213 protein-coding genes, 1 tRNA gene and 7 pseudogenes (1 of these 221 only partly in view) are annotated in these 225,585 nt (G+C 70.5%); 93 read left to right on the forward strand and 128 right to left on the reverse strand.

Annotated features, from left to right (window positions below; translation table 11 throughout):
• Positions 1-100 precede the first annotated feature (100 nt).
• Positions 101-481: a RidA family protein gene (locus OG381_RS04465; protein WP_327714776.1), complete on the forward strand. Its 381-nt coding sequence runs from the start codon at positions 101-103 to the stop codon at positions 479-481.
• Between the two features lie 49 nt (positions 482-530).
• Here the strand turns inward: OG381_RS04465 and OG381_RS04470 are convergent, their stop codons facing one another.
• Positions 531-1,172: a TetR/AcrR family transcriptional regulator gene (locus OG381_RS04470; protein WP_327714777.1), complete on the reverse strand. Its 642-nt coding sequence runs from the start codon at positions 1,170-1,172 to the stop codon at positions 531-533.
• An 84-nt stretch (positions 1,173-1,256) separates the two neighbouring features.
• Between OG381_RS04470 and OG381_RS04475 the strand changes: the two genes are divergently transcribed.
• The 3 genes and pseudogenes from OG381_RS04475 to OG381_RS04485 form a co-directional block, all read left to right on the forward strand.
• Positions 1,257-1,994, forward strand: coding sequence for an SDR family NAD(P)-dependent oxidoreductase (locus tag OG381_RS04475; protein WP_327714778.1), 738 nt, complete (start codon positions 1,257-1,259; stop codon positions 1,992-1,994).
• Between the two features lie 462 nt (positions 1,995-2,456).
• Positions 2,457-2,849, forward strand: a complete 393-nt coding sequence (locus OG381_RS04480; RefSeq protein WP_327714779.1) for a nuclear transport factor 2 family protein — start codon at positions 2,457-2,459, stop codon at positions 2,847-2,849.
• A gap of 111 nt (positions 2,850-2,960) precedes the next feature.
• Positions 2,961-3,218: pseudogene (locus OG381_RS04485) on the forward strand (PPOX class F420-dependent enzyme); the annotation flags it as partial.
• A gap of 105 nt (positions 3,219-3,323) precedes the next feature.
• Here the strand turns inward: OG381_RS04485 and OG381_RS04490 are convergent.
• Entirely contained in the window at positions 3,324-3,812 is a 489-nt protein-coding gene (locus OG381_RS04490; protein ID WP_327714781.1) for a MarR family winged helix-turn-helix transcriptional regulator, read from the reverse strand.
• Between the two features lie 195 nt (positions 3,813-4,007).
• On the opposite strand from OG381_RS04490, the gene OG381_RS04495 reads away from it, so the two are divergent.
• Complete coding sequence (locus OG381_RS04495; RefSeq protein ID WP_327714782.1) at positions 4,008-4,859, forward strand: MBL fold metallo-hydrolase; 852 nt, start codon at positions 4,008-4,010, stop codon at positions 4,857-4,859.
• 137 nt (positions 4,860-4,996) lie between these two features.
• On the opposite strand, the gene OG381_RS04500 is transcribed toward OG381_RS04495, so the two are convergent.
• The 5 genes from OG381_RS04500 to OG381_RS04520 all read right to left on the reverse strand — a co-directional run bounded on the left by OG381_RS04500 (position 4,997) and on the right by OG381_RS04520 (position 10,048).
• Positions 4,997-5,587, reverse strand: coding sequence for a TetR/AcrR family transcriptional regulator (locus tag OG381_RS04500; protein ID WP_327714783.1), 591 nt, complete (start codon positions 5,585-5,587; stop codon positions 4,997-4,999).
• Positions 5,588-5,759: 172 nt separating this feature from the next.
• Positions 5,760-7,172, reverse strand: coding sequence for a dihydrolipoyl dehydrogenase (gene lpdA, locus OG381_RS04505; RefSeq protein WP_327714784.1), 1,413 nt, complete (start codon positions 7,170-7,172; stop codon positions 5,760-5,762).
• Positions 7,173-7,840: 668 nt separating this feature from the next.
• Positions 7,841-8,902 (reverse strand): LLM class flavin-dependent oxidoreductase, encoded by a 1,062-nt coding sequence (locus tag OG381_RS04510; RefSeq protein ID WP_327714785.1) that lies wholly within the window; start codon positions 8,900-8,902, stop codon positions 7,841-7,843.
• Positions 8,902-9,435, reverse strand: a complete 534-nt coding sequence (locus OG381_RS04515) for an SRPBCC family protein (RefSeq protein WP_327722379.1) — start codon at positions 9,433-9,435, stop codon at positions 8,902-8,904. The genes OG381_RS04510 and OG381_RS04515 overlap by 1 nt, the downstream gene beginning before the upstream one ends.
• A gap of 115 nt (positions 9,436-9,550) precedes the next feature.
• Positions 9,551-10,048, reverse strand: a complete 498-nt coding sequence (locus tag OG381_RS04520; protein WP_327714787.1) for a winged helix-turn-helix transcriptional regulator — start codon at positions 10,046-10,048, stop codon at positions 9,551-9,553.
• On the opposite strand from OG381_RS04520, the gene OG381_RS04525 reads away from it, so the two are divergent.
• Both OG381_RS04525 and OG381_RS04530 read left to right on the forward strand, forming a co-directional pair.
• Positions 10,047-10,691, forward strand: a complete 645-nt coding sequence (locus OG381_RS04525; protein WP_327714788.1) for a class I adenylate-forming enzyme family protein — start codon at positions 10,047-10,049, stop codon at positions 10,689-10,691. The genes OG381_RS04520 and OG381_RS04525 overlap by 2 nt on opposite strands.
• Positions 10,692-10,932: 241 nt before the next feature.
• A complete protein-coding gene (locus OG381_RS04530) occupies positions 10,933-11,631 on the forward strand; it encodes an SDR family oxidoreductase (protein ID WP_327714789.1) in 699 nt (232 codons plus the stop codon).
• 149 nt (positions 11,632-11,780) lie between these two features.
• Here the strand turns inward: OG381_RS04530 and OG381_RS04535 are convergent, their stop codons facing one another.
• The 3 genes from OG381_RS04535 to OG381_RS04545 form a co-directional block, all read right to left on the reverse strand.
• A complete protein-coding gene (locus tag OG381_RS04535) occupies positions 11,781-12,653 on the reverse strand; it encodes an alpha/beta fold hydrolase (RefSeq protein WP_327714790.1) in 873 nt (290 codons plus the stop codon).
• Between the two features lie 105 nt (positions 12,654-12,758).
• On the reverse strand, positions 12,759-13,232 hold the full coding sequence (locus tag OG381_RS04540; protein ID WP_443062024.1) for a winged helix-turn-helix transcriptional regulator: 474 nt from the start codon (positions 13,230-13,232) through the stop codon (positions 12,759-12,761).
• Between the two features lie 385 nt (positions 13,233-13,617).
• Positions 13,618-14,115: a PaaI family thioesterase gene (locus OG381_RS04545; RefSeq protein ID WP_327714792.1), complete on the reverse strand. Its 498-nt coding sequence runs from the start codon at positions 14,113-14,115 to the stop codon at positions 13,618-13,620.
• A gap of 104 nt (positions 14,116-14,219) precedes the next feature.
• Here OG381_RS04545 and OG381_RS04550 point away from each other — a divergent pair, with 104 nt between their 5' ends.
• Positions 14,220-14,687, forward strand: a complete 468-nt coding sequence (locus OG381_RS04550; RefSeq protein ID WP_327714793.1) for a winged helix-turn-helix transcriptional regulator — start codon at positions 14,220-14,222, stop codon at positions 14,685-14,687.
• A 31-nt stretch (positions 14,688-14,718) separates the two neighbouring features.
• Here the strand turns inward: OG381_RS04550 and OG381_RS04555 are convergent, their stop codons facing one another.
• Together OG381_RS04555 and OG381_RS04560 are read right to left on the reverse strand one after the other, a co-directional pair.
• Entirely contained in the window at positions 14,719-15,408 is a 690-nt protein-coding gene (locus tag OG381_RS04555) for a TetR/AcrR family transcriptional regulator (RefSeq protein ID WP_327714794.1), read from the reverse strand.
• 114 nt (positions 15,409-15,522) lie between these two features.
• Positions 15,523-15,825: a zinc-binding dehydrogenase gene (locus OG381_RS04560; protein ID WP_443061868.1), complete on the reverse strand. Its 303-nt coding sequence runs from the start codon at positions 15,823-15,825 to the stop codon at positions 15,523-15,525.
• Here OG381_RS04560 and OG381_RS04565 point away from each other — a divergent pair.
• A complete protein-coding gene (locus OG381_RS04565) occupies positions 15,824-16,072 on the forward strand; it encodes a zinc-binding dehydrogenase (RefSeq protein WP_443061869.1) in 249 nt (82 codons plus the stop codon). The genes OG381_RS04560 and OG381_RS04565 overlap by 2 nt on opposite strands.
• A 148-nt stretch (positions 16,073-16,220) precedes the next feature.
• Here the strand turns inward: OG381_RS04565 and OG381_RS04570 are convergent, their stop codons facing one another.
• Positions 16,221-17,231, reverse strand: coding sequence for an enoyl-CoA hydratase/isomerase family protein (locus tag OG381_RS04570; RefSeq protein WP_327714795.1), 1,011 nt, complete (start codon positions 17,229-17,231; stop codon positions 16,221-16,223).
• A gap of 448 nt (positions 17,232-17,679) precedes the next feature.
• Here OG381_RS04570 and OG381_RS04575 point away from each other — a divergent pair, with 448 nt between their 5' ends.
• Both OG381_RS04575 and OG381_RS04580 read left to right on the forward strand, forming a co-directional pair.
• Positions 17,680-18,591, forward strand: a complete 912-nt coding sequence (locus OG381_RS04575; RefSeq protein WP_327714796.1) for an alpha/beta hydrolase — start codon at positions 17,680-17,682, stop codon at positions 18,589-18,591.
• 111 nt (positions 18,592-18,702) lie between these two features.
• A complete protein-coding gene (locus OG381_RS04580; RefSeq protein WP_327714797.1) occupies positions 18,703-20,592 on the forward strand; it encodes a propionyl-CoA synthetase in 1,890 nt (629 codons plus the stop codon).
• Between the two features lie 98 nt (positions 20,593-20,690).
• On the opposite strand, the pseudogene OG381_RS49600 reads toward OG381_RS04580, so the two are convergent.
• Positions 20,691-21,017 (reverse strand): annotated as a pseudogene (locus tag OG381_RS49600) (amidase family protein); the annotation flags it as partial.
• A gap of 113 nt (positions 21,018-21,130) precedes the next feature.
• On the opposite strand from OG381_RS49600, the gene OG381_RS04585 reads away from it, so the two are divergent.
• Positions 21,131-21,703 (forward strand): TetR/AcrR family transcriptional regulator, encoded by a 573-nt coding sequence (locus OG381_RS04585; protein ID WP_327714799.1) that lies wholly within the window; start codon positions 21,131-21,133, stop codon positions 21,701-21,703.
• Positions 21,704-21,838: 135 nt separating this feature from the next.
• Positions 21,839-22,333 carry a hypothetical protein gene (locus OG381_RS04590; RefSeq protein ID WP_327714800.1) on the forward strand — a complete coding sequence of 165 codons (495 nt, stop codon included), beginning with the start codon at positions 21,839-21,841 and terminating at the stop codon, positions 22,331-22,333.
• A gap of 117 nt (positions 22,334-22,450) precedes the next feature.
• Here the strand turns inward: OG381_RS04590 and OG381_RS04595 are convergent, their stop codons facing one another.
• The 3 genes from OG381_RS04595 to OG381_RS04605 all read right to left on the reverse strand — a co-directional run bounded on the left by OG381_RS04595 (position 22,451) and on the right by OG381_RS04605 (position 25,103).
• Positions 22,451-23,320, reverse strand: a complete 870-nt coding sequence (locus OG381_RS04595) for an alpha/beta fold hydrolase (protein WP_327714801.1) — start codon at positions 23,318-23,320, stop codon at positions 22,451-22,453.
• 308 nt (positions 23,321-23,628) lie between these two features.
• Positions 23,629-24,078, reverse strand: a complete 450-nt coding sequence (locus OG381_RS04600; protein ID WP_327714802.1) for a nuclear transport factor 2 family protein — start codon at positions 24,076-24,078, stop codon at positions 23,629-23,631.
• Positions 24,079-24,251: 173 nt separating this feature from the next.
• A complete protein-coding gene (locus OG381_RS04605; protein ID WP_327714803.1) occupies positions 24,252-25,103 on the reverse strand; it encodes an alpha/beta fold hydrolase in 852 nt (283 codons plus the stop codon).
• 142 nt (positions 25,104-25,245) lie between these two features.
• Here OG381_RS04605 and OG381_RS04610 point away from each other — a divergent pair, with 142 nt between their 5' ends.
• The 3 genes from OG381_RS04610 to OG381_RS04620 all read left to right on the forward strand — a co-directional run bounded on the left by OG381_RS04610 (position 25,246) and on the right by OG381_RS04620 (position 28,015).
• Complete coding sequence (locus OG381_RS04610) at positions 25,246-25,848, forward strand: TetR/AcrR family transcriptional regulator (RefSeq protein WP_327714804.1); 603 nt, start codon at positions 25,246-25,248, stop codon at positions 25,846-25,848.
• Between the two features lie 190 nt (positions 25,849-26,038).
• Positions 26,039-27,043, forward strand: a complete 1,005-nt coding sequence (locus tag OG381_RS04615) for an NADP-dependent oxidoreductase (protein ID WP_327714805.1) — start codon at positions 26,039-26,041, stop codon at positions 27,041-27,043.
• Positions 27,044-27,145: 102 nt separating this feature from the next.
• Positions 27,146-28,015, forward strand: a complete 870-nt coding sequence (locus OG381_RS04620) for an alpha/beta fold hydrolase (protein WP_327714806.1) — start codon at positions 27,146-27,148, stop codon at positions 28,013-28,015.
• A gap of 26 nt (positions 28,016-28,041) precedes the next feature.
• On the opposite strand, the gene OG381_RS04625 is transcribed toward OG381_RS04620, so the two are convergent.
• Entirely contained in the window at positions 28,042-28,302 is a 261-nt protein-coding gene (locus tag OG381_RS04625; RefSeq protein WP_443061870.1) for a hypothetical protein, read from the reverse strand.
• A 263-nt stretch (positions 28,303-28,565) separates the two neighbouring features.
• Here OG381_RS04625 and OG381_RS04630 point away from each other — a divergent pair, with 263 nt between their 5' ends.
• Positions 28,566-28,802, forward strand: a complete 237-nt coding sequence (locus tag OG381_RS04630; RefSeq protein ID WP_327714807.1) for a hypothetical protein — start codon at positions 28,566-28,568, stop codon at positions 28,800-28,802.
• A gap of 98 nt (positions 28,803-28,900) precedes the next feature.
• Here OG381_RS04630 and OG381_RS04635 read toward each other — a convergent pair whose 3' ends face one another.
• Positions 28,901-29,824 carry a nuclear transport factor 2 family protein gene (locus OG381_RS04635; protein WP_327714808.1) on the reverse strand — a complete coding sequence of 308 codons (924 nt, stop codon included), beginning with the start codon at positions 29,822-29,824 and terminating at the stop codon, positions 28,901-28,903.
• A gap of 269 nt (positions 29,825-30,093) precedes the next feature.
• The gene (locus OG381_RS04640; protein ID WP_327714809.1) at positions 30,094-31,026 is read right to left on the reverse strand and encodes a DMT family transporter; all 933 of its coding nucleotides are present in this window, start codon (positions 31,024-31,026) and stop codon (positions 30,094-30,096) included.
• A gap of 72 nt (positions 31,027-31,098) precedes the next feature.
• Between OG381_RS04640 and OG381_RS04645 the strand changes: the two genes are divergently transcribed.
• The gene (locus tag OG381_RS04645) at positions 31,099-31,710 is read left to right on the forward strand and encodes a TetR/AcrR family transcriptional regulator (protein WP_327714810.1); all 612 of its coding nucleotides are present in this window, start codon (positions 31,099-31,101) and stop codon (positions 31,708-31,710) included.
• An 88-nt stretch (positions 31,711-31,798) separates the two neighbouring features.
• Here OG381_RS04645 and OG381_RS04650 read toward each other — a convergent pair whose 3' ends face one another.
• Both OG381_RS04650 and OG381_RS04655 read right to left on the reverse strand, forming a co-directional pair.
• Positions 31,799-32,956 carry a serine hydrolase domain-containing protein gene (locus OG381_RS04650; RefSeq protein WP_327714811.1) on the reverse strand — a complete coding sequence of 386 codons (1,158 nt, stop codon included), beginning with the start codon at positions 32,954-32,956 and terminating at the stop codon, positions 31,799-31,801.
• Positions 32,957-33,083: 127 nt separating this feature from the next.
• A complete protein-coding gene (locus tag OG381_RS04655) occupies positions 33,084-33,491 on the reverse strand; it encodes a MerR family transcriptional regulator (RefSeq protein ID WP_327714812.1) in 408 nt (135 codons plus the stop codon).
• A gap of 332 nt (positions 33,492-33,823) precedes the next feature.
• Here OG381_RS04655 and OG381_RS04660 point away from each other — a divergent pair.
• Positions 33,824-33,934: pseudogene (locus tag OG381_RS04660) on the forward strand (SulP family inorganic anion transporter); the annotation flags it as partial.
• A 304-nt stretch (positions 33,935-34,238) separates the two neighbouring features.
• Here OG381_RS04660 and OG381_RS04665 read toward each other — a convergent pair.
• Together OG381_RS04665 and OG381_RS04670 are read right to left on the reverse strand one after the other, a co-directional pair.
• Positions 34,239-34,760, reverse strand: coding sequence for a cupin domain-containing protein (locus tag OG381_RS04665; protein WP_327714813.1), 522 nt, complete (start codon positions 34,758-34,760; stop codon positions 34,239-34,241).
• A 63-nt stretch (positions 34,761-34,823) separates the two neighbouring features.
• Positions 34,824-36,059 (reverse strand): MFS transporter, encoded by a 1,236-nt coding sequence (locus OG381_RS04670; RefSeq protein WP_327714814.1) that lies wholly within the window; start codon positions 36,057-36,059, stop codon positions 34,824-34,826.
• Between the two features lie 118 nt (positions 36,060-36,177).
• Here OG381_RS04670 and OG381_RS04675 point away from each other — a divergent pair, with 118 nt between their 5' ends.
• The 3 genes from OG381_RS04675 to OG381_RS04685 all read left to right on the forward strand — a co-directional run bounded on the left by OG381_RS04675 (position 36,178) and on the right by OG381_RS04685 (position 38,664).
• A complete protein-coding gene (locus OG381_RS04675; RefSeq protein ID WP_327714815.1) occupies positions 36,178-36,684 on the forward strand; it encodes a MarR family winged helix-turn-helix transcriptional regulator in 507 nt (168 codons plus the stop codon).
• A gap of 191 nt (positions 36,685-36,875) precedes the next feature.
• Positions 36,876-38,057: a hypothetical protein gene (locus OG381_RS04680; RefSeq protein WP_327714816.1), complete on the forward strand. Its 1,182-nt coding sequence runs from the start codon at positions 36,876-36,878 to the stop codon at positions 38,055-38,057.
• A 52-nt stretch (positions 38,058-38,109) separates the two neighbouring features.
• On the forward strand, positions 38,110-38,664 hold the full coding sequence (locus OG381_RS04685; protein ID WP_327714817.1) for a hypothetical protein: 555 nt from the start codon (positions 38,110-38,112) through the stop codon (positions 38,662-38,664).
• 63 nt (positions 38,665-38,727) lie between these two features.
• Here OG381_RS04685 and OG381_RS04690 read toward each other — a convergent pair whose 3' ends face one another.
• The 6 genes from OG381_RS04690 to OG381_RS04715 all read right to left on the reverse strand — a co-directional run bounded on the left by OG381_RS04690 (position 38,728) and on the right by OG381_RS04715 (position 43,824).
• Positions 38,728-39,093 (reverse strand): nuclear transport factor 2 family protein, encoded by a 366-nt coding sequence (locus OG381_RS04690; protein WP_327714818.1) that lies wholly within the window; start codon positions 39,091-39,093, stop codon positions 38,728-38,730.
• Between the two features lie 9 nt (positions 39,094-39,102).
• Positions 39,103-40,059: a S66 peptidase family protein gene (locus OG381_RS04695; RefSeq protein WP_327714819.1), complete on the reverse strand. Its 957-nt coding sequence runs from the start codon at positions 40,057-40,059 to the stop codon at positions 39,103-39,105.
• A gap of 121 nt (positions 40,060-40,180) precedes the next feature.
• Entirely contained in the window at positions 40,181-41,521 is a 1,341-nt protein-coding gene (locus OG381_RS04700; RefSeq protein WP_327714820.1) for a ferredoxin reductase family protein, read from the reverse strand.
• 144 nt (positions 41,522-41,665) lie between these two features.
• Positions 41,666-41,911, reverse strand: a complete 246-nt coding sequence (locus OG381_RS04705; protein WP_327714821.1) for a hypothetical protein — start codon at positions 41,909-41,911, stop codon at positions 41,666-41,668.
• A 118-nt stretch (positions 41,912-42,029) separates the two neighbouring features.
• Positions 42,030-43,151, reverse strand: coding sequence for a lipid II:glycine glycyltransferase FemX (locus OG381_RS04710; RefSeq protein ID WP_327714822.1), 1,122 nt, complete (start codon positions 43,149-43,151; stop codon positions 42,030-42,032).
• 202 nt (positions 43,152-43,353) lie between these two features.
• Positions 43,354-43,824 carry a hypothetical protein gene (locus OG381_RS04715; RefSeq protein WP_327714823.1) on the reverse strand — a complete coding sequence of 157 codons (471 nt, stop codon included), beginning with the start codon at positions 43,822-43,824 and terminating at the stop codon, positions 43,354-43,356.
• A 153-nt stretch (positions 43,825-43,977) separates the two neighbouring features.
• On the opposite strand from OG381_RS04715, the gene OG381_RS04720 reads away from it, so the two are divergent.
• The 3 genes from OG381_RS04720 to OG381_RS04730 all read left to right on the forward strand — a co-directional run bounded on the left by OG381_RS04720 (position 43,978) and on the right by OG381_RS04730 (position 47,106).
• A complete protein-coding gene (locus tag OG381_RS04720) occupies positions 43,978-44,829 on the forward strand; it encodes a class I SAM-dependent methyltransferase (protein ID WP_327714824.1) in 852 nt (283 codons plus the stop codon).
• A 255-nt stretch (positions 44,830-45,084) separates the two neighbouring features.
• A complete protein-coding gene (locus OG381_RS04725) occupies positions 45,085-45,729 on the forward strand; it encodes a dihydrofolate reductase family protein (protein ID WP_327714825.1) in 645 nt (214 codons plus the stop codon).
• 354 nt (positions 45,730-46,083) lie between these two features.
• Positions 46,084-47,106 (forward strand): S66 peptidase family protein, encoded by a 1,023-nt coding sequence (locus OG381_RS04730; RefSeq protein ID WP_327714826.1) that lies wholly within the window; start codon positions 46,084-46,086, stop codon positions 47,104-47,106.
• Positions 47,107-47,140: 34 nt separating this feature from the next.
• On the opposite strand, the gene OG381_RS04735 is transcribed toward OG381_RS04730, so the two are convergent.
• Complete coding sequence (locus OG381_RS04735; RefSeq protein WP_327714827.1) at positions 47,141-48,406, reverse strand: alginate lyase family protein; 1,266 nt, start codon at positions 48,404-48,406, stop codon at positions 47,141-47,143.
• A complete protein-coding gene (locus OG381_RS04740) occupies positions 48,403-50,136 on the reverse strand; it encodes a glycosyl hydrolase family 28-related protein (protein ID WP_327714828.1) in 1,734 nt (577 codons plus the stop codon). Before OG381_RS04740 ends, OG381_RS04735 begins: the two co-directional genes overlap by 4 nt.
• Before the next feature lie 179 nt (positions 50,137-50,315).
• Between OG381_RS04740 and OG381_RS04745 the strand changes: the two genes are divergently transcribed.
• Positions 50,316-50,456 carry a hypothetical protein gene (locus OG381_RS04745; protein ID WP_327714829.1) on the forward strand — a complete coding sequence of 47 codons (141 nt, stop codon included), beginning with the start codon at positions 50,316-50,318 and terminating at the stop codon, positions 50,454-50,456.
• Positions 50,457-50,563: 107 nt separating this feature from the next.
• Here OG381_RS04745 and OG381_RS04750 read toward each other — a convergent pair whose 3' ends face one another.
• Together OG381_RS04750 and OG381_RS04755 are read right to left on the reverse strand one after the other, a co-directional pair.
• Positions 50,564-51,460, reverse strand: coding sequence for an alpha/beta hydrolase (locus OG381_RS04750; RefSeq protein WP_327722381.1), 897 nt, complete (start codon positions 51,458-51,460; stop codon positions 50,564-50,566).
• A gap of 238 nt (positions 51,461-51,698) precedes the next feature.
• Complete coding sequence (locus tag OG381_RS04755; protein WP_327714830.1) at positions 51,699-52,139, reverse strand: OsmC family protein; 441 nt, start codon at positions 52,137-52,139, stop codon at positions 51,699-51,701.
• 452 nt (positions 52,140-52,591) lie between these two features.
• On the opposite strand from OG381_RS04755, the gene OG381_RS04760 reads away from it, so the two are divergent.
• The 5 genes from OG381_RS04760 to OG381_RS04780 all read left to right on the forward strand — a co-directional run bounded on the left by OG381_RS04760 (position 52,592) and on the right by OG381_RS04780 (position 58,666).
• Entirely contained in the window at positions 52,592-54,013 is a 1,422-nt protein-coding gene (locus tag OG381_RS04760; protein WP_327714831.1) for a family 2B encapsulin nanocompartment shell protein, read from the forward strand.
• Between the two features lie 78 nt (positions 54,014-54,091).
• Positions 54,092-55,570, forward strand: a complete 1,479-nt coding sequence (locus OG381_RS04765) for a family 2 encapsulin nanocompartment cargo protein terpene cyclase (protein ID WP_327714832.1) — start codon at positions 54,092-54,094, stop codon at positions 55,568-55,570.
• Between the two features lie 16 nt (positions 55,571-55,586).
• Positions 55,587-56,462, forward strand: a complete 876-nt coding sequence (locus tag OG381_RS04770) for a geranyl diphosphate 2-C-methyltransferase (RefSeq protein ID WP_327714833.1) — start codon at positions 55,587-55,589, stop codon at positions 56,460-56,462.
• Between the two features lie 250 nt (positions 56,463-56,712).
• Entirely contained in the window at positions 56,713-57,738 is a 1,026-nt protein-coding gene (locus OG381_RS04775) for a phage baseplate protein (RefSeq protein ID WP_327714834.1), read from the forward strand.
• A 256-nt stretch (positions 57,739-57,994) separates the two neighbouring features.
• Positions 57,995-58,666, forward strand: a complete 672-nt coding sequence (locus OG381_RS04780; protein WP_327714835.1) for a BlaI/MecI/CopY family transcriptional regulator — start codon at positions 57,995-57,997, stop codon at positions 58,664-58,666.
• A 300-nt stretch (positions 58,667-58,966) separates the two neighbouring features.
• Here OG381_RS04780 and OG381_RS04785 read toward each other — a convergent pair whose 3' ends face one another.
• Entirely contained in the window at positions 58,967-61,234 is a 2,268-nt protein-coding gene (locus OG381_RS04785) for a M4 family metallopeptidase (protein ID WP_327714836.1), read from the reverse strand.
• 493 nt (positions 61,235-61,727) lie between these two features.
• Here OG381_RS04785 and OG381_RS04790 point away from each other — a divergent pair, with 493 nt between their 5' ends.
• The 4 genes from OG381_RS04790 to OG381_RS04805 all read left to right on the forward strand — a co-directional run bounded on the left by OG381_RS04790 (position 61,728) and on the right by OG381_RS04805 (position 66,762).
• The gene (locus OG381_RS04790; protein WP_327714837.1) at positions 61,728-62,222 is read left to right on the forward strand and encodes a hemerythrin domain-containing protein; all 495 of its coding nucleotides are present in this window, start codon (positions 61,728-61,730) and stop codon (positions 62,220-62,222) included.
• A gap of 152 nt (positions 62,223-62,374) precedes the next feature.
• Positions 62,375-63,727 (forward strand): RICIN domain-containing protein, encoded by a 1,353-nt coding sequence (locus OG381_RS04795; RefSeq protein ID WP_327722382.1) that lies wholly within the window; start codon positions 62,375-62,377, stop codon positions 63,725-63,727.
• Between the two features lie 141 nt (positions 63,728-63,868).
• Positions 63,869-66,013 carry a glycoside hydrolase family 9 protein gene (locus tag OG381_RS04800; RefSeq protein WP_327714838.1) on the forward strand — a complete coding sequence of 715 codons (2,145 nt, stop codon included), beginning with the start codon at positions 63,869-63,871 and terminating at the stop codon, positions 66,011-66,013.
• Positions 66,014-66,477: 464 nt separating this feature from the next.
• Positions 66,478-66,762: a hypothetical protein gene (locus OG381_RS04805; protein ID WP_327714839.1), complete on the forward strand. Its 285-nt coding sequence runs from the start codon at positions 66,478-66,480 to the stop codon at positions 66,760-66,762.
• Between the two features lie 22 nt (positions 66,763-66,784).
• Here the strand turns inward: OG381_RS04805 and OG381_RS04810 are convergent, their stop codons facing one another.
• From OG381_RS04810 to OG381_RS04830, 5 genes are all read right to left on the reverse strand, one after another.
• Positions 66,785-67,453 (reverse strand): alpha/beta hydrolase, encoded by a 669-nt coding sequence (locus OG381_RS04810; RefSeq protein WP_327714840.1) that lies wholly within the window; start codon positions 67,451-67,453, stop codon positions 66,785-66,787.
• Between the two features lie 70 nt (positions 67,454-67,523).
• Entirely contained in the window at positions 67,524-69,749 is a 2,226-nt protein-coding gene (gene secD / locus OG381_RS04815) for a protein translocase subunit SecD (protein ID WP_327714841.1), read from the reverse strand.
• A 66-nt stretch (positions 69,750-69,815) separates the two neighbouring features.
• Positions 69,816-70,226 (reverse strand): hypothetical protein, encoded by a 411-nt coding sequence (locus OG381_RS04820; protein ID WP_327714842.1) that lies wholly within the window; start codon positions 70,224-70,226, stop codon positions 69,816-69,818.
• Between the two features lie 53 nt (positions 70,227-70,279).
• Positions 70,280-70,945: a response regulator transcription factor gene (locus OG381_RS04825; protein WP_327714843.1), complete on the reverse strand. Its 666-nt coding sequence runs from the start codon at positions 70,943-70,945 to the stop codon at positions 70,280-70,282.
• Positions 70,942-71,895, reverse strand: a complete 954-nt coding sequence (locus OG381_RS04830) for a HAMP domain-containing sensor histidine kinase (RefSeq protein WP_327714844.1) — start codon at positions 71,893-71,895, stop codon at positions 70,942-70,944. Before OG381_RS04830 ends, OG381_RS04825 begins: the two co-directional genes overlap by 4 nt.
• 346 nt (positions 71,896-72,241) lie before the next feature.
• Here OG381_RS04830 and OG381_RS04835 point away from each other — a divergent pair, with 346 nt between their 5' ends.
• From OG381_RS04835 to OG381_RS04845, 3 genes are read left to right on the forward strand one after another with little or no spacing between them, the layout of a single operon-like run.
• Positions 72,242-72,568: a TraR/DksA C4-type zinc finger protein gene (locus OG381_RS04835; protein WP_327714845.1), complete on the forward strand. Its 327-nt coding sequence runs from the start codon at positions 72,242-72,244 to the stop codon at positions 72,566-72,568.
• A 45-nt stretch (positions 72,569-72,613) separates the two neighbouring features.
• Positions 72,614-72,988, forward strand: coding sequence for a TraR/DksA family transcriptional regulator (locus tag OG381_RS04840; RefSeq protein ID WP_327714846.1), 375 nt, complete (start codon positions 72,614-72,616; stop codon positions 72,986-72,988).
• Positions 72,985-73,812, forward strand: a complete 828-nt coding sequence (locus OG381_RS04845) for a hypothetical protein (protein WP_327714847.1) — start codon at positions 72,985-72,987, stop codon at positions 73,810-73,812. Before OG381_RS04840 ends, OG381_RS04845 begins: the two co-directional genes overlap by 4 nt.
• Positions 73,813-73,839: 27 nt before the next feature.
• Here the strand turns inward: OG381_RS04845 and OG381_RS04850 are convergent, their stop codons facing one another.
• The 6 genes and pseudogenes from OG381_RS04850 to OG381_RS04875 all read right to left on the reverse strand — a co-directional run bounded on the left by OG381_RS04850 (position 73,840) and on the right by OG381_RS04875 (position 79,141).
• Positions 73,840-74,283, reverse strand: a complete 444-nt coding sequence (locus tag OG381_RS04850) for a hypothetical protein (protein WP_327714848.1) — start codon at positions 74,281-74,283, stop codon at positions 73,840-73,842.
• 295 nt (positions 74,284-74,578) lie between these two features.
• Positions 74,579-75,655 carry a PucR family transcriptional regulator gene (locus tag OG381_RS04855; RefSeq protein WP_327714849.1) on the reverse strand — a complete coding sequence of 359 codons (1,077 nt, stop codon included), beginning with the start codon at positions 75,653-75,655 and terminating at the stop codon, positions 74,579-74,581.
• A gap of 47 nt (positions 75,656-75,702) precedes the next feature.
• Positions 75,703-76,338 (reverse strand): annotated as a pseudogene (locus OG381_RS04860) (cation:proton antiporter); the annotation flags it as partial.
• A 225-nt stretch (positions 76,339-76,563) separates the two neighbouring features.
• Positions 76,564-77,061, reverse strand: coding sequence for a flotillin domain-containing protein (locus OG381_RS04865; protein ID WP_327714850.1), 498 nt, complete (start codon positions 77,059-77,061; stop codon positions 76,564-76,566).
• Between the two features lie 133 nt (positions 77,062-77,194).
• Positions 77,195-78,499: a phytase gene (locus OG381_RS04870; protein ID WP_327714851.1), complete on the reverse strand. Its 1,305-nt coding sequence runs from the start codon at positions 78,497-78,499 to the stop codon at positions 77,195-77,197.
• 186 nt (positions 78,500-78,685) lie between these two features.
• Positions 78,686-79,141, reverse strand: coding sequence for a hypothetical protein (locus OG381_RS04875; protein ID WP_327714852.1), 456 nt, complete (start codon positions 79,139-79,141; stop codon positions 78,686-78,688).
• 146 nt (positions 79,142-79,287) lie between these two features.
• Here OG381_RS04875 and OG381_RS04880 point away from each other — a divergent pair, with 146 nt between their 5' ends.
• Positions 79,288-80,475, forward strand: a complete 1,188-nt coding sequence (locus OG381_RS04880) for a serine hydrolase domain-containing protein (RefSeq protein WP_327714853.1) — start codon at positions 79,288-79,290, stop codon at positions 80,473-80,475.
• Here OG381_RS04880 and OG381_RS04885 read toward each other — a convergent pair.
• Positions 80,447-81,085: a dihydrofolate reductase family protein gene (locus OG381_RS04885; protein ID WP_327714854.1), complete on the reverse strand. Its 639-nt coding sequence runs from the start codon at positions 81,083-81,085 to the stop codon at positions 80,447-80,449. The two genes, OG381_RS04880 and OG381_RS04885, sit on opposite strands and share 29 nt — an antisense overlap.
• A 262-nt stretch (positions 81,086-81,347) precedes the next feature.
• Here OG381_RS04885 and OG381_RS04890 point away from each other — a divergent pair.
• Positions 81,348-81,424 (forward strand) — tRNA-Met (locus OG381_RS04890).
• A gap of 82 nt (positions 81,425-81,506) precedes the next feature.
• On the opposite strand, the pseudogene OG381_RS04895 reads toward OG381_RS04890, so the two are convergent.
• A pseudogene (locus OG381_RS04895) lies at positions 81,507-82,411 on the reverse strand (aminoglycoside phosphotransferase family protein).
• 127 nt (positions 82,412-82,538) lie between these two features.
• On the opposite strand from OG381_RS04895, the gene OG381_RS04900 reads away from it, so the two are divergent.
• Positions 82,539-83,159, forward strand: a complete 621-nt coding sequence (locus tag OG381_RS04900) for an SMI1/KNR4 family protein (protein ID WP_327714855.1) — start codon at positions 82,539-82,541, stop codon at positions 83,157-83,159.
• 100 nt (positions 83,160-83,259) lie between these two features.
• Here the strand turns inward: OG381_RS04900 and infA are convergent, their stop codons facing one another.
• On the reverse strand, positions 83,260-83,484 hold the full coding sequence (infA, locus tag OG381_RS04905; RefSeq protein ID WP_327714856.1) for a translation initiation factor IF-1: 225 nt from the start codon (positions 83,482-83,484) through the stop codon (positions 83,260-83,262).
• Positions 83,481-84,272, reverse strand: coding sequence for a GNAT family N-acetyltransferase (locus OG381_RS04910; protein WP_327714857.1), 792 nt, complete (start codon positions 84,270-84,272; stop codon positions 83,481-83,483). Before OG381_RS04910 ends, infA begins: the two co-directional genes overlap by 4 nt.
• A gap of 188 nt (positions 84,273-84,460) precedes the next feature.
• On the opposite strand from OG381_RS04910, the pseudogene OG381_RS04915 reads away from it, so the two are divergent.
• Positions 84,461-85,088, forward strand: a pseudogene (locus OG381_RS04915) (ABC transporter ATP-binding protein).
• A 59-nt stretch (positions 85,089-85,147) separates the two neighbouring features.
• Here OG381_RS04915 and OG381_RS04920 read toward each other — a convergent pair.
• The gene (locus OG381_RS04920) at positions 85,148-86,692 is read right to left on the reverse strand and encodes a CYTH and CHAD domain-containing protein (protein ID WP_327714858.1); all 1,545 of its coding nucleotides are present in this window, start codon (positions 86,690-86,692) and stop codon (positions 85,148-85,150) included.
• 171 nt (positions 86,693-86,863) lie between these two features.
• Here OG381_RS04920 and OG381_RS04925 point away from each other — a divergent pair, with 171 nt between their 5' ends.
• Positions 86,864-87,271, forward strand: coding sequence for a hypothetical protein (locus tag OG381_RS04925; RefSeq protein ID WP_327714859.1), 408 nt, complete (start codon positions 86,864-86,866; stop codon positions 87,269-87,271).
• Between the two features lie 205 nt (positions 87,272-87,476).
• Here the strand turns inward: OG381_RS04925 and OG381_RS04930 are convergent, their stop codons facing one another.
• Positions 87,477-88,559, reverse strand: a complete 1,083-nt coding sequence (locus tag OG381_RS04930) for an acyltransferase family protein (RefSeq protein WP_327714860.1) — start codon at positions 88,557-88,559, stop codon at positions 87,477-87,479.
• Positions 88,560-88,808: 249 nt separating this feature from the next.
• Here OG381_RS04930 and OG381_RS04935 point away from each other — a divergent pair, with 249 nt between their 5' ends.
• Positions 88,809-90,134 (forward strand): AI-2E family transporter, encoded by a 1,326-nt coding sequence (locus OG381_RS04935; RefSeq protein WP_443061871.1) that lies wholly within the window; start codon positions 88,809-88,811, stop codon positions 90,132-90,134.
• A gap of 114 nt (positions 90,135-90,248) precedes the next feature.
• On the opposite strand, the gene OG381_RS04940 is transcribed toward OG381_RS04935, so the two are convergent.
• From OG381_RS04940 to OG381_RS04995, 12 genes are all read right to left on the reverse strand, one after another.
• The gene (locus OG381_RS04940) at positions 90,249-90,971 is read right to left on the reverse strand and encodes a dienelactone hydrolase family protein (protein ID WP_327714862.1); all 723 of its coding nucleotides are present in this window, start codon (positions 90,969-90,971) and stop codon (positions 90,249-90,251) included.
• A 191-nt stretch (positions 90,972-91,162) separates the two neighbouring features.
• The gene (locus OG381_RS04945) at positions 91,163-92,281 is read right to left on the reverse strand and encodes an alcohol dehydrogenase catalytic domain-containing protein (protein ID WP_327714863.1); all 1,119 of its coding nucleotides are present in this window, start codon (positions 92,279-92,281) and stop codon (positions 91,163-91,165) included.
• Between the two features lie 41 nt (positions 92,282-92,322).
• The gene (locus OG381_RS04950) at positions 92,323-93,330 is read right to left on the reverse strand and encodes an ROK family protein (protein WP_327714864.1); all 1,008 of its coding nucleotides are present in this window, start codon (positions 93,328-93,330) and stop codon (positions 92,323-92,325) included.
• Complete coding sequence (locus tag OG381_RS04955) at positions 93,327-94,022, reverse strand: HAD-IA family hydrolase (RefSeq protein WP_327714865.1); 696 nt, start codon at positions 94,020-94,022, stop codon at positions 93,327-93,329. The genes OG381_RS04950 and OG381_RS04955 overlap by 4 nt, the downstream gene beginning before the upstream one ends.
• Positions 94,019-94,876, reverse strand: coding sequence for a TIGR03619 family F420-dependent LLM class oxidoreductase (locus tag OG381_RS04960; protein WP_327714866.1), 858 nt, complete (start codon positions 94,874-94,876; stop codon positions 94,019-94,021). Before OG381_RS04960 ends, OG381_RS04955 begins: the two co-directional genes overlap by 4 nt.
• Positions 94,873-95,739 (reverse strand): VOC family protein, encoded by an 867-nt coding sequence (locus OG381_RS04965; RefSeq protein ID WP_327714867.1) that lies wholly within the window; start codon positions 95,737-95,739, stop codon positions 94,873-94,875. The genes OG381_RS04960 and OG381_RS04965 overlap by 4 nt, the downstream gene beginning before the upstream one ends.
• A 100-nt stretch (positions 95,740-95,839) precedes the next feature.
• On the reverse strand, positions 95,840-96,739 hold the full coding sequence (locus tag OG381_RS04970; protein WP_327714868.1) for an NADP-dependent oxidoreductase: 900 nt from the start codon (positions 96,737-96,739) through the stop codon (positions 95,840-95,842).
• The gene (locus OG381_RS04975) at positions 96,736-97,551 is read right to left on the reverse strand and encodes an SDR family oxidoreductase (protein ID WP_327714869.1); all 816 of its coding nucleotides are present in this window, start codon (positions 97,549-97,551) and stop codon (positions 96,736-96,738) included. Before OG381_RS04975 ends, OG381_RS04970 begins: the two co-directional genes overlap by 4 nt.
• Entirely contained in the window at positions 97,544-98,536 is a 993-nt protein-coding gene (locus OG381_RS04980; RefSeq protein WP_327714870.1) for a zinc-dependent alcohol dehydrogenase, read from the reverse strand. Before OG381_RS04980 ends, OG381_RS04975 begins: the two co-directional genes overlap by 8 nt.
• Positions 98,536-99,744, reverse strand: coding sequence for an MFS transporter (locus OG381_RS04985; RefSeq protein ID WP_327714871.1), 1,209 nt, complete (start codon positions 99,742-99,744; stop codon positions 98,536-98,538). Before OG381_RS04985 ends, OG381_RS04980 begins: the two co-directional genes overlap by 1 nt.
• Entirely contained in the window at positions 99,741-100,805 is a 1,065-nt protein-coding gene (locus OG381_RS04990) for a 3-oxoacyl-ACP synthase III family protein (RefSeq protein WP_327714872.1), read from the reverse strand. The genes OG381_RS04985 and OG381_RS04990 overlap by 4 nt, the downstream gene beginning before the upstream one ends.
• Positions 100,802-102,052, reverse strand: coding sequence for a sedoheptulose 7-phosphate cyclase (locus OG381_RS04995; protein WP_327714873.1), 1,251 nt, complete (start codon positions 102,050-102,052; stop codon positions 100,802-100,804). Before OG381_RS04995 ends, OG381_RS04990 begins: the two co-directional genes overlap by 4 nt.
• A gap of 247 nt (positions 102,053-102,299) precedes the next feature.
• Here OG381_RS04995 and OG381_RS05000 point away from each other — a divergent pair, with 247 nt between their 5' ends.
• Both OG381_RS05000 and OG381_RS05005 read left to right on the forward strand, forming a co-directional pair.
• The gene (locus tag OG381_RS05000) at positions 102,300-102,911 is read left to right on the forward strand and encodes a TetR/AcrR family transcriptional regulator (protein ID WP_327714874.1); all 612 of its coding nucleotides are present in this window, start codon (positions 102,300-102,302) and stop codon (positions 102,909-102,911) included.
• Positions 102,912-103,176: 265 nt separating this feature from the next.
• On the forward strand, positions 103,177-104,034 hold the full coding sequence (locus tag OG381_RS05005; protein ID WP_327714875.1) for a hypothetical protein: 858 nt from the start codon (positions 103,177-103,179) through the stop codon (positions 104,032-104,034).
• A 300-nt stretch (positions 104,035-104,334) separates the two neighbouring features.
• Here the strand turns inward: OG381_RS05005 and OG381_RS05010 are convergent, their stop codons facing one another.
• Entirely contained in the window at positions 104,335-105,417 is a 1,083-nt protein-coding gene (locus tag OG381_RS05010) for a LacI family DNA-binding transcriptional regulator (RefSeq protein WP_443061872.1), read from the reverse strand.
• A 227-nt stretch (positions 105,418-105,644) separates the two neighbouring features.
• On the opposite strand from OG381_RS05010, the gene OG381_RS05015 reads away from it, so the two are divergent.
• The 5 genes from OG381_RS05015 to OG381_RS05035 all read left to right on the forward strand — a co-directional run bounded on the left by OG381_RS05015 (position 105,645) and on the right by OG381_RS05035 (position 113,203).
• The gene (locus tag OG381_RS05015) at positions 105,645-106,571 is read left to right on the forward strand and encodes a carbohydrate ABC transporter permease (protein WP_307035261.1); all 927 of its coding nucleotides are present in this window, start codon (positions 105,645-105,647) and stop codon (positions 106,569-106,571) included.
• Between the two features lie 4 nt (positions 106,572-106,575).
• Positions 106,576-107,502 (forward strand): carbohydrate ABC transporter permease, encoded by a 927-nt coding sequence (locus tag OG381_RS05020; protein WP_327714876.1) that lies wholly within the window; start codon positions 106,576-106,578, stop codon positions 107,500-107,502.
• A gap of 95 nt (positions 107,503-107,597) precedes the next feature.
• On the forward strand, positions 107,598-108,935 hold the full coding sequence (locus tag OG381_RS05025; RefSeq protein ID WP_327714877.1) for an ABC transporter substrate-binding protein: 1,338 nt from the start codon (positions 107,598-107,600) through the stop codon (positions 108,933-108,935).
• A gap of 77 nt (positions 108,936-109,012) precedes the next feature.
• The gene (locus tag OG381_RS05030; protein WP_327714878.1) at positions 109,013-111,052 is read left to right on the forward strand and encodes a beta-galactosidase; all 2,040 of its coding nucleotides are present in this window, start codon (positions 109,013-109,015) and stop codon (positions 111,050-111,052) included.
• A gap of 120 nt (positions 111,053-111,172) precedes the next feature.
• A complete protein-coding gene (locus tag OG381_RS05035; protein WP_327714879.1) occupies positions 111,173-113,203 on the forward strand; it encodes a glycoside hydrolase in 2,031 nt (676 codons plus the stop codon).
• A 25-nt stretch (positions 113,204-113,228) separates the two neighbouring features.
• Here the strand turns inward: OG381_RS05035 and OG381_RS05040 are convergent, their stop codons facing one another.
• The 5 genes from OG381_RS05040 to OG381_RS05060 form a co-directional block, all read right to left on the reverse strand.
• Positions 113,229-113,588, reverse strand: a complete 360-nt coding sequence (locus tag OG381_RS05040; RefSeq protein ID WP_327714880.1) for an STAS domain-containing protein — start codon at positions 113,586-113,588, stop codon at positions 113,229-113,231.
• Positions 113,589-113,727: 139 nt separating this feature from the next.
• On the reverse strand, positions 113,728-113,940 hold the full coding sequence (locus tag OG381_RS05045; RefSeq protein ID WP_327714881.1) for a hypothetical protein: 213 nt from the start codon (positions 113,938-113,940) through the stop codon (positions 113,728-113,730).
• A 5-nt stretch (positions 113,941-113,945) separates the two neighbouring features.
• Positions 113,946-114,551, reverse strand: coding sequence for a DUF5994 family protein (locus tag OG381_RS05050; protein ID WP_327714882.1), 606 nt, complete (start codon positions 114,549-114,551; stop codon positions 113,946-113,948).
• 185 nt (positions 114,552-114,736) lie between these two features.
• Positions 114,737-115,135 carry a DUF5994 family protein gene (locus tag OG381_RS05055; RefSeq protein WP_327714883.1) on the reverse strand — a complete coding sequence of 133 codons (399 nt, stop codon included), beginning with the start codon at positions 115,133-115,135 and terminating at the stop codon, positions 114,737-114,739.
• A gap of 42 nt (positions 115,136-115,177) precedes the next feature.
• A complete protein-coding gene (locus tag OG381_RS05060) occupies positions 115,178-116,179 on the reverse strand; it encodes an acyl-CoA desaturase (protein WP_327714884.1) in 1,002 nt (333 codons plus the stop codon).
• Between the two features lie 295 nt (positions 116,180-116,474).
• Here OG381_RS05060 and OG381_RS05065 point away from each other — a divergent pair, with 295 nt between their 5' ends.
• The 3 genes from OG381_RS05065 to OG381_RS05075 all read left to right on the forward strand — a co-directional run bounded on the left by OG381_RS05065 (position 116,475) and on the right by OG381_RS05075 (position 118,043).
• On the forward strand, positions 116,475-116,819 hold the full coding sequence (locus tag OG381_RS05065) for a hypothetical protein (RefSeq protein ID WP_327714885.1): 345 nt from the start codon (positions 116,475-116,477) through the stop codon (positions 116,817-116,819).
• A 182-nt stretch (positions 116,820-117,001) separates the two neighbouring features.
• Complete coding sequence (locus tag OG381_RS05070; protein ID WP_327714886.1) at positions 117,002-117,472, forward strand: DUF5994 family protein; 471 nt, start codon at positions 117,002-117,004, stop codon at positions 117,470-117,472.
• Positions 117,473-117,626: 154 nt separating this feature from the next.
• The gene (locus OG381_RS05075) at positions 117,627-118,043 is read left to right on the forward strand and encodes an ATP-binding protein (RefSeq protein WP_327714887.1); all 417 of its coding nucleotides are present in this window, start codon (positions 117,627-117,629) and stop codon (positions 118,041-118,043) included.
• A 103-nt stretch (positions 118,044-118,146) separates the two neighbouring features.
• Here the strand turns inward: OG381_RS05075 and bdeA are convergent, their stop codons facing one another.
• Both bdeA and OG381_RS05085 read right to left on the reverse strand, forming a co-directional pair.
• Positions 118,147-119,082: a bis(hydroxyethyl) terephthalate hydrolase gene (gene bdeA, locus OG381_RS05080; RefSeq protein WP_327714888.1), complete on the reverse strand. Its 936-nt coding sequence runs from the start codon at positions 119,080-119,082 to the stop codon at positions 118,147-118,149.
• Positions 119,083-119,303: 221 nt separating this feature from the next.
• Positions 119,304-120,839 (reverse strand): LuxR C-terminal-related transcriptional regulator, encoded by a 1,536-nt coding sequence (locus OG381_RS05085; RefSeq protein ID WP_327714889.1) that lies wholly within the window; start codon positions 120,837-120,839, stop codon positions 119,304-119,306.
• Between the two features lie 161 nt (positions 120,840-121,000).
• Between OG381_RS05085 and OG381_RS05090 the strand changes: the two genes are divergently transcribed.
• A complete protein-coding gene (locus OG381_RS05090; protein ID WP_327714890.1) occupies positions 121,001-121,573 on the forward strand; it encodes a PadR family transcriptional regulator in 573 nt (190 codons plus the stop codon).
• A gap of 88 nt (positions 121,574-121,661) precedes the next feature.
• The gene (locus OG381_RS05095) at positions 121,662-123,386 is read left to right on the forward strand and encodes an acyl-CoA dehydrogenase family protein (RefSeq protein ID WP_327714891.1); all 1,725 of its coding nucleotides are present in this window, start codon (positions 121,662-121,664) and stop codon (positions 123,384-123,386) included.
• A gap of 68 nt (positions 123,387-123,454) precedes the next feature.
• Here OG381_RS05095 and OG381_RS05100 read toward each other — a convergent pair whose 3' ends face one another.
• Positions 123,455-124,960 (reverse strand): alpha/beta hydrolase, encoded by a 1,506-nt coding sequence (locus tag OG381_RS05100; protein ID WP_327722384.1) that lies wholly within the window; start codon positions 124,958-124,960, stop codon positions 123,455-123,457.
• Between the two features lie 447 nt (positions 124,961-125,407).
• Between OG381_RS05100 and OG381_RS05105 the strand changes: the two genes are divergently transcribed.
• Both OG381_RS05105 and OG381_RS05110 read left to right on the forward strand, forming a co-directional pair.
• Positions 125,408-126,778, forward strand: coding sequence for a diacylglycerol/lipid kinase family protein (locus tag OG381_RS05105; protein ID WP_327722385.1), 1,371 nt, complete (start codon positions 125,408-125,410; stop codon positions 126,776-126,778).
• The gene (locus OG381_RS05110) at positions 126,771-127,367 is read left to right on the forward strand and encodes a phosphatase PAP2 family protein (protein ID WP_327714892.1); all 597 of its coding nucleotides are present in this window, start codon (positions 126,771-126,773) and stop codon (positions 127,365-127,367) included. The genes OG381_RS05105 and OG381_RS05110 overlap by 8 nt, the downstream gene beginning before the upstream one ends.
• A 31-nt stretch (positions 127,368-127,398) precedes the next feature.
• On the opposite strand, the gene OG381_RS05115 is transcribed toward OG381_RS05110, so the two are convergent.
• A complete protein-coding gene (locus OG381_RS05115) occupies positions 127,399-130,212 on the reverse strand; it encodes a helix-turn-helix transcriptional regulator (RefSeq protein WP_327714893.1) in 2,814 nt (937 codons plus the stop codon).
• 346 nt (positions 130,213-130,558) lie between these two features.
• Between OG381_RS05115 and OG381_RS05120 the strand changes: the two genes are divergently transcribed.
• Positions 130,559-131,527: an alpha/beta hydrolase gene (locus OG381_RS05120; RefSeq protein WP_327714894.1), complete on the forward strand. Its 969-nt coding sequence runs from the start codon at positions 130,559-130,561 to the stop codon at positions 131,525-131,527.
• A 20-nt stretch (positions 131,528-131,547) separates the two neighbouring features.
• Positions 131,548-132,264: an alpha/beta fold hydrolase gene (locus tag OG381_RS05125; RefSeq protein ID WP_327714895.1), complete on the forward strand. Its 717-nt coding sequence runs from the start codon at positions 131,548-131,550 to the stop codon at positions 132,262-132,264.
• A gap of 105 nt (positions 132,265-132,369) precedes the next feature.
• Here the strand turns inward: OG381_RS05125 and OG381_RS05130 are convergent, their stop codons facing one another.
• Both OG381_RS05130 and OG381_RS05135 read right to left on the reverse strand, forming a co-directional pair.
• Positions 132,370-133,599 carry a serine hydrolase domain-containing protein gene (locus OG381_RS05130; RefSeq protein ID WP_327714896.1) on the reverse strand — a complete coding sequence of 410 codons (1,230 nt, stop codon included), beginning with the start codon at positions 133,597-133,599 and terminating at the stop codon, positions 132,370-132,372.
• Between the two features lie 54 nt (positions 133,600-133,653).
• The gene (locus tag OG381_RS05135) at positions 133,654-134,064 is read right to left on the reverse strand and encodes a hypothetical protein (protein WP_327714897.1); all 411 of its coding nucleotides are present in this window, start codon (positions 134,062-134,064) and stop codon (positions 133,654-133,656) included.
• 299 nt (positions 134,065-134,363) lie between these two features.
• Between OG381_RS05135 and OG381_RS05140 the strand changes: the two genes are divergently transcribed.
• The 3 genes from OG381_RS05140 to OG381_RS05150 all read left to right on the forward strand — a co-directional run bounded on the left by OG381_RS05140 (position 134,364) and on the right by OG381_RS05150 (position 136,779).
• Positions 134,364-135,347 carry an ArsR/SmtB family transcription factor gene (locus OG381_RS05140; RefSeq protein WP_327714898.1) on the forward strand — a complete coding sequence of 328 codons (984 nt, stop codon included), beginning with the start codon at positions 134,364-134,366 and terminating at the stop codon, positions 135,345-135,347.
• Between the two features lie 134 nt (positions 135,348-135,481).
• Positions 135,482-135,622, forward strand: coding sequence for a hypothetical protein (locus tag OG381_RS05145; protein ID WP_327714899.1), 141 nt, complete (start codon positions 135,482-135,484; stop codon positions 135,620-135,622).
• On the forward strand, positions 135,619-136,779 hold the full coding sequence (locus OG381_RS05150) for a hypothetical protein (protein WP_327714900.1): 1,161 nt from the start codon (positions 135,619-135,621) through the stop codon (positions 136,777-136,779). The genes OG381_RS05145 and OG381_RS05150 overlap by 4 nt, the downstream gene beginning before the upstream one ends.
• 27 nt (positions 136,780-136,806) lie before the next feature.
• On the opposite strand, the gene OG381_RS05155 is transcribed toward OG381_RS05150, so the two are convergent.
• Both OG381_RS05155 and OG381_RS05160 read right to left on the reverse strand, forming a co-directional pair.
• Positions 136,807-138,354: a serine/threonine-protein kinase gene (locus OG381_RS05155; RefSeq protein ID WP_327714901.1), complete on the reverse strand. Its 1,548-nt coding sequence runs from the start codon at positions 138,352-138,354 to the stop codon at positions 136,807-136,809.
• The gene (locus tag OG381_RS05160; protein WP_327714902.1) at positions 138,351-139,145 is read right to left on the reverse strand and encodes a serine/threonine protein kinase; all 795 of its coding nucleotides are present in this window, start codon (positions 139,143-139,145) and stop codon (positions 138,351-138,353) included. Before OG381_RS05160 ends, OG381_RS05155 begins: the two co-directional genes overlap by 4 nt.
• A gap of 494 nt (positions 139,146-139,639) precedes the next feature.
• Between OG381_RS05160 and OG381_RS05165 the strand changes: the two genes are divergently transcribed.
• The 3 genes from OG381_RS05165 (at position 139,640) to OG381_RS05175 (ending at position 141,207) form a co-directional block, all read left to right on the forward strand.
• Positions 139,640-140,749, forward strand: coding sequence for an NAD(P)/FAD-dependent oxidoreductase (locus OG381_RS05165; protein ID WP_327714903.1), 1,110 nt, complete (start codon positions 139,640-139,642; stop codon positions 140,747-140,749).
• Positions 140,750-140,823: 74 nt separating this feature from the next.
• Positions 140,824-140,946 carry a hypothetical protein gene (locus OG381_RS05170; RefSeq protein WP_327714904.1) on the forward strand — a complete coding sequence of 41 codons (123 nt, stop codon included), beginning with the start codon at positions 140,824-140,826 and terminating at the stop codon, positions 140,944-140,946.
• 24 nt (positions 140,947-140,970) lie between these two features.
• Positions 140,971-141,207, forward strand: coding sequence for a hypothetical protein (locus OG381_RS05175; protein WP_327714905.1), 237 nt, complete (start codon positions 140,971-140,973; stop codon positions 141,205-141,207).
• Positions 141,208-141,209: 2 nt separating this feature from the next.
• Here the strand turns inward: OG381_RS05175 and OG381_RS05180 are convergent, their stop codons facing one another.
• A complete protein-coding gene (locus OG381_RS05180; protein WP_327714906.1) occupies positions 141,210-142,037 on the reverse strand; it encodes a class I SAM-dependent methyltransferase in 828 nt (275 codons plus the stop codon).
• 159 nt (positions 142,038-142,196) lie between these two features.
• On the opposite strand from OG381_RS05180, the gene OG381_RS05185 reads away from it, so the two are divergent.
• The 3 genes from OG381_RS05185 to OG381_RS05195 all read left to right on the forward strand — a co-directional run bounded on the left by OG381_RS05185 (position 142,197) and on the right by OG381_RS05195 (position 144,681).
• On the forward strand, positions 142,197-142,376 hold the full coding sequence (locus tag OG381_RS05185; RefSeq protein WP_327714907.1) for a hypothetical protein: 180 nt from the start codon (positions 142,197-142,199) through the stop codon (positions 142,374-142,376).
• Between the two features lie 138 nt (positions 142,377-142,514).
• Positions 142,515-143,579, forward strand: a complete 1,065-nt coding sequence (locus OG381_RS05190) for a right-handed parallel beta-helix repeat-containing protein (RefSeq protein ID WP_327714908.1) — start codon at positions 142,515-142,517, stop codon at positions 143,577-143,579.
• Positions 143,580-143,622: 43 nt separating this feature from the next.
• Complete coding sequence (locus tag OG381_RS05195; RefSeq protein ID WP_327714909.1) at positions 143,623-144,681, forward strand: methyltransferase; 1,059 nt, start codon at positions 143,623-143,625, stop codon at positions 144,679-144,681.
• 90 nt (positions 144,682-144,771) lie between these two features.
• On the opposite strand, the gene OG381_RS05200 is transcribed toward OG381_RS05195, so the two are convergent.
• From OG381_RS05200 to OG381_RS05250, 11 genes are all read right to left on the reverse strand, one after another.
• A complete protein-coding gene (locus OG381_RS05200) occupies positions 144,772-145,104 on the reverse strand; it encodes a TcmI family type II polyketide cyclase (protein WP_327714910.1) in 333 nt (110 codons plus the stop codon).
• Between the two features lie 20 nt (positions 145,105-145,124).
• Entirely contained in the window at positions 145,125-145,604 is a 480-nt protein-coding gene (locus OG381_RS05205) for an SRPBCC family protein (RefSeq protein WP_327714911.1), read from the reverse strand.
• A 1-nt stretch (position 145,605) separates the two neighbouring features.
• Entirely contained in the window at positions 145,606-145,863 is a 258-nt protein-coding gene (locus OG381_RS05210; protein ID WP_266830871.1) for an acyl carrier protein, read from the reverse strand.
• Positions 145,864-145,921: 58 nt separating this feature from the next.
• A complete protein-coding gene (locus tag OG381_RS05215) occupies positions 145,922-147,172 on the reverse strand; it encodes a ketosynthase chain-length factor (protein WP_327714912.1) in 1,251 nt (416 codons plus the stop codon).
• Positions 147,169-148,437 carry a beta-ketoacyl-[acyl-carrier-protein] synthase family protein gene (locus OG381_RS05220; protein ID WP_327714913.1) on the reverse strand — a complete coding sequence of 423 codons (1,269 nt, stop codon included), beginning with the start codon at positions 148,435-148,437 and terminating at the stop codon, positions 147,169-147,171. The genes OG381_RS05215 and OG381_RS05220 overlap by 4 nt, the downstream gene beginning before the upstream one ends.
• Positions 148,434-148,895 carry a cupin domain-containing protein gene (locus OG381_RS05225; RefSeq protein WP_307035184.1) on the reverse strand — a complete coding sequence of 154 codons (462 nt, stop codon included), beginning with the start codon at positions 148,893-148,895 and terminating at the stop codon, positions 148,434-148,436. The genes OG381_RS05220 and OG381_RS05225 overlap by 4 nt, the downstream gene beginning before the upstream one ends.
• Positions 148,896-148,962: 67 nt before the next feature.
• Positions 148,963-150,120 carry a SchA/CurD-like domain-containing protein gene (locus tag OG381_RS05230; RefSeq protein WP_327714914.1) on the reverse strand — a complete coding sequence of 386 codons (1,158 nt, stop codon included), beginning with the start codon at positions 150,118-150,120 and terminating at the stop codon, positions 148,963-148,965.
• A gap of 162 nt (positions 150,121-150,282) precedes the next feature.
• Positions 150,283-150,942 (reverse strand): class F sortase, encoded by a 660-nt coding sequence (locus OG381_RS05235; protein ID WP_327714915.1) that lies wholly within the window; start codon positions 150,940-150,942, stop codon positions 150,283-150,285.
• Between the two features lie 122 nt (positions 150,943-151,064).
• Positions 151,065-151,601, reverse strand: a complete 537-nt coding sequence (locus tag OG381_RS05240; RefSeq protein ID WP_327714916.1) for an HIG1 domain-containing protein — start codon at positions 151,599-151,601, stop codon at positions 151,065-151,067.
• A 214-nt stretch (positions 151,602-151,815) separates the two neighbouring features.
• Positions 151,816-153,486, reverse strand: a complete 1,671-nt coding sequence (locus OG381_RS05245) for an FAD-dependent oxidoreductase (RefSeq protein WP_327714917.1) — start codon at positions 153,484-153,486, stop codon at positions 151,816-151,818.
• Positions 153,487-153,776: 290 nt separating this feature from the next.
• The gene (locus tag OG381_RS05250) at positions 153,777-155,216 is read right to left on the reverse strand and encodes a C40 family peptidase (protein WP_327714918.1); all 1,440 of its coding nucleotides are present in this window, start codon (positions 155,214-155,216) and stop codon (positions 153,777-153,779) included.
• A gap of 318 nt (positions 155,217-155,534) precedes the next feature.
• Between OG381_RS05250 and OG381_RS05255 the strand changes: the two genes are divergently transcribed.
• The gene (locus OG381_RS05255; RefSeq protein ID WP_327714919.1) at positions 155,535-156,194 is read left to right on the forward strand and encodes a class I SAM-dependent methyltransferase; all 660 of its coding nucleotides are present in this window, start codon (positions 155,535-155,537) and stop codon (positions 156,192-156,194) included.
• Between the two features lie 22 nt (positions 156,195-156,216).
• On the opposite strand, the gene OG381_RS05260 is transcribed toward OG381_RS05255, so the two are convergent.
• The 6 genes from OG381_RS05260 to OG381_RS05285 form a co-directional block, all read right to left on the reverse strand.
• The gene (locus OG381_RS05260) at positions 156,217-157,926 is read right to left on the reverse strand and encodes a PP2C family protein-serine/threonine phosphatase (RefSeq protein ID WP_327714920.1); all 1,710 of its coding nucleotides are present in this window, start codon (positions 157,924-157,926) and stop codon (positions 156,217-156,219) included.
• Positions 157,923-158,978: a SpoIIE family protein phosphatase gene (locus OG381_RS05265; RefSeq protein ID WP_327714921.1), complete on the reverse strand. Its 1,056-nt coding sequence runs from the start codon at positions 158,976-158,978 to the stop codon at positions 157,923-157,925. Before OG381_RS05265 ends, OG381_RS05260 begins: the two co-directional genes overlap by 4 nt.
• On the reverse strand, positions 158,978-159,418 hold the full coding sequence (locus OG381_RS05270) for an anti-sigma regulatory factor (RefSeq protein WP_327714922.1): 441 nt from the start codon (positions 159,416-159,418) through the stop codon (positions 158,978-158,980). Before OG381_RS05270 ends, OG381_RS05265 begins: the two co-directional genes overlap by 1 nt.
• Entirely contained in the window at positions 159,418-159,837 is a 420-nt protein-coding gene (locus OG381_RS05275) for an STAS domain-containing protein (protein ID WP_327714923.1), read from the reverse strand. Before OG381_RS05275 ends, OG381_RS05270 begins: the two co-directional genes overlap by 1 nt.
• Complete coding sequence (locus OG381_RS05280) at positions 159,834-160,733, reverse strand: STAS domain-containing protein (protein WP_327714924.1); 900 nt, start codon at positions 160,731-160,733, stop codon at positions 159,834-159,836. The genes OG381_RS05275 and OG381_RS05280 overlap by 4 nt, the downstream gene beginning before the upstream one ends.
• 132 nt (positions 160,734-160,865) lie before the next feature.
• Positions 160,866-162,050 carry a PP2C family protein-serine/threonine phosphatase gene (locus tag OG381_RS05285; protein WP_327714925.1) on the reverse strand — a complete coding sequence of 395 codons (1,185 nt, stop codon included), beginning with the start codon at positions 162,048-162,050 and terminating at the stop codon, positions 160,866-160,868.
• Between the two features lie 183 nt (positions 162,051-162,233).
• Between OG381_RS05285 and OG381_RS05290 the strand changes: the two genes are divergently transcribed.
• Positions 162,234-162,665 carry a MarR family transcriptional regulator gene (locus tag OG381_RS05290; protein ID WP_327714926.1) on the forward strand — a complete coding sequence of 144 codons (432 nt, stop codon included), beginning with the start codon at positions 162,234-162,236 and terminating at the stop codon, positions 162,663-162,665.
• An 82-nt stretch (positions 162,666-162,747) separates the two neighbouring features.
• Here the strand turns inward: OG381_RS05290 and OG381_RS05295 are convergent, their stop codons facing one another.
• Positions 162,748-163,119 (reverse strand): STAS domain-containing protein, encoded by a 372-nt coding sequence (locus OG381_RS05295; RefSeq protein ID WP_327714927.1) that lies wholly within the window; start codon positions 163,117-163,119, stop codon positions 162,748-162,750.
• A 216-nt stretch (positions 163,120-163,335) separates the two neighbouring features.
• On the opposite strand from OG381_RS05295, the gene OG381_RS05300 reads away from it, so the two are divergent.
• A complete protein-coding gene (locus tag OG381_RS05300; RefSeq protein WP_327714928.1) occupies positions 163,336-163,671 on the forward strand; it encodes an STAS domain-containing protein in 336 nt (111 codons plus the stop codon).
• On the opposite strand, the gene OG381_RS05305 is transcribed toward OG381_RS05300, so the two are convergent.
• Genes OG381_RS05305 through OG381_RS05360 form a run of 12 tightly spaced genes read right to left on the reverse strand, consistent with a single transcriptional unit; the run spans position 163,649 to position 176,643 of the window.
• On the reverse strand, positions 163,649-164,401 hold the full coding sequence (locus OG381_RS05305) for a 4'-phosphopantetheinyl transferase family protein (protein WP_327714929.1): 753 nt from the start codon (positions 164,399-164,401) through the stop codon (positions 163,649-163,651). The two genes, OG381_RS05300 and OG381_RS05305, sit on opposite strands and share 23 nt — an antisense overlap.
• Before the next feature lie 32 nt (positions 164,402-164,433).
• The gene (locus OG381_RS05310) at positions 164,434-165,594 is read right to left on the reverse strand and encodes an acyl-CoA dehydrogenase family protein (RefSeq protein ID WP_327714930.1); all 1,161 of its coding nucleotides are present in this window, start codon (positions 165,592-165,594) and stop codon (positions 164,434-164,436) included.
• Positions 165,591-166,244, reverse strand: a complete 654-nt coding sequence (locus OG381_RS05315) for a hypothetical protein (protein ID WP_327714931.1) — start codon at positions 166,242-166,244, stop codon at positions 165,591-165,593. The genes OG381_RS05310 and OG381_RS05315 overlap by 4 nt, the downstream gene beginning before the upstream one ends.
• Positions 166,241-167,143 (reverse strand): hypothetical protein, encoded by a 903-nt coding sequence (locus tag OG381_RS05320; RefSeq protein WP_327714932.1) that lies wholly within the window; start codon positions 167,141-167,143, stop codon positions 166,241-166,243. Before OG381_RS05320 ends, OG381_RS05315 begins: the two co-directional genes overlap by 4 nt.
• Positions 167,144-167,149: 6 nt before the next feature.
• Positions 167,150-167,446 (reverse strand): acyl carrier protein, encoded by a 297-nt coding sequence (locus tag OG381_RS05325; RefSeq protein WP_327714933.1) that lies wholly within the window; start codon positions 167,444-167,446, stop codon positions 167,150-167,152.
• A gap of 35 nt (positions 167,447-167,481) precedes the next feature.
• Complete coding sequence (locus OG381_RS05330) at positions 167,482-168,777, reverse strand: type III PLP-dependent enzyme (protein WP_327714934.1); 1,296 nt, start codon at positions 168,775-168,777, stop codon at positions 167,482-167,484.
• On the reverse strand, positions 168,774-170,171 hold the full coding sequence (locus OG381_RS05335; protein ID WP_327714935.1) for an ATP-binding protein: 1,398 nt from the start codon (positions 170,169-170,171) through the stop codon (positions 168,774-168,776). The genes OG381_RS05330 and OG381_RS05335 overlap by 4 nt, the downstream gene beginning before the upstream one ends.
• Before the next feature lie 16 nt (positions 170,172-170,187).
• Positions 170,188-171,120, reverse strand: a complete 933-nt coding sequence (locus OG381_RS05340; protein WP_327714936.1) for a 3-oxoacyl-[acyl-carrier-protein] synthase III C-terminal domain-containing protein — start codon at positions 171,118-171,120, stop codon at positions 170,188-170,190.
• On the reverse strand, positions 171,117-171,422 hold the full coding sequence (locus tag OG381_RS05345; RefSeq protein ID WP_327714937.1) for an acyl carrier protein: 306 nt from the start codon (positions 171,420-171,422) through the stop codon (positions 171,117-171,119). Before OG381_RS05345 ends, OG381_RS05340 begins: the two co-directional genes overlap by 4 nt.
• A gap of 36 nt (positions 171,423-171,458) precedes the next feature.
• Positions 171,459-173,165, reverse strand: a complete 1,707-nt coding sequence (locus OG381_RS05350; protein WP_327714938.1) for an acyl-CoA dehydrogenase — start codon at positions 173,163-173,165, stop codon at positions 171,459-171,461.
• On the reverse strand, positions 173,162-174,877 hold the full coding sequence (locus OG381_RS05355) for an acyl-CoA dehydrogenase family protein (protein WP_327714939.1): 1,716 nt from the start codon (positions 174,875-174,877) through the stop codon (positions 173,162-173,164). The genes OG381_RS05350 and OG381_RS05355 overlap by 4 nt, the downstream gene beginning before the upstream one ends.
• Complete coding sequence (locus tag OG381_RS05360) at positions 174,874-176,643, reverse strand: fatty acyl-AMP ligase (protein WP_327714940.1); 1,770 nt, start codon at positions 176,641-176,643, stop codon at positions 174,874-174,876. Before OG381_RS05360 ends, OG381_RS05355 begins: the two co-directional genes overlap by 4 nt.
• A gap of 377 nt (positions 176,644-177,020) precedes the next feature.
• On the opposite strand from OG381_RS05360, the gene OG381_RS05365 reads away from it, so the two are divergent.
• The gene (locus OG381_RS05365) at positions 177,021-177,458 is read left to right on the forward strand and encodes an ATP-binding protein (RefSeq protein ID WP_327714941.1); all 438 of its coding nucleotides are present in this window, start codon (positions 177,021-177,023) and stop codon (positions 177,456-177,458) included.
• A 5-nt stretch (positions 177,459-177,463) separates the two neighbouring features.
• On the opposite strand, the gene OG381_RS05370 is transcribed toward OG381_RS05365, so the two are convergent.
• Entirely contained in the window at positions 177,464-177,895 is a 432-nt protein-coding gene (locus tag OG381_RS05370; RefSeq protein ID WP_327714942.1) for an ATP-binding protein, read from the reverse strand.
• A gap of 157 nt (positions 177,896-178,052) precedes the next feature.
• Positions 178,053-178,631 carry a helix-turn-helix transcriptional regulator gene (locus OG381_RS05375; protein ID WP_327714943.1) on the reverse strand — a complete coding sequence of 193 codons (579 nt, stop codon included), beginning with the start codon at positions 178,629-178,631 and terminating at the stop codon, positions 178,053-178,055.
• A 94-nt stretch (positions 178,632-178,725) separates the two neighbouring features.
• Here OG381_RS05375 and OG381_RS05380 point away from each other — a divergent pair, with 94 nt between their 5' ends.
• Positions 178,726-180,129: an MFS transporter gene (locus OG381_RS05380; protein WP_327714944.1), complete on the forward strand. Its 1,404-nt coding sequence runs from the start codon at positions 178,726-178,728 to the stop codon at positions 180,127-180,129.
• Between the two features lie 10 nt (positions 180,130-180,139).
• Here the strand turns inward: OG381_RS05380 and OG381_RS05385 are convergent, their stop codons facing one another.
• The 3 genes from OG381_RS05385 to OG381_RS05395 form a co-directional block, all read right to left on the reverse strand.
• A complete protein-coding gene (locus OG381_RS05385) occupies positions 180,140-182,614 on the reverse strand; it encodes a SpoIIE family protein phosphatase (RefSeq protein ID WP_443061873.1) in 2,475 nt (824 codons plus the stop codon).
• A gap of 76 nt (positions 182,615-182,690) precedes the next feature.
• Positions 182,691-186,944 carry a HAMP domain-containing protein gene (locus OG381_RS05390; RefSeq protein ID WP_327714945.1) on the reverse strand — a complete coding sequence of 1,418 codons (4,254 nt, stop codon included), beginning with the start codon at positions 186,942-186,944 and terminating at the stop codon, positions 182,691-182,693.
• Positions 186,945-187,206: 262 nt separating this feature from the next.
• A complete protein-coding gene (locus OG381_RS05395; protein ID WP_327714946.1) occupies positions 187,207-187,530 on the reverse strand; it encodes an STAS domain-containing protein in 324 nt (107 codons plus the stop codon).
• Positions 187,531-187,779: 249 nt separating this feature from the next.
• Here OG381_RS05395 and OG381_RS05400 point away from each other — a divergent pair, with 249 nt between their 5' ends.
• A complete protein-coding gene (locus OG381_RS05400) occupies positions 187,780-188,214 on the forward strand; it encodes an ATP-binding protein (protein WP_327714947.1) in 435 nt (144 codons plus the stop codon).
• Between the two features lie 58 nt (positions 188,215-188,272).
• Positions 188,273-188,923 carry a uridine kinase family protein gene (locus OG381_RS05405; protein WP_327714948.1) on the forward strand — a complete coding sequence of 217 codons (651 nt, stop codon included), beginning with the start codon at positions 188,273-188,275 and terminating at the stop codon, positions 188,921-188,923.
• Between the two features lie 16 nt (positions 188,924-188,939).
• Here the strand turns inward: OG381_RS05405 and OG381_RS05410 are convergent, their stop codons facing one another.
• From OG381_RS05410 to OG381_RS05425, 4 genes are all read right to left on the reverse strand, one after another.
• Positions 188,940-189,905 carry a YihY/virulence factor BrkB family protein gene (locus OG381_RS05410; protein WP_327714949.1) on the reverse strand — a complete coding sequence of 322 codons (966 nt, stop codon included), beginning with the start codon at positions 189,903-189,905 and terminating at the stop codon, positions 188,940-188,942.
• A 181-nt stretch (positions 189,906-190,086) separates the two neighbouring features.
• Positions 190,087-190,518: a hypothetical protein gene (locus OG381_RS05415; RefSeq protein ID WP_327714950.1), complete on the reverse strand. Its 432-nt coding sequence runs from the start codon at positions 190,516-190,518 to the stop codon at positions 190,087-190,089.
• A gap of 149 nt (positions 190,519-190,667) precedes the next feature.
• Positions 190,668-190,817 carry a hypothetical protein gene (locus OG381_RS05420; protein ID WP_327714951.1) on the reverse strand — a complete coding sequence of 50 codons (150 nt, stop codon included), beginning with the start codon at positions 190,815-190,817 and terminating at the stop codon, positions 190,668-190,670.
• 138 nt (positions 190,818-190,955) lie between these two features.
• Positions 190,956-191,279, reverse strand: coding sequence for a hypothetical protein (locus tag OG381_RS05425; protein ID WP_327714952.1), 324 nt, complete (start codon positions 191,277-191,279; stop codon positions 190,956-190,958).
• Between the two features lie 188 nt (positions 191,280-191,467).
• On the opposite strand from OG381_RS05425, the gene OG381_RS05430 reads away from it, so the two are divergent.
• Positions 191,468-192,490, forward strand: a complete 1,023-nt coding sequence (locus tag OG381_RS05430; protein WP_327714954.1) for a LacI family DNA-binding transcriptional regulator — start codon at positions 191,468-191,470, stop codon at positions 192,488-192,490.
• Between the two features lie 285 nt (positions 192,491-192,775).
• Here the strand turns inward: OG381_RS05430 and OG381_RS05435 are convergent, their stop codons facing one another.
• Positions 192,776-194,422 carry a glycoside hydrolase family 27 protein gene (locus OG381_RS05435; RefSeq protein ID WP_327714955.1) on the reverse strand — a complete coding sequence of 549 codons (1,647 nt, stop codon included), beginning with the start codon at positions 194,420-194,422 and terminating at the stop codon, positions 192,776-192,778.
• 426 nt (positions 194,423-194,848) lie between these two features.
• Between OG381_RS05435 and OG381_RS05440 the strand changes: the two genes are divergently transcribed.
• From OG381_RS05440 to OG381_RS05475, 8 genes are all read left to right on the forward strand, one after another.
• Positions 194,849-196,453 (forward strand): glycoside hydrolase family 43 protein, encoded by a 1,605-nt coding sequence (locus OG381_RS05440; RefSeq protein ID WP_327722387.1) that lies wholly within the window; start codon positions 194,849-194,851, stop codon positions 196,451-196,453.
• A gap of 53 nt (positions 196,454-196,506) precedes the next feature.
• Positions 196,507-198,546 carry a non-reducing end alpha-L-arabinofuranosidase family hydrolase gene (locus tag OG381_RS05445; protein ID WP_327714956.1) on the forward strand — a complete coding sequence of 680 codons (2,040 nt, stop codon included), beginning with the start codon at positions 196,507-196,509 and terminating at the stop codon, positions 198,544-198,546.
• A 124-nt stretch (positions 198,547-198,670) separates the two neighbouring features.
• Positions 198,671-199,615 (forward strand): tetratricopeptide repeat protein, encoded by a 945-nt coding sequence (locus tag OG381_RS05450; protein WP_443062025.1) that lies wholly within the window; start codon positions 198,671-198,673, stop codon positions 199,613-199,615.
• A 339-nt stretch (positions 199,616-199,954) separates the two neighbouring features.
• Positions 199,955-201,565: an acyl-CoA carboxylase subunit beta gene (locus tag OG381_RS05455; protein ID WP_327714958.1), complete on the forward strand. Its 1,611-nt coding sequence runs from the start codon at positions 199,955-199,957 to the stop codon at positions 201,563-201,565.
• Between the two features lie 38 nt (positions 201,566-201,603).
• Positions 201,604-203,352 (forward strand): fatty acyl-AMP ligase, encoded by a 1,749-nt coding sequence (locus OG381_RS05460; protein ID WP_327714959.1) that lies wholly within the window; start codon positions 201,604-201,606, stop codon positions 203,350-203,352.
• Positions 203,349-207,539, forward strand: coding sequence for a type I polyketide synthase (locus OG381_RS05465; RefSeq protein ID WP_327714960.1), 4,191 nt, complete (start codon positions 203,349-203,351; stop codon positions 207,537-207,539). The genes OG381_RS05460 and OG381_RS05465 overlap by 4 nt, the downstream gene beginning before the upstream one ends.
• Positions 207,540-207,560: 21 nt before the next feature.
• Entirely contained in the window at positions 207,561-208,577 is a 1,017-nt protein-coding gene (locus tag OG381_RS05470; protein ID WP_327714961.1) for an alpha/beta hydrolase, read from the forward strand.
• A gap of 122 nt (positions 208,578-208,699) precedes the next feature.
• Positions 208,700-209,926 carry a PucR family transcriptional regulator gene (locus OG381_RS05475; protein ID WP_327714962.1) on the forward strand — a complete coding sequence of 409 codons (1,227 nt, stop codon included), beginning with the start codon at positions 208,700-208,702 and terminating at the stop codon, positions 209,924-209,926.
• A 35-nt stretch (positions 209,927-209,961) separates the two neighbouring features.
• Here OG381_RS05475 and OG381_RS05480 read toward each other — a convergent pair whose 3' ends face one another.
• Positions 209,962-210,528 carry a dihydrofolate reductase family protein gene (locus OG381_RS05480; protein WP_327714963.1) on the reverse strand — a complete coding sequence of 189 codons (567 nt, stop codon included), beginning with the start codon at positions 210,526-210,528 and terminating at the stop codon, positions 209,962-209,964.
• A gap of 247 nt (positions 210,529-210,775) precedes the next feature.
• Here OG381_RS05480 and OG381_RS05485 point away from each other — a divergent pair, with 247 nt between their 5' ends.
• Entirely contained in the window at positions 210,776-211,417 is a 642-nt protein-coding gene (locus OG381_RS05485) for a cutinase family protein (RefSeq protein WP_327714964.1), read from the forward strand.
• A gap of 117 nt (positions 211,418-211,534) precedes the next feature.
• On the opposite strand, the gene OG381_RS05490 is transcribed toward OG381_RS05485, so the two are convergent.
• From OG381_RS05490 to OG381_RS05500, 3 genes are all read right to left on the reverse strand, one after another.
• Positions 211,535-211,786: a S8 family serine peptidase gene (locus OG381_RS05490; protein WP_443062026.1), complete on the reverse strand. Its 252-nt coding sequence runs from the start codon at positions 211,784-211,786 to the stop codon at positions 211,535-211,537.
• Between the two features lie 68 nt (positions 211,787-211,854).
• Positions 211,855-213,594, reverse strand: coding sequence for a hypothetical protein (locus OG381_RS05495; protein ID WP_327714965.1), 1,740 nt, complete (start codon positions 213,592-213,594; stop codon positions 211,855-211,857).
• 122 nt (positions 213,595-213,716) lie between these two features.
• A complete protein-coding gene (locus OG381_RS05500) occupies positions 213,717-214,691 on the reverse strand; it encodes a Clp protease N-terminal domain-containing protein (protein ID WP_327714966.1) in 975 nt (324 codons plus the stop codon).
• Positions 214,692-214,759: 68 nt separating this feature from the next.
• Between OG381_RS05500 and OG381_RS05505 the strand changes: the two genes are divergently transcribed.
• Positions 214,760-215,119: an excisionase gene (locus OG381_RS05505; protein ID WP_327714967.1), complete on the forward strand. Its 360-nt coding sequence runs from the start codon at positions 214,760-214,762 to the stop codon at positions 215,117-215,119.
• 37 nt (positions 215,120-215,156) lie between these two features.
• Here OG381_RS05505 and OG381_RS05510 read toward each other — a convergent pair whose 3' ends face one another.
• Positions 215,157-215,810, reverse strand: coding sequence for an ATP-dependent endonuclease (locus OG381_RS05510; RefSeq protein WP_327714968.1), 654 nt, complete (start codon positions 215,808-215,810; stop codon positions 215,157-215,159).
• 129 nt (positions 215,811-215,939) lie between these two features.
• Here OG381_RS05510 and OG381_RS05515 point away from each other — a divergent pair, with 129 nt between their 5' ends.
• Complete coding sequence (locus OG381_RS05515) at positions 215,940-216,440, forward strand: GNAT family N-acetyltransferase (protein WP_327714969.1); 501 nt, start codon at positions 215,940-215,942, stop codon at positions 216,438-216,440.
• Between the two features lie 156 nt (positions 216,441-216,596).
• On the opposite strand, the gene OG381_RS05520 is transcribed toward OG381_RS05515, so the two are convergent.
• Complete coding sequence (locus OG381_RS05520) at positions 216,597-217,499, reverse strand: LysR family transcriptional regulator (protein ID WP_443061874.1); 903 nt, start codon at positions 217,497-217,499, stop codon at positions 216,597-216,599.
• A 98-nt stretch (positions 217,500-217,597) separates the two neighbouring features.
• Between OG381_RS05520 and OG381_RS05525 the strand changes: the two genes are divergently transcribed.
• From OG381_RS05525 to OG381_RS05535, 3 genes are read left to right on the forward strand one after another with little or no spacing between them, the layout of a single operon-like run.
• On the forward strand, positions 217,598-218,452 hold the full coding sequence (locus OG381_RS05525; protein WP_327714971.1) for an alpha/beta fold hydrolase: 855 nt from the start codon (positions 217,598-217,600) through the stop codon (positions 218,450-218,452).
• Positions 218,449-219,261 carry an LLM class flavin-dependent oxidoreductase gene (locus tag OG381_RS05530; protein WP_327714972.1) on the forward strand — a complete coding sequence of 271 codons (813 nt, stop codon included), beginning with the start codon at positions 218,449-218,451 and terminating at the stop codon, positions 219,259-219,261. Before OG381_RS05525 ends, OG381_RS05530 begins: the two co-directional genes overlap by 4 nt.
• 13 nt (positions 219,262-219,274) lie before the next feature.
• Positions 219,275-220,048 carry a class I SAM-dependent methyltransferase gene (locus OG381_RS05535; RefSeq protein WP_327714973.1) on the forward strand — a complete coding sequence of 258 codons (774 nt, stop codon included), beginning with the start codon at positions 219,275-219,277 and terminating at the stop codon, positions 220,046-220,048.
• A 78-nt stretch (positions 220,049-220,126) separates the two neighbouring features.
• Here OG381_RS05535 and OG381_RS05540 read toward each other — a convergent pair whose 3' ends face one another.
• Positions 220,127-221,632: an FG-GAP and VCBS repeat-containing protein gene (locus tag OG381_RS05540; protein WP_327714974.1), complete on the reverse strand. Its 1,506-nt coding sequence runs from the start codon at positions 221,630-221,632 to the stop codon at positions 220,127-220,129.
• Positions 221,633-221,800: 168 nt separating this feature from the next.
• On the opposite strand from OG381_RS05540, the pseudogene OG381_RS05545 reads away from it, so the two are divergent.
• Positions 221,801-222,811, forward strand: a pseudogene (locus OG381_RS05545) (LacI family DNA-binding transcriptional regulator).
• A gap of 85 nt (positions 222,812-222,896) precedes the next feature.
• Here the strand turns inward: OG381_RS05545 and OG381_RS05550 are convergent.
• Positions 222,897-223,406: a hypothetical protein gene (locus tag OG381_RS05550; RefSeq protein ID WP_327714975.1), complete on the reverse strand. Its 510-nt coding sequence runs from the start codon at positions 223,404-223,406 to the stop codon at positions 222,897-222,899.
• Positions 223,407-223,492: 86 nt separating this feature from the next.
• Positions 223,493-224,431, reverse strand: a complete 939-nt coding sequence (sigJ, locus tag OG381_RS05555; RefSeq protein ID WP_327714976.1) for an RNA polymerase sigma factor SigJ — start codon at positions 224,429-224,431, stop codon at positions 223,493-223,495.
• A 149-nt stretch (positions 224,432-224,580) separates the two neighbouring features.
• Between sigJ and OG381_RS05560 the strand changes: the two genes are divergently transcribed.
• Positions 224,581-225,585: the 5' portion of an LUD domain-containing protein gene (locus OG381_RS05560; RefSeq protein ID WP_327714977.1), read on the forward strand. It continues 96 nt past the right edge of the window; 1,005 of the gene's 1,101 nt are visible here — the first part of the coding sequence; it begins with the start codon at positions 224,581-224,583; its stop codon lies off the right edge, out of view.

Genomic DNA, 225,585 nt, shown 5'->3' on the forward strand with positions numbered 1-225,585 from the left:
CCTGAGGACGCCCTGCGGGATGAGGGTGCGATGGCGCCACCGAAGTCCAAGGTCGATCTGTACTCAGTGAACAGAAACCTTCCAGGCAGGAGCCCATGCGATGCCCCGAGAGATCATCTCCACCCCCGAAGCGCCGGAATTCTCCGGCTACAGCCAGGCGGTCAAGGTCGGCGACACGATCTACGTCGCGGGAACAGTCGGAGTCGACGTGGCGACCGGTGAACTCGCGGGACCCACGGTCAAGGAGCAGACCCGCCAGTCGTTGCTGAACTGCCAAGCCATCCTGCGCGCCGGCCGCGCCGAGCTGAGCGACGCCGTCATGGTTCACACCTTGCTCATGCACCCCGAGGACGCCGACGGCGTCATCGAGGTCTTCGACGAGTTCTTCCCCGACGTACGGCCGCCGCGCTGCGTGAGCAAGCTGGGTGTCGACCGGCCGGGGATCCTCGTGTCGATCGCGATGGTTGCCGTCACGGACTAGACGCGACCAGGCACCGCCCGGCGGGTCAGGCGACCGTGCGGGCACGAAGTCAGTTCTCGCGGGCTGGACCCCGCCCGGTTACGACGCGATTCCGCCCCTCGGGCATGGGCAGGACCGCCAGTGCGGTGTCTGCGATGTTCCGCAGCGTCTCCGGGTCCAGACCGGCCTTGCCCACCGCCTCGATGCCGCGGACCACCGTCAGCAGCAGTGCCGCCAACTGCTGAGGATCCGCGGCGCTGTCGATGTCGCCGTGGCGCTGCGCGGCGCTGATCTCCGTCCGCAGCAGGGTCAGCAGCGCCGTCATGGTCTCGGCCGACCGCCCGGCGACGGTCGGGTCGTGCTGGGCCAGTTCCGCCACGCCCTTGGCCAGCAGGCACCCGCGGCGCTCGGTGTCGGAGGCGGTGTTCTCCGCCATGAGGCGCACGTATCCCGACAGTCGGGCCAAGGCCTCCGCGTCCGGGCCACCTGCCAGCCGCCCTTCGGCCACCTCGACGACGGCGGTGCACCAGTCGTCGAACACCCGGTGGAACAGCTTGCCCTTGTCGCCGAACGCGCCGTACAGGCTGCCCTTACCCAAGCCGGTCGCCTGGGCGATGTCGTCCATCCGGGTTCCTGAGTAGCCGGTCGCCCAGAACTGTTCCCGGGCCCGCTCCAGGACTTGGGGTTCGTCGAATGCGCGTGGTCTGGGCATGGCCTCAGCCTATCCATTCTTGACTCGATCGTCCATTACTGCCTACGTTATGGACGATCCATTCCATAACTCGAGGGGTTCGACATGCCAGGCGTGTTGCAGAACAAGGTGGCCGTGATCACCGGAGGAACCAGCGGGATCGGGCTGGCCATCGCCCACCGCTTCGCCCACGAGGGCGCACGGGTCTTCGTGACCGGCCGGGACCACGACCGCCTCGAAGCGGCGGTCAAGGAGATAGGCCCCGCGGCCACGGGCGTACGATCCGACGTCTCGGTCCTGGCCGACCTGGACGCGCTCTACGCACGAGTCCGCGAGGAGGCCGGCCACATCGACGTGCTGGTGGCCAACGCGGGAATCGTCGCGGACGCCGCACTCGGCGCCCACACCGAGGCGAACGTCGACCTGACGCTCGCCGTCAACATCAAGGGCCCACTGTTCACCGTTCAGAAGGCGCTCCCCCTGCTGGCGGAGAACGCCTCCATCCTGGTCATCGGATCGAGCAACAGCGTGCGGCCCAACGAGCATCTCGAGGTCTACAGCGCCTCGAAGGCGGCCGTCAGCAACCTCGTACACAACTGGGCCCGCCAGTCGCGGGAGCGCCGGTTCCGGGTCAACGTACTCAGCCCGGGACCCACCCGGACCCCCGGCCTACTGGGCGCCGCGGGGCCGGACGTCGACCGGTTCGCCGAGGCCGTCGTGCCCCTGGGGCGGCTGGCCGACGCCGAGGAAATCGCCGCGGCCGCCCTCTTCCTGGCCTCGGACGCCTCGTCGTTCGTCACCGGCGCCGAACTCTTCGCCGACGGCGGCTACACCCGGGCCTGAACGAGGACCGAGGCGCATCCGGCGGTTCGCCGCGGCCTCATTGGATGACGTCTGCCACCACACCCCGACCACCGCTTGACGACGAAGGGCCACGACCAGGCCCTTGCGGTGGGTGACGACCGCAGACCGCCCTGCCGAAGCCAGCGGACCAACCGACTCTGCCGCCTCGCGCTGCCGGTTGGCCCGCTGGTTCTTCGGTTCGCGGATCACGTGCTTCATCCGCGTCGCCACAGGCAGCGGCGATTGCGAAGGCATGGAGGGTTAAGTCCTTGCCGCAACCAGCGCCCGCCGAACCCTCACCCATGGAACAATAATCCACGGAAGTTGCTTCCATGGAATGTAAATGGTTTCCTGGACGCAGACCCGCTCAGGATCCCCGCCGACGGCGCTTGTGGACGAAACGGGATCGAGGCCGCGTTCGCCAGTCAGCCACCCCCGCGCAAGCACCCAGGAGTAAACGACATGACCAGCACGAACATCGATGTCGCCCGCACCTACTTCCAGGCTGTCCAGACCGGAGACATGGCCGCTCTCGGCGAACTCCTCGACGCCGACATCGTCTGGCACCAGCCCGGTGCCAACCAGTTCTCCGGCGAGCACAAGGGACAGGCCGCCGTCTTCCAGATGCTCGGCAGCATGATGGAGACCAGCCAGGGCACCTTCGCCATCGACAAGGTCCACACCCTCATGGGCAACGGCGACCTGGTCACCGCCACCATCCACTTCACCGGCCGCCGCGGCGACACATCGATGAGCATGGACGGCGTCGACCTCCTCCGCGTCGAGAACGGCAAGATCACCGAAATGTGGCTCTTCTCCGCAGACCCGGCCGCCGAGGACGCCTTCTGGGGCTAGAACCCGCGGTGCCCGAGGCCGAACTCGGCCTCGGGCACACGTGAATCGATCCGTACGCACACGACAGGCACCCGCATGCGGAAGGTGACCGAGCAGCAATGGCGCACCTTCCGCAACCTCGCCCGCGACGGACGGTTCGCCCTGTGCGTCGACGAGGACCGGCCACCGTACGCCTTCGTCCTGCTCCAAGGACGCGCGGATATCTCCGAGGATCCCGACGACACGTTGCGCTGGGGCGGCCTGCTCGGCGCCCGCTACATGGGCGCCGATCGCACCGAGGAGTACGCGGCCCGCAATGGCGGCCCGGGAAACCTCCTCGTCCACGGCCGCATCGACAAAGTCATCGCGTTCGACGGCATCGCCGACTGACGGTGGGCTGACGGGGCGGGGTCGGGGAAAGACGGTCTCCCGCCGGCGGTCTGTCGGCCCACGGGCACGCGCGGCCGTCGTGGCTCACAACGCAGGCCGGCCAGGCTACTTCGGCGCCCGCGCGCCTGGCGCCGACGCCTGCCCGGCGGCCTTCCGCTCCGCGTCCAGGGCCCTTCCGGCTGACCGCAGCGTGCTGAGGACCGCCGTCACCTCGCGCACGGACTCCGTGGGAATCACCGACCCGATCCGCAGTTCCAGCTCGTCCTCGAAGGCCTTCAGCGCCCCGTCCACCAGTTTCCGTCCTTCAGGCGTCAACTCGACGATCGAGGAACGGCGGTCGTTCGGATTGGCCCGCCGCGCACAGAAGCCCGCCGACTCCAGACGGTCGACCACCTTGCTCGTGCCACCCACCGTGATGGAGAACTCCTCAGCGATGTCCTGGATCCGCTGACCGGGCCGACGCGACAGCAGGTGCAGCACCTCGAACGAGGTCAGCGGCAGGTCGTACTCGGCTTTCAACCGCCCCTCGATGCCGTTCCACAGCTCGATCTCCAGCGAGACCAGCTCCCGGTACAGCAGCTTCAGGTCAGCCATCACTCATCTTCCGGAGAATTATCTTCCATGGATGATTAATGGTAGGTCATCAGCGTCGGGACGGGCCTCATCTATCAGTGCGAGGGCGTTGACGACCTCTGCGTTTGACGACAGCCCCGCACGGGGCTGCACTTGTTTCATGGAGGCTGCGGCGACTCCGTCCTAGGGGGCGACTCCGTCCTGGGGAGAGCAGCGATGACAACCATCGAGAGTTTCGACCTTCTGCAGCCGTACAAGATCGCCGAGGAGACGTTCGTCATCCCGTGGGCCCTCGAGGCGCCGCCGGTCGGCCACTTCCCGATGAACTCGATGGTGATCCGGGGAACCGAACCGGTCCTCGTGGACACCGGGGCGCCCGCGGTGCGCTCGCAGTGGCTGGAGGCAGCCTGGTCCGTCGTGGATCCCCTGGACGTACGGTGGATCTTCCTCACCCACGACGACCGCGACCACGCCGGCAACCTCCTGGCGGTCCTGGCGGAATGCCCGAACGCGACCCTGCTGACGACATGGTTCTCCATCGGCCGCATGGCCGAGGAGTGGGAGATTCCCATCAACCGGTGCCGCTTCATGACCGACGGCGACACCATCGACGCGGGCGATCGCACCCTGGTCGCCAAGCGACCGCCCCTGTACGACAACCCCACCACCCGGGCCCTCTTCGATTCGAAGGCCAAGGTCCTGTGGGCCGTCGACACCTTCGCCACGAACGTGCCGACCCCTGTGCCCGAAATGGCCGCGCTGTCGCCGGACGAGTTCCGCGACGGCCAGTTCTTCGGCGGACGCCTGGTCTCCCCCTGGGTCGCGCTGCTGGACGCCCAGAAGTTCGGGGACGTCGTCACCGGCTTCCAACAGCTGGACGCCGAGGTCATCGCCGGCTGCCACTGCCCGGTCCTGCGGGGAGCCCAGATCCCCGAGGCCTACGACCTCCTCCGCCGGCTCCCCGGAGTCCCACCCTGGACAGAATTCACGCAGACCGACCTCGACCAGTGGATGGCGGCTGCCGAGAGCTCGGTTCCGCCGGAGCAGCCACGGCCGTCGGGGACGTGAGCGTCGCTGCCGCGCGGCGTTGAGATCTGCGCCGACCTTCAGTAAGCCGGTCCGGGCCGGCGTCCTGTCACCTTCGGGGCCAGATCAGGATGGCGGCGAGGTGTTGAAGGGCCGGACACGTGCCGCCGAACTCACCATCAGGAAGAGGGCGGGCCGACCTCGGCGAGGGCGGCATCGACCACCAACTCCGCGATGGATCGTGCGCATGCGCCGGTGCGGTTGTCGTTGAGCGCGGTGCCGCGTGCGGCCGCGCCGTCGAAGAGCAGCGCGAGTTGCTCCGCGAGCTTGTCCGGGTCGGCGGCCCCGGCCTGCCGTGCGATGTCTGTGAGGCGGTGGGTGAACTCCTTCTTGTATGCCACGGCCAGCTGGTGGGCGGAGTGCCCAGGGTCAGGCACCTCGACGCTGGCGTTGAGGAACGGGCATCCCCGGAACGGAGCGGTGGTCTCCGCCGGCTTCCGGTCGAAGATGGCGAGGAGCTGCTCGCGCGGGCTGAGAGCCGCCTGGGTGGATGAGGGGGATGCGGGCAGGAGCGGCTCCACCAGGGACTCCAGATATGCCCCGACGAGCTCGTCCTTGCTGGGGAAGTGCGTGTAGAGAGTGCGTTTCGAGACCCCGGCGACGGTCGACAGCTGATCCATCCCGGTGGCGTTGATCCCTTGCGCGAACGGCAGAGCCGTCTTCCTCGCCGAGGCGCATCGCTGGGCGGCGCGGGTCCGCGGCTGAGTCACGCCGACTCGACAGGACGCCGGGCGACGCTACCGGCCGGCCCCTCCCTTCGACCACGAGGCGTCCGGTTCATCACCGAGTCAACCGCCGCGCACCCGAACGTAGGGCGGCAGGGCCCCTTGGCAGCTCCAGGACGTGAAACCGACCCGAGTACCAGGGGGCCCTGCCGCACCGCTACATGTTGATCATGTGGCCGGCGAGGCCGTGGACGGCTTCCTTCACTGCCTCGCCCAAGGTGGGGTGGGCATGGACGTTGCGGGCCACCTCGTGGACCGTCAGGTCCCACTGCTGGGCCAGGGTCAGCTCGGGCAGGAGTTCGGTGACGTCGGGGCCGATGAGGTGGCCGCCGAGGAGCTCACCGTACTTGGCGTCGCTGATCAGCTTCACGAACCCGGTCGCGTCACCGAGGCCGTGGGCCTTGGCGTTCGCGGTGAACGGGAACTTGGCCACCTGGACGTCGAAGCCCTTCTCCCTCGCCTGCGCCTCGGTGTAGCCGAAGCTGGCGATCTGGGGCTGGCAGAAGGTGGACCGCGGGATCATCACGTAGTCCAGCTCCATCGTCTCCGCGCCCGCGAGGGTCTCCGCGGCGACCACGCCCATCGCCTCGGCGGCGTGCGCGAGCATCAGCTTCGCGGTGACGTCACCGATGGCGTAGATGTGCGGGACGGACGTGCGGCACCGTCCGTCGACGTCGATCGCGCCGCGCTCGGTGACCGTGACGCCCGTGTTCTCCAGACCGTAGCCGGTGACGTTCGGCGCGAAGCCGATCGCCTGAAGGACCTTGTCGGCCTCCAGCACCTGCTGGGTGCCGTCCTTGCCGGTGACCGTGACCCGCACCTGCGGACCGGACTCGTCGATCGATTCGACGCGGGTCGAGGTGAGGACGTCGATGCCCAACTTGCGGTACTGCTTGGCGAGTTCGGCGGAGACCTCCACGTCCTCCAGCGGGGCGATCCGGTCCAGGAACTCGACGATCGTCACCTTCACACCGTAGTTGTGCAGGACATAGGCGAACTCGATACCGATGGCACCGGCGCCCGCGATCACGATCGACTGCGGCAGGTCCTCGGCGAGGATCTGCTCCTCGAACGTCACCACGCGCGACGTACGGCGGGTACCGGGCAGCAGCTTCGGGGTCGCCCCGGCGGCGATGATGCAGTGATCGAAGCCGATGGTGCGGGTGTTGCCGTCGTAGTCGGTCACCTGAATGCTGTGGGCGTCCAGGAACGTGCCCCGGCCGCTGACTTCCGTGATCTTGTTCTTCTTCATCAGGTAGTGGACGCCCTTGACCCGGCCGTCCGCGACCTTGCGGCTACGGCGGAACGCCTCCCCGTAGTCGAAGGAGACCTGCCCGTCGACCTTGATGCCGAAGGTCTTCGCCTCACGGGTGAAGACGTGCGCGAGTTCGGCGTTGCGCAAGAGGGCCTTGGTGGGGATGCAGCCCACGTTCAGACAGACGCCGCCCCAGTACTTCTCCTCGACGACCGCTACGCGCTTTCCCAGTTGGGCGGCCCGGATGGCGGCAACGTATCCGCCGGGGCCCGCGCCGAGTACCACGACGTCGAAGCGCTCACCCTGCTCATCCATGGACGGTTCCTTTCCGCTGGGGCGGCCGACTCCCGCGAGGGGCCGACGTGCTCCCGATCGAACAACCTGTTCCTGCTCACCGACTGAGCAGTGGCGGCCTGTGCCACCGCCTGCCGCAAGGAGACCACCGGAGCGACAGAACGGCGCCCACATGGTCACCAGTTCGGCGGCAGTCACCCGGACGCTCGCTTCAGCGCCCCGATGCCGTGATCTATGCCCGCGTGGCAATCATGGACGGCGGGACGACGCCTCGTCGACTCCGCGTACCGTGGACGCCCAGCTTGCGGACGGCGTCCGGCGCCCCCGCGTTCACTGCGCCCCACGCCAGCAAGGGGCCGGCCAGAGAACCGTGCCGAACTTCGCACGCCTTGCTGCGGCGCCCCCTCGACGATCCCCTGCATCGAGAACTGACGGCCCAGGCGCCCGGGGTCCCGGGAGAGTCGGTACCCCGGCTACCGATCAAACTGCTGCTCACCGCGCCGACCGAACACGTCGACCTGCAACCGACGTTCCCGTCACCACCGTCGCGCGGCTACTGCGGGCCGGCCCGTGCCAGGGCAACCGCGTCATCGCCGCGGCGGACGGCGTCAGCACCCATGGCTGAGCTGGGCCGACGCCTCCGGGCAACACCTCGCGACAGCCCTCCTCGACCGGGCCCGCCCAAGTCGCTACCGCGCCACCTCGTCCTCGATGTCACGGACCAGGCCGATGGCCCGGCCCAGGGTGGCGAGCCGGACGTCGAGGGTCTCGCCGGCGGGATAGAACCGGACGGTGTCGACACCGGCGTCGCGCCACACCCGCAGTCGCTCGCGCACCATGTCCTCGGTGCCGATCAGAGTGGTCGCCAGCACCATCTCGTCGGTGACCAGCGCGGCCGCACCGTCCCGGTCGCCGGCCTGCCAACGTGTGCGGACCTCGGTCGCCACTTCGGCCCAACCCTGGCGGCTGTAGGCGTTGTTGTAGAAGTTCGTGGTCGTGGAGCCCATGCCACCGAGACTGAAGGCCAGTTCCTTCTTGCGTCCGGCCACCATCTGGCGCAGCGCGTCCTCGTCGTCCGCGAAGGCGACTTCGGCGCCCTGGCAGATGTCGAGGTCGGTGCGGGCTCGACCGGCGGCGGCCAGACCCTGGTCCAGGTGGTCGAAGTACGCCTCCTTGGCGCCCTCGGGCACGAAACTGGTGCCCAGCCAGCCGTCGGCGATCTCACCGGTCAGGTGCAGCATCTTCGGTGAGAGGGTGGCGAGGTAGACCGGAATGTCATGCTCGGCGCGCATCGACAGACGCATGGGTTTCACCTCCCGGCCCGGCAGCGGAATGCTGAACTCCCGCCCTGAGTAGGAGACTTTGGCGCCCGAGGCGGCCTGGCGGACGATCTCGACGGTCTCCCGCATCCGTGACAGCGGCCGGTCGAAGGGCACGCCGTGCAGTCCTTCGATCACCTGCGGCCCCGAGGGGCCCAGTCCGAGGAGGAAGCGCCCCTGGGAGATCTGCGACAGGGTGATCGCGGCGCGTGCGATGGCCATCGGTGTGCGGGTGCCGAGCTGGATGATTCCGGATCCGAGGAGCAGGCGCTCGGTCTTCGCGGCGAGGTAGCCCAGCGGCGAGGGCGCCTCGGAGCCCCATGCCTCCGCCACCCAGCAGATGTCCAGCCCGAGCTTCTCCGCCTCGGTGACGTAGTCGACGATCTCCCGCCAGTCGCCACCGGAGGCTTCGATCGTGGTGGAGGTACGCATCACAGACTCGCCTCACTCGCGGTCGAGGCACCCTCGGCCAGCTTCTTGATCGCTTCCAGGGTGGCGGTCATGTTGGTCTCGAACTCCCGCATGCGCACGAAGACGATCTTCTGTTCCTTGTCCGGCATACGGTCGATGGCGAAGGAGAGGCCCGACCGGGCCGGCCCCATCTGCATCCACTCCCGCAGCAGGGTGCCGCCGTCCTGCGGCTCCAGCGCGAACCGCCAGATCGCCGTCGGGTTGAGCGGATCCTCGACCGCCCAGGCGATCGCCCTCGGGGGCTCGTACTCGACGATGTGGGACGTGGTGGCCCACTCCCCCAGCGACTCGTGCTTGCTGCGGCCGATGAACCGGGCTCCCAGAGCAGGGCCGGTTCTGCCGTCCAGCCATTCGACGGACTGCAGCTCCGCACTCATACGCGGCATCAGCTGGACATCGGACGCCAGCGCCCACACCCGCCCCGGTGGAGCGGCGATCCAGGTGTGGACCTCAACCGTCGGCTTGTCCGCATACCGCGCACCCGTCCACTCCACGATCCCGTGGCCTCCCTGCCTCATCCGAGAACTCTCCTGACCAGACCTGACCAGTAAAGTTGCGTAGATAGACTTACATGTCAAGGGCACACACAGGCCTGACCCAGAGATCGGGTCAGTCCGCGAAACGCTCCCGTACGTCCGGCCGGTCGGCCAGGTGCGGCGGATAGCCGGGTCCCATCCGGGGGCGGGTGTTCTCGGCGGTCATCGGCTCGCCACAGGAGGCACACACCACCTCGGCATGGGTCTCCTGCCCGCACACCTCGTGGCGCATGGTCACCGGCGGGCCCGCCTCACCGGCCAGCCAACGGTCCCCCCACCGGTTCATCACCAGCAGGACGTCGTAGAAGTCGCGGCCCTTCTCGGTGAGCACGTAGTCGTAGCGAACCGGCTCCGTCTGATAGGGCCGCTTCTCCAGCAACCCCTCATCCACCAGCCGACGCAGCCGGTCCGTCAGCGTGTTGCGGGCGATTCCCAGCGACTCCTGGAACGCGTCGAACCGCCGGATCCCGTAGAACGCCTCACGCAGCACCAGGGGTGTCCACCAGTCCCCGAGCAGGTCCATCGTCCGGGCGATCGAGCAGGGCCACTGCGCAAAGGATGTCCGCCTCATGAGCCCCAGCATAGGTTCGTACAGTCATGAGACCCAGCAGGTGGATCGGCCCGGTTCCGGCGTGTGGGCTCTTGCGCTCTCCAAATCGCGACGCGCCGGCACCGTGGGCCTGCCGTTCCCCGGCCAGGACATCCGGATCGCCGACGCCGACGGCAACGAGGTGCCGACGGGCGCGGACGGCGAGGTCCTCGTGAAGGGCCCCAATGTCATGCGTGGATATCTCGGCCGTCCGGAGGAAACAGCCGAAGTCGTTGTCGACGGCTGGTTGCGGACGGGCGATGCGGGCCATCTCGATGCCGAGGGTTATCTGACGCTGGTCGGACGCTCGAAGGACATGATCATCCGTGGCGGGGAGAACATCTACCCCAAGGAGATCGAGGACGCGCTCGTGGGCGATCCGTCGGTGCTGGAGGCCACCGTGATCGGTGTGCCGGACCAGAAGTGGGGAGAGGTCGTCGTCGCCTACGTCCAGCCGCGCCCCGGAGTGACCATCGACACGGCGGCACTCAAGGCGCTCTGCGCGCGCAGCCTCACCGGCCACAAGCGTCCGACCGCGTTCTTCGCGGTGGACGCCATCGCCAAGAACGCGGTCGGAACGATCGACAAGGTCTCGCTGCGGTCCGGCCACGCGGCGGCTTCCTGACCTGCACCGCCACACCCTGGGCGCGTTCCTCGCGATGATGCGGGGCGAGGGCGTCGGAAAGATGATCGTCAAGCTCTGAGTCCACCTTCGACGGACCGCGAAAGGGGCCTGCCGCACGTGCGGCAGGCCCCTTTCGCGTTGGTCGTGGACACCATCGGCCGTAGGCAACGTTTGCGCTCACCGACTCCACCTGCTTAGAATTACGTTCGTACTTTAATTACCTACTGCACTCGGACTCCCCATGGACCTCTCCGCCAGCACCGCCCTCGTCACCGGAGCCAACCGGGGCTTCGGTGGAGCCCTCGCCGCCGAGCTGCTCAGCCGCGGCGCCACCGTCTACGCCGGCGCCCGCAACCCCGACCAGGTCGACCTGCCCGGCGCCAAGTCGATCGCGCTCGACATCACCGACCCCGCCTCCGTCGCGGCCGCCGCCCAGGCCACCGGCGACGTGACCCTCCTGATCAACAACGCGGGATCCTCCACCGGCGCGGACCTCTTCGCCGCCGACCTCGACGACATCCGCCTGGAGATGGACACCCACTACTTCGGCACCCTCTCGGCGACCCGCGCCTTCGCACCCCAGATCGCGGCCAACGGCGGCGGGGCGATCCTGAACGTCCTGTCCGGCCTGTCCTGGGTCAGCTTCCCGGAGCTCGGCGCCTACTGCGCCGCCAAGTCGGCCGAGTGGTCGCTCACCAATGCCCTGCGCCTCCAGCTCGCCGACCAGGGCATCCGAGTGGCCGGCCTGCACGTCGGCTACATGGACACCGACATGGTCCGCGCCGTCGACGCTCCCAAGTCCCACCCGGCCGACATCGCCCGGATCGCCGTCGACGGGATCGCCGCCGGCGCCTACGAGATCGTCGCGGACGAGGCCTCCCGCCAGGCCCAGGCCGCGCTGGCCGGAGGCGTCTCCGCGCTCTACCCGCAGCTCCCCTGAGGGCCCATCGCCCAGAAACCCGCACCGGGCCCGGTGCATGCCGGTACTCACGTCCATCAACCGACCACCGAGTACGTCTGCCCAGAGAGCGTCATGGAACAGCAACGCAAGCTACCGGCCCGGTACGGGCTCCAGTCACGCGGGGGAGATCACGAGCTCGTCCCGCCAGCCAGGAAGGGCCGCAGGTGCGCCAACATCGCCTCCGGCTGCTCCTCCGGGATGAAGTGGCCGCACTCCGGGATCTCGGCACCGGTGACGTCGTCCGCGTAGCCACGCCAGATCTCCAGTGTCGGCAGGCGGGCAGGGAGTCCCACGGAGCCCCACAGCGCCAGCAGCGGCATGCTGAGGCGGCGGCCTTCGGCGGCGTCGATGTCGTCGAGCGCGATGTCCTCCTCCACGGCGCGGTAGTCGTCGAGGCTCGCACGCAGGGCGCCCGGGCGGGAGAACGCACGGACGTAGCCGTCGACCGCGTCGGCTGTCAGGCCGTGGCGGTTGTAGGTCCACCGCTCGAAGAAGTACTCGAGATACCCACGGATGTCCTGCCCCACCAGGCGCTCGGGCAGATCGGGCTGCATGTGGAACAGCCAGTGCCAGTACCCGGAGGCGAGTGAGGCGTCCAGGCGGCGGAACATCTCCCGGGTGGGCACGATGTCGAGCACGGCCAGCCGCTCCACCTGGTCCGGGCGGTCCAGCGCCCAGCGGTGCCCCGCACGAGCGCCGCGGTCGTGGCCCACCACCATGGCCCGCTCGAAGCCGAGCGCCTCGACGAGGCCTGCCATGTCAGCGGCCATACGCCGCTTGTCGTAACCCGTCGTGGGCTTGTCGCTCAGGCCGTATCCGCGCAGGTCCGGCGTCACAACGGTGTGGTCGGCGGCGAGATCCGCCAGTACCGGCCGCCAGCATTCGGAGGTCTGCGGCCAGCCGTGAAGCAGCACAAGCAGCGGTCCGGACCCGGCTCGGACGTAGTGCAGACGGACGCCGTCCACCTGCGTCACTCCGGTCTTCACTGTCGGCTGTCCCACGGATAGGCCTTCCTGACATCACGTGAGCCAACTTGCCTTGACGGTCAGGCTCTTCTGCTCGGCGCCGACCCCACTCGGAAAGCTGACGGAGGAGGGAGCCTCAGCTCACTCGGACGACTTCATACGAAAGGCTGGGCCGGGGACGCTCTCGATGTCCTGCGCCTGCACCGGGTGGCCCAGTTCGCAGCGGATCTGGACATCGACGTGTGCGCCGCACTCACGGTGTCGCGCCACTACCGCCGGCCCCTCCGGGTCGGCGCGGTAACGGTCGCCCCACTGGAGCAGTCCCATCACGGCCGGCACCAGATCCATGCCCTTCGCAGTGATCACGTACTTCGGCCGACTCCGCGAACCGGGCTCCTTGTACGTCTCGGTCGCCAGGATCCCCTCCTCCACCAGCATCCGAAGCCGTGTCGCGAGGAGGTTGCGGGGGCAGCCGAGGACGCGTTCGAAGTCGCTGAAGCGGGACGAGCCGTACCAGACCTCGCGCAGGATCAGGATCGTCCACTTCTCACCCACGATCTCAAGAGTCCGCGCGATCGAGCAGTTGGACGTGTCCCGGTCGAGTCGGGGGTCCATGCCGGTGCCTTGAAGAACTTCGGTCCACGCATCCATGGGAGCGATTCTAACCGATTTAAGTTTACTTTCCGATACTCAGCCGAGTGCTGGGCGCCGGTTGCGACGAGGCAAGTCCTTGGCGGCACTGGCGGTCCCGATGACATACGTCGACGAGGCCTGGCGATCTGGACGGCGAGACGGCCGACGCCGCCGGGCGCCGCGTGGATGAGGACGCACGCTCCTCCTCGGCCCGGGCGGCAACTCGTCCAGCGTGCCGGGCCCTCACCGACATCTGCGCCCGGCCGCCTCCCACGTCACCAAGGGAGAGCGGGCCGCCGGGCGGAACATCGACGCACTCCTGGTTGTCCCGACGACCCCACGAACCGAGGCTCCCCCTGCGGCGTCATCACTGAGGGGCGGGTACCGGGAAGAGCATGCAGCTGCTGGTGGCGTGGGCCAGCAGTCGGTCCGTCGCGTCGACCAACTGGGCCTGGGCCAGGGCGGTTTGGCGGCCCTGGCTGATGACCGTGCCGATGGCGCGCACCGGGCCCGTGTCCACGGTGATCCGCCGCAGGAACTTCACTGTCAGGTCGAGTGAGGTGTACGCCATGCCCTGCGGGAGGGTGGTCTGGACGGCGCACCCCGCCGCCGAGTCGAGCAGGGTGGCGAAAATGCCGCCGTGGACGCTGCCTATCGGGTTGTAGTGCTCCTCCCCCGGCGTCAGTGAGAACACCGCCCTGCCGGGCTCCACCTCGTCCAGGGTGAAGTCGAGGGTGTGGCTGACCGGCGGACCCGGGAGGCGCCCCGCGATCAGCTCGCGCAGGAAGTCGATGCCGGCCATGCGCCCGGCGGCCTCCGCCGAGATCGCGGGGTCGTCCCATTGATATGTACGTGTTCGCCCCACGGTCCAGTGCCCTTCCCTTGACCCGTCAGCTGACTTCTCCAAATGAAGCTAGACTTTTGCGCACCTGACTGTCAATGCCGAAGCCAGAGCTTTACGATGGCCGCATGGAGTGGCTTGAGGCGAGCACCGAGAACTGCCCCGTCCAGCGCACGCTCGATGTGATCGGGGAGAAATGGACACTGTTGATCCTGCGTGACGCCGTCAACGGTGTCCGCCGCTTCGACGACTTCCGCCGCCACATCGGCCTGTCCGAGGCCGTGCTCAGCGACCGGCTCCGCAAGCTGACCTCGACCGGCATCCTCAAGACCGTCCCCTACCAGGAGCCCGGCAGCCGCTCCCGCAACGAGTACCGTCTGACCCGCAAGGGCTGGGACCTGTGGCCCGTCCTGATGGCGCTGACCCAGTGGGGCGAGGCATACGCGCTCGGCCCCGAGGGACCTCTGCTGGACATCCGCCACACCGACTGCGACGCCCCGGTCCGCGTCGTCGTCGAATGCTCCGCGGACCACGCCGCCCTCACCCCCCGGGAAGTCACCGCCCGGCTGGGACCGGGCGCCCGTCTCCGGGCGTGAGCCATCGCCTCCGGCCGCCTTTCGCCGGGCCTTATCCAGGCGCCGAGACGTGACCTCGGGGTGAGCGGACGACTGTGGAGTCCGGCTCGGATGTTCCCTGTCCCGCGCTGAGCCCGTCCAGCAGGAGGTCCCCGAGCTCGGAGAACGCGTCACCGGCGGTCAGGCCGGTCCTTTCCAGGAGGATCCCCGACTGCACCGCGTCGATGGTGACCGCTACGACCTGGGCGGCGAAGTGCCCGTTGAGCGCGCGGAAAACGCCGGCCCGCACGCCCTCCTCGATCAGTTCGTGGACCCGGCGTGCCGCTGCGGCGGAGTTCTTGCGATAGATCTGCGCCGTCGGCTCGTAACCGACCATGTCGTCGTAGAAGGCGAGAGAGTGCCGGCGCATGGCCGTGCCGACGCCGGTGAGGTAGACCCTGATCCGCTGCCTGGGGTCGGGCTCTGCCTGGACCGCCTGTTCGATCTCGGCTGTCGCGTCCCGGAAGAAGGCGCGGGTGACCGCCAGCACCAGTTGTTCCTTCGTGGAGGCGAGGCTGTACAGCGTCGCCTTCGAGCACCCCAGTCGCTGGGCGAGCTCGTCCATGGTCACGGAGGTGAAGCCTTCGGCCAGGATGATCGCCTCGGCCTGGCGCAGCAGTTCGTCCCGACGACGTGTGTCGACGACCCGCTTGCGCGCCGTTCGGCGCGGGCGTCGGTCACGAGAGTCAGGTGGGGTTGTCACCGCAACAGTCTCCCATGAGCGTCTTCGCCCGCGGCGACGGCCGGTCGGGAGGAGGTCTCAGGCGCGGCCCCGCAGCAGTGTCCGGCCGAGGGCCTCCGCGCTCGTCCAGCTGCCTCAGCGCGACCGGCGCCTGCTCCAGGGGGAAGACGGACGAGAGGGGCGGGTCCAGCCGGGGTTCACCTTGACCGTGGGGATGTCCCGGCCCGCGAATCCCAGGACGAGGAGGCGTCCCCCGCCGTGCCGTAGCGCACGAAGCGAGCCCGGGAAGCGATCGCCGCCGACGGGGTCGACCACGAGGCCCACTCCTCGGCCGCTCATGAGGGTCCTGAACTTGTCGAGAGACCCGCCGACACCCACGACCTCGTGTGCTCCGACGGACCTGGCCAGTTCGGCCTCCTCATCGGTGGACACCGTCATGAACATCCTCAGCCGCAAGGTGCGCAAGCAGGCAAAGGCGCTGGGCGTTCGCTACGAGCCCGTCTTCATGCGGGCCAACGGCTCCCAGCTGCGCAAACTCGCCGCCCTCTACGACAGCGGAAAGCTCCGCCCGGTCATCGACAGCACCTTCCCGTTCGACCAGACGCTCCAGGCGATGGCCCATGTCGAGCAGGGCCGCACCAAGGCCGGCAAGGTCGTGGTCTCGATGGTGCCCGACCACTCCTGAGCCCCGTACGCCCGACCGACAGCGCCTTCCGCTCCCGCTTCCCTGACAACCTGACCGGCGGGGGCGCGCCCACGTCTCGTCGAAGCGCACCCCTCCCGCACGATCAGCCCCGCAGCGCGCGGCAGTGTCCTGCACACGGCGGACCTGCTCAGGACGGCAGCGGCCCGCCGCCGAGCGACGCACGTTGCCAGCGGGGCGTGCGGTCCTTGTCGACCAGGGCCGCGCGGACGCCCTCCACGAAGTCCGGCGTCCGGATGGTCGTGCGCGCGAGGGCCAGTTCGGTGTCGAGGCACTCGCGCAACGTCTGCTGCCTGCCCCGCGCCAACAGGGCGTGAGTGATCTCCAGGCTCTGCGGCGAGGCGGACTCCAGAGCGGCCGACGCGGCTGCCGCCCAAGGGGTGTCGAGGTGGCGCAGGCGTTTCTCGATCTCGCCGAGGCTGGGCGCGCCGAACGCCCGGTCCACGTCCCCGCGCGCCTCCGCGAGCCTGCTGTCCGCCACCGGGGACGGGCCGGAGAGGCGGTTCAGGACCAGGTCCACCGGGTCACCGGGGTTGTCGGCCAGGGCCTCGCCCACCGCATCGAGCCTGTCCGAGGGGACGAAGTGCGTGGCCAGCCCCGTGTACAGGGCGTCGGCCGCGTCGAGCCGGTGCCCGGTCAGTCCCAGGTACATCCCGATCGCGCCGGGCAGCCTCGGCAGAAAGTAGCTGGCCCCGACGTCCGGGAAGAACCCGATCGCGGTCTCGGGCATCGCCAGCACCGCGCGCTCGGTGACGACGCGGAAGGCGCCGTGGATGGACAGGCCGAGGCCGCCGCCCATGCACACCCCGTCGATGAGCGACACGACGGGCACGGGATATTCGGCGATGCGGGCGTTGAGCCGGTACTCGGAGGCGAAGAACCGCTCACTGGCCTCGGCATCGCCGGCGAGGCTGTGTTCGCGGATCGTGCGGATGTCTCCGCCGGCACAGAACGCCTTCGTGCTCGTACTGGCAAACACCACAGCGGACAGCGGGGTGTGCTCCCAACCGGCGAGCACGCGGTCGATGGCGACGACCATGTCCGTCGTCAGGGCGTTGAGCGCCTTGGGCCGGTTCAGCAGGATCCGGCCGACGCCCCGGTGGACGTCGGTGAGGATGTCGGCGGCAGCGGTTTCAGTCATCGGTCGTCAACTCGCTGTCCGCGTGAACCTGGCTGTAATGGCCATCGGGGTTTTCCTCATTCTTCGGCTGTCAGGCGTAGATCTGCGCGTAGACCTCAAGATCCTTGCACAGGGCTCGGAGTGCCTCCCGGGCCGGTCGGCGGCCAAGGAGTCGCTGCCGCCATGGGTGGCGGCTCCACTTGTCTCCCCCGTCTGCGTAGACGCGGCGAAGGTGACGCCCGATGGTCCAGATCGCGTTCAGGACGGGACGGATGAGCCCGGCCTTCTCCTCGACCAATGTCTTCGCCCACCTCGAAGCCACCCGCCAGGGAGCCGGCACCGACGTCCTGTCGCAGCCATCTCCCCTGAGTTTACTTTCTTATACTCAGCAAGTAACGTCACGACCAGCACATCAACCCGGCTCCACGCGGAAAGCGGGCGTGGCAGCGACCTGTGAAGGAGCACCACCATGGGAGCAAGCCCCGAGGCACAGCAGTTCGCGGACTTCCTCGAGAGCGTGAGCGCGAAGTCGTCGACGCCCGGCCTCGACCTGGCCGTGATCCGCGACATCGTCGACTCGAACCACAAGGCGTCGACCGAACCGGAAGGCGTCACCTACGCCGAGGTCGACGCGGGCGGCGTCCCCGCCCTGTGGGCCATCCCCGAAGGCGCCGACCCCGACAAGGCGCTGCTGCACTTCCACTTCGGCGGATCCGTCACCGCGTCGATGCACTCCGACCGCAAGGCCGCCGGCCACATCGCGAAGGCCGCCGGCGCCCGCTCCCTCGTCGTGGACTTCCGTCTGGCGCCCGAGCACCCCCACCCCGCGCAGCTCGACGACGCGGAGACCGCCTACCGGTGGCTGCTCTCCCAGGGCTACGAGCCGCGGAACATCGGCAGCACGGGCCACTCGATCGGCGGCACCCTCGCGGTGCTCCTGCCGCTGCGTCTGCTCGCGAGGGGCGAGGCGACGCCGGGCGCGATCGTCAGCGTCTCGCCGTGGACCGACCTCACCATCCAGAACGCGTCGGTCGACGAGAACGAGGACAACGACAAGATGCTCAGCCGCGCCACCCTCGAACTCTTCCGAGGAGCCTGGTTGCAGGACCCCGCACAGGACTTCGCCGACCCCCAGGTCAGCATCGCCAACGCCGACCTGACGGGCCTGCCGCCCACGATCGTCTACTACGGCGCGTACGAGACTCTCGCCGACGACGGTGCCGAACTCGGGCGCCGGCTCGCCGACTTCAAGGTCACCTCCGAGGTCCACGCGGTGCCCGAGGGACAGCACTCGTTCGTCCTGGGCGCAGGCCGCGTGCCCGAGGTGGACGAGGCGATCGGGGTGATGGGGCAGTGGCTCCGCGAGCACCTCGGCACCTGACCGGCAGGACCGTTCGGCGACACGCGGTAGTCGTGTCCCACACCGCTCTGTACGCTGCCGCCGTCGTCCGACCTCGAGGCAGCAGACCCCGAAGCCACAAAGGAGTGTGCGATGGGAACGTACGAGGATGTCTTCCGCGCCAGCACCGAAGACCCGGAGAGCTTCTGGCTGAGGGCGGCGGAGGGCATCGACTGGGATGTCGCTCCGCGCCGCGCCCTGGACTCCTCGGGCGCGCCGTTCTACCGCTGGTTTCCCGACGGGCGGCTCAACGTCTGTTTCAACGCGCTCGACCGGCATGTGGAAGCCGGCCGCGGCGAACAACCCGCCCTCGTCTACGACTCCCCCGTGACCGGCACGCGTCGCACGTACACCTACGCGCAGCTGACGGACGAGGTGGCGGCGTTCGCCGGAGCGCTCGCGCAGCTCGGCGTGGGACACGGCGACCGCGTGGTGATCTACATGCCGATGGTCCCCGAGGCCGTCGTCGCGATGCTGGCCTGCGCGCGTATCGGCGCGGTCCACTCGGTCGTCTTCGGCGGCTTCGCGCCGCGCGAACTCGCCCTGCGCATCGACGACGCGGCCCCCAAGGTGGTCGTCTCCGCCTCCTGCGGCATCGAGGGCAAGCGCGTCATCGCGTACAAGCCCCTGCTCGACCGGGCGATCGAACTCGCCGCCCACAAGCCGGAGAAGAGCGTGATCCTGCAACGCCCGCAGGAACCGGCCGAGTTGGGGCTCGACGATCTCGACTGGAACGAGCTGGCCGCCGCCGCGCCGCCGACCGACTGCGTTGCCGTGGCCGCGACCGATCCGCTCTACATCCTCTACACGTCAGGAACCACCGGGAAGCCCAAGGGAGTCGTGCGTGACTGCGGCGGCTACGCGGTCGCCCTGCACTGGTCGATGAAGGCCGTCTACGACGTGGGACCGGGCGAGACGATGTTCACCGGCTCCGACGTCGGCTGGGTCGTCGGGCACTCGTACATCGTCTACGCGCCTCTGCTGGCCGGCGCGACGACGGTCCTGTACGAGGGCAAGCCGGTCGGCACCCCGGACGCGGGCCAGTTCTGGCGGGTCGCCGCCGAGTACGGCGTGAAGACCATGTTCACGGCCCCTACCGCTTTCCGGGCCATCCGCAGGGAGGACCCGAAGGGCGTTCTCAGTACCGGGTACGACCTCTCCGGCCTGCGTTATCTGTTCCTCGCCGGCGAGCGTCTCGACCCGGAGACCTACCACTGGGCGGGCGCGCTCCTCGGCGTCCCGGTCATCGACCACTGGTGGCAGACCGAGACCGGCTGGCCCATCGTCGCCAACCCCGTGGGCATCGAGGCGGCCCCTCTCAAACCCGGCTCTCCCACGCGCCCGCTGCCCGGCTGGGACGTCCGTATCCTCGACGCCTCGGGCGAGCCGGTGCCCGCGGGCGTCGACGGGGCGATCGTCGTGAGGCTCCCCCTGCCACCCGGCGCGCTCCCCACCCTCTGGAACGACGACGACCGCTACGTCGCCTCCTATCTCTCCGCCTACGACGGCTACTACCTCACCGGCGACAGCGGTCACATCGACGACGACGGCTATGTCTTCGTCATGGGACGCACCGACGACGTCATCAACGTCGCCGGTCACCGTCTGTCCACCGGCAGCATGGAAGAGGCCCTGGCCGCCCATCCCGACGTCGCCGAATGTGCCGTCATCGGCGTCGCCGACACCCTGAAGGGACAGGTGCCGCGCGGTTTCGTCGTGCTCAAAGCCGGCAGCACACGCGAGCCGAGCGAGGTGCAGGCCGAACTCGTCCAGCTCGTACGCGAGCGCATCGGCGCCGTCGCCTCCCTCAAGGAGGTCGCGGTCGTGGCCGCCCTGCCCAAGACCCGCTCGGGAAAGATCCTGCGCAAGACGATGCGGGGCATCGCCGACGGCCACGACGAACCCATCCCCTCCACGGTGGACGACCCCTCCGTCATCGAGGACCTGCGCCCCGTTCTCCGTCGCGCCGACCGCACCCCCTGAGCACCGTCTGACGGCCTGGCCGCGGTGGCGAGGGACGCCGGTGTCGACTCTTCGACCGCCCGTCCGGACGTGGTGGCGCTGTGCATGACCGAGGCGGCGTCCTGGTCGGGGACGTAGTCCTTGAGGTCCCTGCGCCCGCAGACGGTGCGCATCCCGGCCGTCTCGAAGCTGTCCTTGACCGTGATCGGCACCCCGTGCAGCGGGCCGAGGTCCCGCCCCGCCGCCCGCGCGGCACCCGCCTCCCCTGCCTCGCGACGGGCACGCTCGGGATCGAGGGTCACCACCGCGTTCAGTACGGGGTTGTGGGTGGCGATCCGGTCGAGATAGAGCTCGACCAGCTCCCGGCTCGAGATCTCACCCGCGGCCAGCGCGCGTGACTGCTCCACGGCGGACTGGAAGGGAACGTCGCTCACGGCACGCCTCATCTCCGGACGGTGGGCCGACACAATTGAATGTCAACCATAATATTACGCACGTCAGGCCATAGATTAGGATGGGATGTGAGGCAATGGCCCCGCGGAGCGAATGGAGGAACCCTGTGGCGCGCTACGCCAAGGAGCACAAGCAGGTGACCCGGCAACGGATCATCGAGACCGCCGGCCACCGGTTCAAGCAGGACGGCATCGACGGCTCGGGCATCTCCACCCTGATGTCGGACGCGGGGCTCACCAACGGCGCGTTCTACGCCCACTTCGAGTCCAAGGACGACCTGGTGGCCAACGTCGTCGCAGGCGAACTCCGCGCACAGGCCGAAGCGTTCAGCACACTGCGGCCGGGCCGCCCGGGACTCGAGGACCTCGTTCACCAATACCTGTCACCCGAGCACCGGGACCACCCCGGCCTCGGATGCCCCTCCGCCGCCCTGCTCGACGAGATCGGCCGCTGCGGGGACGGGACCAAGCAGGCCTACACCGACGGCGCGAAGGCCATCGTGGACGAGATCGCCGCCCGCCTGACACCCGAGGACCCGCAGTCCGCCCGCGGCACGGCCATCGGGCTCTACACCATGTTGGTGGGGACTTTGCAGCTGGCCCGCGCCCTCTCCGACCGGAAGTTCGCCGACGAGGTCCTTGAGCAGGGAATCGGGAACGCCCTGGCGTTGATGCGCTGAGCGGGTGCTCTCCCGGCAGCACGCCGGCACCGTCTGCCGGCCCCGGTCCCTGACATCTGTCAGGGACCTCTACGCGATTCGCCTTCCTAGGCTTGCGGTGCGCAATGCCCCGTCAGCCCAGCCGCGAGGAGCATCATGTCCCGGTACACGCGTATGGCCGCCACACTGAGCGTGGCGGCTTCGTTCGTCGGCCTCGTCGCACTCGCACCGCAGGCGTCAGCCTCGGCGCCGTCGGACGGCACACACTGCTCCGTGGTGGTGGAGCGGGTGAAGCCGGGCGAGAAGTTCTCCCAGGTGAAGAGCCGAACCTGTTCCGACGCCGGGACGGCGGCGGTCAGCCGCAGCGGCCGGACCCTGCTCATGACCTGGTACGAGCACGCCGAGTACGGCGGGGCCAACACCGACGTGTACGGGGACTACGGCCCCTGCGACGCGACCGGCTACGTCCTGACCACCGGCACATGGTCGCGCTCGATCTCGTCGTTCATCACCTACAACAGCTGCGACGGCCAGCAGGCAGTCCTCAACGACGGCCGCAGCGCCGTCTATTACTACGGGTTCGGCACGCCGTACGTGGGTAACCAAGCGAACGACAACATCGGCTGGTTCAAGGTGTGGGATGCCCTCTAGGGCACGCGGGCAGCGCAACCGTCGGCCACTCCGGACAAGCGCCTCGAGCCGATCACCCCAGGGGTGTCACGGTTCGAGGCAACGCCCGCGGCTTCGAGCGAGCACCACTCACCATGCCTACTGCCGCTCGAGGAACTCGAGAGCCGTCTCCACGAACTGCTGGTGGAACTGGAAGATGCCTCCGTGCCCGGCGTCGGGGTAGATCACCAACTCGCCGTTGGGCAGCCGCCGCGCCAGGTCGTGTGAGTTCTGCGACGGAACCATCCGGTCGCTCTCGCCGTTCGCGACCAGCACAGGCTGCCGGATGACGGAGAGATCCTGGGGCCGCTCCAGCCCCCAGCGATGGATGGCCTTCAGCTGATTGCTGTACGAGATGGGGGAGATCGCCTTGTCCCGGCCCTGGGTGCGCTCCTTGAGCCGGCCCAGGAACTCCTTTCCGGCCCGGCGTCCGCCCGTGGTGCGGGTGAAGAACAGGAACTGCTTCGGGTCCTGAAGGGTGAACAGCCCTCGCACGGTGTCGAGATGGGACAGCCAGGTCACGTTCTTGATGCCCTCACCTCCGGCGGGACCTGTACCCGTGAGGATCAGCTTGCGGACGAGACCGGGATCGGTCTGCGCGATCACCTGGGCGACCATGCCGCCCATCGAGAAGCCATGGAGATCGACCTGCTCGAACCCGAGGGCCCGGATGAAGGTGACGGCATCCTTCGCCATCGCCGCGATGGTGCGCGGCGTCGAACCGGAGGAAGCGCCCACACCCCTGTTGTCGAACGTGATGACCCGGCGCTTGGCGGCGATGCCGTCGACGACACGGGGATCCCAGTTGTCGAGCACCGCGGCGAGGTGGGTGAGAAAGACCACCGGGACGTCGGACCGGGGACCGAGCTCGCGATAGGCGAAGGTCACTCCCCCGGCGGCGAGGGTGCGGGTCGGTGCGTTCTTGTACGAGGTCACGATGTCGCCTCGTACGTCTTGTGAGTCATTCACGGTCGTGCCCTTCGGCGTGGGGTTCCGCGAGCGCACCGGCCCCTTGCACAGAAGAGGAAAGCGCGACGCGGCTACCTGGTCTGCCGATTGCGACTGCGGTCGGCAGGGTCGACGATCGAAGGCCGTGGGAGCGGGAGGTCGAGTCCCTCAGCATTGCGTCAACAATTAGAGTATGACCGTAATTCTAAGAAGTCGCAAGGTGGCTACGCGCTTGGGAGTGTGTAGACCTGAGCCGCCCGTCAGTTCTGCCGGCACACCTACAGGTGGGCGCGACGAGCGGCCTTGACCAGTAGGTCCGGGCGCCGACCTCAGTCTGTCGGTGTCGGCAGGGCGCAGGCGTCGGCGATCGCTCGCGTATCCCAGTAGAACGGACGGACCTCGGTGATCCGCCCGCCCTTGACCGTGATCGCTTGCAGAATGGGGAAGGTGAGTTCACGGCCGGTCGCGCGGGCGCGAGCACGGACCTGTGTGAGCACGACGGCAGTCTCACCGTGGGCAAGAAACTCCCGCTGCACCATGTCGAACGACTCCCACACCTCCCCCATCATGAGGAAGAACCTCGCCATGCCGTCGTGCCCGCGCCAAGTGCCGCCGTAGGGAAGAGCGTCCGCTTGATGCAGTTCGACATCCGGCGCGAAGAAGGGGGCGAGCAGCTCGAACGAAGCCTCGCCAGGGCCTCCCGCCGCCAGGTACTCCGCCTCAGCCGCGTACATGGCGGTGAGAACTGCTGCCGACTCGGTGGTGGATGAGATCGTCATGACACCAGCATGAGCACCACAGCAGGACCTTCCTGGCGGCAATCAGACATCGTCGTGCCGCGCGGTCGGCAGAGGCCTGATCTCCCGGCCGGCCGGGGCACGGAATCCGACCGGCGGAAGTCCTCACCTGTCGACGGCTACGGCACCGAGGCTCACCGCCCCGGCAGGCCCTCTCAGGCGGCGAGGAAGTCGGCCACCTGCTTGGTGAAGGCCTTGGCGTACTGGAACAGGAACGCGTGGCCGGCGCCGGTGTAGAGCACGAGTGTCGCGTCCGCGAGGTGCTGGACCGCGACATACGAGTTGTGCGCGGGGATCATCACGTCGTCGAGACCGTTGGCATAGAGAACCGGCTGCTTGATGGCCTCCAGTTCCGCGACCACCTGGTCGAAGGGGGCCGCCAGGAGGGTCGCCGCCGCGGTGAGCATGCCCAGGGCCGCCGCCTCGGAGACGGCGGGACCGCCACCTGCGAGCCGCGTCGAGACGTGAGCGAAGTGTTCGTGCCCAGCGGCACGGGCCCTGTCCGTCTCGGGATAGAACAGGTACAGCATGTCCTCCAGGTCGGCATCGGGCTTGGCCATGATGCCGAGAACCTTCTCGCTGAAGGCCGGGGCGTCAGGCACCCAGCCGGCCGGGCCGCTGCCCGCCACGACGAGCTTGCGCACCAGATCGGGGCGCCGTACGGCCACACGCTGGGCGACGATGCCGCCCAGGGACCAGCCGAGCAGGTCGGCCTGCGTGAGGCCGAGTGCGTCGATGAACTCGATGGCACCCTCGGCGAATCCGTCGAGGGAGTCGCGCGGCTCGCCGTCGGTGTAGCCGACTCCGACGTTGTCGAACAGGATCACGTCATGGTCGGCGGCCAGGTAGTCCAGGAACTCCGGGTCCCACCAGTCGATGGTGCCGCGGAAGCGGTTCAGCAGGACCAGAGGGACACCGCCCCGCGGACCCGTCCGCCGGTAGGTGAACCGTGCGGAGGGACCCTCGACGGTGAGGTCCTCGACCTTGTCTGCCAGATACGTACTCATGGTGGCCTTCTTCTTGTTGGCGGGTTGGTGCGACATCTCACGAGTCCGCTCCACGCCGACGCGTTCACGTCATCCGATTTTTAACTTACGTTCATAATACTATGCGGTAGAGGCGTCAGAAAGGCGAGCGAAGGAGCGTGGCGTGCGATACGGGAACGAGCACAAGCGGACGACCAGGCAGCGGATCATCGAAACGGCCGGCCGCCGGTTCAAGCAGGACGGCATCGACGCGTCGGGCGTCTCGACGCTCATGAAGGACGCGGGGCTGACCAACGGCGCCTTCTACACGCACTTCACATCGAAGGACGACCTCGTGGCCACCACGGTCGCCGACCAGCTACAGGCGCAGAGCGCGAGCATCGTCACGCAGGCGGCACCCGGTCACGCCGGGCTCGAACAGATAGTGCGCTGGTACCTGTCCGCCCGGCATCGCGACAGCCCCGGCGACGGCTGCCCCTCCGCAGCCCTGCTCGACGAGATCGCGCGCTGCACGGACCAGACCAAACAGGCTTACACCGACGGCGTACTGCTGGTCATCGACGGCATCGCCGCCCGCATGGCACCCGGCGACCCGCTCACGGTCCGCACCAGAACGCTCAGCGCCTACGCCATGATGGCCGGGACGCTGCAGCTCTCCCGAGCCCTCGCCGACCGGCAGCTCTCCGATGACCTCCTCGAACAGGGCATCCGCAACGCCCTCACATTGCTGGGCGTCGAACAAGAGCACGTCGGCACCACGGACTGACACATCCGGCCGCACCCCACCAGTTGCCATCCATGGACTGACCCTTTAGCATTATGAACGTAATTCAATGCTTCTCGCCCTCGCCCCACGGGTGTCCGGCATCAAGCAGTCACGAATCACCGCCCACCACGCGAAAGCTCGCGACAGGCGACACCCCCCTACCCGCAGGGGAGGAGATACGGAGACGACAATGAGGGCCTTCACGGTAGAGCGCTACGGCGACAAGGCCGGCGTGCGTGCCGGCGAGGTGCCGGATCCGGAGGTGGGCGCGGACGACGTGCTGGTCCTGATCCGGGCCGCGAGCATCAACCCGCTCGACCGCATGATCCGGGACGGCGAGATGAAGACGATCCTGCCGTACCAACTTCCGTTCGTCCTCGGCAACGACCTTGCCGGTGTAGTGGTCGAAGTGGGCGCGGGCGTCACCCGGTACGCAGTCGGCGACGAGGTCTTCGCACGCCCCGACAAGGACCGGATCGGCACCTTCGCCGAACTCATCGCCGTGCACCAGGACGACGTGGCGCCCAAGCCGGCCACGCTGACCATGGAAGAAGCCGCGTCCCTCCCGCTGGTCGCCCTGACCTCGTGGCAGGCGCTGGTCGAGCGGGCGGACGTTCAGCCGGGGCAGAGAGTCCTGATCCACGCGGGTTCCGGTGGCCTGGGCACCATCGCCATCCAGTTGGCGAAGCAGTTGGGCGCACACGTGGCGACCACTACGAGCACGGCCAACGTCGACCTGGTGAAGAGTCTCGGCGCGGATGTCGTCGTCGACTACAAGAAGCAGGCGTTCGAGACGGTGCTGCACGACTATGACCTGGTCCTGGACTCGCTCGGCGGCGAGACGCTCGAGAAGTCCCTGGACGTCCTCAAGCCCGGCGGGAAGGTCATCAGTGTCGCGGGCCCTCCCGACGCCGCCCTCGCCAGGGAACTGGGGGCGAACCCGATCATCCGGCTGGCGATGTCCGCACTGAGTTACCGCACGCGGCGACGCGCCCGGCAGCGCAACGTTTCGTACTCGTTCCTCTTCATGAAGGCCAGCGGCGCCCAACTGCGCGAGCTGACCCCCCTCATCGAGTCCGGCAGGATCCAGCCCGTCGTCGACACCGTGTTCCCGTTCGAGTCGACCCACGAAGCACTCGCGTACGCCGAAGCGGGGCGCGCGAAGGCCGGCAAGGTCGTCGTCAGGATGACGTGACGGAACACTCCCCCGCTCATCAATCACGCCTCCACAAGCACGGACGACAGCGTCCGCCGCCACGAGAAGCGCCGTCGAACCCGCTCCGGAAGGCCCCTGGACATGACCACACCACGGAATTCCCCGTCCCCCTCGACGTCGTCCTACACGAACGCGCCGACGCGTTCCGTGTCCGTTCGCGGCGCGGACTTCGTCTACCGGGAGCTCGGGCCGGAGGAGGGTGTGCCACTGGTCCTCCTGATCCACCTGGCCGGGGTCCTGGACGACTGGGACCCGCGCGTCGTTGACGGACTCGCCGCGCAGCGTCGCGTCATCACCTTCGGCAACCGCGGTGTGGGCGGTTCGAGCGGCTCCACGCCGGCCACCGTCGAGGAGATGGCGCACGACGCTGTGCTGTTCATCCGAGCCCTCGGGTTCGACCAGGTCGATGTGTTCGGCCTGTCGATGGGCGGCTTCATCGCCCAGGTCGTCGCGGAAAGGGAACCGCACCTCGTCCGCAAGGTCATCCTCGCCGGCACGGGGCCCGCCGGGGGCCCCGGCATCGACAAGGTCCCGGCACTCACCGTCCAGGCCACACTCAAGGGCGCCCTGACCCGCAAGGACCCCAAACTCTCCCTCTTCTTCACCGAGACCGCAGGCGGCAAGCAGGCTGGACGAGCCGTCCTGGAACGGCTGAAGGAGCGCACGCGGAACCGCGACAAATCCGTCTCACCGACGTCGATCCGCGCCCAGTTGAAGGCCGTCAAACGCTGGGGCCGCCAGGCGCCGTCGGACCTGTCGAAGATTCACCAACCGGTCCTCGTGGCACACGGTGCGGACGACCGGATGGTGCCCAGCCGGAACACACTCGACCTGGCGGCACGCCTCCCCCGGGGCGAGCTCGTCCCTCTTTTCCCGGATGCCGGACACGGAGCTGTCTTCCAGTACCGCGATGAGTTCGTGGCACGCGCGCTCGACTTCCTCGCCTCTTGAGCCGATGAACGGCGGCCGGTCGGGGACTATTTTCCGTACGGATCCCTGCCGGTCCGGGCCAGCAGCCGCTCGGAGGCCGACGCGCCCTCCGCCTCCGGCACGGGCTCTCCGAACACCCCCATCTTCCTGGCCGTCGGCGCCAGTTCATCCACCGCGCCGGACAGTTCCGCCACGACCGCCTCGTCGGCGCCCGGGTAGTCCTGGCCCGTCGCCCGCGCCAGATCCCACACATGCACGGTCAGATCGAGCAGCGCCATCGAGCCGACCAGTCGCGCGGGCATGTTCATCGGGATGCGATTCCTCCCCGGGCTGAAGCCCCGGGGTTCCTCGCAAGATCAGGCTGAAAATCGCAGGTACCCCCTTGAGAATGACGAGAAGGGACTGACGCACCCGCCAACTGGCCCGCCCACCAAGCTCGACGGTGCGCGCCACAACCTAGAGGGCCACTCACCCCAACGGTCCTGTCACATGTCAGAGGCCCCCAGCAACGCGGCCGATACGGTGACCGCGCACCTTCACTTGTCGGATCGTGTGCTGGCAGGATCGCTTCGTGGGTCTTTCCGAGGGCATGGCCGGCTGGACCGACTGGGACGGCGCTGCCTTCACGGTGGGCCGTTCACTGGGGGTCTTCGGCAGGTCCGAAACGTTCATACAGGTCAAGTGGGTGTTCTGGACGGACGATCCGGTCGGGAACGCTCTGCATGAGGTGCTTTTGCAGTTGGTTGCAGCAGGAGTACCGGAACGCCGGGAAGAACCGGACGAGCAGTTCCGATGGATCGGCCCGTGATGGCCGAGAGCCGAACTCCCTGCGTGGCGGGGTGGTCGCGTGTGCGGCCGAGGCCCGGCGCCCCGGGCCCGCCAAGCCGCAGAACACCGTGCTGCGGGTCAGAACATCGTGTTGTCGTTGGCTGACGCCTCCGGCACGTCCTGAAGCACATCCCAGTGCTCGACGACCTTCCCATCCAGCACCCGGAACAGATCGACTATGACCACGCCCCGCTCCCCCGGACGGTTCACGCCGTGACCGTGGACGGCGACGATGTCACCCTCGGCAATGATCCGTTTCGGCGGCGAGATGACCAACTGGGGGAACATGGCGAAGTAGCCACCCAGCCCGGCCTTGACCCCGTCCAGCCCGCCGGGGAAGTTCGGGTTGTGCTGGTGGAGCTCGGGCCCGTACAGCTCGTCGACCGCCGCGAGGTCCTTCCGCACCAGCAGCCGGTCGTAGACCTTGGCCACCAGCTTTTCGTGGTGCAGCGTCAGCCACGCGGGGCCCGGCTCGTTCGTCTGCGGCCGACTGACCGTGGAGAACATGTCGTTGCCGTGGGCCGTGGACTCGGGCACCTCCTGTGCCACAGTCCAGTGCTCGGCGATCCGCTCGCCCTGGAAGCGGAGGATGTCGGCCACGGCGGCGCCCCGCGTGCCCGGCGTCAGCACGAGGTGAGAGTGCACGAGCACCAGATCGTTCTGCGCGAGGACCCGCTTCACTCCGTACTCGGCGCCGGGGAACTGCTCGTGGATGGCGCCCCCTAGCTCCTTCAGGGCCTCGGCCCCGTCAGGCACGAACGGGTTGTGCTGGATGAGATCCGACCGCACGTGGCGGTCCACGACCTGCGTGTCGCCCTCCTCGAACAACCCCTTCAGGACAGCCACAGCGACGGCCTTGTGATGATCCGGGCGCACGGCGTCCCCCGCTGGGACCCGCTTCCTGGATATGTGCACCTGGGCAGCGACGGTGGCGGGCGGCGTGAGTCCGACGGCCGCGAGGACGTCGACGAAGGCGGGGCCTGCGGGGGCGGTGGGGGTCACGACGCTCCTGCCAGAGACACGGGAGAACGAACCCGCCTGAAGCCTGAAGCGGGCACTCGCGAAAGAAGAGCAGTAACTTTCCGACAGCGTCAAGGCCGCCCTTGAGGTTGATGGCTGAGGGCCATCGCCCGCGAGACGGGCAGGGGCCCGCGAACGCTGGTTCGACTTTGACGCCGGCCTCGGCCTCCTCGACACGGTCCGCCCGACCTTCCCGACTCTCCTCCCGGCCGCCCTCGTCCTCGCCCTGTGTCGCCCACCAGGCAGAGGTATCAGGCGCCGCGTTCGGCCGGCGTCGCGGCCTCGGCCGTGTCCGTATCCCGCCCGCGCACCCTGGTGGATGGCGTGTCACCTCGATGGACGATGACGACCGCTGCGAGGCCGACGGCCAGGCCGAGGGCGGTCTGCGGGCCGAATGTCTCACCGAACATGAGGGCTCCCCAGACCGCGGTGACCGGGGCCATGAGGAACATGAGCGTGTTGACCTTGGTGACTCCGGAGCGCCTGAGAATGAGCCAGTACAGCCCGTATCCGCCGAAGGTCGACAAGGCCACGAGCCAGATGATCGCGGCCCAGAACGAGAGTTCAGCGGGCGGCTTCGCGGCTCCGATGCTCGCGGCGAGTGCCGTGAAGATGACGGCGCTGGTGGCGCAGTGGACGGTCAGCGACACGGCGGGCGCGACCTGGGTGCGGGAGCGGCTTTCGAGGAACGTGGCCGCCACCAGCGAGAACATGCCGAGGAAGGGGATGAGATAGGCCCACCAAGCCGCACCGGTGCCGGCCGCGGCATCGGCCAGGGTGACGATGGCGACGCCGCTCACCCCCAGGCACAGGCCGAGCCACTGCTTGCGGGAGACGTATTGGCGCAACAACGGTCCGGCAAGTGCTCCGGCGACGAGGGGTTGCACCCCGTCGATCAGGGCTGTGGTGCCGCTGGAGACCCCGAGTTGGATCGCGTAGTAGACCGTGAGCAGATAGCCGCTCTGCGACAGCGTGCCGATCACTGCCTGCCGGGCCACGTCCCGCACCGAGAGGTCCCGCCACGACGTTGTGGAGACGGTGGCGACGGCGATCAGGAGGACGGCCAAGGGCAGGAACCGCCACATCAGGATCGTGATCGCGGACGCGCTGCCCGCGCCGAGCTTGGCTCCGATGAACCCGGAACTCCAGCAGATCACGAAGGCGATCGAGAGCAGGAAGTTCACGCTCCTCACCCTCCCACTAGACAGATCGGTATACCCTCCAATCCACTATACAGATCGGTATAGTGTTGAGGGATGGGCACTACTGAGGGGCCGCGACGGGTCACGATGACGCCTGCCGCACGGCGCGTCCTGGAGGCCGCCGCGAGGCTGTTCTACGAGCGCGGCATCCATGCCGTCGGGGTGGACCTGATCGCGGCCGAGGCCGGGGTGACGAAGAAGACCCTCTACGACCGGTTCGGTTCCAAGGAGCAGATCGTCGTGGAGTACCTCGCGGATCGTGACGAACGCTGGCGGGTCTTGCTCGCCCAGTACCTCGACGCCGCACAGCCGGCGTCGGCAGCGCGCGTCCTGGCCGTCTTCGATGCCTCACGCGCGTGGTCGGAGCTGAACAGCCCCAAGGGGTGCAGCATGGTCAACGCCCACGCCGAGATCAGCGATCCGGCCCACCCGGCGTACGCGATCATCACCGGGCAGAAGCAGTGGATGCTCGCCCTGTTCACCGATCTCGCCGGGGACATCAGTCCGGACGGGGCCGACCATCTGGGCCGGACGCTCATGCTGCTTCACGAAGGAGCACTCGTCGCCCACGGCCTGCACATCCTCGCGGACCCCATCAGCCATGCCCGCGAACAGGCGCGAGCTCTCCTCGCCACCACAGCGGGGCCGGGTTTCTTCGGCACGTGAACGACGCGGTCAACGCGGCTGAAAGGCTTGGCACTTGAGGGCCGGCCAGGGCGAGCCGTTGCGGCCGGTTCCACATGCTCAAGAGCGCTCAGGAAGTGAGTGTGGTGACCACTCGGCCGATCATGTCCTCGTCCGTGGTCAACGGGGTCGGGGTGTAGGACAGGACGAAGCGGAGCCGGAGGTCGAGGGTGGAGAACATGCGGGTGCGGTAGCCGTACATCTCGCCGGTCTTTCCCCAGAACGCCACGCCGTTCACCGTGGCCGTCTGCAGGCCCATGCTGTAGCGGGCGGGGCTGCCGTCCTTCCACATGACGACGTCGGCCGGGGGCAGGGTGCAGAGCTTGTCCAGCGCCCGGGGCGTCAGCAAGTCGCCGGAGAACAAGGCATGTTGGAAAGCGAAGAGGTCGTCGACGGTAGAGACCAGTTCGCCCTCTCCCCAGGTGCTTGACGGGTTGTAGACGGTGACGTCGCGCAAGGAGCCGTCGGTCATCCGCAGATAGCCGTACACCTGCGGACCGTGCAGCCGGGGGTCGTCGCCCGGCGTGAGCGTGCGCGTGAGGCCGAGGGGTCGCAGGACACGGGAGCCGATCACCTCGCCGTAGCGCTGCCCGGTCAGCTTCTCGACGAGGAGGGCGAGGAGTACGTAGTTGATGCCCCGGTACTCCTGCTTGGTGCCCGGACGGAACTTCAGCGGGCCATGCGTCACGGTCCGCACCCACTCGTACGGCGTCCAGCGGTCGAACCGGTGCCGAAGGACTGCCTCCGGCGTGCTCGTGTCGGGGATGCCCTGATGGTCGGGGATTCCGCTGGTGTGATTGAGGAGTTGGGTGACGGTGATGCGAGCGAAGTCGGGCGGGAGCAGCCCTGGAAGGTAGCGCCCGATCGGTGCGTCCAGCTCCACGCGGCCCTCTGTCCACAACTGGAGCACCACCGTGGCCACGAAGACCTTGGTGACGCTGCCCGCGCGGAACTTGTCGTCCGGGCGTGCCTCACGTCCGGTGGTGAGGTCGGCCAGGCCCGTGGTTCCGTACCAGTGGTCCGTGCCGTGGGCCGCACGTAGTTGGGCGGACGTGGCCGGCGGGTGGGAGAGGTCGGAGATCGCCGCGTGTAAGGCGCCGGTGTCCAGCTCCCCGGGCCCGGCGGAGTCCGCCTCCGCCCGGGAAGCCGCGCTTCCGGCCGCGACCAGCACGGCACCGGCCACAGCACCACGGGCCAGGGAACGTCGGGAGATCGACTGGGAGTCCATACAGCTCATGCTTCCGACGGCTCCACGCCCCGGGCATCCGGGATGTCCCCCAGGTATCCCTGACCCCGCGCCGCCACCGTCGGCGCGTGACGACACGGGTGCTGATCTGCGACGGTGGCCTACGCGGTCAGGGAGTGGGAGTCCGTCGTACGAGACGCGCGGCCAGGGTGGCCGCGAATTCCTCGGCGCGGGCCAGCTGGGTGCGCAGATCGGCGACCCGCAGCTGGGTGGCCTGCTCGAAGCCGTGGATCCGCTCCAGGAGTTCCTCGCGCTCCCCGGGCGGCGGTTCCTCGGCGGAGTCGAGGCGGTCGGTGGCGTCGAGCAGGGCGCGCATCTCGTCGAGGGTGAAGCCGAGCGGCTTCATACGGCGGATGACCATCAGGCGGGCCACGTCGGACTCGGTGTAGAGGCGGAAGCCGCCCTGCGAGCGCGCGGAGGGGATGACGAGGCCGGTGTCCTCGTAGTGCCGGATGGTGCGCAGCGACAGCTCGGTCCGGGCGGCGACCTCGCCGATCTGCATGTGCTCGCTGCTCACGCGGGGGCCTTCCTCGTCTCTCACCGCGGCCGCGGGCGGCCGCACCGATCTCTACCCTAACGTTAGAGTAGGGTTGCCGGGCGTCGGGTCGCTTCCTGCCGTGTCGGGGCCGACGAACCCTCGGCGAAGACCGTGGTTCGCAGGCAGCGCCGGTGCCCTCGCGGGTCGTTCGGCTGTTGCCCGACTTCGGTCCGCACGCTCGCGGACTTCATGGAGGACCGCCCCGGTGCTCCACGCCCTTCCGCGTGCCCGCTGTGATGCCGGGTGTGCCCGAGCACGACAGGTTCCTCTCCTCTTGTCTTCCTCCGTACTGTCCCCGGCGCCCGACCTGGATGACCGACCCGAAGGTGCTGCGCACCGAGGTGCTGGCCGGTCTCGTGGTCGCCCTGGCGCTGATCCCGGAGGCGATCTCGTTCTCGATCATCGCCGGCGTCGACCCGGCCGGCCCATATCTGGGACTCCTCCTCCGTCTCGGCCCTCGACGCCATCGAGACCAAGTACGCCCAGCGGCGGCAAGTCCGTCGAGATCATCGGCCTGAACGAACCCAGCGCCCGGATCCACCGCAGACTCAGCGGCGAACTCGCCGACCACTGACCGGCGTAGACACACGAGGGCCGCGGCTCTGCAGTGCATGACGGCGCCCGGCGATCCGACTCCAGGAGCAAGTCGGGTTCGCCGGGCGCCCGTTCAGTGGTCCGCTCCGTCCCGGAGAGGGGCCGCCGCCCTGATCCGGGTCACGGCGTCGGTCATGCGGAACCCTCCAGGGCGGCACGCCAGACAGGGCTGTCGACGTAGTGGTTGTCGAAGCGCTCCGAGGACTCGGCGATCTCCTTCGGGTCGGCCTCGCCGCGCATCACCCGGCTGAGCAGGCGCAGGTAGTCGAACCTGCCCATCCCGGGGGTGAAGACGAACAGAACGTCAGCTTCACAGCCCGGGGCGGCTGCGAAGGCGTGCGGGGTGTGGGGCGGCACCGCGAGGAAGTCGCCTGCGTTCAGGACGGTGATGTCCTCGCCGACCAGCACCCGCAGAGACCCGCTGATCACGAAGAACAGTTCCGTCGCCCTGGTGTGGAAGTGGGCCGGCGCCCCTGCCGCGCCCTTCGCGAAGGTGGAGCGGTAGCTCGTGAAGCCGCCTGCGGTGCCGTCCGAATCGGCCAGCAGGGTCATCACACTGCTCGGGTCGGAGCAGGTCTCGGCGTCTGCGTGGCGGGTCAGCGTCACCGCAGAGGGAGTGTCGGTCGCGGAGATGGCGGGTGTCTTCTCGGTCATGATGACGCTCCTGGGGTCTTGAAGTGGTCTTCGTGTGGGTGTGAGAGGTCCGTGCCGGGCGTTTCAGGCGCCCAGCGTGATCAGGGCCGCGATCGCCGGGCCGAAGGCGCCGCCCAGCTGGTAGCAGAGGTTGAACAGCCCGATCGCCATGGGTCGTTGGGCCGTCGGCGCGGCCTGGATGGCGTACACCGCGAGGGTCGCCTGGCCCGCGCTCGTCGCGAAGACGGCCAGCGTCGCGACGACCAGGAGCAGCGGTGCCCACGGGGTCAGTACGGCCGTGAGCGGGGCCAGCGCTCCGACCGTGAGCAGGATCGTCAGCACCCGTGGGCGGCTCATCCGGGCGGAGGCCGCGGCCAGGACGATGGAGAGCGCCGAGCCCGCGAGGAGGGCGGTCATCTGGCCGGTGCCGATGGTGGAGGTCGACCAGCCGGTACGGTCGCCGAGCAGCTGCGGGATGGTGAAGAGCAGCGTGAAGTACGAGGTCGCGAGGGTGCAGGCGAGCAGCGCGGAGAGGACGAACGTCCGGCTGCGCAGCACGGCTGCCGGGACGAAGCCCGCGGGGCGGGACCGGATGTGCAGGGCCAGCAGCGTGGCCATCACCAGCGAGGCGGCTACCGCCGGGAACGGGTAGCGCGGGACGAGCACCAGGGCCGTCGCCATCAGGACCAGAAGGGCGGCACCCCGGCCGTCGAAGGGGGTGCTCGGTCCCGGTGGGCTCGGTGCGGCCTGGCGCATGATCGCCGGCAGGGCGAGGAGCGCGACCGCCCCGACCGCGAGGGACACCCGCCAGGAGGTGATGCCCGCGATCGCCGAGCCGAGCAGCGGCCCGGCCGCCCCCAGCACCCCGAAACCCGCCGTGATCACGCCCATCCGGCGGACCGAGCCCGCCAGGCTCATCGCCGCGGTGACCAGGCCCGCGCCTCCCACCGCCTGGGCCGCCCGGCCCGCCATCGCCAGCGGCAGCCAGGGCGCCACGGCCACGATCGCGGTGCCGGCCACCATCAGGGCCGCGCTCAGCCGGAGCACGCTGTGCAGCCCGCGGCGGCGCAGTAAGCCCGCCATCACCGGGGTGCCGACGGCCAGGGCCCAGGCGAACACCGTGACGAGCCAGGTCGCCGAGGCCGTGTGGATGCCGAGCGAGTCGGCCATGTCGGGGAGGATCAGCACCGGGGCGTTGGCGCTCGCGGCGAGCGGGGTGGCCAGCAACGCCAGCCATCCGGCAGGGACTTGCCGCAGCGCCTGCGGGACAGCGGCGGGGCGCGGGGTCTGCGCGGCGGGGCGAAGGGCGAGCTCGGACATCGGGGGTGCTCCTGTCGTTCAACCTTGATAATCTCAACGTTGAGATAAAAGCAGCCCGACTCTTTCAACGTCAAGTCTCTTAACGTTGAAAGAGTTTTCCTGGGGAGGAACAGCGGAGATGAGTGATGCCGTGGACGCGATCATCGGCCAGTGGGCCAAGGAGCGCCCCGATGTGGTGGAGGACCTCTGGCCGGTGGAGCTCTTCGCGCGGATCCAGCGGCTGGCCCGGGTCATCGACAAGACCGCCAAGGCCTCGGCCGCCGCACACGGGGTGGAGCACGGCGAGTTCGACGTGCTCACCACACTGCAGCGCTCCGGACCTCCGTACGCCCTCACCGCGGGCGCCTTCCTCAAGGCGTCCATGGTGACCTCCGGCGCCATCACCAACCGCATCGACAAGATGGAGGCCAAGGGCCTGGTCGAGCGGGTGCGCGAAGGCGACGACCGGCGCACCGTCAAGATCCGCCTCACCGCGCACGGACACGAGGTCACCCGGGCCGCCTTCGCCGACCATCTGGCGAACTACGCACAACTGCTCGCCGACGTGGACCGCGACCTGGTCGACAAGACCGCCGAGTCCCTCCGACAGATGCTGGAGGCCCTCGGCGACACCGCCATCAAGTGACGGCCGACTTCCCCTGGCCCGGCCAGGCTGCTCGGCCCACACGGGCCTGTGCGCGTGCGACAGAGGTGATCATCAGGCAGAGGATGCGCCGGACGTGCAACCCTCCGAGATCGGCAGGAGTCTAGCGACCGAAGGACTGTTCTCCTGGCAGACTCCGTCCGTCCACCTGCGCTCCAACAGAGGATCCATCCATGCCAATAGCGCCGCACAACCGTCGCGCCTCCCGTTCCGCTGTCGCCGTCCTCGGCGCTGCGGGCCTGCTCGCGCTGGGCGCGGCTCCCGCTGCCTACGGCGATGAACCCGCACCCGAATTGGTCGTTGGGGGCATCAAGGCGCTCGACGGGCTGAAGCCGGGAGACAGCTTCGACCTGCCGGTCACCGTGGCGAACAAGAGCACCGTGGCGGCGGAGAAGGTGTGGGTCTCCTACTACGTCACCCGAGGACTCGACTTCGCGGAGGTTCCCTCCAACTGCTGGGTACAGAACATCCGGCCCTACGACGAGATGCCCGAGAGATGGATGGCGGCGTGCGGGTTCGACCAGGTGGTGGAGCCGGGCGTCGTCTATACACCCGAAAAGCTGCTGCGTGTCACGACACTGGGCCGTGCGCTCAACGAGGATCTGCGCGTGCGCGTCGCGGACGTCGAACCCGGGGTCGACGACAACGGCACAACACCGGTGACGGGAACCGCACCGGCGGTGAAACTGGTCGAGGGACAGGCCGGGAGCGAGGGGACCACAGGAGTTGTCACTGTCCCCGTCACCGCGGTCAACACGGCCGACTACCAGGTGACGGGTGCCGCGCTGGAGGGAAGCGTCGGTGACACGGTGACGATGAAGGCGACGTTCACCAACGCCGGGCCCGCCTGGGTTCAGCCCAGGCAAGGGGACAAGTCCGTCCAGGTCATCATCAAGCCGCCCGCCGGAACCTCCGTCGTCAAGCGCGGCCAGTTCTGCCGCGCGGACGGCGACACGTATTTCTGCGGCATGCGGTCGCTCTATGAGGGCAGCGGGGAGACCTACACCTTCAAGCTGAAGATCGACAAGCGGGTGTCCGGCGCCAAGGGCTCGGTGGCGCTGAGCACGGAACCGCGGCCGTTCGACCCCGACAAGGACAACGACAAGGCCGACATCACGCTGGACGTCACGGGCGCGGAGTCGGCCGGCCCGACGGACAGTCCCACCCCTGGCTCCGACAGCTCGGCCGGCGGGTCGTCGTCGACCGGCGGCAACGGGACGACGCCGAACGGCGGCTACTTGGCAGAGACCGGCTCCTCGACGCTGCCGCTCACGGGCGCGGCCGCCGCGGCAGTGATCACGGGTGCGGCCACGCTCGTCATCGTGCGCCGCCGCCGTACCCAGGACGCCGGCTGACACAGGAGAATCCTTGGGCCGGAGGGGTGCTCTTCGGCCTAGGATCTCGATCATGTTCAGATCAGGGGTGGGGTTCCTCGCGTTGTTCGGGCTCGGCTGGTGGCTGCTGGGCTCGAGCGCGTTCGACGGGTTGACGCGGCTGGTTGTGATCGCGGTCGGCTGTGCCGTCACAGTGGCGCTGATGCTTGCCGCGCGCCGCTTCCTTCCCTCATCGGCAGGGGGACCGTTCCCCGTCGACCGACGTCGGCGGTTCAACCAGATCAACGGACTCCAGTGGCTGTTGATCCTCGTGATCGTCGCGGTCTGCCGTCACCTCGGCGTGCCGGTGCTCGTCCCCCCACTGGTCGCGATCGTGGTCGGGCTCCACTTCCTGCCACTGGCAGCGGTGTTCGAGCAGCCTCGACTGCGCATACCGGCCGCCTTGTTGATCGCTTCCGGCACGGCCGGCATGACCGTCTGGCTCACCGACGTCCCCGACGAAACCGTTCGCCTTGTCGTGGGCCTCACTTCTGGACTCTCCCTGTGGGGCATGGCGACATGGACAGTGGCCGGAACGGCATCCGCTGCCGAGCAAGAGGCGGGAGACAGAGGGCCTGTCGGCGCGTGACAGCCATCCAGTCCCGGTGGCAGAGCGCGTTCGCGCGAGAACGACTGCGGGGCGGACCCGTGTTCAGCTGGTCAAGGTTCCCTGGTGGAAGTACATCCGCCAGCCCGTGTCCGTCAGGCGCCACAACGAGCTACGCCAAGTCCGGCGGCCCTGGTTCTCCGCGAAGTACGTGAGGTGGACGAGGCCCGGAGCAAGCACGGCACCGGACATCTCACTGACCTCGACAGGAGACTCCGCGGACACCGAGCCTCCGCTCGTGACGCTGAGGATCGACTCCACATCCCATCGGCGCCCAGAAGCGCCGATCTCGGTGAACTCCGGGTCCAGAAGCGCCAGGACACGGTCCGGAGCAGCACGTACCTCGGGGTCGAGAAGCCGCAACTCCCCGTCGATGGCTGCCTGCACAGCCTGCTCCCTCTCATCCGTCACGCTGGGACCCTAGACGACTGCCGGTTGAACGGTGAGGGTTCCGCCGGCTGTGTCGAGGGTCGCCGGGGTGCCCAGGGGAATGGTCGGGGGATGGCTGCCGTGTCCCGCCGGGAGCCCGCCCAGGACGGGGACGCCGAGTGCGGCCAGTCGGTCGTGCAGTACGTCGCGGATGCCCCATCCGCCGAGTGTCGGGTCGTCGGCGTCGCGGTCGAAGCCGAGGAACTGGCCCAGGGCGACGCCGCGCAGCCCGTCGAGCGCCCCGGAGCGGGTGAGCTGGGTCAGTGCGCGGTCGACCTCGCCGAGCCCGGTTCCTCGCTGGTGTTCGAGGAAGAGAATCGCCCCCCGCAGGCTGGGCAGGCCGGCTCCCGCCTCTGTGCGGATCGCGCTGAGGTTGCCGCCCATCAGGATGCCCGTGGCCGTGCCGTCCACGGCGACGTCCGCGGTGGCCTCGGACGCGTCGCGATGGAGAGTGACCGGGTCGGTGGTCATCAGCGCGCGGCGCAGGGACTCGGCGGACGCGGGCCCGGTGTAGGTGTCGCGGGATTTGGCGAAGGGGCCGTGCAGGCCGGCCAGACGGCATCGTGACCACACGGCGAGGTGGAGATGGGTGATGTCGCTGAAGCCGACGACAGGCTTGGGGTCACGTCGGAGGGCATCCGTGTCGAGGTCGTCGACGATGCGGTAGGCGCCTTTGCCGCCCCGAGCGGCAATCACGGCGCGCACCCCCGGATCACGGAAGGCCGCGTTCAGGTCGAAGACGCGGTCCTCGTCGCGGCCGGCCATGTAGCCCCACTGATCGAAGACGTGCTCGCCCAGCTCGACCCGAAGGCCCCACGAGGTGAGCAGTTCGACACCCCGGGCGACTTCTTCCCGACTCGGCGGACTGGCCGGAGCGACGATCCGCACCCGATCTCCGGGCCGCACCCGCGGCGCCCTCAACACTTGCGGATTCTGGGAGTGATCCATCCGACGATTCTGCGCGGGCCGAGCCCGCAACCGGGCAACGGTTTCGCCAAGGGACGAACACGTCCGCATCGGCGAGCACCCCAGCTGCACGCCCTACGTCTGCGGACGTGACCCCGTCCGGTCAGGCCAACCCGAACCTCTCGGCATGCACCTGCCGTGCGGGGACGCGCAGGTCGCGCAGGCCGGCCAGGACGGCCGCCGTCATGGCCGGCGGCCCGCACACGTAGACGTCGCGCGTGGTGATGTCGGGAACCAGCTGGTGCAGGCTGCCAGCTCCGAACGGCGGTGCGCCGCCCTCGCCGGTCCGGCCGGTGAGCAGGTGGAGGCGTCCGCCCCGCAGGGCCAACAGACGGCGCACCTCGTTCAGCAGGACGGCTTCGGCCTCACTGCGCACCCGGTACAGCACGACGACGTCACCGCTCGTCTGCTCCTCCAGCATGGCCCGCACCGGCGTGATCCCCACGCCACCGGCGATCAGCAGGGCGCCGGGCCGGCTCCGGTGCAGCGAGGTGAACGCGCCATAGGGTCCTTCGACATAGACGCGGCTGCCGACAGGGAGGTTACGCAGCCCGGCGCTGGCGCTGCCCACGGCCTTCGCCGTGAGGCGCAGTCCGCGCCCGTCGGGCGCCGCCGAGAGCGAGAAGGGGTTCGCGAGCCACCAGTGGTTGTGGCCGGGGAACCGCCAGATGCAGAACTGACCCGCCCGGGCCGGGAGTTTGTCGAGGTGTCGGCCGGTGACGTACACGGAGACCACGTCGTGCGACTCCGGCACCACGGCCGCCACGCTGAACCGGTGGTAGGCGTTGCGCCACAGCGGCACGACGAGGCGCCCGGTCAGCAGCGCGCCGAAGGCGAACAGCCACAGGATCCACCAGTAGGCCGTGGCGAAAGCGGAGGACGTGAACGTGGTCGTCTCCTGCAACTGGTGGACGAACGCCAGGCCCAGGGCCACGTAGAGCAGCAGGTGCAGACCGTGCCAGACCTCGTACCGCAACCGCCTGCGCAGGGACCGGGTGGAGACCACGGCGATCACGACGATGACGGCCGCGGCCAGCATGCCCAGCTGTGAGGCCGGCACCCCGCTGAGCGCGACGAACGTCTTCGCCATGGAGGTGTCGTCGAGTGTCGCGTAGCCGAGGACCACGAGCGTCGCGTGGGTCAGGACGGTCCACAGCAGGGTGAAGCCGACCCAGCGATGCCACACCGTGAGCCGGTCCATGCCGATACGGCGGTCCAGCCACGGCAGCCGGGCCACGAGAAGCAGTTGCAGCAGCATCAGCAGGGCCGCGTGCAGTCCGAAGAACTTGGCGACCGTGAGCACCTCGTTCTTGCCCGACCCGGCGCTGACGAACAGCGCTTCGACGATCACCACGTTGGCGATGACGAATGTCCACATCGCCCAGCGCGCCGCGTCCACCGGAAGCACCGTGCCCGTCCGCACCGCATGACTCTCCGCCACCATGGTCGCCCCTCACTCCCCCGGGGCCGCAGTACGCGTGCGACCCGTGTGCACAAACCCATGAAGACCGAGGATTTTGGCTGGATACGCACCCCGATCGCGTAAGAATACGGCCGATGGGCCGGTTCCGTTCATGCCGGAACCTTCCTATCTGACCGCCAATCGGCGCATACAGCCCCCGACGAGCAGCACCGTGCAGGCCACGACGGTCAGTAGCCGCGCAGCCAGGAGCAGCCAGTACGAGGTCGCCAACGCGGCCATGAGACTGGACACGACCAGGGCGGCGAGGACCCCCGTCGAGGGGCGGCCCGTACGGCGTGGGCGAGCGGCACGGATGTCACGGCCACCGTCACGCCGTATGAGATGAGTTCCTCTCGTCCTGGTCTCGCCCATCGGGCCTGCTCCGTGGCACCGTCCATGGAGCTACCTCACCGAGCTCCCCCATCCCACGGCAACCGAATTCGTCCGGCGGCGCCACCGCGTCGACGATCAGCACGCGGCAACCGCAGCGTCAGCGGCGGGACATGTAGAGGTCGAGGGCCTTGTGCAGCACCTTGCTGATGGGGAAGTCCCACTCGCCGAGGTACTCGACGGCCTCGCCGCCAGTACCGACCTTGAACCGCAGCAGTCCCAGCAGGTGGTTGCTCTCCTCCAGGGTGTCGGTGATGCCGCGGAAGTCGTAGACGCCAGCGCCGAGCGCGTGGGCGTCGCTCATCATCCGCCACTGGATGGCGTTGTTCGGCTGGACCTCGCGCTTGCGGCTGGTGGAGGCGCCGTAGGAGTACCAGGCGTGCTCGCCGACCGTCAGCATCGTGGCCGCCGCGAGCACCTCGCCTTCGTGCTGGGCGAGGTAGAGGCGCATGCGGTCAGGGTCCTCGGCTCTGAGCGCGGTCCACATCCGCTGGAAGTAGGCCAGTGGGCGGGGAATGAACCGGTCCCGCTCGGCGGTCTCCACGTAGAGCTCGTAGAAGGCGGGCAGGTCCTCGTATCCGCCTTGGACGACCTTGACGCCGGCCTTCTCCGCCTTCTTGATGTTGCGGCGCCACTGCTGGTTCAGGCCCTGCTGGATCTCCTCCAACGACCGCCCGGCGAAGGGCACTTGGAAGACGTAGCGCGGTTGGCCCGCGGCGAAGCCGTCATCGCCTCCGGGCTCGGTCTGCTGCCAGCCCATCCGGCGCAGCCGGTCGGCGAGGTCGACGGCGCGCGGCTCGTCCACGGTCGCCTCCACGTCCCGCAGTCGCCCCGCCCGCGGGTCGGCGATCGCCGCCTTGACCGCCTCGGCACTCCAGCGGCGGGCCACCACGGGCGGCCCCATCTTCACGGAGAACGCGCCCCGCTTCTTCAGGTGGGCGAGCATCGGCTCGAGCCATCGCTCCAGATCCGGCGCGGCCCAGTCGATGACCGGCCCCTCGGGCAGGTAGGCCAGGTAGCGCTTCAGTTTCGGCAACGGCCGCAGCAGTACCAGTCCAGCGCCGACGAGACGGTCGCTCTCGTCGAACCATCCCAGGCTCTCCGCCTGCCAGTCCGGCTTCACATCGCCCCACGAGGGAACCTGCATGTGACTGACCGCAGGCCGGGCCCGGACGAAGGCCAGGTGGTCCTCACGGGTGATCGCCTTCAGGCGAAAGCTCATGCGCAGCGCTCCTTAGCTCGACGCACAAGCCTACTGAGGCGTACGGCACATCCAGGTTCGCCGTGCGCGACGGATGCGCAGACGGCCGAGAACGCCGACGGGACCAAGGGTCCGCCAGCAAGCTGACGGACCCTCATGCGACTCCGAACTGAAGGGCATAGAGTCAGGCGGCCCGCGACGCAGGCCGCCGATCGCACGGCTGTTACCAGATGCCGCTCTGGACATACGGGTTGACGGCCCGGAAATTGCTGTCGTAGCTGGCCCTGAACACATAGTTCGGATCGGACTGGGTGAGCCAACCGGACGTGTGCGCGTAGCCGGTGCCGTCCGAGAGGTAAGTGCCGTCGGCGAAGGACCAGGTCCTGCCACCGTCCGTGCTGATGTCCAGCCAGATCCAGCCGCGCGGGTCCCAGCCGGAACCGACGAGGCGCCCCCAGCCGTACTGGTACCCGTTGTACGTGCCGGAGCGGAGCTCGATGCCGATGGAGCCGCGCTGGTTCGGGGCGTGGGTCACGCGATTGGTGGTGGCCATTACCTGGTCGGTGTTGATTGTCGCGGGTGCCGCGTGCGCGGGTGTGGCGAACGCCGCGACACCCAGCGCGCCCAGCGATCCCGCCACCGCCGCGGACCCGGCCGACCTCAACAACATCCTGCGGTCCATGGAGCGACTCATGGGTTCCCCCTCGTCTCGGAAGTAGAGGATCAGTCCTGCAAACAGCGACGTGGACAGACCATAGACAGGCAGCGGCCCCCTCAACTCCTGACACTTGTCAGGGCAACCCCGCCCCAGAAGGCAACCTTGGAACCGACCTTCTAGGCTGGCGCGGTGACTGATGAGCAGGAGCGCGTGCAGCCGTCGGGAGTGTGGGCCACGGCCGTGGGGGTGGCCAGGGTCCGGGCGCTGGAGACCGAGCGGGAGAACGCGCTGTTCCGCGACCCACTGGCACGGGCCTTCGCCACCGCAGGCGGCCTGTGGCCCTCCTCGGCGCCGCTGCCCGACGACGAGGCGACGCGACGCCGCCGGCTGGCCGTGTCGTTCTCCATCGTCATCAGGACGAGGTTCCTCGACGACCTGTTGCGGCAGGCCTCCGCGTCCGGGGTCCGGCAGGTCGTGCTGCTCGGCGCCGGCATGGACAGCCGGGCCTTCCGGATGGACTGGCCCGAGAACACCCGGCTGTTCGAGGTCGACACCGCCGCGCCACTGGACTTCAAGGCCGCGGTACTGCGCCAGGAGCGGGCCGTCGCACGCTGCGAGAGGATCACCGTCCCGGTGGATCTGCGTGAGGACTGGCCCGGCGCGCTGGCCGCCGCAGGCCACGACCCGGCGGCGCCCACCGTGTGGATCGCCGAGGGACTGCTGATCTATCTGCCCGAGGACGCGGTGGAGCTGCTTCTGGCCCGGATCAGCGCGCGGTCGGCGCCAGGCAGTCGGATGGGCCTGACGTTGGGCTCGCGCGGCGTGATCGAGCGCTTCGGCGCGGACGCCGTGCCGGGATCGGCGGCGTCCATGTGGGTCTCGGAGATGCCCGACGACCCGGTGGTCTGGCTGGCCGGGCACGGCTGGCAGGCCGACACCCACACCCTGCGCGAGCGCGCCGCCGCCTACGGCCGCCCGCTCGGCAGCCCGCCGCGTCCCGAGGAGCAACCCGGCGGACTGATCTCGGCGGTCCGCCCGTAGAACGCCTCCCCGCTCCCCGGGAGATCTATTGCGCAGCGCCTCGGTCACTGTCAGCGGGACGGTGCCGGGCCGGGCGCGAGCGCAGGGAGTCTCCGGCTCGGGCAAGAAACTCGGGCAAGAAGGAGGACGAGATCCGCGGCAGTGGCCTGCGGCTGACGGCACGTCGATCGAGGCAGACTCATGCGCGACCGATGAGATCAGCGCCTTGGTCCGGTCGTACCGTGCGACGACCCTCGCGCGAAGGGAACTGCGAACATGAAACTGACGACCGTCACGAACGTCTCCGTCGACGGAGTGACCCAGGGACATCGACGGATCGATGCAGACATCATGGGTGAAGCCGACGCGCCGGACCGCGACGGCAGTGACGGATTCGAGCGCTTCGGATGGGCCCCGCCACTGCTTGACGACGAGACTTCGACGTTCATCAGCGAGGCCTTTCAGCGCGCCGACGCGTTCCTGCTCGGTCGGCGGACGTACGAGATCTTCGCCGGCTCCTGGGGAGCAGGCATGGATCCGGGCAACCCCGTCGGAGACGCGTTGAACGCGCGGCCCAAGTACGTCGCCTCCACCACGCTCACCGAGCCGCGATGGGCCGGCACGACCGTCCTGTCCGGTGACGTCGCGGACGCCGTCCGCGAGTTGAAAGCCGAGCCGGGCGGTGAGCTGCAGGTGTGGGGCAGCGGCACTCTGATCCGCTGGCTGCTCGGCCACCGGCTGGTCGACGAGATCGTGCTGCTCACCTACCCCGTGGTCGTCGGCCAGGGCACGCGGCTCTTCCCCGCCACCGGCCCGGACACCGGACTCGAACTGGCCGACCTGCGGACCACCCCGAACGGGCTGACGATCCAGACCTACCGCACCACCGGGCGCCCGCGGTACGAGACGACCCCGACCTGAAGCAGACAGGAGTCCGGACGGCCCCTCTGATCAGCAACTCCACCGACGGAGGCGATCGCGAACTTGGTTCGTCCGCCAAGTCGGAACAGATCACGCTCGCGGCGTACGAACGAATCGCCGGTCTTGCGTTGGACGCGATCACGCCGGGGCCAACAATGCTTGAAACGCTCAAGGTTGACCGACGGCGACGGCATACCGATGTGGCGCCTGCCGACCGGACTGAACCTGGCCTGCTCCCGCCAATACGCCAGCTGAACACGGGTGTTGAGGGTGCCCGGATGGTCCGGTCCCAGGACGCGCAGCCGGCCGGCTAATTGTGTCGCGTGGTGCTGAGGGTGTCGCGATACTTCCTCGGTGAGCCTTACCGCGTTGCCTCAACTGCTTCGTCCTCGTGCCCTGAGGCCCGGCGATCTCGTCGTGATCGCAGCGCTGTCGGGGCCGCTCCACGCCGTGAACGAGCCCGACCTCGAGCAGGCGGTGGCCGTGCTCGAGCGGATGGGTTTCCGTGTACGTCGGGCGCCGCTGCTCGAAGCGGGGCGGCATCATTGGTGGAGCGCGGCTCGGCCTGCGGAGATCGCCGAGGAGTTCAACGGACTCCTGCGCGATCCCGAGGTGCGCGCCATCATCGCGCATGACGGCGGCCAGAGCGTGCTCGGCTACCTCGACCTGATCGACGTGGAGGCGATCGCGGCCGACCCCAAGCCGATCCTGGGCTACAGCGACATCTCCCTGCTGCATCTGGTGCTCTACGCGCGCACGGGTCTGGTCGGCTTCCACACCGACGTGGCCACCCCGGGACTCGGCGGGCACTGGCAGCGCGCGCCCGCAGCACGCAGCACGGAACTGGAGAAGCTCTACTCGACGCTGCTGACCGGTACGGACCCGATCGGTGCGCTGCCGACCGCCCCGTCATGGGAGTGCTGGCGTGCCGGTCGCGCCGAAGGCCGCCTCATCGGCGGGGTGATCAATCGCATCGTGCTGGCGCAGGCGACGCCTTACGCGCTGCCGCTCGAACGGTTCGACGGCGCGGTGCTGTTCTGGGAGGAGGCGGGCGGCCAGGCCGCGTACGTGTGGAGCTATCTCCAGGTGCTGCGCCACGCCGGAATCCTCGATCGGATCTCCGGCATGGTCGTGGGCATCCCGCACGCGATCGACGGACTCGACTCGCCCGACGCGTCACCGACCCTGCGTGAGATCGTCCTCGACGTCCTCGGCGACCGGGACATCCCCGTTCTGGGCAACGTCGAGTTCGGCCATGCCGGCCCGAACCTGCCGATGCCCGTCGGTATTCGCGTCGCCCTCGACGCGCAACAGCGGACCTTGTCGCTGCTCGAACCGGCAGTACGCCCGCTCCCGGCGACCACGCCGGGCAGCTGAGCCCGGTCCGTGGTCCGGCGGGCGTCCTGACCGGTCAGCCCGCGATCGAGTCCAGTTGCTCCGCCGCCGGGCGCAGCGCCCACAGGTCGCCGCCAGGCGGTTCCTGGAGCAGGTGGACCGCGCGCCGGGCCCGGTTGTCTCCGGCGTCGGCGGCCGCGTGCACCACGTCGGTGGCCGCGTACCGGTGGAAGTCCAGCTCCGGATGTGGCCAGGGGGCCGTGGCCGTCGCCGCGGGCAGCAGGTAGTCCACCGCTTTGAACAGGCTCTGTCCGTCGGGTCCTCGGTAGGCCCACAGATCGACCCCGACGTGGCGTCCGATGTCAGCGAGCCGGGTGTAGGCCACGAGGTCGAAGGTGGAGTAGTGCCAGCTTCTGGTCCGGGCCAGTTCCTGGGGCTGGCTGCCGTCGGCGGCGATCTGCGGTGCGATGCGTCGGGCGCGGGCATCCAGCACGGTCCGGCGGGCGAGGCCCTGGTCGCCGGTCGCGTAGGCGAGACCGGCGAGCAGCAGGTCGTAGAAGGTGCCGTGGTTGTTGGTGGCGGCGGCCTCCTGCGTGCCGAAGTCGCTGTGCGCGAGCCAGTCGAGGAAGTCGGCGTTCCATCGCGTCATGGCGGTGCGGTCGGTTCGGCTCCAGCCCGGTGCGCCGGTTTCCAGCAGGGCGATCGCGTCGAGGACGGCGGTGTAGGACTGGGAGAAGTCGATGATGCCGATGGCCCGGCCGTCGTATTTGCAGGGGATGAACTGCGCGTGGTCCAGGTTCGGGTTCATCCGGGTGTCCGGGTCCAGGAACCAGGTGCGCAGCACGTGCCCGGCCTTCTCGGCGTAGCGCCGGTCGCCGGTGTAGTACCAGGCGAGGGAGAGGTCGTAGGCGGAGTCGAAGGTCTTCTCGGCGTCCTGGCGGTCGGTGCCGGAGTCGACCTCGGGGTTGCGCTCGCCGTCGCGCTGGACGTACGGGCAGCCCCAGGGGTTGTCGGTGGTGGGGGCTTGGCTGGGCCACCAGTAGGGGGCCTGGCTGAGGTAGTCGTGGACGTCGCCGCCGGGCGCGGGTCGGGGCTTGTCGACGACCGTCCAGGGGCCCTGGTCCAGCCATCGGTCGGCGCGGGCCGTCAACGCCGCTACGGCGCGCCGGAGTTGTCGGTCTCCTCGGTCCAGGCGCAGCTTGGTCTGCTGCATGCGGGCGCCGTCCAGGACCACCGTGTGCGGGACGCGCGGCGGACTGGGAGCAGTTGCCGGCGCCGAGAGGCCGGTGGCGCAGGCGGCGAGGATCATGACGAGGAGGCAGAGGCGGGAGCGCATGCTCATCGTCGGCCCTCGTCCCTGTGGGTGGGTGCGAGTCCGCGTTGGGCCTCGTACAGGTTCGGCGGCCGGACGGCGTGCGGGCTGCCGTACAGCTCCAGGCGTGTGTGCAGGTCGCCCGTGAAGTCGGGTACGTCGATCTGGTCGAACTCCTCGACCTCGTCGATGCCGACGGTCGCGGAGTAGGGGGCCAGGCCGTCGATCCGCACCAGGCCCGCGCGGCGGTTGGTGACGCGGATGTTCCAGTGGGCGAAGCGGGCGCCGAAGAGCGGTCCGGCGCTCGCGTCCCCGCCGTGGCGGCCGGTGTTGTTGACGGTGATGTCGGTGCGGACGTTGGCGAAGGGAAGGCCGCGGTGGCTGTCGAAGGTGCCCATCCGCATCTCGCCGCGTGACCAGACGTTGTACGAAGACAGTCCCTCGACGTTGATGCCGTGCAGTTGGGTGTTGGCCGGGGCCGGGGTGGTGCGCTCCTCGATGGTGAAGTCCTCGACGAGGTTGTCGTGCGAGCCCTCGCGGCAGAAGTAGGGGTGGTGGGAGCCGCGGCCCGTGACCTTCGTGCGGCGCAGGGTGCACGCGGAGGCGGCCACCAGTCCGAAGCCGTTGTCGACGTGGCGGACCGTGACGTCGTCCACCCAGCAGTCGTAGGCGCACTGCAGGACGACTCCGTTGTAGCCGGTGTCGAGCAGATGCGGCTGCTGCGGGGTCTGCACGGCCTCCAGGGTCAGACCTTCCACTCCCGCGCCGGTCAACGCCTTTACGTGCGTGGTGAGTTGCGGGTTCCACTGCGGGCGCAGGTCCAGCGGGAGCGGCCGTTCGAGGGTGATCCGGCGGCCGCGGACGCGGGTGATGCGTACGGGCCATTCGTAGGGGACGTACGAGGTCAGTTTCGTCTTGTCGTCCCAGACGTAGCCCTCGGGTCCGGGGCCGCCGCCGCACATGTGCTCCAGCAGGGTGTGGTCGGTGTCGTCGGACAGTCGCAGCAGGACCAGGTCGCCGGGGCGCAGCGACGATGTGTCCGCGGCCGTCACCGTCCAGGAGCCTTGGCGGGCCGGGTCCAGGGCGGTGAGCGGGCGCCATTCGTCGCGGCGGTTTCCGGTCCAGCCCTCGAAGGGCCACGCGCGGGCCCGGATCGCGGCGACGAGGGAGGTCCAGCGGGCTTCGGGGGCCAGCCAGATCAGGCCGCCCGCCCAGGACCAGGAGGACTTGTCGCCGCCGTAGCGGGAGCCGTACACCCCGACGAGTTCGGTGAGGCTCTTGGTCGCGTGGAGCGTGGTGCGGCCGCTGCCGGCGCCGCGGAGGACCACGTCGCAGTGGCCGATGCGGATCACGTCGTCGATGCGGTATGTGCCCGGCGGGATGGTGACCGTGCCTCCGCCGGCCCGACCGGCGGCGGCGATGGCACGGTTGATCGCGGGTGCGCAGTCCGTCGTGGCGTCCGCCACGGCGCCGAAGTCACGGACGTCTGCGACGACCCGGTGGCGCGGGAGACGGCTCGCCCCGCCGCGGCAGCCTGCCCGCCCGACGAAGGGGATCTGGGGGTGGGTGAGGGGTGTGCGGGTGAACTCGCCCCACAGGCGCGGCACTTCGGTCGTCGCACCGGCTCCGGGTACGGGTACGGCTCCGGGTCCGGGCCCGGGCCCGGTCGCTGCCGCGGCGTGGGAACCGGCCGCCACACTCCCAGCTCCTGCCGCCACCGCGACGGCACCACCCAGCAGGGTTCGTCTTGTCAGGCTCATGTCATTCCGAGAGCCTTCGGTGCCCGCTGTCGTAATCCCCATATCCGTCCGCCCTTCCATGCGCTTCATGGATGTGAACGAGGTTCAAGTCTGTGTCGAGCGGTGAGCATGCCACGCACCCCATGCCGACGAAAGAGGTCGCGCACGGGTTTCTGGTACAGACCTGACGCGAGGAATGGGTGCAGCTGTCCATCGACCTGTACGAGCACGTCCGCTCCGGCGGCCTGGCCTCGCTCGGCGACGGCGTCCAGGGTGCGTTGCGCCGCGCTCCTCGAGACTTCGCAGACTACGTCGAGGCCGCCGCCGTCTGGAATGCCTGACCATGTGGAACACCGCCGCGGACGTGAACTCACGCTCGGCCCATCGGTCGATCGGCCGGGGTCACCGGCACAGGCGTCCCTGCGACTTCTTCGTGTGCCCCAACCCCCTACCCCGCGAGCGTGTCCAGGATCTCCGCGACCGGGACGGGATCCAGAGGGCCGACGTGAGACGCCACGGGAAAATCGTGCACGCGGAAGCTGTTGCCGGGCGTGAACGCGTCGGCTTCCGCGATCATTCTGTCCTGGAGGGCGGTGGCGATCGTCCGGTCCTTGCCGAAACGCAGGTAGGTACGGGGAATGCGTCCCCAGCTGCCGGCCCGGCCGACCGCTCGGCCCGCATAGGCGGTGACGGGCTCGTCGGTCTGCATGCCGGCCAGTAACCGGCGGAAATCGGCATCGGGGTAGTCCGCGCAGATCATCTCCTTCAGGAGGCCCAGCTCACGGCTGTCACCCGTCCGGAAGTTCAGTCGTAGTACGCCGAGCCGGTCCGGGTCACCCACCGTCAGCTCGACCGGACTGACGGCGTTCGCGTTCTCGGGTGCCGCCGTGCACGCGTCCGCTGTGGGCATGGCACGACTGGGGCAGAAGGCCGCCATGTAGCAAATGCGGTGAAGCAGATGCGGGACGGCATCGCCGACTCGGCTGACCGTTACACCGCCCAGGCTGTGCCCGACCAGCACCACCGGGCCGTTGCGGGCCGCCCGCCGCACGATGCCCGTGACCCGCGCCTCGTAGTCCTCAAGGCCGATCCCCTTCAGCGGAGAAGGCTCGACCGCCATCGCTTCGAGATCCTGCCGCTGATACGACTCCGGCACGAAAGCCTCCGCGCCATGCCACGGCTGGTCCACCATGACGACGCGGTGACCGCGCAGCGTCAGCTCCCGCGCGATCGGTAACCAGAACGCGCCGGCGCTGTGGGTACCGTGCACCAGCACGTAGGTGGTGAGCCCGCGACGCGGGTTCGCCGCGGCCGGCGAGGTACCGAGCCCGGTGGCCAGTGCCATGCCCCCCACCGCCAGTCCCAGCCCACGCAATGCCGTCCGCCTGGTGGCACCTGTTCGTTCTTCGTTCGTGTCATCCGTCATGAGCACGACGCTATGAAAGGGGCGCTTGGCCTGCCAGCGGTCCAGCACCACCACGGGGGTAGACCCAGCGCCACCTTCCCAAGCAGCCGTTCCTCACGAGGAGTCGGTGTGGTGCCCCGGCTGTCGGTGTGACGGCGACCCGCCCGCCTCGAAGGGGTCAGGCGCCCTCGATCACCGCCTTGACGGGCGTGCCGATCTCGACGGTGCGGCTCACCGTGCAGAGCCGGTCGTGGGAGGCCTTGACCGCCCGGGGAAGCACGGTCCGGGCCCGTTCCGTGCCCTCGCCGTCCGGAAAGTCGACGGAGAACGTGACGACCAGGTCGGTCATCCTGTTGCCGAGCTCGTCGCCGACCTTGTTCCCCGACACCTCGACGGAGAACTTGACCGGCTCCGCGTGGCGGCTGGTCGCCACATCGACGTCCACCGCCGTGCAGCCTCCGAGCGCGGCGAGCAACAGCTCCACCGGCGTGAAAACGGCATCCCCCTCGGCATCGGAACCGGTACCGAAGCTGATCGTGCCGCCGCGGGCGTTCGTCGCGGTGAAGTGGCCGAGGCTGGTTCGCTCGACGGTGACGGAGCGCAGGGAGTTGTCGGTCATGCCGTCGAGACTATCCGGGCGGCGGGCGGCTCGGAGGAGGCGGTGAAGCGAGTCGAAGTGTCCCGCCGGGTGACCTTCTGATCGAACCGATTCGGACTTGGTCCGCCCCCGGCGGCATGGTCGGGTGTCGGACTCGCGGCGAGGAGTTCTGTCCGGGCACCTGAGCGTCGTATGAGCCGCACCTGTCGGCGCACGAAGGCCGCGGCGCGTCGCCGCTCGATGAGGGTGGCGCAATGTCGCTCAGTGGTCCGATAAACCGGATTCGATTGATTGTCACCGCTTCGAAGGAAGCCTCCGGGATCTTCGGGCGGGGCGGCTCAACCGGCCTTTACCGTCCTGCAAGTGGATGGAACACCCAAGTCCTCCCTTCCCACTGCCGAGTTCTCCCTGTCCCTTCACCGGCGTACACCTGTGCGCCGACCGCCCGGCCACGCAAGGAGCAGCCCACCCCGATGACCGTGGACAGCAGCCCGGAAACCCAGGCCGCACCCGCCGCGCCCGTGCCGCAGCAGTCCCTGAGTACCGCCGCCGCACGCAACCTCACCACCACCACGAAGTCCGCCCCGCAGATGCAGGAGATCACCTCCCGCTGGTTGCTGCGGATGCTCCCCTGGGTCGAGACCGACGGCGGCGCCTACCGGGTCAACCGACGGCTGCGTCATACCGTCGGCGACGGTCGCATCGAGTTCGTGCAGGAAGGCTCCACGGTCCGTGTGATCCCCCGCGAACTCGGTGAACTGGCATTGCTGCGGGGCTTCGAGGACCTGGACGCCCTCACCGCCCTCGCCGAGCGCTGCACACAGCGCGACTTCGCTGTCGGCGAGGTCATCGTCGAGCGCGGCAGCCCGGCGGACCGGATCCATCTGATCGCCCACGGACGCATCAGCCAGTGCACCGAGGGCAAGTACGGCGGAGAGATCCGCCTCGCGGTGCTCGCGGACGGCGACCACTTCGGTGAGCACGCCCTCCTGGACTCCGACGCCCACTACGACTACACGGCCACCGCCGAGACGTCCGGCACCCTGCTCACCCTCTCCCGTGGCGACTTCGCCGCCGTGCGGGACTCCGCGCCCCTTCTCCGCGCCCACGTCACCGAGTTCAGCTCCGCCACGCGGCGACGGCAGAACAAGCACGGTGAGGCCGAGATCGCCATGTCGGCCGGCCATGTCGGCGAGGCCGATCTGCCGAGCGCCTTCGTCGACTACGAGCTCAAGCCACGTGAGTACGAACTCTCCGTCGCGCAGACCATTCTGCGGATCCACACCCGGGTCTGCGACCTCTACAACGGCCCGATGAACCAGACCGAGGAGCAACTCCGGCTGACCGTCGAGGCGTTGCGCGAGCGCCAGGAGCACGAGCTCATCAACAACCGTGAGTTCGGGTTGCTGCACAACGCCGACTTCAAGCAGCGCATCCACACGCATTCCGGCCCGCCGACCCCGGACGACATGGACGAGCTGCTGTGTCGCCGCCGCGGCACCAAGTTCTTCCTCGCCCACCCGAGGACGATCGCCGCGATCGGACGCGGCTTCAACGCCTGCGGGCTCTACCCGGATCACGTCGATCTCGGCGGGCAGTCCGTGCCGGCCTGGCGCGGGGTCCCGATCCTGCCCTGCAACAAGATCCCGATCAGCAAGGAGCAGACCAGCTCCATCCTCGCCATGCGTACGGGGGAGAAGAACCAAGGGGTCATCGGCCTGTGGCAGACAGGGCTGCCGGACGAGGTCGAGCCGGGGCTCTCAGCACGGTTCATGGGCATCAACGAGCAGGCGGTCATCTCCTATCTCGTCAGCACGTACTACTCCGCCGCGGTGCTCCTGCCCGACGCGCTCGGCGTGATGGAGAACGTGCAGATCGCCCGCGGACGTGGCTGAAGGCATGCCACGCGGAACGGGCTGACGCCCCCGTCCACGCCGTACGTGCGCTCGCGCCATCGCAGTAAGGAGTAGCAGATGCCCGATTCCGGGCCCCTTGGACCGTCCATCCCCGGGCAGCGGTCGAAGGCGACGACCGCTGTGCCGGACGTCCCCACGCCGGCGGTCCCCGACCTTCCGACCGCAGCGGGGGCCTTCGGCCTCGCGGCACTACCGCGTCCGCCGATCACTCCACCGTCCCCTCCCCCGCCGGCCACCGACACGGTGCCCGCCACGCCGCCCGTCCCCGCCGCCGAGCCCTCCCTTCAGCGGGTCCTGGGCGGACCGACGGGCCTGGGCACGACCTCGCTGTCCCTGGCGGGCACTTCGCAGCCGACGAGCACACCGTCGCCCCCTCCTCCACGTCCGCCGGCTGCTTCCGCCGAAGCGGCCGCGGCTCCCGTAAGCGACCCCGCTTTTCAGCGGGTCCTGGGCGGGCCGACCGGCCTGGGCACGACCTCGCTGTCTCTGGCCCACACTCCGCAGCCGCTGCTGACCGGACCCGCTCCCATGCTCCCCGCCGCCACACCGCCCGCCGAGGGCCAGGCCGTGCCCGGGCTGTACCACCACCCGGTCCCGGAGCCCGATCCGGTGCGTGTCGAGGAGGTGAGTGCCCGGATCAAGCGCTGGGCCGAGGACGAAGTCCAGCTCTACCCCGAGGAGTGGGAAGGCCAGTTCGACGGCTTCTCCGTCGGGCGGTACATGGTCGGCTGCCACCCGGACGCTCCCACGGTCGATCACCTGATGATCGCCACCCGGCTGATGGTCGCGGAGAACGCCGTCGACGACTGCTACTGCGAGGACCACGGCGGCTCGCCCGTCGGCCTCGGCGGACGCCTTCTCCTGGCGCACACCGCGCTCGATCCTCTCCACACCACCCCGGAGTACGCACCGGCGTGGGAGGAGTCGCTCGGCTCGGATCCTCCGCGGCGCGCCTATCGCAGCGCGATGGACTACTTCGTCCGGATGGCCACGCCCTCCCAGATCGACCGCTACCGCCACGACATGGCTCGGCTGCATCTGGGTTATCTGGCCGAGGCCGCCTGGGCCGAGACCGATCACGTCCCTGAGGTGTGGGAGTACCTGGCGATGCGCCAGTTCAACAACTTCCGCCCCTGCCCCACCATCACCGACACCATCGGAGGCTACGAGCTCCCAGCGGACCTGCACGCGCGGCCCGAGATGCAGCGGGTCATCGCGCTGGCCGGGAACGCGACCACCATCGTCAACGACCTGTACTCCTACACCAAGGAACTCGCCGCCCCCGGCCGCCATCTGAACCTGCCGGTGGTGATCGCCGAACGCGAACAGCTCTCGGAGCGCGACGGCTATCTCAAGGCGGTCGAGGTCCACAACGAACTCATGCACGCCTTCGAGGCGGCAGCGGCCGACCTCGCCGAGGCCTGCCCCCTGCCCCCCGTGGTGCGCTTCCTCAAGGGAGTGGCCGCGTGGGTGGACGGCAACCACGACTGGCACCGCACCAACACCTACCGATACAGCCTGCCCGCCTTCTGGTAAGGAAACGGACACCTCAGTGACCACAGAAATCACCCCCACCGTCTCCGCGACGATCCCGGCCCCGGCAACCCCCTACCAAGGGGACATCGCCCGGTACTGGAACACCGAGGCACGGCCGGTGAACCTGCGCCTCGGTGACGTGGACGGGCTCTACCACCACCACTACGGCATCGGCGCCGTCGACCATTCCGCGCTCGGCGACCCGGAGCACAGCGCATACGAGAAAAAGCTGATCGCCGAGCTGCACCGGCTCGAGTCCGCCCAGGCCGAGTTCCTCCTGGGCCACCTCGGCCCCATCACGCCCGAGGACACTCTCGTCGATGCCGGCTGCGGGCGTGGCGGATCCATGGTCATGGCCCATCAGCGCTTCGGCTGCAAGGTCGAGGGCGTCACCCTGTCCTCCGCCCAGGCCGACTTCGGCAACGGGCGAGCACAGGAGCTCCGTATCCAGGACCACGTGCGCTCCCGGGTGTGCAACATGCTCGACACCCCCTTCGAGAAGGGCAGTGTCACCGCCTCGTGGAACAACGAGTCGACCATGTACGTCGACCTGCACGACCTGTTCGCCGAGCACTCCCGCTTCCTCAAGGTGGGCGGCCGGTACGTGACCATCACCGGCTGCTGGAATCCCCGCTACGGCCAGCCGTCGAAGTGGGTCTCCCAGATCAACGCCCACTTCGAGTGCAACATCCACTCCCGCCGTGAATACCTGCGGGCCATGGCCGACAACCGCCTCGTGCCGCAGACCGTGATCGACCTGACCCCCGACACGTTGCCGTACTGGGAGTTGCGGGCCACGTCCTCACTGGTCACCGGGATCGAGGAGGCGTTCATCGAGTCGTACCGGGACGGCTCCTTCCAGTACGTGCTGATCGCGGCCGACCGCGTCTGACACACCATCAGACGCTGCACACGGCAGCCAGTAAGCGTGGCGGCCCGCCCTGGGGCCGCCACGTCCGGATCCCCGTGCCCGTACGGGAGAGGGCTTCTGACGGGTGAAGTGGGTGCATCCCGCCTGCAGTTCGGCATGTCGACGTCCAAGGGCCCGGTTGCTAAGTTGATCGCGCCCAGCGAGAACGGCCGAACTAGTAGATATGGTGATGCAATTGAGTGAAACAGGAAAAAGCGGTAGAGGGAGCGGCATGAGCCGTCGCACTCTCCTTCGGACCGGGACCGGAATAGTCGCCGCCGCGAGCGGCGGCTTTTCGTTGTTGACGGCACAGACGGCGCACGCGGTGGTAGACCCTTCGCAGCACTTCGTCTTCGAAGGGGACGGCGACGATCCCGTCGTACGAAAGACCCTCCACCAGCCCTACTGGGCGATGCAGTCCTTCGCCTTCGACCATGTCCACGGGCACATCTACTTCGTGCAGACCAAGCCCGGAAGCAGCACCGGCGACCTCTGGGTGAGCAGGACCGACTTCAGCGGCAACGTACTGGGCTCCATGGCTCTGCACTCGTTCGACCACGGCTCCTCGATCGGCATCCAGCCGGATACGTCCGGCTCTCCCTACATCTGGCTCGCCGGCGACTACCGGAGCCTGAGCTCCGGCACAGCCCCCAACAGCCACACGATCTGCCGCATCAAGTACCAGGACGGCGGGCTGCTCGACTACCACACCAGTGCCGGCATCATGGAATTCAAGATCGGCCTCTCCGATTTCCTGGACTGCCCGCGACCGTCGATCGACCCCTACACGAACATGCTGCTTCTGCGGTACATGGGGACGACAAGTCCGTGGCGCCTCGCGCTGTTCCACCTCTCCGACGTCATGGCGCGAGGCATCAACGACAACACCAAGCCCCAGGCCAAGCGCGCCTTGCCGACCAATGCCCAACTGGGTCTCAGCGAGTCCGACCTCTTCCAGGGCGTGACCTCGTACGGCCAGTACGCTTACCTCTCCTACGGTGGTGCACCCGCGACGCCCTCGGACCCGGCCAGGCCGTCCTATCTGGTCCGTCTCGACATGAACCAGACCGGCGGGCAGTACAACGAGAAGTTCCTGACGACCGCGGGCAGCTCACTGCCCGGGCGCGAACCTCAGGGAATGGCGATCTGGCGGTCCTCCAGCGGCCCGCGCCTCGCGTTCGGGTTCTCCAGCAAGATTGCCGTCAACCCTGACGAGTTCCAGGCGACCGTCTTCTACAAGAGCGACCTCGCCGGGTGAGCAACTCGTGCTGAACACCGGCAGGTTGGTGCCGCGGCAACTGAAGCGCTCCGGGGTGGTCCTGAGCTACCCACCCACCCCTGAGCCGTCCAGTGAGCTACCGTGCGGAACAACTGGCTCCGTCCGAACGTAGTATCTCAAGACCAAGCAGCTCTGCACCTACATGGTCCATCGTCCGCGAGCCATGTACGCAATCCGCCCAGGAACTCGCTTGCCGCAGGTACTTGGGCAGGGAGTTCAAGGAGAGGTCGACAACATGTCCGAGAACACCGCCACGTCCACGGAACTAACGTCCCAGTACACCGCCCAGGTAACCACCGACCTTGAGCGCAACCTCAAAGAGCAAGAGCGCATCCACCAGGAAATCGCCGCCCTGCAGCAGCAGTTGGCCACCTTGCAGCATGACCACTCGGTACTCGTGAACATGCACCAGGCACTCGGCCTCACTGTGCCCACCGCCGAGCCCGTGCCCACCGTCGAGCCCGAGCCCGAGCCCACCGCCGAGGCTGACACCTCCCCCGCACCGGCTCCCGCCAAGAAGGCCGGCACCCGTCGGTCCCGCCAGCCGAAGAAGGCCACCACTTCCAAGGCTCCCAAGACTCCCAAAGCTCCCAAGGCCTCCACGTCGACCGCCGCGAAGTCCGAAGCCAAGTCCGGGGAGCCCACGCTGGTCAGCTTGATCCGCGACCACCTCGCCGCACAGAGCGAACCCCGCTCCACGGCCGAGATCGCCGCCGCGATGGGCCAGACCCACCCTGACCGCGGTATCAAGGCCACCGTGGTGCGGACCACCCTTGAAGGGCTCGTGGCCAAGGGCCTGGTTCAGCGCGTCAAGCAGGGCAGTTCGGTCTACTACACCGCCTCCGACGCGGGACAGCCCGCCGAGGAGCAGGCGTCGACGGACGCGCAGACCGACACCGCCAAGTAACCAGCCCGGACCGCCGGCAGCGTGCGCCCGAGAGGGCGCACGCGCCGACCGTGTGCGCGCCAGGCCGACGCCGTAGTCATGGCCGCGCGAGCCGCCACCCAACAGTCCGTCGGTGAACAGTGCACCGCCATGGGAGCCATGCTTGCCGGACCCGTCCACGACCTTGGCAGCAACGTTCCCACCCCAGGACTGACCGAGCACGCGGGTCCGCTGGATGCCTGCGACAGTGGCGCACCATCGCACCGAGCGGCGCGATGTGAGAAACCCACGCGCCGCCCGGATCACGAGGACAGGTGTGGGTCAGGGGGTCAACTGCCAGCGCGCGATGTACCCGATGTCGATGGACGCCCGGTCCTGCACGCGCAGGGTCCAGGTGCCGTTGAGCGGTTGTGCGGAGGCGTCGACCGTGAAGGTCTGGTCGACGTTGTCGGCGGATCCGCCCGTGCGGTTGAGCAGGGAGTAGACGGTGCCGTTCGGGCCGACGAGGTCGACGGTGAGGTCACCGCGGTAGGTGTGGACGATGTTGACGTAGACCGTGGTGGTCGCGGAGGCGTTGCCGTCGCGGCCCGTGATGGTCACCGGCGACTCGACGGCGGCGCCGTTGTCGGGGATGTCCACGCGGGTGGCGTTGGCGTAGACGTAGGCGATCTGCCAGGTGAAGGTGTCCGAGGCGGTCGCCCCGGTGCTGTCGGTCACGGTGATTGTGACGTCGTTGGTGCCGAGGGTGGTGGGTGTGCCGCTGATCAGGCCGCTCGGGCTGATGCTGAGGCCGTCGGGCAGGCCGGAGGCCTCGTAGGTCAGGGAGGCGCCGGTGTTGGTGGTGTAGGCGTCCAGCTGGAGGCTGACGGTCTGGTTGACGCCACTGATCTGGTCGGCGGTCGGGGCGAGATTGACGCCGAGGGCGATGCGGTTGCCGACGTTCGTCGCGGCCCAGGCGTCGGCGACGGCGAGGTAGGTGGGGCTGTAGGCGCCGAACAGGTCGGCGGTGGCCGACAGGGTGGCGGTGCGGGCGCCGGCGTAGTCGGTCGTCGAGGTCATGTACGTCGTGAGTGCGCGGTACCAGATGGCGGCGGCGTTCTGGACGCCGATGCCGGTGACAGGTTGGCCGTCGTACGTCGGGCTGTCGTAGTCCACGCCGTTGACGGTCTTGGCGCCGCTGCCCTCGGAGAGCAGGTAGAAGAAGTGGTTGGCGGGGCCGGAGGAGTAGTGGACGTCGATGCCGCCCAGGGTGGGACTCCAGTTGTCGCGGGAGTCACCGTCCTTGGAGGGCTTGTCCATGTAGCGCAGCGGGGTGCCGTCACCATTGATGTCGATCTTCTCGCCGACGAGGTAGTCGGCGGGGTCGGCCGGGAGGTTCTCGGAGAACTCGACGGCGGCGGCGAAGATGTCGGAGGTCGCTTCGTTGAGGCCGCCGGACTCGCCCGAGTACACCAGGCCCGCGGTGGCGGCGGTGACCCCGTGGCTCATCTCGTGGGCGGCCACGTCGAGCGCGGTCAGCGGGTGGGTGTTGCCCGAGCCGTCGCCGTACGTCATGCAGAAGCAGGAGTCCTGCCAGAAGGCGTTGACGTAGTTGTTGCCGTAGTGGGCGCGGCTGTAGGCGGCGACACCGTCGTTGCGGATGCCGTTGCGGCCGTGGTTGTCCTTGAAGTAGTCCCAGGTGGCCGCGGCGCCGAAGGCCACGTCGACGCCAGCGGTCTGGCGGTTGGACGGCTGGCCATCGCCCCAGACATCGTTGTCGTCCGTGAACAGGGCGCCGGTGCCCGAGGTGCCCTGGTTGAGGTCGTACGTCTTCTGTCCGGCGCGGTCGGGGTCGACGAGCTGGTACGTCGACCCGGACAGAGTGCTGCCCAGCGGGACTTCGCCGGCGTACTGGCCCGTGCCGGAGCCGGTGTGCACCTGCTCGGCGGCCTGGAGCTGCTTGCCGGTGGCGGCGTCGCTGACGATCTGGAGTTCGCTGGGGGTGCCGTCCTCCTGGACGCCCTCGACGACGGTTTCCCAGGCCAGTACGGGCTTGCCGCTGCCGGCCCAGACCACCAGGCGGGGCGCCTGTTCCGTCTCGGAACCCTTGACGTCGGCGTTCTTCGAGACAGCGAGGGCCTTGGCGGCGGCGCCGGCGGCCGAGATCTTCGGGCTGAGCGAAGGCACCTGGAGGCGGGCCGCGTTCGCCTTGGTGACGGTCGTACGGCCGCTCCTGTCGTGGACGACCAGGTCGCCGCCGAGGACGGGCAGTCCGGCGTAGGTGCGCTCGTAGCGGGTGTGCAGGGTGCCGTCGGCGTCCTTGATGACGTCCTTGACGACGAGCTTCTCCTTGGCGCCGAGGCCGATGTGCCGCGCCGTGCCGGCCGCCGCGGACCGGGCGCTCTTCATCAGGGCGGTGCGGCGGGCGGGTGTCAGAGAAGGCTGGGCGGCGCCGGCCCGGGGGGTGGCGGTGATCTTCGTGGGGCCCGGGTCCGCCGGGGCCGCGACGGCGATGTCGGGGGCGGACAGGGCGAGCAGGGACCCTACGGCCGTGAGGGCGAGGGCGGTGGCGCGTCTGCGCCGGACAAGAGCGCGGTGTCGCAGGGGCAACGAGTTCTCCTTCGAAACGACGGCCGGCCCGGGATCGGGGGCCGCGGACGAGACGGAGCGGCGGGGTACGCCGGTCCGGAGCGCTGCACGGCAGGCGGGTGGAAGGAGGCGGGGGGTGGTTGTTGAGCGGTTGCTCCGCGTGGTGATTCGGTCAAGGAACGGTGAACTTCCGCAGAAGGGTGGCACTGCGTGCACAGTTTTGTCATGGGAATGCCAAAGCAACGGCTGGAATTGACCATGACGATCAGGCAAATCAGCACTGACGGCGACGGTTTTCGGCCTCACCTCGGACACGGGCACGGTGCAGCCGAAGAGGCTCGGGTTCCCGGCGACTATGGACCGCATCGCCCTCTGAGCCCGCAGGCCGGCGCCCGTATCGCGTTGCCGCGATTGACAGATCGTTTGCGCCGTTGGTAGGACCTTGGATCAACGTCGCGTGCGCCCGGCGAAGAGACCGTCGAGGGCATGGAGGCGTCGAAGCCACGGAACTGCCTTGACCACATCACACGGGCGCCTGACAGCCTTCGGCAACCAGTTGATCGAAGTACACCTCTGGCTCCGCGAGGAGCTCGCAGCGCTGCGTCAGGACGTCGACTCCTATCTCTCCGGCGACACCCGAGTCCGCGAGTTGCGGACCCACTGCCTGACCTTCTGCTCGGCACTGGACCGGCACCACAACGGCGAGAACGACTTCGCCTTCACCGAGATCGCCGGGCACTTCCCCGAACTGAGCCCCGTACTCGAGGAGTTGCGGCGCGACCACCGGCTGGTGGACGACTCCCTGCAACGGCTCGAGCGGCTCGTCGGCGCACTGGACCGGGAGTCCGACCCCACCGAATTCCGGCGCGAGTTGGACAGTCTCGCCGCGCTCGTCGAGACGCACTTCACCTATGAGGAGAAGCGGATCGTCTCAGCGCTGAACGCGCTGGAGGTGCCGGGCTGGGACCACACCCGGCCCACGTTCCTCCTCACCGACGAGGAGAGCTGACGAGCCACACGGTTGCTCTCTGACGGCTCGTCACATCCCCGGTCGGACGCAACAGTTCATGTGTCAGGCCTGGCACCGCACCTATCCCTTCGGATATGTCATGTCTCTGCCACAACACCCGCAGTGCCGGAGTGAAAGGAACCACCGTGCACATGCGCCCCCTGCGCGCCCTGTGCGGCACCGCCGCGCTCGCCCTCACCCTGTCCGTGCTGTCCCCTGGTCAGGCCGCGGCAGCCGTCCCCACCGCCTCGGTCTACCTCCAGAACTACGCGACCGGTCTGAACGCGGCCGACAGCGGCGGTACCGTCGTCGCGCACAATCCCAAGGGGACCGAGGACCACCAGCAATGGACCCCGGTCCCGGTCAGCGGCGGCTACCGGCTGCGCAACGCCGACGAGTCCGACAGCTGCCTCGGCCGCAACGGCACCTCAGCGGTGACGACGGCCTGCGGTGCGGACGGCACCACCTGGACGATCACCACGGCCGCGGACAGTACGTACACCGTCTCCGTCCCCGGCACCTCGCAGTACCTCACCACGTCGTCCTCCGACTCGGCCGCCGTACAGCTCGGATCGTCGGGCGACCTGGCCCGCTGGTACCTGACCCCGACCGCCTACGCCACCACGCCGGCGTCGGCTGACACCCGCACCCTGGACCAGGTCACCTTCCTGACCTCGCACAACGCCTTCGCCAACGGCGCCGACGGCAACTTCGCCTCGTTCCCGGTCAACCTGTTCCCCAACCAGAGCTACGGCATCAGTCGGCAACTGAACGACGGCGTACGCGGCTTCATGCTGGACGCCTACACCGTCTCGGGTCAGGCCGTGCTGTGCCACAACAGTTGCGACGGCGTCAGCAGCCCCGTACCACTCGCCACCGATCTCAAGCGCATGGTCGACTTCCTCAAGGCGAACCCGGGCCAGGTCGTCACCGTGTTCCTGGAGGACTACGCCTCCTCCGACGTACTGAAGTCCTCGCTCGCCTCCGTCAACGGGCTGTACGACGTGCTGTACCGGCCCGACCAGGAGGGCGTGGCCACCAAGGGCTGGCCCACCATGGCCGATCTGGCCGCCCGCGGCAAGCAGTTGCTGATCTTCAGCGACCGCACCCGCGCGAGCGACAGCGCGAACGGCTGGTCCACCCGGGACACCTTCGGAGTGATGTACCAGCGTGAATGGACCGTGGAGAACTACTGGTCCATGGGCGGCGGGATCGGCACCTCCGACTGGTCCTGCTACAGCCGCTGGGGTACCGGCAGACCACTGACCACCGACTCGTCCGCCTTCCATCCCCTGTTTGTCATGAACCACTTCCGCGACTACACCATCGCCGCCACCGCCACGACCGACAACGGCAAGCTCCTCAACCGCGCCCAGAACTTCTGCACACCCGCCGCCCGCAAGAAGCCCACCTACCTGGCCGTGGACCGCTACGAGCTGGGCTCCCCCACTCCGCTCAGCACGGTCGGCACCCTCAACACCTACATCCTCACACCAGGCCAGTGACCGACTCCCGCCCCGCCGAGCGCGGGGCGGGACGTCCCATGTTTCCCCCCGTGCACACCAATTGACGGGTCATCGTGCGCATGACAGGCTCCTGATGGGAGCGCTCCCAATCCCCGCAAACACCCCCATCAGGAGCCGCTCATGCATGTCTTCACCTCGTTACGTCACCACAGCAGGCCCCTCGCGGTCGCCCTGCTGACGAGCTCACTCGTCCTGGGTAGCCTGCTGACCGCCCCCACCGCCGCCGCGGCGACCAACGCCGTGCGCGTCAACCAGGTCGGCTACCTGCCCGACGGCCCCAAGCGCGCCACTGTCGTGACGACGTCCACGCAGTCGCTCACCTGGCAGCTGCGCAACGCCTCCGGAACCGTGGTCTCGTCCGGTTCCACGACTCCGCGCGGCGCCGACGCGCCCTCCGGCCAGTCCGTCGAGGTGGCCGACTTCTCCTCGTACCAGGGCACGGGCTCGGGCTACGTCCTGACGGTGGACGGCAGCAACAGCGACCCGTTCGACATCCGCGCGAACCTCTACGACGGGCTGCGCTCCGACGCGATGGCGTTCTTCTACCACCAGCGCAGCGGCATCGCCATCGACGCCTCTCTGGCGGGCTCCGCCTATGCCCACCCGGCCGGACACCTCGGCGTCGCACCCAACAAGGGCGACACCTCCGTCCCCTGCCAGTCCGGGGTCTGCGACTACACCCAGGACGTCAGAGGCGGCTGGTACGACGCCGGCGATCACGGCAAGTACGTGGTCAACGGCGGCATTTCCGCCTGGCTGGTCGTCAACTCCTTCGAGCGGGCCAAGCGTGCGGGCAAGGACGCCGCCCTGGGCGACTCGACGCTGCGCGTGCCCGAGCGCGGCAACGGCACCCCGGACGTCCTGGACGAGGCACGCTGGGAGCTGGACTTCCTGATGCGGATGCAGGTACCCGTGGGCAAGCCGTACGCGGGCATGGCCTTCCACAAGATCCACGACGCCAACTGGACCGCCATCCCGACCCGCCCGGAGCAGGACGCCCAACAGCGCGAGCTGCACCGCCCGTCCACCGCGGCGACCCTCAACCTCGCGGCGAGCGCCGCCCAGTGCGCCCGGGTCTTCCGCCCGTACGACGCGGCCTACGCCGACCGCTGTCTGGCGGCCGCCCGCCGGGCCTGGACGGCGGCCCAGGCCAACCCCGCGATGTACGCGCCGGATTCCGACAGCACCGGCGGCGGGGCCTACGGCGACGCCCGGGTCACGGACGAGTTCTACTGGGCGGCCGCCGAGCTGTACGCGACGACCGGCGAGAGCGCCTACCGGGACGCCGTGACGTCCTCGTCCTGGCACACCTCCGCCGACGCCTTCACTTCGTACGGCTTCGGCTGGGCCGACACGGCGGCCCTGGGCCGGCTCACCCTGGCCACGGTCCCCAACGGACTGCCCGCCTCCGACCTGGCGCGCATCCGCACCTCGGTGACGTCGGCCGCCGACGGGCATCTGTCCAGGATGGCCGCGCAAGGCTACGCCGTGCCCGTCCCGGCGGACGGATATTTCTGGGGCTCCAACGGCGAGGTCGCCGGCAACGCGATCGTCATGGCCGTCGCCGGGGAGCTGACCGGCAACGGGCGCTACCGCGCCGGCGCGTTGGAGGCGATGGACTACCTGCTCGGCCGTAACGCCATCGGCCAGTCCTATGTCACCGGCTACGGCGAGAAGGACTCCCGCAACCAGCACCACCGCTTCTGGGCGCACCAGTCGGACGCCTCGCTGCCCAACCCTCCGGCGGGTTCACTCGCGGGTGGTCCCAACGACGACCTCCAGGACCCGGTGGCGCAGGAGAAGCTGGCCGGTTGCGCGCCCGCCGCTTGCTATGTCGACGACATCGGCTCGTACTCCACCAATGAAGTGGCCGTCAACTGGAACGCTCCGCTGGCCTGGCTCGCCGCCTACGCCGCCGAGCGGACGTCCACCGGCGGTGAGCAGCCTGCCGCGGCCTGCGCGGTGACGTACAAGGTGGAGAACGCCTGGAGCGACGGCTTCACGGCGACCGTGACCGTCAAGAACTCGGGCCAATCCGCCGTCGACGGATGGCAGTTGACCTGGAGCTACCCGGGCAGCCAGCGTGTGACCAGCGCCTGGAACGCGACCGTCACCCAGAGCGGGACCGCCGTCGTGGCCCGCAACGTCGACTGGAACCGAGCGATCGCACCGGGCGCGACAGCGAGTTTCGGTGTCCAAGGATCCCTCAGCGGGACGAACCCCTCCCCCGCCGCCTTCGCCCTGAACGCGAGCCCCTGCGACTGACCGCGGCTGACCGGCGGGGTGCGGGACCCGGCCCCGCCTACAGCACAAGCCGGCGGCACAGCGCCAAGCCCGAAGGCCAACGGCGGCTGTGCCGCGACCGGTTGTGCTCAGTAGGGAAGGATGCGCCCCGAGGGCGTCCGGCGGTCGATCTCGATGTTCCGCGGCGCACTGGGCCGACGGCTGACACGGACGCGAACCCGGGCCTGACGATTCATGACACCTCCGTGTGCTGCGCGTCCGCTGCGGAATCTGGCCCGCACCGGCTGCCTTCACCCACGCCGACGCGCTGGTGAAGGACATCGTGCCCAGCGGGCGGGCGATCATGCGGGCGGGATGGAATCACGGCAGGCGCAAGACTTCTGCCGGCCCAGGGGGTACCGACGCCCCCCGGGGCGCCACCTGGAACAACTCACGGAGGACAGGAAGCCCGCTAGTCGAATTCGAGTGTTGATAGCTTCGCACCCGTGATCGTGTATCCGTTGTGGCATGTGGGCCACCAGAACGAAGCCGGCGCCGACGGCTCGACAGTGCACGTCGATGAAAACGGCGTGTTCTGCGACGAGTCGGACGGCGACGACCTCAAGCTGCTCGGTTTCTACTCAACCCTTGAACGGGTTGAAGAGCGTGTGCGTCAGGCGCGACTGCTGCCGGGGTTCCGTGATGAACCGGAGTGCTTCTACTTCGACGCCTATGAGCTCGATGAGGACTGCTGGACCGAGGGCTTCGTCCGCGTTCCGCCGGGCGAGTAGGCCTGAGGGCGTAGCGCCGAGATCACCGTCGTGCCCGGCGGCGCGTGTGTGACCCCAGGAGGTCGACGATGAGGTCGGGCCGTCCTACGAACGGGGAGTGGCCCGTCTGCCACTCGTGCACCTCGGTGCAGCGAGCGGCCATCTTGCGTTGCAGGTCCGGGTCGATGGCCCGGTCCTGCGCGCAGACGACGTAAGTGGAGGCAGTGTGCTTCCAGCTCTGGTGCGCGGGGATTCCGCGCCCGCAGCCGGGGGCTTGCGCACGCAGCAGACCGACCGCCCAGGCGGCGAGAGGTTCGGGGCAGTCGCCGTAGAGGGTGTCGACGGCACGGTCGGGGTCCAGGCTGGTCGAGCCGTCGGGCTCAGGGTTGATCGCGTCCTGGAGCTGCGGGGACGCCCCGCCCAGACCGGCCGCACTCTCACCGGTGTCCAGGACGAAGGCCGCCAGATAGATCAAGTGTCCCGCTCCGCGCACTCCGGTGATCACTGATCCGCCGTAGGAGTGGCCGAGCACGATCGGAGGCTCGTGCAACGAGTCGATGACCGCCTGGACCGCTGCTGTGTCAGCGCGCAACGAGCCCCGGTGGAGCTCGGGAACGACGACGTCGGTTCCCGAGCTCCGCAGGCGTTCTGCGACCAGGGCGAAGTGCTCGGGGCGGTGGTACAGGCCGTGAACGAGCACCACGGCGGCCAATTCGCCCGCCTCCTCAGGTCGGTGTCAGGACGGTGATCCTAGCTCCGGACCATGGCCGGTCATCGCGGGCCTAGGCGCGTTTGTGGAGTTCGATGGCGAGGGGTGTGGCCGTGAACATGGAGGAGTAGGTGCCCACGGCGACGCCGATGAGCAGGGCGAGGGCGAAGTCGGTGAGGGAGTCGCCGCCGAGAACGGCCAGGGCGGTCAGGATGAAGGCGGCGCCCATCCCGGTGTTGATCGTGCGCGGCAGGGTCTGCACCAGGGCGCGATCGGCGACCGCCGCGAAGGGCGCCTTGCGGTCACGTCGGCGCAGGTCCCTGATGCGGTCGAAGACGACGACGGAGTCGTTGACCGAGTATCCGATCACGGTGAGCAGCGCGGCGAGGAAGACACCGTCGACGGGTTTTCCGAGCCAGGCGAAGACGCCGGTGAGGATGACGACGTCGTGGGCGAGGGCGGCGACCGCGGAGGCGCCGAACAGCCAGCGGAAACGAGCCGCGAGGTACAGGAGTTGGGCGCCGAGGGCGACGGCGAGAGCGATGAGGGCGCCTTGGCGCAGTTCTTTGCCGAGGCTGGGGCCGATGGCCTCGTCGCGGAGTGTGTCGGCGTCGGTCAGGGTGCCGATGGTCTCGGTGACGGTGGCCGCTTGGGCGTTCGTCAACTGGTCGGTGCGGACGGTGAGTCGGTGGTCGCCCGAGCTCTGGACGACGGCGCGGGGGAACCCGGCGTCGGCGAGTGCGTCGCGGGCGCGGTCCGGGTCGACGGGGGTGGCGGTGGTGTACTCGATGAGGCGGCCTCCGGTGAATTCGACTCCGAAGTCCAGTCCCCGCACGGCGATCCCGGAGCCGGCCAGGACCAGGGCCGCGGCGGAGGCGGCCAGCCACCGGCGCGGGTGGCGCATCAGCTGGGGGGCGGTGCGCGTGAGGCGGTCACGGACGGTCCCGGGGTGGGCGATGCCCGTCAGATGGGGGCGGCGTCGGAGCCAGGGCCGGGAGGCGGTGTGGTCGGCGAGGGCGCGAGTGATCACCAGGGCGCTGAACATGGAGACGAGGACGCCGATGCCCAGGGTGACGCCGAAGCCGCGTACGGGTCCGGAAGCGAGGAAGAACAGCAGGCCCGCGGCGATCAGGGTGGTGATGTTGGAGTCGGCGATCGCGCTGAAGGCGCCCCGGAAACCGGCGGTCAGCGCGGAGCGCGGGCTGGGTCGGTTGTGGGAGGCGTACTCTTCGCGGGCGCGTTCGAAGACGAGGACGTTGGCATCGACGGCCATGCCGATGGCCAGGACGAACCCCGCGAGGCCCGGAAGGGTGAGGGTGGCTCCGAGGGCTGCCAGGGCGGCGTAGGAGATCAGGCCGTAGCAGGCCAGCGCCACGGTGGCCAGGGCTCCCATGAGCCGGTAGACCGCGGTGATGAACAGGGCGGTCAGCGCGGTGCCGACGGCGGCGGCCCAGGCGCTGGCGGTGATGGCCTGCGCGCCCAGGGTGGGGCCGACGGTGCGCTGCTCGACCGTCTCGACGGGTACGGGCAGAGCTCCGCCGCTGATGAGCAGGGCCAGTGCCTTGGCCTCGTCGGCGCTGAAGGATCCGGTGATCTGGGTGGAGCCGCCGCGGATGCCCGAGCCGCAGCCGACCGAGGGTTCCACCTGCGGCGAAGAAATGATCTTGTCGTCCAGGACGATGGCGACCCTTCGGGACGGATCCCCCGCGGGGTGGCAGGCGGCCTGGCCGGTCAGGCGGGCCCATCCGTCATCGCCGGACCCCTGGAAGTCGACGGTGACCTGCCAGCCGGCGCCGCCCTGCTGATCGAAGCGGGCAGCGGCTTCTTCGACGTCCTTGCCGGTCATGGCGGCGGCCTCGAGGCGCAGGAGGCGGCCGGACTCGTCGGGCAGCACCTGCCGGCGGTGCCGCTCGGGCTGCGGCTGGTCCTTGTCGCCGGCGTCGGCGGCCGCGCCGAGGACTTGGTGGAAGGTGAGCTGAGCGGTCCGGCCGAGCACGTCCGCGGCCGTGGCCGGGTCCTGTACGCCGGGCAGTTCGACGATGATCCGGTTGTCGCCGGAACGCGCGAGTGTGGGTTCGGCGACGCCGAGCGCGTCGATACGCCCGCGCAGCACCTCCAGGGTGCGGTCGGTGGCCTCGCTGTCGGCGTCAGCGGCGGCGGGCGGGCGGGTTTCCAGGACGATCTGCGTACCTCCGCGCAGATCGAGTCCGAGGTGGACGGGCACGGTGAGAGCGACGAACAGCGACAGGGCGACAGCGGCGAGGGCGAGCAGCCCTCGTATGCGCAGGGCGCGGGTCAACAGGGGCCTCCGGCAGGCACACCGCGGCCAGGGAAACGGCCGCGGTCAACGGAACAGGGAAGGGATTCAGGTGCCTGGGAGTGGAGGTGGTGCCCGGTCCTGATGCCGGTCCAGCAGGTGCGGGTGGCAGGGCAGGCGTACCGCTTGTGTGTCGCCACAGGCGGACCACGGCGGGTCGCAGGGCCGGCTGTGGTCGGCCAGGACGGCGGTGAGGGGCGCTGCCGGCGGGTCAGCGGGGATGTCGCGAGCGTTGCGGACCGGGGTGGTGCAGACGGCGGAGTGGCCGTCATCCACCTTCGGGCCGCCCGCCTGCACGGCCCCAGCGACCGGCCCGGCACTGTTCGGCGCGTGCGGGTACGGGCTGCCGTACGACAGCGGGTGGAGCCAGGCGGTGAGCACGACGAGCAGGACAGCGATGATGACCGATGCCGGTCCCAGTCCGCCCGTGCGGGGGACGGTGCGCGAGGCGCGTGCCATGCGCCGTCCCCTTTCGTGGTGTCGGTGGTGGCTGGTCCAGCGGCCGTCCGGGATCAGGGCTCGACGAGGCCCGCGCGGATGGCGTAGCGGGTGAGCTCCAGTCTGTCGCGCATGCCGAGCTTGTGCAGCAGGTTCGCCCGATGCCGGTGGACGGTCTTGATGCTGATGAAGAGCATCTCGGCGATCTCCTTGGAGGAGTAGCCCTCGGCGACGACCTTGAGCACCTCCTCTTCCCGGGGGGTGAGGATCTGCTCGGGGGGTTCGTCGCCGTGGCGGACGCGGTCGAGGTAGGTGCGGATGAGGGCGCTGACCGCGCCCGGGTAGAGGAAGGGCTCGTCGCGCAGGGCGGCCCGGCAGGCGGCGACCAGGTCGCGGTCGGCCACCGACTTCAGTACGTATCCGCTGGCGCCGGCCTTGAGGGCCTGGAAGAAGTACTGCTCGTTGTCGTGCATGGTCAGCATCAGCACGCGCAGGTCCGGCTTGAGCGCGAGCAGTTCGCGGGTGGCCTGCAGACCGGTCATCCGGGGCATGGCGATGTCGAGGACGGCCAGGTCGACGTCGTGGGTGCGGGCCAGGGCGATGGCCTCGGCGCCGTCTCCGGCCTCGACGGCGACCTGCAGGTCGGGCTCCCGGTCGAGGATGAGCCGCACTCCGCGCCGCACCAGTGCGTGGTCGTCGGCGAGGAGGATACGGATCGCGGGTATGTCGGTCGTGGTCATGACTGCTTCCTCGAAACGGGCGTGGTCAGCCGCACCTGCGTACCGGCCTGCGGCCGGGAGGTGACGTCCAGGGTGGCCCCGATGAGCAGGGCGCGCTCACGCATCCCCCGCAATCCCGCGCCCTCGCGCGCCATGCCGGTACCGCGGCCGTCGTCCGTGACGGCGAGCACCACGGTTCCCTCGCTGTGGCGCAGGCTCACCTCGACGCGGTCGGCCTCGGCGTGGCGGGCCGCGTTGGTCAGGGCCTCCTGGGCGACGCGGTACAGCACCAGTTCGGTCTCCTGATCCAGTACGGGCAGGCCGGCATCGAAACGGCGCACCACCCGCAGCCCCGTGTGGGTGGCGAACTCGGTGGTCAGCGAGGTGAGCGCGCTGACCAGTCCCAGGTCCTCCAGAACACCCGGCCGCAGTCGGCGCACCAGGCGGCGCACCTCGTCCAGGCTCTCCCGGGTGATCTCCTGCGCCTGCCGCAACTCACCGCGCAAGGGCCCTTCGGCCTCGTCCGCGGCCCGCTTCAGCCCCAGCAGGATCGCCGTCATGCTCTGGCCGACCTCGTCGTGGAGCTCCTGGGCGATGCGACGTCGCTCGGCCTCCTGCGCGAGCAACGCGCGGGCACTGCTGGCGGCCCGTTCGAGTTCCAGCCGCTCCAGCATGGCGTTGAAGGTACGGATCAGCTCGGCGATCCCACCTCGGCCGCGTTCCGGCAGCCGTTGCCCCGGGCGCAGCAGGTCGACGGTGGTCATCAGCCTGGTGAGCCGGTCCAGGGGGGCCAGTCCGATCCGCAGCAGGGCCGCGTTGGCGATCAGCATGACCATCAGGCCGGCCACCAGGATGACCGCTTCGGTCAGCAGGACCGGAACGGAAACGGTCACCGGAGCCCACAGCAGCAATGCGGTCGCGGCCCCCAGTACCACGGCATTGAAGGCGAAGATCCGCCAGAACAGCGACACCGCGATGACGCCTTCCTCTCCGTGACACGGCTCGGTCTCTCGTATCGGTCGCCGCTATCCGGCACGCGTTGCAGGCATTGCTCTGGACCGTCCTGCCGCCAGCTTGCCCAGACTCGGCCGTCTCGTCGATGGGCTCCGATACCCATTTCTGATTCCCGCTCCGACCGCACCGTCGTCGGCCCGTCCGACACAGATGGGTATCGCGCCCGATGGGTTTCGGGCGGTGCGTCGGCCACGGTGAAGGCGTGGCCCCACCCCGTGACCGCCGGGCCACCCAGGAACCGGGCCTGCCCGTCGGCGGGCCCGGTTCCGTACGCCACCCCTCACGTCGAAGGAAGGACCTGACATGTCTCTCGACACACGCCGGACCGAACCCTGGCTCGAGCGTCTGACCGCACACGAGGCACGCCAGCGCCTCGAGCACGAGCGCGGCACCCGGCTGACACAGCTGCGGGCCATCGACGAGACCGGCCAGGCCGCGACGGAACCGTTGCTGTCGGCGCAGAAGGACACCATCAAGCGCGTGCTCAAGGAGATCGAGGCCGCCTTCACCCGCCTCCAGGACGGCAGTTACGGCATCTGCCAGAGGTGCTCCACGGCCATACCGGTCGAGCGCCTGGAAATCCTGCCCTACACGCGGCACTGCGTCCCCTGCCAGCGCGAGGCCGCCTGATCACCGCCCGTCCAGCCCGCTCTCCCACCCGACCCAAGGGGTGAAGTGGTGAACCGACAGATGACCGCCGACCGCGAGACGACCCTGCCGCCCGCCGACCTGATCGCACTGCGAGACCACCTGCTGGAGCAGCGCCTGTTCCGCGAGGCCCAGCTCCAGCAGCTCGCCGGTGCCACGGCGCCGGGCTCCGACGCGGGACTCGGCCGACAGACCGCCTCCCACCGCGAGGTCCACATCAAGCTCGCCGATGCCGCCCGCATGGTCCTCGCCGACGTGGAAGCAGCCCTGACACGTATGGATCAAGGCACTTACGGTGCCTGCCACCTGTGCCGCAAGCCCATCGACCCCGCACGTCTGGCGATCGTGCCGCAAGCCCGCTACTGCGCCCGCTGCCAACACGTCAGGGAGGCCGGACTGTGACGCCCACAGCCCTGCCCCGTGGCGTGACCGCCCCGAACCGGACCTGGCCGTTGTACCGCGCCTGCTCCGGCATCGCCCTCGACCTCGGCAGCGCCCGCACCCGCGCCTGGGTGTCCGTGCGCGGCACCATCCTCGACGTACCCACGGTGGCGTTTCCCGGCGACGGTGACGTCCACCCCATTCAGCGCGGCACCATCGTCGACACCCCGGCAACGGCTCGGATGCTCGACCGGTTGCTGCGCCACCGCCTGCCCCGCTTCGGCCGTCGTCTGATCGTCCTGACCACACCCGTCCTGGGCGGGGTCGCCTTCCGTACCGAAGCCCGCAGCGCGCTGGAAACGCTGGGGCCGCACACCGTGCTGACCGTCCCGTCCGCCCGGGCCGTGGCCACGGCTGCCGGTGCCGATCCGACCCGGCCTCTGCTCGTCGTGGACATCGGCGCCCACGTCACCGAGGCGGTCCTGCTGGTCGACGGCAGCGTGACCGACGCCCGCCGCACCCTGCTCGGCACCAGCGACCTCGACAGCCGGACCCCTGCCACGCGGATCGCGGACGCGGTCACGGAAATGGTGACTCTGATGGTGGAACAGGACCGCACCGCGCAGACGCTCGACGCCCTGCGGCGAGGTGTGCTTCTGGCAGGCGGAGGCGCACTGCGCGCCGACATCACCCACGGCCTCTCCACACGGCTGCGCCACCCGGTCCAGCCCGTACCCGCCCCGCACACCGCCGCCGTCCGCGGTGCCGCCGCACTCCTGGATTCCGCTCGTATCCACCCCTCGACCGGGGCGTGCGGCCCGCCATCACCACGTCGTCCGCACTGATCGACGGGCCGTCAGCACTCGTCGAGGTCAGTCGCCGGCGCGCGGGTCGTCGGGCTCTGCCGGGAGGGGCACTTGTCCGACGGTGACACGACGGTAGGCGGCCCGGGCATGGACGATCCGGGCCAGCACCGTGCCGACGAGAGCTGCCGCGCACAGACTGGCGAGCCAGAAGGTGTCCCGGGGCGCGGCCCAGGTGAGGGTGCCCACGGGTGGGATCGCGAAGCCGTTGAGGAACAGCCAGCACAGCACCGCCGTGCCCGGGGCGGCGGTGAAGCGGGCGCACAGTCCCAGTCCGACGGCCAGCAACGACAGCCCGGCCAGGGCGACACCGGGGCGGTCCGTGCCCACGAAGACGTTGTGCAGCGCCACCAGAACCAGGGCACCGCCAAAGGCCGTGGCCCACACCAGCGGGGTGGCGACCGGTCGGGGGACGGGTCGTACCCCGGCGTTGAGGGACACCCACTCGATCATGCTGACGCTTCCCCTTCCGGTCCTCCCCCGCGCCCGCGGGACGCCGACCGCTCCGGCCGTACGGACCCCTGGGCGCAGATTGTCCCACTGGACCGTCAGCCGTACTTCCCCTCGGGCCGATTCCCGACGCGTGCGACCTGTCGGTGCGGCTGACCTCCGGTGAGGGGCGAAGCTCATCGACGCGCTGACGCCGATGCACCACAGCGGCCGTCCCCTCGTCGGCGCCCGACCTGGCAGTCGTCGCAGTGGGCGTGACCGGGCGTCGGGTGGGCGGTTGGGGGCCGCTCGCGTAGGCCTACGTGGAGGTGCCGACCGGGTCGAGTGGTCTGGTGGGCCAGTCGAGCAGACGGGCGCCGATCACCGCGGTCTGCAAGGTGTAGCGGTGGCCGGGGTCGGTCGGGTCGCTGCCGGTCAGGGTGTGGATGCGGTCGAGCCGGTAGGTGAGCGCGCGCACGCTGAGGGACAGCCGCCGGGCCGCGGCCGCGGCCACGCAGCCGCTGTCGAAGTAGGCGGTGAGAGTGTCGAGCAGGGGCCGCGCTCCACCGCGTGCCTGTTCCAGCGGCCCCACGGTGTTGCGTACGAGGTCCATCAGCGCCTGCCGGTCCCTGGCCAGGACGGGGAAGACCAGCAGATCGGCGGCGCGCAGCAACGGCTCGTCGAGGCCCATGCGCTGAGCCACGTCGAGCGCGTTGAGGGCCTCTTCGTAGCTGTGTCCGATGCCGATCGTGCCCGGTCTGGGGCGGCCGATGGCGGCCTGGGCCCGGCCGGCTGCGGCGTAGGCGTGCTTGGCGAAATGCGTGAGGACGTCGTCCTGGTCGGCGGGGGCGATGCACACCATCCGGCCGTCCTTGGTGGTGAACAGGATCCGGCGGTTCTCGAAACGCGCGAACAGCTCGTCGGCCACCTGCCGGGGAACGGGGTCGGTCTCGTCGTACTCCTCCGGCCCCTCGACCACGGCCACCGCGTGGGCGCGGGACAGCCGCAGCCCGAACCGTTCGGAACGCGCGGCGAGTTGGCCCGGGTCGCCGCGACCGTGCAGCAGGTCGTCGATGAACTCCCGGCGGGCGGCCTCTTCTTTGCGGATGACGAGTCGCTGCGCGCGCTCGTATCCGTCGGCGAAGGCGTCCACCGCCTGCTCGACGACGGTGAGGACGCTGTCCGGATCGGCCCCTCGTGGCCGCCCGTCGCGGCCGGCCACGAGGTGCGCGCGTACGAGGGTGCGCCAGCCGAGTCCTGCCTCGGCCGCCCGTGCGCCCAGGGCCCGGCGGGACTCGATCTCGTCGCGGGTCAGGTGGCGTCCGGTGCTCGTGGCGTCCGTCAGGATCGTGGTGAATCCGTCGAGGAACGTCTCCGCCGTGCTCTGGCTGTTCATGTCATCCCCGTTCGGTCGGTATGTCGTCGGCCGCGTGTTTCCCGCGCTCAGCCGTTCGCCCGCACGACTTCGCCGAGCTCGGCCGGCGCAGTCATGCCGGGCGAACTGCCCTTTCTGGCACGGGTGGTGAGGCGGCGGGCGAGGGGTTCGGTCCATCGTGCGGCAAGCGGCCCGAGGACGAGCAGGACAAGGACGTAGGCGGTGGCGAGCGGGCCGATCCCGGGTTCGACGCCGACGGCCAGTCCGGCGATGACGATGGAGAACTCGCCGCGCGCGACCAGCGTGCCGCCGGCCCGCCACCGGCCCCTCACCGATATCCCGGCACGCCGTGCCGCCCAGTAGCCGGTGGCGACCTTCGTCAAGGTGGTGACGGCGGCCAACGCGAGGGCCGGTGCGAGGACCGGGGGGATGTCCGCGGGGTCTGTGTGCAGGCCGAAGAAGACGAAGAACACCGCGGCGAACAGATCCCGCAGGGGCGTGAGAAGGCTGCCGGCACCCTCGGCGACCTCTCCGGACAGTGCGATGCCGACCAGGAACGCGCCCACCGCCGCCGACACCTGCAAGTGCTGGGCGACCCCGGAGACGAGCAGGGCCAGCCCGAAGACGACCAACAGGAGCATCTCGGCGCTGTCGGAGGAAACCGCCCGGCTCACCAACCGGCCATGGCGCAGGGCGACATACATCGTGGGTTCCGGCGCCGAACGCCCGCAGGCGTCCGGCACCGGAACCCTCCGTGGCGCTCCCCGCGACCGATGGTGCCCGTCCGGAGAGGACCCGCACATTGCCTGATTCCGGCAGTTTTCATCGGCGCTTGTTTCCTGAACGCGACTGCCGGACAGGGCATGCCTCCGTGCGAACGGCGAGAACCCGCCCACCGAGCGATCGGTGAGCGGGTCCTCGGGAGACACTCAGTGGGTAATCTCGGCCTTGCCGTTGAGCTGCTCCCCGGCCGTCACCGAGGTGCGCTGAGCGACGCCTTTCAGGAGCTCTGCGAGGTCGACGCCCGTGGTGGAGTTGAGGAGTTCGAGACCCTGGGCGACGTTGTCGGCGACCGCGCGCGGGATACGGCCGGCGCCGTCGATGGAGATGACCGTCATCTTCTGCACCGCGCTGAGCGGTTCGCACGCCTTGGCGACGACCTCCGGCAACACCTCGACGAGCATCTGCAGGATCGCCGCGTCGCCGTACCGCTGATAGGCGTCGGCCTTCTTGTGCATCGCTTCCAGGGCGAGGGCACCACCGAAGCCGGTCATCGCCAGGAGTGCGGCGACGACCGGGAAGGACAACCACCCGTCGAACGCGGCGTCCAGCGCACCGTCGAGCACGCTGTCCAGTACGCCGTCGAAGACCAGCGACAGGGCGAGCAGCAGCACCCCCGTGATGCCGAGTCCGAGAAACCAGGCCATGCGTGCCGTCCCCCTCTCACCCGTCGCTGATCTCCGGCTTGGTGAGATCCTCACACGGGCTGACGGCTCGCTTCACTGCCGCGATTCGGCAGACTTCACGCGCTCTCGATGCCGAACCAGGAGCCCTGAGGCGTCATCTGTCGGCGGCGTCCACGACCGCGCCGAGGTCGACGAACTTGAAGCCGGTCGCCGTACGCGTGCCGCCCTCGCCGTCCGGCACCTCGGGTGTCTCCTGACCGTCCTGGACGACGAGGAGGCCGTGCGGATAGCGGTCACCCAGCGGGGCGTTCAGGACGGCCGCTCCGTCGCACTCCTCCACGCTGTCGAGGGTCGGTGAGGCCGCAGCGATCCGGAAGCCGCCCTCGTACTCGTTGCCTTCGCTCACCTCGCGGTCGTACAGGACAAAAGTGTTGTCGCCTTGGCTGGAGGCAAGCAAGTAGCCGTCTCCGTCCGCCTCTTGATAGTGCGTCAGACCCTCGACGTCGGCCGAGAGGCGGGTGCCGCCGTATCCGGGGTCGGCGCCCGGCGTGCATTCCTCGCTCTCTTCGTCGTACGTCCCCGGCACGCCGTACTCCTTGACCTTGTCCACGAGGACCGGCTTGCCGGTGAGGTCGGCGCGCAGCCGCCAGATGCCCACATCCTCCTGGCCCGCGTAGAGCGTGCCGGTGGCCGGGTCGACGACCATGCCCTCGATCTGCGGGAGTTCGCCGGGCTCCAGGCAAGGGGTCCAGGAGGTGCCGTTCGGGAGCCGGAAGGAGGACGGGAGGTCGAGGGTGCGGACCTTGCGGTAGCCGACGGTGCCGTCGGCGGCCGGGACGAGTTCGAGCAGCGCCAGGCGGGTGCGTTCACGCTGGCTGGCGAGGGCGTACGACCGCCCCGTGGTCGTGTCCTTCCAGGTGGCCAGGCCGTACGCGGTGCGCTGGTCGTTGATCTCGGCCTGGTCGGTGGAGAAGACGGGCGCGGCGGCCGGGTCGGTGATGTCGGTCAGGGGCCCGCCGGGATGGGAGGGGGCGATGCGGTAGATCCGCAGGCGGTCGTTGCCGCGGTCACTCACGACCGCCACGTCGGCTCGGCCTGTCGAGGTCCGCAGGCCGGAGACGAGGTCGACGTTGTTGAAGCGGCCCGGGGCGTCGTCCTCGGAGGGCGGCTTCGGGGCCGGCAGTGACTGCACGAGGCGGGCGTCCAGGTCGTAGACCCGCAGGCCGCCCTCCTTGGCGGTGGCCACGACGAGGCTGCGTCCGGGGTGTGCGGGGTTGCGCCAGATCGCCGGGTCGTCGGCGTCGGAGTTGCCGCCGGCCTCGTCGTCGTAGAGTGCGGCGGTCTCGCTGGTGGCGGTCACCGTCGGCAGGTCCGCCGCAGTCACGGGGGACGCGGCGAGGACAGTTGCCAGAGCGGCGATGACCGCCGCCCTTCGTGCGGTGCGGTGCGTCGTTCTCACGGGCGCTTCCTTACCGTCGAGGGTGCCTTGGACATGCAGATCCTGCGGGCGGAAGGTTGCACACGGAAGACCGTCACCTGTCCATCAGTCGCGGACAGTACGGCAGTTGGCCGACTGAAGTTGGCCGGAAGGCCACCCGACGCCTCGCTGCATCGACACGCATGGGGCAGGCATCACGGGTGGTCTTCAGGGCTGTCCTGTGTACTCCACCGTCTGCTCCTCCTGCACACTCAGCGTGCCGATCGCCGTCGCGCTCACACCGGCCAGGAACGCGACGGCCGTTGCGGCGCCGACAACCGCGAGCAGCAGGCGCGGTCGGCCTCGCCGCACAGGCGGCTGCGGGGCCGGTGCGGGGACAGGCCGTGCGCCCATCGCGAGTTCCCGGCGGGCGGCCACCCATTGCCGGGTCTCCTCGGCGCCGAGGCCGCAAGCGATGAGCAAGGCCACGAGAACGGCCTCACGGGGCAGGCGCTCGCGGCGGAGCATGGTCGCCGCCGTCGAGTACGGGAGCACCTCGCCTGCCGCGTGCGCCGCGCGCTCCAACTCCCGGTAGCTGAGGCCCGACCAGGCCTTGAGACGGCGCAACTCGGCCATGAACGCGGCCTCTCCGGCGGTGGGGTCCGGCACGGGCGGTGGCGTCACAGGGGTGTCCCTCCTCTTAGGTGGACCGCGCTGACCTGCGCGTACAGGAACTCGCACAAGCTCGCACAGCCCCTGTGTTGAAGAGGGCCGGGAGCGGCGGTCAGCCTCGGCTCACATCTGTCGTCGTCGTTGACTTGGAGGCATGTGTGACTCGTCCCGGTTCCCTCGTGCTGTTGCTCGTGCTCGCACTCGTCGGGTGCTCGGATGTCCACACCGTGGCCGGAACAGGGGCCGGCGGCGGGAAAGAGGCAGCCGCCACGGCGCGGGACCCGATCGACCCGGCCGTCGAACGCTTCCTCGATGAGGCACTCCCCGAGGGGCCCGGCATCACGGTGGCCACGGCCCGCGGGGACGAGCTCACGCACTGTGCGGGGCGCGGACTGTCCGACCACGCCGCGAAGACCCCCGCGACCTGCGACACCGTGTACGACGTCATGTCGATCACGAAGCAGTTCACCGCGGCGGCGATCCTGAAGCTGGAGATGAACGGCAAGCTCCACGTCGGGGACCCGATCGGCAGGCATCTCGGGCGCGTGCCCGACGACAAGAAGGACATCACCCTGCACCAGCTCCTCACCCACACGGCGGGTCTGCCCCAGTCGCTCGGCGACGACTACGACCCGCTGACCCGCGCGCAGATGCTGGCCCAGGCGATGAAGGCCCCACTCCAGTCGGGTCCCGGCGAGGAGTTTCACTACTCGAACCTCGGCTACAGCCTGCTCGCCGCGATCGTCGAGAAGGTCTCCGGGCAGAGCTACGAACACTTCCTCGCCCAGCACCTGTTCCGACCCGCCGGGATGACCCGCACCGGTTACGTGCTGCCCGGCTGGAAGCGCGCGCAGGTCGCCGTCGAGTACGACCGGAACGGACGCCCCCAGGGACGGCCGATGGACCACCCGTGGGCGCCCGACGGGCCGTACTGGAATCTGCGCGGCAACGGCGGCATGCTCACCACCGCCCGCGACATGTTCCGCTGGCACCGCGCCCTCACCGGCGAAACCGTCCTGTCCACCGCCGCGAAACAGAAGCTGTTCGCCCCGCATGTGCGGGTGCCCGAGGTGGACGGCGCCTACGGATACGGCTGGGTCGTCATCGACTCCGACGAAGGCCGGTTCGGCTGGCACGACGGGGGCAACGACTGGTCCCTGGCGACCGTCGCGGAGTTCCACCGCGACGAGACGATGGTGTTCTGGGTGAGTAACCAGGCCTACCGCAAGGGAAAGTGGAACCTTGAGGACGGTCACGTCGAGCTGACACAGGACATCGCCGACCGGATAGGGCACGCCACCACCGGTGCCGGGCGTGTCAGCGGCGGACCAGGACCGCGTGCGTGACGGTCGGGGAGCCGACCAACTCGGCGACCCGGTAGCCGTCGATCCCCTCCCCCAGATTCTCGAGCAGCCGCTCCCCACGTCCGATGAGGATCGGCGCGACCGCCAAGTGGAGTTCGTCGATCAGCCTGGCGCGCAGGTACTGCTGGATGACCGCCGCGCCGCCGCCGATCCGGACGTCCTTGCCGTCCGCGGCGTGGAACGCACGCCGCAGCACCGTCTCCACCGGCTCGTCGGTGAAGTGGAAGACGGTTCCGCCGGCCATCTCCAGCTTCGGGCGCAGATGGTGCGTGTGCACGAAAACGTCGTGGTGGTAGGGCGGGTTGTCGCCCCACCAGCCCTTCCAGGACTCGTCCTCCCACGGCCCGCGCTGCGGCCCGAACATGTTCCGCCCCATGATCGTGGCGCCGATGTTCTGGTCGCCGCGGACGAAGTAATCGACATCGATTCCGCTCTTGCCCGCGGCGGTGTCCTCCATCGCGGAGATGAACCAGCTGTGCAGCTCGTCACCCCAGCCGACGCCGTCACCGAAGGGGGCGTCGAGCCGCTGGTTCGTGCCGGCGACGAAGCCGTCGAGCGAGATCGTCACGTTGTGTACCCGGACCTTGGGCATGGTCTTCACCTCTCGTGTTGGTGGCCTTCTCTCACCCCTGCGTCGAACACAGCCTGCCGGGATCGACATCGGCGCGCACATTTTCTTGCGGCGGACCACATCGCTGCCCCGCACACAGCCTCCGGCTCCGGCCGAAGGGCGTCACCGGGTCGCTCAATTCCGTCTGGCTGCGGCCCTGTTGGGGTGCCGACCGGGCCCTCGCCATGACGCCGGGGCGCTGGTAAATCTCCACCCCCTGGATGGCGTAGGCTGTGGGTACCGACGCGGGGTGGAGCAGCTCGGTAGCTCGCTGGGCTCATAACCCAGAGGTCGCAGGTTCAAATCCTGTCCCCGCTACCAGTGACCCGGCCCCCTTCCTTTCCGGAAGGGGGCCGCAGTCGTTTCCGCCCTGCGGACCCAGGTCACCTCAGCCGGGGTGGGGTCACCGGTGGACTGTCGCGGTCAAGCGGCGTAGTGCGGCGTGGGCCGGTGGGCCCCAGGTGGGCTTGCCGCCGGGGCGGCCGTGGACGCCGGCGTCCGCGATGTGGATGCAGGCGAGGGCACGCAGCACCGCCCAGCCGCGGTCGCGGCGTCCGGGGTCGGGCGGTAGGTGTCGTAGAAGCGGTCGACGGCGCCGTCCGGCAGGAGTATCCACGGGGCGGCGAGGTCGCAGGCCGGATCGCCGGCGAAGAGGTCACCGAAGTCGATCACACCGCAGATGGTGCCGTCCGCGGTGAGCACGTTGGCCGGATGCAGGTCGCCATGGAGCCACAGGTCCGGACCCGCCCAGTCGGGGGCCGCGACGGCGTCTTCCCAGACCGCGCGGACGGCGTCCGGGTCGCGGATCAGCCCCAGCTCGGTGGCCGAGCCGAACATCCTGGCGAACCCCTCGGCGTGGTCGGCCAACGGCCCGCCCCGGTCGCGGCCGGCGGGCGCCCCGCTGGGCGCGGGTCGGTGCAGGGCCGTCAGGAAGGCGGCCAAGGTGTCTGCCGCCTCCACGGCACGTGTGGCCGGGGCACGGTCCGCGGGCTCGCCCGGCACCCAGGTGGTGACGATCCAGGGGCGCGGAAACCGCTCGGAGGGCTCGCCAAGGCGCTGCGGGACCGGGACCGGCAGCGGAAGGTGCGGGGCGAGCGCCGGCAGCCAGGTGTGCTCCTTGCGCAGCAGGTCGTCCGCGAACTGCGTTGCCCAGGGCAACCGGACGGCGAGCTCGTCACCGAGGCGCCACAGCTGGTTGTCCCACCCCCGCGCGCCGAGCTTCAGAGGGTGATCGGCCAGGTCGGGATGCTGGTCGCGCAGCAAGCCCCGGACCAGCTCCGCCGTGATCTCGATCTCGGTATGGGTCATGCGAGGAAACCGTAGCCGGGGCGGGATCCGCCGTTCGCGAGGCCACCCTCCGTCAGCGGCTCGCGAAGCGCTCGTGTCGTTCCGGTTCCGCCGTACAGTGGCGGCGGACGAGAGAAGAGATCCTCCGATGGACTCCCGCATATCGCGCATACGCTCCAAGCTGGCGAAGGTGCCGTACCAGGTACAGCGCAGCTATTCGTCGGGCGCGGAGTGTCACGGATTTCGCGTCGGCCCGCGTATCAGGGCCGCGCGGGTGGACGCCTTCGAGGGCGAACACCACATCGCATTGCCGTCGGCCTACCGAGCGTTCCTTGTCGAGCTCGGGGGCAGCGGTGCCGGCCCTTTCGGCGGCCTGCTTCCGCTGGAGGAGTGCAGGCTGTACACCATGGACCGGCAGCCTCCGGACGGCACCGCGCGGGGATTCCATCACGTGAGCCATCCGGACGCGCTGCGAGGCGACCTGTTCCTCCACATCGTCGAGATGGGCGGCACCGACCTGTGCCTCATCGGCGTGACCGGTCCCCTCACCGGCCGCGTCCTCGTCGGCAACGCGGACGGCTTCTGGCCCCCGAACGTCTCCTCGGCCTCCGACTTCCTCGCCTGGTACGAACGTTGGCTGGACCACATGCGGGAGGGCAAGGACAACGCCGCTCTGGGGCTCACCTCCCCTGCGACCGTGGCCAACACCTCCTGGGGTCCCCGTGCCAGGGCCCGGACGTCTGTGCGGTCGCAAGCCCCGGAGAGTTGAGGCGACGGGACGCGAACCCGGGCCGTCGTCAAGGCCCCGGTCACGCAAGCGCGGTGACCGGGGCCTCGGGATCAGTTGTCGCGGAAGGTGCCGGCTGCCGCTAGTTCCGGTACCGGAACACGATCCGGCCGCGCGTCAGGTCGTACGGCGGGAGCTCCACCAGCACGCGGTCCTCCAGCATGATCTTGATGTAGTTCTTGCGGATCTTCCCGCTGATGTGCGCGAGCACCTGGTGACCGTTCTCGAGCTGCACGGTGAACATGGCGCTGCGCAGGCACTCGACGACCTTGCCCTCGACTTCGATGACGTTCTTGTTCTTCGTCATCGCGCCAGCTCCAGGTTGCTGCTCATCGGCCGGGCGCCGATGCCCTCGAACAGCGCCGCGGCCGCGTGGTTGGACTCCTGGACCTCGGTCCAGGCCTCAGTGAACCCCGAACGGTGCAGCGTCCCCAGCGCGTGGGCCAGCAGTGCCCGCCCGATGCCGCGGCGCTGCTCGCCGGCCCGGACCGCGATCAGTCCGATGCGCGGCCGGATCACCGTCACCACCCGGATCAGGCCCAGGTAGCGGCCGGGCGCCGCGGCGACCGCGTATTTCGACGGGTCGACGACGGTGTCGCCTGCGGGGCGCGGGATCACCTCCGCGGGCATCGACTGCCACCCGACGGTTGCCTCGACCTCGTCACGGATCGCGCGGTCCACCGCCCTCAGCAGGTCCTCGTCCGCCTGACCGGCGGGGACGATCGTCACGCCCGGCGGCGGCAGGACTTCGCCGAGCCCTGTGGCACGCGGGTCGGTCGGTACGGCGTACTCCCACTCGCGGCGCCGGATCGTGAACCCGGCCCGCCGCCAGCCGGCCATCAGGTCGACGTCGGCTTCGTCGACGACCGTGTGCAGCGGGGAGGGCAGTTGCGTCAGCATCGCCTCGGCGAGACGGTCGAAGGTGGCGTCGTGCCAGGCGTCGATGCTGACGAACAAGCGTCCGTCGGGCCGGTGCACCGCGTGCCCGCGACCGACCACCAGGTCGTCATCGAGTGCGTGCCATTGCCTGTCCGCGACGCGCGTGATCATCACGGCGTTCTCGCCCAGGCCAGAGGTGAAAGGTTTTGTGTTCATCGGAGTCTCCCTCCAGGAGTGCCTCGATCTCAGGCGCTCCTGGCGACACCGAACGTCAGCCGCCGGACCGTGACGGGTTGGGGGAGCACCCATGGGTAACTGTGTTCACGGGGCTCACCTCCATACGACGACTTCACGGTCCACCGCGAAAGTAGCAGCGGGGTGCGGGCTCGCTCAAAGCCTTTTCCTTGAGCTTGTGCCGCGATCCTGGCGACGGGGGCGTCGAGGTCGTGCAGGGCGCGGCGTTGGCGCTGCGGCCCGGCGAAGTGACCGTTCGGGTGGGACCGAACGGGAGCGGGAAGTCGACGTTGCTGCGTACCCTCGCGCGGCTTCAGCGGCCCCGGTTCGCGACGCTCGTCGTCGACACGGACGTCGACGGCCTTGCCGGGGCAGGGCGGATCCGGACGGCCGGGCGGCGGTGGACCGCGCGCTCGCCATGACGGGCGTCACGGAACTCGAAGGGCGCGGCGTCGAGCATCTGTCCGGAGGGCAGCTCCAGCGCGTCTGGCTCGCCTCCTGTCCGGCGCAGGAGACCGGCGTACTGCTTCTCGACGAGCCGACGAGCACGGGATCGCCGTCGGTGCCGTCCTGCACGACCTGGACCAGGCCGCGGCTGTCGGCGACCGGATCGCGCTCCTTCACGAGGGGCGGTTCATCGCCGAGGACCTGCCCGAGGACGTCCTGACACCGCGGCGGCTGACCGACACGTACGGCATCCGCGTCGAAGTCGACACCGACCCCGTCACGGGCCGGCTGCGCACCCGCGCCGTCGGCCGGCACCACCCGCGAAGCGAAAGGCTCACCACACCCTCATGAGACGCCTGCTGACGACCGCGGCGGCCGCCACCGGCCGAGTTACCGGCGTGCGGCCCCGCTCAATGGTCGAGCGCCTTGCGCAGGCCGCTCCGCGACGCGTCGGCCCATACGGCCGGTAGCTCCCGTTCGCGCCGGTCGGCCACGGCTTGCTCCTGTCCGTGCAACAGACCCCAGACGAAGCCGGTTTCGCCGGCCGCGTGGGCTGCCAGGGCGATCTTCCGCAGGGCGTCCCGTGCCACGACGCTGTCCTGGTGGTCCCCGAGCACCTTCTGGACAGCCTTGACCCGCTTGCCGAGGCGCTTGGCGGGCTTTCCGAGGGCGGCGCGCGCCGGCTCCGTGGCGTACCGCGTCCGTTTGGCCGCCTTGCGGGCCTCGTGGAGGGCCCTGTCGCGATCCGTGCCCGGCGAGAGGTCCAGCGCGTGTTCCATGCGGGCGGACAGCCGGCCGTACTCCTTCACGATGGCCTTGGCCATGACCTTCTTCGGTTTCCGGGCGGCCTTGGCGCGGAGCGGGGGCCGTTCCGTGAGCGTTGCCAGTGAGTCCAGAAGGGCCAGGTAGCGGTCCGAGTTCAGGGCGTCGAGAGTGCGCCGCCGGGCCTTGGAACTCCTGTCGGCGTCCCAGATCTGCAGCCGTGCCGAAACGGGCCCGAAGGCCAACTCCGCTGGCACCGCGTCGATCTTCGTGCTCAGCCGTTCCAGTAGGACCTCCTGGTCGCGTTCCGCGCCCAGCTCACCGCCCAGCCACTTGAGCTCCTTGCGGAGCGGATCGGTGGTCTTCCGGTCCAGGACCGGACGGTAGGAACGCAGGACACTGCGCAGCCGTCGAGTGGCGACGCGCATCTTGTGCACGGAGTCGGGCGCGTCACGCCGTACGGCGGGGTCCAGCGTCACCAGGGTGCGGATCCGTTCGGCCACATAACCGAGGACCGCCTCGCCGGCGGATCCGCGGGCCACGGTCTCTCCGGCGGGTTCGTCCGCCACCCGGGGCGCTCCGACCGCCGTCTCCTGCAGGGCCCGGGCCAGCTTGGACGGGGAGTCGGCACGATGCACGCCGCTCTTGCGCAGCGTCTTGTCCACGACGTCCAAAAGGGCCGGATCACCGTCCTGGGCGAGCTCGACCTCCATCTCGGTCCAGGAGGCGGCGCGCGTGCCGGTGGCCAGCAGTGCCTCGGCACGGACGGCGTCGATGCTCAGCTCGGCGAGAACGGCGTCCTGCGCACCGACGAGCTGCCGCACACCACGAGTGGAACGGATCCGGACGACCGGCCGCAGCTCCGCCCCCCGGGTACGGGAGAGAGCCAGCTCGCGCAGCGCGTCCGGAAGGGTGTCGGAGAGCGGGGCCCGCACCTCTTCCCGGCTGTCTCCCGACAGCGGCAGCTTGAGATGCCACCCCGCGTCCGTCCCGCCCGTCCTTCTGCGGAGCGTGACCGAGGCGCCGGCCAGACGCAGGTCGACGGTGTCGTAGTACACGGCGTCCAAATCCTCGGTGCCCTGATCCACGACGGACGCGATCCCGCCCACACCGGCGAGATCGGGCAGCCAGGTCGTGTCGTCAGCCGACGGGGCCTCGTACTTGCGCTCTGTTTCCTGCTGCGACTCGGTCATTCTCTACACGTACACGCCTGGGCGCCGAACAAACACCGCAGGTCCACCCATCCCGGCCCGGAAGCCGCAGCCGAGCGGGCTTCGCGCCGCCATTCAGCGCAGCAGCGCGCGCCGGACACGGGCTGCGTTCCTAGGGTCACGGTGACGACCACCACCCTCAAGGAGATGTTCATGGGCATACGTACCACCTGCGTCCTCGCGGCGACGGTCATCCTCGCCACCGGCCCGCTCACCGGTCTCGCACACGCTCGAGCCGACCTGGACTGCGTTGACTTCGCCTATCAGGAGGACGCGCAAGCGGAGTTCGACCGCAACCCCAGCGACCCGTACCGCCTGGACGAGGACCAGGGACCGGACGACGGCATCGCCTGCGAGATCCTCCCCCACAGGAGCACCGCGGCCGCGGCGACGGTCACCGCTCTGCCCACCCGCGGCGTCCAAGGCGGCGTCGGAGGCGGCACGGGACCCGCCGACTTCGAGGTGGTGCTCGGCGTCGGCCTTGTCGCCGGGGCCGTTGCGCTGGCCGGTGCGTACACGGTTCGGCGACGCCGAGCCTGCGGCGGTTCACGCAACACCTGACCACCTTGGCGTTCCCGCGCACCGTCGCCGCGCTCCCGGGAGATGGGGGCGGCGGCCCCTGCCGAGCGTCCGGTCAAGGGATCTGTATCGTCCGCTCCGATGCCCCGGGTCCGCAGATCAGCGGCCCGTACGAGCAGGAGCGCCATGGCCGAGCACCGGCAGGGAACCGAGTCGGACGACGAAGCCGTATCGCGAGCGAGAGCGTTCAAGTGGGCATCGGCTCCCATCGACGCACACGGATCGGGTCGCGTCGCAGCAAGGGCCGTTCGACGAGGGCGTACGAGGCCAGGGCCGCCACGGCCGTCGCCGCGAGGCCGGCGGGAAGCAGCCGGTCGCCGTGCACGCCGAGGTCGGCGAGCAGCCGGATGACGGGGTAGTGCCACAGGTACATCCCGTAGCTGAGGTTGCGTCCGACCCAGGCCGGCGCGGACGTCGACAGCAGACGGGTGGGCCATGACCGCGGGCACAGGTCGAGTGCCGCCACCACCGTGGCCGACACCACGGCGGTGGCCAGGAACCCGACCGTGTACCAGACAGGGTTCCATCGGCTCGCTCCGGTGATCGGGATCTGCCAGGCGATCAGCCCGAGCAGTGCGAGCGCGGGCCCGCACAGCCGTCCCGCCCAGCGGCGCAGCAGCGCCAGCCGGGGGTCGTCCGCCCGCAGTCGGGCCAGGACGACGGCCAGCAGAGCCCCCACGAGGAGCTGGTCGGCGCGCGTGTCGGGGCCGTTGTAGATGCGGTGCGCCGCCGTCGGGTCCCAGAGCATCGTCCGCCAGGTCACCGGCAGCACGCACAGCACCGCGACCCAGACCAGCACGGTCCGCGCCGCCGCGCGTCGCAGCAGTACGAGCAGCACGAGCGGCCAGGCCAGATAGAACTGCTCCTCCACCCCCAGGGACCAGGTGTGGGCAAGTGAGGTGGTGAGGTCCGAGTACGGCCCGGCCTCCCCCGCCCGTACGAGATTGACCACCGATACCGCGGCCAGCGCCGCCGCCGCCCACGCACCGTCGAACAGCGGCAGCGGAAGCGCCACGGACAGCAGAGCGGTGACCGCACACATCGCCAGCATGGCGGGCCCCAGCCGCCGCCACCGCCGCCGGTAGAACGCCCCCAGACCGATGCGACCGGTACGGGCGTACTCGGCGACCAGCAGCCGGGTGATGACGAATCCGCTGAGCGTGAAGAAGACGTCGACGCCCACCGACCCTCCGGGCACCAGGTCCGGCCCCACGTGATACACGATCACCAGCACCACGGCGACCGTCCGCAGTCCGTCCAGCCCCGCCACCCGCCCACCCCGCGGCGCCGACGAAAAGCCCCGCCCCGCATGTCTGCGCGGTTGCGCCGATGAGGGGGCGAGCGAAGGCTCCGCTCGCACACCCGGGCTCTGCTCCGTGGCCTCGTCCACCGTGCTCGCATGTGGGGTGCTCATAACGGCCGCGTCTGCCCAGGTGCGGCGGGGTCACACAATTTCTCATCCTCCCCTCATGGCCGGGGCGGCGTCCGGCCGCACGGGGGCGTGGGCGAGACTTGCCCGGTGGCACGCACAGACGAGACCGCGCAGGACGCACCGAACGCATCCGCATCCGACACGGCGCCGAGCCCCCAGCCTCCACCCGGGCAAGCCCCTTGGCCCGGTGCGCGGATGCCGCGCTGGCTGCCGCGCGCCATGGTGCTCGCGCTGGCCCTGGTCGCCGTGTTCCAACTGGCCGACTGGGCCTTTCACCAACTCCTCGGCCTGCTGCTCAACATCCTCATCGCGTTCTTCCTCGCGCTCGCCATCGAGCCCGCGGTGAGCCGGATGGCCGCCCGGGGAGTCCGCAGAGGACTGGCGGCCTTCCTGGTCTTCCTCGGCCTCGTGGTCGTGACGGCGGGTTTCGTCACGCTGCTCGGCTCCATGCTCGCCGAGCAGGTCATCAAGATCGTCGAGGATTTCCCGGCCTACCTCGACTCCGTCATCAGCTGGATCAACACCCACTTCAACACCCAGTTGAGGCGCGTGGACGTCCAGGAGGGCCTGCTCCGCTCCGACTGGCTGCGCAACTACGTCCAGAACGGCGCCACCGGTGTCCTGGACGTCTCCGCCCAGGTCGTCGGCGGCCTCTTCCAACTGCTGACGGTCACTCTGTTCGCGTTCTACTTCGCCGCCGACGGCCCCCGCCTGCGCCGCGCGCTCTGCTCCGTCCTGCCGCCCGCCAAACAGGCCGAAGTGCTGCGCGCCTGGGAAATCGCCGTCGACAAGACCGGCGGCTACATCTACTCACGCGCCCTGATGGCGCTCGTCTCGGGCATAGCGCACTACATCCTGCTGGAGTCGTTGGGCGTTCCCTACGCGCCGGTGCTCGCCGTGTGGGTGGGCCTGGTGTCGCAGTTCATCCCCACCATCGGCACCTATCTCGCGGGCGCCCTGCCCATGCTCATAGCCTTCACGGTCGACCCCTGGTACGCGCTGTGGGTGCTGGTGTTCGTCGTGATCTACCAGCAGTTCGAGAACTACGTGCTGCAGCCCAAACTGACCGCCAGGAGCGTCGACATCCACCCGGCGATCGCCTTCGGCTCGGTCATCGCCGGCACCGCCCTCCTCGGAGCCGCCGGCGCCCTGATCTCCATCCCCGCGGTCGCCACGCTCCAGGCGTTCCTCGGGGCGTACGTGAAGCGCTACGACGTCACGGACGACCCTCGCGTCGAAGGCCGCCGGAGCAGGGGCTCCGGTACGGGTGCCGGTGGGCGCGGCAGGAGGTGGCCGAGGCAGCGGGCCGCAGAACCGGCACCCGCCGCCTCGGCAGAGCGCTCCTCAGAGGCGGACGGCGAGCAGCCCCCGGTCGGGGAGCCTTCGTCCACCGTCGACAGCGCCCGTCCGTGACCGCTGTCGTCCAGCCGGCCGGGTGCCGCCATCGAGGAGGGCCGGGGCCTGTCCTCGACGGCGGCGGTCAAGCCGGGACGGACTGCCGTCCGATGCCTGCCTGGCGGCCCGGCCTCACTTCAGGTGCCGGCCGAAGAACCGGTTCGCGTCCTCCCCCTCGAACCAGGGGGTGCCGGTGTGTCCGCCCATGTTGGCGTGCAGCGTCTTCTCCTTGGTGCCGAAGGCCTCGAACAGGTCCAGGGCGCGCTGCCGCGGGTTGCCTTCGTCGTCCCACTGCAGCAGGAGCAGCAGCGGAATGGTGACCTGGCGGGCCTCCTCGCGCTGGGCGCGGGGCACGAACCCCCCGGCGAAGAAGCCGGCGACCGTGATGCGCGGCTCGACCACCGCCAGCCGGATACCGAGGGCCATCCACCCGGAGTACCCGACCGGGCCGCCGATCTCGGGCAGCGCCAGGAGGGCGTCCAGAGTCGTCCGCCATTCCGGGACCGCGTTCTCGACCAGCGGGCCGACGAGGGATTCGAAGATCTCGTCGACCGGCTCGCCGGCCTGCATCGCCCGGCGCAGGTCGGCGCGGGTCTGCTCGCCTGCGGCAGAACGGGGCCGGTCGCCGCACTCGGCGGCGTCGATGGTGGCCACCGCGTAGCCGTTCGCCGCGGTGTGCCGGCCCCGGGCCACCAGCCGGTCCTGGCTCCTGGGCAGCCCGTTGTTGTGGGCCATGAGGATCAGCGGGACCGGTTCGGTGGATTCGGGGGTCCACAGGGTGCCGGGGATCTCGCCGAGGGTGAATTCGCGTTCGAGGACGCCTTCGTCGAGGCGCTGCTCGGAAGTGAATCGCATGGTCGTGCCTTTCGGGAATGCGCTGGAACGGCGCTCCCGGACGACCTATCGTCCGACCGCGGCCCCGGAGGGGAGCACCCATGTCGATACTGCGTTCACGGGTACCACCTCCTCGTCTCTGGCACGGCCTCCGCGAAGGTAGCAGCGGCCGCCGCGGTCCGCCAACGGGTTTTCGCGAGAGTGCCGCGCTCTCATCCGGCTCCCTGGTGCGTGGCGTCGTTCCCCAGGTCGATGACGAGGCGGATGACGAGTTCGTCGTCGACGAGGCGGGTGCGGTCGCCGATGATCCGGTTGAGGTGGTCGACGCCGGGCTCCAGGGTCAGCACGTGGGTGAGGAGCGGGTCGGCGGTGGTGTCGGTGCGCAGGGCTTCGGCGGCGGCGAGGAGTTGGGGGTTGGTGACGCCGCGGTTGCCGCTGAGGGTGACGCGCAGGCCGGGGCGGGTGAAGGTGGTGGTGGCCGGGGGCCAGGGGCCGCCGGTGTTGGCGCGGCGGACGCCGTCGAGGTCGACGCCGGGCAGCAAGGGGGTGGTGGCGCGGGGCGGGACGCCGCCGAGGGGGTGGATGGCGACCAGGCGCTCGCCGAGGGCGGTGACGGCGGCTTCGACGGCGGGGACGGTTCCGCCGCGGTGGGTGGTGACGAGGAGCGCGGCGGTGCCGGTGACGTGCCGGTCGAGGGGGTCGGAGTCGAGGACGCTCACCGCGTGAGGGGCGTGGGTCTGGGTCCATTTGAGGCCGGCCTCGGTGCGGTGGACCACGACGACACGGACCGTGGGGAAGAGGAAGCGGGGCGCGAGCAGGGCGGCGAGGTTGCCGGTCAGGCCGTCGCCGTGGACGACGAGGGTGTCGGGGGCCGAGGTGGCCAGGCACGCGAGGGCGTAGCGGACGACGGCGAACGGTTCGACGAGGGTGGCGCGGGCCGCGGGGAGGTCTTCGGGGAGGTGGGAGACGAGGCCGCCGCGGACGGCTGAGGCGCCGATGAGGACGCGTTGCTGGAAGAGGCCCGGCACGTTGTGGCCGAGGAGGAAGGACGGGTCGCCGGGGTGGGTGGGGTTGACGAGCACCCGGTCGCCGGGGGCGAAGCCGACGGTGCCGCGTCCGGCGGCGACGACTCGGGCGGCACCCTCGTGGCCGACGACGGGTGAGGGGTCGTCGCGGTCGCCGCGCAGGATCTGGATGTCGGTGCCGCACAGGCTCACGTGCTCGGGTGCGAGCAGGAGTTCGCCCTCGCCGGGGTCCGGGGTGGGGACCTCTTCGATACGGCAGGTGGTGCCGTGGCGGACGATCGCGCGGTGGGTGGCCGTGGCCGGCATGGGGTCCTTCCGGAGGGGCTGGCGGTTCAACAGGGCTGGTCTCAGTGTTTGGTGACGGTCAGTGCGCCGTGGGAGAGCGCGACGGCGCCCGCCAGGGGATCCACCTCGCCGGGGCGGCACAGCCGCAGAACCTCTCCCGGCCGGTCGGTGTCCCGGTCGGCGTAGCTCCGCACTTCGCTGACCTGGCGGACCAGTTCGGCGCGGTAGGCCTCGCCGAGGCCTTCCGCGTAGCCGCCGCCGATGCCGATGAGGTCGATACGGGGATCCAGGCAGCGCAGCATGCGCACGATTTCGGCGACGGGTTCCACGACGGTGGTGAGCAGCCGGAGGGCGGCGGGGTCGCCGCTCCGCAGCCGGGCGGTGAGGGTGTCGCGGATGTCCTCGGGACGTTCGATGCCGAGCGCGGCGGCGACGTGCGGCAGGGCGGGTCCGGCGGCCAGGGCGGCGACATGACCGGTGCCGCCGCAGGGGCAGGTCAGCGCGCGGACGGCCGCGGGTGCGCTGGAGACGGCCGGGAGGTGGCCGACCTCGCCCTGCATGCCGTGGGCGTCGACCGGGACGCGGTGTTCGGTGAGGTCGGCGGTGCGCAGGGCGATGCCGCTGCTCACCGTGAGGTAGACGGCCCGCCGGTGGTGGGGGCGGGCGAACCGCTCGACGAAGCTCGCGAGGCCGGCCGTGACGTCGTTGAACAGGTGCCAGCTGACGTCCGGGCGGCGGGCCATGAGCAGCGCGCGGAGCGGGACCGGCCGGTCCGGGCCACCGCCCCACAGCGGGCCCGAGCCGTGCAGCACGCCCCGCTCCTCGTCCATGGCGGCCCCGCAGGACATCGCCACCCGCGCGTCCGCCGGCACCATGTCGGCCAGGGTCTCGATCAGCTGCTCGAGAAGTGCCGCCGGGCCCTCGCCGGGCCGGTTGAGGATGCTGGGCGCGGGGAGCCGTACGGTCTCGCCGGACCCGGTCCGGATCCGCAGCCAGGTCCCTCCGAGGTCGACGGCGACCTGCGTACGTACCTGGTCCTCGCGGTCCTGGGTGACGGTCCGCGTGCTCACAGCCGTATCCCCTCTGCCGGTTCGGCGTGTGCCCGCGCCTGCCGGATCTCCAGGTGGATACGGCCGTCGCTCACGCGGGCGGTGACGGCGGTGAGGTCGTCGACGCGGTACGGGGCAGGTTCGGCGAGGGGGGCGGCGACGGCGACGGGGGTGCCGCCGGAGCGGCGGGCCGCGAGCAGTCCGGGGGCGGAGTCCTCGAAGAGGAGGCAGTCGGTGATGTCCACGTCGAGGAGGCGGGCGGCGGCACGGAAGCCCTCGGGGTCGGGTTTGCCGGCTCGGACGTCGTCGGCGCAGACGGCGACGGCGGGCAGCGGCAGTCCGGCGGCGGTGAGGCGGCGTTCGGTCATGGTGCGGGAGGCGGAGGTGACGACGGCCCAGGTGCGCGCGGGCAGGGAGGTGAGCAGCCGTCGCGCGCCCGGGATCTCGGTGACGGTGTCGGCGGTGGCCTCCTCGCGTTCCCGGATCCAGGCGACTTCGGCGCTGACGGTGGACAGGTTGGCCGCGGGGAGGAGCCCGGCGACGATGTCGGGGGCGGTGCGGCCGGGCAGCGCGGCGAGGACGGTGGCGGCGTCGAGGCGGTGGCGGTTGGCGAACGCCCGCCAGACACGGTCGATGGAGTCGGCGGAGTCGACCAGGGTGCCGTCCATGTCGAAGAGCAGGGCGCGGGCCGTCACGGCGCGCGGGGCGGTCATCCGATCTCCAGGGTGTGTGCGGCGAGCCTGATCAGTTCCAGGTCTTCCTTCCAGTGCCTGCGCAGACGCTGGTCGCCGGGGTCGGTGTCGAGGATCACGTGGTCGGCGCCGAGGTCGCGCAGGAAGGCGATGTCGGCGCGGATCTGGTCGGGGGTGCCATAGCCGAGCGGGCGGGAGTCCGGGTCGGCGGGGGTGGTGGTGGGCAGGAAGAAGATCCTCGGGGCGAACTGCTTGCCGTCCGCGAGGGCCCCGGCGGCGTGGGCGCACAGCTGCCGGCTGGGGTGGAGCGGGTGCCAGGCGGTGCCGACGCGGTTGACGCGTTCCAGGGCGCGTGGTCCGTTGCCGCCGATCCACAGCGGCGGGTGCGGGTCCTGTACGGGCCGCGGTGCGGTGTGTACCCGGTGGCCGCGGTGGGTGACGGTGTCGGAGGTCCATGCCGCGACCAGGACGTCCAGGGTGTGGTCGGTGAGGGCGCCGCGTCTGCGGAAGTCCACACCGAGGACGTCGAAGGCGCGCGGGGCCCAGCCGACGCCGACACCGACGACGAGGCGGCCGCCGCTGAGTCCGTCGATGGTGGCGGTGGCCCGGGCGAGCGCGATCGGGTGGCGGTGGGAGGCGATGAGGACACCCGCGCCGAGACGGATGGTCTCGGTCTGCCCGGCCAGCCAGGAGAGGGTGGCGAGGCTCTCGTGGAACGGGGCGGGCGAGCGCCGGTGGGCGTCGTCGGTGAGGGCGAGGTGGTCGGAGACCAGGACGGTGTCGAAGCCCAGCTGTTCGGCCTCGCGGGTCCAGGCGAGCATGCCCTCGGGCGTCATCTGGGGGCCGAAGTTGGGCAGGTTGATGCCGAATTTCATGGGGTCACCGGCTCGGGGAGGGTGAGTCCGAAGGCGGCGTGGTGCGCCGTGGGGGCCGGCTGGGGCTGGGCGTGGAGTTCGAGCAGGTTGCCGCCGAGGCGGTCCACGGAGCGCGGCGGTCGCCGGTCGGGGATGCCGTGCTCGAAGAGTTCGAGGTTGAGGGCGTCGTCGACGACGACCATGGCCATGGCCGAGGTGCCCTCGACGTCGAGGTCGAACTGGCGGCGCATGAAGGCCCGGTCGGCGGCGATCTCGGTGCGCAGGACGACCCGTGCCCGGTGGTGGGTGACGAGGTGGTCGATGGTGGCGTCGAGGCTCTGGACGCTGTAGCCGGTGTGGTCCAGGCCGAGCAGGGTGGGCAGGGGCGCGTCGTCGGCCGGCCGCTGGTCGTGGTGGAGGCGTTCGGCGGTGGTGTCGGCGTACCCGGGGACGTCGGGCCACTGCTGCAGTTCGAAGAGGGTGCCCCAGGGGGAACGGAAGTAGATCCAGCGGTTTCCGCGGATCGGGCCCTCGGGGATGGTGATGATGTCGCCCAGGACGTCGACTCCCGGGAGCTGTTCCAGGTGGGCGACGGCCGCCTCGATGTCGCCGACGCGCAGGCAGAGGTGGTTGGTGCCGATGTCGACCAGCCGGGGCGGGGTGTCGTGGGTGCTGTCGGGCGCGGTCGGTACGAGGCGTACCTCGATGCCGGGAGAGAACGAGACGACGCCGGCGCCGCCGTCCCGGTCCACGGCCGAGGGCCCGGCCAGTTCCGCGAGGAAGGCGGTGGCCTCCTCGACGTCCGGTACCGCCACCGTGATCCGGTGGGCCGGCGGGCGGGTGCCGGGGGGTGAGGTCAGGGGGGTGTCTTGGGCCGTGGTCATGTGGGGGTTCCTTCGGGGAGCGGGGTCGGGGCCGGGGGTAAGCGTCTGCCGGTGGCCTTGGCCGGGCTCCGGACGGTGAGCGGCCTCGGGTGCGGGTGGGTCACGGCAGGAGCAGGACCTTGCCGCGCAGGCCGCCCGCGCTGAAGTCGTGGTGGGCGCGGGCGGCGTCGGCGAGCGGGTAGCGGCGGCCGGTCGGCACCGTGAGGCGGCCTGCGGCGACCAGGTCGCTCAGGGTCTGGAGCTGGTCGCCGTTCTCGTCGACGTAGCTCTTGCCGGGAGTGATGCCGCGCTCGGGGGCGGGCTGGGGGTTGTCGTCGATGGAGACGAACTGGCCTGCGTCGGCGACCGCGCGGATCGCGGCGGCCACGCCCGCGGTGTCGACGACAGCCGTGTGGGTGGCGTCGGGGAGATCCTCGGTCCGGGTGTGCACGGTGCCGACGCCGAGGTCTCGCAGGGACGCGATGTCGCCGGTCCGGGCCAGGGCGTCGACCGGGTGTCCGGCGGCGAGCAACAGCTGGACGGCGATCCGGCCGACCGCGCCGGCGGCGCCGGTGACGAGTACGGGTGCGCCGGCCGGCAGCGTGAGCTTGGCCAGGGTCTGGACGGCGGTCAGTCCGGCGAGCGGGAGGGCGGCGGCCTCCTGCAGCGGAAGGCCGGCCGGGGCGTGGGCGAAGAGGCGTGCGTCGGCGGTGACCTGTTCGGCATAGGTGCCGTAGCGGTGGGCCGGCTGGGCGACCATGCCGATGACCTGCTCGCCCACGGTGAACCGGGTGACCTCGCTGCCGGTCTCGGTGACGACGCCGGAGACGTCCCAGCCGGGTACGGACGGGTAGGTGAGGTTCAGGGTGAGGAAGCCGGAGCGGGTCTTGAGGTCGACCGGGTTCACGGCGGCCGCGGTGACGGTGACGCGGATGTCCTGCGGTCCGACGGGCAGTTCGGGTACCTCGTCGAAGGCCAGGACGTCGGGGTCGCCGGTGCGGTGGAAGGTGATGGCTTTCATGCCGGCGAGTTCTCCTTCGGAGCGACGGTGGTGAAGGCGTGGCGGGCGTTGGCCTCCGCCGCGGTCAGCGCGAGTCCGCCGTCGGCGAGGACCGAGGTGCCGGTGAGGTAGCCGGAGCGGGGTCCGGCGAGATAGGCGATGAGCGAGGCGATCTCCTCGGCTCCGGCCGGGCGGCCGAGCGGGATGTCGGGGCGGGAGATCGACCGGTAGGTGGCCTCGTCGTGGACGCCGTTCATGGCGGTGGCGGTCTCACCGGGGGCGACGGAGTTGACCCTGATGCCGTACTGGCCGAACTCCAGGGCGAGAACCTTGGTGATCATGCCCAGGGCGGCCTTGCTGGCGCAGTAGAGCGCGCCGCCGGTGATGGGGACGGTCTCGTGGACGGAGGTGACATTGACGATGCTGCCCCGGACGCCCCCACGGATCATGTGGTGGCCCACCGCGGAGGCGAGTGTCATGGGAGCGAGCGTGTTGATCGCGAACACCTCGTCGGCCCGCTTCAGTTCCAGGGCGTCGGCGGCGCTGCGGTCGTTGATGCCGGCGTTGTTGACCAGGCAGTCGATACGTCCGGCCCGCTCGACGGCGGCCATGCAGCTGTCGACGGCGGCTTCCGGGTCGCGCAGATCGGCCCGGACGGGAACGCACTCGGCGCCGGTGGTGCGCCGCAGTTCCTCGGCGACCTGGCGGATCCGGTCCTCGCCGGTGGCGTAGCCGAGAAGCAGCCGGTGGCCGGGGCCGGCGAGTGCCCGGGCGGTGGCCCGGCCGATGCCGCTGCTGGCGCCGGTGATCAGTGTGGTGTGCAGGTCAGGCAACGCTCAGCACCACCTTGGGCCGGGTCCGGCCGTGCTGGAGCACGTCGAAGGCGCGGGCGACCTCGGCGAGCGGTATCACCTGGTCGACGAGACCGGCGGCGAGTTCGTCGACGAGTGCGACGGCGCGGGCGTAGTGGTCGACGCCGTGCCGGACTCCGGCGATGCGCAGGCCGTCCAGGGTGATCCGGGCGGCGTCGACGGTCTCGGCCTGTGCGGGGACGCCGACCAGCAGGCACAGGCCGCCGGGGCGCAGCCGGTCGAGCGCGGCGTTGAGGGTGCCGGGGGCGCCCGAGCACTCCAGGACGAGGTCGTAGCCGGTGGGGGCGTCGTCGGTGCGGGTGACCCGGTCGCGGTAGCTGCCGGCCGGAAGGTGGCCGACGGTGCCGGGTTCGGCGATGTCGACGGTCACCGGGTACCGGGCGAGGACGGCGGCTGCGAGGCTGCCCATGGTGCCCGCGCCGATGACCATGATCTGGTCCCCGGGCCGCGGGTCGGCCGCGTGGACCGCCTCCAGGACGGTGACCAGGGGTTCGACCAGGACGTGTTCCGGGCGCGGTTGCTCCGTGCCGGGGCCGAAGGGGACCAGGGCGTGGCGGGGCATGACCAGGTACTCGGCGGCGGCTCCGGTCCAGCCGTACAGGCCGACTTCACGCAGCTCGGTGCACAGGTTGCGGTGGCCGGCGGCGCAGGAGCGGCAGGACTGGCAGGGGATCATGGTGGAGCCGGTGACCACCTCGCCGTGGCGCAGTCCGGTCACGCCGGGGCCGAACTCCTCGACGGTGCCGGCCCATTCGTGGCCGAACCGGTGCGGGAAGGTGGCGCGTCCGTCGGCGAGGTAGGGGGAGGTTCCGTGCAGGAGCTCCAGGTCACTGCCGCACAGGCCGACGTAGGCGATCCTGACCAGGACCTCGCCGGGTCCGGCGGCCGGTCGGTCGGTCTCCACCAGCGTCGCGGTGTGCGGTTTGTCGATGACGGCGGCCCGCATCAACGGCCCTCACCTGCTGCCAAGGTGCGGCGGGTGCCCAGAACGAGGGCGAGGACGGCTGCCAGGGCGAGACCGGCGCCGACCGCGGGCAGCGTGGCCAGCGAGGCGCCCAGGGAGAGGGTGGCCGAGCCGATCCAGGCGCCGGCGGCGTTGGCGAGCTGGAAGCCCGCGATGTTGACGGTGGCCGCGAGGTTGGGGGCCTCACTCGCCGCGCTGATCAGTTTGGAGGCCAGCGGCGGGATGATCGAGAAGCCGGCGGCGCCGAGGACGAAGAGCCAGGGTGCGGTGAACCAGGTGCTCGAGCCGAAGAGTGCCAGCAGGCCGAGGGCGACGGTGAGCGCGCCGAGCGCTACGAGCAGGGTGCGGTCGATGGAGCGGTCGGCGAAGTGTCCGCCGAGCTGGTTGCCGACCACCGAGCCGATGCCGAAGACGAAGAGGAGCAGGGTGACGTGGCCGGACGAGAAGCCGGTGTAGTCGCGGAGGTAGGGCGCGATGTAGGTGAAGACGACGAACAGGGCGGCCTGGCTGAGCGCGGTCAGGGTGAGCGCGGCCCACACCGCGGGGCGGGTGAAGACGGTGAGTTCGGCGGAGATCGATCCGGCCGGGCGGGCGGGGGCGCGCCGGGTGACGGCCACCAGGCCCACGGTGACCAGGGTCTGGAAGACGGCGACCACCACGAAGGAGGTCCGCCAGCCGAACTCGCCGCCGATCAGGGTGCCGAGCGGTACGCCGAGCACGGTGGCCAGGTTCAGGCCGAGGGAGACCCGGGCGATCACCCGGCCCTGGAACTCCGGCGGCACCAGCGAGGTGGCGAGGACCAGGCACAGGGCGAAGAAGGTGGCGTGCGGCAGGGCGGTGATGATCCGGAAGACGACCAGGAGCGCGAAGCTGTTCGCCAGTGCCGTACCGAGGGTGCCGATGACGAAGACCGCCATGGAGCCGATGATCAGGGCGGTGCGCGGCACGCGGGTGGTGACGATGGTGAGCAGCGGACCGCCGATCATCACGGTGACCGCGTAGACGGTCACCAGGAGTCCGGCGGTGGCGTCGGACACGTTGACGTCGCCCGCGATGTCCGGGAGGACGCCGGCCACGAGGTACTCGACGGTGCCGACGCCGAAGACGGCGAGCAGCATCCACAGGACGGCGGCGTTGGTGCCCGTCGCTGGTGCGGGCGTTGGCGTCTCGGTGCTGGTGGTGGCGGTCAACGGACGCTCCCCTTCTTCTCGTTCGTGTCGTTGGTGGGTGCGGGCGCGCCGGTGTACTCCAGGACGGCGCAGCCCCAGGTGAATCCGACGCCTATGCCGGTGAGCAGCAGCCGGTCGCCCGGGTTGAGGGCACCGGAGCGGCGCAGCAGGTCGAGGCCTACGACCGGGTCGGCGGCGCCGGTGTGCCCGATCTCCCAGCCGCGTGCGGCCAGCGTCTGGTCGGCGTCGATCTTCAGCGGGCCGAAGCACTGCTTGCGCAGCAGGATCCGGCCGAAGTTCGGCACCAACCAGTGGGCGATGTCGGAGTGGGCGGTGTCGGCGTCGGCGAGCGCGGTCTCGGCGCAGCGTGACAGGGCGGCGGTGTTGCGGGTCCAAAACTCCTCGGTGCTGCGGGTCTCGGCGAATGCGGCGACCCGCTGGCGCAGGTCGATGGGGGCGCCGGAGCCGTAGTAGGGCATCGCCATCGAATCGTTTCCGCGGTGCATCCGCTCGAGCAGCGGGTCGCTGACCACGGAGGTGGACAGGATCCGGAAGGGGCCGCCGTCGTGGCCGAGGACCAGGGCGCCCGCGCCGTCGCCGTAGACCAGTCCGCTGTCGGAGGCCCAGCGGTCGAAGAGCGGCAGCTGCCAGGCGTCGGAGGCGGTGACCATGCCCTTGCCGGAGCCCGCGCACCAGCGTCCGACGAGTTCCATGCCGACGACGGCGCCCGCGCAGGCGGTGCGTATCTCGATCGGTATGCATTCCTCTATGCCGAGCTCGCTCTGCAGATAGGCGCCGCAGTTCCAGCCCTCCAGGCCGTTGTGCAGCACCACCGCATGGACCAGGACATCGATGTCGGCGGGGTCGGTCCCGGCGTCCGCGAGGGCGGCGTGTCCGGCGGCCGCCGCCATCTCGGGGGCGCTCTCGCCGCGTTCGGGGCGGGCCACGGCTGCCGACACCTGTCCGGTCTTGCGGTGTTCGACCTGGCTGTACCGTCCCGCGGCCACCATCTCGGCGGCGAACTCACGTTCCTCGGGCAGATAGGAGCCGAAGCCCTCGACGTAGAGGCTCTCCCACTTCACGCTGCCTCACCGGCCCCGACGAGTCCGGCCTCGGAGGCGAAGTTCTGCCCCGTTCGCCGTCGTGCGGTGTCGAGTTCCTTGAGCGCGGTGTCCAGTTCCTCGGGGGTGACGTCGTTGACGAACCGGTGGTGGCCGATGCCGACCGGAAGCGGCAGCCGCTGCTGCCCGTCGCGGTGGCGCACCGTGTCGGCGAGTGCGCCGTCCAGGATTCCCGGCCGGGCCAGCACCTCGGTCCACAGCGGCAGTCGCAGCCGGTCCATCAGCGCCAGTACGCGCTCGGACTGGTGCTCGGTGACATCGCCGCGCATCCGCCCCATCACGGTGGTGAGCGCCATGTCGACGGCGACCGCCTCACCGTGCAGCAGCTCCGGCAGCGCCTCCATCTCGATGGTGGGGCTGAAGGTGTGCCCGTAGTCGACGCACCGTTCCAGGCACTGTTCCCACAGATTGGGCTGGAGTTCTTCCAGCATCAGGTGGATGGCCTCGGAGACGACCCGGCGGGCCGCCGTCTCCAGGGCGGGGGTGCTGCCCTGGAAGCGGTCCTCGATCAGCAGCGGCCCGAAGTCCTCGAGGAGATCGAAGAGTTCCGCCGACTTGATGAGTGCCACCTTGAGGATCTCCGCCAGCCCGTTGGAGAGGTGACGTGCGTCGAGGGTGCTCAGGAAGGAGCGGTCCACGAAGGTCGCCACGGCCGGTGCGTAGGTGCCGAGCCGGTTCTTGCCCTGCCCGTAGTTGACCCCGGTCTTCACGCCGACCCCGGCGTCGACCAGGCCCACCAGGGTGGTGGGTATCCGTATGTAGGGGGTGCCGCGCCGGTACAGGCTGGCGGCGAGTCCGACGACGTCGAGGAGGACGCCGCCGCCGATGGCGATCACCGGTTCGCGTCTGCGGTCGATGCCGAAGTCGTTCATCGCGTCGACCACGTCCGTCACCAGGTTCCACCGCTTGACACTCTCGTCCGCGCGTACCGGAAGGAGGGTGACCGCGATGCCGTGATGGTCGAAGTAGCGGGTGATGCGCTCCCCGTGGAGTTCCTGGACGGTGGAGTCGATCACGACGAGACGCCGGTCGCCGGGTCGCAGCGCCGCGTCCGCGCAACCCGTTAACAGCAGGGTGCTGTCGGTGTCGAACAGGCCGGACGCCTCGACGACGTGGTACCGGACCTGTTTGACGGCCTCCACGGTCCAGGTGGGGGAGGCGGAGTGACGGCGGGTCAGGCCGTCGGTGTAAGACGCACTGTTGTGCATGTGGAGTCCTCACGCTGTGCAGGCATGGTGCGTCGTGGGCGGCGACCACTTTGTCGCCGCGCCTCGCTGCGCATGAAGGGTGCGGCGAGGAACCACGCCTGTTCGGCGTGCCGGTTCCCCCACCGGCTCGGCGAGACTATCATTCGTTTATCGATCGCTACATGAATAATGGATCACACCGGCGTGAAGCCGCGCTTCGGCCCGCGCCCGCGAGAGAGCACGCTCACCGACGACGTGGGAGCACCTGATGGCAGGCGTACGCGGCCAGGGCCGTAAGTTCGATCTCGACGACGCCCTGGAGAAGGCCATGCTCGCCTTCTGGCGGCATGGTTACGACGGCGCCTCCGTCGCCACCCTCACCCGGGAGATGGGGATCAACCCCCCCAGCCTGTATGCGGCGTTCGGCAGCAAGGAGGGCCTCTTCTTCGCCGCCGTCGAGTACTACAACAACGGCAGAGGCAGCTTCATGCAGCGCGCCTTCGACGAGGAGGGCCACTCCCCCGCCCTGATCCGGCGCCTGCTGTACGAGGCGGCCGACACATACACCCTCACCGACGGACCCGGCGGCTGTCTGATCATCGGCTCCGCCACCCGCGTCTCCGACGCCGCGCAGGAAGTCGCCGACCGCCTCCGCGATCTCCGCAACGCCAACATCGACCGGCTGGAGGACCACATCAGGGCCGACATCGACGCGGGCACCCTCCCGGCCCACACCGACGCCCGCGCGGTCGCCGAGTTCACCGGGGTGGTCGTTCAGGGCATGTCGCACCGGGCCCGGGACGGCGCGACGACCGAGGCGCTACGGGCGGTAGCGGGGACGGCGTGGAAGTCGGTCCGGATGCTGCTGGGTGAGACGTAAGGATCGAAGGGATCGCGCGCCGCCACGCTGCCGCGCATACCCGGATCTCCACGTTCCGTTTCCTTCTGCGAAAAGGCCCCGGGATATCAGGTGCCCACCCTCGCACTCCATGCACGTTGAACAATGTCCGGAGGGCGGGCCACAAGCACCGTGAACCGGCCAACACCCCTTCCCCTTGGGCGTATTGGGGCAGCTCAGGGGCACTCACGTCGCAAGCCGACAGCACATCGGAGGAAGTCGGCCAACGTGAGGAGAGAGGGCATTCATGCGGAGCAGAGGAGTGAAGGCGTCCGCGCTGGGAACGGCCGTCATCATGGGGAGCGTCGTCCTGACGGCCTGTGGTGACAGCGACGCGAAGGACGACAGGTCCGCGGCGACGGCGAGCGCGAGCGCCGGCGCGCAGGAGCAGGGCACGGCTGCCGTGCGCAGCGCCTACGACAAGACCGCCGAGGCCGAGACGGCGAAGATGACGGTCAAGGTGAAGGCCTCTGCGGAGGGCCGGTCGATCACGTCCGCCGGCCGCGGGGCCATCGACCTCGAGGACGGCGACAGCACCATGACCGTCACCGCCCAGGGCCAGACCATCGAACAGCGCGTGGTCGACCAGGTGCTCTATCAGGAATCCCCTGACCGGGAGAAGTCCGGCGGCAAGCCCTGGCTGAAGATCGACCTGAAGAAGGTAGCCGAACAGCAGGGTACGGACCCCGCGCAGATCGGCGATCCGGCCCAGTCCGCCGCCTACGCCAAGGCGATCACCGACGACGACGTCTCCAAGGTCGGCACGGAGAAGATCGACGGCGCCGACACCGACCGGTACAAGGTCTCGGTCGACGTGTCGCAGCTGCCCGGCGGCTCGCAGCTGCGCGAGCAGATCGGCCCGACGCTGCCCATGCAGATCTGGCTCGACGACCAGGGCCGCATCCGCCGCCAGCAGATCGACATGACCGTCAAGGCGCCGGCCTCCGCCAAGCCGGACGCGAGCTCCACGCCCCAACAGGTGAAGCTCAGCACGCTGATGGAGTACTCCGACTTCGGCACCGAGGTCGACGCCGAGGCTCCCCCGGCCAAGCAGGTGACCGACATGACCGACCAGGCACTGCGGGAAGGTCAGAAGAAGAGCTGACCCCGCGTGGGCCCGGCCGAACGACGCCGGGCCCGCGACACCCGGACCGCCCTCGGCGAAAGGTTCCGTCGGCGGTTGCCGTCGCTGGGAGCCGGTGGCCGCGGGCATCCGAACCGTCGGCGGAGTGCCGCCGGCCCCGGCGTGGGACGCGGCGATCCATAACGGCCCGGTGAGCCAGGCGCCGTACGGAGACTGCCGCTCCCCTGTGGCCCCTGCCTGGACGACGGCACGGCACACCGGCGATGACCGCAGCGCTCGCACTACCCGCAACGGCAGCGAGCGGCACTCCCCCGCCGCCGCTCAGCGCACCGCGGGTGGCGCCGTGCTCTCCCGCACTATCAGACGCGTCGGCACAAGCGTCGTGCCGTGCGTCGCGTCGTCGTGGCGCATCTTCCGCAGGACCGCCTGGACGCAGAGGCGGCCGACCTCCGCGAAGTCCTGATGGACCGTCGTGAGGGGCGGCAGGAAGGACGACGCCTCGGCGATGTCGTCGAAGCCGATGACGCTGACGTCCTCGGGGACGCGCCGGCCGCGTTCATGCAGGGCACGCAGCAGACCCAGGGCCATCTGGTCGTTGGCCGTGAAGACCGCCGTGCAGTCCTCCTGCGCGGCCAGCTCCAGGCCCGCCCGGTAGCCCGACTCCGCCGACCAGTCACCCCGCACCAGGGGCGGAATCCGCCGGCCCGCGTCGCTGAGCGTGGCCTGCCAGGCGTCGGTACGGCGCTGGGCGGCGTAGGAGCCCTCGGGGCCCGCGAGGTGCCAGACCGTGTCGTGGCCGAGCCCGAGCAGATGCTCGACGGCCATGCGCGTGCCGCCGACCTGGTCGGTGTCGACGACCGTGTACCGCTCCCCCGCGTCGGAGTCGGCGACGACCACCTGGACACGGGGCGGCATGTTGATGGTGGCCGCGTCCAGGAGGTGCACCTCCATGATGACGATCACCGCGTCGACGGCGAGTTCCCCGAGCCGGGAGAAGGCGCCGCGCACCTCGTCCTGGGTGGGGACGGCGACCGGCAGCAGGGTCACCGCGTACCCCTCGGCCGCCGCGGCGGTGGCGATCGCCTCCAGGGTGCGGACGTTGCCGGTCGTGGAGAGAGTGAAGGTGATGACGCCCAGGGTGCGGAACTCGCCGCGCTTCAGGGCGCGGGCGGCGCTGTTGGGACGGTAGCCCAGCTCTCGCATAGCGGCGAGGACTTGGCGGCGCGTCTCCTCGTTGACACCCGCGTAACCGTTGGACACGCGCGAGACGGTCTGCGAGGACACCCCGGCCAGTTGGGCCACGTCGGCCATCGAGACCGAGGGGCGGACCGCTCCGGGTGCCCGCCGGCGGCCGGTCACCGCAGGTGAGGCCGCCTGCGTCGGCGTGTCGTGCGTCGCGTCCATTTTCTACCCCCTGCCTCTCCTTGCATCGCTTTGATCACGATCCTCCAGGGAGACCCTTGACCTGTGTCAGCGGAGGCGTGTAGACATGCCGCCATCGGATGTTTACGTAAACATAACAGCTCGGGTCTCTTTTTTTGCTGCTTGATGTTTGCGTAAACATCTCGTCCGCGCCACACGGGGAAATCTGCGGGGCGCGGGTTCCATGAGTGGACGAGCGAGGAACGATCATGACAACGCTGCAACCGCCGGCCGCCGCCGCGCCGCGCCCGGCACCGCCTCCGGCAAAACGGGACCGACGCTCCTGGACGGGGTGGGGGTTCATCGGCCCGTTCGTGGCGGTCTTCGCACTGGTCTTCCTCGCGCCCATCGCGTACTCGGTCTACCTGAGTCTCTTCCGCAACCAGCTGATCGGCGGCAACCAGTTCGTCGGCCTGGACAACTACACCCAGGCCCTCAAGGACGACCAGTTCTGGTCGGCCGTCGGCCGGGTGGGGCTCTTCCTGGCGATCCAGGTGCCGATCATGCTGGGCATCGCCCTGCTGGTGGCGCTGGCGCTGGACAGCGGCCGGCTCTACGGCAAGAGCTTCTTCCGGATCACGATCTTCCTGCCGTACGCCGTGCCCGCCGTGGTCGCCACCCTGATGTGGGGCTTCATGTACGGCACCAAGTACGGCCTGGTGGGCGACATCAACGAGACGTTCGGCCTCACGCTGCCCGACCTGCTCTCCCCCGACTGGGTGCTGGCCTCCATCGGCAACATCGTGACGTGGGAGTTCGTCGGCTACAACATGCTGATCTTCTACTCGGCGCTGCGGGTCATCCCGAGCTCCCTGTACGAGGCGGCGGAGATCGACGGCGCCGGTCAGTGGCGGGTGATCGCCTCGATCAAGCTGCCCGCGATCCGAGGCGCGATCGTCATCGCGACGATCTTCTCGATCATCGGCAGTTTCCAGCTCTTCAACGAGCCGAGCATCCTGCGCCCGCTGGCGCTCAACGCCATCACCACCGACTACACGCCGAACTTCTACACGTACTCGCTGTCCTTCGCGGGCCAGCAGCACAACTACTCCGCGACGGTCGCCATCATCATGGGTCTGCTCACGATGGTCGTCGCCTACGTCGTGCAGCTGCGCGGCATGCGCAAGGGAGCGTGACCCGATGAGCACCCCTGTCACCACCGCCTCCCCCGCGAAGACCAGCAGCCCTCCCCGGCTGCGGACCCCGCGCAAGCCCGCCCCGGACAAGCGGCGCCGCAGCGTGCTCATGACGGTGCTGATGGCCCTGATGGTCCTCTACACCGTGGTGCCGCTGATCTGGCTGGTCATCAACTCCACCAAGACCCAGGCCGGTCTGGGCGACTCCAACGGTCTGTGGTTCGCCCACGACTTCGCCCTGTGGGACAACATCCGGGACACCTTCACCTACCACGACGGCATCTTCGGCCGCTGGCTGCTCAACACCCTGCTGTACGTGGTGCTCGGCGCGGGCGGCGCGACGCTGCTGGCGGTGCTGGGCGGCTACGCGCTGGCGAAGTTCGACTTCCCCGGCAAGCGCGCCATCTTCGCCGTCGTCATCGGCGCGGTGGCGGTGCCGGGTACGGCGCTCGCGGTGCCGACCTTCCTGATGTTCAGCAAGATGGGGCTCACCGACACCCCCTGGGCGGTGATCATCCCGTCGCTGGTGTCGCCGTTCGGCCTCTATCTGATGTGGGTGTTCGCCGCCGAGGCGATCCCGACCGAGCTGCTGGAAGCGGCCCGGATGGACGGCGCGAGCGAGGTGCGGACCTTCTTCCAGGTCGCGTTGCCGCTGCTGGCCCCGGGGATCGTGACCGTGCTGCTGTTCACCACTGTCGCCACCTGGAACAACTACTTCCTCCCGCTGATCATGCTCAAGGACCCGGACTGGTACCCGCTGACCCTGGGTCTGAGCGCCTGGAGCAACCAGGCGCAGACCATCGGCGGTGACGTCATCTTCAACCTGGTGATCACGGGCTCCCTGCTCACGATCATCCCCCTGATCGCCGCCTTCCTGTTCCTCCAGAAGTACTGGCAGTCCGGCCTCGCCGCCGGAAGCGTCAAGGAGTGACGAGGCCGGCGCCCGCCCCAAGCCCCCCAATTGAGCACCACCGGCACCACCCCCACCCTCACCTGTCCCACCCACGCAGAAGTGGAAGCACCTCCATGCGCAGAACAACCGGCCGCATCCTGCGCGGCATAGCCCTCGTCTCCACCCTCGCCCTGGGCGCCACCGCATGCGGCGGCTCGGACGACGACTCCGACACGAAGGCCGTCTCCGCCGCGGACATCAAGGCGGCCCTGGACAAGGGCGGCAACATCACGGTCTGGGCCTGGGAGCCCACCTTGAAGACCGTGGCCGCCGACTTCCAGAAGAAGTACCCGAAGGTCAAGGTCAACCTGGTCAGCGAGCGCTCCGGCGACAAGCACTACACCGCGCTGTCCAACGCGATCTCGGCCGGCAAGGGCGCCCCGGACGTCGCCCAGGTCGAGTACTTCGCGCTCGGCCAGTACTCCCTGACCAAGGGCCTGACCGACCTGGCCCCCTACGGCGCCGACAAGCTCGCCTCGAAGTACACGCCCGGTCCGTGGAACGCGGTCAGCGACGGCGACAAGGTCTACGGCCTGCCGATGGACTCGGGCCCCATGGCGCTGTTCTACAACAAGAAGGTCTTCGACAAGTACAAGATCGCCGTCCCCACCACCTGGGACGAGTACCTGGACGCGGCCCGCAAGCTCCACAAGGCCGACCCGAAGGCGTACATCGCCAACGACGCCGGTGACGCGGGCTTCACCACCTCCATGCTGTGGCAGGCCGGTTCGCGCCCCTACAAGGTCGACGGCACCAAGGTCGGCATCAACTTCGACGACGCCGGAGCCAAGAAGTTCGAGACGGTCTGGCAGAAGCTGATCGACGAGAAGCTGCTCGCCCCGGTCAACGGCTGGACCGACGACTGGTACAAGGGCCTCGGCGACGGCACCATCGCCACCCTGGCCACCGGCGCCTGGATGCCCGCCAACTTCTCCACCGGCGTCCCGAACGCCAAGGGCCAGTGGCGTGCCGCGGCGATGCCCGCCTGGACCAAGGGCGACAAGGCGAGCGCGGAGAACGGCGGCTCCTCGCTGACGGTCCCGGCGCTGGCCAAGAACAAGGAACTCGCCTACGCCTTCACCGAGTACGCCAACTCCGGTGACGGTGTCGCCACCCGTGTCTCCGAGGGCGCCTTCCCCGCCACCAAGGCGGAACTGGAGTCGGCCGACTTCCAGAGCAAGAAGTTCGACTACTTCGGCGGCCAGGAAGCCAACAAGATCTTCGCCGAGTCCGCCGCGAACGTGGCGAGCGACTGGTCCTACCTCCCGTTCCAGGCATACGCGAACTCGATCTTCAACGACACGGTCGGCAAGGCCTACGTCTCCAACGCCACGCTGGCGGACGGCCTGAAGGCCTGGCAGGACGCGTCGGTCAAGTACGGCGAGGAGCAGGGCTTCACCATCGAGAAGTAGCCCGCACCACAGCTCGGACGCCGGGCGGCGCGGCACCTCGCCGCGCCGCCCCGCGCATCACCTTCGGAAGGACAGCCATGATCTCCACCCTCCACTCCCGCGGACGCGGGGCGGACGGTGACCCCACCCCGCGTCTCGCCTTCGGCGCCGACTACAACCCCGAGCAGTGGCCCCGGGAGGTGTGGGAGGAGGACGTCCGGCTGATGCAGGAGGCCGGTGTCACCGTCGTCTCGGTGGCGATCTTCTCGTGGGCACGTCTGCAGCCGGGCCCCGACGACTGGGACTTCGGCTGGCTCGACGAGGTCATGGACCTGCTGCACGCCGGCGGCATCGGCGTCGACCTGGCGACCGCCACCGCCTCCCCGCCGCCGTGGCTGACCACGGCCCACCCGGAGATCCTGCCGGTCACCGCGACCGGCGAGACCCTGTGGCCGGGCGCCCGCCAGCACTGGCGGCCCACCTCCCCCGTCTTCCGCGAGCACGCCCTGCGCCTGGTCCGCGAGATGGCGACCCGCTACGCCGACCATCCCGCGCTGGTCGCCTGGCACGTCTCCAACGAGCTGGGCTGCCACAACATCTACGACTACTCCGACGACGCGGCCCGCTCCTTCCGCGACTGGCTGCGGGCCCGCTACGGCACGCTGGAGGCCCTCAACCACGCCTGGGGCACGGCGTTCTGGTCACAGCGCTACAGCGACTGGCAGCAGATCCTGCCCCCGCGCCTGGCGGCCTCGCACCCGAACCCGACCCAGCAGCTGGACTTCAAGCGCTTCTCCTCCGACGCCCTCAAGGACTACCTGCGCGCGGAGCGGGACCTCCTCAAGGGCATCACCCCGGACGTCCCGGTCACCACCAACTTCATGGTGATGGGCGAGACCAAGGGCATGGACTACGCGGACTGGGCCGAGGAGATCGACTTCGTCTCCAACGACCACTACGTCCTCCCCGGCCCGCAGTCGCGCGACGAACTGTCCTTCTCCGCGAACCTCACCAGCGGCATCGCGGGCGGCCGGCCCTGGTTCCTGATGGAACACTCCACCAGCGCCGTCAACTGGCAGCCGGTGAACGTGGCCAAGCGGCCGGGCGAGCTGACCCGGGACTCGCTGCTGCACGTGGCGCACGGCGCCGACGCCGTGTGCTACTTCCAGTGGCGCCAGTCGGCGGCCGGCGCCGAGAAGTACCACTCGGCGATGGTCCCGCACGCCGGGGCCGACAGTGAGCTGTTCCGCGCGGTGGCCGAGCTCGGCGCCACCCTCAAGACCCTGGCCCCGGTGGCCGGTTCGGCCCGGGAGAGCGCGAAGGTCGGGATCGTCTTCGACTGGGACTCCTGGTGGGCGAGCGAGCAGGACTCCCACCCCACCTCGCTGCTCGACTACCGCCAGGAAGGCCTGGACTGGTACTCGGCGCTCCTCGCACTCGGTGTGCGCGCCGACCTGATCACCACCAGGAGCGACTTCGCGCACTACGACGTGCTGATCGCACCCGTCCTGCACGTGGTCCCGGCGGAGCTCGCCAAGGAGCTGACCCGCTACACCGAGCAGGGCGGCCACCTGGTCACGACCTACTTCTCCGGCGTCGTCGACCAGAACGACCACGTCTGGCTCGGCGGCTACCCCGGCGCCCTGCGCGAGCTGCTCGGCATCCGTGTCGAGGAGTTCGGCCCGCTGCTCGCCGAGGAGTCGGTGTCCCTGGACGACGGCTCGACCGGCACCCTGTGGACCGACCGCATCACCCTGGCCGACGAGCGCACCGAGGTCCTCGCCCGCTACGACTCCGGCAACCAGGCCGGACGGCCGGCCGTGACCCGGCGGACGACGGCCGCCGGTTCGGCGTCCTACGTCTCCACGCGTCTCGGCGTCGCGGGACTCACCGCACTGCTGCCGCGTCTCCTCGACCCGGCCGGCGTGACGAGCGAACTCCCGGCCGAGGCGCGCGGACGCGTCGAACTGGCCGTCCGCGGCAACACCGAGGAGAAGTTCCTGTTCCTGGTGAACCGGACCGACGACACGGTGCCGCTGCCCGGGTTCACCGGCGACGTCCTGTACGGCACGGCCGACGACGACGGGCTGGTCCTGGGGCCGCGCGAGGTCGCCGTGGTACGCCGACCGACGGTCTGACCCGCTCGCCCACCTCTGTCTCCCCGGGCGGCACACGGCCCGCCCGGGGGCACCCCTTCCCGTACCACCGGCGGGAGGGACCACCGCAGCGTTTCCACCTATGAAAGCTGGGAGCACACGATGGCAGGACTCACCCGCAGCAGACGGCTTCTCGGGGCCGCGACGATGACCGCGCTGGCGACCGGAGCGGCACTGCTCTCCGTGCCCGCGCAGGCCGACACGGTCACCGCGTCGGTCACCGTCCAGCCCGATCCGTCGTACAAGCAGGACAAGTTCGAGGGCTGGGGCACCAGCCTCGTCTGGTTCGCCAACGCCACCGGCGACTACCCAAAGGAGATCCGCGAGAAGCTCGCCGATCTGCTCTTCGGTGACGACGGTCTGGCGCTGAACATCGCGCGCTACAACATCGGCGGCGGCAACGCCCCCGACGTGAAGGACTACCTGCGTGCCGGTGGCGCGGTCGAGGGCTGGTGGAAGGCCCCCGCGGGCACGACCCGCACCGATACCGACTGGTGGAGCGCCGACGACCCCGCCGACTGGAACGGCAAGGCCGACGCCACACAGCGCTGGTGGGTCGATCGCATCAAGAAGGACATCACCCACTGGGAGACGTTCTCGAACTCCCCACCGTGGTTCATGACCGAGAGCAGCTATGTCTCGGGCGGGTTCAACGCCAACGCCGAGCAGCTCAAGGCGAGTTCGGTCGACGACTTCGCCGCCTACGTCGCCGGGGTGACGAAGCGGCTGGAGAAGTCCGAGGGCATCAAGGTCGACACGGTCGACCCGTTCAACGAGCCGAACACCGGTTACTGGGGCACCCGTCTGGACGCGAACGGCGAGCCGGTGGGCGGCCGTCAGGAGGGTGCGCACATCGGGCCCGCGATGCAGGAGAAGGTCCTGGCCGCGCTGGCGCCCGCGCTGAAGAAGGCCAAGGTCAAGGCCGAGATATCGGCGATGGACGAGACCAACCCCGGCCTGTTCGCGACCAACTGGAACTCCTACTCCCAGGCGTCCAAGGACCTCGTCGACCAGATGAACGTCCACACCTACGGCACCGGTCAGCGCACCACGGTCCGTGACCTGGCCAAGGCGGCCGACAAGCCGCTGTGGATGAGCGAGGTCGAGGGCGACTGGGGCGACGGGCAGAGCTTCACCGACATGCGCCCCGGGCTGGGCCTGGCGCAGCAGATGGTGAACGACCTGCGCGAACTGGAGCCCAAGGCCTGGGTGTTCTGGCAGCCGGTCGAGGACTACGACAACATGAAGCCGGGCGGCGAGTCCGCCAAGGGCGGCAACTGGGGTTCCATCCAGCTGCCGTTCAGCTGCACGTCGGCCGACACCCTGAAGTCCTGCCCGATCTACACGAACACGAAGTTCGACACGGCCCGCAACTTCACGCACTTCATCAAGCCCGGCGACAGCCTGGTCAAGGTGGACGACACCTCCAGCGCCGCCGCGGTGACGAGGGACGGCAAGGGTGCCTCGCTGGTCCACGTCAACTCCACGACCGCGCCGCGCGCGGTGACGATCGACCTGTCGAAGTTCGGGAAGATCAAGCGTGACGCGACCGTCACCCCGACCGTCACCGACGCCGCCGGCAAGCTCGTGAAGCAGGCCCCGGTCCGGGTCGTCGACTCCAAGGCGACGTTCACCGTCCCCGCGCAGTCCGTGACCTCGTTCGCCGTCAAGGGCGTCTCCGGAGTCGCGAAGGACGCGAGCCTGTTCAGCAAGGGCACGTCCTACACCCTGACCGGTGTGCAGAGCGGCAAGGCGGTGACCGTCGGTGCGAACGGCACGAGCCTGACGATCAACTCGGCCAACGGCACGGTCGCGCAGGAGTGGCGGCTGGAGGCGAAGTACGGCAAGAAGGGCAGCAACCGTGCCCGCTACGTCTTCGCCAACCCGGCCGAGGACAAGCGGCTCGCCGTGCGGAACAACGTGCCGGTGATCGAGGCCGACACCGGTGAGCGGGACCCGGCGACCGAGTGGATCCTGTCGACCACGGGCGACGGCACATGGACGCTGGTGAACCAGGCGACCGGACGGCTGCTGGAGGTCGGCGGCCAGGCGACGAACGAGGGCGCGGCCGTCACCACGTGGCAGGCCAACTCCGGTTCCAACCAGCGGTGGCGGATCACCGAGACCGGCTGACCGGCACGTTCGGACCCCGAACAGTTCACACAGACGCTCGGCCGGGATGTCCCGGCCGAGCGTCCTGCGTGATCGTGTGGAGCAGGAAGCAGGCGCCGGCGATCTCGATGATGCGGGCCAACGTCATTGGCGGATAGTGCAGTTGGAGGGTCGTTCCGGCGTCGGTGGCGAGCTGGGAGAGCGCGAGGAACGCGTTGAGCCCGCTGACGTCGCAGAAGGTGACCGCGGTGAGATCGACGTCGACGGTGCGGATGCCGTCGTTAACGCATGTGGTCAGTGCGGCGCACAAGAGCGGGGCGGTGGCCAAGTCGATCTCTCCGGCCAGGGTGATCAGGGCACGCGTGTCGCGGTCATGGCGGAAGACGTTCAACTGGGCAGAGCGCATGGCCCCTCCGTCGGGAGTCCCTGTTCGGGCAGGGTCACGCGGCCGGGGTCACGGGCTGCGGACTGTGCTGTCGGTTCGCTCCGTCAGATCAGGTCGATGACGGGCCGGAACAGCCTGACGCTCCAACGCGACGACGGGCTCACTCCGTCGCCTTGCGGGTACGCCGCCTGGGGCGGATCCGCGCGCGGGCCTTCCGGGGCACCCTAGAGGACGGCCCCGGGACGGGCATCCCGGAGCGGCCGTAGTGGAATGCGGAAACGCCGCTGCTGTGCTGCGAGTTGAGCAGGTGGATGAGGAACACACCGACGACGGTCATCGCCACGATCACGGCCACGGTCACGAACACGTCCATCACCCTCACCGCCCCGTCGGCTGATGCGGCAGCCCGGCGGTCACGGCCGGAATCCGTGGACGTGCGGCCGGGTCGCGGGCCTCGTGCCCGCCTTCGGAGTCCCAGACCGCTTGCACGGTCCGGTCGTCCTCGTACACCGTCCGCAGGCTCGCGGCCTCCTCCATCAACCGGCTCGCGCTCGATGTGCGCAGCGGGTCGCTCGCGGCGGCCATCAGCCAGGCGGCCGTGACGGCCGGCGTCCGCGGCGGGATCACCAGCAGATTCCAGCGGCCCATGCGGTACGAGAGCAGCAGCAGTTCGTTCGGGTCCTGCTCGTCCGCGAACCAGCCCACCTTCACCACATGCCCGGCGACGGGCACCTTGCGCGGGATGACCGGCCAGTGGGTGGGGTTCACCGTGACCCGGGTGATCCGGCCCCACAACGGGTCCAGTACCGCGGTCAGGGAGGGGAGCTCCGCCCCGAGGTCGTGGCAGCGGGGCCACCAGGCGCCGTCCAGCAGAGCCGGTGCGGAACCGGCCGGCGCCAGCGACAGACGCAGAGGGGGCGAGGAGGACACCGAGGACCGGTGATCGGCTTCGAGTGTCGGCGAGGAGGAGACGGTCGCAGTCATGACGCGGACCCTGCCCCGGGCCGGCGACAAACCGGCCCGGCATATTCGATCGCCGAAAACGACACGGCGTGGGAGCCGGTGCGCGAAATGTCCTCGGTACCTTCAGCCTACTCCCCGGACCGGCCGAACGGACCGGCCCGGGAAGGGGAACAGCCGGCCGTCCTCACGTCTGCGCCGCCGAACAGTCACACCTGATCGACGACCGCGGCCGCCATGAGCGGTTCCGCGGCCGCCTCGGGTGTGTCCGGGGGCACGACCAGCAGGTCCCAGCGGCCCCGGCCGGGGGCGAGCAGGACGATGGTGTGCGGGGCGGACGCCGTGAGAGACCTGCGCAGTCGTACGACCTGGTTGAAGACCAGCATCCGGCCGGGCACGGCGGACCATGTCGTTCCGTTGACCGTGGCGCTGGTGATGTGACCCCACGCGCGGGGCAACCCCGCGAGCAGCTGGGGAAGTTCGGCGAGCAGGTCGTACGAACGGGGCCACCACGCTCCGTCGATGGGCCGGGGCATACCTCCGCGCGGCGCCAGGCGCAGGCGCAGGACGGGAAGGGAGGGCAGCGGGGGCTGCAGTGCTGTGGTCATGAGATCTCCTGCCAACTGCCTTGCGCGGGCGAGTGGTCGGTGTCAGACGCGGCGGGCCGCTACGCGATCCGGACTCGGCCAGCGCACGTCGTGCACCCATCCGAGCCGCTCGAAGAGGCGGATGACGGCGGCCGACGGGTCGATCTGACCGCGGTCGACGCCGTGCCGGGCGCTGGTGGGGTCGGCGTGATGGAGGTTGTGCCAGCTCTCGCCGAAGGAGAGCAGGGCGAGCGGCCACAGGTTGGTGGCGCGGTCGTGGCGCCGGGTGCGGAACGGGCGCTCACCGATCAGGTGGCACAGGGAGTTGACGCTCCAGGTGACGTGGTGGAGGAGCGCGATGCGGATGAATCCCGCCCACAGCAGGGCCGTCAGCGCGTGCATCCAGGTACCGCCGATGAGCCAGCCGGCGCCGAACGGCAGAGCGAGGGTGAGCGCGCACAGCACCGGGAAGGCGCGGTCGACGGCGCGGATGTCGCGGTCGGCCAGGAGATCGGGGGCGTAACGCTCCGGCGGCGTACGGTCGTTGCGGAACAGCCAGCCGACGTGCGCGTGCAGCAGCCCGCGCAACTGGCCGCGCAGATGCGTGCCGTAGCGGTACGGGGAGTGCGGGTCACCGGGCCGGTCGGTGAAGGCGTGGTGGCGGCGGTGCGTGGCGACCCAGCCGATGACGTCGCCCTGGAAGCTCATCGAACCGGCGACCGCGAGTGCGATCCGCACGGGACGGTTCGCCCGGTAGCCGCCGTGGGTGAGGCCGCGGTGGAAGCCGACCGTGACTCCGAGGCCCGTGATCGTGTAGAGGACCAGCGCGAGGACGATGTCCGCGGGATGGATGAGACTCCCCCACATCAGCCAGCCGGCCAGGCCGAGCGCCACGAACGGCAGGACGACGATCAGCGCCGTCACCGTGACGTACAGTCGCTCCCCGCCGTCGCGCGCGGGCGCCGGACCGTCCGACGGGAAGGCGGACGTCCCGTCGTAGGCCTGCGGCGGCGGGGCGGTGTCCGGCGGGGCCGGGGGAACAGGCGTGATGGGGCTGGGTGACATGGAAGGGGCTCCTTGACCTCTACGAAGGCCGCTGGGACGGAGGTGCGGCCGGGGTCACGGGCTGCCCCTGATGAGTGGGTGGTGTGCTCAAGACGGCCTGTCCGGTAGGCACGAAACACCCTCGTTCTTCCCAAGGTACTCCCCTTGCGCACGGAAGAACCCGGCTCGCACCTGCCGGCGGCCTCCGCCAAGGCGCGCCCGCACCCGCACCGCGTTGACACGAACCCTCGCCGGACGTTGACTGGCAGCACGGCGCAGGTGGTGCCCCGACACGACGGAAGCGGTACACACGACGATGTACGACCAGACACGCGCCCAACAGCCCGCGGACCAGACCCCGGGCCGCGCCGGACGCCGTACCCCGGGCCCTGAGCCCCTGCTCCCGGCGGACGGGCGTGAGGAGATCGTCCGGCGTCTCGGACACGCCGTCAACACCTTCGCGGATGCCCCGCGCGAGGCGCTCGAGGAGGCCGAGGCCGCCTTCGACGAGGCCGCCGCCCAGCTCGCCAAGGTCCTTTCGGAACACCGCGAGGCCCTCCGTGCCGACTGGCAGAACCGGGACCCCGAGACGGACTCCACCGAGCTCCGGCTCGCGCTGAGGCAGTACCGGGAGATCACCCAGCGGTTGCTGCGCGCGTAGGCGTCCACCGGGTCGTCCACACCCAGGGCCTGGGTCCTGGACGGCCCGCCCCGCAGCCCCGGCGGGGCGGAGTAGCGTGAGCGGACCGGGAGTTCTCCGTACGCCGGCTCGTCGTCGGCGTCGTTCTCGGCGCACCACGACACCGGGTGGTCGAGTCGCTGCCCGGGGACAGGGACCGCGACATGAACGCGCCCACCGGTCAACGCGCCGCGCCCGACCGGGCCTTGCCCGCCCCCCTTCGCCTCACCCTGCGCCCGCCGACCTTTCCGCACGGCCCGGTGAGCGGCGCCTGGTGGCCCCGTTCCGACGACCTGTCGGCCGAACTCCCCGCCCTCATCCAGGCGTTCGACACCTCGCGGGGACGTGTCACGCGGCTGACCGCGCACCGCGACACGTGGACTCAGGCGCCGTGCGATCTGCCCGTCGCCGGCCGCACGGTGAAGGCCGCCTGGCTCACGTCCGGGTTCGACCCGCACACCATCCGGCTCTTCTCCTACGGCGTCGGCCACTGGGACCTGCTGGTCGTCCCGCCCGGGACCGAGGCGGCCGCGGCCGCACGGCTGATGGCGGCCGCGGCCGATCCCGCGCTGCGCCGTACCGCGACCGCGCTCCTGGCGGACGAGGACGGGATCCCCTCGGCATCTGTCACCTGATCATCTCCGGGCCGGGAATCCCCGACGCACCGGTTCCCGGTTGGCGATCACCCGCACTGGGCATCACGCAAGGACAGGCCCGGCCGGGCCGGAGATGCGCGGCCCGGGACGCGGCCACGGGGGACGGTCGTCCAAGGAGGGGAAGTGATCCGCCATGCGTACGCGTCGGCGTACCCATCGGCGTTCCGTACGAGTCGAGTACCTGCTGCCCGACCAGGCAGAATCGGCGGGCCGGGCACGGAGGCTGACCGCGCGCTTCCTCGCCCGGCCGGGCCTCGGGGTGACGGGGCTCGACGCCTCACACATCGACGACGCGACGCTCGTCGTCTCCGAGCTGGTCACCAATGCCACCCGGCACGGCGGCGCCTGCCGCCTGTGTCTGCAGATCTCGGACACCCGGGTGACGGTCGAGGTCTATGACGGCAGCCCCGGGCGGCCACGCGTGCGACCACTGACGGCCTGGGGCGAGAGCGGACGAGGTCTCGCCATGGTGCGGTGCCTGGCGGAACGGCTCGATGTGGATCCGCTCGGTGGGGGTGGGAACAGGGTGCGCGCGGTGCTGTCCCTCTGAGCGGTGTGCGTCCGGGGCCTGGCCATGACAGCGCCGCCGCGCGGTCGGGAGGACCGTACGGCGGCGATGTCCTGGCCAGGCGGTGATCCCGGCGTTCCAGGTGTCAGGAGGTGTGCGGGCAGTTGCCGCGGGACTCGGCGATCGTGAGGCTGACGGCCGGCAGCGGGCACAGGAACTGCTCGTAGCGGGTGTCGTTGTCGATGAACCGCTTCAGCCAGGAAATGCTGTACTTCGCGATCGTCGTGTTGGACGTGTTCGGGGTGAAGTGGGTCGCGCCCCGCAGCTCGAGGTAGGCGCGGTCGGTGGCGGAGGGCAGGCTCGCGTAGAACGGCTCGGAGTGGGTCGCCACCGGCGCGATGGTGTCCCCGTCGGCGCCGACGACCAGGGTGGGAGTCCTGACCTCCGGCCAGGTCTTGTCCAGGTTCCAGCCGGTCAACGGGATGGCGGCCTGGAGCGAGGGGCGGGACTTGGCCGCTTCGAGGGTGCCGCCGCCGCCCATGGAGTGGCCCATCACTCCCAGGCGCCCGGCGTCGATGCGGCCCCGGACCGTGCTGCGGTCCACCAGGTAGTCCAGTGCGGCCAGCAACTGGGTGCCGCGGCTGCCCGGTTGGTCGGAGGTGGTCAGGGTGTCGATCGTGAAGACGACGAAGCCCTGGGAGGCGAGTCGCGGGCCGAGCCAGGCGATGGAGGACTGGTAGGCGGTGAACCCGGGTGACACCGCGATCGCTCCGAAAGTGCCGTCGGCGGTGCTGGTCGGGTAGTAGATGGTGCCGCCGCCGAAGCCACTGACAGCGAGTCGCGACACGCTGGTCTCCGAGACGGCGTAGGGGCCGCGGGCGGCCTCGATGCTCGAGGTGGTGGGCGCGGGGCCCCGCTCGTACGGGTTGTCGGCCGCCTGGGCTCCACCGGTCTGCGAGGTCAGCAGGCCGATGAGCGCGGCGGCCGTGGCGACGCCGGAGGCGAGGCGCCCGGAACGGCGGCGTCGGTGGTGGCGGTGCGGGGTGTGCGCGGAACGGGAGGTCTCTGGGTCGTCACTCATGGCGGCTCCTTCGAGAGTGGGGGTTCCGGCGTCCTCGGGCCAGGCATCGTCCGCCGTGTGAGGGGCGTCGTACCCGAGGACGTGACACGAGTCATCCGGCGGGCAACAACGTAGGAGCTGACTAAAAGTCAGTCATCAGTGGAATCACCAGTCATGCCACAGGGCACGCACCGGCACCGCGTCGCACCGTGGAGATCACCGGTCACACCGGTGCAGGGACATCAGACCGGTCCCGGCTCCGCCCGGCCCTGGTCCTCGCCGACGTTCGCCATCAGATGGGCGAGGCCGGTGCGCGAGCGGACACCCAGCTGCGCGAACACGTTGCGCAGGTGGTACTCGACGGTCCGGATGCTGATGGACAGCTCCGCGGCGATCTCCTTGTTCGTCGCCCCGCGCGCCACATCCCGTGCGATGCGTACCTGCTGCGGTGTGAGCGAGGACAGCACCCCCGCCTCGCCGGTCCCGGCCACCTCGCCCGCCGCCCTCAGCTCCGCGCCGGCCCGCCCGGCCCACAGCACCGCACCGCAGCGTTCGAAACCCATCAGCGCGTCACGCAACTGCGTACGGGCCTCGGTGGGCCGGCGCCGCCGACGCAGCCACATGCCGAAGGCCAGCTGGGTGCGCGCGTGTTCGTACGGGCCGGATGCCTGCTCATGGTGAGCGAGCGCGCTGCGGTACAGCTCCTCGCTCCGGTCCGCGGGCGCGACGAGAGCGCGGCACCGCGCCAACTGCGCCGGAGCCTGCGGGTCGGCGCCGAGATCCGCCCAGCCGGCGAACAGGTCGACCATCTCCGTCGCGTCAAGGACCCGGTCGGACAGGACACAGGCTTCGACGAAGCACGGCACGGCAAGGAACCACAGCCCGAAGTGGCCCTGCCGGGCCCCGGGCCGGACCAGCGGGGCCAGCCGGGCGGCCGCCCGCTCGACCTTGCCCGCCCCCAGTTCCGCCCGCGCCTGGGCCCACTCCGCGAGAAACGCGGCCTGGGCCAGCCCATGCGGTTGCGCGACGGCCAGGACGTCCGCGATCCGCGCACGGACCGTGGGCAGGTCACCCGCGATCGACAGCACGAGAGCGCGCACGGCCGACAGGTCGGCGGCGACATTGCGCTGACCGAGTCTGCGCGCGAGTGCCACCCCTTCCTCCGCGTGGGCACTGGCCTGGGGGTGGCGCCCCTCCCGCAACTCGGCGTAGGCGAGGTGCGCCAGGATGCCCGGAACCCTGGCCTCCGCTCCGGCGGAGCGCGCGGACGCCAGGGCAAGTCCCAGGAGCCGGCGCGCGGTGGGGAGCCGGCCCAGCAGGAGGGCCACCTCGCCGGCCTCGCGGAGCTCGTTCGTCTCCGCCCGGGTCGTGACCTGCCGCAACCGCGGCTCCAGGACCGCGCGGGCACGTCGGAAGTCCCCTTCCACCATCGCGCTCATCCCGATGCGATGGGACCTCCAAGCGGCCTCGGGGCATCCCTCGGCACAGAGCGTGGCCTCGCTGCCGGCCCCGCAGGCGTGGCAGGGGCCCACCGTGAAAACGCGTCGGTAGCTGTCGCGGTCACCGGCCGCCCAGGCCGCCGATGCCGCTGCCAGCAGGGCGCGGCGGGCCAGCGGCGGGTCCGTTTCGCGCAGCCCCGCGGCGGCACGCAGCAGCGCCGAGCAGGCATCCGCCACGGGTCCGTCCCGCAGCAGTTCACGACCGTGCGCGAGGGCACGGTGGGCTGCCGTGTCGGTGCGGGCCGAGGAGACGCCGCGGGTCTCGTCGTTCACACGCATCACCGCCTCCAAAGCGTCGACCGCAGCCCAAAGAATGGCCAATAACGGCTCGTCCGTCGACCGTCGGCGCGACATTCCGTGGTCCCTGCACAGAGTGAGCCGCGTCGCATCGGCGGGAGCGAGGCTTGCTATGCAACGAGTTGCATAGCACGATCGGCGTCATGGCGCTCGAACACGCGATCTTGGTGTCGCTCTTGGAGAAACCGGGGTCCGGCTATGAGCTGGCCCGGCGCTTCGAGCGGTCCATCGGCTACTTCTGGACCGCGACCCACCAGCAGATCTACCGCGTCCTCAAGCGCATGGAGAACGACGGCTGGGTCGACGTCCGGGACGTCCCGCAGCAGGGCCGGCCGGACAAGAAGGAGTACTCCGTCGCCGACCTCGGCCGGGCCGCGCTGTCCTCATGGCTGCACGATCCGATCGAGCCGGACAGCGTCCGCCACGACCTGGCGGTGAAGATCCGGGGAGCCGCCTTCGACGACCCGGCCGCCCTGATCCACGAGGTGGAGCGGCACCGGCAGGCGCACCGAGCCCGGCTGGAGCACTATCTCGCGGGCGAGGAGCGGGACTTCACGGGACCCGAGGCGAGCGCGGCCGCTGCGCAGGAGCCGCTGGACGCGGAGCGAGAGCTCCAGCACGTCGTACTGCGCGGCGGCATCGCGTACGAGCGCATGATGATCGACTGGCTGGAGGACGTGCTGACCACGCTGACCCGGTTCGCTCCGGACCACTGACGTCGCCGCGCCCGCCGTCCTACCGCTCCCCTCCAGCCGCCCCACTTCATGATTCCCATCCGTCCGCCCGCCGAAAGAGGCCCTCATCATGGCTGACCAACTGCTCTTCAACCCGCGCACCTACGACCCCGCGCACTTCGACCCCGAGACACGCCGCCTGCTGCGTGCCACCGTCGACTGGTTCGAGGAGCGCGGGAAGCGACAGCTGATCGAGGACTACCGGACCCGCGCCTGGCTCGGGGACTTCCTCGCCTTCGCCGCGAAGGAGAACCTGTTCGCCACGTTCCTGACACCGGCGTCCGCCGCACCGCAAGGCGCCCCGGACAAGCGGTGGGACACCGCCCGCATAGCCGCGCTCAACGAGATCCTCGGCTTCTACGGCCTGGACTACTGGTACGCCTGGCAGGTCACCATCCTCGGCCTCGGCCCGGTCTGGCAGAGCGAGAACACCGCGGCCCGCGACCGCGCCGCGGAACTCCTCGACCAGGGAGAGGTGTTCGCGTTCGGCCTGTCCGAGAAGGCCCACGGCGCCGACATCTACTCCACCGACATGCTCCTGACGCCCGACAGCGATGGCGGCTTCCGCGCCACCGGCTCCAAGTACTACATCGGCAACGGCAACGCCGCCGGACTCGTCTCCGTCTTCGGCCGCCGCACCGACGTCGAGGGCCCCGACGGCTACGTGTTCTTCGCCGCCGACAGCCGTCACCCGAACTACCACCTGGTCAAGAACGTCGTCGACTCGTCGAAGTTCGTCAGCGAGTTCCGCCTGGAGGACTACCCCGTCACGGCCGAGGACGTCCTGCACACCGGCCGCGCCGCCTTCGACGCCGCACTCAACACGGTCAACGTCGGCAAGTTCAACCTGTGCACCGCCTCCATCGGCATCTGCGAACACGCGATGTACGAGGCCGTCACCCACGCCCACCACCGCGTCCTGTACGGCCGCCCCGTCACCGCCTTCCCGCACGTGCGCCGCGAGCTGACCGACGCGTACGTCCGGCTCGTCGGCATGAAGCTGTTCAGCGACCGCGCCGTCGACTACTTCCGCTCGGCCGGCCCCGACGACCGCCGCTACCTGCTCTTCAACCCGATGACGAAGATGAAGGTGACCACGGAGGGCGAGAAGGTCATCGACCTGATGTGGGACGTGATCGCCGCCAAGGGCTTCGAGAAGGACAACTACTTCGGCCAGGCGGCCGTGGAGATCCGCGGTCTGCCCAAGCTGGAGGGCACGGTCCACGTCAACCTGGCGCTGATCCTGAAGTTCCTGCGCAGCCACCTCCTCGACCCGGCCGAGTACCCGAGCGTGCCGACCCGCCTCGACGCGGCCGACGACGACTTCCTGTTCCGGCAGGGTCCGGCCCGCGGTCTGGGCTCGGTGCGCTTCCACGACTGGCGCCCCGCCTTCGACGCGTACGCGCATCTGCCCAACGTCGCCCGACTGCGCGAACAGGCCGACGCGCTCTGCGAGTTCGTCGCCACGGCGGGACCGGACGCGGAGCAGAGCCGCGACCTCGACCTCGTCCTGTCCATCGGCCAGCTCTTCGCGCTCGTCGTGCACGGCCAGCTCGTCCTGGAGCAGGCCGCCCTGACCGGACTCGACGCGGACGTGCTCGACGAACTCTTCGCCGTCCTCGTGCGGGACTTCTCCGGGCACGCCGTCGAACTGCACGGCAAGGACTCGGCGACCGAGGAGCAGCAGGAGTGGGCCCTGGGCTCGGTCCGCCGACCGGTCGTCGACCCGGCCCGCACGGAGCGCGTCTGGCAGCGGGTCGAGGCGCTGGCCGGCGCGTACGAGATGGCCCCGTAGCCGCGCCGCACACATCAGCGGTGGCCGGGCTCCCCGTGAACCCGGCCACCGCGTCGGCGGGCCGGCGCTCACCGGGCGGGCGCGTCGCAGGTGACGTCCGTGGCCGGGAGGCGGCCGGTGGCGAGGTAGGCGTTGACCGTGGCGTCGACGCACGGGGTGCCGTAGACGCCGTACACCGCGTGCTGGTCGGCCCCGCGCAGGGTGACCAGGCGCGAGGAGTGCCACATCCGCCGCACCGCTGTGGCGCCCTCGTAGGTGGTGCGCGGGTCGCCGGTGGCGTTGACGAGGAGGGCCGGGAGGTCGTCCCGGATGGTGGTCGGGCGTTCGCGGGGCCGGTCCCAGAAGGTGCAGGGGCTGAGGTTGTACGTCACGGGCCCGAGCAGCGGGTCCTTCGCGCGGGCCCGCTGGACGTCACGCCAGTAGACCTCCGGGTCCCGCGGGGCCGCGACGTCCCCGCACAGGATCGCGGACTGGACGCTGCCGTAGTGGGAGTCGGTGCCGGTCAGCTCGAACCCGAGGACCTCGGCGAGCCACGGGGAAGGGGTCACCGGGTGCCCGTCCGCCGCGCGCAGCAGGTCCCGCATCCCCTGGGCGAAGTCCCCGTAGGCGGCGTCGTTGTCCTGCGAGAGGCCGTTGAAGACGACAAGAGGCATGACGTGCTCGTCCACCGCGTGGTCCCCGAGCCGCAGCGGGGTGCGGGCCGCGGTGGCCTGGACACGGTCCACGGCGGCCAGCACCGCGCCACGGGTACGACCCAGACCGTACGTGGTGTCCCGGGCGGCGGCCCACGAGGCCCAGCCCTCCAGCGCGTGGCGGTTGGCCTTCTCGGTGCCCTTCAGCAGCCGGGGACCGTACCGGGCCGGGTCCAGGACACCGTCCAGGACGACCCGGTCGGTGCGGCGGGGGAACATCGTGGCGTACACCTCGCCGAGGTAACTGCCGTACGAGTACCCGAGATAGGAGATCCGCCGCTCGCCGAGCGCGGCGCGGATGACGTCCATGTCGCGTGCGGTGTTGCGGGTGGTGACGAACGGCAGCACATCGCCCTCGTGCCGCCGGCAGAGCTGGGCGAGGTCCTGGGAGAAGGCCGCCACGCGGTCGAACCCGGCGCGGTCGACGCCCGCGCTGCGGAACGCGGAGCCGGTCGGCCACTCACAGTCCAGCGGGGTGCTGCGGCCCACGAAGCGGGGGTCCACGCCCACCACGTCGTACCGTGCCGCGACGTCCTTCATCGCCTTGCTCACCCACGGCGGGTCGCCGAGCGTCTGCCCGCTGGGGCCACCGCCGTTGAGCAGCAGCGGGCCGACACGGCGGGCGGTGTCGGTGGCGCGGATCCGGGAGATCGCGACGGTGATCGTACGGCCGTCGGGGGCACCGTAGTCCAACGGCACGGTCACGTCGGCGCACCTGGCGCCCGCCTGCTCCAGCTCCTTGCCGGTCGCGTCGTCCGGGCCGCGCACACAGCTCTTCCAGTCGAGGCGCTGGTGGTGGTAGCGGGCGAGAGGGTCGGAGGCCGCCTGCGCCGGGAGGCCCGTCACGGGTAACGCGGCCACGGCGAGAGTGGTGGCGGCCAGTCCCAGGACGACCCTTCTCGCCGTTCCCGAGGCACCTCGCGGTACGTGAGGCGCTTGCGGTGGCCGTAGTGCGCGGGCTGTCGGGATCACTGCTGGTTCCCCTCTGTCGCTGTTGTCGGTCCTTTCGTGTCAGAAGCTATGCACGCGCCTCTGCGGGGTCACTCGGGCTGGCGGCCGATTCGCGGTGGGGGCAGCATCAGCTCGGAACAGGGGGTATGCCCCCGGGGTGAGAGAGGCGCCGCCCGTCCACGATGGTTCGACTTGCGAGCGCGGCCCACGCCGCCGGAATCCCGGATCCCCTCGGCATAGGATCGTGGAGACGTCGATCTTGGCCCGTCCCGGCAGGGAAGGCCGGAGGGCCGAGCCGGTGGGCCATGGCGGACACGACGCAGCATCCGGACCGTGCGAGGAGAGAATGGCTCCGACCACCCGACTCGCTGGAGCGCCATGAACACGGCCCGCTCGACGCACGTCACGGAGCCTGACGGCTCCGACAAACGGGCGCGCGCTCTGGCCAGACTCGCCCTGCTGTGTGTGGCGGGTGCCGTCGCGTCCGTGGCGGCGGGCGCGGACCGACTGCTGATTCTGCTGCTGGGCCTGGGCGGGCTGGGAGTGGCCGGCGCTGGCCTGTGGTGGGCGCTCGCGCACCGGGGGCTGGCGCGTGTGTGCGGCGCTCTGCTGGCCGTGGGTGCTCCGGTGGGCGTGCTCGTCCTGTACGCCGTCTCTGGTCTGTGGGTCGTCGCGGTGGCGGCACTGGGGGCGTGGATGGCGGCGCTGGCCTGCGCCAGAAGTGCGTTGCGCCGTCGGCGCAGGCCGCACGGCATGCGCTCGCGTTCAGCCCGGCCGCCCGGCCGACCGGTGCTGATCATGAATCCGCGTTCCGGGGGCGGCAAGGTCGGCGAGCACAAACTGGTGGAGCGGGCGGAAGCGCTCGGCGCCCGCGTCATTCTGCTCGACCTCGACACCCGCCCCGATCCGGCGGCGCTCGCCCGCCAAGCCGTCGCGGACGGCGCTGATCTGCTCGGGGTGGCCGGCGGCGACGGCACGCAGGCCCTGGTGGCGGAGGTGGCCGCCGCACACGACGTACCGTTCATGGTCCTGGCCGCCGGGACCCGCAACCACTTCGCGATGGACCTGGGCCTGGACCGCGCCGACCCCGCCGCCGGCCTCGACGCGCTGTCCGACGGTGTGGAACTCCGCGTGGATCTGGGCGACGTGGCCGGGCTGCCGTTCGTCAACACGGTCTCCTTCGGGGCGTACGCCGAGATCGTGCAGAGCCCCGACTACCGCGACGCCAAGGCGATCACCGTCCTCGACCAGCTGCCGGACCTGCTGCTCGGCGAGGCAGCGGCGCAGCTGGAGGCCCAGGCCGATGGGGAGCGACTACCGGTTCCGCAGGCCTTGCTGGTGAGCAACAACCCCTACGCGCGGGCCGACCCGCTCGGCGCCGGGCGCAGAGAACGCCTCGACGCCGGCCGGCTCGGAGTGCTCGCCGTCCGGATCGAGGGTGCCGCCCAGGCCGCCGAACTGGCGTTGCGGGGCGAACGGGCCAGCGGCATCACCTCGCTGACGGCACGTCAGGTGACCGTCACGGCCGACACCGACCTCATCGCCGTGGCCGTCGACGGTGAGGCGCTGACCCTGCCCCCGCCGGTCGTGTGCGCGGTCCGCCCCGGTGTCCTGCGGGTCCGGGTGCCCCGGCACCGGCCCGGCGCGTCCTACACGGCTCCGTCCGTGGACTGGCGGCGCATCGTCCACCTCGCCCTCGACCGAACTCCCCCATCCACCCGCACGACGCAGGAGCAGAGTGATGTCTGACCGCCCGCAGCGCCATGACGGCGCCCCCCGAGCGCTGTTGCGTGATCTCGCCGCCCTCGACCAGGCGCTGTACGAGGCAGTGAAGATCACCGACACTCCGACCCTGGACCACGCCCTGCGACGGCTGTCCGCGGCGGCGGACCACTCCAAGATCTCGTTCGCGGTCGCCGGGCTGCTGGCGCTGTGCCCCGGCCGTCCCCGCCGTGCCGCGGCCCTGGGCGTCGCGGCCATCGGGGTGGCCTCGGCCGGGGCGAACCTGCTCGGCAAGAAGCTGGTACGCCGGCCCCGGCCCCATCGGGCCGAGGACTCGCCCTTCCCCGGGCGGCACGTGCCCATGCCCGCCTCCGCCTCCTTCCCCTCCGGCCACACCGCCTCGGCCGTCGCCTTCGCGGCCGCCGTGGGCCCCGCTCTCCCCGCCGCCACGCTTCCGCTGGGTCTGCTCGCCTGTGCCGTCGGCTACTCCCGTGTCCACACCGGTGTGCACTATCCGGGCGACGTGATCGCGGGCGCCGTGCTCGGCACCGGCGCGGCGGCCGTCATCCTCGCCGCGTCCGGCTGGGACCGTCCTCGCCGGCTCCGGCTGCCCTGATTCCGGCGCAGGCGGGCCATTGCACTCTGCCTCACACCCCGTCGACGTCGCGCAGTTGGGCGCGGGCGGTGATGCCGAGCTTGGGGAAGATCTTGTGCAGGTGGAAGCCGATGGTGCGCGGTGAGAGGTAGAGCCGCGCACCGATCTCGCGGTTGGTGAGGCCCTCGGCCGCCAGCCGGGCGATCTGCAGCTCTTGGGGCGTCAGGTCGGCGACGACGTCGGGTGCGGCGGCCGGCGTCGCGGTCACGCCCGCGGCGCGGAGTTCCACCGTCGCCCGCTCGGTCCAGGGGCGTGCGCCCAGTCGTTCGAAGGTCTCAAGGGCGGTGACCAGCAGGGGACGTGCCTCGGCGGTGCGTCGGCGGCGGCGCAGCCACTCGGCGAAGTCGAGGTGGGCCAGGGCGTGTTCGAAGGGCCAGCTCGCGGCGGCGGCGCCGGTCGCCGCGCGGAAGTGCGGCTCGGCGGCCTCGGGCGCGCTCAGCAGGGCCCGGGCGCGGTGCACGATCGCGGCGAGCCGGGCGGAGCGCGGCCGTTCAAGGGCGCGCTCCGCCGCGTCGAGCACAGTGCGGGCATCGTCCGTCCGGCCGGCGCGGACGGCCGCGGCGGCGAGATCGGCGAGGTAATACAGGGAGGCGTGGTGGTGGACGGGGGCCGGGCGGTCTTCGTCGGTGAAGGTACGGCGCAGCTGGCCGTACGCCGTCTCGTGGTCGCCCTCCGCCAGGGCTGCCAGCGCGAGCGCGTGCCGGTGACGTACGTACAGGCTGCGGGCCTTGCGCAGGTCCCGGCCGCGGACGGCGTCCCGCACCTGGGCGCGCGCACCGTCGTGGTCGCCACGGGCGGCTCGTACGGTGGCCTGGAGCAGCGGTGATCCGACGCTGACGTTGTCGGCGCCCGCCTCCGTCGCCGTCCAGAAGGCGTTCTCGGCGGCTCCCAGGGCCGCGTCCCATGCTCCGCTCTCGAAGTAGGCGAGCGCCAGAGCCTGTGCGACGGTGCAGTTGACGCCTGCGGTGGCGGCCTGTCGCAGGTGGTCCATGGCCTGGCCGAGGAGACGGACGGCTTCGTCGGTCTCGTCCAGGATCCAGGCCGCGCCGCCGAGCGTGACGAGTCCGGACAGCGTGCGGTCCGAGTCGTCCGGCAGGATGTCGACCGCGTGGGCGAGGTTCTTCAGCGCCTGGGGCCGGTCCGTGAACGGATGGGCCGCCGCCCGCGGCCAGACCCGGTCGCTCTCGTTCGGCTGCGGTGCGATCAGGCCGTCGATCCGCTGGATCTCGTGCCGGTAGCGCGGATCGCCCGAGTTGTACGCCGGGGCAGCGGCCGTTCCCAGGGCGCTCAGGGCGAGGGCCGGTGCCGGGACGGCCATCGATTCGGCCACCGGGAGCAGATGGGCCACGGCGTCGTCGTGCCGCAGCGTCACCGCGAGGGACCAGCCGGCGCGCAGGGAGGCCTCGGCGAGGAGTTGGGGGTCGTCGGTCAGCGTGGTCACGCGGCCCGCGATCTCCCCCACCCACTGCGGATGCCCCGCGTACATGGCCGACTCGGCCGCGGCGAGCAGACGGCGGGCGCGTTCCGGCGGGTCGGGGGTGAGTTCCGCGGCGCGTTCCAGGGCGGTCGCCGCGGCGGCGTGTCCGCCGCGGTGCCGGAAGCGTCGCGCGCTCTCGGCCAGCACGCGGGCGATGTCCTCGTCCGGGCCGAGGGCGGCCGCGGCGAGGTGCCAGGCGCGGCGGTCGGGTTCGTCGGCGAGGGCGGCGGCGAGGGTGAGGTGGGCTTCGCGGCGTTCGGCGAAGGAGACGGCCTGGAGGACGGCGGAGCGCACGAGGGGGTGGCGCAGCCGTACCTGGCCCCCCTCGACACGCACCAGCCCCGCCTGCTCGGCGGGTTCCCACACTTCCGGTCCGCCCACGTCCGGGAGGTCCGTCATTTGTGCGGTGCCCGCGGCCGCCGCCAGCAGCAGGGCTCGTCGGGTCGCCGGTGGCAGTGCGGGGAGGTCGGCGGCGAACAGGCGCTCGAGACGGGCGGTCAGAGGCAGCGAGTCGGCGGCGGCGAGGTCGCGGCCGCCCGGGTCCCTGGCGAAGGCTCGGGTGAGCTCGATCAGGGCGAGGGGATTTCCCGCCGCCTGCTCGATGATCCGCGCGCGTATCCGGCCGCGCGGTGGCGTCGGCTGCGCGTCCAGCAACAGCCCGGCGGCGGCCCGGTCCAGCGGACCGGCGGTCAGATGCGGGAAGTCCCGGTCGAAGCGGGCCGGCACGGCTTCGTCGCGTGCCGCCAGCAGCAGGGCGGCGTGTTCCCCGTCAAGTCGCCGGGCTACGAAGGCCAGTACGTCCAGTGAGCTCACGTCCAGCCACTGGGCGTCGTCGACGGCGATCAGGAGGGGGCGCTGCCGTGAGGTCTCCAGGAGCAGCGTCAGCACCGCGGCCCTGATCGACAGCGGGTCGGACGCGGTCGTCGCGTCGGCCGTCTCCATGGCCAGCGCGTGGCACAGGGCATCGCGCTGACGGGCGGGAAGCCGCTCGATTCCGCCCAGCACGGGATTCAGCAGCTGATGCATCCCGGCGAAGCCGAGATCCTGCTCCCCCTCGCAGCCCCGGACCCGCAGCACACGCAGGCCGCGCTCGGTGGCCCGCGCGGCGGCCCGGTCCATCAGGGTGCTCTTTCCGGCTCCGGGCTCTCCGGTGAGCACGAGCACGCGGGGACCGTCGCCGTCGAGCGCGTCGATCAGGTGCGTGATCCGTGACAGTTCACGGTCCCGGCCCAGGAGCAAGGGGGTGTGCTCCTGCCCGGCCTCGACGTCACCGAGGCCGCCCGAGCCACCGAATTCCATGAAGTACCGCTCCCACCCGCCGCCGTTCACGTCTCATTTTGCCAGCTCGGTGTCGCACGACCGGTCACATGACAGAAGCGCCGGCCGTCTCCTGGCTGACAGCATCCGATCATCGGGCGCGTCGCGGAGGACTGCCCGGATCGCCGACGGTGCCGGTCCGGGAACGTGGGCGGACGTCCGGCAGCCGGCCCGACGGAGGGCCGCATCGCGGGGACGGCGACGCGGATCGACCGCCCGGCCTCTCCTGGTGTGCGGTGCTGGACCGCTACCGGTGCACTGGTACCGGGGCACCGGCACGCGACCGCCGCCGAACGCCTGATTCCGGCGCCGTGATCGAGGCGCCCGCAGCACTCGTCAAGAACCTGAGGAGAACGACATGTCTGACGCCGTGGAACCGGTCCAGCCGGTGCTGGAGCCGGCGGCAGCCGCCTTCGCGGAGGCGACCGCGAACCCGCCGTACCTCTTCGACCTGGGCCCGGTCGAGGGCCGCAAGGCGGTCGACGAGGTGCAGTCCGGGGAGATCACCAAGCCCGCGATCGACGAGGAATGGATCACCGTGCCCGGCGGGCCCACCGGCAGCGTCCGCACCCGCATCGTCCGCCCCGCAGGCGCCCAGGGCACCCTCCCCGTGATCCTCTACATCCACGGCGCCGGCTGGGTCTTCGGCAACGCCCACACCCACGACCGCCTCGTCCGCGAACTCGCCACCGGCGCGAATGCCGCGGTCGTCTTCCCCGAGTACGACCTCTCGCCCGAGGCCCGCTACCCGGTCGCCATCGAGCAGAACTACACCGTGGCCCAGTGGATCGTGCAGGAAGGCGCCGCCAACAACCTGGACGCCACCCGCATCGCCGTCGCCGGGGACTCCGTGGGCGGCAACATGAGCGCCGCGCTCACCCTGATGGCCAAGCAGCGCGGCGACGTCCCGCTGGTCCAGCAGGTGCTGTTCTACCCGGTCACCGACGCCGCCTTCGACACCGGCTCCTACCACCAGTTCGCCGAGGGCTACTTCCTGCGCCGCGACGCCATGCAGTGGTTCTGGGACCAGTACACCACCGACGAAGCCGACCGCGCCCAGATCACCGCCTCCCCGCTGCGCGCCACCACCGAGCAGCTCACCGGCCTGCCCCCGGCCCTCATCATCACCGGCGAGGCCGACGTCCTGCGCGACGAGGGCGAGGCCTACGCCAACCACCTCCGCACCGCAGGCGTCCCCGTCACCGCCGTCCGCTACCAGGGCATCATCCACGACTTCGTCATGCTCAACGCCCTGCGCGACACCCACGCCGCCCACGCCGCGATCAACCAGGCCATCACCACCCTGCGCACCGCGCTGCACGGCTGATCCGACAAGGAGATCCCCATATGTCCACCACTCCCACCGTTCTGCTCGTGCACGGCGCCTTCGCGGACGCCGGCAGCTGGGCCGGGGTCGTCGAAGAGCTCCAGAGCGACGGCATCCCCGTGATCGCGCCGCCCAACCCGCTGCGCGGCCTCGCGTCGGACGCCGCCTACGTCGCCTCCCTGGCCTCCCAGATCGACGGCCCGGTCGTCCTCGTCGGGCACTCTTACGGCGGCGCGGTCATCACCGTGGCCGGTGCCGCGGAGAACGTGGTCGGCCTGGTCTACGTGGCGGCCTACGTCCTCCAAGAGGGCGAGAGCCTCGGCGAGTTGCAGGGGCGCTTCCCGCTCTCCCCGCTCGTGAGCAACCTCAAGCAGTGGACGTACCCGGTGCCGGACGGCGACCCGGCCGTCGAGGTCACCATCGCCGAGGACGCCTTCCCGGCGGTGTTCGCCGCCGATGTGCCCGCGGAGGTCACCAAGGTTCTCGCGGCGACCCAACGCCCTCTGGCCGCAGGGGCGTTCGAGGAGACGGCGCCCGTGGCCGCGTGGCAGACCAAGCCGTCCTGGGCGCTGGTCGCCGGCGCGGACGAGGCGATCAATCCCGAGGTCGAGCGTTTCGGCGCCAAGCGGGCCGGGGCCACGATCGTCGAGGCGGAGGGCGCTTCGCACGCCGTGGCGGTCTCGCGGCCCAAGGAGGTCGCCGACCTGATCCGTGAGGCGGTCCGCGCGACGCGCTGACGGCACGCGGACCGAGCGGCGCGGCCGGACATCCTCACGGTGTCCGGCCGCGCCGCTCTCACTGCCCCCGGGGGCGGTCGTCATCGAGAGCCGAGACGTCGGCTTTCAGCGGCGTTCGGGCAGGTCCGACTCGGCCGGCAACTGGGACGGCGCGAACTTCGCGGCCGGCTTCTTGCCGCAGAACGCGGCCTCGAGGGTGCCGCCGAGCGCGGTGTTCGCGGATCCCTTGTTGGAGGTGTTGGCCATCGCGGAGAGGCTGCGCCGGCCGTCGGCGGTCGCGAAGGCGTAGGTGTAGAACCCCTGCACGGTGCCGGTGTGGCCGTAGATCCGCGTGCCGCAGGACAGGTCGTAGCGGCGCAGACCGAGGCCGTAGAAGCGGGTGTTGGTGGTGTCGGTCGGCGTGACGGTGGTCATCGCCTCCAGCATCCGCGGCGACAGCAGCCTGCCCCGCATCAGCGCGGTCACGAAGGTGTTCAGGTCCGCCGGGCTGGAGATGACCGCCCCGGCCGACTGCGCCCAGGAGACCGTCTGCTCGGTGGAGTCCACCAGCGGCGCACCGGCCTCGTCGGGGTGCAGATAGCCGTGCGCGTGGAGCCCCGCGATGCGGACGTCGGGGTGCACGTACGAGGTGTTGCGCAGCCCGAGCGGCCCGAAGATGCGGCGCTGGTACTCCTTGGCGACCGACTCCCCGGTGACCTTCTCGATGAGCATGCCTACTACCACGAAGTTCGTGTTGGAGTACTTGTAAGCGACGCCGGGCTCGGTGGTGCGGGGCTCGCTCAGCGAGAGGTCCACCAGTTCCTGGTAGCTGAAGACCCGATTGCGTACGGCCTCGAAGCCGGGCACGGTGTGCTCGAACATCGCGTCGGTGTAGTCCGCGAGCCCGCTGCGGTGGGTCAGGAGGTGCCGCACTGTGATGCGGTCGTCGGGCAGCAGTCCGGGAAGGTACCGGTTCACCGGCGCGTCGAGCTCCAGCTTCCGCTCCTGGACGAGTTGGAGCAGCACCACGCTGGAGAAGGTCTTGCTGACGCTGCCGATACGGAAGCGTGCGCGGATGTCCATGGCGGCGCCCGACTCCCGGTCGCGCACTCCCACGGTCCGGGCCTGGACACCGTCGGGGCCGGTGAACCGGGCCATCGCTCCCGGCGCGCCCTCGGCCAGGGCGGCGTTCAGCGCGGCGACCACCCCTTCCATGTCGGGTGCGGGCGTGGTCGCCTTGGTGGCACCGGGAACGGCGGGCGCGGCGTGGGCGGTGGTGGCGGGGACGACACCGGCGGCGAGCGCGGCGATCAGGGTGGCGCCCGCGGCCAGCCGCCGGCGGTTGTTCAGGGTCACGTCAGTTCCTCGGCTCGAAGAGTGGGGCACAGCAGGCGGGAGCGGTCCGCCGGCTCAGGGGCACTGTCGGATCTGCTGCTTCCAGACCTCCGGGCTGCCGGTTTCCAGGTACCAGTCGTTGACGAAGCCGCCGTAGCTGTTGCCGACCTCGACCCACATCCAGTACCGGTAGTTCGGGTTGTCCGCCGCCCCGTCGCCCAGCGTCCAGCAGGTGAGGCCGACCTGGTTGCCGTTGTAGAGGCGGCTGTACGCCTGGGCGATCGGGCCGTACTGGTAGCCCGGGCCGGTGCGCACCTGGAGCCAGGAGCCCGGGTCGATCCCGGTGACCTTGGTGCAGGGGATCGTGGAACCGGACATCTGGCACGGGTAGGTCGCGGCGTTCGCCGGAGTGGCCGTGCCCATCAGTGTCGCGGCGGTCGCGAAGGCGGCCGCGAAACCGAGGATCTTTCGGCGTACGGAGTTCATGGGTTCCCCCTCGTCGAGGTCAGGGTCTTCAGCACCGGGATCCGCTGCTGCCACACGGCGGGGTCGCCGGAGTCCCGTTCCTCATGCGTGTCTGCGCGGGGGCACAGCGATGTGCGCGGTTGGTCAGCCGCCCACCGTCCCCCGTGGTCGGACACAGTCTGTTCAAAGCGGGCGGCACGGCCCAGCATTTCGAGCAGCTTCAAAACGTGTCCCGATCCCCGTCTTTGCTCGGGTTGTTCGAAACCTTTGCTCAGGCCCGTGCGTCCCAAGGGGTGCTGGTACGTCAATGGGGGGTGTTCATGGCCCGGTTCTCCGAGTTGTGTCTGGGGCCGCTGGAATCAGTGCCGGTCTCGGTCGTGGCGCAGCCCGGCGTCACCTTGATGTCGCTCGTCGCGGACGCGCTGGGCGGACGTACCCAGGGGGTGCACCCCACGTGGCGGCGCGCGCTGCGCTCGGCGGTGCCCGAGGGGGCGGAGGCGGTGCTGCGGCCGCTGTTCACCCGTGAGTACTCGATGGTTCCCGACTGCCTCACCCCCACGGCACCCCTGTGGGAGACCGATCTCTCGGTCCAGCTGGACCGTCTGGCGGAGGTCTCGCCCCATCTGCTGCTGCGGGAGCTGGAGTCGGACTTCGGGGGGACGGTCCCTCGGCAGTGGCAGTCGGTCGTCGACCGGCCGAAGGCCTTCATCCACGCGTACGCGGCCATTCTCAGCGCCGTGTGGGAGGCTTTCGGGCCGGTCTGGGCGCGGGCCGGCGCCCTGCTGGCCCGGGAGACCGAGCGGGTGGGTGTGGCGGTCGTCAGCAACGCCCTGCCGCTCGTCATGAGCGGGCTCGGGCCCAAGATCCGCTTTTCCGGGCAGACCCTGTACGTGCCCGATCCGCACCCCGAGACATTCGAGCGGGGTGCCCGCCGTGTGGTGCTGGTGCCCATCGTGTCGGGCAACGGTGCCTCGGTCTTCAGCTTCGACCGTTCCGACGCCGTGTGGTTCGGCTATCCCGTGCCCGGCCTGAACACGCTGTGGACCGCTCGGGAGGCCACCACCCAAAGGGACCCGCTCAAGCTCGTGGTGGGTTCCCTGCGGGCGGGGATCCTGCGCGAGCTCGTCCGCCCCTGCACCATGGGCTCCCTGGCCTCCGCGCTCAACTGCACGCCGGCGACCGTGACCTACCACTGCGGTCAGCTGGAGGCGGCCGGTCTCCTCAGCCGGGAGCGGCGAGGGCAGCATGTGGTGGCCCGGCGTACGACGTCAGGTGCGACACTCGTCCACTTGCTGTCGAGCTGAGCCCGCACGCGGCGAGCGCCACCCTGACATCCGTCAGGACCGCCGCCCCCACTCCCCTTCCTAAGGTTCGAGTCGTCTTCCAGGCCCCGGCCGTGCTGCGGGGCACCCTCCACAGACAGGAAGAGACGGCTTTCATGCGCCTTGACAGTGTCCGCATCACGCTGAAAAAGGGTGTCCACGTCGAAAGGCATCACATGCCCCGAATTCTGCACGGCACCGACGCGCTCGCCCTCGCACCGGCCAACTCGATCAATCCCAGGGAGCACAACCTGTGAAGCGCCCTCTTCTCGCTGTCGCCGCCGCGCTCCTGCTGATCGGCGGCGTGGCAGGCTCCGCCGCCGCGGATGCCCCGGCCGGGCAGCCGGTGCGCCCCGCCGCCGCGTCCGTCGAGGTGCCCTCCGGTGTCAGCGCCGGGGTCGCCGTCTTCGACCGGCAGACCGGCACCTTCACCGAGCAGCTCAACTCGAGCACCCGCTTCCGGTCCGCCTCGATCGTCAAGCTGCTGATGGCGCTGGACTACCTGTGGGACCGAGGCCCCGACTACACCGTGCCCGCCGCCGACCGGGCATGGCTGGAGCCGATGCTGCGCAGCAGCAACGACAGCGCCGCCAACAACTACTGGTCGGACCACGGCGGTACGGCGATCATCACCCGCATGGTGAAGAACCTCGAGCTCAAGGACACGGCGGTGCCGCCCGCCGGGAAGGAGGGCTTCTGGGGCTACACCGCCCTCTCCGCGCGCGACACGGTGACGATCTACCGCTACCTCCTGGACTCGGCGCCCGCCCCGGTGCGCACCTTCGTGATGGACAACCTGCGTCAGTCCACCCGCTGCGCCTCCGACAAGTTCGACCAGCACTTCGGTATCGCCGGGGCGTTCTCGAAGCCGTGGGCGGTGAAGCAGGGTTGGTCGGGAGCCTCCTTCGAGAAGGGCACCTGCGGCACGGCGAGCACCGCGTCCGCGTCCGCGGCCGGTACGTCGAGCCCGGCTCCGGCCGCCGCGGACGTGGACGTGGACCTGGACCGGCCCGCACTGCACAGCACCGGCACCGTGGGCGCCGGTGACCGGTCCATCGTGGCCGTGTTCACCCTGCATCAAGTCGGCACGTCGTACGGGAAGGCGTACACGGACATCGGCCGGCTGACCCGCTCCCTGAACGTTCCCGGCGCCACCCGGCCCGCGGGATGGTGGTACGGCACATGGAGCGACCATGTGAACGTCCGGCCCAACCCGAACACGGGCAACACTGCCATCACCCAACTCCCCGCAGGCGTCGAGGTGTTGGTGGGCTGCCAGGCGAGGGGCGAGAAGGTCGACGTACCGCCGTACAGCAATGACTGGTGGGCGTACCTCCCCCAGTACAACGGCTGGATCTCGAACATCTACATCAACTCGCCCGACAACAAGATGCCCGACGTCAAGGACTGCTGAACGGCCTTGAGCGACAGCTCCGCTTCCTCACCCTCCGTACGCGGCGAGGTAGCGGAGCACCTTGTCGACATGGGGCCGCACGCGTTCGGGGACGCCGCCCTCGGTGATGACCGTGCGGTCGCTGGTTCGGTAGCCGGCCGCCATCAGCGCGGGAAGGTCCTTGGCCGGCATCTCCTCCTTCTTGAACTGCTGGTCGAGCCAGCACACGTACAGCGACATCGTGGAGATCGCGTCCGGGGGCGACATGTAGTCCTTGTCGCCGTCGCCGTCACCGTCGACCGCCCAGGCCCGGAACACCGACGGCGTCCACATGGCGATACCGAACTCCTCGCTCTTCGGGCGGGACGCGTCCGCGTCGAAACCGCTCTCCGCCTTGATCATGGCGGCGAGGAACGCGGGCGTGACCTCCGCGTCGGTGCAGCGGTGGGCGGCCTTCACGATGATCGGTCGCAGTGCCTTGGGTACGTCGGAGTCCTCCGGGATCTCCCCGGCGGCCGGACTGTGGGCGCCGGTGACGACGGTCGCCGTACTGCGCCCCTGATCGTCATCGTCGTTTCCCGCGCCTCCGCCGCCCCCGAGCAGCGCGGCCCCGCCGATGGCGGCGGCCGACAGGGCGGCCAGCGCCACGGCGGCGACCGGCAGCAGGCGGCGCCGTCGACGCGGGGTCGCCAGCTGCTCGATGCGGGCGGACAGGCTCGCGGCGGTGTGGCGCGCTCGGCCGGCGTGGTCGGGTGCCAGGCAGTCCTCGATGAGTCGGCGCCAGTTCTCCTCGAGTCCGGCGTCCAGACGCAGCGGCGCGGTGCCCCGGGCGTAGGCCTGCGCGGCGAGCGAGCGGGCGCGGGCGGTGGCGCCGGGGAACGGGTGGAGGCCACCGGTGAGCACCTGGTGGGCCAGGATGCCGAAGGCCCAGATGTCGGCGGTCGGCCGCACCATCGTCCCGTCCGCCCCCGTGCGCTGGGACCACCACTCGGGCGGCACATGATCGAGGGTGCCGAGCGGCGGCACATAGGCGTGGGTGCCCTCGAGTTCGGTGGCCAGACCGAAGTCGGCGAGCCAGACCGCGCCGTCCGCGCCCAGCAGCACGTTGGCGGGCTTGAGGTCGCCGTGCACCCAACCGGCCCCGTGCATATGGGAAAGGCCCGCGGCGACGCCGCGCAGCACCCGCACGGCATCCGGGATCGGACGCCCTGTCGCGGCAGCGTCCAGCGCCTGACGCACACTGGCCTCGGCGCGGTCCATGACGAGCGCGATGGCACCGTCCAGCGCGGGCAGGTCCGGCGCGTCCACGGTGCACACGGCATGCGTCCGTACGAGGTGGGGGTGGTCCGCCTCCTCGCTGAACCGCACCTCGCGCGCGACCAGTTCGCCGAGCGCGGCGCGCTGACCGGGTGCCAGGGCGCCGGTCGGCAGCACCTTCACCGCCACGATCGTGCCGTCGGCGACCGCGCGGGCCTCGTACACGGTCCCCCAGCCGCCCGACCCGATGACGGCGTCCAACTCCCAGCCCTCGATACGGAAACCCGCCGGCAGTCGCGGCGTTTCGAGAGCGCCCTCTTCGGCACCTGACGAGCTCATGCGCCGCTCTCCTGCGGGACGGGCCGTCTGCGGGACGGCAACAGGGCGAGGTGTTCCTCGCGCACCAGGCCGAAGCGCAGGGCGAGGGAGGCCAGCCGGGCGCGCTTGGCGCCGGTGCGGCCGTTGCCGTCCGCCCCGGGCTCCTCACCGACGTCCAGGCGCAGTTTGGCGAAGGCCAGATAGTCGATGTGGTAGTTCACCGCTGAACGGGTCAGACCACGACAGCTCTCCAGCGGGCGAAGCCGCTCCGCGATGTCCCCCGCGCCCGGCAGCGCGCCGTCCGAGGGATCGCGCAGGCGCGGCTCGCACAGGGCCACGAGGACGAGGAAGTACTTCGCCGTGACATCGAGCGCGTAGGGATGCACGGTCAACTCCCCCGCGCCGGGCGAGGATCGCTTGTCCAGATAGGCGTGCTGCGGGGCGAACACCTTGAAGTCGACGGTCCCGCTCATCGCGGGCAGGACGACTCGGGAGAACTCGAAGGGCACCGGCGCCCCCAGCCGACCAGGGGCGACGGTGATGTACTCGCCGGCACCCTCCAGGTTCTCGACCGCGTACGCGGTGTCACGGCTGAAGTTCGACAGCCGCCAGTAGTCCTCGGCCGCCTCCAGGCGCCCCGCCCGCCGGGAGATTCCGGGGTCGGGCAGGACGATGGCGACTTCCCGGCCGCCGGGCAGTCCGCGCCCGAAGTCGGCCACGTCGCCCGGCCCCATGCGCAGCAACTCGGGCCCGCCGACGTCGACTTCACCCGGGCGCGACGGCCCGGGCGGCTGCACGATGATTGTTTCCATACCGACTTTCCCCCGATGTGGTCGCCAGGATTGTAGAGGCGGTTCCGCTTTCCGCCGACCCGGCGTCTCCACGCGGGGCAGCAGGGAGCGTCTTTCGGTCACAGTCGCCACTTCGCCGCCTCGTCCGTCGCGGCCGACTCACCCCACAGAGCGGGCTTCTGGTCAAAAGCCGCAGAGGTGACATCGTTGTCCATGCCAGGCACCGCAAGCGGGCCGATTCCAGGGGTGAGAGCGCGAGGCACGCCCACTAGGACGATCGGCCGATCCTCTCGGTTCCCCGTGTGCGACGCGTTGTCGACGGGCACGGTGACCGGACGGCCGTGGACGGCCACGTTCTTTGTGCGGCAGCTACCACGAGATGGACTGCGGGACAGACACGGGGCCAACGATGAGGCCACGATGGGGACTTGGAGCAGCGGCGGGCGTCGGGGCGGCGGTCCGAGTTCGCCCAGGATCTGGGGAGGCGGCGTTCGTGAGGTGTGAGGATCGGGTTCGTGAAGCGGCCTGAACGTGTCGCTGTCATCGGCGTGGGCGTCCTGGGAGCCAGCGTGGGCTGGAACCTGTCCCGGCGCGGGGCCGAAGTGGTGTTCATCGACGCGGGCCGACCGGGCGAGGGTGTCACCAACTGGTCCTTCTCGTGGGTCAACGCCGGCAACAAGACGGTGACCAGGTCCTACTTCGACCTGAACGTCGCGGGCATGTCGGCCCACCGTGATCTGGCGAAGGTCATCGGACCGGACTCGTGGTGGTATCCCAGCGGCCACCTGCGCTGGGCGGACGAACCCACGGCGCAGGCGCGGTTCCTCAAAACGGCCGAGTTGTTGGCCGGTTGGGGCTACCGGGTCGAGGAATACACGGGGGCCGACGTGCGCCGCCGCCTCGAACCCGCCGTCATGGTGCCCGGTGGGGCTCGGGTGCTGTTCTATCCCGACGAGGGCTGGGTGCACGGCCGTCATCTCGTCCGCCGTCTGGTCCACGAGGCCGTGGCATCCGGCGCCGAGCTGCGCTCCGGCGTCGCGGTCCGTGACCTCGGCACCGGCGGCGACGGAAGCGTCCGGACCGTTGCCCTGTCCGACGGGAGCTCTCTCGACGTCGACGTCGTCGTGAACGCGGCAGGCCCCAGCGCCTCACACATCGCCGGGCTCGTCGCACGGCACCTGCCGATGCGCGCGGAGCCCGGCGTCGTCGCCCGGGTCAGCTGTGCTCCCGTCCCGATCCACCGGGCCATGCACGCACCACACATCGAGATGCGCCCGGACGGAGACGCCTCGGTGGTCCTCCACAGCCGGGAGATCGACGCCCTCATCGACACCGGCGAAGAGCCCGGCCAACTCGCCCGCCTGCTCCACGAATCGGCCCGGCACGTCGTCCCCGAACTCGGCGACTCCCCCGTCGCCCAGGTACGGACAGCCCACCGGCCCATCCCCGCCGACGGGTTCCCCTCCGTAGGACCGGTACCGTCCGTGCCGGGCTACTACGAAGCCGTCACCCACAGCGGCATCACCCTCGGACCCGTCATCGGCAGACTCCTCGCCTCGGAAATCCTCACCGGCGAAAGAGACGCACTGCTCACGGACTTCCACCCGCAGCGGTTCCCGCCGTGACAGCCGGGCGAGCGCAGGCGCACGAGCACGGGTACCGCTCCGCACGCCCACATCACCGTGCTCAATCAATGCCGATGACACCTGCACGACGGCGCTGCATCATGGCCACCATGGACTCGCCGAGCACCGACTGGGTCGCCATCGCGGCCTACGAGAATCTGGGCCGCCTCCACCCCGCGCAGGCCGCACGCGCTTGACTGCGGAACCGCGGCATCGACTGGATGCCGTTCACCGCGGACGAAGTCCAGTGGGACCTCACCTGCGGCATCGGTCCTGACGGCCACTGGCACGGCTGGTTCACCGTCCGCGTCGACGCACATGCGCTCCGGCGGCTCGGACTGCATCCCGACCAGCCCACGGCCAGGGTCACTGGCCCCTCCCCGCCCGGCTGGTGGCATGCCGCCGCAGAACGCAACGCTCACCACTACCTCGGGGGATCAACCCCACGGCAGGCCTGACCTCACTCGGCGCGCTGCCCGACCCGCAGGAAGCTCAGGTAGCGGCGTGAGGCTCGGTCGCCCAGTCGCGTGCGGATGCGCTCGGCGATGGCGTCGAGGAGGGGCTCGCGGACGTCGGAATCGAGTTTGCGGTACAGCGATTGCGAGCGGAGGTGGTCGGCAAAGCCGTCGCCGTCGAACCACTGAACGGTGGGGTACCAGCGCACGATCGTCGGGCCGAACAATTCCCCGGGATCATCGACCGGGCCCCAGCCCTCGTCGCTGGCACGCACCTCGTCCTCCAGCGGCGGGTGACCCCAGTCGGGGTTCCCGGGGCAGAACCGCTCATGGAGGTCGGCGGTCTCGGCGTAGACCTCGGGCTCGTCCGGCCTGCTGACGACGACGTGGCCGAGCAGCGCAGCCCAGCCTCCGGGGTGGAGCACGTCGTGCGCTCTCCGCCAGCCGACCGACGGGTCGACCCAGTGCCACGACGACGCGGCCACGAGGGCGTCGAAGCGCCGGCCGCGGTCGTCCCACGCCTCGAACGTCGACGTCTCGACCTCGACATCACGGAATGCCGCGAGCCGCCGGCGAGCGAGCGCGGCCATGTCGGCGCCGGGCTCGACGGCGGTCACCGCGTATCCGAGGGCCGCCAGTGAACGCGTCGCCTGACCGGTACCGCAGCCCACCTCGAGCACCCTCGACTTCGAGCCCATGCCGGTGACGGCGGCCAGGTCCGCGAACAACTCGTCGGGGTAGCCCGGCCGGACCCGGTCGTAGAGCTCCGGCACCTCGTTGAACACTCGGCCGAGGTGACGTTGGTTCGGGTGCGTCTGCGGATCATCAGTCACGAACGCACAAGCTACGAGACCAGCGCACGAAGACGCCACCCCGCGCCGGCGCCACGGCCGGGTGAGATTAATCAGGGCACAATCGGTCGTGTTTTCCCGCGACTTGGGGGCATCCGGACGGCAAGTGCACATCAGCCCTCGACCGAAGGGACGGTCACCTTGCTGGCCATCATTTCCGCAGTCCTGTTCTTCATCGCCTTCCTGATCAACGCGGCCGAGATCTCCACCAACGACGCCTTCAGCTCGACCAACGTGATGTTGCTCGGGCTGACCGTTCTGGCCCTGCATCTCGCGGGTATCGGCACCGGCTGGTCCGCACGCGGCGGCCGCAGGCGCTGATTCCGTTCACCCGGCCGCCGTAAGGGCGAGGCGGTCGGGCGCACGTTCCCGGGATCCGCAGGTCCTGCGCCGCCATGACACGCCGCCGGATGGGCTATCGGGACCATTCGCGGACTATTGGGTCATAGCGTACAGAATATGATGAAACTTCATATCGCCTACCTGGCGTGCGCGACAGCGATCACCGGGGTGGGGCTCGGTGCCGCCTCGCCGGCCGCCGCGGACCACCAGATGACCCACGTGGTCTTTCCCGGGGAGTCGATCCAGGCGGCGGTGGACGCCGCCGACCCGGGAGACACCGTTCTCCTGACGCCCGGCACCTACCGCCAGAGCGTCAAGGTGACCACGCCCGGTCTCACCCTGCGCGGCATGGGCCGCAGCACCGTCCTCAAGCCGGCCACGACCAAGGCCGCCGAGAGCTGCGGCGAAAACGGCAACGGCATCTGCGTGGTCGGGAAGAAGGACAAGGACATCAAGGGCGTCACCGTCGCCTCCCTGACCGTGACGGGCTTCGCCAAGTCCGGAGTGTTCTCGGTGGGAACCGACGGCCTCACCGTGCAGAACGTGACCGCGGAGAAGAACGGGGTCTGGGGCATCGCCCAAGAGCGTTCGGTCCACAGTGTGTTCCGCAAGAACACCGCCCGCGACAACGGCGACGCCGGCCTGTTGCTCGCGAACACGATCAAGGCCGACGAGGGCGCCGCGGACACCGAGGGAACGGTGATCGAAGGCAACCTTCTGGAAGGCAATCGAGTCGGTCTCACCGTCCGACGGCTGCGGAACCTCACCGTCGCGCACAACCAGGTCATCGGCAACTGCGCGGGCATCTTCGTCGTGGGCGACGAGAACAAGCCGAAGGCCGGCGCCCTGACCGTGCGGGACAACCGCGTCGCGCGGAACAACAAGTCCTGCCCGAAGACCGCGCGGCTCGAGGCACTGCAAGGCTCCGGCATCGTGCTGACCGGCGCCGAGGACACCCTGGTGACGCGGAACCGGGTCACGGACAACGCCGGCCCCTCCTCGCTGTCGGGCGGCATCGTCCTGTTCAAGAGCTTCGTGGGCGCCACCAGCGAGCGGAACCGGATCACCGACAACGTACTGAAGGACAACGCCCCGGCGGACCTCGTCAACACCGACACCGGCGAGGGCAACACCTTCCAGGGCAACACCTGCCGGGCGTCCAAGCCCGCGGGTCTGTGCTGACGGACATGGCGTCGCTCATGAACTCGAAGAAGGAAGGCGGCACATGACGACCACACAGACCACGCCACCGGCCACACAGAACGGACAGACCGCGCCGCCGCCATCCATGCGGCTCAGGGAACTCGTGTTCGGGGCGGCGTGCGCGGCCGCCCTCCGCGCGGCCGCGCGGCTGAAGGTCGCCGACGCCCTCGGTGACGGCCCGCTGGCCGTGGAGGACCTCGCGGCCGCGGTGAAGACCGAACCCAAGCCACTACGACGGCTGCTGCGCGCCCTGTCCTGCTACGGCATCTTCGCCGAGCGGCCGGACGGGACGTTCACCCACACGGACATGTCCCGGCTGCTGCGCGAGGACGATCCGCACAGCCTGCGCGACATCGCGCTGTGGTGCACCGAGCCGTGGACCTGGGACGCGTGGCCCCGGCTGGACGAGGCGGTGCGCTCCGGGCGCAACGTCGTAGAGGATCTGTACGGCAAGGAGTTCTTCCCCTACCTCAACGAGGACGCCCCCGAATCGGCCGACGTCTTCAACCGTGCCATGACGACCTCCAGCGTGCAGTCGGCGCGGGATGTCGCGCAGTTCCTCGATCTGTCGGGGGCCACCTCGGTCGCCGACATCGGCGGTGGCCAGGGGCATGTGGTGGCGAGTCTGCTGGAGAAGTACCCCTCGCTCCACGGCACTCTGCTCGACCTGCCGCGCGTGGTGGCCAACGCCGACCCACGGCTGCGGCCGGGAGGAGCACTCGCGGACCGGATGCGTCTCGTGCCCGGTGACTGCCGTGCGGCCGTCCCGGTCCAGGCCGATGTCTACGTCATCAAGAACATCCTGGAGTGGGACGACGACAGCACGACCCGCACGCTGCGCAACGTCATCGAGGCGGGCGGTCCCGGATCGCGGGTCGTGGTCATCGAGAACCTCGTCGACGACACGCCCTCGATGCGGTTCAGCACCGCCATGGACCTGCTGCTGCTCCTCAACGTGGGCGGCGCCAAGCACACCACCGCCAGCATGGCGGGCAGGCTGACGGAGGCGGGCCTGGTCATCGACGACGTCAGCCCGGTCAATCCCTATCTGCACGCGTTCGACTGCACCGTCCCCGGGTGACCACGTCCCCTGGGCAGCACCCGCACGAACCGCCGGTCGCCGGGCACGCAATCCTCGCGTGCCCGGCGACCGGCGGTTCGTGCGGGTGGTTCAGGAGGCGGCGTCCCGCTCCCAGGTGTAGAAGCAGCGCGCCATCGCGTCCTTCGGTGAACGCCAGGTCGCCGGGTCGTACGCGGTGACGTACGCCGACAGCCGCTCACTGATGTCCCGGAACTCGGGGCGGCCGGCCGCCTTCGCGATGGCGGGCCCGGGGTCCCGCTCCGACTCGATGAGGTGCAGGTACACGTCGTCGAACTGGAAGAGACTGCGCCGGGCGACTCCCACGAGGTGCGGCAGTTCCCCCCGGTCCGACTCATCGAACACCTTGGCGATGTCGAGGGCCGACTCCGGTGCCATGCGGGCGACGATCAGGGTTTGGTGCATCGTCCTGTCCTCCGTCCCGGTCAGTCGGAGAGCATCGGCGCGGGCCGGCGTTCCGTCGCGGCCTGCTCGATGCGGTCCCGGATCAGGGCCATCTGGACCTTGGAGTTGCGGTTGATGTTGTCCGTCATCCAGTCGTCGTCGACCGGTGCGTCCGGCTTCATCGCGAAGTCCTGGGTCCACACCATGCGGGTGCCTGCGCGCACCTCCTCGTACTCCCACACGATGTTCATGTAGGCGAAGGGTCCGGTCTCCACCCGGCGGGCCCGCACGATGAGCTTGTCGCGGTCCGGCTCCCGCTCGGAGACCCAGCTCCACACCTTGCCGTTGTCGTCCGGGTGCATCGTCAGCCGGAAGGTGGTCCTGTTCCCCTCCTGGGAGAGGATCTCGGCGGAGGCGTACTCGCTGAACAACTGCGGCCAGTTCGCGACGTCGTTGGTCATGTCCCAGACCAGGTCGAGCGGCGCGGCGATGGTGACTTCGTTCTGCGTGTGTCCGGCCATGTCAGGCACCCGCCAGAAGTGCGCTGTTGACGAGATCGAGGAACTGCCGGGGGTTCTTGCTCTTCTCGGCGTCGGGAGGCATGGGTGTGCCGTACCGGTTCTCCAGCTCACCCACGATGCCGAGCAGCGCGAGGGAGTCGATGCCGAAGGCGTCGAAGCCGGTGTCGTACCGCTGCTGGAGTTCCTCCGGGGCGACGGTGACTCCGGCCGACTTCTTCATGAGTTCGGCGAGCTCTTCCACGGTGATTCGGTCACTCATACGGTTTGTCTCCCTGTTTCGTGTCGGGTGCTGTGTGATGGGTGCTCGCGATGCCTCGTCAGGAGGCGTCGCCGGCGCCGAGCCGTAGCACGAGCGCCGAGTTCGACCCCATGAGGCCTCGGCTGAGGACCAGCGCCGTGCCCAGTTCGGCGGCGCGGGCGCGGGAGGTCACGAGGTCGAGGTCGTGGCAGGCGTCGAAGACGTTCGGGGTGGGCGGAATCAGACCGTGTTCCAGCGCCAGCACCGCCGCGGCGACGTCCAGCACTGGCGCCGCCGAGTAACCCCGGCCGAAGGCGGTCTTCGGTGCCGTGACGGGGACCCGTCTGCCGTGCGCGCCCAGGGCGTCCGCGATCGCCAGTGCTTCGGCTCGGTCCGCCTCCGGTACGCCGAGGGCATCGGCGAAGACCACGTCGATCTCCTCGGGGGCGCAGCCGGCCTCGTCCAGGGCGCCCCGGATGGCCTGGGCCAGCCCTTCCCGGGACTGCTCCCAGCGGGAGGCGCCGGTGAACGTCGCCCCGTGGCCCGCCAGGGTGGCCCGCACGGGCGCACCCCGTCGACGGGCCGAGGTCTCGGCTTCCACGACGAGCATGGCGCCGCCTTCGGCGGGCACGAATCCGCAGGCCGAGGCGGTGAACGGACGGTAGGCGCGCTCCGGGTCGTCGACGAGGCTCAGCTCCTCGTAGCCGAGCTGGCAGACCATCGAATAGGGGGCCAGCGGCGCCTCGGTGGCACCGGCCACGATCACGTCGGTGCCGCGCCGCACGGCCCGCGCCGCATGCGCCAGGGCGTCGAGGCCGCCGGCCTCGTCGGCGGCGACCACACCGCAAGGGCCCTTGAAGCCGCGGCGGATGGAGATCTGACCGGTGCTCGCGGCGTAGAACCAGGCGATGGACTGATACGGCCCGACGAAGCGACTGCCCTTGTCCCACAGCTGCTGCAGCTCCCGCTGCCCGAACTCGCCGCCACCGGAACCTGCCGCGGTGACCACGCCCACGGAGAACGGCGCGGCGTCCGTTTCGGCCCGGTCGAGGCCGGCGTCGTCGAGCGCCTGGTCGGCCGCGGCCATCGCGAAATGCGTGAACCGGTCGGTCTGGACGAGGTAGCGCTCCTCGACCACGGTCGGCGGGTCGAAGTCCCGGACCTCACCGGCCACCCGCAGCGGCAGGTGCCCGCATCCTTCCCGGGTGATCCGGTCCAGGACGCTGATGCCCTCCCTGGTCGACTTCCAGAAGGTCTCGGTGCTGGTTCCGTTGGGCGCGACCAGTCCGATGCCGGTGATGGCCGCGCGCCGAGGATGCGGTTCGCTCATCGTGTCTTCTCCCTCGGCAGGTTCATGATCACCGCGGACTGGAAGCCGCCGAACCCGCTGCCCACGGAGAGCACGCTGTTCAGCCTCCGCTCGCGCGCGACGCGCGGGACGTAGTCCAGGTCGCACTCGGGGTCCGGGGTCTCGTAGTTCGCGGTGGGCGGGACGACCTGGTGGGTCAGGGCCAGCGCACAGGCGACGACCTCGATCGCGCCGATCGCACCCAGGGAATGGCCCACCATGGACTTGATGGAGCTCATGGGCGTGTCATAGGCGTGCGCGCCCAGGACGCGTTTGACCGCGGCCGTCTCGTGCCGGTCGTTCTGCTGGGTGCCCGATCCGTGCGCGTTGACGTAGTCGATCGCCGTGGGGTCGAGCCGAGCCTGGTCGAGGGCGTCCTCGATGGCCCGGGCCATCTCCAGGCCCTCGGTGGTCAGACCGGTCATGTGGTAGGCGTTGCCGAAGGTGGCGTAGCCGCTGAGCTCGCAGTACACGTGCGCGCCGCGGGCCAGTGCGTGTTCCAGCTCCTCCAGGACGAGTACCGCGCCGCCCTCGCCCATGACGAACCCGTTGCGGTCGGCGTCGAAGGGGCGTGAGGCGTGGGCGGGGTCGTCGTTGTTCGGGGAGGTGGCCTTGATCGCGTCGAAGCAGGCCATGGTGATCGGTGAGATCGGCGAGTCCGAGGCGCCGGTGATGCACACGTCGGCCCTGCCCTCCTCGATCGCGTGGAAGGCGTAGCCCACCGCGTCAAGCCCCGAGGTGCAGCCGGTGGAGACGGTCTGCACCGGCCCGCGTGCCTCGAACCGCTCCGCCACCGCCGAGGCGAGGGTGCTGGGCGAGAACGCCCGGTGCAGATGGGGGCCGGACTGGCGGTGGTCCACGTCCCAGCGCTTGCCGCTCTCGCTGACCAGTACGTAGTCCTGCTCCAGCCGGGTGGTGCCGCCGACCGCGGTGCCCAGGGAGACCCCGACGCGCCACGGGTTCTCCGCCGCGAGGTCGAGGCCGGAGTCCCGTACGGCCTCCTCCCCGGCGACCAGGGCGAACTGGATGTACCGGTCGCACCGGGCGATCTGCTCCGCGTCCAGCCCGTGGGCCGCCGGGTCGAAGTCGCACTCGGCGGCGATGCGCGAACGCAGCCCGGACGGGTCGAAGAACGTGATGCCCCGGGTCGCGGTACGCCCGTTGGACAGGAGATCCCAGAACGCCGGTATGCCGATGCCGTCCGGAGCGACGATGCCCAGTCCGGTGACCGCCACGCGCCTCGTCATGAACGGACCTGAGATCGCTCGGCCGGCCGTCCCGCACCCCCGGGGGCCGCCTCCACCACGATCGGTACGCCGTCGGCGTCCTCGGTGTCGACATGGCCGAGCGGCGGGCTCGGGGCGAGCGGGCCGAGGTGGAAGACCATGCGGGCCTCCACCTTGCCGACGTTGCGGAAGCGGTGGCGCATGTGGGTGGGGATCAGCAGCCCCTGCTCGGGCTGGAGCGGATGGGGCTCACCGTCCAGGTCCACCTCCAGCTGCCCGCACAGGACGTAGATGAACTCCTCGGAGTACGGGTGGTAGTGCTCGGCGATGCGGTCGCCGGGCTGGATGATGGCCACGCCCATGAAGCCGCTGGTCGAGCCGACGGTGGTGGGGGTGAGCAGGGCACGCAGGTCGCCACCGCGCCGAGTGTTGGGCTCGACCTCGCTGACATCCACGATTCCGGGATGGCGGTTGTTCACGACGTTCCTCCGAACATGTGCAGCATCGACAGGGGGGCGCGGCCGTCACGGCCCGGGTACCGGCGAGTCAGGCGTCGGACGCCCGACGGTCGGTGACGAGTTCCATGCGGGAGACGGTGAGGAGGCGAGCGGGGGCGCCGTCCTTCAGCGCCGGACCGTCCGCTCCGAAGGCTTCGCCGTCGAGCAGTTCCGTCAGCTCGGCCGCCTGGCTGCGATCCGTGAGACCGAGCACGGGGCTCGGGTCGGTGTCGAGGCCGCCGCGCACGTCGACCAGCCGTACGACGACGTCGTCGCGCTGGAAGATCGTGCTGCGCAGCACCGGTCCGTGCGGATCGTCCGCCGCCGCCTCGTCCTGACGGGCCAGCAACTCGGCCAGCCGCAGACCGCACCCCTCACGGGCCGGGTAGTACAGCGCGTGCCGCACCGCGTCCGGACTCTCCTGACCCGCCGTCACATGGTGTACGGCGGGCAGCGCCGCCCGGGTGAAGAAGACGCGGGCGGACTCGGGGTCGTCGAGGTCCCTGTCCTGCTCCAGAAAGGGGTTGATGGCCTCCTCGACGGCCCGCACCTCGGGCTGCCGGGCGACGTGCCGCAGCGCGGCGAGCAGGTCGCCCCGCACCTCGATGGCCCGGACCACCCGGTTGCCGTGCATGAACAGGGAGGTGCGGCACAGCTGGGTGGTGTCGTCGACCCGCGGCTCCGGTGACGTGTACCCGGACAGGATCTCGGCCACCTTCTTCTCGCTGCCCGGCTTGACCGTGAAGGTGAGCGCGTGCCGGATCAGGCCGTCGCCGATCCTCGGTGCCACCTGGAGGCGCCGGGTGCCGGACCCGGTCTGCGCCGCCGGGCCGCCGGTCTCGCGGACGATGTGGAAGCGAAGGGACCTGGTGTCGCGGACACAGCTGTGCAGTGGCTCCACCATCCGCACGTGTTCCTCGCTGTTCACCCAGGTGAGGAAGGGCGGGGCGCTCTCCCACTCACTCGTGATGAGCCATTGGGAGGGGTTCTCGATGGACTGGCACAGCTGGTCACTGACATGCCCGGGGACGGAGGCGACCTGGTTGCACAGCTGCTCGTACGCCTCCAGGAACTGCTGCTGGGCCCCGTCGTAGACGTCCACCAGCAGGACGACGCGGAGCGGGGAGCCGTCGAACACGGACTGGGAGACGCGTTGCGCCGCCTGCCGCATGAGAGTTTCCGGAGCACGTTCGGACGTGGTGGTCATGCTGCGCACATCTCCTTCGCGGGGGCCAAAGCGGACGGATCGCGGCGCTGTCGATGAGACGTTGACGAGCCTCGATCTCCTCGATCCTGATCCCGCTCCCACAGCCGCGCGACTCATGTGCCACTGCCCGGGTGACCGGCCGCCGGGGAAGGCGGGGTCCGCTCAGGCGAGGTGGGCGAAGACCACCAGGTTGTCCGTGTAGTCCCTGACGGTGCGGTCGTAGTCACCGGCGCAGGTGATGAGCCGGACCTGTGCCTGGGCCGTGTCGGCGTACACGCGCCGGCTGGGGAAGTTCTCCTTGTCGAACGTCTCCACGCTGTCGACCACGAAGGACGCTGTGCGCCCGTCGGCTCGTCTGACGTGGAAGACGTCGCCCTTCTCCAGTTCGCCTAGGTCGGCGAAGACGGCTGCCGACGTCGCCGTGTCGACGTGCCCGGCGATGATCGACGTGCCCGCCTCTCCGGGGGTCGCTCCCTTGGCGTGCCAGCCGACGAGGTTGGTGTCGTCGGCCGGGGGCGGTTCGAGCTGCCCCGTGCGGCCGATGGAGAGTTCGGTGAAGGGGGCGTCGACGGAGATCTTCGGAATGAGCAGGCGTACGGGCCTCGATCGCGGCAGATGCTTCCCCGCGGGCTGTGCGGCCGGCGGAGCCGCCGCGGCGGTGTGAGCGGGGCGCGACGGGCGGGGGGCGTCGGACGACGCGGTGTCGGACGCGGTGTCATTGCCGCCGAACAGGCTGATGGCCAGCACCAGGGCGGCCACGGCGCCGATCACCATCACCTTGGTACGGGAAGGGTTGTCTGCGGGGGACGGGGGGACTGCCATCGGACACCACCTCACCAGGGCACGGCAGCACATCGGACGAGGGACGGGGCACGGGGAAAACCGGCGGGGCCGCCACGCTGCACAGGCGTGGCGGCCACAGCGGCTATCGCATCCGGCATGGGTCAGGCCACGCTTCCTGCGGTCTTCCTGCGGCGCACCGAGTACAGACCGGTTCCGACGACGGCCAGGACGGCCAGCCCACCCGCGGTCACGGCAGGCGAGGCCAACGCGCCGCCACCGGTGTGCATGCCGCCGCTGGGCTTCTCCTCCTTGCCGCTCCAGGAGTCGCTGTCCTCCTTGCTCCAGGAGTCGCCGCCGTCCTCCTTGCTCCAGGAGTCCTCCTGCTTACCGCTGCCGGAGTCCTTGCCGTGCTCCTTGTCCTTGTAGGTCTCCGGGTCGAACTTGGGGTCCTTGGCGGTGTCCGAGCCGTCCACGTTCGCCGCGGTCAGGGCCCCACCACCGGTGTGCATGCCACCGCGCGGCGAGTCGTGCTCGGCGTCCTTGCCGTGCTCCTTGCCGTGCTCCTTGTCGTGGTCCTTGCTGTAGGAGGAGTCCGTGTGGTCCTCCCAGTCGTTCCCGGCCGCGTAGGCGCCAGGAGCGCCGAGGACGAGGACGGTCGAAGCCGCCGCGGTGGCCAGGAGCATGCGAGCAGAGTGCATCTGACGTTCCCTCCGTCAAGGGACGGACAGCTGGCACTTCGTCAGCTGATGTGACCCGCCCTCGACGTGATCCACCGTCAGTCAGCTGACCTGCCGTCACAACTCGGGACGATCACACGGGTGAACCCGCACGGTTCCCGGCGGCACGACGTCACGACCGCGCGACACGGCCGGCCGACCCCGTCCAGGGGTCGGCCGGCCGTGTCCTACGAGGTCAGACCGCTACCAGCAGCGTCGTCAGGACGTGGCGCAGTGCCGACTGCGCGTCCGGGTCCGGCCCTGCGGACCGCCAGGCCACGAACCCGTCGGGCCGCACAAGTACGGCGCCGCCGCGCGCCGTTCCATGGACGGCCGACCAGTCCGTGTCGCCCTCGGGCGTCAGCTCGGCACCGGGAGCGCTGCCCACCCGGTAGGAGGCCAGGGGGACGGACATCTCCTCGGCGAGCCGAACGGCGGCCTCGTGCCAGCCACTCGGGTCGTCGGCGTCGCTGAGCAGCACGAACGAGCGTTCGTAGAGATCCAGCGTGGAGATCCGCTCGCCTTGATGACGTACCGCCAGGTGGGGGGCCCTGCTGCCGGGTTCACCGGACAGGTCGAAGCGTTCCGGTACGACCGGAGCCGCGGGGTCGGTGCCGACGACGGCGCCCTGCGGATAGCGGTAGCCCAGGACCACGTTGAGGATGCCGCGCTGCGGGCCGCCTCCCCCGCCGCCACCGCCCATGCCGGGCGGCGGGGCGAACCCGGGGTGGCTGTGCTCGACCGACCGTGCGGCGGCGCGGGCGCTGGTCGCCTCGGCCACCGGGCGCCGCTCGGCGTCGTAGGTGTCCAGCAGCCCCTCCCCCGCCCATCCGCCGAGCACCGCGGCCAGCTTCCACGCGAGGTTGTGCGCGTCCTGGATGCCGGTGTTGGAGCCGAAGGCCCCGGTGGGGGACATCTCGTGGGCCGAGTCACCGGCCAGGAAGACCCGCCCGGACCGGTAGCTGCGGGCGACCCTCTGGGCGGCGTTCCAGGGAGCCTTGCCGGTGACCTGTACGTCGAGGTCGGCCACTCCGACCGCGCGTCTGATGTGCTCGGCACACCGCTCGTCGGTGAACTCCTCCAGGGTCTCGCCGCGTTCCGGGTGCCAGGGAGCGTGGAAGACCCAGTTCTCGCGGTTGTCCACGGGCAGCAGAGCGCCGTCGGCTTCGGGGTCCGTCAGGTAGCAGACGATGAAGCGGCGGTCGCCCACGACATCGGCGAGGCGGCGGGACCGGAAGGTGATGCTGACGTTGCTGAACAGGTCACCAGGACCGCTCTGGGCGATGCCGAGTTGCTCGCGGACGGGGCTGCGGGGACCGTCCGCCGCGACGAGGTAGTCCGCACGGATGGTGGTGTGCTCGCCCGTGTCCCGGCTCTTGACCACCGCGGTGACGCCGGAGGGATCACTGTCGAACGACAGCATTTCGGTCCCGTACCGCAGATCGCCGCCGAGCCGCTCGGCGTGCTCGAACAGCACCGGCTCCAGGTCGTTCTGACTGCACAGGCACCACGAGCTGGGGCTGAAGCGGGCCAGTGCGCCGCCCGCGTCGATCTCCTTGAAGAGCCACTCGCCCGCGTCGCCGACCAGGGTGGGCGTCTGCAGGATGCCGTGGTTGTCGTCCAGTGTGGCGGCGGCCTCCCGGATCCCCGGCTCGATGCCGGCCGTCCGGAACAGCTCCATGGTGCGGACGTTGTTGCCCCGCCCACGAGGGTGGATGGAAGTGCCGGCGTGGCGCTCCACCAACGTGTGCCGTACGCCCAACCGGCCCAGGAACAGGGAGGTCGACAGGCCGACGAGGGAACCGCCGACAATGAGGACCGGGACCTGATGGGTCGTGGGGTCGGCTTGATCGTCTGTTTGATTCATGGCTCGCCTCCAGCGCGTCGTGTCCGTCGACTCGGCCGGGTAAGGCCGCGAGCCTCATCCATGCCCCGCGCTGCGATCACAGGCCCAAGCTTCACCCACTCAACGCGCCCGGTTCGCCGAGTCGGCGGACACCTCCGCGATCCGGAACCTGACGCGGCGTGAGGGCGCCCTGCTCACCGGCGATCTGACGGTTCGACGGTGTGCGGCGCGGAAAGCAGGACGGCGTGCGGCCTGGGCGGTGGCCGCTCAGGCCGACTCGAACGATCGACACAGCCGACTGGAACGGAGCGTCAGGCCGGGCGGACCGCACCCTTGATCGCCGACTGGCCGGCGAAGAACACCGACTCCTCACGGATGGTCGCTCCCGGGCCCGGGGCGTGGATCATCATGCCGTCCCCGCTCCAGATGCCCACGTGGCTGAGGTCGTCGTGGAAGAAGACCAGGTCTCCCACCCGGACCTCGGCGAGGGAGATCTGCATCCCCACTCCCCACTGGGCCTGGAGGGTCCGGGGCAGCGTGACGCCTGCCGCCTTCCATGCGGCCTGGGTGAGACCGGGGGCGTCGTACGATCCCGGCCCGACCGCGCCCCAGACACAGGGCCGACCGATCTGCGCCCGGGCGAAGGCGATCACGCGCTCGGCCTGGGTGCTGTGGCCCGGGTCCACCGGCAGCCAGGAGGGGGCTTCGGGTGCCATGGAGGTGACCGGCGCCGTCGGGGCGGCAGCCACCGGCGGTGCGGCGTAGGCGTAGGCGGGTGCGGCGGCCGTCTCGATGGGGACCGCCAGGACAGGGGCCGCCAAGGCGGACGCAGAGACGTTCGTCAGGCCGGCGCCGTACGTCGAGGTGATCACGTCGGCCGGTCGGCCGACGGTGTAGGCAGGGGTGGGGTCGACCGACAGAGGCATGGCGTACGTCGCGGTCGCGTCGGTCGCGGGGCCAGCACCGTACGTCTCCGCGCCGTACGTCTCCGCGCCGAGCGCAGGAAGCTCCGCCTGGTAGTGACCCGCAGGGGTGGGGTCTGGGGCGATGGGCCATGTCGCGGCGGGCTCCGGGGCGGGGTCTGGGGCGGTGGGCCAGATCGCGGTGAGCTCCGGAGCGGGCTCCGCGGCGGGCTCCGGGGCCGGCTGGTACAGCGGCCACGCCGCCCCGTCGCCGCCGAGGACCGGCTGCGCTCCGGTGTGCCAGGCACTCTCGTCCCACCGGGACTCGACTGCCGCGGGCGCCTCGACGGGTGGGGCGGGCAGCTCCGGAAGGAATCCTGTGGTCGGCTCCTGAGCTGATCCGCCGGTCAACTCCCGTACGGCGCGCGTGGGCGGCTTGGGCGCTTCGAGGGCGAGGGGTTGCGCGGGACGTTCCGTCGGGAGTGCGGGCCGCGCCTGCTGGGGTGCGCGATCGGGACGGGCGGGCGTCCTTCTCCCCGGCTGCGATACCGGCACGGTCGGACCCAGCTTGGCGCGGGCGGCGTCGAACCACTGCCGGGCAAGGGCACCGACCGCGGGCTGCATGTCCTCCTGGGACCGCTCACGGCCCCCCGCCCCCCGCTGGCGCGGGATCGCGGCGGCGCGGGTCGCGTTGAAGGTGCCGGTGTCGCTCTCCGCCCGGTCGTAGAAGCTGTCGATCTTGCGCTGGACCTCGTCGCGGCTCGGCCCCTCACCCTCCCCTGGGAGAAGGGAGCCGCCCCGGCCCGAGAAAGGGGTCACTTCGGGGGGCGAGGTTCGTTCCGGCGCCATGGAAACGGCACTCCTTTCGTACGAGAGTGCACAAGACCGCCTGCCTGTCGGAGGGAGTCGTGCAGACAGTGACCAACTTAGCCAACTTGTAAGCCTTCCGTGAAGATCGAAGCACTAAATGCCCGATATGCTTCTGTGACCTTCGCCCCTCCAATTCCTGTCTCACCGCGATCCGTTGACCGACTGAAGGAAATTCCTGGATACCTGGGGATGGACGAGGCGCACACCCGTGGCGGGCTGTGCAGGAATCCTGAACTTCGTTTTGCCGGACCGGCAACAAGAGTGGCAACCCCGGGCACGGTCGGAGACCGTGGGCTCGTGACCGACAACATCGCAGCAGGACCACACACCGACGGATACCTCGGAGACCCCGCCGTGCGGGCAGAGTGGGACGACCGTTACACCGAGCGACAACAGTTGTGGAGCGGCCGGCCCAACGGTGCGCTCGTGGCCGAGGTCGCCGGCCTCACCCCCGGGCGCGTGCTCGACGTCGGCTGCGGCGAGGGCGCGGACGCCGTCTGGCTCGCCCGCGGCGGCTGGGACGTGACCGCGCTCGAGGTCTCCGGCGTGGCCCTGGAGCGGGCGGCCGGGCACGCCCGGGACGCCGGCGTCGCCATTCGCTGGGTCCACGCCGCACTCACCGAGGCAGCGCTCCCGCCGGCCTCCTTCGATCTGGTCTCCGCGCAGTACCCGGCGCTGCTGCGCACCCCTGACGCCGCCGCCGAGCGGGCACTGCTCGCGGCCGTCGCACCCGGGGGCGTACTGCTGCTCGTCCACCACGCGGGGATGGACACCCAGCACGCCGACGACGGCGGCTTCGACCCGGCCGACTATGTCTGGCCCTCGATGGTCGCCGACCTCCTCGACGACGACTGGGAAATCGAGGTGGACGAGCAACGGCCACGCGTGGCACCCGACGGCGGCGCCGGCGCGCACCACACCGACGACCTGGTACTGCGCGCACGCCGACTGCGCTGAGATCCTCGCTCAGGCAGGACTGTCAGACGGTGACGTGCTGCGCGACATGGCACAGCAGGAGGCACACGTCGTCGTCGCGTTCGGAGTCGCTCAGCAGCGGGTCCAGGACGCGGTCCGCCGAGCCGTCCAGGTCTTCCAGTTCCGCGGGTCCGAACGTCGCGAGCGCGTCCGCGAGGCGGGCGATGCCCGGATCGATTCCCTGGGCGCGGCGTTCGACGAGGCCGTCGGTGTAGAGGGCCAGGGTCGAGCCGGGCGGCAGGTCGACGGTGTGGTCCTCGATCTGCTGGTTCAGCGGGATGCCCAGCATCGCGCCGGGCTTGGCGTCCAGCGTGTGCACCTGGCCGTCGGGGGTCCGCAGCACCGGCGGCGGGTGGCCCGCGGCCGCCCAGGTCAGGGTGGGCTCGTCGGGGTGGAAGCGGGCTATGACGGCGGTGGCGTACAGGTCGGGCTGCAGATGGTGCAGGAAATTGTGCAGCCGGGTCAGCAGGGTGCCGGGGCTGCTGCCGTCCACGGCGTATGCGCGCAGGGCGGTGCGCAGTTGGCTCATCATGACGGCGGCGCGCAGTCCGTGTCCGGTGACGTCGCCGATGACGGCGACCAGTGAGCCGTCGGGCTGGCGGAACGCGTCGTACCAGTCGCCGCCGATGTTCAGCCCGTGGGTGGCCGGCAGATAGCGGGCGGCGAGTCGGAGCGCCGGTGTGGTCGGCAGGTCCGTGAGCAGGGCCCGCTGGAGCGTCTCGGCGATGTCGCGGTTGCGCTCGAAACGCCGGGCGTTGTCGATCGCGATGCTGGCGCGGCGGGCGAACTCGATGAGCATGACCGCGTCGTCGGGGTCCCAGCGGTCGCCGGGCGGCGCCAGGGTCAGCACTCCCAGCGGTGCCCGGCGGGTGGGCAACGGGACGCACAGCAGCGGACGTTCGGGGTCGAGTGCCGAGGGCGGCTGCTCGTCGACGCCGGGCAGTCCGCCGGGTTCGAGTGCCGCGTACTGCGGCCGACCGGTGCGGGCCGCGGTCACGGCGGCGGCGGGATGCGGGGTCGCGGGGCGCCGCTCGTCGTCGCCGTCGAACAGCCAGATGTCGACGCTGCGGGCGTACTCCGGTACGAGCAGCTCCGGGAGCCGGCGGACGACCTCGTCATGGTTGAGGGAGGTCAGGGCCGCGCTGGCGTCGGCCAGGAAGGTGAGGCGCCGACGGGCGTCCTCGGCCTGCCGGCGAGCCCTGTGCTCGGCGGCGAACGCCTCCCTCTGTGCCTGTCCGGCGGCGTCCAGTTCCGCGTGCAGGGCCAGCACGCCCTGATTGGTCTGATGCAGTTCCTCCCGGTGGAAGGCCACCAGTTGTTCCTGCTCGGCGAGTCGGTCCAGCAGGACGCCCGCGTCCTCGTCGGCGTCCAACAGCGACTCGGCCAGGACCTCCGGGGAGTCCGGCACCGACCCGTCCTCCGCGATCGGCGTCCTGGCGCAGGGGACGCTCGTACGCCACGGGGGATGTGCGGCCGGGTCCGCTGCGGTGACCGTGACGTGCAGGTGCGCCTGTTCGGCGGCTGTCCCGGTCACGTACAGGGTGAGCAGCCAGGAGCCGCCCTTGGCCAGGCACTGGCGCAGGTGGGCGCTGAGTGCCGAGGTGAGACGGGTGCGCTGAAGCGGTGACAGTCCGTACGCCGAGGCCAGGCGCGCGGTGGCGATGCGCGCCAGGGCCGCGTCGGTGACGGTGTCGATCGGCCAGGTGTGCTTCAACGCCCCTCCCCCGATGCCTGAGTCAGGACCGCCACGGTGGTGTCGTCACGGGCCGGCCGGGCGGCACTGCCGCTGTCGCGCAGGGTGACCGCCGCCATCACGGCGGGATCGGCGAAGAGCAGATCCGGTGCGGACGGCGGCCTCTGACGGCTGGGCAGGCCGTCGCTGTGCAGGAGCAGCACCCGGTCGGCTCCCCAGGGTCTGCGGTCCTCGTGCATCGTCCGCGGCCGGTGGACGCCGACGATGCCGGGGCGGGACAGCAGGGCGTGCCAGGCATCCTCCTCCCACAGCCAGGCCCCCACGTTCCCGAGGCCGGCGAAACGGAGCGTGCCGGTGCCGGTGTCGACCTGGGCCACGGCCACGGCGGCACCCCGGGTGCCGCGCAGAGCGGTGTCGAGGTGGCGCAGGAGTTCTGCCGGGTCGAGGTGGGCCGATCCGCGCAGCGCCTTCACGGCCGCCGTCGAGGCGTGCGCCGCCTGAGATCCGTGGCCCAGTCCGTCGGCCAGCATCAGCGTCACGCGGTCGCCGGCCCTGACCCGGGCCCAGGCGTCCCCGGAGTGTTCGGCTCCGCCGAAGGGCAGGTTGACGCCGCCCGCCCGCAGTCCGCCCGGCCCTGGTGCGGTGCCCTGTGCGGCGGGACCGATGCGGGCCAGCGCCACCGTGCCCCGGCCCGGGGTGCTGTGTACGGCGAAGGCGTCGGCGACGCGTCGGCAGGTGCCCAGGCCCGCGCCCAGGGAACGGGCCGTCGTGAAGCCGTCGCTCAGGGCGGTGGTGACGTCGGGTATGCCGGGACCGTGGTCGATCGCCGCGATCTGGACGAACCGGGTGGAGTCGTCGCCGTCCGCCGGTTCCGGCTCGGGCACCACGTCGAGCAGCAGCCGGCCTCCGCGGGCGTGCTTGAGGAGGTTCGTCGCCAGTTCGGTCGCCACCAGGGCGGCGGCCGCGGTCTGTGCCTCGTCGAGTCCGGCCAGGGTCGCCGCGTGCTCGGCGGCGACCCTGGCATCCCGTACCCGGGTGGAATCGTGGACCGGTACGTCCCAGACGCGCGGCATCAGCTGCCTCCGTAGGGACGGGGTGGTGCGGAGGCCCAGCAGACCACCGTGACCGTCGTGCCCGCGCCCGGCGTGGTGTCGATGCTGAACTCGTGGACCAGACGCCGGGCACCGCCCAGGCCCATGCCCAGGCCGCCGCCCGAGGTGTAACCGTCGACGAGTGCCCGCTCCAGGTCGGCGATGCCGGGTCCCTCGTCGGCGAAGACCAGACGGAGGCCCCGTACCTTGCCCTGCGTCACCTCTGACGACTCCATCCGGCCGCCCCCGCCGTGCACCAGCGTGTTGCGGGCCAGTTCACTGGCGGCGGTGACCAGTTTGGTCTGCGCGACCAGACCGAAGCCCAGAAGGCCGGCGGCCTGCCGCACATGCTGCCGCACCCAGGCGAGATCCATGTCGGAACGGATCGGCAGGCTCGCCTCGACGGCTGTGGAGGATGGCATCAAGGATGCTCCCGAGGCGATCCACCGGGGTCGGCGACGGGAGTGCGGCGTGCCAGCAGCTCCAGGGCCGCCTCCGTGGTGAGGGCGGTGCGCAGTCCGGGCAGCGTCAGTCCCAGCTCGACCAGGGTGATCGCCACCGCGGGCCGCATGCCGGCCAGGACGGTCCGGGCCGCCAACAGCGAGGAGCTGGCCGCGATCTCGGCGAGTACGCGGCCGAGGAAGGAGTCGATGACCTCCACGCCCGAGATGTCGATGACCACCCCGGTCACCCGGCTGTCCACGATGGTCGCGGCGATGTCCTGCTGGAGCTGCTGCGCCATGCTGTCGTGCAGGTCGCCCTGCAGGGTGACCAGGAGAACCTCGCCCAGCCGCAGCACCGGTACATGGGCCGCGACGCCGTGATGGAACCCGTCGCTCATCGTGACCCCGCACCGCCGGAGGTCGGCGCGACGATACCGACGCCCAGCTCGTGCAGCGCGTAGGCCAGTGCGTCCGCCAGGCTGGCGCGGGTGATCACCGTGCCGAGGTCCAGGCCGAGATGGACGATGGTCTGGGCGATCGCCGGGCGGATGCCCGACACGACGCACTCCGCGCCCATCAGCCGGGCCGCCGCGACCGTCTTCATCAGGTGCTGGGCCACGAGCGAGTCCACGGTGGGGACGCCGGTGATGTCGAGGATCGCGAAGCGGGCGTGCTGGTCGACGATGGCCTCCAGCAGCGTCTCCATGACGACCTGGCTGCGCGCGCTGTCGAGCGTGCCGATGAGCGGTACGCCCACGACGCCGTCCCACAGCTTGATCACGGGGGTGGCCACCTCGAGCAGCTGGAGCTGCTGGCGCTCGATGAGTGCCTGCCCTTCGGACAGCGCCGTGTCCAGCACGACCAGCCGCAGGGTCCCCATCAGTACGGTGAGCGCCGTCGTGCACTCGCGGACCTGATCGGTGGCCTCGTCCGGGAACTCCTCGACGAGGAACTCCGCGACGGGCGGACGCAGCGCGTCCACCTCTCCCGACACCTGGGCCATGGTGATCCCGGCGCGGGATCGCGCGGCGGCCATGCGGGCCAACTGCTCGCGCACGACCTCGAATCCGATGGCGTCCGTGTCGTACACCCGGTCCGATTCGGCTACCTGGGCCAACGCCTCGATCACTGTCCGGGCCGCCTCCACGGCCTCGTCCCTCGAGAGGGTGAACACGCTGCGGAACAGCGGCTCGTCGGCCCAGCGCTGGGCGATCCGTTCGCGGTGGCGGTACAGGAAGTCCCCGACCAACTGCGCCGACGAACCTTGCCGTACTGCCGCTTCGTGCTCCGGCACCTGCTCTCACCTCATCCGAGTAGTGCGCTCATGTGGCCCGCGGTGGCCGAGATCGGGCCGCAGGTGACGCGTACTGTTGCCGAACGACAACTGTAACGAGTCTGGACCGTGACAGGTGCCCGGGGTCGGCGGCTAGGGCGTCGACTGCCGGCCGAACCAGTCGAGGCAGACCACCAACGCGTCGTCGTCCGGCTCCGGACGGTCGCGATACCCCTGCAGTTCCCGCAGCACCGCGGCCGGTACGTCGGCGGCCGGCAGCAGCCGCGTGGCCGTGATGGCTCGCGCGAGAGCGTGGTCGCCGTACGGTTCGCCGCCCGGCGCGGGGACCGTGTGCACTCCGTCACTGACGAACAGGAGACGGTCGCCCGGTTGCATCTGGTAATCCTGCGCCACGTAGTCGGTCTCCTCGAACATGCCGAGCGGGAGCTGCGCCTCGAGGCCGATGGTGGTCACGGCCCCGTCCCGCAGACGCAGCATCCGGGGCGAACCGGCGTCGATGATCCGCACGCGCCCGGTGGCCAGTTCGAGATCCACGAGCAGGACGGACAGATACGCCTCGCCCCGGTACTGGGCGTAGATGGCCTGGTCGGCGAGGGCCGCCTGATCCGCGATGGGGATGCCCGCCCGCCGTGCGTTGCGCAGCGCGTTGATCCCGAGGTTGGTCAGCAGGGACGCCTCGATCCCTTCGCCCATGCCGTTGGTGACGTAGAGCAGCAGATGGTCGGCCGACACCGACCAGTCGAAATTGTCGCCGAAGATCGCGTAGGCGGGCTCCAGTTGGGCGCCGAGCGCGTACTGCGGTCCCGCACAGGACCGGGCCGGGAGCAGCTGCCACTGCATCTCCGCGGCGAGGGTGAGCCGCTCCTTGCGCCGGGCGCGCTGGTAGATGTCGGTGTCGCGTTCGGCCACCACCACCTCGTGCCCCAGGACCTGGGCCACCACGGCCAGTTCGGCCAGGTCCGCCTCGGGCCGCGCGCCGGGCGCCAGGGTGACCGAGAGCACACCCAGCCGGTCGCCGCGCACGGTGACGGGCAGGTACACCTGCGTCCGCCCGTCCTCGCCCTGGGCCACGACGGGCTCCTGCGCCCCGAAGGAGCGACCGGCCGCACTGGCGTGCACAGGCAGCGTCCGCGACGGACCTGCCGTCGCGGACACGGGCTGCAGCACGGTCGCCCCGTAGTCGACCAGGAGCAGATCCACGCTTTCGGCGCCGTACTCCCCGCACAGGACGTCGCGGACGGTCGCCGGCAGCTGGTGCGGAGCCGCGGAGCGCAGGGCGCGCTCGGCGGCCACGAATCTCTTCACGTTGTCGGTCATGCCATTCCGTACGAGGGGGCGCCGCCGCGTCTGTACCGTGCCGACCGCTGTGCTCGTTCCTTCTGCACCCTGCCCGCTGTCACGCGACGTGCGCCGGGCCGGGCTGACAGGGCCGGACAAGACTGACAAGGTGGCGGGGTGACGATCTCGCACCCTCGCCCGCGGCCCCATGAGGTCGCGCGCGTGACCTCCGAGGCGGCCGAACTGCTCGAAGTTCTGTGGGGCCGGGCCTCGACGGCGCCGGTCTCCGCCTCGCAACTGCGGGTTCTGTTCATCCTGGAACACAATGAAGGCATCAACCTGCGCACGCTCGCGGACTCGCTGGGCTCCACGCCTCCGTCGACCAGCCGGCTGTGCGACCGGCTGCAGGCAGTGGGGTTCGTGGAGCGCCGGGCCGCCATCGCGAGCCGGCGGGAGCTGGAGCTGTACCTGAGCCGACGCGGGCGGGCCTTCCTCACCGACCTGCGCGCTCGTCGGGAGAGCGCCCTGCAGTCCGTGCTCGAGCAGATGTCGACCCCCCAGCGATCCGCGCTGCTGAAGGGGCTCGAGGCGTTCTGCGCCGCCGCGGCGGCACAGATCCACGAGGACGGCGGGTCCGCCGCCCGTAGCGCCTGACGCCACTCCATCCCCCACCCCTCCCGCGCGAGCGAGCTCACTCTCTTGCCTCGGCTTCACTGTTGTCAAACGGCAACTGTTGTCACGAACGTGGCTGGTCGACGAGGGCGAGCGCCTCCTCGACGCTCCCCGACACCGGAACCGTGATGCTGACACCGGTCAGATCCAGAATCCGCCGTACCGCGGGCGTCGGCGAGATGATGTGCACACTGCCGGGCAGGTCCCGGGCCTCCTGATAGACGCGGAGGATGATGTTCATACCGGACGAGTCCATGAACGGCACCTGCGAAAGATCGAGCAGGAAATGCCGTCGGCCGTGATGCAGCTGGTTGGCCAGATGGTGCTGGAACTCGGTCGCGGTGTCGACGTCCAAATAGCCCTGCACCGTGATCAGGGCCACATCCTCACGGAGCAGTCCGACCTCGACGGACAGGGGGTTCTGGGCAACAGACACATTTACCTCCAACAACAGCGTGTACAACGGCCATGGCTGATGACCTTCTCGCCAGCGGATCGCAATGCGCGCCGCGGATGCGCGATTACCCCCGAACGCGCACGTCATGCACCGCGTCCGCAGAGGCCGTTCGACGTGCGGGGCGGCACGTGTCACGGTGGAGGGAGCCCAGCGGCCGCCCCGGCCACCAACCCCCACGGAAAGGGGGCCCGAAGAATGGGCACTCGTATCTCCCTGAGTCCCGGCGGTCATGCCGCCACGCTGACCGTGGACCACGACATCGACGACCGTGTGCGGCCCGCCATCGAGAACGCCGCGGCCCAACTGCCGCCCTCCGTGCGTCGGCTCACCCTCGACCTCGGCGACGTCTGCTTCGTGGACTCGGCCCTCCTCCATCTTGTCCGGACGATCGACCGGTCCGTCACCGACCGCGGCGGACTACTGCGGATCGTCGGCCTGCGCCCGCAGCCGCGCCGGATGCTCACACTCGCCGCCGACCTGTGCCCCGAGGCCCGTTGGGAGACCTACCTCACCTCTCCCGGGCCGAATTGACGCCGCCCTTGAGTGGTCGCACCCCCGCGCTGTCCCGATGGGCATGTCTGAGCGAAACCCTGGGAGCCGCCGCCCCCGTGACGGCCAGGGCCGCCAGACACCCGTCCGGCGCCGGCAGATCGCGCACCGACCAGACGCCCCGGATCTGTCCGGACGGATCGCGGACGACGCCGGCATCGGTCCCGGTGTCGGTATCCGTGAGCACCGGCAGGCCCAGGCCCTGAGTGAGGCGCGCGCCGGCGGCCTTGACCACAGCCTCCTTGCGGGTCCACAACCGCAGGAAACGCTCGCCGCGTTCCGTGGGGCCCGGGGCCGCCGCCACGAAACGGGCGTCGGAAGCGGGGAAGAACCGCTCGGCGAACGCCTCGACCGGCAGCCCCGGCCGCAGCCGGTCCACATCGACCCCGACCTCGGCATGCCGGCTCACCGCCACCAGCGCGAGGCCACCGCAGTGGGAAAGGTTGAACCGCAGATCGGCGCCGTCCGCGAGCCGTGGTTTGCCATGGCGTCCCCGCTCCAGGCGCAGTTCCTCGGGAGGGACGTCGAGGTAGCCGGCCAGAATCCGCCGCAACGCGCCGTGCGCGACGACGAAACGCCTGCGGTCGGCCTCGAAACGACAGCGGCCGGCGCGCTCGGCCTCCCGCCCCGACAGCGTCCGGGACAGCTCCGCCACCGTGGCCGGTGACCCGTCCAGCGGCACCGTCCACACGTCCACCCTGGGTGCGTCCATGTCAGAGCGGTCCCGCCGGTAGGAGGCCGGCGTCAGTCACGGCGGAGACCTCCCTGGACCAGGCCGGTGAACAGGTTGAGCTTCTGGATGTTGCCGGTCCCCTCCATGAACTCGACACCGCGGGCGTCCCGGGCGAGCTTGTCCAGCAGCGGGTGGTCCAGCCGGGCGCCGGGACCGAAGCAGGAGAGCGCTTCGAGCGTCGCCTCCTCGGCGAGACGCGACGCCCGTGCCTTCGCCGCGGACGCCAGGTAGCCGGCCGCCGGCTCGTTGTCGTCCACCGCGATCGCCGACCGCCAGATGAGCTGCCGGAGTTCCGTCAGGCGGAGGGCGAGGCGGTCGAGCCGGTGACGGTCGGCCGTGTTCAGAGTGCGGCGATTGTCCAGGACGTACTCGTAGGCGGCCCGCGCGATGCCCAGGCCGAACGCGGCGACGCCGGGGCGCAGGCGGTTCAGCCCCTGCACCGCGCTCCACATGCCCCGCTGGGTGGCCCGCAGATGTCTGCCGAGCACCTGGTCGGCGGGGACACGGACGTCGTCCAGGGTGACGGCGGTGAGGCGCAGGCCGCGCAGCCCGATGGTCTCCAGGGGCTCGGCGGTGAACCCGGCGGCCGAGGTCTCGATGAGGACCGCGGTCACGCCGAGCGGCCCCGGACGGGTGCGGGCGAAGACGATGCCCAGGTCGGCGCGGGCCGCGTTGCCGACGTAGCGCTTGGCCCCCCGGAGCACGAAGTGGTGGTCGCCGTCCGGGGTGAGGGTGGTGCTCATCGCCCCCGCGTCCGAGCCGCGGTCCGGTTCGGTCAGTGCGAAGAAGGTCCAGGTGGGCTTCTCCATGATCCGGCTGTAGAACCACTTCTTCTGCTGCTCGTCGCCCATGGCGTCGACCAGCACACCCGACATCACCGGCCCCGGCGACGCCAGCAGCAGACCGGCGTCACCGACCGCCGCCTCCTCGGCGAGGACGACCCGCTCCAGGGTCCCGGTGCCGTAGAAGCGGTGCCCGTCGATGACCACCGGGTCGGGGTTGTACTCGGGCGGCACCGTCATCCTGGTCAGGTACGACACGATCGCCACGTCCAGATGGCGGTGGATCGCGTCCGGGTCCCGGTCGAGTTCCAGGGCGAGGGGCTTGAGTTCCTGCGCCCACGCGCGGGTCTGGCGCTGGAACGCCAGGGTCCTGTCGTCCAGTTCGATCATGCCGCTCCCCCGTGCTCCCCGGCGGGGGCCGGGCCGAAGTAGACGTCGGCGATCAGCTCGGAGACCCGGGCCACCTGGCCCGGCCCGTCCGCCAGGAAGCTCACGGCACCGAGCAGCCGCAGCAGCATCCGGTCGGTCCGGGTGATCTGGGCGTTCAGGGCGGACAGGACGCCGTCGTCGAGGTCGCCCGGCGCGGCGCCGGCCAGCATGGTCTCGATCTCCAACTGCTCGATCACCGCCTCCGCGACGCCGCCCTTGACCATCTGCTGGTGGAGCAGCCTCGCGTCGCCGACGGTACGGCCGCCGAGATGGGCGAGCACCGCGTCGAGCAGCCGCTCCGAGAGACCGAAGCGCAGACAGGTCGTGCCCAACGCCCATGCCGCCCAAGGAGTCCGGGAGACGCTGGGTGGTGCGGTTCGGCTCCGCGACGCGACGATGGCGCCGTCCTCCACCGTCATGGTCGCCATGACGTCCCCGGTGTCGGCACCGACGAACCCGGCGGGCGCCACCACGTGTCCGCCCGGGCCGTGGGGCGGCGCGCCGTCGCAGAGGGTCTCGTACAGCAGGGACAGCGCCGCGACCAGGCCGTCGTGGCGGGCGGTGCGCCGGTACCGGATCCATTCGTCGGCAGCGGCCGTGCGGCCGGTCATGTCCCCTCCTCCAGATCCAGTGTGCTCACGCACAGGTACCGCAGCGTGCTGTCGTATTCGGCTACGACGATGCGGCGGGGCCCGTCTCCCGCGTACTCGGGGAGCACGTCGGCCAGGGTCGACCAGGGGCCGGTGCACGGACGGCCCGGCGGCGCGGGACGCACGTCGAATCCCGGGCCGAAGTCTTCGGCGTCGAGGCCCTGACCGGTGATGAGCGTGACGGGCGGGCTCGCACCGCCGCCGTCCGGTCCGTTCAGCATCGCGTCGAGCGTCGCGCGGACCTCTTGCGGCGCGACGCCGGTGAGTTGCCGCGTCACCGGTTCGCCCGCGCCGCCCTCGGGACCGAGGAGCAGCGCCACCGCGCAGTCCTGCCGGGGCACGTCGTGCGCCCCCGGGGTGTCGTAAAGGAAGGTCCGCTGATCGAGCAGGACGACCAGGACGTGCCGGAACGCGTCGGCGTCGGCGTACTCCGAGACCAGACGCAGGGCCGTGAACCCGGCGGCGGTCCCCTGGTCCGAGAGGTTGAAGGCCAGGGGGTCGCCGGGCAGCGCATCGGCCAGATAGCAGGACGTGGAGCGGCGTGGGTCGGCGTCCGGGGCGGTGTGGGCGACGAGCACCAGGTCCAGGGGATCCTGGAGCGGGGGCAGGTCGGCGAGGAGTTCCTGGGTCATCTCGATGAAGGTGTTGCGCTCGCCCCGCTCCAGAAGCTCCGGGCGGAACTCCACCGAGTACGGGCGCACGAGGTCGGCCTGCATCCGGCTCAGGCTCGGCTCCAGTGGATCGGGCAGGAAGGGCCTGCCGGCGGAGAAGGTCCGGCTGACCAGCCGTGACAGGCGCAGCGGCGCCCGCCGGGCAGGCGCCGGCGCGTCGACCGGGCCGGGAGGCGTGGTGAGGTACATCGGCCGTCAGGTCCCGGCCTGCTCGCCGGCCTGCTCCCGGACGAGGGCGGCCAGCGAGCCCACGGTCTCGAAGTGGTGCTGTTCGAGATCGTCGGTGTCGAACTCCATGTCGAGTTCCTCCTCGATCGTCATCAGCAGGCCGAGCACGGTCGTGGAATCCAGGCCGAGTTCGTCGAACAGCCGGCTGTTCTCGGTGATGGTGGCGGCGTCGACCTGCATCGCCTTGGCGAGCGAGTCGGCGATCGTGGCGACGGCCCGGCCGTACAGGTCGGCGGTGTCGGCGTCCGGTGTGGTGTGCTCCATCGTTCACCTCTCGTGTCTCGTGTTCGTGGGGGAGGTCAGAGGGCGACGTCGGCCGCGTCGTGCGCGGTCGGGTCGTAGAGTCGCTGCCGCGCCAGGAGGTCGTCGGGGCTGTCCCGTTCCCGGACCAGATGGCATCGCCCCTCGTGGACCAGCACCTCGGCCGGGTAGCCATGGCTGAGGAACAGTCCGGGTGAGGCGGTCGGTCCGTAGGCGCCGGAGCGGTGCACGCCGATCAGGTCGCCGGGCCGCACCGGCGGCAGCGGGACCTTCCTGCCGATCGTGTCGCCCGGGGTGCAGAGCGGGCCGGTGACGTTCCACTCCTCGGTCGGCGGCTCGTCGAGCCGGTTGAGCACCGCCATGGGGAAGTTGCGCTTGACGAACGAGCCGATGCCGACGGCCGCCATGTGGTGGTGGGTGCCGCCGTCGGCGACGGCGAACCGCTCCCCCATCGAGGTCTTGGTGTAGCGGACGCTCATCACGTAGGTGCCGGCCTCGGCGGTGAGATAGCGGCCCAGCTCCATGATCAGCCGGGTGCCGGGGTGCCGGGCGGTGAAGTCCTCGATGACGGGGTTGAGTCCGTCGGTCAGCACTTCGGCGTCCAGGTCGCTCTCGCCGTCGAAGTAGGCGACGCCCAGACCGCCGCCCACATCGACCATCCGCAGGTCCAGGTGGAACGCGGCCGACAGCCGCTCGGCCAGTGCGAGGATGCGGGTGGTGTTCTCGATGACGACGTTCTCGTCGAGGATCCGGGTGCCCATGTACACCTGCACCCCCATCAGATCGACGTCGGGGAACTGCTTCACCAAGTCGGTCTGGGCGAACAGCTCCTCCTCGTCGATGCCGAACTGGCGCGGCTTGCCGCCCATCGCCAGCCCCGAACGCCTGACCGTGAAGCGCGGGTTGACGCGCAGCGCGACCGGCGCCCGCACGCCCCGGGCCCGGGCCAGCTCGTCCACCAGGGCCACCTCGGGAAGGGATTCGCAGACGATGGCGTAGATCCCGCTGTCCAGGCAGGCGGCCAGCTCCTGCCGGCTCTTGCCCGGGCCGAGGAAGATCACCTGTTCCGGCGGCACACCGGCCCGGCGCGCGGTCGTCAGTTCCACCAGTGACGAGACCTCGGCGCGGGCGCCGAACGAGTGCAGCAGCGCGCACACCGAGATGTTCGGGTTGGCCTTGAGCGAGTAGAAGATCTCCATGGCCGGGTGCAGCCGGTCGCGCAGCCCGTGGAACCGGTCCCGCAGCATGCTCCCGTCGTAGACGAACAGCGGGGTGTCGTACCGCCGGGCCAGCTCGGACACCGGCACGCCCTGGACCTGGAACTCCCGTGTCATCCTCGTCCCTCTCCCCTGGTGCTCTCCGCGACGGCGGCCAGCCTGCGGCCGATCTCGTCGTCCAGCGCCGCCGTCCGGTCCGCCGAGTCGGCGACGACGACCCCGTGGAGACGCCCGTCGAAGTGCGCCCCCGGGACCGGTTCTCCGGGCGACGCGGCCGCGTTGACGGTGGCGTAGTTGTTGATCAGCAGCCCGGTGCCCCGAGCGGGGTCGAACAGCAGGTCCGCCATGGCGCGGCGGAGCGACCCGAACGGCAGGCGGGCGCCGAGCCGCAGGGGGTATCTGCGCACCAGCGCCGTGCTCTCGGTCCCGATGAAGGCTTCCTGGATCGAGGCCTGGTACGTGGACATGTTGTGGCGCGCGTTGATCTCGACGAGGGGGTAGAGGCCGCCGTCGGGATCGATCATCGCGTCGACGCCGGCGACCCCGAAGTAGCCGTCGTCGGCCAGCCGTCCACCTAACAGGTGGGAGACCTCCGTCAGTTGGGCCCTCTGGCGCTCGGTGAGCCGCGCCGGGATCCGATGGCCCAGGTGCACCCCGCCCTCGGTCAGCGCCTCCTTGACGAAGTCGACGTGCACGCCGCCGTCCCGGCCGACGGTGAACTGGTAGTTGAGGTCGGCGCGCTTGGCCACCCACTCCTCCACCACCAGGCCGACCCGGTCGTGCCCGGCCTTCCGCGCCCGGCTGTGGATCATGCGGTGCAGCCGGTCCAGACGGCGTTCGTCCTCGACCACCTCGATGCCCTTGCCCGAGACACCGAAGGCGTCCTTGAGGACGACCCGGCGGCCGTCGGCGAGCAGCGCGCGGGCGGCCTCGACAGCCGCGTCGAGCTCGGCCAGGCTTGCGCAACTCCAGCCGCGGGACTGCCGGATGCCCAGTTCGGCGGCCAGCCGCCGGCTGTAGATCTTGCTGTTGACCGCCTTGCAGACCGCCGCCGACGGGGCGGCCAGCGGGATCCCGGCCCGCTCGGCCAGCCGCTCCTCCAGCTCGCTCACCCCGTGCGCGCAGACGACGCCACCGCGAGCACCGAGCCCGCCCAGCTCGCGCAGGACCCGCCGGTCCTCCAGCGCGTCCTGGGTGACGGTGCTGCGCGGGTCCTGCCGCTCCACCACGAGCATCCCCGGCAGCTCGAACCCGAGTTCCTCCAGGTGACTCAGATAGTCGGCGTCGGGTGCGTCCTTCAGTACGACATGGTCGCCCTTGCCGGCGAGCAGCAGCGCGAACTCGTCCATCCGGTTGACGATGACGCTGCCCGAGCCGAACCCGAGCCTCGGCAGCCCCATCTCACCGCGGGCCCACTGGTCCTCGACCTCGAAGTTGCCGAGGAACACCAGCTCCGCGTCACGGGTCCCGGTCAGGGCCGCTTTCAGGCGGCCGGTGAAGTTCCCGGTCATCTCACCCACCCCCCTTTCAGTGCTCGAAGAGCATCGCCGAGAAGGTCGAGCCGAGACCGACCGTGGCGAGCAGATAGCGGTCCCCCGGGCGCAGTCGGCCCAGATCGAGGGCGGTCCGGTAGTTGATGAAGGGATCCGCGGAGAAGCAGTGTCCGGTGACCGGCACGTTGTCCAGGAAGAAGCGCTCCAGCGGCAGCCCGAGATGCTTGGCGAGCCGCGTCCACGACAGCCGGCTGACGTTGTGCGGGAAGATCATGGTGAGGTCGTCCAGCGCCAGCCCCGCCTTCCCGACCGCCGCCAGCATGACCTCGGCCAACGCCTCGATGTAGATCCGCTGGTATTCGACGGACAGCTCGTGGGTGAGCGACAGGCAGTCGTAGAAACGGCCGTGGGTGCGGGCGGCGTAGCTCACCATCCGGTCCCGATCGTCGCGGGTCCCGACGAGCACCGCGGCCGCGCTCTCGCCGTTGATGGCCGTGCCCGGCACCATCTGCGCGGCCCGGGTGAAGGTCTTCTCGCCGGTGAGGACCAACGCCAGCGCGTCCGGATCACCGTCGCTCGCCAGCAGCTTGCCGACCAGGTCCACCGCCAGCAGCCCCGAGGCGCAGGCGTGGTGGGTCACCGCGAACGCCGTGGCGTGCCCTAGCCCGAGGGTGTCACGCACCTCGTGAACGGGGTTGACCGGATGCGGGACGACGATCGGCATGGTCCGCGCCTGGACCACGTACCGCACCCGCTCCTCTCTGCCGCGCAGTGCGTCGAGCTTGCCCGCGGCGGCCAGCAGCAGCTCGGTGTGCGTGCCGCCGGGCTCGCGGCGGACCTCCGCCAGGCCGTGGTAGCGCTGGTAGACCTTCATCTCCGAGGCGCTGAGACCCAGTTCGTCGCTCAGCTCCTCGATGGGTATCCGCCGCGACGGCAGATGGACCGCCACCTCCTCCAGCGACGTCATCCGCTCTCCCCCGCCGGGGAGGCCTGGGCGAGCGTTTCCTCCAGGTGGCGCGTCAGGGCGTCGATCGTCGGGTGGTCCCAGGCCACGGTCGGCTCCAGGACCAGCCCGAGGTGGTCTTCGATGTCGCCGCAGAGGGTCAGCGCGTACACCGAGTCGAGACCGTAGGTCGTCAGCGTGGCGTTGGTGTCGATGTCGGCGACGTCGAGTTGTACGTAGTGCGCGACCCGCGTGCGCAGCCAACTCCGCAGATCGGTGTCCGACGCAGCCGACGGGGCTGACGGGGCCGATTCGGGGCTGTTCATCCGATTCTCCTTGTCATCGATGGCGGCGTCCTGTCGTCAACGGAGGCGCTGTCCGGGCGGGCGCCGGTTCGACAGGCCGAACCCGCGGCGGTCGCGGTGCCGGGACAGGACCTCCGCCGACAGCCGTTCGGTGACGTCGCGGGGCCGCTGCCCGGGGTCGCGGCCCATCCGTTCGGCGATCCGGCCCAGCGCCGCGACGGCCCAGCGGGGATCGCTGAGGAACGCGTCGTGCCGCTCCCGGTTGTGGAGCCAGATGTTCACGCAGGCGACCGCGGCGAGCACCGCGGCGTAGCGCGCCGCCAGCCGCAGCGCCTCGGGCCGGGCGGCGACGGTGAGATCCGCAGGGACCAGTGCGGCGCATTCCCGTCGTACGTCGGCCTGTTCGGCCGCGATGACGAGAAGCAGTCGGCGCAGTTCGCCGTCCGGTTCGCAGGAGTCGAGGGCCGCCGAGAGCGCGGCGCTGAGGCTGTCCCGCCCGCCCGAGCTGATCGACAGCCGCTCGAAGGGCAGGGGCGGCAGGTCCGCGTCAAGACGGAACACGTCGGCAGGCGGCTGGGTGTCGTCCAGCCATCCCTTGCGGGCCAGCCGAGGCAGCTGCGGCAGCACTGTGCTGAGGCAGGCCACGCGCGCGGTGTGGCCGAAGCCCGCCGGCGCCAGGTCGCGCAGGTGCTTCTGGAAGATCCCGTAGCCGCCGTCGCGGATGTAGAACTGGGCGCCCAGCACCCGCGAGAGCGCGTCCATGGCGTCCATGAGGAGGGTGGTCACGAAGTACTTGGAGGCCGACGCGTACAGGCTGGTCTCGCCCGGGAGCAGATGCACCGAGCGTGCGGTCAGGGTGGCCAGGCAGTCGCAGATCAGCAGGTCGGCGAAGGCGTCGGCGAGGATCGCGCCGATGTGGGGCATGCCGGCGAGCGAACGCCCGTACAGGACGCGCTCGTCGGTGAACCGGGCGGCGACGTCGAGGCCGGTCTCCAGGATGCCCACGGTCATCGCCGGCAGTGCGGTGCGGGTGATCTGGAAGGAGCGCAGCGCTGTCTCCATGCCGAGCCCGGGGGCGCCCAGCGTCGCGTCCGCCGGTACCGGGCAGTCCCGGAACTCCAGTCCGCCGAGCTGGACCCCGCGCATTCCCGCGCTGCGGAAGCGCGGCAGGTGGACCGGCGCGCCTTCGGGCAGGTCCGCCGTCTCCACGAACAGCTGCGAGTGGCTGCGGCTGCCGGGCGCGGCCGACGTGCGCGCGAAGAGCACCATGGCCTCGGCGCGCCCGGCATTGGCGATCACTTCCTTGCGCCCGTTGAGCCGTAGCCGCCCGTCGTCGCACGGCAGCGCCGAGAAATCGGCCCGTGCGACATCGTTGCCGTGCGCCAGCTCGTGGTAGCCGGAGACGGCCCGGCCACCGGACAGCAGCACCTCGGCCATCCTGCGGCGCTGCCGTTCGTCGCCCGCGGCCCAGACGTTGACCGCGGGGATGAGGCTGGCGGCTCCGTATCCGAGGCCCAGGCAGGGGTCGTGGCGGAAGACGACCCGCATCACCTCGATGAGGTGGTCGAGCCGGGTCAGCCGTCCGCCCAGTTCGGGCGGGACGAATTCGGCGTTCAACCGGTAGTCGTCCAGCAGCCGTTCGCCCGCGGCGAGCATCTCGCCCGCCTCGTCGGCCGCCAGCACCGCGGCATGGCCGGTCGGATTGCCCGGATCCCAGGGGTCGCCGAACCGGCTCTCGAGGTCGTCGACGGTCTTGTCGATCACGACGTGACCACCGACGTCGGAGGAGCGGCGGGACGACCGGCCGCACGAGCGTCGAAGAGCCGGTCGAACACCTCGCCGTCGGTCGGCCGTCCCGGCGGGCGTACCCACCGCAGCACGTGGGTGAGGACCGCTTCGAGCCACAGCGGGTCCTCGCCGGGCGTGCTGTTGTGCAGCCACACTCTCAGGGCGGCCGCACCCGCGAAGCACTGCTCGTAGCGGCGCGCCAGCGCGAAGGCCTCCGGCGGTGCGTCCTGGGAGGCGGGCGGGCTCAGCGCCAGCTCGTCGTGGAGCCGGTCGCAGCTGTCGGTGAGCTCCTCGGCGAGATCGGCGACGCGTGCCGGAGCCTGACCCGCGGAGGCTTGCGCGCGCAGTTCGCCGCTCGCGGTGCGCAGGCTCTGCGTGAAGCTGCACCCGCCGCGTGCGAGCAGGCTCAGCCGGTCGAGCCGGGCCGGGGGCGGCGGGGCCGACAGGTCGGCGGCGCGGGCGACGCCCTCCTCGTCGGCGGTGCCCTCGCGGTAACCGCGGGCCAGGACCGGGAAGTGGTTGATCAGGACGTGCTGGTTGACGAAAGTGCTGCCGTCGAAGATGCCGACGACGCGATGGTCGCGTTCCAGCTTCTGGAACGCGCCGTGCTCGTGGACCTCGGTGAGGAAAGCGCGGGCGCCCAGCAGTTCGCCGCAGGCGGTGATCAGCTCGTCGACGCGGGTGGGGACGTACGACTTGGCCACCGCGGAGATGACGGTCATCTCCTGCGGCAGGGTGTGCACGCTGCGGGCCGCCAGCACGCTCACCATCTCGGCGGCGTGGAGCGCGGCGTACGCCTCTCCGAGCACGCGGCGGACGTGCGGCAGCTCGATCAGCCGACGGCCGTACAGCTCGCGCCCCGCGGCGAACTCCTCGGCCAGCCGCACCGCCTGGTCGGCGGCGCCGAGCGACAGGGCCGTACAGGCGGTCCGGGTGAGCTGCAACGCCTTGAGCACGATCTCCAGCCCCGCGCCCTGCTCGCCGATCAGCGCGTCGTCCGGGAAGGGGCAGTCGTCCAGGGCGATCCCGCTGATGTCGGCGCCTCGGATGCCGTGCGTGGGCACCTTGGGCAGCGGCCGCCAGCGGTCCGCCGGGAGCCTCCGTTTGTCGGCCAGCAGCAGGCTGAAGCCGCGCGGCCCGCCCTCCGGCCGGGTGCGTACGAGAAGGCAGAGCAGCGTGCCACGGGTGGCGTTGTTGATCAGCCATTTCTCGCCGTGCACGCGGAAGCCGCCGGGCTGCGGTGTGGCGGTCATCTCTCCGGCGAGGAGGTCGCTGCCGTGGCCGCGCTCGGTCAGGCCCCATGACACCGGCGCTCCCGCGATGATGTCGGCGCCGAGCGCGCGCGCCTGCTCCGGACGGCCCGCCAGCCACATGCAGACGCCTCCGAGGAACGTCTTGCCGTGCCCGATCGCGACGGTCAGGTCGCGGCGCGCCACCGCCCGCAGCGCCGCGACGAGTTCGTCATAGCGGGTCAGCGCGCCGCCGAATTCCGCGGGTACGTACAGGCGCGGCAGCCCCATCCGGTCGAGTTCCCGGCAGCTGTCGGCGGGGAACCGCTCGTCGCCGTCCAGCTCGGCGTTGCGGGCGTAGGAGAGGAGCGATGCCGGGTCGGTGGGATCACCGAGCGCGCGGTCGAAGCCGTCGAGGTCGAACCGGCCGGTGTCCGTCAGCGGGTCGATCACCGTCACGAGGCGTCACCGCCCGCCGGGTCACCGAGCCGGGCACGGACGGCCGGCGACAGGTCCGCGTGCAGGATCTCCAGCTCGCCGCCGAGGAACCGCCGGCGCAGCAGCCGGCGCTGGATCTTGCCGCTGGTGGTCCGCGACACCGTGCCGGGCGGCACGAGTACGACGTTGTGGGCGGGCACCCCGACCTCCCGGGTGAGGTGGTCGCGGACACCCGCGGCGGCGCGGGCCAGCTCGTCCGGCTCTTCCCGGCGGGCCCGGTACTCGCGGACGATCACGACCTCCTCCTCGGGCACCGGCACCGAGAAGGCCGCGCCGACCCCGCCTTCCAGAGCCGGGTGGGCCTGCCGCGTCGCCGCCTCCAGGTCCTGCGGGTAGAGGTTGCGGCCGCGGACGATGATCAGCTCCTTGCTGCGGCCCGTGACGTACAGCTCGCCCTCGTGCAGGATTCCCAGGTCGCCGGTGCGCAGGAAGCCGCGCTCCCCGTCGGGCGTGACGGCGTCGAAGACGCGCCGGGTCTCCTCAGGCCGTCCCCAGTAGCCCCGGGCCACGTTCGGACCGCGCACCCAGATCTCGCCGACCCGGCCGTCCGGCAGCACCCGGCCCGCGTCGGCGTCGATGATCCGGACGTCGAGGTACTCGGCGGGGCCGCTGCTGACGATGCGGTGCACGGCGCCGCCGGTGGCCGGGGGAAGCAGCTCGCCGCGCTCGAACGCGGCGGCGTCCACCTCGGTGATCACGGCGCGGCGGGCGGGCCGGTCGCCGCAGACGACCAGGGTCGTCTCGGCCATGCCGTAGCCGGGGAGCATCGCCTCGGGTCGCAGCCCGGCGGCGGCGAACCGCCGGGTGAACGCCTCGACGGTGGCGGCCTGGACGGGCTCGGCGCCGTTGACCGCGCACCGCCAGCGCGAGAGGTCCAAGCGGGCCAAGTCCTCGTCGGTGATCCGCTGGACGCACAGGTCGTAGGCGAAGTTCGGAGCGGGCGAGAAGTCGATGCCGTGCCGGTCGATCAGCGTCAGCCAGGTGTGCGGGCGCTTGAGGAAGGCCACCGGTGGCATCAGCACGCTGCGACCGCCCAGGACGAGGGGCGTGAGGAGCAGCCCGATCAGCCCGAAGTCGTGGTAGAGCGGCAGCCAGCCGCCCACCGGGCGGTCGGCGCTCATCCCGGAGATCGCCGCGAGGATCTCGGCGTTGGCCAGCAGGTTGGCGTGGTCGACCATGACGCCCTTGGGGGCGGCGGTGGACCCCGAGGTGTACTGGAGGAAAGCCAGCGCGTGCGGGTCGGCCGGTGGTGGCCGCCACCTGCTCGTCGCGGGCAGCTCGTCCGCAGGGTCGGGTGCGAGCACGGTCATGCCGCGGAGTTCCTGTTCCTTGGCCCAGGACGCGAGCGCTTCCAGGTCCGTTCCCTCCGCCAGGGCACCGACCGCTCCCGCGTCCCGGGCGATCGCGGCGAGCCGGTCGGCCCGCTTCCGCTGCGGGCCGTCGGGCGGCGGTGCGGGCACCGGGACCATGCCCGCGTACACGCAGCCCAGCAGGGACCACACGAACCCGGGCCCGGAGGGGTGCAGCACCAGCAGGCGGTCGCCGACAGCGAACCGTTCCTGCAGCAGCGCGGCGACCTGTCGGGCGGCCCGGTCGAGTTCGCCGTACGTCAGGGTCTCGTCGGCCTCGGCGCGGAGCGGGTCCGCGCTGAAGATCAGGGCCGTCCGGTCACCGTGCTCGTCCGCCCTCGCTCGCAGGAGTTCGACGAAGGTCCTGTGCTGGTCCATGCGGTGTCAGCCTCCATCAGCGGGATGGTCTCGACGGCGGGACGTTGGGCGACCGAGCGTCACCCAGGGGCGGCTCCCTCTCCTACCGGCCTGCGAGAGGGACCCCTGTGACGGAAGGGACGGATGGGGCTGGCCATTGCCCCACCCTAAAGGTCATTCCGGCGCCGCCGGATGAGTAATTGGCAAGACTTGCAGGCGAGTTGAGGCTCAAGCCACGGCGGATCGTTCGATAAGAGGCCGTTCGGTACTCCTCGGCCAAAGCGTGGGCAGAATGCGACAAGGCGAGCCGGGTATCCGCTGAAATGAGCACAGCACAGGTTCTGACCTGGTCGGGACAGGGCCGTTCAGCAAAGGCGTAGAAAGGGTGCTTTGACCACATGACCGCACAGCATGGTCATACGGCCGACAGGGCAACGACTGCGCCCACCGTGACGACCGCGGCCGCGGCCCGCGACTACGCGCGGTCGGTCGTACGGCAGCAATGGGACTCGGCGTCCCGCACGGCACGCGAGGAGGATGTCGTCGATCTGCTTCTCGTCGTGTCCGAACTCGTCACCAACGCCATCCGCCACGGTGACGGGCTGGCCGCGTTCGAGGTCGCCCTCGCCGAGGACGGCGTACGGCTCACCGTCCACGACAACAGCGACGCCGTCCCCGACGTCGCCTACGGCCGCGGCGAACTCCCCTCGGGGGACCACGGGCAGGGGTACGGCTGGCCGCTCATCATCCGCCTGGCGCGGGAGATCACCATCGACCCGCGCCCCGGGGGCGGCAAGTCGATCAGCGCGCTGGTCCCGCTGCGGGCCCGGCCATAACGCCCTCACCAGGGAAGAAAGACATGTATGTCCTTCCCGTCGTCCTTCGCGACGACGCTGACCTGGCTGCACAGGGTGTGGATCAGATACCAGCCGACCCCGCCGTCCCGGTCGCGTCGGAAGGGACGCGGAGCCGGGGGTGTGCTGCTCGTGTCGTGGACGACGACATGGACGCCGTCGAAGGTCCTGCGGAGCCGGACCTCGAAGGGGCCCGGCGCGTACTGGACCGCGTTCGCGGCCAGTTCCGTGACGACCAGGAGGATGTCGTCCCAGTGTTCCGGCGCGCTCGGCGGTGTCACCCGCGCGAGGCCGTCGAGGAACTCCTCCGCGTCCAGGCGGGCGTCCGTGACGTCGTGCAGATCGCCCGAATAGCGTGTGACCCGCTCCCGGACGGCTTCGGAGGCCGCACTTCGGTCCCGACTGTGCTCGGTTGTCATCTCGCCTTCCCCGCTCGGAGTCGCGCCGCATTCTGACCGGCTCACTGATCCCTGTGGTCTCTTGGTTTCCCACGAGCGTGAGGGCTACGCGTATCGGGAGCGGTCGGTCCGCCGCAGCGTGCCCGCGGACTCGGACCGCCGACTGGGGTGCGGTGGGTCACGACGTGGCTGACGGGCCCGTGCGGATGACGGCTTGGTCGCCGTGGGGGCCGAACAGGTGCAGGATCTCCACCGCGTCCGCCTCGGCGGGGCCGAACCAGTGCGGTTCGCTGGTGTCGAACTCGGCCACCTCGCCCGGGCGGACGGTGAACTCGCGTTCTCCCAGGATGAGACGGAGTTCACCGGCGAGCACGTAGAGCCACTCGTAGCCGGCGTGGGTCACGAGTTTCGGTTCACGGTGGGCGAGCACTTGCTTGAAGACCTGGACCCGACCCGGGTACTGCGTCAGCGGCACGAGGACGCTTCCGCGCTCCCTGCGACGGGGTTCCAGGTGAACGCGCGGGTCACCGGTGGCCGGAGCCGCCACCAGCTGGTCGAGCGCGACGCGGTGCGCTCGTGCGAGCGGGATGAGCAGGTCGAGCGTGGGGCGGCGGATGCCTGACTCCAGGCGCGACAGCGTGCTCAGCGAGATCCCGGTGTCTTCCGCGAGAGCCTCGAGCGTGAGTCCCCGGTCGCGTCGCAGTGCACGCAGCCGTGGTCCGATGCCGTCGAGTATCTCCGCGAGTTCGGCGTCCATGGGGTCCATTTTGCAGTCTCCGCAAATCTGCTGGGCGGGTGCCGTCACCTGCTCCGAACATGGGCCGTCCAACGACCCGAACAGAGGTGGACCCGTGACCACGACAATCCAGGCCGCTCAACCCGTACTGAGCGCACGACGGCGTTGGACGGTGCTGGCCGTCTGCGCGCTGAGCATGTTCCTCGTCGGCCTCGACACCACCATCGTCAACGTGGGCCTGCCCGTGATCGGCCGCGGCCTGGGCGTGGGCACCCGCGGTCTGGAATGGGTCGTGGATGCCTACACCGTGGTCCTGGCCAGCCTCCTCATCTCCTCCGGCGCCCTCGCGGACCGCTTCGGCCGGCGTCGGGTGTTCCAGAGCGGACTGCTCCTCTTCGGTGGTGCGTCGCTGGCGTGCGCCGTCGCCCCGTCGCTCGGCTTCCTCGTCGCGGCACGGGCCGTCCAGGGCGTCGGCGCCTCGATGCTGAGCCCCGTGGCACTGGCGATCGTGGTGAGCGCGATGCCCGATCCACGGGAGCGCGCCCGGGCGATCGGCGTATGGGCGTCGGTCTTCGGGCTCAGCATGGCGGCGGGCCCGGTGACCGGCGGATGGCTCATCGCCATGTTCGGCTGGCGGTCGGTGTTCTGGATCAACGCACCGATCATCGTCACCGCCCTCGTCCTGGTGGCCGTGCTCGTACCGGAGTCGTACGGACAGCGCGCCCGGCGGCTGGATCCGCCCGGCCAGGTGCTCCTCGCGGTGGCCCTGTCCGTCTTGGTCGGCGTCCTCATCGAAGGACCCCGCATCGGTTGGACCTCACCCGCGGCGACGGCCGGCTATGCCCTGATCGTGCTGGCCACGGCCGGGTTCACATGGGTCGAGCTGCACCGGAGCGAGCCTTTGATGGATCTCGGGCTCTTCCGGCGGCCACCGTTCGCCTCGGCGGTCGTGGGCGCCGTGGCGGTGTTCGCGGCCCTGAACATCACTCTTCTGCTCACCACGTTCTCACTCCAGCACGCCCGCGGATGGACGCCGCTCGCGTCCGGCATGGCGACCCTGCCCATGGCGCTCGGGGCCACCCTGTGCGCGCCGTGGTCCGGCAACCTGGTGGCGCTCCTCGGCCCACGACGTCCGCTCGCCCTCGCGGGCGGGTTCACCGCCGCCGGTGGCCTGTGCATGGTCAATGTCGGCCAGGACACCAGCGTCCTGCTGATTCTGCTGGCCCACCTGCTCATCGGCATCGGATTCGGCTTCGCCAACGCGCCCCTCACCAACACCGCGGTCAGCGGCCTGCCGCCGTCCCGCGCCGGCGTGGCCGGGGCCATCACCTCCACCGCACGCCAGGTCGGCGCAGCGGTCGGTATCGCCGCCGCAGGGGGGCTGGTCGCAGGCGTCGGCCCCGCCGGGCTCGCCCATGCCACCCGTCCCGGATGGCTGCTCGTGACGGCCTGCGGACTGTTCCTCCTCGTCGTGGCGCGAGCCGCCCACGCCTCCGAGAAGGCATCCTCGACGCCCTGATCCGGTACCGCTAGGCGACCCGGATGCCCACGACACACGTGTCGTCGTCCGTGTCGGACCTGCTGTGGGTGAGCAGACGGTCCAACTGCTGTCCAAGGGTGGGCTGCACCGTGCGCGCGGTCGTCAGCAGGTGGGCCAGTGACTCCTCCATGGAACGGTCACGGCGTTCGATCAGGCCGTCCGTGTACATCAACAGGGTGTCGTCGGCGGCCAGTTGCATCTCGTGTTCCTCATACGTCGCCTCCGGCACGGCGCCGAGCAGCAGACCCTTGACCATAGGCAGCGTCGTCGCCTCGCTGCCGCGCACCAGGACCGGCGGCAGATGGCCCGCCCTGGCCCAGCGCAGGTTGCGGCGGTCGGGATCGTAGAGACCGCAGACCGCCGTGGCGGTGACGGCCCCGCTCAGATGGTGGGCCACCATGTTCAGCCAGGACAGCAGCTGACCCGGCCCGGCACCGGTGACGGCGAGCCCGCGCAGCGCGTTGCGCAGGACGACCATGCTGGTGGCCGCCTCGATGCCGTGTCCGGCGACATCCCCCACGCACAGCAGCACCAGCCCGGAGGGCAGCACGACGGCGTCGTACCAGTCACCGCCGACCAACTGCTCCGTCTCGGCGGGCCGGTACCGCACCGCCACGCGCAGCCCGGGTGCCTCGAGCGGTGCCTGCGCCGGCGGCATGATGGCGTGCTGCAACTGGAGGGTCAGACGGTGGCGTTCGCTGGCCCGCTGCTCGGTGTGGGCGAGTTGGTCGCGGGTGGCCGCCAGCGCCACCTCCGTCCAGTGGTGGGCGGAGATGTCCTGATAGGCGCCCCGTACGAGATGCAGACGGCTGTCGGAGTCGAGGACCGGCTCGGCCGCCACCCGCAGATGCCGGGTCACGCCGTCGGGCCGCAGCAACCGGAAGGCGGTGGAGGCCGGCCGGTGGTGGTGCAGGAGGGTGCGCAGGAACCGGCCGATGGCGACCGCGTCGTCCGGGTGGGCGTGGGCGGGCAGATCCTCCAGCGAGATGGGCCCACTGGACAGGGGCTGGCCGTAGAGGTGGAAGAGCTGGCTGTTCCAGGTGATCTCACCGGTCAGCCGGTTCTCCTCGAAACCGCCGATGCGGCCCAGCCGCTGGGCGTGCTGGAGCAGGTTCGCCAGGCGTGCCGTCTCGTCCTCTATCCGCCAGATGAGCAGCACACTGCCGCCGTGCCGGCTGATGCTGACGTCGGCGACCGCCGACAGCGGTACGTCGTCCAGCAACTCGGTGAGCCGCATACGGCGGGCGCGGAAAGGCTCCCCCGTGGCGTGGACGCGTTCGACCTGCTCGAACAGCCCGTTCTCACCGGCGGCCATCGGATACGCCTCCAGCAGGAGGGCCCCGCCCACCACGCCCCGCGGCCGGCCCGCGGGGTCCAGGAAGCGGGCGTTGACATGCTGGATGCGGAAGTCGACCAGTTCCCCCGCGCCATCGATGTGCGGGACGAGGACCAGGGCGGGGTCGTGGAGCCCGTCGGCCAGGTCCATCAGCTCGGCGGCGTCGAGCAGGACCCGGGGCCCCAGGGTGCCGTCGTCGCCGTCCGGCGGGTCGTACGACTCCAGGGTGTGGGAGCACAGCTCCGCCAGAGCCTCGATCTGCCGGACGATCTGCGGGGGCTGGGGTTCCAGCCGGGCGGGCCAGACGATCTCCAGGACACCGTGGATGCGGCCCGCGGTGCCGGCCGGCACCGCGACCCGGCCGCCGTCGGGGTGCTGATGCCCGCCGATGGAGGGCAGACCCGTGTCGGACAGCCGGCCGATCCACTGGCCCGTGCGTTCCGAAAGGCCCCGGCGCGCCACGGTCGCCACACCCGGCGGCACGTACCGCCAGCGTCCCGCTTCCGCGGGGGAGAAACCGGCGCTGCCCGCAAGGGTGAGAGAGCCGTCGGAGCCCAAGGCCCAGATGGCCACGGCCACCGCGCCCAACGGGGTCAGCGCATGGGCCAGCAGCGAGTCGGCGACGCTCTGCGCGTCCGGAGCGGCCAGTGCGGCGCTCTCCGCGGAGCGCAGTTCGACGGCGGCCGCGCCCTGGTCCGGCGTGCCGGGCGCGGCGGTCCCGCCCGCCGCGGCCGCGAGAAAGGCGGTCGTCACTTCGGAGAGCCGGTCCCGCGAGGCCTGGTTGATCACCTCGACGGCGAACTCGAGCGGTGTCACACCCGCCTGCCCGGTCAGCTCGGCCAGCTGCCGGGCGGCCTGTGCGGGACCGCACCCCAGACGCTCGACGAGGATGCCCTTGGCCAGTTCGATCAGGGCGCGTCCGTCCGCCTCCGCCTGTGCCTCGCGCACCTCCTGCCGCAGCCGCTCCACGGTCGCCGCGAGCCGGCCGACAGGCGTCTGCCGGGCGGTCGGGTCCGCGCCGCTGCGGGCTCCGGGCAACGAGGCGGAATCCGGCCCGGGGGACGGATCAGCGCCGGTCGCCGGGTCGTCGGCGGCTGCCGGATCGGGCGGCTGGTGAAGTCGGCTCACGATGGGGCTGTTCCTCGGTTCGAACGTCCAGGGACGACACGTGGTCGGCGGGCAGGCGCGGCGGCATGGCCTTCCGTCATGCGAGCAGCCGGCGTCGTACGCGGTCGATGAGGTCGTTGGCGTCGACGGGCTTGGTGACGTAGTCGTCCGCGCCCGAGGCGAGGCTCTTCTCCTGGTCGCCCGGCATGGCCTTGGCGGTGACGGCGATGATGGGCAGGTTCGCGTACTGGGGCATCCGGCGGATCTCCGCTGTGGCGGCGTACCCGTCCAGCTCCGGCATCATCACGTCCATCAGCACCAGTGAGATCTCCGGGTGGGCGAGCAGCATCTCGATGCCCTTGCGGCCGTTGTCGGCGTGCAGGACCTGGAAGCCGTGCAGCTCCAGCACCCCGCTCAGCGCGAAGAGGTTGCGCGCGTCGTCGTCGACCACGAGGACGGTACGGCCCCGGAAGGAGTCGTCCATCACCGGCTGGGCCGGCCGCGGGGACTCCTCCGCGTGCACGAGGGCCAGGACCTCGCCCGGTTCCTCGGCGGACAGGTGCAGCGTGATGTGTTCGCGCAGCTCGTCCAGGCTGGACAGGAAGTCCAGCGGACGGCCGCCCGCACGGGAGCGCAGCATCTGTTCCTGTGTCAGGTCCAGCCGGTGACTGGTGTGGACGAGCACGGGCACGCTGGCCAGCGCGGGATCGCCCTGCATGGCTTCCAGGAGCTGCACCCCCTCCTCGTCCGGCATGCCGAGCTCCAGCACGACGCAGTGGCACGGTTCGGCGGCCAGCGTGCCGGCCGCCTCCTGGGCCCCGACGGCGGTGATGATGTCGATCGTCGCGCGCGGGTCGTCCGGATCCGGCGCGAGGTCGGCGACGGCACGCTCGGCGACAAGGGTGAGCAGACCGCGCAGCCGCTCCTCGACCACGAGCAGGCGGCGCCTGCGCCGCTCGGGCGCCGCGGGGGACGCTAGCGGTGTCCCGGAGACGGCATCGTCGTGCGGCGCTTCCAGCGCCCGGCCGCCGCCGAGCACCTCCTCGAAGTCGGCGCGGGCGACGGGCAGATAGAGCGTGAAGGTGCTGCCCTGGCCGGGGGTGCTGTCGACGGTGACGGCTCCGCCGAGCAGATGGGCGATCTCCCTCGTGATCGACAGGCCCAGCCCGGTACCGCCGTACTTGCGGCTGGTGGTCCCGTCCGCCTGCTGGAACGCCCCGAAGATCGTCTCCAGCTGCTGCTGCGGAATCCCGATGCCGGTGTCCTTCACCCGGAAGGCCACGACCGGGCCACCGCGATGGACCCCGGGGGGCACCTCCCGGTCCGCCGCGGGTTCGATCCGCAGTTCCACGCCGCCCTGCTCGGTGAACTTCACCGCGTTCGACAGCAGGTTGCGCAGGATCTGACGCAGCCGGGAGTCGTCGGTGAGCAGGTCGGCGGGGGTACCCGGCGCGGTGGCCACGGCGAAGTCCAGGCTCTTCTGCGTCGTCATCGGCCGGAAGGTCGCCTCGACGTACTCCAGCAGTTTGCGCAGCGGGACGCGTTCGGGGGCGACGTCCATCTTGCCGGCCTCGACCTTCGACAGGTCCAGGATGTCGTTGATCAGCTGCAGCAGGTCCGAGCCCGCCGAGTGGATGATGCCCGCGTACTCGACCTGCTTGTGGGTGAGGTTGCGCGAGGGGTTCTGGGCGAGCAACTGGGCCAGGATCAGCAGGCTGTTGAGCGGGGTGCGCAGCTCGTGGCTCATGTTGGCCAGGAACTCCGACTTGTACTTGGACGCCAGCGCCAGCTGCTGGGCGCGGGTCTCCAGTTCCTGTCGCGCCTGCTCGATCTCCAGGTTCTTGGCCTCGATGTCACGGTTCTGCGAGGCCAGCAGCGAGGCCTTCTCCTCCAGCTCGGCGTTGGAGCGCTGCAGTTCCTCCTGCTGGATCTGCAACTCCTGCGAGCGGGACTGGAGTTCGCCCGTCAGGCGCTGGGACTCGTCCAGCAGCTCGTCGGTACGGGCGTTGGCCACGATGGTGTTGAGGTTGACGGCGATGGTCGGCATCAACTGGGTCAGGAAGTCCTGGTGGATCTGGGTGAAGCGGGTGACGGAGGCCAGCTCGATGACCCCGAGGACCTGGTCCTCGACCACGATCGGCAGCACCACCAGGGCACTGGGCTCCGTCTGTCCGAGGCCGGAGGAGATGGTGACATAGCCCGGCGGCAGCTCCTCCACGGTGATGGCGCGCTGGTTGCGGGCGGCCTGCCCGACCAGCGAGCGCCCCACGGGGATGCGGACGGGCCGCTCGGGGTCGTCGGGGTAGCCGTACGAGCCCACCAGCCGCAGCTCGTGCCCGCGCTCGGTGTCCTCGGCCAGGTAGAAGGCGCCGTACTGGGCGGTGACGAGCGGCGCGAGCTCGTCCATGATCAGCTCGGCGACCACGGGCAGCTCCCGGTGGCCCTGCATCAGGCTGGAGATCCGGGCGAGGTTGGTCTTGAGCCAGTCCTGCTCCTGGTTGGCCCGGGTGGTCTCGCGCAGGGACTCCACCATGGAGTTGATGTTGTCCTTGAGGTCGGCGACCTCGCCGGAGGCCTCCACGGTGATCGAGCGGGTCAGGTCGCCCTCGGCGACGGCGCTGGTGACCTCGGCGATCGCGCGGACCTGCCGGGTGAGGTTCCCGGCCAGTTCGTTGACGTTCTCCGTCAGCCGCTTCCAGGTGCCCTCGACGCCCTCCACCTCGGCCTGTCCGCCGAGCCGGCCCTCGCTGCCGACCTCGCGGGCGACCCGGGTGACCTCGGCGGCGAACGACGACAGCTGGTCGACCATCGTGTTGATGGTGGTCTTCAGCTCCAGGATCTCGCCCCGGGCGTCGACGTCGATCTTCTTCGACAGATCGCCGTTGGCCACCGCCGTCGTCACCAGGGCGATGTTGCGGACCTGGCCGGTGAGGTTGTTGGCCATGGAGTTGACGTTGTCCGTCAGGTCCTTCCACGTGCCCGCCACGTTCGGCACGTGCGCCTGTCCTCCGAGCCGCCCCTCGGTGCCGACCTCGCGGGCGACCCGGGTGACCTCGTCGGCGAACGCGGACAGCGTGTCGACCATGGTGTTGATGACGTCGGCCAAGGCGGCGACCTCGCCCTTGGCCTCGACGGTGATCTTCTGCGACAGGTCTCCGCGCGCGACGGCGGCGGCCACCTGGGCGATCGAGCGGACCTGACCGGTCAGGTTGGACGCCATCACGTTGACGTTGTCCGTCAGGTCCTTCCAGGTCCCCGACACGCCCCGGACGATCGCCTGGCCCCCGAGATTGCCCTCGGTGCCGACCTCGCGGGCGACCCGGGTGGCCTCGTCGGCGAACGCGGACAACTGGTCGACCATCGTGTTGATGGTGTTCTTCAGCTCAAGAATCTCACCCCGGGCATCCACGGTGATCTTCTGCGACAGATCCCCCTGCGCCACCGCGGTGGCCACTTGGGCGACATTGCGGACCTGGGACGTCAGGTTGCCCGCCATGAAGTTCACGGAGTCCGTGAGATCGCGCCAGGTGCCCTTGACGCCCTTCACGTCCGCCTGCCCGCCCAGCCGGCCCTCGGTGCCGACCTCGCGGGCGACCCGGGTGACCTCGTCGGCGAACGCGGACAGCTGATCGACCATCGTGTTGATGGTGTTCTTCAGCTCAAGAATCTCACCCCGGGCATCCACGGTGATCTTCTGCGACAGATCCCCCTGCGCCACCGCGGTCGTCACCTGGGCGACATTGCGGACCTGGGACGTCAGGTTGCCCGCCATGAAGTTCACGGAATCGGTCAGGTCGCGCCAGACACCGCCGACACCGGGGACCTGGGCCTGACCACCGAGGCGCCCCTCGCTGCCGACCTCACGGGCGACCCGGGTGACCTCGTCGGCGAACGCGGACAACTGGTCGACCATCGTGTTGACGGTCTCCTTCAGCTGCAGGATCTCGCCGCGCGCGGGCACGTCGATCTTCTGCGACAGGTCGCCCTTGGCCACCGCGGTCGCCACCTGGGCGATGTCGCGCACCTGCGTGGTCAGATTGCCGGCCATGGCGTTGACCGAGTCGGTCAGGTCGGCCCAGGTGCCCGAGACTCCCGGAACCTCCGCCTGGCCGCCCAGGGTGCCCTCGGTACCCACCTCGCGCGCCACGCGCGTGACCTCGGACGTGAAGAGGGACAGCTGATCGACCATGCCGTTGAAGACCGTGGCGATGTCACCGAGCAGGCCCTCGCCGTCGGACGGCAGCCGGGTGCCGAAGTCACCGTCACGGACAGCGGTCAGGCCGGCCAGCAGCTGCCGTAGCTCCTGCTCGCCCGGGGCCCGTTCCGCGGCCTCGATCGTCTTGCCGGTCATGCGCACCCTCGTTCCGCTCCCCAAGAGCCCTCACCCCGAGGACTCGGAACCGCGCCAGGCCGTGAAGGGCCCTGCCCATCGCCCGCGTTTCCGCTGTTCACGGACGCCGCACGATGTAGAAATCCGGTGAAGGCTAACGCAGTTGTCGGGTGACAACCAAAGCCTGGCGCGAGCCCGCCGCCCACGCGAAAAAGGCCGTACGGAAGTGGCATGACACAGCCGTCCTGGGGCACTCGTAAAAGTTCGGCTCCGATGACGCCCATCATGGCGCGAGGGCATCCCGAACGGTCGGATAACAGGCCACGAGGGTGTCGAGCCCCACGAGCTGCACCGTGCGCAGCACGGCACCCCGCACCCCCACCAGCCGTAGCCATCCCCGCGCGGCCTGCGTGGCCTGGTACGTGGCGACCAGGGCATTGACCCCACTGGAGTCCATGAACGTCACCCGGCTCAGATCGACGACGACCCGCTGCCCGGCAGCCGCGCCCTCCGGCGGTACGAAGCGGGTGAGAGCCGTCACACTCTGGTAGTCCACCTCACCGTAGAGGCTGAGGACGGTGACGCCCTCGACGTCAGACCGGACCACGGACAGCCGACCCTGACCCACTGCTTCCTGGTTGTCTGCCACTCGTATCCTCTGCACGCTCGGGGGCTGAGCCACGTCTCCGTTTTTGCCAACGTTGCCCCGCTCCCCCGCCCGCGATGCGCGCAGATCAGCCATTCATAGGATCGCGACACAGGAGTGATACGGGATTTACGGGGTATTCGCGCGCTCATGAACGGGGTATTGGAGATCGTCGGCAGGGGACCTGTCCCGCGCGAGGAGTGTTCCCGGATGCCGGATGACGCACCTGCCGAGATGACTGTGGCTCTTGACGGGGCCGTCGGCTGTATCGCCGACGCGAGGTCCAGCGCGACCGAGTTCCTGACACGGGCCCAGAGCGAACACGGCCTACCGGTGTCGGCACGCGCCATGGACCTGACGCAGCTGGTGGTCAGCGAGCTGGTCACCAACGCGCTCAAATACGCGCCCGGGCCGGTGATGCTGCAGTTGCGCATCACCGGCGGCTCGGTGGAGATCACCGTGTGGGACACCGACCCGACCCTCCCGACGGCCCGGAGCGCCGACGCCGGACGGGTGGGCCAGCACGGTCTGGAGATCGTGATGGCCGTGGTCCAGGGCTTCGAGGCGCACCGCGAGCCCGTCGGTAAGCGGATCACCGGCCGGCTCGCGCTGCTCGACGATCCACTGCTGGACTTCGACGGCTGAAACGACCCTTACACCGACACGGACGGACGCGCTCCCTCGGCTCCGGAGAGGGGTGGCGATGCATCTGCATCCCGGCGAGACCGAGGCCGTCGGCTGGCGGGTGGTGCCCCTGCTCGACGCCGTCCGGCAGCTGCGGGACGCGTCACCCGCCGTCAGCGGACGTCCGCGGGTGATCGCGATCGACGGCCGGGGCGGCGCCGGCAAGACGACCCTGGCCGAGCGGCTGCGCGGGGTCGCGCCCGGCTCCGCCGTCGTGCACACCGACGACATCGCCTGGAACCACGCCTGCTTCGACTGGGGTGCCGTACTCGTCGAGAACGTCCTGCGGCCCCTGCACCGGGGGGAGGCGGTGGACTTCCGCCCTGATGCCTGGGTCGCCCACGACCGGCCCGGATCGATCACCGTTCCCGCCGGTGCGGACTTCGTCTGGGTCGAGGGCACCGGCATCATCCGCGAGGAGCTGGCCCCATGGCTGGACGCCTCGGTGTGGATGCAGGGTGACCTCGACGCACAGGGGCGCTTGTTGGCCGTCCGCGACGGCGACTCCCCCGGGCAGCGGGAACATGTGGCGGCCTGGCTGCTGGAGGAACTGCCCTTCCTGGTGCGTGAACAGCCCTGGGCCCGAGCCACCTTGATCGTCGGCGGCCCTCCGCGGCTCGACCACGACCCGGACACCGAGCTGGTCATCGCCCCGCCGACCAGGCCCTAGGGCGACGACAGCGCGCTCACGGCCCTGGTCCCGGGTCCGGATGGACGGCCGCTTCGATGCCGGCCCGGGCCGCTTCCAGCTGGGCGGCGAACGCGATGCCCAGGAACAGCGCGACAGCGGTGAGGTTGGCCCACAGCAGCAGGGCGATGAACGCGGTGAGCGGACCGTACACCGCTCCGAAGGCACCGCTTCCTTCGACGTACAGGGCGAGCAGCCAGGTGGCCGACACCCACAGCAGGAGGTGCACGGCGGACCCGAACGCCAGCCAGGTGTAGCCGGGTTGGCGCCGACGGGGCGACCAGCGGAAGATCACGGCGGAGGCCACCCAGGCCAGTACGAGCCCCACCGGGATGCAGAGCGCACCCCACCAGCGCGCCGCGCTGCCGTCCCAACCGACGGTGTCCGCGACCGCTTCGCCCACCGCCCGGCCGGTGACCAGGACGACGAAACCCAGCATCAGGGGCAGGCCGGCGGCGAACGCGAGAGCGATCGCCCGCGCGTACTTGTGCAGGAAGGGGCGGTCCCGCTCGATGCCGTAGATTCGGTTCGCGCCACGCTCGATCTGGCCCATGGCCGAGGCGAGGTTCAGCAACGCGAAGCCCGTGCCGAGCCACAGGGCGAGGGTGCTCCAGACGTCGCCGTGCGCGGTACGCCGTGCCCCGTCGAGCGCGTCCTCGACGATCTCGGCGCTGGCGCCGGGCACGATCCGCCCGAGCGTGAGCTCGATGACCCGGCCGACGCTCTCCGTGTGGACCGTCGTGGCCAGCCCGACCAGTGCCACGGTGCACGGAACCAGTCCGAGCACCACCTGGAAGGCGAGGGCCCGCGCGTTGCTGAAGCCGTCGGCGTAGCGGAACCGGGCGACGGAGTCCGTCAGCAGCCGCAGGCTCCCGTAGTGACGCAGGGCGGTGAACGCCTCGTCCCCGGAGAGCTCCTCCCCGATCATGTCCCGGGTCTGCGGGACATGGACAGCGGTACCCATGGCGTGGACGCTCCTCGTCGTACGGCGGCTCAGTGCCCCAGCGCACCGTAGCCCCTCGCTCCCACCTCGCAGTCGACGGGGCTCGAGTACCGGACCGGATCGCGACCAGGCAACGGCGGGACGGGCTCGCGATCACGGTGACGACGGCTGAGCCCCAGCCACTCACGTGAGCCTCAGCCACTCACGCGGCGCTTCCCTCTTCGCGTCCCGCCCTCGCCGGAGTGCGGGCCAGCGTCACCCGACAGGTGGTCTTCGACGGATCGGTGACGGGTTCCCCCCATGCGATACGCCCGGCCGAGCGCAGTTCCTCGCACACGTCCGTCGGCAGGGCGACGTAGCAACCGCCCCTGCCACTGGCGGAGTCGACGGGGCGCCAGTAGCCGTACCGGATCCGTCCGCCGGCGTGGACGGTGACGAAGACGGGCGTGCGGGAGTCGGACACGATGCGCAGCACGTCGGCCGTGCGGGCGTCGGGCGGCGTCGTGGATCTGGGCGGGCGCAGAAGCGAGGCTGCTCTCAGGCGGGTGAAGTCCGTACGGGCCGTCCGTTCGGGAAGGGCGCTCTCGCTGCGGTGCGGGGCGTGGGTCGGGGTCGGGGTCGGGGTCGGGGGCATCGGTGCAGCCTTTCCAGGGCGAGGAACGGACACCGTTCGCCTCGTTCAGGTCCAATGTTGATCTTGCTGGTCCGCATTCTGGCGCCTGCCACTGACAATGCGGCACCGCGGCCCCACGGCCCGATCGCCCCGGGCCCCGCACCACCGTTTCAGTGGCGCCGTCCCCGCAGCCTGCCGAGCAGCCGCTGAGCCTGGGCCCGGCGGCGCGGATCGGCAGACGCCCGCCGCACCTGCTCCGCGGCACGCCGCCCCTGCGGACTCCTGCTGAACTGCTTGATCTTGGCCAACATGCCTGGCATGACGGTCCTCCCCACTCGGTCCGCGACAACTCCTCGGTGACAAGGAGTTCGTACGGACGCGGTTACCCCGACCCGGCCGCCTCACCCCTGCCGACGACGACTGCGAGAACAGGGCCCTGCGGGACACGGGTACCTGCCTCAGTCGTGCGGTGGTGGTGACGCGGCCTGCTGCTCGGCTCTGGCGACGCGTTCCTCAAGGGCGCGGATGCGGTCGTAGAGATCGACCAGCGTCGCACCGTTGGCGACCACGCCGGGGCGTTGCCAGTGCCTTCGCACAAACTCCTCACGGCTCTCCCGCACCGCGTCCTGAGGCCCGGTCGAAGTCGCGGATGCCGGTGCCCTCGAAGATCTGAGCTCGTCCGGCCCGGGCAAGGTCTTCTGCAGCCTCAGCACGGCCATTCCACCGAGCACGATCAACATGAGAGCGGCGACGGGTATCAGCAAGGCCCAGCTGGCCGACATGAGAACTCCCTAGTCACTTGCGGTAGTTCGACACTATCGGCCCCTCGGCCCGCAGACGTGAGGCGTGAGAATCGGAGCGCTCCCAACGGTTGAGGACGGGGAGGGCCCTCTCGGACTCCGCCCCTGGTGAAGTCGTGTGCTCGATCCGCTCCGGCCGGTAAGATCGGTGATCTCTTGGGGGAGGTGGCATGGGCAGACGGCGTCCGGGGGCACCGACGCTGGAGGAGGTGGCTGCCCACGCGCAGGTGGGACGGGGCACGGTCTCCCGCGTCATCAACAACGCCGCGGGCGTGAAGGAGTCGACACGTCGGGCCGTGCAGCAGGCCATCGACGAACTGGGCTACGTGCCCAATCTCGCGGCACGTTCCCTGGCCGGACACCGGGCCGACGCCGTCGCCCTGGTCATGACCGAGCCGGACTGGCGGCAGTTCGCCGAGCCCTTCTTCTCCGAGATCGTCAGCTCCCTCGGGGACGCGCTGACCGACACCGGAATGCAACTCCTGCTGACGCTGGTCCGCTCGGACGCCGAACGGCAGCGCTTCCTCGAGTACGCGCGCGGCGGCCGGGTCGACGGCGTCCTGCTGATGTCCGTGCACGCCGGTGATCCGCTGCCGGACATGCTGGCCGAGGCCAGATTGCCGACCGTGCTGCTGGGGCGCCGCTCCGGTGACGAGTACGTCAGTTACGTCGACGTGGACAATGTCGGCGGAGCCCGCAGCGCCGTCTCCCACCTGCTGCGGCGGGGACGCAGAGTCATAGCGACCATCACCGGGCCGCTCGACCTGTACGCCGCTCAGTGCCGGCTGCGCGGCTACGAAGAGGCCCTGATGCTGGCGGGCTTGAAGGGCGAGCGGACCCGCGTCGCCGAAAGCGACTTCACGGCGGAGAGTGGACGCCGCGCCATGACCGAGCTCCTCGAACGACATCCGGACATCGACGGTGTCCTCGCCGCGTCGGACACCACGGCGGCGGGAGCGCTGGAGGCCCTGCGCGCGGCCGGACGCCGGGTGCCCGAGGATGTCGCCGTGATCGGCTTCGACGACTTTCCGCTGGCGCAGCGGACGGAACCGCGCCTGACGACGGTACGTCAGCCGATCGAGGAGATCGGGCGGGCCATGATCCGATTGCTCCTGGAGGAGATGGAGGAGGGCGCCGTGGCCTGGCGTCACGTCATCCTCCGTACGGAGTTGGTGGTCCGCGAGTCGACCTGAGCCTCGCCACGGAAGTGCCCGGGCAGACTCCCGGAACCGGCGCGCCGTGTCTCGCGAGCCTGCCTGACCTTCTTCTCCCTCATCGGTTCGACGTGCCGCTGTCGGCAGCCTTGTCATGCCCTACAGTCCTGCCCGAACCCAGGCTTGGGAGAGCGCTCCCATTCACACAAAGCGTGACTGGCAGGTGCGGTCCGGCCCTCCGGCTTCAGCCTGAACGGCACCGCCTGCACCGCCGCGTGACCCACGCCCCCTCCTCACGAGCCCGCTGTCGGATCATCGCCGCGCTCACAACCGGCTCCACTTCTGGCCCGCCCTGCCGTCGCAGGTCCACAGGACCAGTGCGGTGCCGTTGGCGGTGCCGGCCCGGTCGGTGTCGAGGCAGAGTCCGGAGTGGACGTTGCGGACCGACCCGTCGGAGCCGATGGTCCACTTCTGGTTGTTCTGGCCGTTGCAGGTCCAGGTGATGACCCGGGTGCCGTTGGCGGTGCCCTGGTTGTAGGCGTCGAGGCACTTGTCGCCGAAGACGCGGATCTCGCCGCCCGCCCACGTGGTCCACAGCTGGTTGGCTGCCGTGTGACAGTCCCAGAGAAGTACGGTGGCCCCGGCGGCGGTGGAGGCGTTGTCCACGTCCACGCAGCGGCCGGAGCCACTGCCGCGCAACCGCGAGGTGGTGGCGGCCAGCGGACTGCCGCCGCTCACCCGGAACACGGCCACACCGTGCGCGGGGACACTCGCCGAGATCTGTCCGGACGTGCTCGACGTGCCGCCCGACCACAGATCCGTGAGGGTGAACGACCCGCCTGTCAGACCGACTTGAGCCGCTGTCGTGCTGACCGTCGCGGTGCCGCCGCCCCGGTTGAACAGGCCCACCGCCACCGAGCCGTCGGACAGGGGCTTGGCGAACACCTCGGTGTTGCCGTCGTCGCGGACCCGGCGCCCGCCCGCGCCGAGCGTGTCCTGGTTGACCGCCAGCAGCCGCGGGTTGCGCAGGATCGCGCTCACGTCGGCGGACATGGTGCGGATGTCGTTGCCGGCCATGAGCGGGGCGGAGAGCAGGGCCCACAGGGCGAAGTGGGATCGGGACTCGGTCAGGGACAGGCCGGGGCGGCCGACGACGAGCATGTCGGGGTCGTTCCAGTGGCCCGGACCCGACTGCGCCGCGAGCGGCGCGGTGACGTCCAGGACGTTGCCGACGCCCATCGGGTAGCTGTTGGTGTTGCCGTTCTGCCAGATGTCGAGCAGGTCCTCGGTCGTCCGCCACAGGTCGGCGACCTCGCCCCAGTTGTACGTGGCGCCGGTGATGGCGTGCAGGCTGTTCGGGTTGATGCTGTAGACGATGGGCCGTCTGGTGGCGCGGAGGGCGTCGCGCATGAGCGTGAACCGCGCGACCTGCTCGTCACGGGTGCCACTGGAGGAGCACCAGTCGTACTTGAGGTAGTCGACGCCCCAGGAAGCGAACGTGGTGGCGTCCTGGACCTCGTGTCCCCTGCTGCCCGTGGACCCCGGGTAGCCGCCTGTCGCCTGTGCGCAGGTGCGTTCGCCCGGCACCTGGTAGATGCCGAACTTCAGGCCCTTGCCGTGGATGTAGTCACCGAGGGCCTTCATCCCGCTCGGGAACTTGACCGGGTCGGCCCGCAGGTTGCCCGCCGCGTCACGCTGCGGGTCGAACCAGCAGTCGTCGACCACCACGTACCGGTAACCGGCGTCCCGCATGCCCGAGGACACCATCGCGTCGGCGGCCTCGCGGACCCGCGCCTCTGTCACCCCGCATCCGAAGCTGTTCCAGCTGTTCCAGCCCAGCGGCGGAGTGAGCGCCGGACTGCCCGGCGCGGCGGAGGCGGTGGAGTGGACCGAGGCCGTGAGGGACGCGGTGACCGTGAGCGCGGCGGCCGCGAAGAGGCGGAGAAGTCGTCTGCCCGATCGTCTGAGCACTCTGGGCTCCTTTTCAGCGCAGCGAGGGCGCCGGACAAGGGATGACCGGCGCGCGAAGCGAACAGGTGTCATGTCTATGACATCACTATCGGCGTCCGAAATTTCGACCTGTTTTCGGATCGTCAACCCCAGGGAGACTAGAGGGAGTTCCCGGCATGTCAACACCAATCGGCCGGTCAAACGATTCACTGACGCGCCTCGGTCGCAGACACCGGAGACGTGCAGCCCGGTACATCGGCGTTCGAGCAGGACCGGGTTCGAAATCTTTCGGCTCCACTATCGAATCATGCGAGGTGTATTGACGGGAGCTATAAGCCTCGCAATCATCCCGTTGCTCGATGAGTCGATTGCCGTTCGTCATACCGAACCTCGCGCGGACCGATCCACCCCCACAGCGCTCCCTCACGGAGAGATCGACACATGGATATGTCATGCTCTGATCAACCTCTGGGACGTCGCCGAGTGCTGGCCACCGCCGCCGGCCTGGTCACCGGTGCCCTGCTTCCGGCCATCCCCGCCCACGCTGCCGCCACCACGTTCACCAACCCGGTGATCTGGCAGGACTTCGCGGACATCGACATCATCCGCGTCGGCGCCACCTACTACGCCTCGGCCTCGACGATGCACTACTCGCCCGGGGCGCCCGTCCTGCGGTCGTACGACCTGGTGAACTGGGAGATCGCCGGCCACTCGGTGCCCGTGCTCGACTTCGGCGCCAAGTACGACCTGAACGGTGCCCGTGGCTATGTCCGGGGCATCTGGGCGTCGTCGCTGGCCTACCGGCCGAGCAACGGGACCTTCTACTGGCTCGGCCAGATCGACTTCGCCAGGACGTACATCTACACGGCCACCGCCGCCGAGGGACCGTGGAACAGGCTGACGACCATCAGCACGCCCTACTACGACGCGGGACTGCTCGTCGACACCGACGACACCCTGTACGTGGCGTACGGGAACACCACGATCAGCGTGGCCCAGCTGTCGCCCGACGGCCGCAACCAGGTCCGCACACAACAGGTGTTCACCACGCCGTCGAGTGTCGGCACCCTCGAGGGTTCCCGCTTCTACAAGATCAACGGGCAGTACTACATCTTCCTGACCCGCCCCGCGAACGGGCAGTACATCCTCAAGTCGTCGGGCGGCCCCTTCGGTCCCTACACGATGCGACAGGTCCTCCTCGACCTGCGCGGGCCGATCGCCGGCGGTGGCGTCCCGCACCAGGGCGGGCTGGTGCAGACGCAGAGCGGTGCCTGGTACTACATGGCGTTCGTGGACGCCTACCCCGGCGGCCGGGTGCCCGCCCTGGCGCCGGTCACCTGGACCGCGGACGGCTGGCCCGTCGTGCAGCTCGTGAACGGGGCGTGGGGCACGTCGTATCCCAGCCCGGCCGTGCCCACCCCACCGCGCCAGGTCACCCCGATGACCGGCGTCGACACGTTCGACGGCACGAGCCTCAAGCCGAGGTGGGAGTGGAACCACAACCCGGACAACACCAAGTGGTCGGTGAACAACGGACTCACGCTGCGGACCGCCACCGTCACCAACGACCTGTACTGGGCCCGCAACACGCTCACCCACCGCATCCAGGGCCCCACCTCGACCGCCACGGTCCAGCTCGACTTCTCCGCGATGCGCGACGGCGACCGGGCCGGACTGGCACTGCTGCGTGACTCCTCCGCCTGGATCGGCGTCAAGCGCGACGGCAGCGCGACACGGGTGGTGATGGTCAACGGGCTGACCATGGACGGCAACTGGAACACCACCGGCACCGGCACGGAAGCAGCGAGCGCGGCCGTGTCCGGCAGCCGCGTCTGGCTGCGCGCGAGCGCGGATATCCGCCCCGGCGCGGCACGCCCCGGAACCTTCTCCTACAGCACCGACGGCACCAACTTCGTCCGCCTGGGCCCCGCCTTCTCCATGGGCAACGACTGGCGGTTCTTCATGGGCTACCGATTCGCCCTCTTCCACCACGCCACCCAGGCACTCGGCGGCGCGGTCCGCATCCCGCGGTTCGAGCTGGCCACGCCCTGAACGAAAGGAGGTCCGCACAGCCCACCCCCCACCCCCATCGCACGAGGAGAACCATGAACCCGCTGAAACGGCTCGGCCACCGCCGGGCCTCCGTCTTATCCCTGCTGGCCGTCGCCGCCCTGGTGACGCCAGCGGCGGCAACCGCCGCACCCGATGCCGTCAGGGCCTCCACACTCGGCGCCCAAGCCGCCCAGTCCGGGCGGTACTTCGGGACCGCGGTGGCCGCCGGAAAGCTCGGCGACGGCACGTACACCGGGATCCTGGACCGCGAGTTCAACCAGGTCACACCCGAGAACGAGATGAAGTGGGACACCACCGAGCGATCTCGCGGCTCGTTCAACTTCGGCCCCGCCGACCAGATCGTCAACCGCGCGACGGCCCGCGGCCAGCGCGTACGCGGCCACACCCTGGTCTGGCACTCCCAACTGCCCGGCTGGGTCAGCTCCATCACCGACGCGAACACCCTGCGCAGCGTGATGAACAACCACATCACCACCGTCGCGAACCACTACAAGGGCCGGATCCACTCCTGGGACGTCGTCAACGAGGCCTTCGCCGACGGCGGCAGCGGCCAGCACCGCCCCTCGGTGTTCCAGAACCTGCTCGGCGACGGCTTCATCGAACAGGCCTTCCGCACCGCACGGTCGGCCGACCCGGCGGCCAAGCTCTGCTACAACGACTACAACATCGAGAACTGGAGCGCCGCGAAGACCCAGGGCGTCTACCGCATGGTGCGTGACTTCAAGTCGCGCGGGGTGCCCATCGACTGCGTCGGCTTCCAGGCGCACTTCGGCACCGGTGGCCCGCCCTCCAGCTTCCAGAGCACGCTGTCGAACTTCGCCGCCCTCGGCGTGGACGTACAGATCACCGAACTGGACATCGCCCAGGCACCGGCCTCCGCGTACGCGAACTCGGTGCGGGCCTGCATGAACGTGTCGCGCTGCAACGGCATCACCGTCTGGGGCATCCGGGACAGCGACTCCTGGCGCAGTGGCGAGAACCCGCTGCTGTTCGACCGGAACGGCAACAAGAAGGCGGCGTACCAGGCGGCGCTGACCGCGATGGGCGGCACGGCCGCCGCACAGAACACGACCGCCGCGAAGAGCACGACCGCCCTGTCGGCCAAGTCCGCCGCCGCCCTCCCCTCCCGCTTCTCGTGGAGTTCCAGCGGGGCCCTGATCGGGCCGAAACCGGACTCGGCCCACAACATCGCGGCGGTCAAGGACCCGTCGGTCGTCTACTACAACGGCAAGTACCACGTGTTCGCGAGCACCGCGAGCTCCGCCGGGTACAACCTCGTATACCTGAGCTTCTCCGACTGGTCGCAGGCGGGCTCCGCCACGCACCACTACCTGGACCGCACCGCCATCGGCACCGGGTACCGGGCCGCGCCCCAGGTCTTCTACAACACCTCGCAGCGCCTGTGGTACCTCGTCTACCAGACCGGCAACGCGTCGTACTCGACCAATCCCGACATCAGCAACCCCAACGGGTGGAGCGCGCCGCGCAACTTCTACTCGTCGATGCCGGACATCATCAGGCAGAACATCGGCAACGGCCACTGGGTCGACATGTGGGTGATCTGCGACAGCGCCAACTGCTATCTGTTCTCCTCCGACGACAACGGGCACCTCTACCGCTCCCAGACGACCGTCGGCCAGTTCCCGAACGGGTTCACCAACACCGTCATCGTGGCCCAGGACTCCAACAAGTACGCCCTGTGGGAAGCGAGCAACGTCTACAAGGTGCAGGGCTCCAACCAGTACCTGCTCCTGGTCGAGGCCATCGGCTCGGACGGCCGGCGCTACTTCCGCTCGTGGACGACGAGCAGCCTCGCCGGATCGTGGACACCGCTGGCCGCCTCCGAGAGCAACCCGTTCGCCAAGGCGAGCAATGTGTCCTTCCCCTCCGGCTCCTGGACCAGGGACATCAGCCACGGCGAGATGATCCGTGCCGGCTACGACCAGACACTGACCATCCCCTCGTGCAGGCTCCAGTACCTGTACCAGGGCATGAACCCCAACGCCGGCGGCGACTACAACAGCCTGCCGTGGCGCCTGGGCCTGCTCACCCAGACCAACTCGACCTGCTGACCGGCTGACGACGTGGGCCCCGCCGCTCGTGCGGGGTCCCCGTCCTGGCCGGTCGGCGGGCCATGGATATTCTCTGGCGGTGTCGAATCGTTCAGTGACGGCGGGAGTCGCGCTCGCCGGTGTGATGGCGCACTGCGGCGGAAGCCCGGTGCGCGCCGTGGAGTATCTGGTGGGGGCGATGGCCTCCGCACCGGCGGCCCCGGAGCCCTATGAGGCGCTCTCCGAGTTGTGGCGAGAGCGGCGCTCCGAGCTGAAGGAGGGTCTCGAAGGGGACGGCTCCTTGAGCACGGTGCCGGCGCAGGCCTACTTCCTGTTCCTCGACGGGGACATGGACGACGCGGTGATGACCCTCGGCTCGGTCACCGGGGTGCGGCCGGACGTGGCGTGGGGCGCTGCCCCGTGGTTCGGCGATGCCCGCCTTCTCGGCGCGGTGAGTGCGCAGGCGCTGGCCGAGGCGTGTCTGCGGACCCTGGACTACGGCCGCGTCGTGGACTCCGACGAGATGCGTGAGCGGTTCGCGCCCTGGTTCCATGCCATCGACGTCGTGTCCGAGCGCAGTCCCGTGCCGGAGTCGCTGGCCTCCATGGCCCGGCTGCCTCGGGCCTGCGGCCGCCATGACCTGTCGTTCGCGCTGTGCGACCGCGCCGACGCCGTCGACCGGGTCATGTGGACCGAGGTCACCCGAGCGGGCACCTGGCGGGCGATGGGCGACCTGGACCAGGCCGCGACCGCCTTCACCCGTGCCCTGGCCCTGGAGCCCGACAATTGGTCGCTCCACCTGGACCTCGCGGACCTGCGTGCCGAACAGGGCGACTTCGCCGCGGCCGTGGGCCACGCCGAACAGGGCCTGGCACACGCTCCGGACGAAGTCTCCCTGCGCGCGGCACACGCCGCCTACCGCGCCCGCCTGACCGGCTCGTCCGACAACCTGCGGGACCTGATCGCCCTCGCGCCGAAACTCACGAACACCTCCTACCGCGACCTCCTGATCGACTACGCGTGCGCGGGGCCGGGACTGCCCAGCACACTCGTGGCCGAGGCCCGCCGCACCCGCGAGCAGGCGCGCTGACCAACCATCCACCCGGAGCCTCATCTCCGACCGGGATCGATCACGGCCTCCCCGGGTGCGCGGGCCATCAGCGCCCAGTCCCTTCACATCATTGGCCCGACACCATGCCAGGCCTGCCCAAAGCCCCATCCGGTCGGCGGCAGCGCACCCGGTGATCTCGCTGCCGGTACCCGCACGCCGCCGTCTCGAAGTTCCCCGGGACGCCCCCTCCCGCCCCGGCCCTTGTCACCCACGGACTAACCACGGCCCCCGGGGACTCATCTCCCCCAAACAGAAGGCCGATCGAGCCGGTCCGCCCCTGCGGCGCTGCCATATTCGGTAGCCACTTCGGAGGTGGCCATGACACTTGAGGTGGAGACATCCAGGGCGAGGCCGGTGACGGAGAGGGAGGCCGACCGGGTGCCCGACCCGATCGCCGAACGATCCGTGGACCGAACCGTCGATCGCATCACCGCACTGGAGAGCCGCCGGACGCGGGCGGTCACCGCGCACGGGCCCAGGAGACGGGGGGAGCACGGCGCCCGGGAGCGGATCGATCTGCTGCTGGACGCGGGCTCGTTCACCGAGACGGGTCTGTTCGTACGCGCCCGGCCCACCGGTGACGGCACCGGGCGCCCGTACGGCGACGGGGTGGTCACCGGGTACGGCACGATCGACAACCGGGCCGTCTGTGTCTTCGCCCAGGACTCCACGGTCTTCGGCGGCAGCATGGGCGAGGCCTTCGGACAGAAGACGCTCGCGCTGATGGACCTCGCCCTGAAGACCGGCTGTCCGGTCATCGGCCTCAACGACGGCGGTGGCGCCCGTATCCAGGAGGGCGTCACCTCGCTCGCCCTCTACGCCGAGCTGGTGCGCCGCAACGTGCAGGCGTCCGGGGTGATCCCGCAGATCTCGGTCGTCCTCGGCCCGTGCGCCGGCGGCGCCGCGTACTCACCGGCCATCACCGACTTCACCGTGATGGTGGACGGTGCCTCGCACATGTTCGTCACCGGTCCCGACGTCATCGAGACGGTCACCGGCGAGCGCACCAGCGCCGAGGAACTGGGCGGCGCCCGCACCAGCAACACCGTCAACGGCAACGCCCACTTCCTGGCCGCCGACGAGGTGAACGCCCTCGACACCGTCCGCGACCTGCTGTCGTACCTGCCCGCCAACAACCTGGAGCGGCCCCCGCAGTACGCGCCGGGGGCCGCACCCGCCGGGCAGTGTCTCGACACGGTGGTCCCGGACCGGCGCGGGCAGGCCTACGACATGCGCGACATCCTGCGCGCGGTCGTCGACGACGGCGAACTCCTGGAAGTGCAGGAGCTGTTCGCACCGAACATCATCTGCGCACTGGCCCTCGTCGAGGGCGGTGCCGTCGGAGTCGTCGCCAACCAGCCGCTGCACGCCGCCGGGGTCCTCGACATCGACGCCTCCGAGAAGGCGGCTCGGTTCGTACGGTTCTGCGACGCGTTCGGCATCCCCCTGCTGACCTTCGCCGATGTCCCGGGCTATCTCTCCGGAGTCCGCCAGGAACAGGCCGGCATCATCCGACGCGGCGCCAAACTCCTGTACGCGTACGCCGAGGCGACCGTCCCCAAGGTCACCGTGGTGGTACGCAAGGCGTACGGCGGCGGGTACGCGGTGATGGGCTCCAAGCACCTGGGCGCCGACATCAACCTCGCCTGGCCCACCGCCCGCATCGCCGTCATGGGTGCCGAGGGCGCGGTGGGCGTCCTGCACCGCCGTGAACTGGCCGCCGCGGCCGACCCGGAGGCATTGCGCGCCCGTCTCGTCACCGCGTACGAGAGCACGTACGGCACCCCGTATCTCGCCGCCGAGCGCGGCTACATCGACGCCGTCATCGCCCCCCGCGACACCCGCGCCCACATCTGCCGTGCCCTGCGCGCCCTGCGCGGCAAGCGGGCACCGATGCCGGAGCGCCGCCACGGCAACATCCCGCTCTGACCGCTAGCCGTCCCCGCGACGTGAGGAGCCCATGCCCGATGGACAGCCGCCGCCCCCCGCTCGCGCCCGTGTTCCGCAGTCTGCCGGAGTACGTGCGGCACTGGGCCGAGACCACCCCCGACCGCCGGGCGTTCACCTTCGTCGACCATCCCGCGCCGCATTCGCGCGGCGTCCACCGCACACTGACCTGGCGCCGACTGGACCTGCGGATGCGGGCCATGGCCGCCCGGCTCGCCGCAGAGGCGGAGCCCGGGGAGCGGGTCGCGGTGCTGTGTCCGCAGGGGACGGACTACATCACCGCCTTTCTCGGGGCGCTGGCCGCCGGCCTGGTCGCCGTACCGCTGTATCCACCGGGGCTGCCCGGGCAGGGCGACCGGCTGTCGGCGGTGCTGGCGGACGCGCGCCCGGCGGTCGTGGTGACGGCCGGTCAGGTCCTGGCGGAGGTAAGCGAGTTGTGCGAGGGCCGGGACGTGAAAGTCGTCGCCGGGGACCAGGTGCCCGACGCCACCGCCGGTGACTGGCAGCTCCCCGCCCTCGACGCCGAGGCGGTCGCGTACCTCCAGTACACCTCCGGCTCGACCCGCACCCCGGCGGGTGTGGAGATCACCCATGCCAATGTCGTCGCCAACGCCCGCCAGGCGCTGGCCGCCTACGGTGCCGACGTGCATCCGGTGACCTGTGTGGGCTGGCTGCCGCTGTACCACGACATGGGACTCGTGCTCAGTGTCGCGGCGCCGGTGGTGCGGGGGCTGTTGTCCGTGCTCATGGATCCGGTGGCCTTCCTGCACGAACCGGTGCGCTGGCTGCGGCTGCTGGCCGCGCACCCACGCGCGCTGAGCGCGGCGCCCAACTTCGCCTACGACTACTGCGCGTCGACGGTCACCGAGGCACAGAAGGCCGACCTGCGGCTGGACGGCGTCTTCGCCCTGATCAACGGAAGCGAGCCGGTCCGCGCCGGCACGGCCGACCGATTCCACGCCGCGTTCGCCGCCCAGGGACTCCCCCCGGAGACACACTGTCCGTCGTACGGGCTGGCCGAGGCGACCGTGTTCGTCAGTGCCGCCCGCCCTTGGCAGCCGTGGCGCAGATTCGCGCTCGACCGTGACGCCCTGGCCACCGGGAAGGCCCTGCCCGCGCGGCCCGACGATCCGAGGGCCGTGCTGCTGACCGGCTGCGGGGCTCCGGCGGGCCAGCGCGTGCGGATCGCCGACCCGGTGTCGCGGGAGGCACTGGCCGAGGGCGAGGTCGGCGAGATCTGGGTGCAGGGCCCCAACGTGGGGCGCGGATACCGGAACCAGGAGCCCCAGACCCTGCGCGTCTTCGGGGCCGAACTCGCCGACGTCGCGGCCGGGCCGGGCAAGTGGCTGCGCACCGGCGATCTGGGGACGGTCCTGGACGGGCAGTTGATCGTCACCGGGCGACTGAAGGACCTCATCGTCGTCGACGGACGCAACCACTATCCGCAGGACGTCGAGGCCACGGCCCAGGACGCCCATCCGGCCGTACGACGCGACCGGCTCGCCGCGTTCGGCGTACCGGGCAGCTCCGGGGAACGGGTCATCGTCGTCGCGGAGCACGCACGAGCCGTGCCGCTCGCCGACATCGACGTACCGGCCCTCGTGCGGACCGTACGCGCGGCCGTCTCCGCCCGGCACGGGCTGCGGCTCTCCGACGTGGTTCTCGTCCCGCCGGGCACGGTGCCCCGTACCTCCAGCGGAAAGGTGTCCAGGGCGCTGACCCGCGAGCGCTATCTGGCGGGTGCCTACGCGGCGGAGGTCGCGGGATGAGGGGCGCGAGCGCGCGAGAGGGCCACCTGCGCCGCCTGGTCTCCGAAGGGGAGGGCGAAGAAGCCGCGCTGCGTCGGCTGATCGCCGAGAAGGTGGCCGCCTGGAGCGGGATCGCGGTCGGGGAGGTGCCGATGGACCAACCGCTCGCGGACCTCGGGATGTCCTCCCGGGACGCGGTCGCGCTGGCCGGGGAGTTGTCCCGGGCCACGGGCCTCGACCTGCCGGCGACGCTGCTGTGGGAGGCGGCCACGGGAGAGGCGCTGGTGGAGCGCGTGTGCGGTGCCGCGGCGGACATCGCTCCGGCGCAGAGCACGGCTCCTGTGCCCGCGGCTCCCGCACCCGAGCCCGGCGAGCCGATCGCGGTCGTCGGGATCGGCTGCCGGCTGCCCGGGGGCGTGCACGGCCCGGACGAGTACTGGCGGTTGCTGCGTGAGGGCGTCGACGCGATCCGGCGGGTCCCGGAGGACCGGTGGCGTGACTTCACGCCCTACCCGCCCGCCGACGCGCTCCCGTACGGCGGCTACCTGGACGACATCGCCGGGTTCGACGCGGACTTCTTCCGCGTAACGCCGCGCGAGGCCGCGGTGATGGACCCGCAGCAGCGGATCCTGCTGGAGGTCGTCCAGGAGACCCTCGACCACGCCGCCGTCCCGGCCGCGTCCCTCGCCGGCACCACTACCGGTGTCTTCGTCGGGGTCTCGGCCCCCGAGTACGGCCAGCTCACCGGTGCCGACCCGGAGGCCGTCGATCCGTGGGCCCCCGCGGGCGGGGCACTGAGCGTGGCGGCGGGCCGGCTGTCGTACGTCCTGGACACGCGCGGGCCGAGCATGGCCGTCGACACCGCGTGCTCGTCCTCGCTGGTCGCCGTGCACCACGCGTGCGTCAGCCTGCGCACGGGCGAGAGCGACCTGGCGATCGCCGCGGGGGTCAACCTGCTGCTCTCCCCCACGGTCACCGTCGCCTTCCGGCGCGCGGGCGCGCTCGCGCCGGACGGGCGCTGCAAGCCGTTCTCGGCGGCGGCCGACGGCATCGGCCGTGCCGAGGGCTGCGCGGCGGTGCTGCTGAAGCGGCTGTCCGACGCCGAGCGGGACGGCGACCGCGTCCTCGCCGTCATCCGCGCCACCGCCGTCAACTCCGACGGCCGCTCCAACGGCCTCCTCGCCCCCAACCCGGCCGCCCAGCAAGCCCTCTTGACGACCGCCTACGTGCGAGCCGGGCTCGCCCCCGCACGCATCGACCACGTCGAGGCGCACGGCACCGGCACCCCGCTCGGCGACCCCATCGAGGCGGGCGCGCTCGGCGCCGTACTCGGCACGGGCCGCGACCCCGACCAGCCGCTGCTCCTGGGCTCGGTCAAGGGCAACCTCGGCCACCTGGAGTCCGCCGCGGGCATCGCCGGACTGGTGAAGACGGTGCTCGCCCTCCACCACGACCTGATCCCGCCCTCGCTGCACTGTGCCGAGGGCAGCGCCCTGGACGACGACGTACGACTGCGGGTCGTGACGGAGGCCGAGCCCTGGCCCCGGTACGGCGGTACCGCCACCGCCGGGGTCTCCGGATTCGGGTTCGGCGGCACCAACGCCCACGCCATACTGGAGGAATGGCGACCCGGCGCCCTCCTCCCGCCCCCCGCCGACGAACCCCCCGCCCGCCTCCACCTCCTGTCCGACGCCGACGCCGCGCGCGTCCGTGACACCGCCGGCCGGCTGGCGGAGTGGCTCGGCACGCCCGAGGCAGGCGCCACGCACCTCGCCGACGTGGCCCGTACGCTCGCCGGCCGGACGGGGCGGGGGCCTGCGCGAGCCGCGATCGTCGCCGGTGACCGAGCCGAACTGGCCGACGGGCTAGGTGCGTTGGCGGCAGGGCGGCCGCACGCGCGGGTCATGACGGGCGACCTGGACCTCGTCGGGCGCGGCCCGGTGTGGGTCTTCTCCGGGTACGGCAGCCAGTGGGCCGGCATGGGACGCCGGCTCTTGGACGAGGAGCCCGACTTCGCCGCTGCCGTGGAGAAGGTGGACGCGCAACTGGCCCCCGAGTGCGGGTTCTCCCTCTGCGACCATCTGGCTTCCGGCGGCGGCCTCGACCTGCTGGAGGTCGCTCAACCCGTGCTCTTCGGAGTCCAGTTGGCTCTCGCCGAGCTGTGGCGGGCGCACGGCGTCGAGCCGGTCGCCGTGATCGGGCACTCCCTGGGCGAGGTGGCCGCCGCGGTGTGCGCGGGCGCGCTGGAGGTGTCGGACGCGGCCCGCGTCGTCGCCGTACGGGCCCGGCTGCTCAGCGGATTGCGCGGTGGGTCGATGGCGGTGGTCGACCTCGAAGACGGTGAACTGGACTCTCTGGAACGGGACTTTCCCGGCGTCCATGTCGCCGTGCATTCCTCCCCCCGGCAGAAGGTCGTCACCGGGGAGGAGGCCGCGGTGACCCGGCTCGTGCGTCGACTCGAGCAAGAAGGGCGGGCCGCACGGGCGATGCGGGTGGTCGGGGCGGGGCATTCCCCTCAAGTGGAGCCGCTGCTGGCTGAGTTGGCCGACGCGCTCGCGGACATCCGAGGCGGCCGCCCCCGCATCCCCGTCTACTCCACCGTGCTGGACGACCCGCGGGGCGACTGTGTCTTCGACGCGGCGCATTGGGTCGCGAACCTGCGGCGGCCCGTACGCCTCGACCGGGCCGTCGCCGCGGCGGCCGCCGACGGCCACACCGCCTTCGTCGAGCTGTCCCCCCACCCCGTCCTCACCCGGGCCATCACCGACACCGCGCCGGGTGCCCTCGCCCTCGGCACCCTCCATCGCGGCGCCGACACCTCCGCCGACTTCCTCACCCAACTCGGCACCCTCCACACCGCCGGGTCGCGCCTGCCGCTGCCGCCCGGCCGGATCACCGACCTGCCCATGCCTCGCTGGCGGCACGTGCGGCACTGGTGGACGGACGGGCGGACGGAGGGCTCGGCCACGGGCCTGCCGAGGGCGTGGTCGGCACGGGGCCCGCTCTCCATGGCGGGCCGCGTGGTGCCCGCGGCGGGCGGGCACCTGACGGACAGTGGACGCGTGGCGGAGGGCGCCTCGGTCGCGGACCGTCTCTGCCATCACATCGCCGCCGTCACCGGGCACCCGCCGACTCGGATCACCCCCACCACGGCGTTCGCCGAACTGGGGCTGGACTCCCTGATGGCCGTCCGCATCCGCACGGCCGTGGAACGCGAGTTCGCCATCGAACTGCCCCTGCGCGACCTGCTGGGCGCCACCACCGTCGAGGACACGGCGACCCGCATCCAGCAGGCACTGCCGGGGAACACGTCGGCGGCCGAGGACATCCAGGCGCCGCCGACGAAGCCGACCAGCGGGCAATCCCCGGTCCCGTCACTGCTCACCGCCGACCCCCCTCCCCCGCTCCACCCCCTCCACCTCACCGGCTCCCACCCCCCGCTCTTCCTCGTCCACGCCGCCGGTGGCACGACCGACGTCTACCGCAACCTCGTCGAACGCCTCGGCGGACAGCGGCCGGTGTACGGCCTGGAGCGGCTCGCAGAGGCCCGTACGGTCGGCGAGAAGGCGCGTCAGTACGCCGAGGCGGTGACCGCCGCGTACCCCGACGGGCCCTGTCTGCTGGGCGGTTGGTCGTTCGGCGGATTCGTCGCACAGGAGGCGGCGCGCCGGCTCACGGCGGCCGGGCGGGACGTTGAGCTGGTCGTGCTCATCGACTCCGTACGACCGCTGCCCCGGACGGAAGACACAGACGCCGACCGCATCCGCGCCCACTTCACCGGCTTCGCCCGCCACGTGGCCGAGACGTACGGTGTCCAACTGCGTCTGCCGTACGACGAGTTGGCCGCGACACAGGACGACGGCGAGCGCATCGACACCGTACTGCGGGCCCTGCGCGAGGCGGCCGACCTGCCGCGCGCCGCCCTCGAACACCAGCGGTCCTCCTATCTGGACCTGCGGATCGGCGAGGCCCATCGGCCGGGCCGTTACGACGGGCCCGTGGTCCTCTACCGGGCCACTGACCCGGCCCCGCACACCGTGCGCGACCCGGCGTACGAACGCGACGACGCATCGCTCGGCTGGGACGAGGTGTGCCCCGATCTGTCCGTCGTCCGGGTCACGGGCCACCATCTGTCGCTCCTCGACCCGCCGCACGTCGATGAGATCGCCGCGCATCTGCGGCGGGAGCTCGCGAAGGACCGCCGCTGAATCCGACCGAGGAGAGCCGCCATGCCCGACCGCACCACCGCATCGTCCCGGGGTACCGCCGCAGTACCCGCCGGCACCGCCGGAATGTCCCGACGCGCCGTCACCAGAGCGGCCGCCGCCACCGGCCTGGCCGCCCTCTTCGGGGCCACGGCAACCGGCACCGCAGGGGCGACCACCCGCCGGGCGGCCACCGCCGCTCCCAGCGTCACTCAGCTCGGCCCCCGCACCTTTGATGTCTCCCTGCCCTCCGCCGCCCTGGGCCGCAGCGCCCCGGTGCGGCTGGTGCTGCCCTCCTCCTTCGCCACCCAGCCCGGCCGCACGTACCCCGTGCTGTACCTCCTCCACGGTGCCCACGACGACTACACCTCCTGGACCCGGGAGACGGACATCGTGGCGTTCACGGAGGGGCGGGAGCTGATCGTGGCGATGCCGGACGCGGGGCCCACCGGCATCCCCACCGCCTGGCGCAGCGGCCCGAACTACGAGACCTTCCAGCTCACCGAGGTACCCGCGCTGCTCGCCCGGGACTACCGGGCGTCCGCGGTCCGGGTCGTCGCCGGGGTCTCCACCGGCGGTTACGGGGCGATGGCCCACGCCGCGCGGCATCCGGGAACGTTCGCGGCGGCGGCCTCGTACAGCGGCATCCTCGACACCACCGCCCCCGGCGTGCCCAGCCTGATGGACGCCATCGTGACCCGCGAGAACCTGGCGCCGCTGTCCCTGTGGGGCAACCCGATCCTGAACCTGCTCACCTGGCGGGACTTCAACCCGCGCGCCCGCGCGGCAGGGCTGCGCGGCACCGCGCTGTACGTGTCCAGTGGCAGCGGGGTGGTGGGCGGGAGCGGCGACTGGCTGCCGGAGGCGCTGGAGAGCGCGCTGTGGCCGTCGGCGCACGCCTTCACCGACACGCTCGCCCGGCTGCGCGTACCGGTGACGACTCACTACTACGCGGGAGGGGGGCACAGCTGGGCCTACTGGAAGCGGGAGTTCGCCGCGTCGTGGCCGATGCTCGCCGGTGCCCTGGGGGTGCCGGCGTGAGGCCGGTGCCGTCGGGGCACGGAACGGAGCGCAGGGGACGTACGTCCAACCCAGGACTTGTCCCTCGCCCCACGGGCACCAGCCCGCGGGTGAGCCGCTTCCGGGTGAAAGGAGGGTCCGCCGTGGCTGCTCCCACACCACCGCCCGGCGTACCGGACGGCCCGCGCGCCGCCCCGGTGCCCCCCGAGTTGGCCAAGCTGCTGCGCGACCAGCTGGAGTCCGTCGCCGACGAGGTGGAGGAGGAGGTGCGCAGACAGGTCCCGGAGTACGCCCGGCCGGGGACGTACGGCACGCACCTGAGATCCGGGGTCGTACAGGCGCTGACCCTGTTCGTCGACCACATCGCGGATCCGCAGGGCCAGGGCGCCGCGATCACCGCCACGTACTACGAACTCGGGCGCGGCGAGGCCCTGGAGGGCCGCGCCCTGGACGCGTTGCAGTCCGCGTTACGGATCGGCGGTCTGCACGCCTGGCGGCTGATGGGCCGTACCGCGGAGGACCTCGGACTGGACTCCTCGGTGGTCGCCACGCTGGGTGAACTCGCTTTCCAGACGGTGCACGAGGTCGCCGAGGCGGCCGCCGCCGGATACGCGGAGGCGCGGCTGCGCAGCACGGACGAACTGGAGCGGCGTCGCCGACGCCTGCTCGGTCTGCTGCTGGGCGAGGGGCCGGTGGCCCCGGAGGCGATACAGGATCTGGCGCACGGCGCCCGGTGGTCGGTGCCGAGACAGGTCGCGGTGGTCGCGCTCGCGTCGGCCCCGGACCAGCGGGAGGCGGACCGGCCGTTGGCGGCCGCGGGGGCGCTGGTGGACATGGACTCCCGGCCGCCGCGGATGCTGGTGCCCGACCCGGACGGTTCCGGCCGTTTCGGCGGCCGGGCGTTCACGCTCGCGCTGCGCGGCCGGCCCGCCGCGATCGGACCGACGGTCCCGCTCGACGAGGCCGCCCGCTCGCTGCACTGGGCCACCCGGGCGCTCGGCCTGATGGGGCGCGGCATCCTGCCCCGGCAGGGCGTGGTGCGCTGCGCCGACCATCTGTCGACGCTGCTGCTGCACGCCGACGAGCCGATGCTCGCCCAGCTCCAGTCGCGGGTGCTGGCCCCGCTGGACGCGGTCGCGGAGGGGCCGCGCGGACGGCTCGCCGAGACGCTCCTGGCGTGGCTGCTGAGCGGCAGCAACGTGCCCGACGTCGCCGCCCGCCTCCACGTCCACCCGCAGACGGTGCGTTACCGCCTGCGCCAGTTGGAGAAGCTCTTCGGTGACGCCCTGCACGACCCCGGCGCCCGCCTGGACCTGATCCTCGCCCTGCGCGCGGAGGCATTGCGGGACGACGGCACCTTCACCCCGTAGGGAAGCCGGCCGGCGCGTTCTCTGCGAGGAATTGGCTAACGCGTGACGCGATGGCGGAGGTAGACGAACTTCGAGTTGAAGGTGCGGGTCTCGACGAGTTCGAGATCCACCCGGCGCTCGTCCCGGGGAAAGAACGGGATGCCTCCGCCGACCAGCACCGGGTAGACCATGGCCCGGTACTCGTCGATCAGACCCGCCGCGGCCGCCTCCGCGGCGAGCGTCGCGCCGCCGATGGCGATGTCGCCCTCCCCCGGCTCGGCGCGCAACCGCTCGATCTCCGCCGCGACGCCGCCGGAGGCCAGTCGGGCATGGCCCCGCACCGCCGACAGCGTGGTGGAGAAGACCACGTTGGGCAGCGGATTCCAGAGCGCGACCCACTCGAGCTCGGCCTCGTCGAGCGGCCCGTCCTGGCCGGCGGTCTCCCAGTACAGCATCGTCTCGTACAGCCGCCGCCCCATCAGATGAACGCCGACCTCCCGGATCTCGTCGATCCAGAAGCGGAAGACGTCCGGGTCGGGCGCCGACCAGTCGAAGCCGCCGTCCGGCCCGACGATGTAGCCGTCGAGTGAGACGTTCATCGAATAGGTCACGCTGCGCGTCACATGTCCTCCTCGGAAGCAGGGTTTCACCGTACGACTGCGTCGGGCCGCCAAACTCATCGCCACTCGCGGGATTGCCCGGGTCGAACCACCTCGCCAGATCATGTCAGCAAGAAACCCTTACTCACCTCGGCACAAAAAGACGAGGAGTTCCTTAATTCCCGTCCATCACACCCGGTCCGTCGACGCGAATACGTTCGGGACGTCCTTTCCACAGGCGCTCCACGCGCCCCACCCTCAAAGGATCCCCATGCGTATCCGCTTGTGTTTCGCCGCGCTCTCGCTGATCGGCGGAGCGGGACTGGCCACCGTCTCGGCCCCCACGGCAACGGCCGCTGCCTGCACGGACATCGACGTCGTCGCGGCGCGCGGCACGTTTGAGCCCGGCACACTCGGCTTCATCGTCGGCGACCCGGTGTATTCCGCCCTGCAGAAGAAAATCACCGGCAAATCGCTGTCCAGCTACAAGGTGAACTATCCCGCGGACCTTTCCCTCACCTCGGCCGCACAGGGCAACACGGACCTGGTGAACCATGTCAGGAGCCAGGCCGCTTCCTGTCCGAACCAGCGTTTCATTCTCGTCGGCTATTCGCAGGGCGCGAACGTCGTCGACAACTCCATCGGCATCAGCAGCGCCGGCGCGGTCGTCGGCAGCCCGATCGTGGCGACGATTCCCGCCGCGCTCGAACCCAAGGTCGCCGCGGTGCTGCTGTTCGGCAACCCGATCCGCGCCATCGGCAAGAGCGTCACCGGCACGTACCAGAGCCGCACCATCGACTTCTGCGCGGCCGGTGACCCGGTCTGCGAGAACGGCGGGGGCGACGTGGGCGCCCACCTCGGCTACACCGCGAACGCCGACGCGGCGGCCACCTTCGCCGCGACCAAGGTCTGACCTCCGCACGGCGTGCCCGGGAGACAGCTCCCGGACACGCCGAGGCGCCGGCCGTCTGTAGTGGCCGCGAGCCGCCCCAGGAGCCGTATGTCTGGCCGCCGACGCGGGTGTCGGCGGTCACCGTGGTGCCCGCCGTACCGCCCGCCGGAACGGTGACCTGGCGCGAGGAGGTCTCGAACATGCCCTCGGGGGCGGGCTTGCCGTCCACTGCGAGCGCTTCGACCGGCTGGTCGTCGGTTGGTGCTGCTGCGTCAGGAGGGCGGCGGCGCCCGCGACATGCGGGGCGGCCCTCGAGGTACCGCTCAGCTCGGCGTAACCGGCCGTTCCCGCGTACCGCGACTGGAGAAGTCGGCGAGCCAGACCGCCGATAGCCGAACGGCAACGGCGGTCTGGCTCAACGGCCTTGCACGATCCACCCTTTGAGCGCGACCGACCGACTAGGTTCCCTGGTCGGGGTCCCGTGCGAAGTCCGTCAGGTTCGTGGAGACGGGTTCGGGGCGGCCGTTGTTCTGGGTGGGCGCGGCGGTCAGTACGTCGAGGTGCTGGTAGCCGTCGGCGACCACGGGGTCCAGGTCCGCCGGGACGCGGCCCGCCAGCAGGCCGTCGCCCGCGAGCACGGTGAGCGTCGGGTTGGCGGTGAGCCCGTCCGGATGCACCACGAGCCGCTTGATCTGCGGGGAGGTGGACATCTGGATGTCGGTGACCAGCTTGGTCGGGAAGTACTGCTCGGTGAAGTCCAGTGGCTGCTCGGCCATGCTGCGGGCCAGTTCCTGGATGTCGGTGACCTCCTTGCCCGCGTCGGTGAACGGTGTCCCGTCGGCCGACCGGTACCCGGGGTCGTCGGGGTCGCCGACGCGGTCGTAGTTCCGCCAGGTGTAGAGCGGCCCGCCCGGCTGGTCAGGGATGGCCTTGTACTCGCTGCCGAACAGCGCCGGCTGCTCCTCGCTGCCGTTGGCGACGGGGAAGTTCTTGTCGACGACGGGCCCGCCGTCGAAGAAGCCCACGCTGCTCTGCAGGAACGCCAGCGGTACGGAGTGATCGTCCATGAGCGCGCCGAGGATCGCCTCGTTGGTGAGCCGGAAGTCCTTCACCGCGGGGGATCCGCTGAGGAAGGTGGCGGTGTCCTCGGAGAACAGGAAACGGTTGGTGAGCTCGATGTTGGTGTTGTCGGGCAGATAGCGCGGCAGATCGGTCTCGCCGTCCGGGTCCTGCAACGCGCCCAGCCCGCCGATGGCCAGCAGGGTCATCGTCTCCGGGTTGAGCAGCACCGGCGCGGACAGGGTGCGGGACAGCACTCCGCTGTCGAGCCCGGCCTGGACCACGCCGTAACCGAGGCCCACGTCCGGCAGGTTGGTGTCGTCCGGGATGCTGCCGCTCAGGTCGGCGAGCGAGGTGGAGACGGTGGTGTCGAGCGCGAAGTAGCCGGCGCACTGGTTGTGTCCGGCGTCCGCCGTGGTCGCCCGGTCGCCGTCGAAGTCGGCCGTCGCGAAGTACCCGGTGATCACACCGCCCAGCGAGTGTCCGCCGCACAACACCTTCTGTTTGCGCAGCTGTTGGTCGGGCAGCTCGGCGGTGAGGAGGTCGTACTGGTCGCGGACGGTCCGCTCGATACCGAGTTTCGCCATCCACCCCAGGTCGCCGTTGCCGACGTAACCGTCGAAGGTGCGGCCGTCGACCCTCTTGTCCCGGTAGTAGTAGTCGACGGCCGTGTGCTGGTCGCCGGAGGCCACTCCGGTGCGGTCCTCCAGGCAGTTGGAGCGCCGGTCCAGTGCCCAGAACTCGATGTGCTGCCCCTGTGCGGCGGCGCGGGACACGGTGTTGCGGGCGACGCTGTCGAAGGCTCCGGCGCCTTCCAGGATCCCCGGCTGGGCGACGAGGATCCGGTCGGCGTCGGCCGAGTCCGCCGGTCCGCCGGCGGCCCGGTAGCGCAGGTACGACAGCCAGTCGCACGCCGCCGGCCGCGCCCCGAAGGACGCCGGCAGCGGCGCCCTCACCCGCACCAGCGTCTCGGTCACACCGCCGACCGGGCTCGTCGACACCACGGCCGTCTCGGTCCGCGCCTCCTCGCCCCGGGCATCCGGGGCGGCTCCGGTGAACGCCCCGACGGTCAGCAGCACCGCCAACGCGACACTCCGCGGCGCCCCAAGGGTCATTGCTCTGCTGCGACTCGTGTTCATGCTGGGACGGTAGGACCGCGAAACCGGCCCCATCGGCCCTTGCTCACAACATCGCAGCACCGGCCGGCGCCTTTGTCACGAGGCTCCAACTCCCCTGGCCGCCGTCATGGCCATCAGTCGGTTCACCGGCGGAGCCGGGGCGCGAGCACCGTGCGCACCGCCCTGGTCACGTTGCTCGCGGCGGACCCGTCCCCGCCGTCGGATTCCGGCTCCAGCACGCGCTGGATCTCCAGCAGCAGTTGGTTGGTCGACCGCCAGAGCGGGACGAACATGCCCGCGACGGGACCCACGCCCTGGACCGGGCCGCCGGACAGCTCGGTGACCTTCTCGGCGAGCGTGACCGTTGCAGGGTCCCGCAGGATCAGGTGCACCTCACCGTCGGCCAGCCGGATTTCCATCCGGCGCGCGGCGGCCTCCTCGGGGTTCGCGTCCGTGGTCGTCTCCGGATCGAGTTCGTCGATCTTCGCGGCGACCGTGGCCGGGTCGACGCCGAGTTCGCGCAGCACCCTGGCCGCCATGCTGTTCTCCGCCCGCAGCATCGCCTCGAGCAGGTGGTGGCTGCCGACCGGCGCTCCACCGGCCAGTGCGCTGGCGACGGACACGGTGTCCTCGGTAGCCGGTGTGCCGGTCGGCCACGGGCTGGGCGCGACGTCCTGCGAACCCTCCAGTGACGCCAGCACCGCGGTACGGACCTTGCTGATCGGATTGATCCGCTGCGCGAGCACCTTCGCGCCGGCGCCCTCACCTTCCGCGGCGACCAGGGCGAGCAGGATGTGTTCGGTGCCGATGGAGGTGTGGCGCAGCTGGTGCGCCTCGCGCAGCGCGAGGTCCAGGGTCTTCTTCGCGCTCGGCGCGAACGGGATGTGGCCGCTCAGTTCCTCCGTGCCGGGCTCGGCCACCGCGGCGATGTCGGCTCGGGCGGTCTCCTTGTCGTACCCGAGCTGTTCCAGGACTTTCGCGGCCGTGCTGTCCGGCACGTCGAGCAGCCCCAACAGGATGTGCTCCGTGCCGATGTAGCCGTGCTTGAGCAGCCTCGCCTCCTCCTGAGCCGTGACGACGACCTTGCGTGCTTTCACCGAGAACCGTTCGAAAGTCATGCTTATAGGGTCTCAACCCTGTCAATACACTGCTATTGATAGGGTCACCATGCCGAAGGGAGGGTGTCATGGAGACGCCGTCGAACTGGGAGGACCGGCTCGCGAGCTGGCAGAACGAGCTGGAGCTCTTCGAGCGACTGGACGAGACGCCCTGGGTCACGCTGGCCAAGGCGGAGAGCGAGACCGGCGTCTCCCGCTCGGCCCTGCGGTCCTGGTACCGCAACGGCGAGATCCAGTCCCGGCTGGTGGACGGTCCGAACGGGCCGCAGCGCCTGGTCCGGTTGGACGCGGTGATCGAGCGCGCCGCCGCGTCACCGCGCATCCAGCGCAGGGCGGAACGGGAAGTCAGCCTGGAAGCCCAGGTCACCCTGCTTCGGCACCGGGTCGACCAACTAGAGCTGCGGCTGGCCGCGCTGGAGCGGAAATGACCGGCGCGAGCGCCACCACCGGACGGGGTCGGCCGGATCAGACGTGTGCGAGGAGGCGGTCCAGCGGCCGGGGGACCCTTTCGAGGTCCAGGTGCGCCACAAGTGCCTGCGCGTAGAGGGCCTTGCGGCCGCTGTGCGTCCCCATGAAACGCCGTAGCTGATGCTCCACGGGCCGTTCCCGCTGCGCCGGCTGCCCCTGGAAGGTGTGGAAGGGGCGCATCTCGCCCTGGGCTTCGATGACTTGACGCACGCCCTCGGCCCCGAGAGCGCGGATCAACTCGTCCTCCAGGTCGGCGACGCACACGTGGAACCCGAGTGCCTCCAGCCCGGCCCGCGAGAGACCGGAGCCGAGCCCGACGCGTCCCAGATGACGCCGGAAGTGCCGTTCCTCGCCGATGTCGCAGAGACCGGCCAGCGGCAGCCCGAGCCCCGTGGGCCCGCACACGTCAAGGAAGCGCCCGATGTTGGTCGCACCTCCCAGCGGTACGACCGCGACGCCCTCCGCGTCCAGATCGCGGCCGTGGCGCGCGGCCAGCGCTTCCAGCGCGACCTGATCGCTGCTCCCCTCGACGAGGACGATCGTCCGCACACCGCCGGCCAGTTCCCTGGCCACCACGGCGGCCTCGTCCGCCCCCGCCCCACCGGCCGCCCACGCGACCGTGGCCCGACGGAATCGCCCCAACTCGTCCACGAGACCTCACTTCCCGCCGCCATCGTGACACGGCCGAGATCCCGCACGCACACGGCTTTCCGCGGGCCGATCGTCGAGCGCATCGTGGCGGCAGAGTGATGACTCCGACCCACATGTGATGCTGGCGCCATGACCGATCAAAGCGAGATTGCCGTCGTCCGCTACCGCGACCGGGCCGCTTCCGTCGAGGGCGGCCTGGCCGCGTTGCTGGCCTCCTACCACCTGCGCACAGAGGCCGAGAAGGGCAAGGCCGTTGCCGATGTGGACGGGCTGCCGGAACGCTACCGGGCGGAGATCTCCCACCCGGGGACAGCGTTCGGCAACGATGACGTGCTGATCGCCCTGAGCGGCGACACCCCTGTGGGCTGTCTGGTGGTGACCGCCCCCGCCGACGGGCGGTCTGAGGTCAAGAGACTGTGGACGGACCCGGCATTCCGGGGCCGGGGCATCGCGTCCGGCCTGCTCGACGCCGCGCTCACGCATGCCGCGGAGAGCGGCGTGGACACCCTGCGACTGTCGGTGTGGAAATGGCGGACCGGCGCCATCGCCCTGTACGAGCGGTTCGGCTTCACGGTCACCGAGTCATGGGACGAACGGGATCAGCTGGTGTGCATGCAGCGCGCCGTGTGACGTACCGCTGCACTGGCGCTGCGACCCGAGCCCGCACCGCGGACAGCAACTGTCCGCCGTAGCCGACCGGTTGGGATGGACACCACCGCTCAGCTCATCGAGACCGCGAAGGATGCGGACCGTGCCCCAACTTCCCCTGATCACGGGACAACAGCATCAGGTACTGGCCGGCGGCGGCGCGAGTTCCGCCGCGACCTCGACCGCGATCTCGACGGCTCGGGCGGCAAGCGGTGAATGGGTGCGTCCGGCCCGCCAATGCAGGTAGATCTCCCGCGGCGGCAGCGACGGCTCCAGCTCATGGACGCGGAGTCTTGCGTCGGATGACACGTCGGCACCGCGGATGGCGAGCCAGGGCAGCACGGCCGATCCCAGTCCGGCTCGCACCATGGACAACAGGGTGTCGTTGACCGCGGTGCGGAAGACGACGCGCGGACGGGCGCCGCTTCGGGCGATCGCCTGCTCCATCTCGGGCTGGTCGCAGGTCAGTGGCCAGGCCACCATCGGTTCCCCGTCGAGCCGCTCCAGCGGGACCGGGCCCTCGGGGAAGGTGCCGACGCCTGCCACCAGCAGGTACGGGTCGTCGAGCAGCTTGAGTCGCTCGACGTCGCCGTCGATGCGGCCGTCGTAGAACAGCAGATCGAGGTCGCCGATCTGTGGCTGCTCCGGCTCCTCCTCGGACAACCTGATGTCGCAGGCGGGGTAGTCGTCGCGCAGCCGTCGTACGACCGACGGCAGGATCACATTGGACACGCTCTGGAACGTGCCGATGTCGATCCGGCCGCCTCCCGCCTTGAACCGGTCCACGGCGTCGGCCAACGCGTCCGCCCTCGCCAGCAGTTCGCGGCCCTGGTCCAGGACCACGGAACCCAACGGAGTCAGCCGCACCGGCTTGGGACCGCCCGGCCGGTCGAACACCGGGCCGCCCACGGCCTTCTCCAACGCGGCCACCTGCTGGCTCACCGTCGACTGGGTGTACCCGAGGCGGGCGGCCGCCCTCCCGAACGAGCCCTCCTCGATGATGGCGGCCATCGCCGCCAGATGGCGAAGTTCCAGGTTCATCACGCGTTCCAGCGTAAGGAAAGCCATCGCTTTACGCGATTAAGTCGATCGAAAATCATCGCTTTTCACGATGCTTTCCGAGACCTAGCGTTCTGGACATGACCTCACCTCGATCTCACGGCGAACGACTCCTCGACATCAACGGCGCCGAGTTGTGCGTAGAGACCTTCGGCGACCGCGCGGACCCCGCGATCGTGCTGGTCGCCGGATCGGCCGCCTCGATGCTGTGGTGGGACGCCGAGCTGTGCGAACGGATCGCCGTCCGTGGCCGGTTCGTCGTCCGGTACGACCATCGGGACACCGGCCGCTCGACCTGCTACCCGCCGGGAAACCCGCGGTACTCGTTCACCGACCTGACCCGGGACGTGCTCGGCATCCAGGACGCTCTGGGTATCGAGCGCGCCCATGTGGTCTGCCAGTCGATGTTCGGCGGGACCGGACTCATCCTCGGGGTGGACCATCCCGACCGGGTCGCGTCACTGACGTTCGTCTCGAGCTCCACCGGCGCCGACGACCTGCCGCCGCCGTCGAGCGATCTGGCCATGCCGGCCGAGCCGGACACCTCCGACGCGGCCGCGGTCGTCGCATACGTGGTCGCCGGTGCGAAGGCGTACGCCGGTGGCTCACCGCACTTCGACGAGGCCGCGGTCCGGGCCCTGGTCGCACAGGACGTGGCGCGCGCCAGGAACTACGCCTCGACCCTGGTCAACCACTTCGTCATCGAGCTCGACGGGCCGGTGCGAGGAGGCTTCGGCGACATCGCGGCGCCGACGCTCGTGGTGCACGGCGACCACGACCCCGTGCTGCCGCTACCGCACGGCAGGGCGCTGCGTGACGCGGTTCCCGGTGCGGAGCTGCTGGTCCTGGAGGGGGCCGGACACGACCTGCCGAAGGCCGTGTGGGACAACTTCGTGTCGGCCCTGGTGCGGCACACCCGGGGAGACCGGCCATGAGGCGGCTGCGCTCGGCACTCTGGCTGCCGCTCTTCGAGGACCTCGCCGACCCGCGAGTGGTCGCACGCCTCGCCGCCGAAGCGGAGGAAGCCGGGTGGGACGGCTGCTTCGTGTGGGATCAGCTGTGCTGGCGGGCACCGGTCCGACAGGTCGCCGACCCCTGGATCGCGCTGGCGGCCATCGCGACCGCCACCGAACGGCTGCGGTTGGGCCCGATGGTGTCACCGCTCGCCCGCCGACGGCCGGCCAAGGTCGCGCGGGAGACCGCGACGCTGGACCGGCTCAGCGACAGCCGCCTCACCCTCGGCGTCGGCCTCGGCAGCGACCGGTTCGCGGGCGAACTGTCCAGGACCGGGGAGCAACTCGACGACCGGCTGCGCGGCAGGATGCTCGACGAGTCCCTGGCGATCCTTGCCGCCGCCTGGTCCGGCGAGCCGGTGCGCCACCGCGGCGACCACTACACGGTCGTGGACATCGCGTTTCTTCCGCGCCCGGTCCAGCGGCCCGGCGTACCGGTCTGGGCCGCAGGCTTTCCGGGCAACCTCAAACCGGTCCGCCGGGCCGCCCGGCTCGACGGGTTCTTCCCGGCCAACCTCGAGCACCCGGACCAGCTCGCCGAGGTCGCCGCCACCCTCACCGCACTGCGCCATGGTGAGATGGCCTCGTACGACATCGCCGTCAGTCTTCCGCTCGGTGTCGATCCCGAGCCGTACGCGAAGGCCGGCGCGACGTGGTGGCTGCCGGAGTTCGACCCGGGTGTACGGCTCGACGCCGTGCGAGGCGTGCTCCGCGACGGCCCCGCGGCATGAGGAGGCAGCAGTCGTGTTGTTCGACTACGACTCGGAGCTGGCCCGCTACCACGAGCGGCTGCGGCAGGCCCTCGACATCCGACCCGGTGATCGTGTCCTCGACATCGGCTGCGGCACCGGCCGGACCACCAGGGACGCGGCCAGAGCTGCGGCACCGGGTGCCGCCCTCGGCATCGACGTTTCGGGCCCGATGCTGGCGCGGGCCCGCGAACTTGCCGAGAGGGAAGGGCTCCGCAATACCGGTTTCGTGCAGGCCGACGCCCAGACCCATGCGTTCCCGCCGGAGGAGTTCAGTCTGGCCATGAGCCGGTTCGGCACGATGTTCTTCTCCGACCCGGCTCTCGCGTTCGCCAACATCGGGAAGGCGCTGCGTCCGGGTGCGCGCTTGGTGCAGTTGGTCTGGCAGGCCGCCGACCTTCAGGAGTGGCAGACCGCGATCCGGGCGGCGCTCTCTCCCGGGCCTGCGCCCTCGATGCCGGTTCCGAGGGCCGACGACGCGTTCACGCTGGCCGATCCGCACGTCGTGGCCGACACCCTGACCACGGCCGGCTTCGCGGCGGTCGACGTCGTCGATGTGCGCGAGCCCGTGTACTACGGTCCGGACACCGAGCGCGCGCTGGCCGGCGTGCTCCAGCTCCGGATGGCGAAGGAATGGCTCACGGATCTGGATGCCCAGTCCTCCGAGCGCGCACTCGACCGGCTTCGCGCGACTCTCAACGCCCACGACACCGGCGACGGCGTCTGGTTCGGCTCCCGCGCCTGGCTGGTCACTGCCCGCCGACGCTGACGACCCTGCCGCTCTTCACCTGCGGTGCGCCGCCTGCTTCCTCGGCATGCGGCGCGGCCCGCGTACGTCTGCGAACCCCTACTCGTCGATCACCGAGCCGAAGTGGGCGCCGTGAGCGTTGCCGCCGAGCGCGGCAGCTCCGTAGGACCTGGAACCGTCGGCGAGCAGCCCGTTCCCGCTCGCGGGCAGGATCCACACCGCGCCGTCACCGGCGTTCTCCTCGGGCGCGGCGGCCACGAGCTCGGCCCTGCCGTCGCCGTCCGTGTCCACCAGCCGCACCTGGGTGCCCCATCCGTCGCCCGCCTCGGCGGTACCGGGGATCCCGGCGGTGTTCTGGTCGAAGTACTGGGCGCCGGTGCCCGTCAGCCCCGCCCGCGAGCCACGCAACAGCGACACCGCGCCTGCGGCGGCTTCGCCGTCCGCGTCCTCGCCGGGCGCGCCGACCGCCACGTCGGCGAAGCCGTCACCGTTGACATCGGCCACCGACAGCTCGTTGCCCCAGGAGTCGTCGAGCTCCCCGGCGCCGGGTACGCCGGGCGAGTTCTGCGACCACCACTGCGGGGCGCTACCGGGGCCCTCGGTTCCGGAAGGCCCGCCCTCGCCGCCGTAGTAGACGCCCACCAGGCCGCCGGGCGCGCTGCCCGCGGTCTCGTCCACGCCGCTGAGCTGGCCGACGGTGAGGTCGTCGTAGCCGTCGCCGTTGATGTCGCCGGAGGCGGTGCCCAGGCCGCCGTGCAGGTCGCGCCGGTAGGTCAGGCTCTCGGCGCCGCCGGTGTAGAGGGCGGACCAGCCCTTGGCGTAGTCGTCGTCGGGGCTGTATCCGGAGACGACGAGGTCGGCGAAGCCGTCGCGGTCGTAGTCGCCGGTGGTCAGGTAGGCGCCCTGGAGGGTGTGCCCGGTGGAGTGCGGGGTGCCGACCTGTCGCAGGACGCCCGCGTGGTAGGTGAAGACGTGCAGGCCGTTCTGGTCGAGCACGGTGAGCTGGTCGCCGTCGATGTCGCCCGAGAACCGTGCGGCGGCCACCGACAGGCCGAACCGTGCGTCGGCGGTCGGCTCGGCGGCGGTGATGCTCGCCGCGGGCTCGGCACCGAAGCCCTGCGCAGAGCCGTACAGAACGGTCACCCGGCCCGCGTCCTCGATGGTGCCCTCGTCCTCGCCGGGCGTGCCGATGACGAGGTCGTCGTAGCCGTCGCCGTCGAGGTCGCCGGTGGCGACCGCCTGCCCGAAGCGGTCGCCGGTCTCGGAGGTTCCGGGCACGCCCTTGGACGACTGGCTGATGAGCTCGACCCGGCCCTTGGGCACGGTGGTGTTGGTGCCGATGCCGTTGGGCGCGCCGTACTGCACGTTGACGTACCCGGCGCCTTCCTTGCCGTCGACGGTGCCGTCCGGGACGCCGGTGACAAGGTCGGTGTAGCCGTCGCCGTTGAAGTCGCTGTTGCGGTCGGCGGCGGACGTGCCGCCGGGTACGCCGGCGAACGCGGTCGGCGCGGCCAGGATGCCCGCTCCGGCCAGTACGAGGAACGAGGTGGCTGCGACGGCGGCCGAGCCTGCGGTACGGCGGGTGGTGCGCGCGCTGGTGCTCATGTGTGTTTCCCCCGTGGAAGATTGACGGTGTGTCAGTCAGGTGGTCTGGCCCGACGCGGAGTTCGACACGGGTTGCGCGGCAGAAGTTGTGGGGCCGGGGCGGGCTGTGACACACCGGGGACATCTGTTGCTGAGCACACACATACGGGGCCGTCTCACTGGCAGCTATTGCGCGACCGGGGTGCCGGCTTCTCCGCGCCGCGCAGTGAGGACGTGGCCAAGCTGGCCGGTGTCTCCCGCAAGACGGTCTCCCGGGTCCTCAACAATGAGCCGTATGTCTCCGAGGAGTCCCGGCGACGTGTCTTGGCGGCCGCCGAGGAACTCGGCTACCGGCTGAACCACGCCGCCCGGGCCCTGGCCTCCGGCCGGACCCGATCCATCGGTGTGGTCGCTCTGGGAACGGCCGGATACGGCACGGCCTCCCTGCTCGTGGGCATCGAACAGGCCGTACGGGACGCCGGCTACGCCCTGCGCGTGCTCAACACCCCCGACGGCAACCCGCAAAGCATCGCCGCCGCCCTGAAAATCCCTCCTGGAGCAGGGCGTGGACGGCATCGTCGTCTCCGAACCCATCGTCGAAGGAGAGGTCCCGCTCGGCGTCGACGTGCCGGTCCTCTTCCTGGGAGCCCCACCCGCCTTCAGTGCCGTCCGGACGTTGAGCGTCGGCGTCGGCGCCCATCAACTGGCCCGCGCGGCCACCGATCACCTCCTGGACCTGGGGCATGCGACCGTCCACCACCTCGCCGGACCGCGCCGCTGGTACGCCACCACGGACCGTATCGAGGGATGGCGGGCGGCGCTGGCGGACCGGGGCGCGCACGAACCGCCCGTCCTCAACGGCGACTGGTCGGCGGCCTCCGGGTACGCCGCGGGTCGCGAGCTGGCCGCGGACGGCTCGGTGACCGCCGTGTTCGCCGGAGGCGACGAGATGGCCATCGGCCTCATCCACGCCCTGCGCGAAGCCGGCTGCCGGGTGCCCGAGGACATCAGCGTCGTCGGTTTCGACGGCAACCCCGTCTTCGCCTACGTCTCCCCGCCCCTCACCACCGTCCGCCAGCCCTTCGAAGCCGCCTCCTCCTGCACGCCATCGAGAAACCCGACACCGCGCTGCCGCCGGCGAACGACCCACCCGTCGAACTCATCGTCCGCGGCTCCACCGCACCTCCACGCTCCCCCTGACCCACCCCACCCCGCGCCACTGCTCCGGGGCACACCCGCACCACGGAGCACCGACGACTCTTCCACCAGCGGAAGATCGTCCGCGTCAACCGACCCGACCCGGACCCTGTGTACGGGGGCGCAGAGTCGCGCGATAGTCCTCCCCGCCGTAGAGGGACTCGTAGCGGATCTCCAGGTGCAGACGCCGGGTTATCAGGTCCAGGAACTCGGCGTGCGCCTGCGGATCGTAGGGGTCCACGCTCAGCAGGAACTCCTCATAGTCGGTGGCGATGCTCTGCGTCTCGAGGAACGTCACCGCGTAGGGCCATACGGCGAGGCCGTCGCGGGCTCTGTCCGCGCCGGCCTTGTTCCACACGCCCACGACCTCACCGTCGACCGTCAGGGTGCTGCCGACGATGACGGCGGGGCCGAGCCCGGAGTTGAGGAGCCTGATCCCCGCCTTGTGTCCCTCGGACATCGTCCGTTGCAACTGGAGTATGGGGCGCACCGAGAAGCGGTTGTGCTGCCGCGTCGCGCGTACCTCGTACACCGAGACGGCGAGCGACGCCACGGCGATCACCACGGCACACGCCGCGACGACTATCTCCGAGTCCATTGCGGACTGCCCCCTTCCACCGGGCTCCGAGTCGAGCGGACCGGTTCCCCGGCTGTCCAAGTCTGTCCTGCACCTTGCCGTTGCCCTCAGCCGATCCGCCAGGGGCGGAGCTTCTCGGGGTTTCGCACCGCCCAGATGTGCCTGATCCGGTCGCCCTCGATCTCGAACGCGAACACGGTCGAGAGGTTGCCGTCCTGCCGTGTCACCAAGCCGGGCAGGCCGTTGACCGTGCACTCCAGGAACGTGGTGCGGTCACCCGACACACGGGCGATCTCGGCGTAGGCGTGTGCGATGCGCTCACCGCCCACGATCGGGTGCAGGTGGGTGACGGCCAGCCCGCCGCCGTCGGCGGTGGCCACGGCGTCGGGGTCGAGCAGGCCGATCAGGGCGTCTATGTCCTTGGCCTCCCACGCCGTTCTGAACTGCCTGACGATGCCGGCCTGTCCGGCACCCGGTCCTGCCGGGCTCTGCGCGCTCGGGATGCGTCGGCGGGCGGACGAGGCCAGTTGACGGCACGCCGCCGGAGAGCGGCCGACGATCTCGGCGACCTCGCCGAAGGGGTAGCGAAAGACGTCGTGCAGGACGAACGCGACGCGCTCGGCCGGGGTCATCGCGTCGAGCACGACCAGGAAGGCCATCGTCACCGACTCGTCGAGGGTGACCCGGTCGGCCGGGTCGCTCCCGCCGGCGCCGGAGCGCCCGGTGATCCACTCCGTTGGCTCGGGCAACGGTTCCGGGATCCAGTCGCCCACGTACGTCTCCCGCCTGGCCCGCGCCGAGCCGAGCACGTTCAGACAGATACGGCTCGCGACCGTCACCAGCCACGCGCCGGGCGATTCCACGGCCTGCTGCTCCCGTGCCGACATGGCGTACCAGCGGGTGTAGGTCTCCTGCACGACGTCCTCGGCGTCGGCGAGGGACCCCAGGAGCCGATAGCCCAGGTTGATCAGCCGACGCCGCTCACTCATGATCGCGCTGAGGCCCGGATCGCTCTGGTCTTCGCCGGGCCCGGTTCTCGTGGTCATGGTCTGGCCGTCTCCCTCACTCGCCTTGGTGCCTCTACCCGTTACGACAGGACAGCCCTCCGGAATGTGAGGCCGGCGCGTCACCTCACATTCCGGGGGGCCGCGTTGTCGTAACGGTGAGGACGACAACACCACGGAGAGGTCACCCCATGAACGACTTCCAGGCCATCGCGGACCGCGTCGAGATCGAGGCGCTGCGCGGCGAGTTCACCGACGCGGTGATGATGCGCGACCGGCCCCGCCTGGCGGCGCTGTTCACACCGGACGGTGCCTTGCGCATGCCCAACATCCCCGTCGAGCAGATCGGCCGCGAGGAGATCCTCGCCGGGGGCGAACGACTGCAGAGCCAGTGGGACTTCTTCGTACAGAACACACACCCCGGCACGATCCTGCTCGACGGCGACACCGCGACCGGCCGCGCCTACCTCCAAGAGCTCGCGCGCACCCTGGACGGACGCGAGGGTCTGAACTACGCCGTCTACCACGACCGTTACCAGCGCACCGAGGAAGGCTGGAAGTTCGCGGAGCGGGTGTACGAGGTCAGGTACCTCGACACCTCCCCGCTGGCGGGCACGGCGCCCCACGCGGCGCAGGGCTCCAGGACCGATCCGGAACACGCCACCGCCGTCCCGGCTCCGGCCGCGTCCTTCGCCGACCCGGCGACGGCCGGACAACTGGAGGGGGTGGCCGCCGCTCTGCGTGCCAACGGCTTCGCCGCCGAGATCCTCGACGACGCCGCGGAAGCGCGTGCCCGTATCAAGGACCTGATCCCCGAGGGCGCCAGTGTGCTGACCGGAGCCAGCGAGACTTTGCGGCTGTCCGGCATCGAGGAGGACATCAATACCGGCGACCGGTACGACGCCGTCAGGCCGCGCGTCCTGAGGATCGACCGGGCCACTGGCGCCGACGAGATCCGCAGGCTGGTCGCCGGCCCCGACTTCGTCGTCAACAGCGTCGCCGCGGTCACCGAGACCGGCTCCCTCGTTCTCGCGTCGGGCAGCGGCAGCCAACTCCCCGCCAACGCGGGCGGCGCGGCCCACGCGGTCTGGATCGTCGGCGCGCAGAAGGTGGTGCCCGATCTGAGCACGGCCCTGCGCCGCGTCGAGGAGCACGCCCTCCCGCTGGAGAACGCCCGCGCCCAGAAGGTGTACGGG

Origin of the sequence: Streptomyces sp. NBC_00490, assembly GCF_036013645.1 — a bacterium.
GTDB classification, from domain to species: Bacteria; Actinomycetota; Actinomycetes; order Streptomycetales; family Streptomycetaceae; genus Streptomyces; species Streptomyces canus_F.

Coding starts and splice junctions, on each gene's coding strand:
- OG381_RS04465 (WP_327714776.1), top strand. CDS start 101: ATGCCCCGAGAGATCATCTCCACCCCCGAAGCGCCGGAATTCTCCGGC.
- OG381_RS04470 (WP_327714777.1), bottom strand. CDS start 1,172: ATGCCCAGACCACGCGCATTCGACGAACCCCAAGTCCTGGAGCGGGCC.
- OG381_RS04475 (WP_327714778.1), top strand. CDS start 1,257: ATGCCAGGCGTGTTGCAGAACAAGGTGGCCGTGATCACCGGAGGAACC.
- OG381_RS04480 (WP_327714779.1), top strand. CDS start 2,457: ATGACCAGCACGAACATCGATGTCGCCCGCACCTACTTCCAGGCTGTC.
- OG381_RS04490 (WP_327714781.1), bottom strand. CDS start 3,812: ATGGCTGACCTGAAGCTGCTGTACCGGGAGCTGGTCTCGCTGGAGATC.
- OG381_RS04495 (WP_327714782.1), top strand. CDS start 4,008: ATGACAACCATCGAGAGTTTCGACCTTCTGCAGCCGTACAAGATCGCC.
- lpdA (WP_327714784.1), bottom strand. CDS start 7,172: ATGGATGAGCAGGGTGAGCGCTTCGACGTCGTGGTACTCGGCGCGGGC.
- OG381_RS04510 (WP_327714785.1), bottom strand. CDS start 8,902: ATGCGTACCTCCACCACGATCGAAGCCTCCGGTGGCGACTGGCGGGAG.
- OG381_RS04525 (WP_327714788.1), top strand. CDS start 10,047: ATGAGCCCCAGCATAGGTTCGTACAGTCATGAGACCCAGCAGGTGGAT.
- OG381_RS04520 (WP_327714787.1), bottom strand. CDS start 10,048: ATGAGGCGGACATCCTTTGCGCAGTGGCCCTGCTCGATCGCCCGGACG.
- OG381_RS04530 (WP_327714789.1), top strand. CDS start 10,933: ATGGACCTCTCCGCCAGCACCGCCCTCGTCACCGGAGCCAACCGGGGC.
- OG381_RS04540 (WP_443062024.1), bottom strand. CDS start 13,232: ATGGACCCCCGACTCGACCGGGACACGTCCAACTGCTCGATCGCGCGG.
- OG381_RS04550 (WP_327714793.1), top strand. CDS start 14,220: ATGGAGTGGCTTGAGGCGAGCACCGAGAACTGCCCCGTCCAGCGCACG.
- OG381_RS04565 (WP_443061869.1), top strand. CDS start 15,824: ATGAACATCCTCAGCCGCAAGGTGCGCAAGCAGGCAAAGGCGCTGGGC.
- OG381_RS04560 (WP_443061868.1), bottom strand. CDS start 15,825: ATGACGGTGTCCACCGATGAGGAGGCCGAACTGGCCAGGTCCGTCGGA.
- OG381_RS04570 (WP_327714795.1), bottom strand. CDS start 17,231: ATGACTGAAACCGCTGCCGCCGACATCCTCACCGACGTCCACCGGGGC.
- OG381_RS04575 (WP_327714796.1), top strand. CDS start 17,680: ATGGGAGCAAGCCCCGAGGCACAGCAGTTCGCGGACTTCCTCGAGAGC.
- OG381_RS04580 (WP_327714797.1), top strand. CDS start 18,703: ATGGGAACGTACGAGGATGTCTTCCGCGCCAGCACCGAAGACCCGGAG.
- OG381_RS04590 (WP_327714800.1), top strand. CDS start 21,839: ATGTCCCGGTACACGCGTATGGCCGCCACACTGAGCGTGGCGGCTTCG.
- OG381_RS04600 (WP_327714802.1), bottom strand. CDS start 24,078: ATGACGATCTCATCCACCACCGAGTCGGCAGCAGTTCTCACCGCCATG.
- OG381_RS04605 (WP_327714803.1), bottom strand. CDS start 25,103: ATGAGTACGTATCTGGCAGACAAGGTCGAGGACCTCACCGTCGAGGGT.
- OG381_RS04615 (WP_327714805.1), top strand. CDS start 26,039: ATGAGGGCCTTCACGGTAGAGCGCTACGGCGACAAGGCCGGCGTGCGT.
- OG381_RS04620 (WP_327714806.1), top strand. CDS start 27,146: ATGACCACACCACGGAATTCCCCGTCCCCCTCGACGTCGTCCTACACG.
- OG381_RS04625 (WP_443061870.1), bottom strand. CDS start 28,302: ATGAACATGCCCGCGCGACTGGTCGGCTCGATGGCGCTGCTCGATCTG.
- OG381_RS04645 (WP_327714810.1), top strand. CDS start 31,099: ATGGGCACTACTGAGGGGCCGCGACGGGTCACGATGACGCCTGCCGCA.
- OG381_RS04650 (WP_327714811.1), bottom strand. CDS start 32,956: ATGGACTCCCAGTCGATCTCCCGACGTTCCCTGGCCCGTGGTGCTGTG.
- OG381_RS04665 (WP_327714813.1), bottom strand. CDS start 34,760: ATGACCGAGAAGACACCCGCCATCTCCGCGACCGACACTCCCTCTGCG.
- OG381_RS04670 (WP_327714814.1), bottom strand. CDS start 36,059: ATGTCCGAGCTCGCCCTTCGCCCCGCCGCGCAGACCCCGCGCCCCGCC.
- OG381_RS04675 (WP_327714815.1), top strand. CDS start 36,178: ATGAGTGATGCCGTGGACGCGATCATCGGCCAGTGGGCCAAGGAGCGC.
- OG381_RS04680 (WP_327714816.1), top strand. CDS start 36,876: ATGCCAATAGCGCCGCACAACCGTCGCGCCTCCCGTTCCGCTGTCGCC.
- OG381_RS04685 (WP_327714817.1), top strand. CDS start 38,110: ATGTTCAGATCAGGGGTGGGGTTCCTCGCGTTGTTCGGGCTCGGCTGG.
- OG381_RS04695 (WP_327714819.1), bottom strand. CDS start 40,059: ATGGATCACTCCCAGAATCCGCAAGTGTTGAGGGCGCCGCGGGTGCGG.
- OG381_RS04700 (WP_327714820.1), bottom strand. CDS start 41,521: ATGGTGGCGGAGAGTCATGCGGTGCGGACGGGCACGGTGCTTCCGGTG.
- OG381_RS04705 (WP_327714821.1), bottom strand. CDS start 41,911: ATGGGCGAGACCAGGACGAGAGGAACTCATCTCATACGGCGTGACGGT.
- OG381_RS04710 (WP_327714822.1), bottom strand. CDS start 43,151: ATGAGCTTTCGCCTGAAGGCGATCACCCGTGAGGACCACCTGGCCTTC.
- OG381_RS04715 (WP_327714823.1), bottom strand. CDS start 43,824: ATGAGTCGCTCCATGGACCGCAGGATGTTGTTGAGGTCGGCCGGGTCC.
- OG381_RS04725 (WP_327714825.1), top strand. CDS start 45,085: ATGAAACTGACGACCGTCACGAACGTCTCCGTCGACGGAGTGACCCAG.
- OG381_RS04735 (WP_327714827.1), bottom strand. CDS start 48,406: ATGAGCATGCGCTCCCGCCTCTGCCTCCTCGTCATGATCCTCGCCGCC.
- OG381_RS04740 (WP_327714828.1), bottom strand. CDS start 50,136: ATGAGCCTGACAAGACGAACCCTGCTGGGTGGTGCCGTCGCGGTGGCG.
- OG381_RS04750 (WP_327722381.1), bottom strand. CDS start 51,460: ATGGCACTGGCCACCGGGCTCGGTACCTCGCCGGCCGCGGCGAACCCG.
- OG381_RS04755 (WP_327714830.1), bottom strand. CDS start 52,139: ATGACCGACAACTCCCTGCGCTCCGTCACCGTCGAGCGAACCAGCCTC.
- OG381_RS04760 (WP_327714831.1), top strand. CDS start 52,592: ATGACCGTGGACAGCAGCCCGGAAACCCAGGCCGCACCCGCCGCGCCC.
- OG381_RS04765 (WP_327714832.1), top strand. CDS start 54,092: ATGCCCGATTCCGGGCCCCTTGGACCGTCCATCCCCGGGCAGCGGTCG.
- OG381_RS04775 (WP_327714834.1), top strand. CDS start 56,713: ATGAGCCGTCGCACTCTCCTTCGGACCGGGACCGGAATAGTCGCCGCC.
- OG381_RS04780 (WP_327714835.1), top strand. CDS start 57,995: ATGTCCGAGAACACCGCCACGTCCACGGAACTAACGTCCCAGTACACC.
- OG381_RS04795 (WP_327722382.1), top strand. CDS start 62,375: ATGCGCCCCCTGCGCGCCCTGTGCGGCACCGCCGCGCTCGCCCTCACC.
- OG381_RS04800 (WP_327714838.1), top strand. CDS start 63,869: ATGCATGTCTTCACCTCGTTACGTCACCACAGCAGGCCCCTCGCGGTC.
- OG381_RS04820 (WP_327714842.1), bottom strand. CDS start 70,226: ATGGCACGCGCCTCGCGCACCGTCCCCCGCACGGGCGGACTGGGACCG.
- OG381_RS04825 (WP_327714843.1), bottom strand. CDS start 70,945: ATGACCACGACCGACATACCCGCGATCCGTATCCTCCTCGCCGACGAC.
- OG381_RS04835 (WP_327714845.1), top strand. CDS start 72,242: ATGTCTCTCGACACACGCCGGACCGAACCCTGGCTCGAGCGTCTGACC.
- OG381_RS04850 (WP_327714848.1), bottom strand. CDS start 74,283: ATGATCGAGTGGGTGTCCCTCAACGCCGGGGTACGACCCGTCCCCCGA.
- OG381_RS04855 (WP_327714849.1), bottom strand. CDS start 75,655: ATGAACAGCCAGAGCACGGCGGAGACGTTCCTCGACGGATTCACCACG.
- OG381_RS04865 (WP_327714850.1), bottom strand. CDS start 77,061: ATGGCCTGGTTTCTCGGACTCGGCATCACGGGGGTGCTGCTGCTCGCC.
- OG381_RS04885 (WP_327714854.1), bottom strand. CDS start 81,085: ATGCCCAAGGTCCGGGTACACAACGTGACGATCTCGCTCGACGGCTTC.
- OG381_RS04900 (WP_327714855.1), top strand. CDS start 82,539: ATGGACTCCCGCATATCGCGCATACGCTCCAAGCTGGCGAAGGTGCCG.
- infA (WP_327714856.1), bottom strand. CDS start 83,484: ATGACGAAGAACAAGAACGTCATCGAAGTCGAGGGCAAGGTCGTCGAG.
- OG381_RS04910 (WP_327714857.1), bottom strand. CDS start 84,272: ATGAACACAAAACCTTTCACCTCTGGCCTGGGCGAGAACGCCGTGATG.
- OG381_RS04920 (WP_327714858.1), bottom strand. CDS start 86,692: ATGACCGAGTCGCAGCAGGAAACAGAGCGCAAGTACGAGGCCCCGTCG.
- OG381_RS04925 (WP_327714859.1), top strand. CDS start 86,864: ATGGGCATACGTACCACCTGCGTCCTCGCGGCGACGGTCATCCTCGCC.
- OG381_RS04940 (WP_327714862.1), bottom strand. CDS start 90,971: ATGCGATTCACTTCCGAGCAGCGCCTCGACGAAGGCGTCCTCGAACGC.
- OG381_RS04945 (WP_327714863.1), bottom strand. CDS start 92,281: ATGCCGGCCACGGCCACCCACCGCGCGATCGTCCGCCACGGCACCACC.
- OG381_RS04955 (WP_327714865.1), bottom strand. CDS start 94,022: ATGACCGCCCCGCGCGCCGTGACGGCCCGCGCCCTGCTCTTCGACATG.
- OG381_RS04960 (WP_327714866.1), bottom strand. CDS start 94,876: ATGAAATTCGGCATCAACCTGCCCAACTTCGGCCCCCAGATGACGCCC.
- OG381_RS04965 (WP_327714867.1), bottom strand. CDS start 95,739: ATGACCACGGCCCAAGACACCCCCCTGACCTCACCCCCCGGCACCCGC.
- OG381_RS04970 (WP_327714868.1), bottom strand. CDS start 96,739: ATGAAAGCCATCACCTTCCACCGCACCGGCGACCCCGACGTCCTGGCC.
- OG381_RS04980 (WP_327714870.1), bottom strand. CDS start 98,536: ATGCGGGCCGCCGTCATCGACAAACCGCACACCGCGACGCTGGTGGAG.
- OG381_RS04995 (WP_327714873.1), bottom strand. CDS start 102,052: ATGCACAACAGTGCGTCTTACACCGACGGCCTGACCCGCCGTCACTCC.
- OG381_RS05000 (WP_327714874.1), top strand. CDS start 102,300: ATGGCAGGCGTACGCGGCCAGGGCCGTAAGTTCGATCTCGACGACGCC.
- OG381_RS05005 (WP_327714875.1), top strand. CDS start 103,177: ATGCGGAGCAGAGGAGTGAAGGCGTCCGCGCTGGGAACGGCCGTCATC.
- OG381_RS05010 (WP_443061872.1), bottom strand. CDS start 105,417: ATGGACGCGACGCACGACACGCCGACGCAGGCGGCCTCACCTGCGGTG.
- OG381_RS05015 (WP_307035261.1), top strand. CDS start 105,645: ATGACAACGCTGCAACCGCCGGCCGCCGCCGCGCCGCGCCCGGCACCG.
- OG381_RS05020 (WP_327714876.1), top strand. CDS start 106,576: ATGAGCACCCCTGTCACCACCGCCTCCCCCGCGAAGACCAGCAGCCCT.
- OG381_RS05025 (WP_327714877.1), top strand. CDS start 107,598: ATGCGCAGAACAACCGGCCGCATCCTGCGCGGCATAGCCCTCGTCTCC.
- OG381_RS05030 (WP_327714878.1), top strand. CDS start 109,013: ATGATCTCCACCCTCCACTCCCGCGGACGCGGGGCGGACGGTGACCCC.
- OG381_RS05035 (WP_327714879.1), top strand. CDS start 111,173: ATGGCAGGACTCACCCGCAGCAGACGGCTTCTCGGGGCCGCGACGATG.
- OG381_RS05040 (WP_327714880.1), bottom strand. CDS start 113,588: ATGCGCTCTGCCCAGTTGAACGTCTTCCGCCATGACCGCGACACGCGT.
- OG381_RS05045 (WP_327714881.1), bottom strand. CDS start 113,940: ATGGACGTGTTCGTGACCGTGGCCGTGATCGTGGCGATGACCGTCGTC.
- OG381_RS05050 (WP_327714882.1), bottom strand. CDS start 114,551: ATGACTGCGACCGTCTCCTCCTCGCCGACACTCGAAGCCGATCACCGG.
- OG381_RS05055 (WP_327714883.1), bottom strand. CDS start 115,135: ATGACCACAGCACTGCAGCCCCCGCTGCCCTCCCTTCCCGTCCTGCGC.
- OG381_RS05060 (WP_327714884.1), bottom strand. CDS start 116,179: ATGTCACCCAGCCCCATCACGCCTGTTCCCCCGGCCCCGCCGGACACC.
- OG381_RS05065 (WP_327714885.1), top strand. CDS start 116,475: ATGTACGACCAGACACGCGCCCAACAGCCCGCGGACCAGACCCCGGGC.
- OG381_RS05070 (WP_327714886.1), top strand. CDS start 117,002: ATGAACGCGCCCACCGGTCAACGCGCCGCGCCCGACCGGGCCTTGCCC.
- OG381_RS05075 (WP_327714887.1), top strand. CDS start 117,627: ATGCGTACGCGTCGGCGTACCCATCGGCGTTCCGTACGAGTCGAGTAC.
- bdeA (WP_327714888.1), bottom strand. CDS start 119,082: ATGAGTGACGACCCAGAGACCTCCCGTTCCGCGCACACCCCGCACCGC.
- OG381_RS05085 (WP_327714889.1), bottom strand. CDS start 120,839: ATGCGTGTGAACGACGAGACCCGCGGCGTCTCCTCGGCCCGCACCGAC.
- OG381_RS05090 (WP_327714890.1), top strand. CDS start 121,001: ATGGCGCTCGAACACGCGATCTTGGTGTCGCTCTTGGAGAAACCGGGG.
- OG381_RS05095 (WP_327714891.1), top strand. CDS start 121,662: ATGGCTGACCAACTGCTCTTCAACCCGCGCACCTACGACCCCGCGCAC.
- OG381_RS05105 (WP_327722385.1), top strand. CDS start 125,408: ATGAACACGGCCCGCTCGACGCACGTCACGGAGCCTGACGGCTCCGAC.
- OG381_RS05110 (WP_327714892.1), top strand. CDS start 126,771: ATGTCTGACCGCCCGCAGCGCCATGACGGCGCCCCCCGAGCGCTGTTG.
- OG381_RS05120 (WP_327714894.1), top strand. CDS start 130,559: ATGTCTGACGCCGTGGAACCGGTCCAGCCGGTGCTGGAGCCGGCGGCA.
- OG381_RS05125 (WP_327714895.1), top strand. CDS start 131,548: ATGTCCACCACTCCCACCGTTCTGCTCGTGCACGGCGCCTTCGCGGAC.
- OG381_RS05135 (WP_327714897.1), bottom strand. CDS start 134,064: ATGAACTCCGTACGCCGAAAGATCCTCGGTTTCGCGGCCGCCTTCGCG.
- OG381_RS05140 (WP_327714898.1), top strand. CDS start 134,364: ATGGCCCGGTTCTCCGAGTTGTGTCTGGGGCCGCTGGAATCAGTGCCG.
- OG381_RS05145 (WP_327714899.1), top strand. CDS start 135,482: ATGCGCCTTGACAGTGTCCGCATCACGCTGAAAAAGGGTGTCCACGTC.
- OG381_RS05155 (WP_327714901.1), bottom strand. CDS start 138,354: ATGAGCTCGTCAGGTGCCGAAGAGGGCGCTCTCGAAACGCCGCGACTG.
- OG381_RS05160 (WP_327714902.1), bottom strand. CDS start 139,145: ATGGAAACAATCATCGTGCAGCCGCCCGGGCCGTCGCGCCCGGGTGAA.
- OG381_RS05170 (WP_327714904.1), top strand. CDS start 140,824: ATGACACCTGCACGACGGCGCTGCATCATGGCCACCATGGACTCGCCG.
- OG381_RS05175 (WP_327714905.1), top strand. CDS start 140,971: ATGCCGTTCACCGCGGACGAAGTCCAGTGGGACCTCACCTGCGGCATC.
- OG381_RS05190 (WP_327714908.1), top strand. CDS start 142,515: ATGATGAAACTTCATATCGCCTACCTGGCGTGCGCGACAGCGATCACC.
- OG381_RS05195 (WP_327714909.1), top strand. CDS start 143,623: ATGACGACCACACAGACCACGCCACCGGCCACACAGAACGGACAGACC.
- OG381_RS05200 (WP_327714910.1), bottom strand. CDS start 145,104: ATGCACCAAACCCTGATCGTCGCCCGCATGGCACCGGAGTCGGCCCTC.
- OG381_RS05205 (WP_327714911.1), bottom strand. CDS start 145,604: ATGGCCGGACACACGCAGAACGAAGTCACCATCGCCGCGCCGCTCGAC.
- OG381_RS05210 (WP_266830871.1), bottom strand. CDS start 145,863: ATGAGTGACCGAATCACCGTGGAAGAGCTCGCCGAACTCATGAAGAAG.
- OG381_RS05215 (WP_327714912.1), bottom strand. CDS start 147,172: ATGAGCGAACCGCATCCTCGGCGCGCGGCCATCACCGGCATCGGACTG.
- OG381_RS05220 (WP_327714913.1), bottom strand. CDS start 148,437: ATGACGAGGCGCGTGGCGGTCACCGGACTGGGCATCGTCGCTCCGGAC.
- OG381_RS05230 (WP_327714914.1), bottom strand. CDS start 150,120: ATGACCACCACGTCCGAACGTGCTCCGGAAACTCTCATGCGGCAGGCG.
- OG381_RS05235 (WP_327714915.1), bottom strand. CDS start 150,942: ATGGCAGTCCCCCCGTCCCCCGCAGACAACCCTTCCCGTACCAAGGTG.
- OG381_RS05240 (WP_327714916.1), bottom strand. CDS start 151,601: ATGCACTCTGCTCGCATGCTCCTGGCCACCGCGGCGGCTTCGACCGTC.
- OG381_RS05245 (WP_327714917.1), bottom strand. CDS start 153,486: ATGAATCAAACAGACGATCAAGCCGACCCCACGACCCATCAGGTCCCG.
- OG381_RS05250 (WP_327714918.1), bottom strand. CDS start 155,216: ATGGCGCCGGAACGAACCTCGCCCCCCGAAGTGACCCCTTTCTCGGGC.
- OG381_RS05265 (WP_327714921.1), bottom strand. CDS start 158,978: ATGCCGCGCGTCTGGGACGTACCGGTCCACGATTCCACCCGGGTACGG.
- OG381_RS05270 (WP_327714922.1), bottom strand. CDS start 159,418: ATGCCATCCTCCACAGCCGTCGAGGCGAGCCTGCCGATCCGTTCCGAC.
- OG381_RS05275 (WP_327714923.1), bottom strand. CDS start 159,837: ATGAGCGACGGGTTCCATCACGGCGTCGCGGCCCATGTACCGGTGCTG.
- OG381_RS05285 (WP_327714925.1), bottom strand. CDS start 162,050: ATGACCGACAACGTGAAGAGATTCGTGGCCGCCGAGCGCGCCCTGCGC.
- OG381_RS05300 (WP_327714928.1), top strand. CDS start 163,336: ATGGGCACTCGTATCTCCCTGAGTCCCGGCGGTCATGCCGCCACGCTG.
- OG381_RS05305 (WP_327714929.1), bottom strand. CDS start 164,401: ATGGACGCACCCAGGGTGGACGTGTGGACGGTGCCGCTGGACGGGTCA.
- OG381_RS05310 (WP_327714930.1), bottom strand. CDS start 165,594: ATGATCGAACTGGACGACAGGACCCTGGCGTTCCAGCGCCAGACCCGC.
- OG381_RS05315 (WP_327714931.1), bottom strand. CDS start 166,244: ATGACCGGCCGCACGGCCGCTGCCGACGAATGGATCCGGTACCGGCGC.
- OG381_RS05320 (WP_327714932.1), bottom strand. CDS start 167,143: ATGTACCTCACCACGCCTCCCGGCCCGGTCGACGCGCCGGCGCCTGCC.
- OG381_RS05325 (WP_327714933.1), bottom strand. CDS start 167,446: ATGGAGCACACCACACCGGACGCCGACACCGCCGACCTGTACGGCCGG.
- OG381_RS05330 (WP_327714934.1), bottom strand. CDS start 168,777: ATGACACGGGAGTTCCAGGTCCAGGGCGTGCCGGTGTCCGAGCTGGCC.
- OG381_RS05335 (WP_327714935.1), bottom strand. CDS start 170,171: ATGACCGGGAACTTCACCGGCCGCCTGAAAGCGGCCCTGACCGGGACC.
- OG381_RS05340 (WP_327714936.1), bottom strand. CDS start 171,120: ATGACGTCGCTGGAGGAGGTGGCGGTCCATCTGCCGTCGCGGCGGATA.
- OG381_RS05345 (WP_327714937.1), bottom strand. CDS start 171,422: ATGAACAGCCCCGAATCGGCCCCGTCAGCCCCGTCGGCTGCGTCGGAC.
- OG381_RS05360 (WP_327714940.1), bottom strand. CDS start 176,643: ATGGACCAGCACAGGACCTTCGTCGAACTCCTGCGAGCGAGGGCGGAC.
- OG381_RS05365 (WP_327714941.1), top strand. CDS start 177,021: ATGACCGCACAGCATGGTCATACGGCCGACAGGGCAACGACTGCGCCC.
- OG381_RS05370 (WP_327714942.1), bottom strand. CDS start 177,895: ATGACAACCGAGCACAGTCGGGACCGAAGTGCGGCCTCCGAAGCCGTC.
- OG381_RS05375 (WP_327714943.1), bottom strand. CDS start 178,631: ATGGACGCCGAACTCGCGGAGATACTCGACGGCATCGGACCACGGCTG.
- OG381_RS05390 (WP_327714945.1), bottom strand. CDS start 186,944: ATGACCGGCAAGACGATCGAGGCCGCGGAACGGGCCCCGGGCGAGCAG.
- OG381_RS05400 (WP_327714947.1), top strand. CDS start 187,780: ATGCCGGATGACGCACCTGCCGAGATGACTGTGGCTCTTGACGGGGCC.
- OG381_RS05405 (WP_327714948.1), top strand. CDS start 188,273: ATGCATCTGCATCCCGGCGAGACCGAGGCCGTCGGCTGGCGGGTGGTG.
- OG381_RS05410 (WP_327714949.1), bottom strand. CDS start 189,905: ATGGGTACCGCTGTCCATGTCCCGCAGACCCGGGACATGATCGGGGAG.
- OG381_RS05415 (WP_327714950.1), bottom strand. CDS start 190,518: ATGCCCCCGACCCCGACCCCGACCCCGACCCACGCCCCGCACCGCAGC.
- OG381_RS05420 (WP_327714951.1), bottom strand. CDS start 190,817: ATGCCAGGCATGTTGGCCAAGATCAAGCAGTTCAGCAGGAGTCCGCAG.
- OG381_RS05425 (WP_327714952.1), bottom strand. CDS start 191,279: ATGTCGGCCAGCTGGGCCTTGCTGATACCCGTCGCCGCTCTCATGTTG.
- OG381_RS05430 (WP_327714954.1), top strand. CDS start 191,468: ATGGGCAGACGGCGTCCGGGGGCACCGACGCTGGAGGAGGTGGCTGCC.
- OG381_RS05440 (WP_327722387.1), top strand. CDS start 194,849: ATGTCATGCTCTGATCAACCTCTGGGACGTCGCCGAGTGCTGGCCACC.
- OG381_RS05445 (WP_327714956.1), top strand. CDS start 196,507: ATGAACCCGCTGAAACGGCTCGGCCACCGCCGGGCCTCCGTCTTATCC.
- OG381_RS05450 (WP_443062025.1), top strand. CDS start 198,671: ATGGCGCACTGCGGCGGAAGCCCGGTGCGCGCCGTGGAGTATCTGGTG.
- OG381_RS05455 (WP_327714958.1), top strand. CDS start 199,955: ATGACACTTGAGGTGGAGACATCCAGGGCGAGGCCGGTGACGGAGAGG.
- OG381_RS05460 (WP_327714959.1), top strand. CDS start 201,604: ATGGACAGCCGCCGCCCCCCGCTCGCGCCCGTGTTCCGCAGTCTGCCG.
- OG381_RS05465 (WP_327714960.1), top strand. CDS start 203,349: ATGAGGGGCGCGAGCGCGCGAGAGGGCCACCTGCGCCGCCTGGTCTCC.
- OG381_RS05470 (WP_327714961.1), top strand. CDS start 207,561: ATGCCCGACCGCACCACCGCATCGTCCCGGGGTACCGCCGCAGTACCC.
- OG381_RS05485 (WP_327714964.1), top strand. CDS start 210,776: ATGCGTATCCGCTTGTGTTTCGCCGCGCTCTCGCTGATCGGCGGAGCG.
- OG381_RS05495 (WP_327714965.1), bottom strand. CDS start 213,594: ATGAACACGAGTCGCAGCAGAGCAATGACCCTTGGGGCGCCGCGGAGT.
- OG381_RS05500 (WP_327714966.1), bottom strand. CDS start 214,691: ATGACTTTCGAACGGTTCTCGGTGAAAGCACGCAAGGTCGTCGTCACG.
- OG381_RS05505 (WP_327714967.1), top strand. CDS start 214,760: ATGGAGACGCCGTCGAACTGGGAGGACCGGCTCGCGAGCTGGCAGAAC.
- OG381_RS05515 (WP_327714969.1), top strand. CDS start 215,940: ATGACCGATCAAAGCGAGATTGCCGTCGTCCGCTACCGCGACCGGGCC.
- OG381_RS05520 (WP_443061874.1), bottom strand. CDS start 217,499: ATGAACCTGGAACTTCGCCATCTGGCGGCGATGGCCGCCATCATCGAG.
- OG381_RS05525 (WP_327714971.1), top strand. CDS start 217,598: ATGACCTCACCTCGATCTCACGGCGAACGACTCCTCGACATCAACGGC.
- OG381_RS05530 (WP_327714972.1), top strand. CDS start 218,449: ATGAGGCGGCTGCGCTCGGCACTCTGGCTGCCGCTCTTCGAGGACCTC.
- OG381_RS05540 (WP_327714974.1), bottom strand. CDS start 221,632: ATGAGCACCAGCGCGCGCACCACCCGCCGTACCGCAGGCTCGGCCGCC.
- OG381_RS05550 (WP_327714975.1), bottom strand. CDS start 223,406: ATGGACTCGGAGATAGTCGTCGCGGCGTGTGCCGTGGTGATCGCCGTG.
- sigJ (WP_327714976.1), bottom strand. CDS start 224,431: ATGACCACGAGAACCGGGCCCGGCGAAGACCAGAGCGATCCGGGCCTC.